This is a genomic window from Leptothrix cholodnii SP-6 (assembly GCF_000019785.1).
In the GTDB taxonomy this organism is placed as follows: Bacteria; Pseudomonadota; Gammaproteobacteria; order Burkholderiales; family Burkholderiaceae_C; genus Sphaerotilus; species Sphaerotilus cholodnii.
The window spans coordinates 1,448,856-1,675,409 of record NC_010524.1; the positions used below are offsets into that span (position 1 = coordinate 1,448,856).

Sequence of the window (226,554 nt, forward strand, 5' to 3'; positions counted from 1 at the left end):
GGGCCTCGACGGCCAGTCGCGCCTGTCGTGCTGCGTCAAGGTTCGAGGCCCGGCGCTGGTGATCGAGTTGCCGCGTTACACCAAGAACCACGCACGCGAGAAGTGACGCACCGAGTCGCGTTGCGCAACCAGAAGACGGCCTGCGGGCCGTCTTCTGCTTGGTGGCGCCGGGCGGTCGGCCTGTCGAGAAACGAACAATCGATACAGCCCGCAGATGGCCTTGGCCGCACGCTGACGTTGGAAACAAAAGTCTTTGTTTTCAATGACTTGGCGTGTTCATGTGACATGGCACACGGCTTGCGAAAGACGGTGTGACAACCCCCGGAGCCTGCGATGTACGCCCCCACCCATTTGCCGTTCACCCTCAACGACACGACGTTGCGCGACGGCGAGCAGACCGCGGGCGTGGCCTTCACGGATCAGGAAAAGCTCGCCATCGCACGCGCCCTCGACCTGGCCGGCGTGCCCGAGATGGAGGTCGGCGCCGCGGCGATGGGCGAGGCCGAGATCGACCTGATCCGCGCCATCACGCAGTCGGGCCTGAAGGCGCGCACGATGGTGTGGGCGCGCATGTCCGAGCTCGACCTGCGGTCGGCCGCACGCTGTGGTGCGGATCTCGTGCATCTGGCCGTGCCGGTGTCGGACCTGCAGATCGAACGCAAGCTCGGCCGCGATCGCGGCTGGGTGCTGGGCATGGTGCAGCGCTGCGTCAGCGCCGCGCGCGATGCCGGCCTGACCCCGAGCGTCGGCCTCGAAGACGCCTCACGCGCCGACCGAGGCTTTCTGGCGCGAGTCGCCGACACGGCCCAGGCCGCGGGCGCGGTGCGCGTGCGCTATGCCGACACGCTCGGCATCCTCGATCCGTTCGGCACCTTCGATCGCATCGGCGAACTGCGTCGCAGCACCGATCTCGAGATCGAGATCCACGCCCACAACGACCTTGGCCTGGCCACGGCCAACACGCTGGCGGCCTTTCGCGCCGGCGCCACGCATGCGAGCACGACGGTCAACGGCCTGGGCGAGCGCGCCGGCAACGCCGCGCTCGAGGAGATCGTGATGGCGCTGCGCCACCTGCACGGTGTCGAGTCGGGCGTCGACAGCCGTGCGCTGCCGCACTTGTCCGCGCTGGTGGCCCAGGCCGCCGGGCGGCCGGTGGCTGCGGGCAAGTGCATCGTCGGCGACGCGGTGTTCTGGCACGAGTCGGGCATCCACGTCGACGGCCTGCTGAAGGACCGCCGCAACTACGAGAGCTTCGACCCCGCCGAGCTCGGCCGCAGCCATCGCTTCGTGCTGGGCAAGCACTCGGGCTCGGCCGGCGTGCGCGCCGCCTGCGAGCGCCTGGGCCTGCCGATGCCCGACGACACCGCCGCGCCGCGCCTGCTGGCGCGCATCCGCGCCCACGCGGTCGACACCAAACGCGAGCCCAGCGACGCCGAGTTGCGGGGCCTGTATTTCGACGTTCTGCCACGGGCCCGACTGGCGGCCTGATCACGCCCCCTGACCTCGATCAACCCTGCACGGAGCCAACGATGGACGACCTGACCACACGCCTCAAGGCCCTCTCGAGCGCCAACGAGTTTCTCGAATTCTTCGGCATCGCCTACGAGGAGCGGGTGGTGCACGTGAACCGCCTGCACATCCTCAAGCGCTTCTACCAGTACCTGCACCGCGCCGAGGGGCTGGCCGGGTTGGACGACGTCGAGATGTTCCGCCGCTACCGCGAACTGCTGGCGCAGGCCTACCAGGACTTCACCACTTCGACGGCGGTCAAGGAGAAGGTCTTCAAGGTCTTCCAGGACGCCGATGGCCAGGGCCATGTATCGGTCACCAGCCTGCGCGACAGCCTGGCCGAACGCCGCAAGAGCGCCGGTGGCCCCGAGCTGCGCGCGGCCTGAGCCCGACCCCACGACAAGACCCACCGATCCCTCAGGAGAACCCAGCATGCACATCGTCGTCTGCATCAAGCAGGTGCCCGATTCCGCCCAGATCCGCGTGCACCCGGTGACCAACACCATCATGCGCCAGGGCGTGCCGGCGATCGTCAACCCCTACGACCTGTTCGCGCTCGAAGAAGCGCTGCGGCTCAAGGACCAGTTCGGCGGCCGCGTCACGATGCTGTGCATGGGCCCGCCGCAGGCCGAGGACGCTTTGCGCAAGTGCATCAGCTTCGGCGCCACCGATGCCATCCTCGTCACCGACCGTGCCTTCGCCGGTGCCGACACGCTGGCCACCTCGTATGCGCTGGCCGCGGCGATCCGCAAGATCGGCCAGGAGCAGGCGGTCGACCTGATCTTCACCGGCAAGCAGACCATCGACGGCGACACGGCCCAGGTCGGCCCCGGCGTCGCCAAACGGCTGGGCCTGAACCTGCTGACCTACGTCAGCAAGATCAACGAGCTGGATCTGGACGGCCGCACCATCACCGTGGAGCGCCGCGCCGAGGGCGGCGTGCAGCGCCTGAAGACCACGCTGCCCAGCCTGATCACGATGCTCGAAGGTACCAACGAGATGCGCTTCGCCACCATGGACGACATGCTGCGCGCCGCGCGGGTGCCTTGCGCCAAGTGGAACAAGGACGACGCCGGCATCGAGGACGTCAGCAAGATCGGCCTGAAGGGCAGCCCCACCATCGTCAGCAAGGTGTTCGCGCCCAAGGCGCGCAAGGAACGCGCCGACATGCAGGAGGTGGGCGATGGCGCCAGCGTCAACGACGCGTGCCTGAACCTGCTGCAGAAGATCTTCACCACCCACCCGACGCTTGAACAAGAAACCGTCGAGCGCCTGAGCGCCTGAGCCCCGCCCCCATCCAGAGGAGAAGACACATGGCCGAATCCAACAAGCCTGCGATGGCCAACGCCGCCGCCGCAGGCGCCGCAAAGACAGCGGGCCGCAGTGGCCGGAGCACCGAACTGCCCGAGCACCTGAAGGTCTACAAGGGCGTGTGGGTGTTCATCGAACACGACCGTGGCCAGGTGCACAGCGTGAGCTGGGAGCTGATGGGCGAGGCCCGCAAGCTGGCCGACAAGCTGGGCGTGGAGGTGAGCGGCGTGCTGATGGGCGGCCCGGCCGACAAGCTCGAAGACTACGCCCGCGAAGCCTATGTCTACGGCGCCGATCACTGCTACGTCATGCGTGACCCGGCGCTGCAGGGCTATCGCAACGAGCCCTTCACCAAGGGCCTGACCGACCTGGTGAACAAGCACCAGCCCGAGATCATGCTGCTGGGCGCCACCACCATGGGCCGCGACCTGGCCGGCTCGGTGGCCACCACGCTGGGCACCGGCCTGACGGCCGACTGCACCGAGCTCAACATCGACGGCCGGGCTCTGGCCGCCACGCGCCCGACCTTCGGCGGCAGCCTGCTGTGCACGATCATGACGCTGGCCTACCGGCCGCAGATGGCCACGATGCGCCCGCGCACCGCGCCCATGCCCAGGCGCGACGAGAGCCGCAGCGGCAGCATCTCCACGATGGCGCTGGGCATGATCGAGACCGACATCGTCACCAAGCTGCTGGCGTTCATCCCCGACGCCAACCGCAACACGGTGAACCTGGCCTATGCCGACATCATCATCACGGCCGGCAAGGGCTTGAAGAACGCCGACAACTGCCGGCTGGTGTGGGACCTGGCCCGCGTGCTGGGCGCCGAGGTGGGCGCCACTCGCGCCGTCACCCAGGCCGGCTGGATGGACGCCGAGCGCCAGGTAGGCCAGACCGGCAAGACCGTGCGGCCCAAGCTCTACATCGCCGCGGGCGTCAGCGGTGCCATTCAGCACCGCGTGGGCATGGAGAGCAGCGACATCATCGTCGCGATCAACACCGACCCCCATGCACCGATCTTCGACTTCGCTCACCACGGCATCGTCGGCAACGCGATGCAGGTGCTGCCGGTGCTCACCGAGCAGTTCAGGTCCTACCTGGACAAGCGCATCCGCAAAGTAGCCTGATCTGAAGGAGCAACAACCATGGCAGAGAAATTCGATGCAATCGTGGTCGGCGCGGGCCCATCGGGCAACGCGGCCACCTACACGCTGGCGAAAGCCGGATTGAAGGTGCTGCAGATCGAGCGCGGCGAGTACCCGGGCTCGAAGAACGTGCAGGGCGCGATCCTCTACAGCGATGCGCTGGAGAAGATCATCCCCGACTTCCGCGACGATGCGCCGCTGGAGCGCCACATCATCGAGCAGCGCATGTGGCTGCTCGACGACAACAGCTTCGTCGGCACCCACTACCGCAGCGACGACTACAACAAGCCGCCGTACAACCGCTACACCATCATCCGCGCCCAGTTCGACAAGTGGTTCAGCTCCAAGGTGCGCGAAGCCGGCGCGCTGCTGATCTGCGAGACCACCGTCGAGCAGCTGCTGATGGACGACGACAAGGTGGTGGGCGTGCGCTGCGACCGCATGGGCGGCGACGTCTTTGCCGACGTGGTGATCCTGGCCGACGGCGTCAATTCGACGCTGGCACGCAAGGCCGGTTTCCACGGCGAGCTGTCGAGCAAGAACGTCGCGCTGGCGGTCAAGGAAATCCTCTTCATGCCCGAAGAGGTGATCCAGGCGCGCTTCAACATCGGTGAAGAAGAGGGCGTGGTGATCGAGCTGATGGGCTCGGTGACCGAGGGCATGGTCGGGACCGGTTTCCTCTACACCAACAAGGATTCGCTCACCATCGGCGTGGGCTGCATGTTGAGCGACTTCAAGAACAACCCGAACAAGACCACGCCCTACGCGCTGCTCGAAAAGCTCAAGGCGCACCCGTCGGTCGCGCCGCTGATCGCGGGCGGCGAGATGAAGGAATACTGCGCGCACCTGATCCCCGAAGGCGGCTTCAATGCGGTGCCCAAGATCTTCGGTGACGGCTGGATGATCGTGGGCGACTCGGGTGGCTTCGTCAATGCCGCGCATCGTGAAGGCTCGAACCTGGCAATGACCACCGGACGCATCGCGGCAGAGACGGTGATTGCCGCCAAGGCCGCCGGCAAGGCGATGACCGAGAAGACGCTCAAGGCCTACAAGGACACGCTCGACGAGAGCTTCGTCATGAAGGACCTGAAGAAGTACCGCCACATGCCCGACGTGCTCGAGAAGAGCCCGCAGTTCTTCACAACCTATCCGGGCCTCGTCAACCGCGCTGCCAAGACGATGTTCACGGTCGACGGCATCGACAAGATGACCAAGCAGCGCGAAGTGATGGGCAGCTTCAAGTCCGCCCGCAAGCTCACCGGCCTGGTGGGCGATGCCATCAAGATCTGGAGGGCCACGCGATGAGCACCGTTGTGAACGTGGAAGAGAAGCTCTTCCAGAACCGCTACAAGGTCGACCACGGTCGGCCGCACATCCAGATCAGGAAACCCGAGGTCTGTGCCAATGACTGCCAGAGCCAGCAGTGCACCTATGTGTGCCCCGCGGCCTGCTACAAGGCCGAAGGCAACGGCGCGGTGACGCTGATCACCGACGGCTGCCTCGAATGTGGCAGCTGCCGGGTGATCTGTACCGAGCACGCCAACGTGGCGTGGGAATACCCGCGCGGCGGCCACGGCATCCTCTTCAAGTTCGGCTGACATGGCGAGCCCCAGATGAAGCTCATCGCCGTGCACATCGCGGCCCGTGGCGCGACCTGACGAGGCTCGGTTGACCTGCATCAAGATCGATCGCGCCACTTGAATCACGCACCCTTGCCTGTCGCTCTACGGCCCGGTTATTGCACGACCTTGTGCGTCTGCTTCGCAGTCGCGGGCTCATGCCCACGAACGAGGCACGACGTGCACAGCGCGGCAGCGTGTTGTAACCACATGCTTTCAGAGCCTGAACAGGAAGGTGCGTGATGCTGAACCGGACGGTGATGAATGAACGGTCTCACGTCGAGCTGATCACGATCTACGAGATCTGCCGCATCCTCGGTGCCTCGCTCGACATCGGGCGCACGTTTCGCGCCTCGTTGAACGTGCTGGCTGCGCACCTCGGCCTGTCGCGCGTGATGATCGTGATGGCGCCCGATGACCGGGATGGCGAGGCACGGCTGCGTGTGCACAGCTCCGTCGGGCTGGATCAGGAGCAGGAGCGCCGCGGCCAGTGGCATTACGGCGAAGGCGTGATCGGCCACGTCTATGCCAGCGGCATGCCGGTGGTGGTGCCCGACGTGGCGCAGGCCGCGGAGTTCATCGATCGCACCGGGGCTTTCGGCGCACAGGCCGATCGCATGATGGCGTTCGTGGTGGTGCCGCTCAAGACCGACCGGGCCGTGGTCGGCGTGCTGGCGGCCCAGCGCGAGGTCAGCGGCGGTGTGCGTCTGTCGGACGATCAGCGCATCCTCACGATGGCCGCCACGCTGATGGCGCAGGCCGCGTCGTTGCACGGCGCGGTCACCGAGGAACACAAGCGCCTGCAGCTCGAGACCACCCGCCTGCAGAAGGCGCTGGCGCCCGAGCCGCGCGGGCGCTACACGCTCGACAACGTGGTCGGCGTGTCGCGTGGCATGCAGCAGGTCTTCAGCGAGGTGCACCAGGCCGCGCCCGCGCGTGCCACCGTGCTGCTGCGCGGCGAGAGCGGCACCGGCAAGGAGGCGATCGCGCGGGCGCTGCATTACCTGTCGCCACGCAAGGACGCACCGTTCATCAAGGTCAATTGCGCGGCATTGACCGAATCACTGCTCGAGAGCGAACTGTTCGGCCACGAGCGGGGCGCCTTCACCGGTGCGGCCGGTGACCGCAAGGGCCGCTTCGAGCAGGCGCACACCGGCACGCTGTTCCTCGACGAAGTGGGCGACATCTCGGCATCGTTCCAGGCCAAGCTGCTGCGGGTGCTGCAGGAGCGCGAGTTCGAGCGCGTGGGCGGCAACCGCGCGATCAAGGTCGACGTGCGGCTGATCTGCGCCACCAACCGCGACCTCGAGAAGATGGTCAAGCGTGGCGAGTACCGCGCCGACCTCTATTACCGCATCAACGTGGTGTCGATCTTCCTGCCGCCGCTGCGTGAGCGGCGCGACGACATCCCGGCCCTGGTGTCGCACTTCGTCGACCGCTTCAACAAGGAGAACCGCCGCAAGCTCAGGATCGCCGGTGACGCGATGGAGGTGCTGTCGCACTGCTACTGGCCGGGCAATGTGCGCGAACTCGAGAACTGCATCGAGCGCACCGCCACCATGGCCAATGGCGACCTGATCCGCGGCGTGTCGTTCCCGTGCCGCCACAACCGCTGCCTGACGCAGACGCTGCATCACCTCGAGAAGGACGACGCGGTCGCGCCGATCAGCATGCCGACGTCGCTGCACATCCCCGCACGGCTGCCGATCCGGGAGTCGCCGCGGCCGGTGCCCGGGTCGATCCCGGCTTCGGCGGCTGCCGCATCGGCGGACCCCGATGACGACTGGCTCGACGACGAGGCCGATGGCGGCGACGACGTGTTGCGCATCGGCCCGACCGAACACCTCACCGGTACACCGCGCCAGTTCGGCAACGAGCCACCGGATGGCGAGCGCGAGCGCCTGATCTGGGCCATGGAGCAATGTGCCTGGGTGCAGGCCAAGGCGGCGCGGCTGCTGCACGTGACGCCGCGCCAGCTCGGATATGCGCTGCGCAAGTACAACATCGAGGTGCACAAATTCTGAGTGGCGTGTCACCTGTTCCACGACAGGGCATCGACGCCTCACCACAGCAGAATCCATCCGGCGGTGGCTGCGCGACAGCCGTGATCTCTCTACGATGAGTCCGTGATTGGCGATCGAGAGGTCTGTGCCATGGACGCTTCCATTCTCGTGATCGAAGACGATGCGGCAGCCCGCGAGCTGCTGGCCGGCAACCTGCGCCATGCGGGCTACACGGTGTCGTGCGCGAGCGATCTGGGCGAAGCCAGGGCTCGCACGAAGGAGACGCGCCCGGATCTCGTCCTGCTCGACCGCATGGTCGCCGGTGGCCACGCGCTGTCCTATGCGCGCCAGCTGCGTGGCGACCAGCGTACCTCGGGCATCGCCATCATCGTCATCGGCGCCGATGCGCCGCAGGCGCACGACACGGTGGCTGCGCTGGAGAGCGGCGCCGACGATTGCGTGTGCAAGTCGGTTTCGGTCAGCGAGGTGCTGGCGCGCATCCGGGCCGTGATGCGCCGCAGCGCGCCGCAGTGTGGCGATCAGGCGCTGGAGATCTCCGGCCTGCGTTTCGATCCGGCCGCGCGGCGCGTCACGGCGCTCGGCCGCGACATCGAGCTGTGCGCCATCGAATACCGGCTGCTGCATTTCTTCATGACCCACCCCGACCGGATCCTGGGCCGCAGCCAGCTGCTCGACCAGGTCTGGGGCGACCATGTCTGCGTCGAGGAGCGTGCGGTCGACATCCATGTGCGGCGCCTGCGCCGGGCGCTCGAGCCGAGCGGGCATGCCGCGCTGATCGAGACCATCCGTGGCATGGGCTATCGATTCCGCCGCGAAGAGGTCACCGAGGTGGCGCAGCGTCGCCTGCTGCGTCCGGTGCCGATGCCCCATGCCGCCTACCTGGGCGTCGGCGACCGACGCCGGGCGCAGCGCCGCAGCACCCAATAGCGCAGCGCGCTGACGGGCGCTGCAGGAGACGTTCATGCCGCAGCCGCAGTCTGTCGAACGGGTTCCGGTCGAGCCCGAGGTGTCGCTGCAACCGCAGGACATCGAGGCCCTGGCCCTGAATCTGGACGCCTCGCTCAACGTGCACACACGCTCGCATTTCTTCACCTGGACCCAGGGTCTGCTGCAGGGGCTGATCCACCACGAGGCCCTGATCTGCGTGCTGCGCTGCCCTGAATCGGCGACCTGGCGGGTCGACAGTTTTTCGACCCGCGTGGCCGACAGCACGGTCTTCGCCGCGCCCCTGCTGCGCGACATCGCGCTGGTGCCCCGGCTGGTCGACGCCTGGAAGGGGGCGCATCACCTGCCGATCGTGCTGCCGGCGCGGCGCGACGGCGTGCTCGGGTCGGGCGCATGGGTGGCCGAACTCGAGCGCATCGCCGCGACCCGCCTGGCCGTGCATGGCTGCCACGACATCGACGGCGACGCGAACTGCCTGTTCCTGCTGGCCTGCCAGGGCGACAGCCCGGATCCGCGCGAACTGTGCCTGCTGCGGCTGGTCGTGCCTTTCCTGCGCGAGGCCTGGGTGCGCTCGCAGATGATCGGCGGCCGGCACGACGACCTGCCCGCACCGCACGGCCACGCCGTCATCACCGTGCGGGAGCAGGAGATCCTCAAGTGGATCTACCTCGGCAAGAGCAACAGCGAGATCGGACAGATCCTCGGCATCAGTGCGCTGACGGTGAAGAACCACGTCCAGAAGATGCTGCACAAGCTCAATGTGGTCAACCGGGCCCAGGCCGTCGGCCGCGCGATCGAGGCCCACCTGATCCAGATCTGACGTTCACGGCGATTCGGTCGTCCGGTTTCTCGAGCGCCGGTCCGAGCGCATGAACCACAGGCGCAGCGTGTTCATGCGCGCTTCGGGCGTGCCGTCGTTGAAGCGCCATTCGCACTCCTTCAGGTACAGCAGCAGGTGCTGCCGCGGCACGCCGTTGAAGCGCCGCAGCAGCCGCGCGCTCGACTGCCAGAACGCCCGGACGACCTTGCGCCGCGGCAGGTCGCCGGCCAGCGCGTCGCCCAGCTCGACCCGCATCCGTCCGTCGCGCATCTCGGCGGGCTCGGTGGGGGAGATGGTCTGGTCGAAGCACACGATGGCGTCGACCGCCGGCCCCGGCCATGGCGCGGTGGCCGGCTCGGCGATCGGCACGATGTGGACGCGGCCGTCGCGTTCGAGCAGTCCGGCCACCGGAACGATCCGCACGACCGGCGCATCACCGGCCTGCACCGGCGCCACCGGTCTGCCGTCCAGGGTCGGTGTTGCGCCGGGCTCGTCGCGCCAGCGCCCGTCGCGCTCGATGTGATGGGCGATCGTCTCGCGCAGGCGGTGGTAGTAGAGCCGTGCGGTGTTGCGGTTGACACCGACCGTCTCGGCCGCCGGCCGGGCCGGCGTGCCCGCCACGAAACACTCGAACAGGCGCTGGCTCTGCTCTTCGCTCATCCGCGATCGTTGCTTCCTCATGGGGTGTGAAGTTAGCCCGCCTGCGTGCACGCCGACGACACCCGGCGTAGTCCGAACTGCTCATGCCGGCGCACCGGCGCGTGCCTGTTGCGCCCGAGCCCGGTGCGTAGGCTCGGAGCGGTCGAATCGACACATGCAACCTCGAACTGCGAGATCGGAGCCGGTGTGGATCTCTACGTCATGCTCGCGGCGCTGCGCACGCGCCTGGTCCTTTTCGTGCTGGTGTTCGTCGCGACCGTCGCGGCGGCGGCGGTGGTGGCCGTGTCCTTGCCCAAGACCTACCGGGCCACCGCGTCGCTGCTGGTGGCCGAGTCGCTGCGCGGCAATGCCCTGCCCGAACGCGGCGCCTACCTGCAGACGCAGGCCGACATCATCAAGAGCGAAACCGTCGCCCGCCGGGTGGTCGCCGCGCTCAAGCTGGCCGACAGCCCGCAGGCTCGGCAGGCCCATGCACGCACGGCCAGCGACGGCTCGTTCGAGGACTGGCTGGCCACCCGCTGGCTGGCGGCGCCGCAGGTCGATCTGGCGCACAGCAGCGTCATCCGCATCGGCGTCGACGCGCCCAAGGCGAGCACGGCCGCCGAGACCGCCAATGCCTACGCCCAGGCCTATGTCGAGCTGGCCCGCGAACTGCGCACCGACAACACCGGGCGCGCCGAACGCCTGCTCGACACCCGGCTGACGACCCTGCGCAACGACCTGCGGCAGGCGCAGGACCGGCTGCTCGACCACCAGCGCCGCAACGGCATCGTCTCGTCCGACGCCCGCGCCGACCTGCGCGAGACGCGCCTGGCCGAGGTGTCCGCGCAGCTGTCGCGGGCGCGCGAACAGAACCTCGACCTCGCCAGCCGCCAGCAGCACGTGCGCCAGTTGCGCCAGCAGGGCAGCCCGCTGGACCGGCTCAACGAGGTCCAGACCGACTCGCAGGTGCAGCGCCTGAGCGCCGAGCTTGAGCAGGGCGAGGCCCGGCTGCAGGCGCTGTCGCAGCAGTACGGCACCGCCTACCCGCCCTACCAGAGCCAGCTGGCTGAAAACGCCCGCCGCCGTGCCGCGCTCGACGCCCAGATCAACAAGGTGCTGGCCGGCCTCGAGAACGCCGCCGCACAGGGCCGCTGGCGTGCCGCGGCGCTCGAGGCCGAACTGGCCGGCCAGCGCTCGCGGCTGCTGGCGGTCGGATCCGAACGCGGTGAACTGGCCACGCTGACGCACAACGTCGAGAGCGCCCAGCGCACCTACGACATGGCGGTGCAAGGCTTCATGGTCGACATGGTCGGCAACGAGCTCTACAACTCGCAGGTGTCGCTGCTCAGTCCGGCCTCGGTGCCGCTCGAACCGCATGCGCCCCGGATCGGGCTGCTGATGGCGGCAGCGGTCGTGGCCGGTGCGCTGCTGGGCCTGGCCACCGTCGTCATGCTGGAACTGCGCGATCGGCGGGTGCGTTCGGCGGTCGACCTGCGCCGGCTGACGGCCGACGATTCGGTGCCGCTGCTGGGCGTGACCAGCCGCTGGAGTCCGCCCAGGCAGGCACGAGCGGCGTCGCTCCAGCCGGCCTCGACGCTGACCTTTCAACCCCGCTGAGCCAACGCACCGAGGTCCGCCATGTCAGCCATGCCCGCCACGCCCCGATTGATGGCCGTCGAGTCCGGCCTGCAGGCCAGGCCGCACCCGGATCGCCGGCTCGGCGGCATCCTGGCCGCGCAAGGCAAGCTCGACCCCGCGGGCATCGAGCGCGTGCTCGAGCTGCAGCACCGCGAGGGCAGCCGTTTCGGCGCGGCGGCGCTGCATCTCAAGCTGATCACGGTCGAGGATCTGGTCCACGCCATCACGGCGCAATACGACCTGCCGCACCTGCGCCCCGACAACCGGCGCATCAGCCTCGAACTGGTCACGGCCTTCGAGCCCTTCCATGCCTGCGCCGAGCAGATGCGGGCCCTGCGCTCGCAGCTGCTGCAGCGCTGGCCGGCCGAAGACGGGCAGGCGCACAGCCTGGCCATCGTCAGCCCGGCCCGCGGCGACGGCCGCAGCTACCTGGCGGCGAACCTGGCGGTCGCGTTCGCGCAACTGGGCTGCCGCACCCTGCTGATCGACGCCGACCTGCGCTGGCCGCGCCAGCATCTGATCTTCGACGTGTCCGATCGCATCGGCCTGTCGACCGTGCTGAGCGCCCGCTCGGACGACCGCGCCGCCGTGACGGCGCTGCCCGCGTTCGGGCCGCTGCACCTGCTGCCGGCGGGCGACTGCCCGCCCAATCCGCTGGACCTGCTCTCGCGCGAGGCCTGGCCCGCCCTGCTGCAGGTGCTGCGGCCGGCCTTCGACGTGATCCTGATCGACACGCCGGCGGCCGAGTTCTGCGCCGATGCGCTGGGCGTGGCGCGCCGCGCCGGCCATGCCCTGGTCGTCGCCCGCAAGGACGGCACGCGCCTGAGCAGCACCACCGAGCTGATCAGCCAGCTGCACGACGAAGGCACGCGCGTGATGGGCACCGTCCTGAACGCCCCGTGAGGGCAGGCGGTCGCCTCGACCGCCTTCATATTTGCAAGCAACCGTTGCAAACGGCGTCTGCCTGCTTCAAAAAACATCCGTTTCCGGCGTCCGACCTGCAGCCCTTGCAGGTGCAAAGCGGCATTTGTCTGACTGTCTTTACAGCAGAAGTTGTTAACGCCGTGAAACATCGACGCCCCGGTCTATGCCAGACCCGGGGGGGCGTCGGAGCCTGACTCGCGCCGTCCCCGACCCGAGCCGATATCCCGGTACGCAACAGTTTGAAGCACCGCATCCGGCGATTGCTGGACTAATGCGATCACTTGCCGTGATCCGACCGGATCAATTTTTCAGACAAGTGAACAACACGGGATGCCCCGGCCAGGCATCGCCCCCGAGGGTTCCTTCGTAGAAAAACACTGCAACGCGTCACCGTTCGTGCCTCTCCGGGCCGGCCGGTCGGGCCCACTTTTGCCTCGAGTTTGTTTGACCATGCAAGTTGATTTTCAGCCGTACCGAAAAGCATTGCTTGTTTCGCTGATCGCCAGCACCTTTCTCGTCACGGCCTGTGGCGGTGGTGGTGGCGGTGGCCCCGATGACACCAGCGTGGCCTTGAACGGTGACGAGGCAGCCGCTGCCGACGGCGACACGCCCGACTCGAAAGCCGAGATCTCCGCGGCCGCGACCACCACGACCTCGACCTCGACCTGGAGCTTTCTCGCCAAGGAAGGCGCCTCGTTCACGGTCGGCACCGGGAAGACCGTCCGCTACGGCGCCGGAACCCAATGGATCCAGAAGACGGTGTCGGGCACGGCCGCCTGCACCAGCAACTTCTTCGGCTCCGACCCCGCGTTCGGCATCGTCAAGGAATGTCAGCTGCTGAACACCGTCACGTCGACCACCACCGCCGCGCAATCGATCTTCACGACGCAGACGCCGGTCACGACCAACATCACCGATGGTGTCGGCGTCAACTACGAGCTGGGCATGCGCTTCAAGGCCTTGGTGGCCGGCCAGATCAAGGGTGTGCGCTTCTACAAGTCCTCGAAGGAAACCGGCACCCACACCGGCAGGATCTGGTCTTCCACGGGGGCGCTGCTGGGCTCGGTCGTGTTCACGGCCGAGACCGCGTCCGGCTGGCAGACCGCCACCTTCGCCACCCCGATCAATGTCGTCGCGGGTGGCCTCTATGCCGTGACCGTCAACACCGGCGCCACCTACTACGTGGCGACGAGCAACGGCCTGGCCACGCAGATCGCCAACGGCTCCCTGAGCACGATCGTCGGCAGCAACGGCATCTTCGGCCCGGTCGGTGCCTACCCCACGCAGTCGTGGCAGGCCTCCAACTATTTCCGCGACGTGGTGTTCGTGCCGACGACGGCTGCACCGGCTCCGGCGCCAGTCCCCGCACCGGCTCCTGCGCCGGCTCCTGTACCCGCGCCAGCCCCTGCGCCGGCTCCTGCACCGGCGCCGGCCCCAGCGCCCGCACCGGCCCCAGCTCCCGCACCGGCACCGGCACCGGCGCCCACGCCGACTCAGGCGACGGCCACCCTGTCATGGGCGGCGAATCCTGAAGCGGCCGTGACGGGCTATCGCGTGTACTACGGAACGGCTTCCAGGACGTACTTCCAGGCCAAGGGCGCCGGCATCGCCATCGGCAAGGTGACCAGCCACACGCTCTATGCCCTGCAGTCGGGTTATCGATACTATTTCGCGGTGACCGCCGTCGACGCCGCCGGCAACGAGAGCCTCTACTCGAGCGAAGCCTCCAAGCTCATTCAGTAGTCGCTGGCGCCAGCGCCGTGCCGTTCAATTTCCGGAACACGTCACCATGAAGATCTTCACCCAGCTATTGGCCCTGGTCATCCTGTTTGCCGCCCAGTCGGCGATCGCCAAGAACAACTACGTCAGAGCCGGCGCCACCGGTGCCAACAACGGCAGCGACTGGACCAACGCCTACGCGTCGCTGCCGGCCACGCTGGTGCGCGGCGACACCTACTACATCGCCGACGGCAGCTACGCCGGCCGCACGTTCTCGACGCCGGTCAGCGGCACCACGCCCATCATCATCAAGAAGGCGACGCTGGCCGATCACGGCATCGCGACCGGCTGGAGCGATTCATATGGCGACGGTCAGGCCGCCTTCACCAGCGGACTGGTCTTCACCTCGTCGTACTGGACCCTCGACGGCCAGACCGGCGGTGGCGCCGTCAACAGCTGGGTGCAGAACTTCGGCTTCAAGATCACCGAGACCCGCGACGGCAACGCCGTCATCAAGATCGGCCAGGGGGTCACGGCCAACAACATCACGATCCGGCACGTCGATCTGCAGGGCAAGGGCAGCGTCAGCAACCTGGGTGGCTCGGCGTCGAACGACGGTCTGGCGATCTACGGCGCGTCGGACGTCACCCTGTCCCATTTCCGGATGGTCGGCATCGGCCGCTGCCCGTTCTTCGTCAGCCCGCGCAACCTGGTGGTCGAGCATGGCTGGGTCCAATCCTATTTCGGCTCGGCCGCCGTGCATTCCGAAGTGGCCAGCATCTGGGGGTTTGCCGGCGCCGTCGGTGACGTGACCTTCCGCCACAACCTGTTCACCGACATTCAAAGCACCGGCGGCATCATGTGGGACAACTCGTCCAACAACAGCGCCCGCCTGAATGTCTACGGCAACGTCTTCTACAAGCCTGCCGGTGCCAGCTGGGGCCGTGCCAACGGCGTGGTCGGCGGCTGGACGGGCGGTGGTGGCGAGCAGTTCCGCAATGCGTCGGTCTACAACAACTCCTTCATCAACGTCGACCAGGAAAGCCTGAGCACGCTGCCCAACGTCTATTCCGGCAACGTCGCCCACAACAACATCTTCTACAACAGCAGCAGCCCCAACTTCGCCAAGTTCGGCGCTCACAACCACAACCACTTCATCAATTCCGGCGGCAACCACTCGGAAGCCAACGGCACCAGCGCGGCCAGCGGCGATCCGTTCGTCAATGTCGCCGGACTGGACTTCCGCCTGAAGGCCGCCACGGCCGCAGGCCTGACCCTGGCAGCGCCCTTCAACGTGGATGCGCTGGGCAAGACCCGCGGTGCTGACGGCACCAGCGATCGCGGCGCCTTCGAGTTCGGTGGGGCGTCACTGTCGGCTCCGGCCAATCTGCAGGTCCAGTGAGCAGACCTTTCTCGGGTCGTCGACCCGCGCCAGCGGATGCGTGACCCGGCCCAGCGCCTTGTGGACGAGGGCCTTGAGGCGCCGCTCGTGCCGTTCACGGTCGAAGCGGGAAATGACGATGCACGAGGTGTGGATCGGCAGACAGTGGCGCCACTTCTTCTTGATGTGGTCATGACAGCGATAGAACTCGGCCGGCAGTTCGATCAGCTGGTTCGTGTTGTGCACGCAGAAGGCGGGAATGGCGTAGTTGGACAGGCCGGCGCTGCGCGCCTGCAGGCACAGGTCGGTGCCATAGAGGTGGAAATGCGGCAGCTCCGCATCGAACCTCAGCCCGGTCGATCTGCGGGTGATCAGCACGATCTCGTCGAGGGTTTCGACCGGTTCGGGCCCGTGGATGACGCGGCCGTGCAGGCCTCGCCCGGTCGTGTAGACCCGGCCCCAGCCACCGGGCGAACCCCCACGAACCCCGAAGCTGCCCAGCACGCCCCAGGCGATGCCCGCGTCATCGAGGCTACGGATCGCGCGTGACACGGCGTCGAACCAGTGCTCGGGCAGGTAGACGTCCTGATGGACGAACACCAGGATGTCGCTGCGAGCCTCGTCGATCGCGCGGTTGTAGGCCGCAGCGGCCGAGTTGAAGCCTTCCTTGAGCAACAGGTCGGGTTGGCGTCCGCCGGCGATGTCCGGTGACAGCAGCAGGTTGCGCGCCAAGACCGTCCGGTCATTGACCGCGGCGACGATCGTGCATCGATCCGGGCTCATGTCGGGCTGCACCTCATGCGCGCCGATAGCTGTTGCCGTTGACGTGCCGCAGGGTTCGCATGGCCTCGAATCCGCGCGCGCCGACACAGGCGAGGGTGAGGGCCTTGAGCGCCGAGAACAGGGTCGGATGGACCTGGACCGACGCGATCAGGGATCGGATCGAGGCCGTCGAATCACCGTTCAGCCGATGCTGCAAGGCGATGGCCACATGGGTGGCAGCGTATTCCCTTCGGACATAAAGCCGTTCCGGGCCGTTGAGCCGATGACAGCCGGCCAGATGCCGGTAGGTCTTCAGGATGTTTTCAAGGTATTCCAGCCTCGCGTGCACATACAGCTCTGAAAGCCCGCCGCCGTCGCCCAGGCGCTGCAGCTTGGTGCCGGCAAAACAGTTGACGAAGAAGGGCCCTTGCAGCGCGATCCGGCTCAACAGGTCGGTGTCTTCGCAGACCCGCATCGACACGTCGAAGCCACCTGCCGCGTCGATCGCCTGGCGGGCGATCAGCCACGCGGAGGGGAAGAACGCCGACTCCAGGACGTCGCACAGCGGCCGCGGTCTGAGGGGCTGACGGCGGAACTCGTCGACCAGGCCGCGTACCTCGAAGATCGAACGCTGCGCGCCGTTCTTCTCCTCCACGGTGCAGTCGAGCATGTGCGCGATGGCCTGCGGATGGGCCTGCATGTCCGCGCATTGGATCTTCAATCGATCGGGGTGCCATTCGTCGTCGGAGTCCAGGAAGGCGATCCAGTCGCCTTGTGCCAGACCCAGGCCGGTGTTCCGGGCTGCACTCACGCCGGCATTGGGCTGGAAGACCCATCTGACCCGACCCGCGTAGGCGCGCATGACCTGGTCGGTGCGGTCGGTCGAGCCGTCATCGACCACGATGATCTCGTGCGCAGGCAGGCTCTGCTGCAGGACGCTGTCGATGGCCAGGCCCAGGCAGAACGCCCGGTTGTAGGTCGGGATGACAACCGAAATTCTGGGTGTCGAGGTCATGGAGGATCCCCGGCGGCCTATCGGGCCTGTCGTGTCGAGAAGGTCTGCCTGAGCTGGTGTTTCAGCCGTCGGGTCGACTCGTGGGCCGACAGCGCGCGATTCATTCTGGACACCAGCGCGCGGATCGCATCCGTCCATCGCATGACCGGGTGCCGCGCGAAAAGCGTCCGGCTGCGCCACCCGTCGTACAGGCGGGCATTCAGGCTCAGGCTGTCGGCCTTCCAGGGCTTGAGGGCGGTGATGAAGTGCACGATGCCGGGCCGCTGCGAGGGCGCCAGGGCAGCGATGTCGGTGCTGCGATGACCCTGGAAATTCCAGTGCGCAGCCAGCGGCTTCCAGTGCCCGTCGCAGGCCACGTTGAGGGCATCCTGGTCGGCGAAGGGGGTCTGCGGGTGTGCGACCAGATGGTCGCGGGCCGCTGCCGATACCCGGCCGGCGCGCCAGCGCGCCAGGTCGATCAGCAGCACGCCGGCATTGAAGTAGTCGCACACGTCCGGCATGCCGGTCGGTGCCGGTGATGTCGACTTGAGTTCGGCATCGAGGCCATCGCGCACGGCGCCCAGGATGGCGCCGTCGAGTTCGGTCCGCATCAGCGGCAGCAGATCGCCCAGGACCAGGATGTCGGTGTCGAGATAGAGCACCCGCTCGAGTTCGGCCGGTAGCAGATCGGCCATCAGCAGCCTGGCAAAGGTCATCTTCGAGATGGCGGCCTGGGTTTCGAACGAGCTGAAATCCGTCAGGTCGACCGCGTGCCATCGGATCTGCGCAGCCCGCGCCGGCAGCGACCGTTCCACCCGCGCCCGGCCTGGCAGCGAGACATCGTCGACCAGCACGTGGCATTCGATCGGCCAGTGCGCGGCGTTGCTCTCGACGACCGAGCGCAGCGTGGTGGCCAGCGGCATCAGATAGGCCTCGTCGCAGGCCAGGACGATCGGGCAGAAGGCGCCGGCGTGGTGATTCGGTGCCATCGTGGTGACTCCGGCCTCAGTGGCGTATCCAGGCCGTGACCGCGCGGATGCGGGAAACGGCCGGCAGCAAGGCGCCCGACAGCCGCAGGCCGATCCGCCGCTTGCACGCCAGCGCACGCCAGGGCGCGCCGTGCTGCACGCCGGGCCACGCGCTGACCGCCAGATCGCACAGGCGCTGCGACAGCGCCATCCGGTTGTCGTTGAAGGCGCTGCTGGCCGCTTGCACCGCCTGGTGCGCGAGCTGTTGCAGCAGCGCCTGGTGCAGCCGGTCGGCCGAAGCCAGCACCGGCCGGCAGGTCTGCACGAAGGCGTCGACGGCCAGCCGGCGTTGCTGCAGGTCGGCCAGGCCCTCGTCCTGGGCATAACCGAGCGACATGTTGGCGCAGTGGCGGCGATAGACCGCCAGGTCGGCCTTGACGAATCCGACCGGCGCGTGGGCGGCCAGTCGCAGCCACAGTTCCAGGTCGCCGCTGTGGGGCAGGTCGGCGCGATAGCCGCCGAGCTGCTTGAGCAGGCGCGTGCGCACGATGGCCGTGGGCGTGGGCACCACGTTGTTGGCGCCGGCCTCGATGCACAGGCGCACGAAATCCTCACCGCTTATCACGATCGACGGCTCGCCGGCGGTGTCGACATCGACCCGGATCGAGCGCGTGCTGCCGTCGTCGTGCAGTTCGATCGCCTCGCCGAAACACAGGCCCACGTCGGGATGGGCCTGCATCAGCGCCAGGGCGCGATCGAGTGCGCCGGGCAGCAGGTGGTCGTCGGCCGACAGCAGCAGCATGTGCTCGGCGCGGATCCAGTCGATGCCCTCGTTGTAGGTGGCGATGTGCCCGCGGTTGACGGCATGGCGTCGATAGGTGATGCGTGCATCCTCGCGCGCCAGTGCCTCGCCGACCTCGGGCGTTTCGTCGGGCGATGCGTCATCGAGGATCAGGACACGCCAGTCGCAGGCACCTTGTGTCTGGACGCTGTGCACGCAGTCGCGCAGATAGCGCCCGTAGCGGTAGCAGGGAACGACGATGTCGATCGAGTTCATCGCAGGACACTCCTGGTTGGTGCATGCGCCGCCGTTGGCGCCGTGCGGATGCGCAGGGGGCGCACCGAGTTGACGTGCTGTCGGGCCGCCTGGGGGGCGAGCGAGCCGATGGCGGCCAGCGTCATGTAGAGAAACACGACCGATTGATCGAAGTAGGACACCCCCAGGAAGGCCGTGGCGTGCGTGAACAGCGCGGCTCCCAGGGCCCAGATCAGGAAGGGCGGCGCCGCGCCCGGTGTTTCGGCCTGCCGCAGGCTGCGACCGACGGTCGCGAAGGCCAGCACCAGCACGGCGATGAACGACAGCATCAGCGGCAGTCCGCCGTCCACGCCCATGCGGATGTAGTGGTTCGTGATGTCGGCGTGCTGGTCGCTCCAGGCCACGCCATAGGGCAGCCAGCTCCGGGTGTGATTCGTGCCGGCCAGCCACCATTGCGGCAGGTGGTCGATCGCCGCTTCGATCAGGGCCGCCCGGTGCCAGCTGGTGCTGCTGCCCGTCAGGTCGATGCGCGCGAGCAGGTAGTAGGCGGGCGCCTTCATGACGATGTCCAGCGCCACATAGGCCAGCACCACCAGCCAGCGCAGCAGGCGCAGGTGCTGGCGCCAGTGCCAGAACAGCAAGGCGCCCGTGGCGTAGATCGCGCCCAGGAACGGCCCGCTCGAACCGGACGCGAGCACCAGCGTCAGGGCGGCCACGGCGCCTGCGATGGCCGTCTTGCGGTGCGGTTTCCAGAGTGCCGCCATCAGGGGCAGCGTCGTTGCCCCGACGAAGCCGCAGAGGATCGAATGGGCAAACGGCCCCTGCGCCCGCACGGTCTGATCGCGGATCTCCGACAGCAGCGTGCTGCCACCGAACACGGCAAACGGATTGAGGCCGGTGCGCTTCTCGTAGGCGATGGCCACGGCCAGCGGCATCAGCACCCAGGCCGTGATGCGGCACAGGTCGAGCGCTTCGTCCCTCGACTGGCAGAAGACCCGGAACAGGAAATAGGTGAGGGCGCAGGTGTAGACCATGCCACTGCGATTGACCAGCGTGGCGACGACATCCTCGTGCAACAGGCTGGTCGCCAGCGCCGCGGCGCTCCAGACAAGCATCATCGTGTCGAGGCCGTTGATGTGATACGTCTGGGCTTCGCCTCTCATCATGACCCGCAGCACGCCGATGGCCAGCAGCAGACGCATGGCGTAGAAGTTGAACGGCCCCAGCGCCAGGCTCAGGTCGACCGGCAGATGGACGCCGCCCGCCAGCAGCGCCAGCGCGGCCCAGCGCCGTGGCAGCGCGATCAGGCCGATGGCCGCGATCAGCACGAAGGCGATGGCCAGGGCGTTCATGACAGGCTCGCCGCCGGCGCCTCTGCGTGCTGCAACAGGGCGTCGACGATCCGCTCGGCCGTGTGGCCGTCCCAGAACGTCGGGATCCGGCCACGTGAATGGCGGGCTTCCAGCAGCTCCGCCACATCCTGCTGCAGGCGATCGAGCCGGGTGAGCCGGTTGGTGCCGACCTCGATCGTGACCGGCCGCTCGGTATTGGGCCGCAGCGTCAGGCAGGGCGTGCCCAGGTAGGTGGACTCTTCCTGGATGCCGCCGGAGTCGGTCAGCACGAAGCGCGCGTTCTCGGTCATCCACAGCGAGTCGTGATAGCCGATCGGCTCGATCAGCCGGATCGCCGCCGCATCGGCCGGCGCGATCTCGAAGCGCGCGAGCATCGCCCGGGTGCGTGGATGGACCGGAAACACCACCGGCACGCGCTGCGCGATGACGTTGAGCGCCACCATGATCTGACGCAGGCTGGGCGCGTCGTCGACGTTGGACGGGCGGTGCAGCGTGACGTAGACGAAACCGCGCGGTTCGAGCTGCAGGCGTGCCGGCAGGGGCGAGGCGTGCGCCTGCGCGAGGTTCGCCACCAGGGCATCGATCATCACGTTGCCGACGAAGCGGATCTTCGCGGCCGGTACGCCCTCGCGCTGCAGATTGGCGTCGCCGTCGATCGACGGCGTGAGCAGCAGATCGGCCAGCGCATCGGTGACGATGCGGTTGATCTCCTCGGGCATGCTGCGGTCGAAGCTGCGCAAGCCGGCCTCGACATGCGCCACCTTGATGCCCAGCTTGGCGCACACCAGCGTGCAGGCCAGGGTCGAGTTGACGTCGCCGACCACGACCACCCAGTCGGGCCGGTCCTGCTCGCACACCGGCTCGAAAGCCGCCATCACGTTGGCCGTCTGCACCGCATGCGAGCCCGAGCCGACACCGAGGTTGATGTCCGGCGCGGGGATGCCGAGATCCTCGAAGAAGATGCTCGACATCGCCTTGTCGTAATGCTGGCCGGTGTGCACCAGCCGGTATTGCAGGCCGGGCGTGCCATCGAGCGCGCGTTTGCGCACCTCGTGGATGATCGGGGCGACCTTCATGAAGTTGGGCCGCGCGCCGGCCACGATCAGGAGTTTCATCGCGTGGTTCATGCTCGATCCCTCGCAGTGGCAGGGTGGCTCGGCGTCAGCCGAGTGCCGGACGCAGCCTTGCGGCGTCGCCAGCCGGTCTTGATCCGGTCGGTCAGGCCGGCGTGCTGCACCAGGCGCCGTGCCCCGGAGTCGAGCGCCAGCGACAGCTTGAGCAGCAGCATCATGGCCATGCCCCTGGCGGTCGGGGCGAACAGCCAGGCCGGTGTCTCGCGCCAGCTCCGGTCGCCGAAGCGCGCCTTGTACGGTGCGTCGCCGAGGCCGAAATCGAGCCGTCGCACGCCTTCTTGCGCCAGCGCGTCGGCCAGCCGGATGAACAGCAGGGTGCCGACCTTGAACTCGCGCAGATCCGGGTCGTAGCCGGTCTCGGACAGGTTGAAGACATCCGCATAGATCGAGCCGATCCAGAAGGCCCGCACCTGCGAGTCGATCTCCAGCAGCTGCACCCGCAATTGCCCGCGGCGCGCAAACAGCTCGTAGCGGCGCCGGTGGTCGTCGTCGTCGAAGAAGCCGACACCCAGCGCGCGCTGATAGGTGCGTGCAGCCAACGGCTCCAGGTGTGCGCACAGCGCGGCGATGTCGTCGACGGCGTTCATCCAGCGCCAGACCACCCGGCCCGGGAAAGCCGCCTCGAGGTCCTTCTGATGGCGGCGCATGTTGCTGCGGTGCTTGGCGCTGAGCTTGCTGTCGACCGAGCGGCCGTCGTCGGGCAGCCGCATCTCGTGGTGGGTTGCCCACCTCGGCGCCTTCACGCTCAGCCTTGTGTCGCGCTCGATCTGCAGCGCCTGCCACAGCGGCGAGTGTTCCGGCAGATGATGAAAGGCCACCGCATCGGCCACACCGCTGCGCAACAGCGATCGCAGGTAGCCGATGACCTCGCCGGCGGCTGCGTCGTCGAGCTTGCCGAGCAAGCCCTGATGGATCACGACCAGCACCCGCGCGGGCATGCGCACCGGCTGCAGATAGCCGATCGACGGCGCGAAGGGGTTGCACTCGATGCGCCCGAGCAGCAGCGCATCGGGGCCGCTGTCGCGGTTGTTTTCGCTGTCCTGCTCGATCACGATCACGCACGGCGATTCGACTTCCGTGCGGTGCCGGCACACCAGCTCGAACTGCGCCAGATCGTTGTTGACGTGGTCCTGCCATTGCTGCCAGCGCGCGCGCACCGGCGCCAGTTCCTGCAGTGTCCGGATCGCCCTGATGCGCATGCCGTCGCCCTTGCTCTGCCGGGCCCGCTCAGGCACAGCCGCGCCAGATGGCCATCTGCGGCGCGCTCGGCGGATGCCCGTGTCGTTCGAGGAAACCGCTCGTGTCCAGCATCGCCGCACAGCGCGGTCGCTTGTAGATCACGTAGCGTCTGCCGGCGTCCGCTGCGCGCAGATGGTCCATCACCTGCTGCAGCACCGGCTCGGAGAACGGGTTGTAGAGATAGAGCACCAGATCGCCGTGCGGGAACACGAAGTCGGCCGCGTCGGCATGCAGCACGATGGCAGTGCTTGCCTGCTGCCGGTGCAGGTTGTCGGTGGCGATCTCGGCCAGCTCGCGCGCGAACTCCACGCCGATGACCTGCGCGAAGCCCATGCGCGCGGCCACCAGCAGCGTGCGGCCCTTGCCGCAGCCGAGGTCGATGAAGGTGTAGCCACGCAGGTTTTCGCCGAGGAACTCGAGCGCCGCCACCAGCTCGTGTTCGTCGGTGGCCTCGTAGCGTTCGCCGTGACGTGCGTTCGGCGAGCCGATGCTGAGCCTCCACAGCGGCGCCAGGCCACCGGTGTCGGTGCCGTGGCGGCGGTCGAAATCCGCCACCTCCGGCGGGTCGCCGAGCTGCGCCACGACGCGCCGGCAGGCGGCGGCAACGCCGTCATCGCGCAGGGTGCGCATGAGCTTGCGGGTCAGCAACTCGATGTTCACGGCTGGGCCTCCTGATCGTTGCGGGCCCAGCGCTCGCCGCCGGCCGCCCAGCGCAGCCGGGCCAGCCATTTGGGCCAGGCGTTGCTGCGCGCGGCGCGGCGGTCGAACAGCGCCTGCAGCGGCCAGATCAGCAGCAGAACGCCGACCCGCAAGGCGCTGGCGCCGAACAGGGCGGCGCGGTAGAGCATGGCGTAGCGGGGCGATCGGGTGTTGCGGAAGAAGCGCCACTGCGATTCGACCGCCATGACGGCCGAGAAGGTGTTCACCCGCGCCTGCGAACTGCTCGCGCCACCGTGGTGGACCACCACCGCCGCGGGCACGAAACAGATGCCGAAGCCGGCCCGCGCGGCTTTCAGGCACAGCGCCATGTCTTCGGCGTACATGAAGTAGTCGGTGCTGAAGCGGCCGATGGCCTCGAACGGCGCACGCTTGATCATCAGGCAGGCGCCGGAGACGGCATCGACGCGGCAGGCTTGCCGGCCCGGGCGCAGCAGCGCCTGCTTGCCCCACAGGCGCGCGCCCGGAAACCGGCGGCGCAGCCAGTCGCAATCGAGCATCTGGTTGAGGATGGTCGGAAACGCACGCACGCAGGTGTCCTGCACCGAGCCGTCGCTGTTGAGCAGCTTGGGGCCGACGATCGCCGCGTCCGGGGTGTTCACCAGTTGCCAGTAGAGCGCCTCGATGGCCGCGCCGATCACCTCGGTGTCCGGGTTCAGGAACAGCAGCACCTCGCCGCGCGAGACCTCGAAGGCGGCGTTGTTGGCGCGGGCAAAACCGAGGTTCTTCCCGGCCTGGATGAAGCGCACCTGCGGATGCTCCTGGCGCAGCATCTCGGCGCAGCCGTCGAACGAACCCGAGTCGATCACGATGATCTCGACGCTCAGGGCGCTCGTGCTCTCGGGGATCGACGCCAGGGCCTTGCGCAGGAACTCGCGGGAGTTCCAGTTGACGATGATGATCGACAGATCCATGGGCGGCCTCGTCATGCCTGGATGAAGGTGCGGTGCCACAGTTCCAGCGACACCAGCAGATAAAGGTGGCGCATGAACGGCTCGCTGCCTTGCTGATGGCGCCGGATCATCTGGCGGATGTAGCCCTGGTCGAAATAACGCCCCATGTGCGAATCGCTGCCGAGCAGGCAGTCGTCGACCATCGGTTTCATCGGCCCGCGCAGCCAGTCGGCCACCGGGTGTGCAAAGCCCTTCTTCTGCCGATAGACCGTCTGCGGCGGCAGCCAGCGCGTCATCGCCTTCTTGTGCAGGTACTTGCCGCTCAGCCCCTTGAGCTTGAGTTGCGGCGGCAGGCTCTCGATGAACTCGACCAGGCGATGGTCCAGGAAGGGCACGCGCACCTCCAGCGAGTTGGCCATCGAGGTCTTGTCGGCCACCATCAGCAGGTCGTCGGGCAGGTTGGCGCGGGTGTCGATGTAGAGCATCTGCGAGAGCGGGTCGAGATGATCGACGTCGCTCTGCAGCGGGCGCAGCGCATCGCGCGTGCCGTAGCGCGAGCGCTCGAAGCCGGCCTTGAGTGCGCCGGTGTAGAGCTGCGCCTTCATGTCGGCGCTGAAGAACGAATAGATCTTCGTGAAGCGGGTCAGGACGTCGCGCTCGCCCAGCGACGCCACGCCGCGCTTGAGGCGCTCCAGCGGCAGCGGCAGGTGCTCGACCAGGCGGGCGATCTGGCCGGTCAGGCGCTGCGGCAAGCGGCTGTAGGCACCCGAGAGCTTGACGCCCAGGTAGCGGTCGTAGCCGGCCCAGGGCTCGTCGGCGCCTTGCCCGGTCAAGGCCACCTTGACGTGCGAACTCGTCATCTGCGCCAGGAAATAGAACGCCGGCGCGGGCTCATGGGCGACCGGTTCCTCCAGGTCGCGCATGTAGCGCTCGAAGTAGCCGATGTAGTCGCGGTGGCTCAGCATCATCGAGTGATGTTCGGCGCCGAACTGGCGCGCGGTCTGACGGGCGTCGTCGACCTCGTTGGTTCTCTCGCCGCCTTCGAAGCCGATGGTGAAGGTCTGCACCGGCCCGCTCGCGTAGGTGCTCATGATCGCCAGCAGCGCGCCGGAATCGACCCCTGAACTCAGGAACAGGCCGACCGGAACGTCGCTGCGCATCTGCAGGCGCACGGCGTCTTCCAGCAAGGCCTGGTATTGCTCGATCAGATCGTTTTCGCGCCAGCTCGTGCGCTGGACCGGGATGCGGTTCCAGTAGCGTTGCACCTCGACATCCTTGTGCGTGACCCGCATCCAATGACCGGGCTGCAGCTTGACGATGCCCTTGAACAAGGTCTTGGGCGAGGGCACGAAGCGGAAGGTGAACAGCTGCGCCAGTGCGTCGAGGTCGATCTCGCGGCGCAGCCCGGGATGCTGGAGCAGGGCGCCGATCTCGGAACCGAACAGCAGCTGCTCGCCGACCCGCGCGACATAGAGCGGCTTGATGCCCAGCGGGTCGCGCGCCAGAAAGACCGAGCGGTCCGATGCATCGAAGAGCACGAACGCGAACATGCCGTTGAAGTGCTTCACGCAATCCGTGCCCCATTGTTCGTAGGCATGCACGATGACTTCGGTGTCGCAGACGCTCCTGAAGCAATGCCCGCACTTGATCAGTTCGGCGCGCAGCTCGATGAAGTTGTAGATCTCGCCATTGAAGACGACCTGGATCGAGGCGTCTTCATTGCCGATCGGCTGCGCTCCGCCGGCGACGTCGATGATGCTCAGGCGCCGATGGCCGAGGCCGATCTCGCGGTCGAGAAAATAGCCCTCGCCGTCCGGCCCGCGGTGCGTCAGCGAGGCCGTCATGCGCTCGAGGATGGCCCGATCGACGGGCTGTCCGCTGCGGTCAAAGAGGGCGCTGATGCCGCACATGCGCACCTCGCAGCGAGTTCAGCAGCTTGTGTTGCTGCTCGGTCTTCAGGAAGCTCACGACCTCCGCCGGCAGCACCACCGGCGCACCGCTGAGCCGGCGCTGGACGTAACCCAGCAAGGTGGCGGCGCTGCCGATCAGGCGCGGCGGATCCATCGAGCGATAGATGCAGCGCAGGCACAGGAACAGCAGGCCGTAGCCGAGCGACTGCAGCCGCTGACCCTCCCGCACCTTGGCGGCCACCGGCGGTGCGGATGCGGTGCCGGTGCGGCGATGCTCCAGCACCTGCAAGGCCGCGAAGGTGCGGACCTTCCAGCCCTTCATGCGCGCCATGATCTCGGCCGCCGAATCGATGCCACCTTCGGGCAGGGCGAGATAGCCGCCGATCTGCTCGAAGCAGGCCCGCCGGAACAGCTGCACCGCCCCGGCGACGCTGTCGGGCGCGACGTTCTGGCTCACGAAGCGATCGCCGATCCGGGTCGCCACCATGCCACCGGCCAGGCCCAGGCTCGGGTCGCTGTCGAGTTCGCCCAGCAGCGATTCGAAGTAGTGACTCGGCAGCGAGATGTCGGCGTCCAGGTTGCCGATGTAGCGGTAGTCGAGAGCGCCCACCTCGGCCAGTCCGGCATTGAAGGCATGGACCTTGTTGCCGAAGTGCCGCGTGCCGTCACGCCGGATCTCGAGCAGCTGCATGAAGTCGTGCTGCGCCGCGTATCGGCGCACGATCTCGGCCGTGCGGTCGGTCGAGTTGTCGCTGACGACGACCCACTTGAGCGGCCGCACGGTCTGCGCCACCATCGATTCGAGCGTCTGCTCGATCAGCGCTTCTTCGTTGTGCGCCGGCGTGATGATCACGAAAGGCGCGATGGTCGGCGTGCCGTTCATGCCTGTTCTCCCGCCGGCCACGGCGCTGCAAAGCGGCTCAGGGTGCCGAAGGTGTAGCGCTCGGGATGATCGGCCGAGTGCGCCAGCAAAGGCCTCACGGTCTTTTCGTTGCGGGTGGTGAAGAGCTTCGAATGACCGATCAGCACGAACGGCAGCCGGGCGTCGGCCCGGGCGTCGAATCGACGCGCAGCCCGGTGCAGGGCATGGATCAGCTGGCGGCCGCCACATTGATTGAAGTCGGCCTTCCAGGCCTGGCGCTGCAGCAGCAGGGACAGCCACTGGCGTGCGGTGCGGCTGGCGGTTCTGCGCTGCGTCGAGCCGGCCGTGCTGACATCCTGCGGCAGCTGACGCCGCCAGCCGGTGATGGCGCGATGGATGCGCCCCGGCGTGACGAAGGCACCCAGCCAGCGCTGTTCGCTGTAGATCGGCACTTCCCAGAGTGCGCCCGTGTCGTCGCGCCGGCAGATGTCGTCCGGGTCGGCCCGCCAGGGGGCGATCGGGCTGTGCGCGCTCGAATAGTCGAAGTTGACCCGGCCGTTGCGGCGGCCGTACTTGAACACCGAGGTGTCGATCTCGATGCCGTTGTCGATCAGCGCGCGCACCACGTCATGCGACGGGCTGACCGACCAGTTCGCAGCGCGGAAGGCGATGCACCGATAGCCCGGATCGACCGGCTGCAGCAGCGCTTCGAGAAACTGCTTGCCACGGCGCACCATCGCGCTCATGCGCTCGTAGGGCAGTGAGGCGAAGTCGTATTCGGACCAGTCCTGGACCCATAGTCCGTGTGCCAACTGCGCATTGAAGTACGAAGAATGCAGGTGCAACTGCACGTCATGGCCGCCGGCGACGGCACGGCGCAGCTGATCCACGATGGCCTCGTAGCCGTAGGTGTCGCAGCCGTGCGTGTCCTTGTGCTCCTTGAACTTGAGGATCTCCGCCACATCGGCCATGACGGTCAGCTTGGCGCCGTAGGCATCGAACAGGCGCAGCAGGCGCTCGGTCGGCTCGACCATCAGCGCGAGCGGGCAGCCCTGTCCGTTGCCGTGGATCTCGTAGTCGAGCGTGAAGATGAGGTGCAGCATTCATTCACCTCGGGCGATGCGGGCGATCTGGTCGACGATGGTGTGCAGCGCGCTGCGCTCGGCATGGGCCACGGGTGGCACCCGGTGCCGTTGGGTGAGGTCGATGCGCGTGCGTACGTCCTCGATGCTTTCGAGCATCACCAGGCGGCCCTGTTCGACCAGGTAGCGGTCGACCGCGCCGATGGGGCCGCGGAAGATGCTGTAGACCGGCACCCCCAGCGCGGCGGCTTCGCGGTTCATGGTGCCGCCGCCGCTGATGACGAGGTCGGAGTGCCAGACCAGGTTCAGGCCGTCCACCGCCCGGCCCGGAATGCTCATCTTGCCGCTGGCCAGATGCTCGGGCCATTGCCGGGCGATCTGCTCGCCCTGGCGCTGATTACGAGGCAGCAGGACCACCTGCACCCGCGCGTCCTGCGCCAGCAGCTCGATCACGGCGGCGAACAGCGCCTCGCTCTCGGGGTTGTGGTAGTGCGCTTCGGTCGCGGGCGGGCGCACGGTGACGACGATCTTGTCAGCCGCCAGGCCCAGCTCCTCGACGATCGCCGGATCGGGCTTGAAGGCCGCGGCGTAGACGTCCTCCTTGATACCCGGGTACTTGAACACCCGGTCGGCGAAGCGGCCGGCCACGTCGCTCGGAATGATCTCCGGAACGATCATCACGTCGGCCCGATTGACGTGGGTCACGTGTTCGTAGTCGGCGATCACCACCGCCGGAATGCCCAGCAGGCGCGCCGCCATGATCTGCGCGCGCGAGCCGTGCGACACCGCCAGGTCGGGCCGGTTGCGCACGATCAGCGGCAGCAGCTGGGCGGCGCGGACCAGCAGGCCGAGTGCCTTCATCAGCTTGTTCTTGCCGAAATGACGACCGACGGTGATGCAGGGCATCTGGTTGAGCCGGGCCAGGTCGGTGACCTGGAAGGCGTCGCGCGCGGTCAGCAGCACCGTGTAGCCCTGGCCACGCAGTTCATCGACGATCGGCCGGAAGAAGGGCACGTGAGGCGAGTTGTCGAGATCGATCCAGATCTGGCGGGCCCGACCCTGGCTGGCCGCATCTCGGCGCCGCAGATGCCGCAGATGCCGCAGGGGGCCGGGCAGCTGTTGCGGCGGCACCAGCACGAGCAGCACCTGCAGCGCGTAGCCGCTGCTGACGAGCATCGCCAGCGTGCCCATGCCGATGGCCCACATCGGCGGCAGGAGCTGGAAACCGACGAACACCAGGCCGATGGCGCTGATGAACAGCAGGCCGGTGCGTGCATTCACGCGTGACCAGCGGAAGCCGGTCAGGCGACGCACCACCGCATAGACCACCAGGCCGTGAAACACGTACGAGCCGAAGAAGGCGATGCCGGCACCGTTCAAGCCGAAGCGCTGCACGCACCACCACGACAGGCCGACATTGGCGAGCGTCCAGGCCAGCTCGACGCCGAAGAACAGCGCCTGCCGGTTTGTGGCGACGATGATGTAGCCCATCGGCCAGGTGATCACGCGCAGCGCCATGCCCAGGCAGATCCAGCGCAGCACGTCGATGGCGGCGCTGAACTCGGCGGTGTAGAACAAGGCGATCACGAGCGAGGCGAAGGTCAGCGTCGCGATCACGCCCGGCGCGGCCAGCAGCAGGCTGATCTGCGCCTGCTGGTTGACCATCTGGTTGGCGCGGCCGTTGTCGGTGATGACACCGACCAGGCGCGGATAGAAGTCGGTCCCCATGGCGTGCAGGATGAAGCCGGTGTAGAGCCCGCCCAGGGTCCAGGCAGCCTGGTACAGGCCGGCCGCACCCAGCCCGGCCTGGCGCAGCACGAACAGCCGCACGATGTAGGCCGCGGCCGTGATCAGCAGCCCGCTGGCCATGAAGGCGAAGCCGAGCTTGAGCAGCGCGGTCGCTTCGTGGCGGATCTGCGCATGCGACAGCACACACGGTTCGATGTGCACCTTCTGGCTGTACCACCAGAAGGTCGCGGCGGTCAGCGCCGTCACCGTCACCAGTGCGGGCACCACGCCGTCCTGGCCGAGGTAGTAGACAAACGGGATGCTGGCCAGCGTGCCGCACAGCGCGCCCAGCACGCTGATGCGGGCCAGGTCGGCGATGCGTCGCATGCCCTGGATCAGCGCCCCCTGGCCGTCCGACACGAGCCGCAGGAACACCGCCAGCGACAGCACGGCCACGGCCGTGGCGTGGGCGTCATTGCCGAAGGTGGCCTGTGCGATCGGCCGCGCCAGCAGGATCAGCAGCAGGCCCCCGAAGATGCCCAGCGCCACCGCGACCCGGCGCAGCACGACGATGGTCTGGGCCATCCGCAGGGCGTCGCCTGAAGCGGCCGACTCGGCGATCTGGCGCACGCCGCTGTTGTTGATGCCCATGCCGGCCACGCTGTGGGTCAGGTCGATGATCGACAGGTAGACCCCCATCAGGCCGACACCCGCCGGGCCGAGCAGCACCGCCATGACCTTGGTGCGGGCAATGCCGATCAGCACCCTCACGGCGGTCGAACCGCCGATCAGCAGCGTCGAGTGGAGGATGTCGCGGTATGAACTGGCGCTCAGGGGCTGCGGCGGGTTGGGATCGGTGGCGGCGGTGACGGGCATGACGGCGGCTCCGGTTCATTCGACGGGCTGTGCCGACTCGGGCGTGGGCAAGGCACACACGCCACACGCCCGGGCCAGTGCCGACACCACGCGCTGCTGATCCTGCGCGGTCAACTGCGGATACAGCGGCAGCAGGATGGCGTGGTCCTGTGCGGCTTCGGAGTGCGGCAGGGGCTGGGTGAGCGCCACGTCGCGGCAGGCCGGCTCACGGTGGCTGCACATGATCCCGCGCCGCGTGCTGATGCCGGCATCGAGCAAGGACTGCATCACGGCGCGCTGATCGCAGCGCGCCGGCAGCCGCACGCAATAGCTCTGCCAGTTGCTGCGCGCCCATGCCGGCTCTTGCGGCATGCCCAGCCCGTCGATCCCGGCCAGCTGACGGGCGTACTGCGCCGCCAGGTGGCGCCGCCTGGCCACGATCTCCGGCAGCCGCTTGAGCTGCTCCCGGCCGACGGCGGCCTGGATGTCGGTCATGCGGTAGTTGTAGCCCAGCGTCGGGTAGGTCTCGAAGATCACCTGATCGGCACCGTGGCGCACGCTGTCGGGCACGCTCATCGCGTGCTGGCGCAGCAGCCGGTATTGGCGATCCCAATCGGCGCGGCGGGTCGTCAGCATGCCGCCCTCGCCGGTGCTGATGACCTTGCGCGGGTGCAATGAGAAACAGGCCACGTCGCCGTGCGGTCGGCCGATCGGCTGCCATTCGCCCTGCCAGGCGATCTCGCTGCCGATCGCGCAGGCGGCGTCCTCGATCACCACCAGGCCGTGCCGGTGGCCGATCTCGACCAGCCGCTGCAGGTCGCAGGGCAGGCCCATCTGATGCACGCACAGGATCGCCCGGGTCCGGTCGGTGATCGCCGCCTCGATGCGTGCGGGGTCGAGGTTGAAGCTGCCGGGCTCGATGTCGACGAACACCGGCACGGCCCCGCAATAGCGCACCGCATTGGCGGTGGCGATGAAGGAGTGGCTGACGGTGATCACTTCATCACCGGCCTGCACACCCGCCACCCGCAGCGCCAGATGCAAGGCAGTGGTGCAGTTCGACACCGCGCAGGCGTGCGGCGCACCCACGTAGCTGGCAAACGCCTGCTCGAACGCCGCCACCTCCGGCCCCTGCGTGATCCAGCCGCTCAGGATGGCGCGCCGGGCGGCCTCGGCTTCGGCTTCACCCATCACGGGCATCGCGACCGGGATCATGCGGCCACCGCCTTCGACCGGTTCATGTGCCACCAGTCGACCAGCCGCGCCAGGCCTTCGGCGAGCCCGACCTGCGATCGGAAGCCCAGCCGCCGAGCGGCCCGGTCGGTGTCGGCCAGCCGGCGCGGCACGGCGTTGACGAGGCGCTCGGGCCCGTATTCGACCGGCAGCTTCGAGCCCATCACGTCGAGCAGTGCGGCGGCGAGCTGATTCAGGCTCGTCTCGACGCCGCTGGCCACGTTGAAGACCTCGTCATCGGCATCCGAGCGCAGCGCCAGCACGTTGGCGCGGGCGACATCGTCGATGTAGACGAAGTCCATGGTCTGCTGGCCCGAGCCGAGGATCAGCGGCGGCAGGCCGGCGTCGATGCGGTCGATCCAGCGGATCAGCACCTCGGTGTACTGGCCGTGCAGGTCCATGCGCGGCCCGTAGACATTGAAGTAGCGCATCGCCGTGTAGGGCAGGGCGTGCATCGCGTGATACGAGCGCAGCAGGCCTTCGAGCATCACCTTGCTGGCGCCGTACCAGGTGCGGTTGTTGTAGGGGTGGTGGTCTTCGCGGGTCGGGAACGAATCGGCCATGCCGTAGATCGACGCCGACGAGGCCGCGACGATCTTGGCCACGCCGGCCTCGCGGGCCGCCTCGACGACGTTGAAGCTGCCGTCGCACATCACCTGCATTGCCCGCCGGGCATCGGCCGCACAGGCCGTGATGCGCAGGGCGGCGAGGTGGATCACCGCGTCCATGCCGGTGGTGGCGCGGCGCACCGTTTCGGCATCGCAGATGTCGCCTTGCACGAAGCGCAGGCGCGGGTCGCTCAGCGCCGACTCGACATTGGCCAGCGAGCCGCGCACCAGGTTGTCGAGGATCACGATCTGCGCCGGCGCATGCTGGCGCAGCAGCAGGTCGATGGTGGTCGAGCCGATCAGCCCGGCCCCGCCCGTGACGAGGATTCTGGCGCCGTCGATGTTCATGGCGATGGGTTCCGTGGGGGGGACGATGGGCTAGACCGCGCCCTTGCAGAGCAGGACGACGCGCACGGTCTTCAGGAGGATCTTCAGATCGAGTGCGAGCGAGCAGTCGCGGATGTAGCGCAGGTCCATGCGCACCATCTCGTTGAAGCTGACCCGGCTGCGGCCCTCCACCTGCCACAGGCCGGTGATGCCGGGCCGCAGCGTCAACATGCGCCGCAGATGCCACGGCTGGTAGAGCGCGGCTTCGTAGGGCAGGGCCGGCCGCGGGCCGACCAGGCTCATGTCGCCCTTGAGGACGTTGAACAGCTGCGGCAGTTCGTCGATGCTGGTCTTGCGCATCAGCCGTCCCAGGCGCGTGACACGCGGGTCGCGCTGCAGCTTGTAGGGCGCGGGCTTGCCCTCGGCGGCGCCGTCCTCGGGCGGGTCGCAGCGGATCAGGCGGGTGACGAAGGCGCGATGGATCTGGTCGTCCACGTTGCTGGTCATCGAGCGGAACTTGTAGAAGGTGAAGGGCTGGCCGCCCCGGCCCAGACGGGTCTGCCTGAAGATCACCGGCCCGGGCGAACTCAGTGCGACCGTCGCGCCCACCAGCAGCATCAGCGGGCCGAGCAGAACGAGTGCTGCGAGTGCGCCCACGAGATCGAGGACGCGCTTGAGCGGATAGCCACTCTCGTGCTGGCCGGCAGCATCGGCGGCCAGAAAGAACTGGAACGGCGGCCGGGTGCCGTGGCCCTTGGCGAGGGTCTCGAACAGGGTGTCCGGATAGGTGGCGGCCATCGTTTCGTAATGCAGTCCGCCCGTCCGCTCGGCGACGTGGCGCAGGAAGGACTGCATGCCGTGCTCGTCGGTGTCCGGGCACAGCACGGCGATCGTGTCGTCACCGACGTGGCCGAGGATGTCGGTCTCGCGCTTGGTGCCGTGGATGATTTCCAGCAGCTGATCGGCCTGGCGCGTGTGCAGCGCCTGATGCGTGCCGATCTCGAACAGCGCCAGCGACAGCGCCGCCCGCGAGCGTTCGGCGCGGCATTTTTCCCGGTGCAGATCCTTCAGGAAGTCGTTGAACGGCAGCGTGTCGGACCAGCGGGAATCGGCCGGCGCAGGCGTGGCCGACGCGGTAGAAGCGGTCCGGGTGCTTGCCGACGCTTGCCGGTCGTCGAAGCGGTGCGCCGGCCTGGACGGCGCGAGATCAGGCCGGTCGATGCCCTCGAAGGAAGAGGCCAGTGACCGGTTCTCAGCACGCATGGAATGTCCCCCCGGCGATCGGATGAGTCGGATCCTAGAAAGGCCCGCCGCCTGTCCACCCGTGCCGTTCGTGCCGTGCTCATGGACCGAACGGACTATCCGGCGCGGTCGTGCCGTGATGCGGGCTGCGGCGTCCCGACCCGCATGCTCGGGTCCATGCAAAGCGGTCGATCACGGGGAGATGCGCACATGCCGATAGCCGAGAGCGTGAAGCTGGGATCGAACGTCACGGTCATGCATCCGACGTTGGTGAACCTGTACGGATGCACGGTCGGCGACGACACGCGCATCGGCGCTTTCGTCGAGATCCAGAAGGGCGCCACGGTCGGGGCGCGTTGCAAGATCTCGTCGCACTCGTTCATCTGCGAAGGCGTGCGCATCGACGATGAAGTCTTCATCGGCCACGGCGTCATGTTCACCAATGACGCCCGTCCACGCGCCACCAATGCCGACGGCCAGTTGCAGTCGGCGGCCGATTGGCAGCTCGAATGCACGCACGTCGGGCGCTGCGCCTCGATCGGCAGCGGCGCGACCATCCTGTCAGGCCTGACGATCGGCGAAGGCGCGATGGTCGGGGCCGGTGCGGTGGTCACCCGCGATGTCCCCGATCACGCGATCGTGGCCGGCGTGCCGGCGCGCGTGATCGGCGATGCTCGCACCCGCCGCTGAGCGCCTGTTCTCGATTCAATGAAAGACAACGCCGTGAGCTCCTGCGACATCAACATCGGCATCATCGGTTACGGCTATTGGGGCCCCAACCTGGTCCGCAACTTTGCCGAGACACCCGGAGCCCGCGTTGCGGCGGTGTCCGATCTCGATCCGGCCAGACTGGCGATGGTGCCGCGGCGCTTTCCGACCGTGCGGACCACGACCGATTTCCGCGCGCTGCTCGACGATCCGGACATCGACGCCATCGCCATCGCCACCCCCGTGCACACGCACTTCGAGCTGGCCCGCGCGGCGCTGAGTGCCGACAAGCACGTGTGGCTGGAAAAGCCCATGACCGAGCGCTGCAGCCAGGCCCGCGAGCTCATTGCGCTGGCGCAGCAGCACCGCCGCGTGCTGCTGGTCGACCACACCTTCATCTACACCGGCGCGGTGGCCAAGATGCACGAGCTGATCCGCAGCGGCGAGCTCGGGCGCATCTACTACTACGACTCGATTCGCGTCAACCTCGGGCTGTTCCAGCGTGACGTGAGCGTGATCGCCGACCTCGCGGTGCACGACTTCTCGATCCTCGACTACCTGCTGGGTGAACACCCGGTGGCGGTGACGTCCAGCGGCACCAACCACTTTCCGGGCACGCCGGAGAACCTCGCCTACGTGACGCTGTTCTACGAGTCCGGCACCATCGCGCACGCCAATGTCAGCTGGCTCGCGCCGGTCAAGGTGCGGCAGATCCTGGTGGGTGGCAGCAAGAAGATGATCACCTACGACGACCTCGAGCCCAGCGAGAAGATCAAGGTCTACGACAAGGGCGTGAGCTTCGTCGACGACCCCGAGAAGATCCACGAGATGCGCGTGGGCTACCGCACCGGCGACATGTGGGCGCCCAAGCTGGCGGTGACCGAAGCGCTGCGGGTCGAGGGCGAACACTTCGTCGACTGCATCGTCAATCACAGGACGCCCAGGACCGACGGACAGCTGGGCCTGCGGGTGGTCGAGCTCATCGAGGCGGCCAGCGCGTCGATGCGCCACAAGGGCGAGACCGTCTACATCACGCACGAACGGGAGATTGCATCGTGACGCCATTCCTCGATCTGAAAGCGCAGTACCTGTCGATCAAGGACGAGGTGGATGCGGCGATCCAGGGCGTGCTCGACAGCTGCCAGTTCACGCTGGGCAGCGAGGTCGCGGCCTTCGAAAGCGAGTTCGCTGCCTATTGCGAAGCCGCCCACGGCATCGGCGTCAACACCGGCACCAGCGCGCTGCATCTGGCGCTGCTGGCTGCCGGCGTCGGCGCGGGTGACGAGGTGATCACGGTGCCGTTCACGTTCGTCGCCACGGTGTCGGCGGTCGACTACACCGGCGCCCGGCCGGTGTTCGTCGACATCGATCCGCGCAGCTTCACGATCGACGTCACGGCGATCGAGGCCGCGATCACGCCGCGCACCCGGGCGATCATTCCGGTGCACCTGTACGGGCAGCCGGCCGACATGGATCCGATCCTGGCGATCGCACGGCGCCACGGCCTGGTGGTCATCGAGGATGCCTGCCAGGCCCACGGCGCGACGTACAAGGGCCGGCGCACCGGCAGCATGGGTGACCTGGCCTGCTTCAGCTTCTACCCGGGCAAGAACCTGGGCGCCTGCGGCGAGGCTGGCATGGTGGTCACGAACGACCCGGCGCTTGCGCACACCCTGCGCATGCTGCGCGACTGGGGCGCCGAGAAGAAATATCACCACGTGCTCAGGGGCTACAACTTCCGCATGGAAGGCATTCAGGGGGCCGTGCTGAGGGTCAAGCTGCGCCGCCTGGAGGCCTGGACCGAAGCGCGGCGCGGTGTCGCCGCCCTCTACGACCGGCTGCTGGCCGGCAGCGGCATCGCCACGCCCGAGGCGATGCCCTGGGCCCGCCACGTCCATCACATCTACGCCGTGCGCACGGGCCATCGGCAGGCGTGGCAGGAGGCGCTGCTGGCACAAGGCATCCAGACCGGCATCCACTACCCGACGCCCGTGCATCTGCTGCCGGCGTTTGCCGACCTGGGTTATCGCGCCGGTCAGTTCCCGCATGCGGAGCAGGCCGCGCGCGAGGTGCTGTCGCTGCCGATGTATCCGGAGATCACGCCGCATCAATGCGCGGAGGTGGCCCGTTCGCTGCGCGACCTCGCCGCGGCGGATGCGGCCATTGCGCCGCTCAGAGCCGATCGAAGGGATAGACGTAGTGCCAGGGAAACGCGGCTGCCAGACGCTGCCGACCCAGCTGACGAAACGCCTGTTCATCGCGCAGCGCCATCACGTAGGTTCGATAGCCCGCCTCCCGTGCGCCCCACTTCTGCTTGAAGCGGTACACGCCGCTGTCGCGCCCCGGCGAGCTTTCCCAGTTCCAGTGGGTCTGGCCGGCGGCGCGCGCCGTGCGCATCGCCCGGTCGATGAGCAGCACGCCCGGTTGCAGCGCGCGGTCCTCGGCGCGGGTGCAGGGCGTGTAGTAGCTCACCGTGCGCGGTGACACCAGCACCAGCAGGCCGGCGAGCATCTCGCCCGCGCGGTAGGCGAAGGACACCCGGGCGTGGCGGCCGCTCAGGCCTTCCGACATCAGCCGGTCCAGCGCGATGCGCGGCTTGAGCGGGATGCCGTGTGCGTCGCAGTTCTGCCGATAGATCGCGTAGAAGCACTCGACGCGCTCCGGCGTGGGCTCGGTGCAGATCTCGATGCCGGCGGCTTCGGCCTTGCGCAGGTTGCGCGCCAGCGCACCGGCGTGCTGCGTGTCGGCCAGCGTCTGGAGCATCTGGTACTGCGTGCTGCGCTCGACCACCAGGGCCTGCGGCATGGCCGCGTCATAACGCTCGAAATGCGCCGACAGGAAGGGCGTGCAGACCGAACACGCCCAGGCGTCGGCCTGCCTGGCGCGCGCGATCAGCGCCTCGAGCAACGCGGCGTGGATGTCTCGCCACAGCGCTCCCGGCGGCGCGCTGCACAGCACGCCGGCGTTCGGGCCGAAGAAGGGCAGCGACGTGCACGTCGCGCCGAGTTCACCGCGGTGCATGAATGCAGGCAGCAGACCGACCAGTTCGCCGTCGCAGCGCGCACCCAGATAGACCGGTGTGCCCGCCCCGACCTGCGCGAGCATGTCGCGGTAGAACGGGTAGTGGTAGGCCAGCACCTCGGGCGTGTGTCGCCCCAGCGCGTCGAGAAACGCGCACACCTGCGCGTCGTTCTCGGGCGACAGGTCTTCGACACTGACGGACATGTCCGCTCTCCCGGTCCCATCTGGATGCAAGGTGCAATCTACCGAACCCTGCGATCGGCGCGGCCCACGTGCAGGGGCGCGGCCGTGAGCCGACCGGCTCATGGCCGCGCCCGCCCATGGGCCGCTGGAGCTATGCGCCGTCGACCTGGCCATGCACATGCCCGCCGCCCTGGGTGTCGCACATTGCAGGCATCCGATCGGGCTGCGATCGGGCCGCATCGCGCCCGCGATGCCTTGTCGCGAGGGGCCCCGTGCCGTGCGCATGCACTCGTCCATCAGCCTGGATCCGCAGCCCGGACGACCGTCCGGCGTGGGGGCATCCGGCGCGCCGCCGAGTGCCCGGGTGGTGAGGATCCTGATGGCGGACGACCATCCGGTCGTTCGCCAGCGCCTGCGCCAGATCCTGATGGCCGAGCCCGCCCTGACGGTGGTCGCGGAGGCCGGCGACGGCGACGAAGCGCTCGCGCTGGCCCGGTCGACCGACTGGGATCTGGCGCTGCTCGACTTCTCGATGCCCGGCTGCAGCGGCCTGAGCCTGATCGAGCACGTGCGCCGAGACTTCCCGCAGCGGCCGGTGCTGGTGCTGAGCGTCCATGACGAGCAGTTGCTCGCGCCGCACGTGCTCAGGGCCGGCGCGTCGGGTTACCTCTGCAAGGAGTGCGCGACCGAACAGCTGATCCAGGCGATCCGCGCCGTCACGGCCGGCGGCACCCATGTCAGCGCGCCGGTGGCGCAGCGGCTGGCATGGCAGGTCGCGATCGAGTCGGGCGGGGCGCCGCACGAGCGGCTGTCCGACCGCGAATACCGGGTCATGTGGCTGTTGAGCAGCGGCCGGCACATCGTCGAGATCGCCCAGGAACTGCATCTGCGGCCGCGCACCGTCGCCAGCTATCGCCACAGGGTGCTGCGCAAACTGGGTCTGCATGACACCGCCGAACTGGTGAGCTACGCGGTCCGTCATGAGCTCGTGGGCTGACTATCGGCAATGGTCCTTCAATCCGAGGCCGGGGGAGGTACTGTCCCGCTTGTCAATCGGGTCCGGATCCGGTAGACCTCTGACACTCCGATCGGACTACGGCCCAGCACGAAAGGCTGTGTATGCCCACAGCAGACAAGGCGAACATCCTCCTCGTCGACGACGAACCGGAGAACCTGTCTGCCTTGCGCGTGCTGCTGGACGGTGCCGACCGTCACCTGCTGCTGGCCCACGACGCCGACGCTGCACTGCGCTGCGCGAGCGAGCACGATCTCGCCCTGATCCTGCTCGACGTGTGCATGCCCGGCACGGACGGTTTCGAGAGCGCGCAGATGCTGCGTCGAAACGAGCGGTCGAGGCTTGCGCCGATCATCTTTCTGGCGACGTCGGCTGACGATCTGGCGTCGATCTCTCGCGGCTACGAGGTCGGCGCGGTCGACTACCTGGTCAAGCCCCTGTTGCCCGAGGTGCTGCGCTCGAAGGTGTCGGTGTTCGTCGATCTGCACCGCAAGAACACCGAGCTGCGCCATGAGGTGGCCGTGCGCCGCAGCGCCGAGCGGCAGGTGCGCGAGTCCGAAGCGCGCCTGCATGCGCTGACCAGCCACTTCATCACCATGCGCGAAAAGGAGCGCACCGCCATCGCACGCGAGATCCACGACGAGCTCGGCCAGGTGCTGACCGTGCTCAAGATGGACATCGCCTGGCTGGCCAGGCATCCCGACGATGCACGCCTGCGGGTCAAGACCGATGCGATGAGCCGGCTCATCGACGACACGATCCGCTCGGTTCGCAAGATTTCAGCCGGGCTGCGGCCCGAGGTGCTCGACGACATGGGCCTGGTCTCGGCGATCGCCTGGCAGACCACGGAGTTCCAGAAGCGCACCGGCGTGCGTTGCCGCTCGGCGCTGCCGCCCGAGACCGAGGTCTTCGACAAGGACCTGTCGAACACCCTGTTCCGGATCTTCCAGGAGATCCTGACCAACGTGGCGCGCCACGCACACGCCACGCGGCTCGATGTCGAACTGCGACAGGCAGGCGACCGGCTGGTGCTCAAGGTGGCCGACAACGGCGTGGGCATCGTCGTGCAAGAGGCCAACGCCCCGACCACCCTGGGGCTTCTGGGCATGCACGAGCGTGCGCTGAGGCTCGGTGGCACGGTTGCGATCGACGGGGAGCCGGGCGCCGGGACACGCGTGCGGGTGTCCATCCCGATACCGGGCTCGCAACGCGAGCACGGGCGTGAATCACGCAGCGAACGAGCAGAGGGGTTGCCATGAACATGCGGGTCTTCATCGCCGACGATCATCCGGTGGTCCGGCAAGGCCTCAAGCAGCTGCTGGGCGCCGAGGCCGATTTCAGCGTCGCCGGCGAAGCCAGCAGCGGCCACGAGGTGATCGACCAATGCGGGCGCTTCGCCTGGGACGTGGCGGTGCTCGATTACCGGATGCCCGGCAAGGGCGGCATCGACCTGATCAAGGAACTGCGCCAGCGCTTCCCGGACCGGCCGGTGCTGGTGCTGAGCGTCTGCCCGGAGGACCAGTACGCGATGCGTGTGCTGCGCGCCGGTGCGGCCGGCTACCTGACCAAGGAAAGTGCGCCCGAGGACCTGGTCAACGCCATCCGCAAGGTGGCGCGTGGTGGGCGTTTCGTCAGCGCCGCACTGGGCGAGCAGCTGGCGCTGTCGCTGTCGACCGGTGGCGACGAGCCGCTGCATTGCCGCCTGTCGGACCGCGAGTACCAGATCATGTGGCTGCTCGCCTCGGGCAAGAAGGTCGGCGAGATCGCGCAGCAGCTCTTCCTCAGCCCGAACACCATCAGCACCTACCGCAAGCGCATCCTCGAGAAGCTCGATCTGAAGAGCAATGCCGAGCTGATGCGCTACGCCATCGGGCATCAGCTGGTCGATTGAGGCGTCTGCGGGCCGGCTGATCGGGGCGCGCCTGTCACGCCCGGCCGGTTCGCCGTTTCGCTGCCCTCGACGCGGGCATCGTCGGCGGTGAGCGTCATCAGGATGTCGGCGTACCAGGCGCAGTTCAGGCCGAGCGATTCATCGAGCAGCTGGTCGCGGGTTTCCATGTCCATGCGCGACGAATGCACGCCCAGCAGCTTCCACGGCAGCGACAGGCCCGAGGCCGTGCTGCGCATCACCACCGGCGCGCCGCTGACGCCGCGGTGCGTGCGGGCGTCGGTCAGGAAATAACCCTGGCCCTGGAAACGCACGCCGAACGACGACGCGATCACCGCCTGGCGCACCACCGGCAGGTGATGCAGCGTGTCGTGGAAACCGAGCGGGAACCCCACCACCAGCAGCGCGCTGCCGACCTCGACCTCGTCGAGTGAGCCTTGCAGATGCGCCGGCGTGAAGCAGCGCAGCAGCACCGACGCCGGTAGCGCGGCGCGATCGAGCTCGATCACCGCCACGTCGATCTCGCCGCCGGCATCGCGGCCCTGGCGCCACAGGCTCTTGCCGTCCTTGTAGAGCATCACCGATAGCACGCCCGAGCGCGTCAGGTTGACCGCATCGGTGTGCAGGTCGATCTCGATGCGGTTGGGGAAATGCTTGCTCGGCTTGTCGATCACGACATGCCGGCTGGTGACGAGAAACAGGCGCCCGTCGCGCTCGAAGAAGAAACCGCTCGCGCCGGTGAGAACCCGGTCTCCGTCGAAGGTCGAGACCCGGGTGGCGGTCAGCAGTATCGGTTCGATCATGGTCGGCTTTCGTGAAGTCAGCGCCGAGTGTCGGCGATGTCGCAGTCGCGGTGTCGGATGTCTGCTTTGTCGCAATCCACACAGCATGCCGAGGCCGGTGAATTGCGCTAAGTCGTTGATTCATCAAGATGCGCGACCTGGCACGGCTCTCGCAAAAAGAGCTGCAAACCTGCCCATCCCGGCAGTCGATCGCACGGAGAGTTGCCCATGTCTCAAGCCACCGCCTTCGTCAACATCGCGGACCTGCGCAAGGGTCGCCAGGCGCTGAGCGAAGTTGTCGATGTTCCTGAAACCGGCGGGGGCTGCGGCACCAGCGGCGGTGAGGGCAAGGCCAGTTGCGGCACCTCCGCCGGCCCCGACGACATGCCCGCCGAGATCTGGAACAAGGTCAAGAACCACCCGTGCTATTCGGAAGAGGCGCATCACCACTACGCCCGCATGCACGTGGCCGTGGCGCCGGCCTGCAACATCCAGTGCAACTACTGCAATCGCAAATACGACTGCAGCAATGAGTCGCGCCCGGGGGTGGTGAGCCAGAAGCTCACGCCCGAACAGGCCGTCAAGAAGGTCGTGGCGGTGGCCAGCGAGATCCCGCAGATGACGGTGCTCGGCATTGCCGGCCCGGGCGATGCGCTGGCGAACCCGAAGAAGACCTTCGACACCTTCCGCATGCTGCAGGAGCAGGCGCCCGACATCAAGCTGTGTCTCTCGACCAATGGCCTGGCATTGCCGGCGCTGGTCGACGAGATCTGCAAGTACAACATCGACCACGTCACGATCACCATCAACATGGTCGATCCGGAGGTGGGTGCGAAGATCTATCCGTGGATCTTCTGGGATCACAAGCGCGTGACCGGTGTCGAGGCCGCGCGCATCCTGCACGAGAACCAGATGCTCGGTCTGGAGATGCTCACCGCGCGCGGCGTGCTCACCAAGATCAACTCGGTGCTGATCCCCGGCATCAACGACGAGCACCTGATCGAGGTGAACCGCGAGGTCAAGAAGCGAGGTGCCTTCCTGCACAACATCATGCCGCTGATCAGCGAAGCCGAACACGGCACCGTGTTCGGGCTGACCGGCCAGCGCGGCCCGAGCGCGCAGGAGCTGAAGGCCGTGCAGGACGCGTGCATGGGCGGCGCCAACCTGATGCGCCATTGCCGCCAGTGCCGCGCTGATGCAGTGGGCCTGCTGGGCGAAGACCGCTCGGAAGAGTTCACGCTCGACAAGATCGAAGAGATGGAAGTGGTCTACGACCTCGACAAGCGCAGGAGCTACCAGGACAAGGTCGAGACCGAGCGCCAGGCCCAGCATGCGGCCAAGCTCGCCGCGCTGGCATCGAGCAACACCGACGACGGTGTCGACCCGGGCATGAAGGTGCTGGTGGCTGTGGCCACCGAAGGCCACGGCAAGGTCAACCTGCACTTCGGCCACGCCACCGAGTTCCAGATCTTCGAGGTGAGCCAGGGCGAGGCCCTGTTCGTCGGCCATCGCCGCGTCGACCTCTATTGCCAGGGCGGCTACGGCGAAGAAGAAGCGCTGCCGTCGGTGGTCAATGCCATCAACGACTGCCACGCCGTGCTGGTGTCCAAGATCGGCGCCTGCCCGCGCGATGAACTGAGCGCCGCCGGCATCGAGCCGGTGGACGAATACGCGCACGAGTTCATCGAGAAGGCCGCGCTCTCGTGGTTCGGCCGCTACCGCGAACGCATTGCCAGCGGCGCCATCACGCATCAGCCGCGCGGCGACGCCCGCATCCGCCAGGGCGCCTACACCTCGGGCGCCGAACACGCTGCCTGACCCCTACTTTTCAACTGTTTCCAGTCCCCATCAAGGAGAACGACATGGCCCTCAAGATCATTGCCTCGACCTGCACCGGCTGCTCGGCCTGCGAGCCTGAATGCCCCAACGTCGCGATTCGCGAAAAGGGCGGCACCTTCGTCATCGACCCGAAGAAGTGCACCGAATGCGAAGGCCAGTTCGACTCGCCGCAGTGCGTCGCCGTCTGCCCGGTCGAAGGCTGCATCAAACCTGCGTGAGAACCCAAATGATCCTGCCTACCCTCACTGTCACCGCCGCGGCCCAGAAGTTCATCAGCCGCATGGTCCGTTTCTCCGAGCACCCGACCGGCGGTTTCCGTCTCACGGTTTCTGCCGGTGGCTGCTCGGGCTACAACGCCGAGTTCACGGTCGAGCCCGCGGCGCAGGCCGGTGACGGCGAATTGCTGGTCAATGGCGTCAAGGTCTTCCTGCCCGCCGAAAGCCGCCTGATGCTCGACGGCGTGACGATCGACTTTGCCGACACCCCCACCCGGAGCGGTCTGACCTTCATCAACCCGAACGCGGCCGCCTGTGGCTGCTCGACCTCGGGCGATGCCGCGGCGCCGCCGGCCCAGGCGACGGTGTCGGTGAGCTCGATCACCCGCATGAGTTCGGCCAGCGCCGGCCACTGAGAGCCGAGGCCAGGGGAGCACGCCGTGCCGATCGATCCCGACTTCGACGACGCCGTGCTCGGCTTCGGCCTGCCTGCCGAGGCCGAGCAGGCCCTCGCGCAAGCCGGCGTCCTGCGTGCCGACCCGCCCGAGGCGATGGCCGCGCTGATGCGCGCCAAGGCGATCGCGCCCGAGCATCCGGCCGTGCTGATCGCGTTCTATCGCCATCACTTCTACGGCCACCGCCTGGCCGCCGCGCGCGACGTGGCACGCACGGCGCTGGTGGTCGGCGCACGTGCACTCTGCCTGCCGCTGGTCTGGCGCGACGTGCCCGGGCGTGCCCTGGCCGGCGCGGACGAGGACATCACGACCCGCTTCTACTTGTGGGTGCTCAAGGGCTACGCCTACCTGAGCATGCGCCTGGACGACCCGGTGGAAGCGCGCGACGCGCTCGCCAAGCTGCGCATGATCGACCCCGACGACCGTGTCGGTGGCGCCTTGCTCGAGGCCGTGCGGCAGCGCCGCGAGCGCAGCGAACTGCGTGCTCGGTTGCGCGACACGCTGGGCGTCGACATCCACGTCGATCGCGTCGATGACGCCGACGGCTTCGATGACGGCGAGGACGACGGCCCCGCGCTGCCGGTGTTCGGTGCGGCCGCCTGGGCGCGCGTCTCGGGCTCGACGGGAGCCGCGTGATGGTCGATCAGCCCCCCGCCTGGAACGACATCCCCGCCGTGCACTGGCAGGGCGGCGAGCTCGACTGCCAGGGTTGCGTGCATGCGCCCTTGCGGGCCGAAGGGCGCTGCGAGCCCGGACGCATGTGCATGCAGGACGCCTATGCGCGGCGCATTGACCGCTTCTTCAGGGCCCACCCCGAACTCGCCAATCAGCACCTGGGACACGACTACTTCGAGGTGCGGGCGATCGCTGCGCGCTACGCCGACGTGTTCCGCCTGCCGGCGCTGATGAACGATCCGGACGAGACCGTGCGCCTGCAACTGGCCCTGCGCCTGCCGCAGCGCCAGCTCCTGAGCATGCGTGACGATGCGCATCGCGAAGTGCGCATCCGCGTGGCCTACGGCCTGGCGGCGGAGCACCTGCCGTCGATGATGCGCGACCCCGATTACCACGTGCGCGCCACCGTGGCGCGGCGTCTCAGCGAGGGCCTGCTGCCGCTGCTGATCAACGATCCCGACCTGATGGTGCGCCGCGAAGTGGCGCAGCGCGTGCCGATGCCGGCGCTGTGGCGCATGGTCGAGGACAGTGAGTCCGAAGTGCGCCGCATCGTCGCCGAACGGCTGCCGGCGCCGCTGCTGGACGCCCTGGTCGACGACCCCGACCTGCTGGTGCGCTGGCAAGCCGCTGGCCGCGCGATGGGCGCGGTGCTGGCGCGTTTCGCCCAGGACCCCGAGGCCGACGTGCGCGAGCGCGCCGAGCAGCGCCGCGCCGAACTTGAAGCCACCGCGCCACCCGACGCCTGCGCCGGCCCGTCCCTGCATTCCGTCTGAACCCGAGGCAAGCATGGCCGACATCAACCGCGACGACGACATCATCGAAGTGGCCTCGCCGCCGCGCTACGCGATGGGCGAGCGGGTCATCAGCCGCACGGTGATCCGCAACGACGGCACCTACAACGGCAAGGACATCGGCGAGGTGCTGGTCAACAAGGGCGAGATCGGTTTCGTCACCTCGATCGGCACCTTCCTGCAGCAGTTCTACATCTACGCGGTCGAGTTCGTCGAATCGGGCCACCGCGTGGGCATGCGTGGCAAGGAGCTGTGCACGCTCGACCACCTGCCCGAAGAAGTGCTGGCGCAGCTCGGCGAGCGCGCTCGGCAACTCCAGGACCTTCGTTGATTCAAGGAGAACCGCATGATCGACCAGCGCCTTCCCAAGTTCGAATGGGGCCAGCCCGTGATCGCCGCCGTCGATCTCTACAACGACGGCAGCCACCCCGAAGTGCCCGAAGACCACCTGCTGATCCCCGCTGGCGGCATCGGCGAGGTGGTGCAGGTGGGCCACCACGGCGAGGCCAACATCCCCGTCTACATGGTCGACTTCGGCCTGGCAGTGATCGGCTGCCTCGAAGAAGAGATCGCCCTCGAAGGCACCGACCTCATCACCCTGGCCGTTCAGGCCGAGGAGGCCTGAGCATGCGCGCGCTCAAGGCCGCCCGCCCGCGGCGCTCTGCTACAGGCTCACGCGATGAGCCTGCCGAGCCCCCCGCCGTGAGATCGGCCGCCGTCAGCAGCCTCGACGCGCGCCGGATCGAGAACGCGCTCGACCAGCGCAGCCGCTACAAGTACGTGCAGCCGCGTTTCCTGCGCGAGGGCCGGGGCTGGAAGATCGCCAGCCCCAACTGCTCGCGCAACGTCGACAGCGCCGGCGGCGAGATCGACATCGCCTGGCTGGTGCCGGTGGCCGCAGGCCGCCAAGGCCTTGACGGAGGCTGGCTGCTCTACGCCCGCGATCACGCCCAGGACTGCTGGCAGCTCAAGCGCCACGACGCCTCGCTGCCGGCCTTGCTGGCCCACCTCTGTGCCGATCCTGACCGGGAGTTCTGGGTATGAACCCGCCTGTCTATCTGGACCACAACGCCACCACCCAGCCCGCGCCCGAGGTGATCGAGGAGATGCTCGACAGCCTGCAGAAGGTCTGGGCCAATCCGTCGTCGACCCACGCGCCCGGGCAGGCTGCGCGCCGCGCGCTCACCGATGCGCGCACCCGGGTGGCGCAGTTCCTCGGCTGCCTCGGTGCCGAGCTGGTGTTCACCAGCGGCGCGACCGAAGCCAATCACATCGCCGTGCTCGGTGCGCTGGCGCAAGGGCGCGCCACCGGCCGCACGCGGCTGGTGATGAGCGCGGTCGAACACCCCGGCATGCTCGCGCTGGCCGAGCGCCTGAGAGGCGAGGGCGTGGTGGTCGACCTGATCGGCGTCGATGCCCGCGGCGTGCTTGATCTGCAGTGCGCCCGCCGCCTGATCGGCGACGACGTGGCGCTGGTCAGCGTGATGGGCGCCAACAACGAGACCGGCGTGCTGATGCCGGTGGCCGAGCTGGCCGCGCTGGCGCATGCGGCGGGCACGTTCGTGCATGTCGACGCCACCCAGCTGGTCGGCAAGACGGCGGCGCGTTTCGATGCCGGCGGTGCTGACCTGTGGTCGGTGTCGGCCCACAAGCTGCACGGGCCCAAGGGCGTCGGCGCGCTGGTGGTGCGCAAGGGCCTGAACTGGCCGGCGCTGTTCGCCGGCCGGCAGGAACGCCACCGCCGCGGCGGCACCGAGAACCTGCCGGGGATCGTCGGTTTTGCCGCCGCGGCCGAACGCACGGCCCGCACGCTGGCTCACGACATGAGCCACATGCGCGACCTGCAGGGCCGGCTCGAATCCGGCCTGCGCGCGGCCCTGCCCGGTGTGCATCTGTACGGCACCGGCGCTGATCGCCTGCCCAACACCAGCTGCCTGCGCTTCGGCACGCTCGACGCCGAACAGGTGCTCGGCAAGCTCGAGCGCGCCGGCGTGTTCGCGTCCTCCGGCGCGGCCTGCACGGCCAGCGGCACGCAGCCTTCGCATGTGCTGCTGGCGATGGGTGAGCCGGCCTTGCATGCCCGCGCCAGCGTGCGTTTCTCGCTCGGCCGCGACACCACCGCGGCCGAGATCGACCAGACCCTTGCGGCGGCCGTGCGCGCCCTCGGTCCCTTGCTGCACACCGTGCCCGCGCCCGCCGAGGCGCTGGCGGCGTGATGCACGCGTGACCCTTCCTTGACCGACCCACGGAGTACCCGACCATGAAAGTGATGATCCGCCGCAGCTCAGCCGGGGTGCTCTCCGCCTACGTGCCCAAGAAGGACCTCGAGGAGCCGATCGTCTCGCAGGAGAAGACCGATCTCTTCGGCGGCACCGTGACGCTCGCCAACGGCTGGGTGCTGGCATTGCCGGAGATGGCCGCGGGCACGAACCTGCCGATCACCGTCGAGGCCAGGCGCCTCTGCGGTGACACCGACTGAAGGAGCCTCGCATGAATGCCACCGACGCTCCCGCCCGGCCCACGCTGCTCGACGCCTTGCCCGAGGCCCTGGCCCTGGCCGATGCCGCCACCGATGTGCGCGGGGCCGCCCAGGCCTTGCGCGCCTTCTACACCCGCATGCGGGTGGTGGTGGTCGATGCCTTCGACATGCGCGACGAAGTCCCCGCTGCCATCGGCCGCAACGTGCAGCTCTACTTTGCGGCCACCGACGGCCATTGCTGGCAGGTGACTGCCGATGGCCGCCAGGCCGCCGGCTTCTTCGTCGCCGGAAAGGGCTGAGACCATGAGTTCCCTGCCTGCCGAACCGATGGACGAGACGGTCGAAGAAGAGAGCTTCGACCTGCCCGACGACTGGCTGCTGCTGTCCGACCCCGACATCACCGAGGTCGAGTCCGAGCTGGTGCAGGCGGCGTTGCGCGAGCCGCGGCTGGCGGCCGGGCCGATGGTCGAGCACTTCGAGAAGCAGTTCGCTGCCTGGTTGGGCCGCAAGCACGCGGTGGCGGTGGCCAGCGGCACGATCGGCACCTGGCTCGCGTTGCGGGCGATGGGCATCGGCTCCGGCGACGAGGTGATCGCTTCGCCCTACGGCTGGTATCAGGTGGCTCATGCCGTGAGCCTGACCGGCGCGAAGGTGGTGTTTGCCGACATCAACTACTGGACCGGCTGCCTCGACCCGGTGCGCACCGCATCGCAGATCACCGACCGGACCCGCGCCATCCTGGCCGGCAACGTCAACGGCCACCCGGCCGCCTGGCATGCGTTTCGTGCGCTGGCGCGTGATCGCGGCCTGAAGCTGATCGAGGATTCGACCGAGGCGATCGGCTCGCGTTATGCCGGCGCGATGGTCGGCAGCTTCGGCGACGCGGCGGTGTTCGACTTCTCGCAACCCTCGGCGCTGTGCTGCGGCGAGGGCGGCATGATCGTCACCGACGACGATGCCCTGGCGATGGAGCTGCGCTACCTGCGCGCCCGCTCGATCCGTGACCGGCGTTCGGTGTCGGTGGGCTCGCGCGTGCCGCTGCAGGCCTCGATCAGCGAGCTGACCGCCGCGCTCGGCGCCGGCCAGCTGGTGCGCATCGATCAGATCCTGGCGCAGCGCAAGCAGGTCGAGGCGTATTACATCGAGCAGATGCAGAGCTTCGAAGGCATCAAGCCGCCCTACGTGGCGACCGATGTCGAAGAGGTGCACTGGATGGTCTACACCGTGCACCTGGGCAAGCGTTTCACGGTGAGCGCCTGCGAGCAGATCATCGAGGACATGGCGGCCGAATCCATCGAGGCCGTCCTCTACTGCCAGCCGCTGCACCAGCAGTTCCATTACATCCAGCAGGGCTACAAGCGCGGCCAGTTTCCGCTGGTCGAGCGCATCGCCGATCGCGCGCTGGCGCTGCCTTTCCACACCCATCTCGAAGCCGACCACGTGAAGTTCATCGTCAAGACGATGAAGGACAGCTCGGTCAACGTCGGCGCGGGTGCGGCCATCTACTGACAGGAAGCACCATGAGCCACATCACCGTGAATGAAGTCCCCGTCGCATTGATCGACGGCTTGCGCGCCGGCAAGCTGGCGCCGTTTCTCGGCCCGGAGATGCTGAGCCTGTGCAGCGATCAGCCGGTGCCGGCCACGCCGCTGGCGCTCGCCACCTTCCTCAACAGCAAGACCTCGGTGCCAGGCAAGATCCGCAACCGCCTGACCGCGGTGGCGCAGTTCATCGAGAACTTCAAGCACCGCAAGACCCTGGTCGCCGCGATGGACCAGGCCTACGCCGCCACGCCCACGCCGTCGCCGCTGCACCGCTGGCTGGCGGCGCTGCCCTCGCCACTGATCGTCGACTGCTGGTACGACCGCACGATGCGCAGCGTGCTCGGGGCGCGAACCGACTGGGCCGAGGCGCAAGGCCTGTCGCAGTCCGAGCACTTCGGCACCTGGATCGGCTGGTACACCGCGCAGGGCGACGTCAGCCCCGATCCGATCGAGGCCACCACGGTGCTCTACAAGCCCTGGGGCAGCGCCTCGCCGGTGGGCAACTACCTGGTGTCGGACACCGACTACGTCGAGGTGCTGACCGAGATCGACATCCAGACGCCGATCCCCGCGCTGGTGCAGGAGCGCCGCGCCGAGCTGGGTTTTGTCTTCCTCGGCTGCCGCTTCAACGACCAGCTGCCGCGTGCCTTCGCGCGCCAGATCATGACGCGCTCGAAGGGCCCGCATTACGCCGTGCTGGCCGATGAACCGACGCGCATGGAAGCGCGTTTTCTCGAAGAGCAGGGCATCACCCGCATCGCCTTGCCGCTGGCCGATGTGGCCGAGCGGCTCACCGCCGGCGCCGTGCTGACGGCCTGAGCGTCCACCCCTTTTGTCCCACCCGTCTGACCCAAGGAGTCATCCATGTCCACACTCACCATCATGCCCAGCGGCAAGACCGTCGAGGTCGAGGCCGGCACCAACCTGCTGCAAGCCATCCTCGATGCCGGCGAGAAGCTGATCAGCAAATGCGGCGGCGACGCCAAGTGCGGCGCCTGCCACCTGTTCCTGACCGGCGGCCGCAAGGGCGTCTCGAAGATGACGCCGGCCGAGAACGCCAAGCTCGACACCCTCATCGGCATCGGCAGCAAGTCGCGCCTGGCCTGCCAGATGACGCTGCTGGGCACCGAGCCGGTCACGGTCGAGCTGCTCGGCGCGCTGTCGGGCTGAGCGCCGTCCGGCCCCTGCCTCGCGCGCCCCTTCGTTCAATCACCAGGAGCCTCTCATGCTGGATGTGGCCATCGTCGGTGGCGGCTTGTGCGGGCTGGCGCTTGCGCACAGCCTGCAGGCACGAGGGCGCGACTGGCGCCTGTTCGAATCACGTGACCGGCTCGGTGGCCGCGCCCTCACGGTGCGGTCCGACAACGGCACGCCGGTCGATCTCGGCGCCACCTGGTTCTGGCCGCACAGCCAGCCGGCCATCACCCGGCTGGTGGCCGACCTGGGGCTGGCGAGCTTTGCGCAGCACGACGATGGCCGCGTGCTGCACCTCTCGGACCCCAACCGCTCGCCGATGGCGGTGGCGCTGACCGAGCAGTTGCGGCCCGCCGCCGATGCCTCGGTGCCGGCGACGCCGGGCGCCGTGCACGGCGGCGCGCGGCGCATCGCCGGCGGCACCGGCGCGGTCATCGACGCGCTGGCGCGGCCCCTGCCCGATGCGCGCTTGCGGCTCGGGCACAGCCTGGTCGCGGTCATCGACCATGGCGATTTCATCGAGCTGCAATTGCGCCACGGCAAGGCCTTGTATTCGGTGCACGCGCGCCAGCTGGTGCTGGCGCTGCCGCCGCGTGTCATCGAAGCCGGCGTGCGTTTCACGCCCGCGCTGGAGCCGGCCGTGCGCGAGGCGATGCAGCGCACGCCGACCTGGATGGCCACCGCGGCCAAGGCCGGCTTTGCCTACAGCCGGGCGTTCTGGCGCGAGGCCGGCCACACCGGCAACGCCTGGGTCACGCATCCGCAGGCGATGCTGGCGGAGGTGTTCGACGCCTGTGGCCCCGATGGGGTGGCCAATCCTGCGCAGGCACCCGCGGCCTACCCCGGCGCGGCGCTGGCCGGTTTTGCCGCACTCGGCGCGGTGCAGCGCGAGAGCTTTGCGCGCGGCCGGGACCTGCTGCTGCGCAGCCAGCTGGTGCAGCTGTTCGGCGCCGATGCGGTCGACCCGGCCCTGCAGCCCGAGACGTTCTGGCAGGACTGGGCCAACGAGCCCGACACCTGCAGCCCCGCCGACATCGCCGAAGAGGGCCTGCAAGGTGGCCATCCCGGTTATGGCGAGCCGCTGCTGGCCCAGGCGCAATGGGGTGGCCGGCTCTATTTCGGCGGCTCGGAAACGTCGCGCCAGGGCGGCGGTTATCTCGACGGCGCACTGTGCGCGGCCGGGCGCCTGCGCCGGCAACTGCTGGCCGAGGTGGTGAGCTAGGAAAAGCCGATGTATCACCGTTCGCTGTACGAGATCGTGATGGAAACCGGCCGCTCGATCGGCCTGCTGACGCGCGAGATGCAGGGCGAGGACGAGCTGTTCGCCAGCACGCTCACGCTGCGTGCGGTCGAGGCGCAGCTGCTCATCATGGCGCACACCCTGGGCAACGTGACTCCCGCCTTGCACCAGGGCTTGCTGCAGGTCGACTGGGGCGGCTGGGCCGCGCTGCACGACAAGTTGCGCAACGGCATTCAGCCGCGCCGCGAGGAGATCTGGTATGCCGTCAACGGCCTGGTGCCACAGACGATGGCGCTGCTGCAGGCGCTGCGGCGCAAGCAGCCGGGCTGGTTTGAAGTGGGTTATTGAGCGACCCTGCCCGGCCTGTGACGGGCTGGGCGATGGGTCATCGGAGCCGCCTCGACCGCCGGTTCAGAAATCCATTTGCTCAGGGTTTGTGCTGAGGCCTCAGAATCGGCGAGATATTTCATCGATTCGGATTGACCCATGCGACAACTCTCACCGGCCGGCCAGGACATCATCAACGGCATCGCCCAGCGCCACGGCTTCAGCGTGGACGCGACGATGAGCATGCTCGACGCCGTCATCAACGGCAACGGCAGCATGGCGCAGTTCAACCATCCCGAGTTCTCCGGCTCGGGCCAGTGGATGCGCGGCGGCATGACGATGGTGTCGGACATGTTCAACAACTACCTCAAGGGCCGTGTCGACGGTTTGTGCTCGGAGTTGTCGAACCTGGTGGCGAATCAGCCCGACCTGGTGCGCACCGGCAGTTTCCAGTCGCAGAGCCAGGGCAGCGGTGGCGGTTACGGCCAGGTGCAGACCAGCCACAGCGGCCAAGGCAACAACCCGGGCAACGGTTTCGGCGCGGCCAGCCTGTTCGTGCCGCCGGCACCGGGCACCGGCGGCGACTGGTGGCCGTCCGACCTGCGCTGGCCCAACAGCACCGGCTCGCAGAACGGCGTGCGTTACGCGTACTTCTCGCAGGCGCGCCGGCTGGCGATCGACGTGGGCGGCAACGTCACGGTCTACGACACGCTCGACCACCAGATCGGTGGTTTCTCGCAGCAGCAGTCGGTGGGCGGTTCGCTGAGCTTTTCGAGCCAATATGGCCTGATCGACGTCGCGAGCCTGCCGGTGGTCTGGGCCAACGGCGGGCCGGTCTGGGCGCAGCCCGCGCCTGCTCCGGCACCCGCACCGGCGCCGTATCAGCCCGACAACAGCGCGCCGGCGTACGCGCCTGCAGCCACCCAGGACGTGTTCGCCACCATCGAGCGGCTGGCCGACCTGCGCGCCAAGGGCATCCTGAGCGACGAGGAATTCGCAGCCAAGAAGGCGGAGCTGCTGAGCCGGGTCTGAATCAGTTCACGTTCAGCCGCGCCAGCACCTGCGGCGCGCCGCCGGCGTCGGCCTTGAGCACCAGGCCCTCGCCGGAGCCGGCCGCGCCGCCGACCAGGTCCGCCAGCACGAAGTTGTGCGTGACCCAGACCTCGAAACCGCCCGGCCGCGCCGATCCGGCCACCAGCGCCTGGCGCAGTTGGCGCAGGTGATCGGCGTTGGCGCTCGCGCTGCCGGCACGCGGCGAGCCCAGCGCGGCCCATTCGTCGGCCGCGCCGAAGGCCAGCCGGGCGGTGTCGACACAGCGGCACCAGGGGCTCGTGCGCACCCGCGCGGGCTGCAGCTGGCGGGCCTTGAACCACTCGCCGATGCGCCGGGCCTGGGCGCGGCCCTCGTCGCTCAGGTTGCGCTGGGTGCTGCAATCGCCGAGCCGGAAGCCGGGCGGATCGAAGTTGCCCGGCGCCAGCGCGTGGCGCATCACCAGCACCACGCCGCCGGTGCGCAAGGCGCTGGCGACGTCGTCGCCCTCGGCGGCCCGTGCGGTGCGGCTGGCCAGCGCCGGCCAGGCCAGACCGAGCGCGATCAGGTGGCGGCGTTGCATCGGCATCTCGTGGCTCCCGTGGCGCCCGCGGCGCGGTTGGTTCAGGTCGACGTGTCCGGCGGCACCTGGGCGGGCGTGACCGTCGACGCCGCCGGCCGGAAGGCCGCCTCGCGGCGCACGTCGCGCAGCATGTAGAGGTAGAGGCTCTCGACCTTCTCGCGCGCCCACGGCGTCTTGCGCAGGAACTTGAGGCTCGACGCGATGCTGGGCTCGCTGATGAAGCAGCGCACCGGCACGCGCTCGCCCAGGCCGGCCCAGCCGTACTGCGCCACCAGCGCGCTGACGATGTTCTCCAGCGTCAGGCCGTGCAGCGGATTGCGGGGTTGTTTCGTGGGTGGGGAGGGCGCCTGCATGGCGCGATTCTGGCACCGCAGGCCGCGGCGCCATCACGCCAAGCCACCACCCCACGCCATCACCACGATCGGCCCTCAGGCCGGGCTCAGTTCGAGAACATCGCCTCGGAGACGGTCAGCACCGCGGCCTGGCTGACGACTTCGCCGTTGCCGTTGCTGATCCGCACGGTGTATTGCGTGCCCGAATCGGTGATCGATGCAGCATGGGTGGTGAAGCTCGGGCCGTCGGCCTTGGGCAGCGGCTGGCCGTTGCTCAGCCATTGATAGCTCAGCGCCTCGCCGGTGGCGGTGACGCTGAACCTGGCGCTGCCGCCGCTGACCACGGTGGCCGGTTGCGGCTGGGCCGTGATCGCCGGCGGCTTCTGCGCGGCTTCGGCCGCGATCACGGCGGCTTGCGGGGCGGTCGGCTTGGCGGTGTCGCTGCCGCACGCGCTCAGCAGCACGGTCGCGGCGGCAAGCGCCAACCAGCGACGGACGGAGGGGGCTTGAAAGGTCGTTCTTTTCATGGGGCAGACAAGTCAAAGGGCTCGGTGGGAAGGGTTTGTACGGAGCCCGACTTACGGCCTGTTGACCGGCATCGACACATGATCACGCCATTGCGATTACCGGTCTGATTGCGCAACGACACCCGGCGAGCCGCCGGCAGCCCGTGTTCGGGGGATTGCGCTGTGCCGGGCCCGTCCCGGATGGCATGCTTCCTGCCCGTCGGGATCCCTGCGCCATCGTGCCGCCGTGGCCGCCATCGCTTTGTCGCAAAACTGACAGCACACCGCACACCATGCCCAACCGCCTCGCCGACCCGTCATCCGCCTACCTGCGCCAGCACGCACGCGACCCGGTGGACTGGTACCCCTGGGGCGAGGAAGCGCTCGCCAAGGCCCGCGCCGAAGACAAGCCCATCCTGCTGTCGATCGGCTACGCCGCCTGCCACTGGTGCCACGTGATGGCGCGCGAATCGTTTGCCGACCCGGCCACCGCCGCGCTGATGAACGAAGGTTTCGTCAGCATCCTGGTCGACCGCGAACAGCGCCCCGACCTCGACCAGATCTACCAGCAGGCCCACAGCCTGCTGCGCCGCAGCGGCGGCGGCTGGCCGCTGAACGTCTTCCTGTCGCCGCAGGGCGTGCCCTTCTACAGCGGCACCTATTTCCCGGCCGAGGCCAATGAAGGCCAGCAATCCCTGCGCGACGTGCTCGGCTCGGTCGGCAAGGTCTGGCGCGAGCGCCGTGCCGACCTGGCGCGCCAGGACGCCGCGCTGCTGGATGCACTGGCCGAGACCCTGCCGCGCGCCGACCCGCGCGCCGTGCTCGATGCCCGCGTGCGCGACCAGGCCTGCGAGCAGCTCGGCAGCGCCTTCGATGCCGAGAACGGCGGCTTCGGCACGGTGCCCAAGTTCGCCCACCCCACCGACCTGGCTTTCCTGCTGCGCCGCGGCCGTGACGAGGACGACCCGGCCGCCCTGCACATGGCGCTCGACACGCTGGCCAAGATGGCCGAAGGCGGCATCTGCGACCAGATCGGCGGCGGCTTCTTCCGCTACAGCGTCGACGCCCGCTGGCGCGTGCCGCACTTCGAGAAGATGCTGTGTGACAACGCCTTGCTGCTGGCGCTCTATGCCGACGCATTCGCGCTCACCGGCGAGTCGCTGTTTCGCCGCATGGTCGACGAGACCGCCGGCTGGGCGCTGCGCGAGATGCAGGCCGCCGACGGCGGCTTCCACGCCTCGCTCGCCGCCGACGACGCGCAGGGCCGCGAAGGCCGCGTCTATGTCTGGGAAAGCGAGCCGCTGCGGCTGGCGCTGTCACCCGACGAATGGGATGTCTGCGCCGCCCATTGGGGCCTGGTGGACGCACCCGATTTCGAGGGCAGATACTGGCAGTTGCACGTCGCCCGGCCGGCCGCCGATCTGGCGTTGCTGCTGCACCGGCCCGAGGAGATGGTCGAAGAACTCATCGCCTCGGCCCGCACCAAGCTGCTGGCCGCACGCGACCAGCGCGAACACCCGGCCCGCAACGAGCAGCAGCTCACCGCCTGGAACGCGCTGATGATCACCGGCCTGGCGCGCGCCGCCGCGGTCTGCGAGCGCGCCGACTGGATCGCCGCTGCGCGTCGGGCGCTGGCGCTGATCCGCAGCGAGCGCTGGGTCGACGGGCGGCTGCTCGCGATGCCCGGTCAACACGGCTTTCTCGACGATCACGCCTTCATGCTCGAAGCCGTGCTGGCCCTGCATGCCGCCGACCCGCAGGCCGACGACCTGCCGTTTGCGGTGGCGATTGCCGAGGCGCTGCTGACGCAATTTGAAGACCCGGCGGACGGCGGTTTCTTCTTCACGCCGCATGACGCGCCGGCGCTGATCCATCGCCCGAAGCCGGGCCTGGACACCGCCACGCCGTCAGGCAACGGCACCGCCGCGCTGGCCCTGCAGGCGCTCGGCCGGCAGGTCAACGACCCGCGCTATTTCGCTGCAGCGAGCCGCTGCGTGCGGGTGTTCGCGGCGCAGGTTCAAAACGAGCCGGCGAGTCACACGCGGTTGTTGCAGGCGGCTGCGCTGAACGATTGAGGGACACTTTGCTCGACTGTGCGGGAGTTCCGGATTGCACCCCTTGCGCTGCGGCGCCGACGACCTGGGTCTGCAGGCCCGTGCGCCGCAGTTGCAAGCGGCCTGAGCGCTGGCGGCAACCTTCGACGCCAAGACCTGCGTCCGTCAAGATCTCGCGCCGGAGTCCGATATGCGGTGAAGATGCAACCAACGTCCACCCCCCTCTCACCAGACGCGAGACCCGACTGGCGCGGCGTTCGCACGGTGGCCCAAACTTTGAACGACTTCCGCACCTGTATCGCTGTGCTGGTGTTCTACCTCATCGATGCGGGCCTCATGGCATTGTTTTGCGCGTTCGGCGCCGGCAACTGGGCCTCTCCGATGTGGATCGCTGGTACAGGACTGGTGGTCGCCGGTGGGGGCGCCGTCCTGGTGCACCGCTTCGGCGGAGGGCGCTTGGACGACCCTCGGCTGGTGATCGTGCAGGCCGGGTCGGCACTGGTTGTGACGCTGGGCGTGGCATTGTTCGATCCGCCACTCATGGCCCTGATGCTGATGACGGTGATCGTGATCATCCCGACCGCGGCGCTGCGCCTTGCGCCGGGCGGCCTGCTTTCGCTTTGCATGGTGGCTGCGGTGGCCTCCTTCGCGGTGGTGGCTGCCCACGGCGGCCGGCTGACGATCCCCGCCGACACCGCGGCGCAGCAAGCGCTCAGCGGGATGTTTCTGCTCTGGACGCTGGTCAAAGGCGCCAGCATCAACCTGGCCGGCATGGCGCTGCGCATGGAACTCAACGACAGCCACGAACGCCTGGCCGCCGCGCTGTTGCGTGTCGAGCAACTGGCTGAACGGGACGAGTTGACGGGCCTGCCCAACCGGCGCCGCATGCAGGCCGCGCTGGCTGAGGAACGTGAACGCTGCAGCCGCAACGGCGTCAGCTTCTCGGTGGCGATGCTGGACATCGACCACTTCAAGCGCATCAACGACCTGTATGGCCACCCGATGGGCGACGCGGTCTTACGGTCGGTGGCCCAGCTGATGAGAACCGCATTGCGCAAGCCAGACCTCGTCGGCAGAGTGGGCGGCGAGGAGTTCCTGATGATCCTGCCCGGGGCTGCGCGCCTCGAGGAAGCGAAGCATGTCGTGGAGCGGGTGCGCGCGGCGATCGAAGGCAACGACTGGTCAGCGACGAGGGCCGACCTGCAGGTCACAGCATCGATCGGCGTCGCGGTTGGCGAGCCGGGTGAGTCGGTGGAAAGCCTTTTCGACCGGGCCGATCGCGGCCTTTATCTCGCCAAGCAGGGTGGCCGCAACCAGGTCGCAGCCGACACACCTCGGCCGCACTGAACCCCGATTCCGAGCTTCCCAGCCGACGATACTGCGGCTGTACAAGGCCACGATCCGCGCCGTTGACGCCTCTTGCGGGATCAAGCCGGTCGTCGACCCCGAGTGCCGCAGGCGGTGGGCTAAAACCCGTCCGACGCCTTGCCCCACGGATGACTGCCCGGCACCAACGCCGCCTTGATGCCCGCGCGTTCGATCGCAGCGAGGTCCTTGTAGAAGGTGGCCTCGTGCACCAGCGTGCCGTTGGGGCTGGTGACCGCAACGTAGCGCGCCACCGGATCGACCTCGCACAGGTAGCCGCCACCGGGATCGGTGGTGGCGCGCACGGCAAGCTTGATCCTGACGCTGCCGTCTTCGCTCTGGATCGTGCCGCTGCGGCCGCCCTGGGTCAGCATCCGGGCTTTGTAGACGAGGTCCATCGGGAGTCCTTCGATCGAGAAAAAGGGGGGGCGGTTCGCGTCAGCGGCGAGGTGGCTACTTCGACTTCAGCAGCCTGGCGCGTTCGCCCGCGCCGAGGTTGCTGAAGTGGCCCTGGGCATCGGCCATGCGGCGGTTGGCCATGCGGATGGCTTCGATCTTGCCGGCCGGGGCGATGCGCGAGACCGCGCGCACCAGCTCGGTCGAGGCACAGCTCGGGCAGGTCGGCACGGTGCCGGAGCGCACCAGCAGTTCGAACGCGGCATCGCAGGCCTTGCAGTGGTAGTCGTACAGCGGCATGGCGGGTTCCTGTGGCAGATGACGAATGAAGGCGTGAGCGCGGATCAGCGCGATCCCCGTGCCATCGCCAGGGCCGGGTAGGCGCCCGGCGCGTGCTCGAACAGGCGTGCCCGGCCCATCGCGGAAGGCACGGAAGGCACCGGCGCCGGCATGGTTCACACGGGGCGGTTTTCGTAGAGGTTGCGCACCGGGCCCATCAAGGCCAGGCCTTCTTCGTAGCTGATCTTCGGAAAGCTCTGGCTGAAACCCGCGGCCTTGTCGGCGATCGCATCCACCTTGCCGGCGGTGTCGAGGCGCTTGAGTTCGGTCTTCTCGAGATAGAGCAGTTCAAGCGTCTCGTTGTAGACCGTCGCTTCGTCGATCGGCAGGATGTAGAAGCTGGCGCCGCCGAACTCGACCTGGTAGCGCTTGGAGATGTCGATGTTGTCGCAGAAGAGAAAGTACTTGCCCTTCGGCGACAGCGCATCGCCCAGCACCTCGGCCAGCATCTTCAGGTGCTCGAAGCTGAGCAGGAACGCGCTCAGGAAGGCGATGTGCGATTCGCCTTCCTGCGCGGCGGCAATCACCTGGTCGCTGCTGACTTCGGGCGGGCGTGCTTCGTCGGCGCGCTTGGCTGCGAACTTCAAGGCGATATCACCACGAAAGCCGATGCGTCCGGCCTTCCGGGTCGGACCCTTCAGCACGCTGTTGAGCAGGCGGCCTTCGGCCTCGAGGCGGCCGAGTGCGGTTTGGTCGATGGTCGTCATGGTGAGGTCTTTCTTCAGGGGTGGGGAGTCGATCGGGAAAGGGTCGATTCAGGTTGCATCGGCATTGCGCAGGAAGTCGGCCACCTTGTAGAAGGCCGCATCCGGCTCGGCACGCAAGGCGTCGTCATGCCCGTCCAGTCGCAGGTCATGCGGATTGCTGATCAATGGCAGGACGGGCTGGTTCATGCAGCAACTACTGCAACCCCCGTACCAGCCCGTGTCGCACGGCTCGCGCGCGTGATCCGTCTACGAGCAAGGGCGCCGACGCCTGGTTTTTGCCGTTGTCGAGCGACGCTGGAAAGCCCTGATTTGTCGGCTTTCAAACAATCTCCACGAGCCCTCCGTCGACACCTGAAAGAGAAGGTTTCTCTCGTGAAAACAATCACTTGCATGAGTTCTCACGGGGTGGCACGCAGGTTGCGAAAGGAGCTCTGCGCGGAACCCATGTCTGCCCCGGCGGGCTTCATAAGAAGACCGATAGAGGCGCCAAAGGCTGCATCGAGATCGCGACGACTCTCACGTCATCTCAACGTCCCTTTTGAATCCTTCAACGGATCGGAGAAACCAAATGGCTGCACTTCGGCAAATCGCCTTCTACGGCAAAGGTGGCATCGGCAAGTCCACCACCTCGCAGAACACCCTGGCTGCATTGAGCGACCTGGGCCAGAAGATCCTCATCGTCGGCTGTGATCCCAAGGCCGACTCGACCCGCCTGATCCTGCACGCCAAGGCCCAGGACACCATCCTGTCGCTGGCCGCCGAGGCCGGTTCGGTCGAGGACCTCGAGCTCGAGGACGTGATGAAGGTCGGCTACAAGGACATCCGTTGCGTCGAATCCGGTGGCCCGGAGCCGGGTGTCGGTTGCGCCGGCCGCGGCGTGATCACCTCGATCAACTTCCTCGAGGAAAACGGCGCCTATGACGGCGTGGACTACGTGTCCTACGACGTGCTCGGCGACGTGGTGTGCGGTGGTTTTGCCATGCCCATCCGCGAGAACAAGGCGCAGGAGATCTACATCGTGATGTCGGGCGAGATGATGGCCATGTACGCGGCCAACAACATCTCCAAGGGCATCCTGAAGTACGCCAACTCGGGCGGCGTGCGCCTGGGCGGCCTGGTCTGCAACGAGCGCCAGACCGACAAGGAACTCGAGCTGGCCGACTCGCTGGCCAAGATGCTCGGCTCCAGGCTGATCCACTTCGTGCCGCGCGACAACATCGTTCAACACGCGGAACTGCGTCGCATGACGGTGCTCGAGTACGCGCCGGAATCCAAGCAGGCGCAGGAGTACCGCACGCTGGCTTCGAAGATCCACAACAACGCCGGCAACGGCACGATCCCCACCCCCATCACGATGGATCAGCTCGAAGACCTGCTGATGGAGCACGGGATCATGAAGGCGGTCGACGAAAGCCAGGTCGGCAAGTCGGCTGCCGAACTCGTCGCCTGATCCAGAACCAAAGGCTCACCGAGTGAGCCATGGACGGCGGTGTGTCCGCATCGCGCCACGCTGCCGTCCCGAAAGCATCTCCTTTCGACCGCTTTCCGGAGCACCCCACCATGAGCATCACCGTAGAAGAGCGCAAGGCCACCAACAAGGCCTTGATTGACGAAGTCCTGAAGGCCTATCCCGAAAAGATGGCCAAGCGCCGTGCCAAGCACCTCGGCCAGTTCGAGGAAGGCAAGCCCGATTGCGGCGTCAAGTCCAACATCAAGTCGCTCCCCGGCGTGATGACCATCCGTGGCTGTGCCTACGCCGGCTCCAAGGGCGTGGTGTGGGGCCCCATCAAGGACATGATCCACATCTCCCACGGACCCGTCGGCTGTGGCCAGTACAGCTGGGCCGCCCGGCGCAACTACTACATCGGCACCACCGGCATCGACACCTTCGTGACGATGCAGTTCACCTCCGACTTCCAGGAGAAGGACATCGTCTTCGGCGGCGACAAGAAGCTCGACAAGATCATCGACGAGATCCAGGTCCTGTTCCCGCTGAACAAGGGCATCTCGATCCAGAGCGAATGCCCGATCGGCCTGATCGGCGACGACATCGAGGCGGTGTCGAAGAAGAAGGCCAAGGAACACGACGGCCACACCATCGTGCCGGTGCGCTGCGAGGGTTTCCGTGGCGTGTCGCAATCGCTCGGCCACCACATCGCCAACGACGCGATCCGGGACTGGGTGTTCGACAAGGTCGACCCCAACAAGCGCCCCGACTTCGTCTCGACCCCGTACGACGTGGCCATCATCGGCGACTACAACATCGGTGGCGATGCCTGGTCGAGCCGCATCCTGCTCGAAGAGATGGGCCTGCGCGTGATCGCCCAGTGGTCCGGCGACGGCACCATCGCCGAGCTGGAAAACACCCCCAAGGCCAAGCTCAACGTGCTGCATTGCTACCGCTCGATGAACTACATCAGCCGGCACATGGAAGAGAAGTACGGCGTGCCCTGGGTCGAGTACAACTTCTTCGGCCCGACCATGATCGAGAAGAGCCTGCGCGAGATCGCGGCCCACTTCGACGACACGATCAAGGCCAAGGCTGAAGAGGTTATCGCCAAGTACCGCCCGCTGGTCGACGCGGTGATCGCCAAGTACAAGCCGCGCCTGCTCGACAAGACCGTGATGCTGTTCGTCGGCGGCCTGCGCCCACGCCACGTCATCGGCGCCTACGAGGACCTGGGCATGAACGTGGTCGGCACCGGCTACGAGTTCGGCCACAACGACGACTACCAGCGCACCACCCACTACATCAAGGACGGCACGCTGATCTATGACGACGTGACGGGCTACGAGTTCGAGAAGTTCGTCGAGAAGGTGCAGCCCGACCTGGTCGGCTCGGGCATCAAGGAGAAGTACGTCTTCCAGAAGATGGGCGTGCCGTTCCGCCAGATGCACAGCTGGGACTACTCGGGCCCGTACCACGGCTATGACGGCTTCGCGATCTTCGCGCGCGACATGGACATGGCGATTTCGAGCCCTGTCTGGGCACTTGCCAAGGCCCCGTGGAAGAGCTGACCCCCTAGACGCCAGAGGCGTCGTCCCCCCAAGGGGGAGTGGCCCTCTTGGGGCGGCCCGGCGAGGGCCGGCCGCCCTCGCTGCAAGCACCGATCAATTCTCTGAACCTGATCCAACGGAGTCCCACCATGCCGCAAAACGCCGACAAGGTCATCGACCACGAAATGCTCTTCCGCGAGCCGGAGTACCAGGAGCTGTTTGCCTCCAAGAAGGCCGAATTCGAGTTCAACCATTCCGACACCAAGGTCGCCGAGATCCGCGACTGGACCAAGAGCGCCGAGTACAAGGACAAGAACTTCGCCCGTGAAGCGCTGACCGTCAATCCGGCCAAGGCCTGCCAGCCGCTGGGTGCGGTGTTCGTGGCCAACGGTTTCCACAAGACCCTGAGCTTCGTGCACGGTTCGCAAGGCTGCGTGGCCTACTACCGCTCGCACTTCTCGCGTCACTTCAAGGAGCCGACCTCGTGCGTGTCTTCCTCGATGACCGAAGACGCCGCCGTGTTCGGTGGCCTCAACAACATGATCGACGGCCTGGCCAACTCGTACAACCTGTACAAGCCCGACATGATCGCGGTGTCGACCACCTGCATGGCCGAGGTCATCGGTGACGACCTGAACGCCTTCATCAAGACCTCGAAGGAAAAGGGCAGCGTGCCGGCCGAGTTCGACGTGCCTTTCGCGCACACGCCGGCCTTCGTCGGCAGCCACGTGACCGGCTACGACAACGCCCTGCTCGGCATCCTGCAGCACTTCTGGGACGGCAAGGCCGGCACGGCGCCCAAGCTCGAGCGCGTGCCTGACGAGAGCATCAACTTCATCGGTGGCTTCGACGGTTTCGTGGTCGGCAACATGTTGGAGATCAAGCGCATCTTCGACCTGTTCGGTGCCGACTACACCGTGCTGTGCGATCCGTCGGAGACCTGGAACACGCCCACCGACGGCCAGTTCCGCATGTACGAAGGTGGCACCACCAAGGCCCAGGTCGAGCGTGCCCTGAACGCCAAGGCGACGATCGTCTTCCAGGAATACAGCTGCGAAAAGACCATCAAGTACCTGAAGGAAAAGGGCCAGGAAGTCGTGGTGCTCAACAGCCCCATCGGCGTGGCCGGCACCGATGCCTTCGTGATGGCCCTGTCACGCCTGACCGGCAAGCCCGTGCCCGCTGTGCTGGAGAAGGAGCGCGGCCAGCTGGTCGACGCGATGGCCGACAGCCAGGCCCACCTGCACGGCAAGCGTTATGCGCTGTACGGCGATCCGGACATGATGCTGGGCCTGACCCAGTTCCTGCTTGAACTCGGTGCCGAACCGGCTCACGTGCTGGCTACCAATGGCAGCAACGAATGGGCCGCCAAGGTCCAGGCGCTGCTCGATGCATCGCCCTACGGCGCGGGCTGCAAGGTGTACCCGAAGCGCGACCTCTGGCACATGCGCTCGCTGCTGTTCACGGAGCCGGTCGACTTCCTGATCGGCAACACCTACGGCAAGTACCTCGAGCGCGACACCGGCACGCCGCTGATCCGCATGGTGTTCCCGATCTTCGATCGCCACCACTACCACCGTTACCCGATCTGGGGTTATGACGGTGCGCTGCGCACGCTGATCATGTTCCTCGACGAGTTCTTCGAGACGCTGGACGCGAACACCATCGTCCCCGGCAAGACCGACTACTCCTACGACATCATCCGATGAGTGTCGGCCCCCCGAGGGGACGCCGGGCCTGCTTGGGGCGGCCCGGCGCTGGCCCGTAAGTCAGGCCATCGGTCCCGGCAATCCGAGCCCCGCTCGTTGCAACGAAGACGTCCTTGTCATGTTTCGAGGAGTTCGAGATGGAACCCGTGCTCGTCAAGTACCTGTCCGACGACCGCAAGGTCGAGATCATCGATGGTTGGCTGTGCCTGGAGGGCCGCCCCGAGGTGCGTGAACTGGTGGTGCTCGACGAGCATCCGAATCGGCAGGCGATCCTGAAGGCGGTGCCCAAGGCCACGCACATGGCCGGGCGCATTCCGTTGACGATGCCCGAGGCGTCGGTGGCGCAGGCCGCCTTGCGGCGTGCCCACGACACCTTCGATGGCAGCGCCCATGCCGTGACCGAGCGCATGCGCCATGCGGTCTGGCAGAAGGTGTTCGCCGACGGCGCCGATTGACCCCGCGCGGCATCGAATCGAAAGAGGCCGTGAAGCAATGATCTATGTCGTTGAAGTGCCGCCGCAAGGCGAGCCGCATGCCTGGTTCGCCTTCGACGAAGAAGACCTGTTGAACAAGGTGGCCGCGGACGACCGCCTCGCTGCCCACGCGATCTGGGATTGCGCCAGCGCGAGCGAGCTGCTCGATCTGTTCGACGAAAGCCCCGCTGCCATCGGCATCGAACAGCGCCACCCCGCCATCTGCGCGCTCGGCACGCAGTCCGGCTGGGACACGCTGCTGTACCGCGCCGACTACCTGCAGGAGCCCGGCCTCTATGCGCCGCAGCCGGTGCGCCTGGTCGACGCCTGCCGCGCGGCCTTGCGCCAGCGCGGCGGGCAATGGCGTTTCTACGAAGGCGAGCAGCACGCGCTGATGGCCGTGGATGCGCCCGACACGCTCTACGATCAACCCGGCGGCTGGCGCGCACGCTGGTCCTTGCGCCAGCAGTTGATCGCCGTCGAGGCCCTCGCCGATGACCTCTGAGCACGCCGCGCGCTGGCGCACACGCCCATGAGGATCGACGACAACGACTTCGAGCTGTTCGGCATCGAGGCGAGCTTCTCTCTCGATCGAGCCCGGCTCGACGCACGCTGGAAAGCGCTGCAGGGCGAGGTGCACCCGGATCGTTTCGTGGCCGAAGGGGCGGCCGCTCAACGAGTGGCGATGCAATGGGCGATCCGTGTCAACGAGGCCTATCGGCGCCTGAAGGATCCGCTCCAGCGCGCCGCCTATCTGTGCGAACTCAATGGCCAGGCGATCGGTGCCGAGAACAACACCGCGATGCCGGCCGCCTTCCTGATGCAGCAGATGGCGTGGCGCGAATCGCTCGACGAGGCCCGCACGCTGGCCGCTGTCGAAGGACTGGCCGACCAGGTGGCCGCGCGTCAGCGCACCTTGCTCGACGAGATGGCCGTGCTGATCGACGAACGCCACGACTGGCCCGCCGCCACCGCACAGGTGCGCGCGCTGATGTTCATCACGCGTTTCTCGCAGGACGTCGATCGGCGCCTCGACGCCGACGGCGCCTGAGGCGCCGCGCTCAGATCACCGGGCGCAGCGTCTGCGCCGTCTCCAGCAGCGCCGGCACCAGCCGGGCGACGATCTGCTCGGGCGGCCAGGCGGCGCTCTGCAAGGTCATGCCCAGCGCGGCCTTGCACTCGCCGTAGCGATCACGCAGCACGGTGGACACGCCGGTCAGGCCGACGTCGAGCTGGCCGACCGACATCCAGTGGTCCTGATGACGCGCCAGCCGGACCTCCTCGGTGAAGCTCTCGGCCGTCACCACGGTGCTGGCGGTGAAACCTGCGAACTCGTGCGTGGCGACCCAGTGCAGCAGCGCGTCATCCTTCAAGGTGGCGAGTAGCACGCGGCTCGGGCTGACCACATGGGCCGGCACACGCGCCCCGGCGTGAAAGCCGATCGACACCACCCGCGGGCTGTTGCTGCGCGCCACGTAGACCACCTCGTGGCCGTCGAGCACGCTGACGTTGACGGTCTCGCCGGTGGCCATCGACAGACGCTGGATGAAGGGCTGCACCAGCCGTGGCAGCCGTGCGCCTTCCAGATAGCTCTGGCCCAGGCGCAGCACCCGCGGCGTCAGCCAGAAGTGCTTGCCGTCGGTGGCGGCGTAGCCGTAATGGCACAGGCTGAGCAGATGCCGCCGCACGGCGGTGCGCGGTATGGCAGTGCGCTGGCAGACCTGGGCGCAGGTCATGCGCGCGTGTTCGTCGTCGAACGATTCGATCACCGCCAGCCCGCGGCCCAGGCCGACGATGAGGTCGGCCGGGTCGATCGGGAAGTCGAAATCGCCGCCGTGGCTGCTCAGGCCTGAACCGAGCGAGGCATCGGCTGCGTCAGCCACTGGGGTAGACCTGGGATAAACCATTATTTCAACCGTTGATCGGACAACATTGTCCGATTATCGGTCAGCGCGAACAGGCTCCATCTTGTTCCGGACCGGGCCGCTGCCTACAGTGAACCCAGACCCGAACAACCCCGACCGGACCTCCTTCCCAAATGACGATTTCAGGCAGCACACGCGTCTTCATGGTGCTCGGCGACCCGGTCGCCCAGGTGCAGGCGCCGCAGATCTTCAACCGCGTGTTCCAGCGCTTCGGCGTCGATGCGGTGCTGGTGCCGGCGCAGGTGCGGGCAGACTGCCTCTCGGCTTTCGCCCACGCGGTGCTGGCGGCCGGCAACATCGACGGCCTGTGGCTGACGATCCCGCACAAGACCACGCTGGTGTCGGAACTGGCCCGCATGGACGCCTGCGCCCGCGCGGCGCAATCGGTCAACGCGGTGCGCCGGCAGGCTAACGGCGAGCTCGAAGGCGCGCTGTTCGACGGCCTCGGCCTGGTCGGCGCGCTGCGTCACTTCGGCATCGAGCCGCGCGGCCTGCGCGTGCTGCTGCTGGGCGCCGGTGGCGCGGGCGCCGCGATCGCCGCGGCCCTGCTCGACCACGGCGTGGCCCGACTGGCGCTGCACGACCTGGGCTCGCGCGCCACCGAACTGGCCGGCCGACTGGCTGACGGCGATGACGGCCGTATCAGCGTGCAATCCGCCGACCCGGAAGGTTTCGACCTGGTGATCAACGCCACCCCGCTGGGCCTGCGCGCCGACGACCCGCTGCCGTTCGACGTGCGCCGCCTCGACGCCCGCGCCAAGGTGGTCGACATCCTGATGAAGCCGCAACCCACGCCCTTGCTGCGCGCCTGCGCCGAACGTGGCATCGAGGCGCATCCGGGCTTCGAGATGCTGGTGCAGCAAGTGCCGCACTACCTGTCCTTCTTCGGCATGGACGCCATTGCCGAGACCTTGAAAACGGACTTGTCCGATGTCCGCCTGGGCCTGCAGTCGCTCTGACCGCAAGCCTCTTTCTGATCCCTTTCACTCACCGACCTGGAGACTTTCCATGAACATGGTTCGCCGCTGCATTTCTCTTTCGCTTCTGACCGCTGCGTTGTTCGCGTCCGGCCTGAGCCACGCCGCCGACATCGAGACCCGCACCATCAAGTTCCCCTCGGCCAGCAACAAGGGCCATCCGCAGGTGATCGGGGTCGAGAAGTTCGCCGAACTGGTCGCCCAGAAGAGCGGCGGCAAGCTGAGCGTCAAGCCTTTCCCCGGCGGCACGCTGGGGCCGGATCTGCAGACGGTCTCGGCCATGCAGGGCGGCACGATGGAGATGACGGTGATGAACGCCAGCCTGCTGGCCGGCAACGCCAAGGAGATGGCGATCTTCGACTTCCCGTTCATGTTCAACAACACGCGTGAGGCCGACGCCATCGCCGACGGCCCGATCGGCCAGAAGCTGCTCGACAAGCTGCAGGAGCGCGGTCTGGTCGGCCTGGCGTACTGGGACCTGGGCTTTCGCCAGATGCACACGCTCAAGCGTCCGATCGCCAAGGCCGACGACTTCAAGGGCCTGAAGATGCGCGTGATCCCGACGCCGATCTACGTCGACTTCATGAAGGCGCTGGGCGCCTCGCCGGTGCCGATGCCCTTCACCGAGACCTACACCGCGCTGGAGCAGGGGGCGATCGACGGCATGACCAATCCGCTGCTCAACATCCTCGACGGCAAGTACAACGAGGTCTCCAAGCACCTGACGATCACCAACCACATGTACACGCCGCAGGCGGTGATCGTGAGCAAGAAGTTCTGGGACAAGCTCTCGCCGGTCGAGCAGAAGATCCTGCGTGACGCCGCGATGGAAACGGCGGTGTTCCAGCGCAAGGTGGCGCGTGACGAAGCGGCGAAGGTGCTGGGTGAACTCAAGAAGCTCGGCATGACCGTGCACGAACTGCCGCCGGAAGAACTCGCCAAGATGCGCGAGCGTGCCAAGCCGGTGATCGAGAAGTACACCAAGGAACTCGGCCCGGTGGTGCAGGAGATGTACGCGGCGGTCGAGAAGGTTCGCGCAGCGAAGTGATCTCCGGCGTCGACCCGGGAGCGGGATGGCTCCCGCTCTGCTGATCAGCCCTTGACCGCCTGCGCGATCGTCGATGCCATCGGTGTCGTCGGCCGGCCGATCAGCGCGCTGAGCTGGTGGCTGTCATCGAACAGGCCGCCCTTGGAGGCGCCTACGTCCGAGTCGGCCAGCAGCGATGCCAGGCCGGCCGGCAGGCCGAAGCCGAGCAGCGCGGCCTCGAAAGCGGCTTGCGGCATGTCGTTGTAGGCCACCGGCTTGTCGGCCTGGGCGGCGATCTCGGCGGCCAGTTCGGCCAGCGTGTACGACGTGTCGCCGGCCAGCTCGTAGACCTTGCCGGCCGGGTTGTCGGCGGTCAGCACGGCGGCTGCGGCCGCGGCGTAGTCGGCACGGGCGGCCGAGGCGATGCGGCCGTTCCCGGCGCTGCCCAGCACCACGCCGTGCGCCAGCGCGGCGGGCACGGAGGCGGCGTAGTTCTCGGTGTACCAGCCGTTGCGCAGCAGCACGAACGGCAGGCCCGAGGCGCGCAGCATCGCTTCGGTCTCGACGTGTTCGCCGGCCAGCGCCAGCGGCGAGCTGTCGGCGTGCAGCAGGCTGGTGTAGGCGATCAGCTTGACGCCTGCACGCTGCGCCGCCTCGATCACGGTGCGGTGCTGCGGGGCGCGCTGGCCCACTTCGCTCGACGAGATCAGCAGCAGCTTGTGTGCGCCGGTGAATGCGGCGTCGAGCGTGGCGGGCTGGTTGTAGTCGGCCTGGCGCACCCGCACGCCGCGCGCGGCCAGGTCCTGCGCCTTCTCGGGGCTGCGCACGGCGGCGACGATCTCGCTGGCGGGCACGGTCTTGAGCAGGGATTCGATGACGAGACGGCCGAGCTGGCCGGTGGCGCCGGTGATGACGATCATGGTGAAACTTTCGGGTTCGTTGAAGGGACGCTGTCAGAATAGCGATCAAACTAACTTTCCGTAAGTACGTACCTGGAGGTAAGTGCCCATGACCGATCGCACCTCATCCGAAGTCGCCGCGCTCCCCTTGTCGGCGCTGGTGCGCCGGGGCGAGCTGTTTTCGCCCGATTGCCCGTCGCGTGACGTGCTCAAGCACGTCACCAGCCGCTGGGGCGTGCTGCTGCTGGTGGCGCTGATGGGCGGCACGCACCGCTTCAGCGACCTGCGCCGCAAGGTCGGCGGCGTGAGCGAGAAGATGCTGGCGCAGACGCTGCGCTGGCTCGAAGCGGATGGCTTCGTGCTGCGTGTGTCGCACGACACCGTGCCGCCGCATGTCGAATACAGCCTGACGCCGCTGGGCCTGGCGGTGGGTCAGCGCGTGGCGGCGCTGGCCGACTGGATCGAGCTCAATCTGCCCGACATCCTGGATGCGCAGCGGCTGCAGGTAGGCGCGTCAGCAGCGGCCGCAGGCCGACCACCTGGCCGATGATGATCAGCGCCGGCGGCTTGACGGCATGTGCGAGCGCCAGTGACGGCAGCGTCAGCAGCGTGCCGGTGATGCAGCGTTCGCCGGGCAGGGTGGCGCGTTCGACCAGCGCGGCCGGCGTGTCGGCCGGCAGGCCGTGCGCGAGCAGTTGCCGGCAGATCACCGGCAGGGTGCCCACGCCCATGTAGATCACCACCGTCTGGCGCGGCCGCGCCAGCATCGGCCAGTCGAGATCGATCTCGTGGTTCTCCCGCAGGTGGCCGGTGGTGAACACCAGCGTGCCGGCGTGGTCGCGGTGCGTGAGCGGGATGCCGGCGCTGGCGGCCGCACCCTGTGCGGCGCTCAGGCCGGGGATCACGTCGAAGGGGATGCCCGCCTCGGCCAGCGCTTGCGCCTCTTCGCCGCCGCGGCCGAAGATGTAGCCATCGCCGCCCTTGAGCCGCAGCAGCGGCCGGCCGCTGCGCGCCAGCGCCACCATGCGCTCGATGATGGTCTCCTGCGACAGCGTGTGGCGCGCGCATTCCTTGCCCACGTAGATGCGCTGCGCGTGCTCGGGCACGAACGCCATCACCTCGTCGCTGACGAGGTGGTCGTGCAGCACCAGCGTGGCCTGCCGCAGCGCCTTGTGGGCCTTGAGCGTGAGCAGCTCCGGGTCGCCCGGGCCGGCGCCCACCAGCGTGACACGGGCTGCCGTGCTGGCGGCTGCGACGGGCTGCAGCGGCGCCTGCACAGGCCCGGGGGTGAACTGCAGGGATTTGTCGATCACGCGCATGGCCCGGGCCTCTTCTCTTCTTCTGGGTGGAGTGGGTCGAGTGGGTTGACTCGTTCGGTGTGGGGGCGATGTTCAGATGCGACGCCGTGTGCGTCCTTGAACTGGTTCAAGGACGGCGCCGCAACCGACGCCGACGATGCGCTCGCTCGCTGCCTGACGATGGACAGCCGCCCTGCGAGCCGACTTGGCGCAGCCGCGCCCAGCCCCATTCAAGCGCTGATCCGAGACGGAGAAGACCCCCATGACGACAAGCAAGATCACCCGGTTGACCGCTCTGGCGCTGGCCGCCCTGGCCATGACGGCCATCCAGGCGCAGGACAAGAAGGGCATCACCCAGCCCGAGATGAACTACCAGGCCGGCGGCTCGCCGCTGGCCGGCGAGGCCATGTACCAGGGCACCAACCCGAAGGCACCGCCGATGACGCAGGCCGAGTTCGACCTCGGCCGCAAGACCTATTTCGAGCGCTGTGCGGGCTGCCACGGTGTGCTGCGCAAGGGCGCCACCGGCAAGCCGCTGACCCCGGACCTGACGGTCGCCAAGGGCACCGACTACCTCAAGGTGTTCATTGCCTACGGCTCGGCCGCGGGCATGCCCAACTGGATGACCTCGGGCGAGATGGACGAGAAGACGGTCGACGTCATGGCCCGCTACATCCAGCACGACGCACCGACGCCGCCGGAATGGAGCATGGCGCAGACCAAGGCAACCTGGAAGGTCATCATCGCGCCGGAGAAACGCCCGACGAAGAAGATGAACAACTACAACATCGCCAACATCTTCTCGACCACGCTGCGCGACACCGGCGAGGTGGCGCTGATCGACGGCGACACCAAGAAGATCATCAACATCGTCAAGACCGGCTATGCGGTGCACATCACGCGCACCTCGGCGTCGGGGCGCTATCTGTACGTGATCGGGCGTGACGCCAAGATCAACATGATCGACCTGTGGATGGCCACGCCCGACAACGTCGCCGAGGTGCGGGTGGGTCTCGAGGCCCGCTCGGTCGACACCAGCAAGTTCAAGGGCTACGAGGACAAGCTGGCGATCGCCGGCAGCTACTGGCCGCCGCAGTTCACGATCATGAACGGCGACACGCTCGAACCGCTGAAGATCGTCAGCACCCGCGGCATGGTGGTGGGCACGCAGGAATACCACCCCGAGCCGCGTGTGGCCTCGATCGTGGCCAGCCACTTCAAGCCCGAGTTCGTGGTCAACGTCAAGGAGACCGGCAAGACGCTGATGGTCGACTACAGCAACCTCGACGCACTCAAGATCACCGAGATCGGCTCGGCGCCGTTCTTGCATGATGGTGGCTGGGATTCGAGCAAGCGCTACTTCATGGTGGCCGCCAACCAGAGCAACAAGATCGCCGCCATCGACGCCAAGGACGGCAAGCTGGCCGCCATCACCGAGGTCGGCAAGATCCCGCACCCGGGCCGTGGTGCCAACTTCACCCACCCGAAGTTCGGCCCGGTCTGGTCCACCGGACACCTGGGTGATGAAACCATCTCGCTGATCGGCACCGATCCCAAGGGCCACAAGCAGTACGCCTTCAAGGAGGTGATGAAGCTCAAGGGCCCGGGCGGTGGTGCGCTGTTCATCAAGAGCCATCCCAAGAGCCGCCACCTCTATTCGGACACGCCGTTGAACCCGGATCCGAAGCTGTCGCAGAGCGTGGCGGTGTACGACGTCAACAACCTCGACAAGGGCTATGTGACGCTGCCGATCGCCGAATGGGCGGGCCTGAGCGACGACGGCGCCAAGCGGGTGGTGCAGCCCGAGTTCAACAAGGCCGGTGACGAGGTCTGGTTCGCGGTCTGGTCGGCCAAGAACAAGCAGAGCGCGCTGGTGATCGTCGACGACAAGACGCTCAAGCTCAAGGCCGTGATCAAGGACCCGCGCCTGATCACGCCGACCGGGCACTTCAACGTGCACAACACCCAGCACGACGTGTATTGATCGACGCCTGGCGAGCGACCTCACGCGCAATCAAAAGGCAAAAGGCGAGCCCGCGAGGGCTCGCCTTTTTTTGACGTCGCTCGCGCCATCGTTCGTCCTTAAGCCAGTTCAAGGACGCCCGGCCCCCACCGGCGTGACCATGCAGCCATGAGCCGCCCACATCGCCCCCGCCGCCATCGGCGCGTTCTTCGTGTGGCCGTGGTCCTGATGGCGACGGCCTGGAACTGCTGCGCCGCGATCGCGGCCGATGCCGCCTGGCTGCCCACCGCCGCGCGCCAGCAGCAGCTCGTGCGCATGGTGCGCCAGGACTGCGGCTCCTGCCACGGCATGCGCCTGACCGGCGGCCTGGGCCCCGCGCTGACCCGTGAGGCGCTGGCCGAGGTGCCGCTCGACAGCATCGCCGCCACCATCTTCCACGGCCGCCCCGGCACGCCGATGCCGCCCTGGCGCGCGATGCTCGACGAGCACGAAGCGCGCTGGATCGCCGAGCGGCTGCTGGCCGGTTTCCCCGAAGACACGACGAAAGCATCGCGATGAAACGCCGACACCTGCTGGCCGGCCTGGCCACGTTGCCTGCCCTCTCCACGCTCGGCCTGATGACGGGCTGCGCCACGGCGCCGCAACGCGGCACCGGCGACCTGGGCGTGATCGTCGCGCGTGCCAGCGGCCGGCTGGCGATCGTCGACACCAGCGCGCGCACGCTGCTCGGCGAAGTGGCGGGGCTGGGCGACCTGTCGCACGCCTCGGTGGTGTTCTCGCGTGACGGCCTGCACGCCTACGTGTTCGGCCGCGACGGCGGTCTGAGCAAGGTCGACCTGCTGCAGCGCCGCCTGGTGGCGCGCGTGATGCAGGCCGGCAACTCGATCGGCGGCGCCATCAGCGCCGACGGCACGCTGGTGGCGGCGCAGAACTACACGCCCGGCGGCGTCAAGGTGTTCGATGCCCGCACCCTCACGCTGCTGGCCGACATCCCGGCCGAATACGGGGCGGCCAAGCCATCGCGGGTGGTCGGCCTGGTCGACCTGCCGGGCCGGCGCTTCGCCTTCAGCCTGTTCGATGCCGACGCGATCTGGATCGCCGACCTGAGCGACACCACGCACCCGAAGCTCACCCAGCTGCCCGGCATCGGCCGCCAGCCCTACGACGCGCTGGTCACGCCCGATGGCCGCCACTACATCGCCGGCCTGTTCGGCGAGGACGGCCTGGCGCTGGTCGACCTGTGGGCCGAGACGCCCACGGCACGCCGCATCCTCGGCGGCTACGGCCGTGGCGAGCAGCCGCTGCCGGTCTACAAGATGCCGCATCTGCGCGGCTGGGCGGTGGCCGGCCGGCGCGCCTACCTGCCCGCGATCGGCCGCCACGAGGTGCTGGTGGTCGACATCGAGACCTGGGCCGAGGTCGGCCGCATCCCGGTCGCCGGCCAGCCGGTGTTCGTGATCGCGCGGCCCGACGGCCGGCAGGTGTGGGTCAACTTCGCGGTGCCCGACTACCACCGCGTGCAGGTCATCGACACGCCGAGCCAGCGCATCGTCAAGACGATCGAACCGGGCCGCGCGGTGCTGCACATGGAGTTCACGCCGCGTGGCGAGGCGGTGTGGATCAGCAGCCGCGACGACAACCGCGTCAGCGTGATCGACACCCGCAGCTTCGACACGCTGGCCACGCTGTCGGTCGACGCGCCGAGCGGCATCTTCTTCACCGCCCGCGCCGCGCGGCTCGGGTTCTGATCTGGGACGACATGATGGATCTCGCACGTCAATTCCAGCTCGCGCTGCTCAACCCGTGGCAGCACGGCTTTCCGCTGCAGCGCGAGCCGTTTGCGCTGATCGCCACACAACTCGGCCTGAGCGTGCCCGACGTGCTGGCAGGTTTTGCCAGCTTGCAGCGCGACGGCTCGCTCAGCCGCATCGGCGGCGTGTTCGGCCCCGGTGCAGGTGGCGCCGCCTTGCTCGCCGCGATGGCCGTGCCGGCCGAGCGCATGCAGGCGGTGGCGGCGATCGTGTCGGCGCATCCGGGCGTCAACCACAACTACGAACGCGAGCACGCGCTCAACCTGTGGTTCGTGATGACGGGCCGCGATGCCGGGGCGGTGGAGCAATCGATGCAATCGCTCGAACAGGCCACCGGATTGACTGCGCTGCGGCTGCGCATGCAGCGTGCCTACCGCATCGACCTGGGTTTCGATCTGCGCCACCGCACCGCCTGCCACGCGATGCGGGCCGGCCGCCGCGGGGCGCCGATCGACCGCGCCGACCTGCCGCTGGCCGCGCTGGTCGAGGATGGCCTGCCGCTGATCGCACGGCCTTACGACGCCTGGGCCGAGGCGCTGAACCGCACGTCCGCGGCGGTACTCGCCACGCTGCAGCATTGGCTGGACGGCGGCACGCTCAAGCGCTTCGGCACCATCGTGCGGCACCACGAACTCGGCTTCGACGCCAACGCGATGACGGTGTTCGACGTGGCCGACGCGCAGGTCGATGCCTGCGGCGAGGCGCTGGCGCGCGAGCCCGGCGTGACGCTGGCCTATCGCCGCGAACGCGGTGCCGGTTGGCCCTACAACCTCTATTGCATGGTGCATGGCCGCGACCGCGCGGCGGTGCACGAGGTGCTGGATCGTGTCATCGCGCGCAGCGGCCTGGCGGCGTATCCGCACGCGGTGCTGTTCTCGCGCCGGCGCTTCAAGCAGACCGGCGCGCGGCGCTTCCGCGATCTGCCGCCCACCCCCTGCCACCCGGAGCTTGCCGATGCTGTCGCTTGACGATCTGCGCCTGATGAGCCGCCTGCATGGCGGATTCCCGCTCACCGACCGGCCGTTTGCCGATGTGGCGGCCGAACTCGGTTGCAGCGAAGACACCGTGATCGAGCGCCTGCACCACCTGCTGGCGCACGGCCTGCTGACGCGTTTCGGCCCGCTGTTCCAGATCGAGCGCGCCGGTGGCCAGTTCGTCCTGGCGGCGATGGCCGTGCCGCCGGAGCGTTTCGATGCGGTCGCCGTGCAGGTCAACGCGCTGCCCGAGGTGGCGCACAACTACCGCCGCGATCACGCGCTGAACATGTGGTTCGTGATCGGTGCCGAGTCGCCCGACAAGGCCCTGGCCGCGCTGCAGCGCATCGAGGCACAGACCGGCCTGGCCGTCCATGCGTTCCCGAAGGAGCGCGAGTTCTTTGTCGAACTGCGATTGCCGCTGGAGGCCATCGGCGTCGACCTGCCACAGGAGCGCCGCGATGCCGCTTGACGATTTCGACCGCGACCTGATCGCCGCCACGCAAGGCGGCCTGCCGCTGGTGGCGCGCCCCTACGAAGCCGTGGGCGCGATGCTCGGCGTGAGCGGCGAGCAGGTGCGTGAGCGCCTGGCGCAGATGCTCGCGAGCGGTCTGATCCGCCGCATCGGCGCGGTGCCCAACCACTACAAGCTCGGCTTCACCGCCAACGGCATGAGCGTGTGGGACGTCGACGACGCGGTGGTCGATCAGCTCGGCGAGCGCATCGGCGCACTCGCCGGCGTGAGCCACTGCTACCGCCGCCCGCGCCATCGGCCGGCCTGGCCGTACAACCTGTTCGCGATGCTGCACGGCCGCTCGCGCCACGAGGTCGAACAGCAGGCCGCGCAGATCGCCACGCTGCTCGGCGCGGCCTGCCGTGGCCACGACATCCTCTATTCCACCGCGATCCTGAAGAAGACCGGATTGCGCCTCACCGAGACCTGAGCCCACCATGTTCCGCATCAGCCAATACATGCGCGAACTCGCGCAAGCCCATCGCGGCGGTGTGTACCCGGCCCCCCGCCGCGCAGCGGCCGGGGGCTCCATGACGGGTCCGGTCGTGATCTGGAACCTGATCCGGCGCTGCAACCTGACGTGCCAGCACTGCTACGCGCTGTCGGCCGATCACGAATACAGCGGCGAGCTGTCGGGCGCCGAGGTCGGCACGGTGATGGACGACCTCAAGGCATTCCACGTGCCGGTGCTGATCCTCTCGGGCGGCGAGCCACTGATGCGGCCGGACATCTTCGAGATCGCCGCACGCGCCAAGGCGATGCGCTTCTACATCGGCCTGTCGACCAACGGCACGCTGATCGACGAGCCGATGGCCGACCGGGTGGCCGCAGCCGGCTTCGACTACGTCGGCATCAGCCTGGACGGCCTGCGCGAAACACACGACAAGTTCCGCCGCCTCGACGGTGCCTTCGACCGCAGCCTGGCCGCCGTGCGGCTGCTGCACGCACGCGGCGTCAAGGTCGGCCTGCGTTTCACGATGACGGCGATGAACGCGCACGACCTGCCGGCGCTGCTGCAGCTGATGCGCGACGAGCAGGTCGACAAGTTCTACTTCTCGCACCTCAACTACGCCGGCCGCGGCAACATCCACCGCGGCCGCGATGCCCAGTTCGCCGCCACCCGCGAGGCGATGGACCTGCTGTTCGAGACCGCCTGGCAGGCTGCGCTGGAAGGTCGGGACGAGGAGTACGTGACCGGCAACAACGACGCCGACGGGCCGTACCTGCTGCAGTGGGTGGCCGAGCACCTGCCGCATCTGAGCCCGCTGGTGCACGAGTCGCTGCGCCAGCGGCTGGTGGCCTGGGGCGGCAATTCCAGCGGCGTGAACGTGGCCAACATCGACAACCTCGGCAACGTGCACCCCGACACCATGTGGTGGCACCACACGCTGGGCAACGTGCGCGAGCGGCCGTTCTCGGCCATCTGGGCCGACACCTCCGACCCGCTGATGGCGGGACTGAAGGCCAGGCGGCGGCCGGTCGGCGGGCGCTGCGGCGGCTGCGCGCACTTCGCCATCTGCGGCGGCAACACCCGCGTGCGCGCCCAGCAGCTCACCGGCAACGCCTGGGCCGAAGACCCGGGCTGCTACCTGAGCGACGCGGAAATCGGCGTGAGCGGCAACGGCGAGCGGGTCAAGGTGACGGCGTTCAGTGGTGGACGCAAGAGGGTCGGGGTACCGGTGGTGGCGGGGTGAGTCCGGCAGGGCCGAAGTCGGCCGGGAGCCGTCATTCGCCCCGACGTCAGGGCACGCACAAGTGTGAGGCGCAGAAAATGAGGGATGCAGCCGATCACCCGTGTCTTGTTGACATCGTCATGGAGCTTCGTGAGACTGGAAGAACTCGCGCCCGCCTTCCGGCTGCCATGGTGCACGTCGATGACTTCTTCCCTGCTCTTTGCCCCCATCCGTCGCCTCCTGCGCTGGCGGTTCGCAACCGCCCTCTTGCTCGCGCTGGTATCGCCGTTGGCGCCGGCGGACGGCGATTCCGCTCACCCGCCTTCCGGCGACACCCGCCGGCAGACGCCGGCCGACAAGCCGGGCCTGCAAGGCAAGAGCGTCCTCATCCTGTCCGGCACGCAATACGGGACCCCGGTAACGGACCTCACGGTTGCCGGAGCCGTCGCGTCCCTCAGGAGCAAGGGCATCGGCGGCGCGCAGATCTACGTCGAGCATCTCGACCTCGCCCGCAACAGGAATCCGCGATGGCGTGCCGAGCTGGCAGACGTGCTGCGGGGCAAGCTCGGCAAGTCCGATGTGGGCATCGTGATCGTCCTGCACCAGTTGGCGCTGGATTTCCTGGCCCAGGAGGGCCACGACCTTGTGCCGCCCGGGACGCCCGTACTGACCAACTTCGTCACCACGCCCGACGTGGCCTGGCGCGCAACACCCCATCCCGTGCTGAACATCACCGAGCGGGCAGACATCGACGGCACGATCCGCCTCGGGCTCGAGCTCTTTCCCCGCACGCGGCGTCTGTTCGTCGTGACCGGTGCCGACGAGGCACAGCCCCTGTTCCATGCGCAGGTCGCGCAGGCGGTGGCTGCCATGCCGGGCAAGCCGGAGATCGAGACCGCGGCAGCGTTGTCCTACGAGGAGATGCTGCAGCGTGTCTCGGCGCTGCCACCCGACACCCTGGTCCTGCTCGGCATCTACTTCAATGACCGGACGGGGCGCCGTCTTCTTCCGGCCGAAGTGGCCACCGCAGTTGCCAAGCGTGCCAATGCGCCGGTGGTGGGCCTCTACGATCTGCACATCTGGAAGGGTCTGACAGGGGGGTCGGTCGTCGTCCCCGAGGAGGTCGGCCGACGCACCGGGGAAATCGGTTTCGACATCCTCTCCGGCGCACGCCGGCTCGATGCCAGCGCGGCCGAGGCCGGAATGCCTGCACAACCGATGGTCGACTGGGCGCAACTCGAACGCTGGGGGGGCGATCCCGCGAAACTCCCCGCCGGCACCGTCTTCCTGAACCGCCCGCGCACGCTGTGGGACGAGTACCGCAACGCCGCCATCGCGGGTTCTGCCGCGATCCTGGTGCTGACGGCGCTGGTCGCTGCGCTGGCCGTCCAGAACGCGCGCCGCAAGCGGGCCGAACACAAGCTGCGAGACACCACGATCCGGCTGGAAGCAACGCTCGATGCCTTGCCCGACCTGATGTTCCGGATCGACCGGGACGGGCGGATCGAGGAATTCCGTTCGTCTGCCACCGACCAGCTGTACGCCTCCCCGTCGGCGTTCATGGGCAAGACGTTCCGCGAGGTGGTGCCGGAACCGGCCGCCCGCGTCCTCGATGAGGCCCTGGAGGACGCCGCGCGCTCGGGGTCGAGCCGCGGCGCCACCTACGCGATTGACATCGGCGCGGAACAACGGTGGTTCGAAGTCTCGATGTCGGCGATGGCGGGGGCGGACGATCGTCCGGCGCACTTCATTCTCCTGCTGCGCGACATCACCGAGCGCAAGCGCGCGGAGCAGACGCTCGATGACTATCGCCAGGGACTGGAGGCGATGGTCGGGGAACGGACCGCCCAGCTGAACGAGGCCACGCGCAGGGCCGAGGCGGCGAATGTGGCGAAGAGCGCCTTCCTCGCCAACATGAGCCACGAGATCCGCACGCCGCTCAATGCCATCGTCGGCATGTCGCACCTGATCCGGCTGGCGGGCCTGCCGCCGGCACAGACCGAGCGGCTCGACAAGCTCAAGGCCGCCGCCACCCACCTGCTGGAGATCCTCAACGCGATCCTCGACCTCTCGAAGATCGACGCCGGAAAGTTCACGCTCGAGGAGATTCCGCTGCGTGTCGAGTCGATCATCGCCAACACGCTGTCGATGCTGGACGACCGGGCCCGGGCCAAGAGCCTGCGACTGACCAGCGAAGTGGACCGGATGCCGCGCAGCCTGGTGGGCGATCCCACCCGCCTGCAGCAGGCGCTGCTGAACTACGCCAACAACGCGATCAAGTTCACCGACGCGGGCTCGGTGACTGTGCGTGCCCGGCTCGTCGAGCAGCACGCCGAGGACGTGCTGGTGCGTTTCGAGGTCGAGGACACGGGCATCGGCATCGACGACGCCGCGATCGGCAATCTGTTCTCGGCATTCCAGCAGGCAGACAGCGCGACGACACGCAGGTCGGGAGGCACCGGGTTGGGGCTGGCGATCACGAAGAAGCTGGCGGAACTGATGAAGGGAAACGCAGGCGTCACGAGCACGCCGGGCGCAGGCAGCGTGTTCTGGTTCATGGCGCGCCTGAGAAAGGCGCAGGAGCCCGTGACGACCGATGGAGGCGCGAAGGCTCCGGCCGCGGCGGCGATCCTGAAGGCGCGCCATGCGGGCATGCGCCTGCTGGTGGTCGAGGACAACGATATCAACCGCGAGGTCGCGCAGGCCCTTCTCGAGGAAGTGGGGTTCGTGGTCGACCTGGCCGAGGACGGCGCGGAGGCGGTGGCGAAAGTGGCCAGCCACCCGTACCGGCTGGTGCTGATGGACATGCAGATGCCCAGGATGGACGGGCTGGAGGCGTCGCAGGAGATTCGCAGGACCCGGACCACGCAGAACCTGCCGATCATTGCCATGACCGCCAACGCCTTCAGCGAGGACAGGGCCAGGTGCCTGGCGGCGGGCATGGACGACTTCGTGAGCAAGCCCGTCGACCCGGAGGCGCTCTATGCGGTGCTGCTGGGCTGGCTGGACAAGGTGCCGGAGACCGCCGCTGCGAACTGAGTGGCCGCGCCGGCCTCATTCCCGAACCTGGACAGTCTGCAGAAATCGCCAAACGGCGTGTTCGGGTCGTTCTCCGCTCCTCACCCCCTCCCCACGCCTCGGCCCGCCTACCTCCACAAACCTAAACAAGATCAAGGCCACCACCGCCTGTCCTGCCTAGAGTGGTGCCCATGAAGCTGCCTCGTCTTCCGAATCTCTTCGCACTGGCCTGTGTCGCCTTGCTGGGCGGCCTCGGCACACCCAGCCTGGCGGTCGATGCGTCGGCGCTGTTCGACCAGCATTGCGCCGCCTGCCACGGTGCCCAGCGCACCGGCAGCATGGGCCCGGCGCTGCTGCCCGAAAGCCTGGAGCGGCTGCGACCGGCCGAGGCGAAGAAGGTCATCACGCAAGGCCGCACCGCCACGCAGATGCCGGCCTTCGGCGCCACGCTGTCGGCCGAGCAGATCGACGCGCTGGCCGGCTGGATCTACCGCCCGGTGAGCCCATCTCCGACTTGGGCCGAGGCCGACATCCGCGCCTCGCGCGTCGAGACGCCCGACGCGCAGGGCCTGCCGAACAAGCCGGTGTGGCGGGCCGACCCGATGAACCTGTTCGTGGTGGTGGAGGGGGGCGACCATCACGTGTCGCTGCTCGACGGCGACCGCTTCGAGGTCATCCACCGCTTCGCCAGCCGCTACGCGCTGCACGGCGGGCCGAAGTTCACGCCCGACGGCCGCTTCGTGTTCTTCGGCTCGCGCGACGGCTGGATCACCAAGTACGACCTCTGGAACCTGACCGTGGTGGCCGAGGTGCGCGCCGGCCTGAACATGCGCAACGTGGCAGTCAGCGGCGACGGCCGCTGGGTGATGGCGGCCAACTACCTGCCGCGCAAGCTGGCGCTGTTCGATGCCGATCTGAACCTGGTCAAGAGCTTCGATGCCAGCACGCTCGACGGCAAGAGCGCCTCGCGCGTGTCGGCGGTCTACGACGCTGCGCCGCGCAGGAGTTTCGTGGTGGCGATGAAGGACATCCCCGAGGTCTGGGAGATCTCCTACGACCCGAAGGCCGAGCCCATCCACGACGGCTACGTGCACGACTACAAGATGGGCGAGGCGATCGCCAAGCCCGGTTATCAGGGCGTGCGGCGCACGCTGCTCGACGAGCCGCTGGACGACTTCTTCTTCGACCAGAGCTATCGCCACGTGCTCGGCGCGACACGAGCAAAAAGCGACGGCACGCCGACCGCGCAGGTCGTCAACCTCGACATCCGCCAGAAGATCGCCGAACTGCCGATCGCCGGCATGCCGCACCTGGGCTCGGGCATCACCTTCGCGTGGGGCGGCACCACCGTGCTGGCGAGCCCCAACTTGAAGGGAGGGGCGATCGACGTGATCGACATGAAGACCTGGAAGCCGGTCAAGACCATCCCGACGCCCGGCCCGGGCTTCTTCATGCGCAGCCACGAGAACTCGCGTTACGCCTGGACCGATTCGATGATGAGCCCGACCGCCCGCGACACGCTCACGCTGATCGACAAGACCACGCTCGCGCCGGTGGCCAGCGTGCGCGAGCCGGGCAAGACGCTGGCGCACATCGAGTTCACGAAGGATGGCCGCTACGCGCTGGCCAGCGTGTGGGAGCTGGACGGCGCGCTGGTCGTCTTCGACGCCGTCACGTTCAAGGAGGTCAAGCGCCTGCCGATGAGCAAGCCGGTGGGCAAGTACAACGTCTGGAACAAGATCAGCCGCTCGGAAGGCACGTCGCATTGAGCGGCGCGTGATGCGCGTGCTCAGGCCGTGATCAGCTGCAGGTTCAGCGCGCGCTCGCACAGCCAGACGGCGGCCACCACCAGGGTGGCCCAGGAGCCGGCCCGGAAGATGCCGATGCGGTAGGTGTCGGTGTCGCGCAGGCCGTAGGCCAGCGGCAGGAACACCGCCACGATGGCGAGCTGGCCGAGTTCGACGCCGACATTGAAGCCCAGCAGCGACAGCGCCAGCGCCTCGCGGGGCAGGCCCAGGTCGCCCAGCACGCTGGCAAAGCCGAAGCCGTGGATCAGCCCGAAGGCGAAGGCCACGATCCAGCGCCGGCCTTGCACCATCGGATAGAGGTTGTTGGCCGCGGCCAGCACGACCGACAGCGCGATCACCGACTCCACCAGCCGCGATGGCAGCGTGACCCAGCCGAGCGTGGCCAGGCTCAGCGTGATCGAGTGCGCCAGCGTGAAGGAGGTGATCACCGCCAGCACCTCGCGCCCGGCCGCGCCCAGCCGGGCGACGCCGCGCCATTGGCGGCCGTCCCACAGCAGCACCGCCGGCAGCAGCAGGGCGAGCAGGAACAGCACGTGGTCGAAGCCGATCCAGATGTGCCACACGCCCTCGATCACGTATTGCCGGAACGGGGTCCAGCGCGACACCGCGCCGGCCACGAAGTGCTGTTCGGTCAGGGTGGGCGAGAACACCGCGGTCCGCGTGGCGCCGTCGAGCGACAGGCGCAGCAGGCCGCGGTGCAGCGCGTCCTGATCGAACAGCAGGCGATAGCCGAGCGTCACGTCGCCGGTCGCGGCGGGGCATTGCGCGCTCAATGGCAGCACCGCGTAGCTGCCGTCGGTGTGGCTGTCGACCATCAGCGCGCCGGCGCTCAGGGTGCAGGCGCCGCCACGCTGCACCGAGAGCTGCGCCAGCGCCCAGTCGGCCAGTTCGTCGCGGCGTGTGCGCAGCTCGCCCCAGGTGATGGTGCCGTCGCCGTCGGTGTCGAGGCCGAGCGCGAAGTCGATGTCGCGCAAGGCGAGGTCGAGCTGGCCGGTGACGGCCTGGCCGTCGACGTCGAGCCGGTAGTAGCTGTCGCTGGCCTTGTGCGCCAGTGCCAGGCCGGCGCCGCACAGCAGGCAGGCGGCGATCCAGCTGCGGATCAGCGTGTGCAGCAGGTCGCGTGTCATCTGCGTCATCGGGTCACCGCCGACTTCTGCACCGCAGGGCTGCGGGCGGCGGCTTCGGCCAGCTTGCGCAGGTGGGCGTCCTCGAAGCCGCTGCGGCGCAGCCAGTCGAGCGCCGGCTGCGCGGCGGCCACGTCACCGGCGGCGATGGCGGCTTCGAGCAGCATGCGGGCATCGCGCGGTTCGCGCTGCACGGCGTAGTTGGCGCGGGCCAGCTGCACCGCGCGGGCGGGGTCGTTGCGCAGCCTGAGCTGATAGCGCGCCTCTTCGGCGCGATGGGTGGTGTCGCCACGTTGCCCCGCGGCCGCGAAGCGCTCGCCGAGCATGCGCACGTGGGCGGCAGCCATCGGCAGCTCGAGCGCCGACTCCGCCTCGGCCAGTCGCAGCAGCAGCGGGTCGGCGTTTTCCCAGCCGGCGAGCTGGCGGACCACTTCGGCCGGCCGGCCCTGGTCGAGCAGGAAATCGCACCAGGCGGCGAGCAGGTAGCTGTCGTCCAGGCCGAGCGCGAGCGCGGCGCGGTAGTGGCGCTCGGCCAGCGCGGGCTGGCCGCGCCAGGCGGCCACTTCGCCCAGGCGTGTCAGCAGCCAGAGCCGGCTGTCCGGCAGTGCCGCGTCGGCCAGGGCGTTGGCGAGCGTGCGCTCGCCGGCCAGCAGCTGGCCGCCATAGGCCTGCGCCAGGCCGGTGCAGCCGGCTTGAAGGACCGGGCGCTCGAGCCTGCGCAGGGCTTCGCATTCGCCGAGCGCCTGGGCGTAGTCGGCCTGGACCAGAAAGATCGCGGCCCGCCAGGCGTGGGCTTCGGCCCGTTCGGGATCGAGCGCCAGCGCCGCGGCGAAGGTGCGCAGGGCCTCGTCGAAGTCGTGCCGGTATTGCAGCAGCTGGCCCTGGATCGCCAGCCGTGCGGCCGATGGCGGCCCCTTGACCTTGTTCAGCACCGCTTCGGCATGACCGACGTGACGCGGATCCCCCGACGCCATCGCCTGGTCGAAATAGCGTTCGGCCAACCGCACGGCGGTGTCGGCATCGGCAGGGTTGTCGCGTGCCTGCGCACGCAGCGCGGCGAGTTCACGCTGGGCGCTGTTGCCCGCACGCAGTGGCAGGCGCTCCAGCACCTCGGCGTCGTCGGTGGGGGTGCGGGGTGCGGCCTGCACCGTGACCGCCATCGCGGTCGACAGCAGCAGTCCCGCTGCCGTCGATGGCTGGCCGCAAAAGCCCCGCAGACACAATGTGAAACGGCGAAGGGTCATGCGTGGCTATATTAGTGACACGCACATCGCCGTGCGTTGCGTCATTCAACTGCCGAAGGATTCACCGATGAGCAAGTTCGTACCGTTCCTGATTGCCGCCTTCATGGCCAGCATCTCCGTGGGGTCGTTCGCTGGTTCGCATGGTGGTGCACCGAAGGACTGCAAGAAGGACGACACCCGCGAAGAATGCAAGAAGATGAAGGACGAGAAGAAATGAGCTTCTTCTCCTGACCACACGAAACAAAGCGGGCCTGGCCCGCTTTTCTGTTCGGGCCAAGCGCCTACTGCATGTTGTGGCGCGCCAGCCGGCCCGGGTCGGGGATGCAGATCTCGCGCTTGTCGATCTGGATCAGGCCGGCGCCTTCGAGCTCGTGCAGCACGCGCGAGAAGTATTCGGGCGTCAGCGACAGGCGCGAGGCGATCGTCGCCTTGCTGACCGGCAGCGACACGCGCAGCTCGCGCGGCGGCACAGATTCGTCCTTGCACATCGGCGCACAGCCGGCACCGGCCAGCGTCATCTCGGCAGCGTCGTCGCCTTCTTCGGGCAGGTCGCGCAGCAGGTAGCCGATCACGCGCTGCATGCCGCTGTGCAGCGCATAGGCCTGCACGTCGTGCACGAGGCCGTGCAGGCGCCGCGAGATGCCCGCCAGCATGCGCATCGCGAAGCGCGAGTCGCGCTCGATCTCGCCGAGCACCGCGGCCTTGCCCACGCTCAGCAGCAGCGTGTCGCTGAGTGCCTGGGCGTTGATGATGTAGGGCTTGCCGGTGAACATCAGCGCCTCGGCGAAGCTGTTGCCGGGGCCGATCAGCTCGATGACCTTTTCCTGGCCGGCCGGCGAGATCGCGTACAGCTTGACCTGTCCCATCACCGTGACGTGGAACTCCTCGCACGGCTCGCCGATGCGGAAGATGTTGTCGCCACGCACCATGCGGCGCAGTCGGCAGCCTTCGGCCAGGCGCTGCAGCTCGGCCGGTGTCATTTCCTGGAACAGCGGCAGCACCGCCAGGTAACGCGGCAGATCGAAACGGGTGTTGTCCAAACGGGTCTCCTTGTGCCACGACCGCGCCGGACGGGCGATCGTGGCGAGCGGTGTGATGGCGCGGCCGCCCGCGCCATCATGGCACGTCGCTCAGTCCTTGCCGTAGTTGGGCGAATGCGGCCCGTACAGCATGCCGTTCGGCCGCCCCGCCGACAGCAGGCGCTGGCTGGCGATGCCGGCCACCGGGTGGCTGCTGTCGACCACGCTGTGCATGATCTGCTTGACCACCGCCGTGACCAGCAGGCCGACCAGTCCGCCCTGGTTGTTGTTGTTCTGCTCCGAACTCGAGGCGGTGGCCGAGCCGCTCCAGAGCTCCTGGCCGGTCTTCAGGTCGACCAGCCGGGCGCTGGCCGACACCACGGCGGCGCTGTCGAACACCATGTAGGTGGTGCCGTATTTCGTCACCGTGAGGTAGAGCGCGGCGTCGGCGCCGAAGATCTCGCGCAGCTTGGCGCGGTCGATCGCGTGCATCTCGGCCGGCTCGGAGACACCGTTCTGCTTGAAGGTCTCGGCCACCAGGCTGACCGGCATCACGTAGTAGCCCGACTCGGCCAGCGGATGTGTCACCTGCGACAGCACGCTGAACGTGGCGTTGACGTCGGGCGAGTTGTTGACCGGCGGCAGCACCAGGATCGACTGCGGGCGGCTGCCCCGGTAGGCGGTGTAGTCGAAGGTCGGCGGCGTGGCGCAGCCGGCCAGCAGCGCGGCGGCGCAGGCCAGCACGAACCCCTTCACGAGGGCCGCGGATGGGATGGCGGTGTGGCTCATTTCTTGTCCTTGTCCTTGCCCTTGACCAGCAGGAAGTCCATGTAGTGCGCCGCTTCCGGGAACAGCGCCTTCTCGGCCTGGAAGGACTGTACGGCCTGGTCGTCGCGGCCCATGTTGGCGTACAGCAGGCCCAGGTGGGCGTGGTAGCCCGGTGGCGGCTTGGCACCCTTGGCGGCGATCTTCTGCAGGTCGGCCTCGAGCACGCTGGCCTGGGCTTCGGGGCCCTTGCTGTCGGACTTGAAGTACTCGTAGACCTGCGGCTGATAGCCACCCCATTCGTAGAGCGAGGGCGGGCGGTTGACGCAGCCGCAGGCCAGCAGGCTGGTGCCGAGCAGGGCCGCCCAGGCGAGCGGCCGGATCAGTGTGTGCTTGCTCATTGGGCCGGTTTCCATGCACCCGAATCGACCGCCGCCGAGAGCTTGTTGACGGCGTCGCGGATGGCCAGGTCGAGCACCTTGCCGTTGAGCGTGGAGTCGTAGCTGGCGGTGCCGCCGAAGCCGATCACCTCGCGGTTGGACAGGCTGTATTCGGCCGCGCCCTGGCTCGAATACACCACCTCGGCGGTGCTGGTCTTGACGATGTTGAGGTTGACCTTGGCGTAGGCGATCTGCTGCTTGCCGCGGCCGAGGATGCCGAACAGCTGGTGGTCGCCGACCTCCTTGCGGCCGAATTCGGTGACGTCGCCGGTGACCACGTAGTCGGCACCCTTGAGCGTCTGCGCGGTGCCCTTGAGGCCGGCCTCCTGCTTGGTTTCCTGCATGTTCTCGCGGTCCAGCACGTTGAAGCGGTTGGTCTGCTGCAGGTGCGTGATCAGGATGGTCTTGGCCTGGCTGCCGAGGCGGTCGACGCCGTCGGAGAAGATGCCGCGCATGTAGCTGGAGCGGTTGTCGAACTTGCCGATCGACACCGGCGTGCGCACACCGGTGTAGGGGCGCGCGGCGCTTTCGACCTGCTGCACGGCCAGGGTCTGCGAGCTCTCGGTGGCGCAACCGGACAGGGCGGCCAGCACGGCGGCAGCGGCCAGCGCGGTGAGGGAACGGATGGACTTCATGGGGATCCTCTCTGAGTCATGGAAATGGTCGATCTTCGAACGAAAACAAGCGGCCCGTGGGGCCGCTCGTCAATGTATCGCGCGAGCAGGAACGTCAGTGCTGGCCCAGATCAAGCCAGCTGCGGGCCCAGTCGACCGCCGCGGCCAGGTTGTCGAGCGCGGACGGGCTCGGCGGCTCGCCCAGCTCGAAGCGCGTGCCGCTGATCGCCAGCAGCGTGCAGGGCGGCGGCTCGGCCTGGTGCAGGTCGCGGTAGACCTGCATCACCGAGGTCGGCGACATCGCGTGCGTGGTGAAGGTGACATCACGCGCAGGCGCCAGCGTCGTGACCTCGAACGGCGCGCTGCACGTCAGGCTGGCATCGACGAACAGCACCCGCTCGCGGCCGACCAGATCGAGCGCGTGTTCGACCTGCAGCTGGTAGTCGTCGAGAAACTCGATGCGGCCGCCGACTTCCGGATCGGCCTCGGCCAGCGCGCCGAGCCGCTCGATGAACAGCGGCCCGAGCGCATCGTCACCCCGGCTGGCGTTGCCCCAGCCGAACACGAGCAAGGGTGCGGACGACGTTGCCGTCACGCCGGCAGGCCCACCGGTGCCGCGAGGTTGCGCACCAGCTCGCCGGTCGACGACTTCAGCACGTGGTCGATCAGCTCGCCGTTGGGGCCCTGCAGCACCACGTCGAGCGGCATCTGGCCCAGCGCGTGGGTGGCGCAGCTCAGGCACGGGTCGTAGGCGCGGATCGCCACCTCGATGTGGTTGAGCAGGCCCTCGGTCAGCTCCTGGCCGTCGAGGTACTGGCGCGCCACCGAGCGCACTGCCTCGTTCATGGCCTGGTTGTTGTGCGTGGTCGAGACGATCAGGTTGCACAGCGTGACGAGGTCGTCGTCACCCACCTTGTAGTGGTGGATCAGCGTGCCGCGTGGCGCCTCGATGATGCCCACGCCTTCGCCACGCCGGGTGCCGGTGGCCATCAGGTCGCCGCCCAGGATGTCGGGGTCGTCGAGCAGGTCGCGGATCACCTCCACCGAGTGCAGCACCTCGATCATGCGGGCCCAGTGGTAGGCCAGCGTGGCGTGGATGGGCTCGCCCTTGCCCCAGTCGATGAACTCGCGGCGCTCGGCCTCGGCCAGCGGGCTGGGGATGAAATCGCAGTTCTGCACCCGCGCCAGCGGGCCGACGCGATACCAGCCGGCCTCGCGCCCGAGCGAGCGCAGGTGCGGGAACTTCATGTAGGTCCAGGGCCGCACCTCTTCCTCGATCAGGTCGAGGTAGCTCTGGTCGCTGGCGCCGTCGATGATGATCTGGCCGGCGGCATCACGCGCGCGCAGCACGCCGTCGTAGAGGTCCATCGCGCCGTCCGCGCGCACGAGAGACAGCATGTTGGAGCGGAAGCTGCCGAAGCTGTCGTACAGCGCCGGGTTCTGTGCGTGCAGCTGCTTGGCGATGGTGACGGCGTCCTGCGCCCACTCGATCATCTGCTCGACGTCACGGCGCAGCATGTCGCGGTCGGCACGGCTGACATGCTTGTTCATGCCACCCGGAATCGCGCCGGTGCCGTGCACGCGCTTACCGGCGGTGACGCGGATCACCTCCTGCCCGAACTTGCGCAGCAGCACGCCCTTCTTGGCGACGTCCGGGTGCGCCTGCACCACGCCGACGATGTTGCGCAGGTTCACCGCCGAGTCGAAGCCGAACAGCAGGTCGGGCGACGACAAATGGAAGAAGTGCAGCGCGTGCGACTGCATCGTCTGGCCGTAATGCATCAGCCGGCGGATCTTCTCGGCGCTGCGCGTGATCGGCTGCGTGCCGAGCACCACGTCCATCGCCTTGGCGGCGGCCAGGTGGTGCGACACCGGGCAGATGCCGCACAGGCGCTGCACCATCACCGGCACCTCCCAGTACGGCCGGCCTTCGATGAACTTCTCGAAGCCGCGGAACTCGACGATGTGCAGCCGCACCTGCTGCACGCGGTTGTGGTCGTCAAGCAGGATCGTCACCTTGCCGTGGCCTTCCACGCGCGAGACGGGGTCGATGGCGACGCGGCGCAGGCCTTGCGGCGCGGCGGCGGTTTCCAGGTCAAAGCTCATTGCGAGTGCTCCTTGGTGTCTGCGTGCTTCCTTGACGCGTCGGTGTGCCGCAACCCGGCAGCGGCCGCGGATCCGGCTCTGCCGGGCCGCTGGCTGCGCCCCCTCGAGGGGGGAGCGCCGCAGGCGCTACGGGGGTGGGCCATCAGTCGTAATGCATCAGACCGTGGCCCAGATGCGGCGTGCGGCCCGCCATCAGGTCGGTCAGGAACTGCCAGAACGCGTCGGCCGAAGGTGGGCAGCCGGGCAGGAAGTAGTCGACGTGCACCACCTCGTGGATCGGGTGCACCTTGTTGAGCGGCAGCGGCAGCTCGGGGTCGTTGGGGATCACGCTGCCGACGGTCATGCCGGGGCGGCTCTGATAGACGTCGTGCAGCATCTGCGCCAGGTCGAGGTGGTTGCGCTGCGCCGGCAGGCCGCCGTTGATCGCGCAGGCGCCCACCGCTACGAGGGTCTTGCAGTGGGCGCGAAACTCCTTGAGCACCACCACGTTCTCGGAGTTGCACAGCCCGCCCTCGATCAGGCCGAGGTCGCAGTGGCCGATCTGCTTGATGTCGGTCAGCGGCGAGCGGTCGAACTCGATGTGCTCGATCAGCTCCAGCAGCCGCTCGTCGATGTCGAGAAACGACATGTGGCAGCCGAAGCAGCCCGCCAGCGAGACGGTCGCGACCTTCAGCTTGCGCGGCTGGTGCGTCGGGTAGAGGGGTTTGAGCGAGTTCATGGCAGCTCCTGCTGGCCGTTCTGATCGACGGTCGCGACGTCATAACGCCGCTCGCCGATCGGGATCACGAAGCCGCGCCGCTTGGGCAGGATCACGCCCACCGGGCAGATGCTGGCGGCGCGGTCGGCCAGCGCCATGTCCGTATCGCCGAGCTTGCCACTCTCGCTGTTGACCACCAGGTGCGCGCCCAGGCTGTTGCCGGCGATCGCGAAGATGCTCTTGCCGTCGACCTCGGCGCTGGCGCGCACGCACAGGCCGCACAGGATGCAGCGGTTGAAGTCGAGCAGGATGTGTGGGTGGCTGGCGTCGACCGGGCGATCCGGGTAGAACTCCTCGAAGTGCGGCCCCTCCATGTGCATCTGGTAGGCGGTGGCCTGCAGCAGGCAGTTGCCGCTTTTTTCGCACGACGGGCAGAAGTGGTTGCCCTCGACGAACAGCATCTGCAGCAGCGTCTTGCGGTGGCCGTTGAGCTCCTCGGTGTCGCTCTCGACCAGCTGGCCCGGCTCGGCCTTGAGCGTGCACGCGGCACCGGGCCGGCCGTTGACCTTGACGGTGCACAGCCGGCACGAGCCGTGCGGCGAGAACTCCGGGTGCCAGCACAGGTGCGGGATGTAGTGCCCGGCGTTGCGCGCCGCCTCGAGCACGGTCTCGCCCGGCGTGAACGGCACGTCGTTGCCATCAAGCGTGAAGCTGGTGCTCATTCCACAATCTCCAGGTGCGAAGCGGGGTCGTCGCGGCCGGTCATCTGCCGGGCGATCGACAGTTCGGCGTCGAGGCTGAAAGCCGGTTCGAAGTACAGCGATGTGAGCCGCTGTTCGTAGGCCGGCCGGAACTTGGCGATGGTGTCGCGCAGCGGGTTGCAGGCGGCGCCGCCCAGGCCGCAGTGGGTGGCCGTGTGCATCAGCTTGTCGAGCTCGAACAGCACGTCCACGTCATGCCGCGAACCCTGGCCGGCGGCCAGCTTGTCCATGCGCTTGACGACCAGCGCGGTGCCGACGCGGCACGGCGTGCAGAAGCCGCAGCTCTCGTGGGCGAAGAACTGGGCGAAGTTGCGCGCCACCTCGAACATATCGCGCGAGCGGTCGAACACCATGAAGGCGCCGGCGGTCGGCACGTCTTCAAACGCGATGCGCCGGCCGAACTCGAAGGCCGACAGGCACACGCCCGACGGCCCGCCGACTTGCACCGCCTGCGTGTCGCGCGCGCCGCAGTCCTCGAGGATGCGGCCGATGCGGGTGCCGTACGGGTATTCGTAGATGCCGGGCCGCTCGCAGTCGCCCGACACCGAATGGATCTTGGTGCCGGTCGACTTGGGCGTGCCGATGCCGGCCCACCAGGCCGCGCCGTGCACGGCGATGTGGGTGACGGCGCAGTAGGTCTCGACGTTGTTGACGATGGTCGGCTCGTCGAGGTAGCCGTGTTCGACCGGGTAGGGCGGGCGGATGCGCGGCGTGCCGCGTTTGCCTTCCAGCGACTCGATCAGCGCCGACTCTTCGCCGCACACATAGGCGCCGGCGCCGACGTGGATGTCGATGTCGAAATCGAAGCCCTCGCGGCCCTGGATCGCCGCACCGAGCAGATTCGCTTCGCGGCGGCGCTGCAGCACGGCCTGCAGCGGCTCCAGCAGGTAGCGGTACTCGCCGCGCAGGTAGACGAAACCCTGGCGCGCGCCGATCGCGAAGCCGGCGATCGTCATGCCCTCGAACAGCGAGTCGGCGTAGCGGCTCAGAAGCACCCGGTCCTTGAAGGTGCCGGGCTCGCCCTCGTCGGCGTTGCAGACGACGTAGTGGGTGTTGTCGGGCGTGTTGCCGGGCGCCTCGCGGCACAGCTCCCACTTGCGGCCGGTCTGGTAGCCCGCGCCGCCGCGGCCACGCAGGTTGGACTGCTTGACCTCGTCGAGCAGCGCCTGCCAGCCCCGCGCCAGCGCCGCCGCCAGCGCCACGCCGGGTGCCTGCGGGGTGCCGAGCAGCACATCGGCGCGGTGGATGTTGTCGACCACCTCGAACCATTCGGCCGGCCACGCCGCCACCGGCGTGCGGGCCTCGATCAGCTCGGCGATGCGCGCCACCCGCTGCGCGTCGAGCCGGGTGATGACGTGGTGGTGGTTGACCAGCAGCGCCGGTCCCTGGTCGCACAGGCCGGTGCACGAACTGCGTGCCACGCTGACGCGGCCGTCGGCGCGCATCCGGCCGGGCTCGACGCGCAGCTGCTGGCACAGGTCGGCCAGCAGCGCCTCGCTGCCGAGCATGCGGTCGGTGATGTTGTCGCTCAGCAGAAGTCGGTACTCACCGACCGGCTGCATGTGGAAGAAGCGGTAGAAGCTGGCCACGCCCTCCACGTGGGCCAGCGTCAGGCCCAGTTCATGTGCCAGCAGGCTCAGGGTGTCGCGCGGCAGCCAGGTCTGGTGGGCCTGCACCTCGCGCAGGATCTGGACCAGGGCGTGCGGGTTGCGCCCGTGGCGTCTCAGCAGGGCCTCCATGCCGTCGCCCTGCAGGCGGTCAGGGGGTGTCGTCTCGATCTTTACCGGGGCCATCTCGTTGCTCTCCAGTGCCACGCTGGGGCGGCGTGGGTTGCGCAGCATCGTACGTGATGTTCACGGCGTCCGGAACCTCGGCGGCGGGTTTCGATCCGGCGGGTCGGTAGACTCGTGTGGGGTGGTTCGCCACCGCTTCTCAACGCATCCGGTCCCAGCCAGCATGACAGCCGACACCCGCGCCACCGTCCTGATCGTCGATGACGATGTCGACAACCTGTTCGTGCTCACCGAGCTGCTGCGGCCGCACTACCGGGTGCTGGCGGCCACGTCCGGCCCGGCCTGCCTGCGCATGGCCAACGGCGCGCCCCGGCCCGACCTGATCCTGCTCGACGTCATGATGCCGGGCCTCGACGGCTACGCCGTGCTGGCCCGCCTGCGTGAGAACCCGTGCACCCACGACGTGCCGGTCGTGTTTCTCACGGCGCTGAGCGATCCGTCCGACGAGGACCGCGGCCTGCGGCTCGGCGCCAACGACTACATCACCAAGCCGCTCAAGCCGGCCATCGTGCTGGCGCGGGTGCGCACCCAGCTCGAAGCCAAGCAGGCGCGCGACTGGATGACCGACCGCAACGCCGCGCTCGAAGCCGAGGTGGCCCGGCGCATGGCCGAAAACGACCTGACGCAGCGCGTCACCATCCGGGCGCTGGCGCACCTGGCCGAGACCCGCGATCCCGAGACCGGCAACCACATCCTGCGCACCCAGGGCTATGTGCGGCGGCTGGCGCTCGCGCTGCGCGACAACCCGCGGTTCGCCGTCACGCGCAGCGACCGCTACGTCGACCTGCTGACCATGTCGGCGCCGCTGCACGACATCGGCAAGGTCGCCGTCCCCGACCACATCCTGCTCAAGCCCGGCAAGCTCACCGCGGACGAATGGGTCATCATGAAGACCCACGCCAAGCGCGGCAGCGACGCCATCGAGCAGGCCGAACACGACGTCGAGGCGCCGCTCGAGTTTCTCGCCGTGGCCAAGGAGATCGCCCATTGGCACCACGAAAAATGGGACGGCAGCGGTTATCCCGACGGCCTGGCCGGCGATGCGATCCCGGTGTCGGCGCGCCTGATGGCGGTGGCCGACGTGTTCGACGCGCTGATTTCGACCCGTCCCTACAAGAAGCCGCTGTCGATCGCCGAGGCGCACGACGTGATCGTCGACGGACGGGGCCGCCATTTCGATCCGGACGTGGTCGATGCCTTCGTGGCCTGCCTCGACGATTTCGCCGCCATCGCCGACCGTTCGCGTGATGGCGAATGAGCCCCGCCGCCTGACGCTGCCATGAACTCGGCCACACCCTCGGGCCCGCTGCTGCAGCCCGGGCGCTCCAACGGCCAGCGCGCGGGCCGGACGCTGCTCCGGCTGGCCGCGGGCGTGATCCTGATCTCCGGCGTGCTGGTGTTCCTGACCTTGCTCTACCTGCGCGGACAGGCGATCGATGCCGGCCGGCGCACGACCGAATCGTTCGCCCGCATCATCGAGGAGCAGACCACCCGCACCCTGCAGGCCGCCGATCAGCGGCTGGAACTGGCATCGGTGGGCATCGCCCAGCTGGGCGCCACGGGCACGCTCGACGAGCCGTCGGCGCGGGTGCTCTTGCGCGAGCAGATCAGGCACCTGCCGTTCCTGCGCGCCATGTGGGTCATGGATGCCTCGGGCCGGATCGTCTACGACTCGGACATCGGCAACATCGGCGTCAACCTGGGCGACCGGGCGTACTTCCAGATCTACCGCCAGCAGCCGCAAACCACCTTCTACGTGGGCACGCCGGTGCGCAGCCGCAGCACCGGCAGCTGGCTGATCAGCGTCTCGCGGCCGCGCTACACACGCGGCGGCGTGTTCGACGGCATCGTCGTCGCGGCCCTGGAGCCGTCCTACTTCGACCGGCTGTGGCACTCGGTCGACGTCGGCGCCGGCGGCTCGACCGCGCTGCTGCGCAGCGACGGCACGCTGATGATGCGCAGCCCGTTCGATTCGTCGATGATGGGCAAGACCGTCTCGGACCTGCTCGTCATCGAGCCGCAGCGGGCCGGCCAGCGCGCCGGTCGTTTCCAGAAGCGCAGCGCCTTCGACGGCATCGAGCGCGACTTCGCCTACCGCGTCCTGTCGACCCAGCCCGAGTTCGTGGTGGTGGTGGGCCGATCCGTCTCGCGCACGCTGCTGCCCTGGCGCGACATGGCGCTGCTGGTGACGGCGATCTGGGCGGTCGGCTCGCTGGCGCTGGCGATCCTGTGCGCCTACCTGGCGCGTGCCTGGCGGCGCGTCGCCGACGAGGACGTCCGGGCCCAGCAGCTCGCCCAGCGCCTGACCATCGCCACCGACGTGGCCTCGATCGGCGTGTGGGACTGGGATCTCGCGGCCAACCGGTGGTTTGCCACACCGACTTTCTTCTCGATGCTCGGCGACCCCCCGGATACCCCGCCGGTGCACGACGAGCGATGGATCGAGCGGGTCCATCCCGACGACCGCCCGCGCGTCGCGGCGATCACCACGGCCGCGATCGCCGGGGTGGCCGATGCGCCCTACGACTACGAGGCCCGGCTGCGCCATGCCGACGGCTCGTATCGATGGTTCCAGGTGCTCGGCCGCGTGATCGCGCGCGATCCGAGCGGCCAGGCCCTGCGGCTGATGGGCATCCAGGTCGACGTCACCGGCCGCAGGCTGGCCGCCGAGGAGCTGCAGCGCCTGAATCGAACCCTGCGCGTCCTGAGCGCCACCAGCCTGGCGCTGGTCAAGACCCACGATGAACAGGCCTACCTCGCCGAGGTGTGCCGCGCCGTGGTCGAGGCCGGCGGCTATCTGATGACCTGGATCGGCTATGCCGAAGACGACCTCGACAAGAGCGTGCGATGCGTCTCTCAGGCCGGCGACTCGCACGGCTACCTGCAGCGCATCCGGATTTCGTGGGACGGGCGCCTGGCCATCGGGCAGGGGCCGACGGGCACCGCCATCCGCACCGGCGTCACGCAGGTCAACCAGGACATCCTGACCCATCCGAAGATGCTGCCGTGGCGTGAAGCGGCGCTCGAGTCCGGCTATCAGTCGAGCATCGCGCTGCCCCTGGGCAACGAGCAGCGCACCTTCGGCGCGCTCACCCTCTATGCGGTGCAGCCCGACGCCTTCAGCGCCCAGGAGGTCGGGCTGCTCGAGGAACTGGCCCGCAACGTGGCCTTCGGCATCGAGTCGTTCCGCGCCCGCACCCAGCGCGACGCCGCCGAGGGCGCCAACCGCGCCAAGAGCGCCTTCCTGGCCAACATGAGCCACGAGATCCGCACGCCGATGAACGCCATCATCGGCCTGAACTACCTGGTGCGGCGCTCGGGCGTCACGCCGGAGCAGGCGGCGCGGCTCGAGAAGGTCGACAGCGCCTGCCAGCACCTGCTGTCGATCATCAACGACATCCTCGACCTCTCCAAGATCGAGGCCGGTCGGGTGCAGCTGGAGTGCACCCACTTCCGCCTCGGCGACATCATCGACAACGTGCAGTCGATCATCGCCGAGCCCGCCCGCGACAAGGGCCTGGCCATCGACGTCAGCGGCGACGCGCAGGCGCTGTGGCTGCGCGGCGACCCGACCCGCCTGCGCCAGGCCCTGCTCAACTACGCCAGCAACGCGGTGAAGTTCACCGACAAGGGCAGCATCAGCCTGCGTGCCGAACTGCTGCAGGACGGTGGTGACGAACTGCTGCTCGGTTTCTCGGTCAAGGACACCGGCATCGGCATCGAGCCCGAACAGATCGGTCGCCTGTTCCAGGCCTTCGAACAGGCCGATGTCTCGACCACGCGCAAGTACGGCGGCACGGGGCTCGGCCTCGCCATCACGCAGCGGCTGGTGCGCCTGATGGGCGGTGAGGTCGGGGTCGACAGCACGCCGGGCCAGGGCAGCCACTTCTGGTTCACGGTGCGGCTGCAGCGCGGCCACAGCGTGATGCCTGCTGCGCCGGCCGACGAGGCGCTGCGGTCGGTCGAATCGCGCCTGCTGCAGGAGCACGCCGGCGCGCGCATCCTGCTGGCCGAGGACAACGACGTCAGCCGCGAGGTCGCGGTGGCGATCCTGCACGGCGTCGGCCTGCTGGTGGACACCGCCCGCGATGGCCGCGAGGCCGTCGCGCTGGCACAGGCCGGCGCGTATGACGTGGTGCTGATGGACATGCAGATGCCGGCGCTGGACGGGCTCGAAGCCACCCTCGCGATCCGTGCGCTGCCAGGCTGGGACAGCACGCCGATCCTGGCACTGACGGCCAACGCCTTCGACGACGACCGGCGCGCCTGCGAGGCCGCGGGCATGAACGACTTCATCGCCAAGCCCATCGATGCCGATGCGCTGTACGCGACCTTGCTGAAATGGCTGGTGCGCCGCGCCGCGCCGAAGGACCGCGCCGGTGGGGCGCCGGAACAGCCCCGTCACACCGGGTTCGCCGCTGGCGAGCCGCTGTTGCCACCCGCGGCCGACGCGGTGGCCGCCGCGCACGCCGACGCCCACGCACCGGTCGATCGCGAGCAGGTCGCCGCGGTGTTGAGCGAGCTCGACGCCCTGCTGGAAATGGGTGACACCACCGCCATCGTCGTGCTGAACCAGCATGCCGACCTGCTGCGTGCGGCCTTCGGCGCCGCCAGCGAAGCGCTCGAGCGGCAGATCCGGCAGTTCGCTTTCGACCGAGCGCGGGTGACGCTGCGGGCGCTGCGCTAGATCGACGCAGCGCCGTCAGCGCGTCAGCGCCGCATGCACCTGCGCCAACCGCTGCACCAGGTCCTGCGGCCGGTGCACCAGCGCATAACCGCGCTGGCCGAACAGCATCGGCAGGTAGTCGTGCGCGGTCTCGTCGATCGTGACGCAGAACGGCACCAGGCCGGCGTCGCGCGCGGCCTGCACCGCGTGGCGGGTGTCCTCCAGGCCGTAGCGGCCCTCGTAGACATCGAGGTCGTTGGGCTTGCCGTCGGTCAGGATCAGCAGCAGGCGCTGGCGTTCGGGGCGCGCCTGCAGGCGCAGCGTGGCGCAGCGGATGGCCGCGCCCATGCGCGTGTAGTAGCCCGGCCTGATCGCGCCGACGCGGTCGCAGGCGCCACCGCGCCAGGGCTCGTCGAAGCCCTTGAGGTGCTGCATGCGCACGTTCTGGCGCCGCACCGAGCTGAAGCCGAGCATCTCGAACGGATCGCCGCTGGCGGACAGCGCCTCGCCGAAGACGTAGAGCGCATCGCGGATCACGTCGATCACGCGCGAGTGGTTGTCGACGTGCGCGTCGGTCGACAGCGACAGGTCGGCCAGCAGCAGCGTGGCCAGGCTGCGCTCGCGGCGCACGCGGCGCGAGAACACGGCGGGCAGCTCGTGGTGCGGCGCGCTGGCGGCGTCGACCTGATGGCGCACGAAGGCATCCAGGTCCAGCTCGTCGCCATCGGGGCGGCCCCGTTCGCGGCCCAGCCCGGCGCGCAGCACCTCCATGCGCCGGCGGATGCGCCGCGCGGTGGCGCGCAAGGCCGGTGGTGGCACGAAGGGCTTGGCCGGCGTGCTGATCAGCGTCTGCAGCGCGCAGTGCTCGGGCAGCAGGCGGGCGCGTTTCCAGTCCCACTCGGGCAGGCGCAGGCCGGGGCCGAGCGGGCGGTCGTCGGCGGCGGCGCTGGGCAGGTCGAGGTCGAACTTGACGCGCGATGCCGCGCTGCGGCCATCGGGCGCGATCGCCAGCACGTCCATGTCGTCGGCCACGGCCTGGGCCTGCGGATCCTCGTCGTCGTCGCTGGCGCGGTTGACCTTGATGAACTCGCCCCACGACAGGATCGACTCGGCGCGGAAGAACATCATCAGCGGCGCCTTGTCGCGCTCGTCGCTGACGGCTTCGGCCTTGCGGCGGCGCTTCGATCCGGACGACGGTGGGCGTTGCGCGGGCTCGCTCGATTCGGGATCGGGGCGATTGCGCACCGCGTCGGCGCCGCGTGTCGCCTCGGCCACGTCGAGCCACAACCAGACCGGCGCCACGTCCTGCGGGCGCAGGGCCGGGCCTTCGTGCAGGCGCTCGCCACGCAGGGCGCGCTGCACCTGGGCCTCGGCGGCAGCGGCCGGGCCGCGCAGCGTCGACAGGTCGGGGCGCAGCGCCAACTGGGCTTCGACCAATTGGGCGTGGCGTTCCCGCAACCCGGGAAAGGCGTGCAGCGCGACGCGGGTGGCGAGCAGGTTGCTGCCGATCCAGTCGCCGCCGCCATCGCCGTTGTGCTCGCCGTAACCGTCGATCACCGACGCGAGTGCGGCCAGCCACAGGTAGAGCGCGCGGTTGAGCGCGATGTCGTCGAACACCGCCAGCGTCGGCGGCAGCGCCAGCACGTCGGATTCGAGCCGCGGCAGCGGCGCATGCGTGCCGCTGCCGGCCACACGCTGCAGCCAGCTGCGCGTGCCGCCGACACGGCTGTCGGCGGCGCCGGTCAGGCGCACCGCGCGGGCACCTCCGCCGGCGCGAAACAGCAGGCCGATGCTGCGCTCCATCTGCGCCAGGCTGACCGCCGCCTGCGGGTGCTGGCAGTCGGCGGCGCGGCTGATGAAACGATGCCATTGCTGGCCGACCCACTCTTCCATCAGAGCTTCTCCTGACGCACGGCCGGGCCTGCGTCCGGTTGGGGGGATTGCGGGGATTGCAGCGCGGCCTCGCGGGCCAGCTCCTGCTTGCGCTGGCGCAGCGTCTCGCGGATGGCGTCGGCGCCGACCTTCCATTCGAGCAGCGGCTCGCGGGCTTGCGCGCCTTGCGAGTCGTCGCAGTTGTCGAGGCACTGGCCGCACTGCACGCACGAGAACATCATGCGTTTGATGTTGCGCGGGTGCAGCCGCATCGGGCAGCCGTTGTCGCAGGCGCTGCCTTGTGGCGAGTTGGCGGTCGTGCAGGTGCGGCAATCTCGGGCGTTGTCGCGGTCGAAGGCCACCACCATGCCCTTCGGGTTGGCCATCCACACCAGGCTCTGGAACAGCCCGACGGCGCAGCCGAAGCGGCAGAACAGGTGCCGCGCAAAGGCAAATTCGGCGGTGAAGACGGCGCTGCCGATGACCAGGAAACGGGCCTGGTTGGGTGTCAGCGTGCCGTGGATCAGGTTGCCCCAGATCTGCGCCGGCGGCAGCAGATAGGTCAGCAGCGTGATGGCCCACAGAAAGCCGAACAGCGCGCAGCTGAAGGCGAACACCGGCCACCAGCGCGCTTGCGGCGCGCGCGTGCCGTGCGTGGTGGCGTGCTTGTCCCACAGGCTGAGCTTGCCGCAGGCGCGCTGCAGGATGTCGTTGAGCGTCTCGACCAGCGAGAAGTGCGGGCACAGCCAGCCGCAGTAGAGCCGGCCCCAGCGCCAGGCCACGCCCAGGAAGGTGCCGATCAGCACGATGGCGGGCAGGAAGGCGCGCAGCAGGATGTTCAGCGCCATGTCGCTGGCGCTGATCTGGCCGGCGCGGAAGGCGTCGATGCCGAGCGTCCAGCGCATGCCCAGCACCCACAGCTGGGTGTCGTCGAGGTCGAAGCGCAGCAGGTTCAGCGCGGGTGCCAGCAGGAACAGCGCGAAGAACCCGACTTGGAAAAAGCGACGGCGGCGTTGCCGGGCGCCAGCCTTTGAAGGGCTGGACGCCAACGTCATTGACCCGGACGATGCGGCAGGAGCAGCCAAGGCTGTTGCCGCCGTCGCGTGAACTGGTACAGGTGCAGGGCGCACGGTGAGAGCGGGCGGATCAGCGCGCCGCCGCGTGCCTGGCGATGTCGCCGAGCACGGCGTCGACCACGTCGGCCAGCGCCGCGGCGGTCTCGGCGTCGTCGGTCAGCGCGTCGACGATGGCCGCGCGGCAGGCGTCGCGCAGCGGCAGGCCGGCGGCGACCAGGCGGGCCGCCATCACCAGCAGGCGGGTGCTGACGGTCTCTTCGAGGTCATGGTCGGTCAGGCGCCGCAGGGCCTGCGCCAGCTGCACCAGGCGGGCGGCCAGCGCGGTGTCGATGCCGGCTTCGGTCATCACGATGGACTGCTCCACCGCGGCGTTCGGGTAGCCGAAGGTCAGCGCCACGAAACGCTGGCGCGTGCTGGGTTTCAGGCTCTTGAGCAGGTTCTGGTAACCCGGGTTGTACGAGATCACCAGCATGAATTCGGGCGGCGCCACCAACTGCTCGCCGGTGCGTTCGATCGGCAGCACGCGGCGGTCGTCGGCCAGCGGGTGCAGCACCACGGTGGTGTCCTTGCGGGCCTCGACCACCTCGTCGAGGTAGCAGATCGCTCCGCTGCGCACCGCGCGGGTCAGCGGGCCGTCCGCCCACACCGTGTTGCCCGCGCCGATCAGGTGGCGGCCGACCAGGTCGGCCGCGCTCAGGTCGTCGTGGCAGCTCACGGTGATGAGCGGGCGGCCCAGTCGCGCGGCCATGTGCTCGACGAAGCGGGTCTTGCCGCAACCCGTCGGGCCCTTGATCAGCAGCGGCAGGCGCTGCCTGAAGGCGTGCTCGAACAGCGCCACCTCGCCCGCCTGCTCGGCGTAGAAGGGGGCGCCCATCGTCATCTTCAGCAGTTCGCTGTGGTCCATGGTGATGGCGCTTTCGATGGGACTCGTGAGGTTCAGGCGCGGCGTGCCGGCTGGGCGCGCAGCAGGCCGCCTGTCGCGCCGTTGCCCACGCTCTCTTCGGTGACGGGTTCACCGCCGATGAAGAAGCTCGACAGATACGTCAGCAGGCCGAGCAGGAACACCACGCCGCCGCCCACGCGCACCCAGTAGAACAGCGAGAGCTGATCCTGCGTGGCCATGAAGCCGAGCGCGCCTTCGGTGGGCATGCGTTGCAGCCAGACCTGCAGGATGCCCGCGCCGGTCAGCGCCAGCACCATGACGGCCATGCCGATGGTCATGATCCAGAAGCTCCACATCTCCGCGGCCTGCGACTTGCGGCTGTTGGCGATGCGACCGTTGAGCGTGGGCATCGCATAGCTGATCAGCGTGATCACCACCAGCACGTAGGCACCGTAGAAGGCCAGGTGGCCGTGCGCGGCGGTCACTTGGGTGCCGTGGGTGTAGTAGTTGACGGGGCTGAGCGTGTGGATGAAGCCCCACAGGCCGGCACCCAGGAAACCCATCACCGAGGTGCCCACGGCCCACAGCACGGCGGCCTGGTTCGGGTGTTCACGGCGGCGGCGCTGCACCATGTTGAAGGCGAACACCGTCATCATGAAGAAGGGGATCGGCTCCATCGCGCTGAAGATGCTGCCGATCCACTGCCAGTAGCCGGGCAGGCCGATGAAGTAGAAGTGGTGGCCGGTGCCGAGGATGCCGGTCATCAGCGCGAAGGCGATGATCACGTACAGCCACTTGTCGATGATCTCGCGGTCGACGCCGGTGGTCTTGACCAGCACGTAGGCCAGCAGCGCACCGAGGATCAGCTCCCACACGCCCTCGACCCAGAGGTGGACGACGAACCACCAGTACATCTTGTCGCGCACCAGGTTGTGCGGGTTGACGAAGCTGAACAGGAAGAAGATCGCCAGGCCCCACAGGCCCACCAGCAGCACCAGCGAGATGCTGGTCTTGCGGCCCTTGAGCACCGTCATCGTGATGTTGTAGAGGAAGCCCAGCGCCACCACCACGATGCCGAGCTTGGTCGGCAGCGGCTGCTCGAGAAACTCGCGGCCCATGGTCTGCAGCACGTCGTTGCCGGTCAGCTCGGCGAGCTTGGCGTAGGGCACCGCGAGGTAGCCGACGATCGTCAGCGCGCCGGCGACCAGGAAGACCCAGAAGAGGATCTTGGCCAGCAGCGGGCTGTGCAGCTCGGTCTCGGATTCCTCCGGCACCATGTAGTACGCCGCGCCCATGAAGCCGAACAGCAGCCACACGATCAGCAGGTTGGTGTGCACCATGCGCGCCTGGTTGAACGGGATGTAGGGGAACAGGAAGTCCCCGATCACGTACTGCAGGCCCAGGCCCAGGCCGAACACGATCTGGGCCGTGAACAGGCCGAGCGCGGCGATGAAATAGAGCTTCGAGACCGATTGGCTCTGGTACTTGAGGATGGTGTTGGTCATGTCTTTGCTCCTCAACCTTCGATGTTGGGCGGCCACTTTTCGGTGTTGATCTCGCCGGTCCACTTCAGGAACTCGACCAGGTCGTCGAGCTGCTTGGCGTCGAGGTTGAACTGCGGCATCTGCCGGCGGCCTTCGACGTGCGTGGGCTGCGCGGCCATCCAGGCCTTGATGAACTCGGGGCCGCGGCGCTGGTAGACGTTGCCCAGCTCGGGCGCGAAGTACGCGCCTTCGCCCAGCAGCGTGTGGCAGCCGATGCAGTTGCGCGTCTCCCAGATCTTCTTGCCCGCCACCACCGCCGGCGTGATGGCCTGGGCGTTGGAGCGTTTCGGGATCTGCCGCTCGGTGTGAAAGACGATGACGGCGAACAGCAGTGCGAAGAACACGCTGCCACCGTAGAACATGTTGCGGGCCATCTGTTTGGTGAACCCGCTCTGACTCTGGCTCATGAAGGCCTCCTCGGATCGTGGTGTGCATAGCCTAGGGATTCACTCGGTTTTTTTCCTTGAACCGGTTCAAGAAACCGGCCGTTGCCTGGCAACTTGATGCACCACAAGCTCGCGTGCGATCCATTTGCCTAGAGTGCGCCGCTTGCAACGATCAACAGGAACCGGCTTGCGATGACTCCCGACACCCCGCCCCAGCTGGTGAGCCCCGCCGGCTCGCTGCGCGCCTTGCAGATGGCCATCGACGCCGGTGCCGACGCGGTCTACCTGGGCCTCAAGGACGCCACCAACGCGCGCAACTTCGCCGGCCTCAACTTCGACGCCGCCCAGGTGCGCGAAGGCGTGCGCTACGCCCACTCGTGCGGCCGCCAGGTGCTGATGGCGCTCAACACCTACGCCGACGCGCGCGATGCCACGCCCTGGCAGCGCGCGGTCGACCGCGCCGCCGAGTTCGGCGCCGACGCGCTGATCGTGGCCGATACCGCCGTGATGGCCTACGCCCGGCGCATCCATCCCGCGCTGCGGCTGCACCTGTCGGTGCAGGCCTCGGCCACCACCTACGAGGCGATCGAGTTCTACCGCGAGCGCTACGGCATCCGCCGCGCGGTGCTGCCGCGGGTGCTGACGCTCTCGCAGGTACAGCACGTGATCCGCCACACCCCGGTCGAGATCGAGGTGTTCGGTTTCGGCAGCCTGTGCGTGATGGTCGAGGGCCGCTGCGCGCTGTCGTCCTATGCCACCGGCCAGTCGCCCAACACCGCGGGCGTGTGCTCGCCGCCCTCGGCGGTGCAGTGGAAGGAGCGGCCCGAAGGCGTCGAGGCGCGCCTGAACGGCGTGCTGATCGACCGCTACGGCCCGACCGAGCCGCGTGGTTATCCGACGCTGTGCAAGGGCCGTTTCGACGTCGAGGGCGAACGCGACTACGCGCTCGAGGAACCCACCAGCCTGAACACGGTGGAACTGCTGCCCAAGCTGATCGAGGCCGGCGTCAAGGCCATCAAGATCGAAGGCCGCCAGCGCAGCCCGAGCTACGTCGCCGAGGTGACCCAGGTCTGGCGCCGGGCGATCGACCTGGCCACGTCCACCAGCCGCTACGCCGTGGCATCGGCCTGGAACACCCAGCTCGGCCGCTGGACCGAAGGTTCGCAGAGCACGCTCGGCGCCTACGACCGGCCGTGGCGTTGACGGCCCGCACTTCAGCGCCGCGTTTCACCTCACTGCAAGACACCCATGACCTCCCATTCCACGCCGCTCGATCTCACGGTCGGCCCGCTCCAGTACTGGTGGCCACGCGCCACGCTGATCAACTTCTATGCCGAGCTGGCCGACAGCCCGGCGCGCCGCATCGTGCTGGGCGAGGTGATCTGCTCGCGCCGCAACGAGTTCTCGACCGAAGACTGGCTGGCGCTGGCGCGTGACCTGACGGCCGCCGGCAAGACCGTGCTGCTGGCGAGCATGCCGCTGCTGATGTCCGAGGCCGAGCTGCGCACGCTGCGCCGCATCGCCGAGCAGGACGAGTTCGCCGTCGAGGCGGGTGATGCGTCCGCGCTGCAGGTGCTGGCGCGCCGGCCGGCCGAACAGGCTGCGCGGCATCCGATCACGCTCGGGCCGCACCTCAACATCTACAGCCACGGCGCGCTGATCGAACATGCCGCGCTCGGCGCCGACCGCTGGGTCGCGCCGCTCGAGTTGTCGCTCGATGCCATCGCGCGCATCAATCCGCCCGACGCGCCGGTGCCCGGTGTGGCCGGACCGGTGGCGAGCGAGGTGTTCGGTTTCGGCCGCATGCCGCTGGCGTTCTCGGCGCGCTGCTTCACCGCGCGCCACCATCGGCTCAACAAGGACGAGTGCGATTTCCGCTGCCGCGACGACGCCGACGGCCTGCTGTTGAGCAGCACCGAGGGCCAGCCTTTCCTCGTGCTCAACGGCATCCAGACCCAGTCCGCCGGCCTGCAATGCCTGATCGGCGACGCAGCGGCGATGCGTGCGGCCGGCGTGTCGAGCGTGCGTCTGTCACCTTGCGGCCAGGGCTTTGCGCGTGTGCTGACGCTGTTCGATCAGGTGCTCAACCACGGCGAGCCCGCCGCCGACGCCATCGCCGAACTGGCCACGCTGGGCTTGCCCGGCGCGCTGGTCAACGGCTACGCCCATCGCCAACCCGGCCTCGAGGAGATCTCCGCATGAACCCGCACGACACCGTCCGCACCGAGGCCGTCTCGCCCTTCGATCCGGCCACCTGGCCGGCGCCGCTGGCGCGCGCCGCCGAGCACGCCCGCCAGGTCGTGCGTCGCCTGCCGGTGCAGCCGCCGTCGTTCGTCGCCGCGCGGCTGCTCGACCGCCTGCTGTGGCCCAAGCTCGACGCGGGCCAGCGCAGCGCGCTGGCCGGGCGCGTCGTCGAGGTCGAGCTGATGGAGAGCGGCGTGCGCGTGCGGCTGATGCTGGGCGAGCGCGGCTTCTCGGTCGCCGGTGGCGCGGCCGAGCCGGCCGTGCGCATCCGCGCCCGCACCGACGCGCTGTGGCGCCTGGTGCGCGGCCAGGACGATGCCGACCGGCTGTTCTTCGAGCGTGCGCTGGTGATGGAGGGCGACACCGAATTCGGCCTGATCCTCAAGAACACGCTCGACGCGATCGGCCCGCTCTGGCAGTGAGCGGCCGAGTCACCGAACCTGATTCAGACGCCGCCCGGCCGTGCCAGGGCGGCGACCAGGTCGGTCTGCGTGATGATGCCCACCAGCCGGTTGCGCTCGCCGATGATCGGGATGTGGTGGTGGCCGGTGGATGAGAACAGCGGCACCAGTTCATTGAGCGGCCGCTCGGCGCTGGCCACGCGCACCTGGCGGCTCATGATCTGGCCGACCACCTCGGGCTTGTCCGAGTTGATGCCGGGCGTCGGCCGCAGCAGCCGGCCCAGGCGGGTGTTGATGCGGTCGAGCCCGTCGGGGTGATCGAGTTCGGCGCTGCGCAGGAAATCCGCCTGCGTCACGATGCCGACGATGAAGCCGTAGCGATCGACCACCGGCAGCGCCTTGATGCGGTGGCCGCGCAGCAGCTGCCAGGCCTCGTGCAGCGGCGTGCCGAAGGCGACGGTGAGCGGATCGGCCGACATGATGTCGCGGCAGCGCAGGGTGTCGAGGCGGCGCCGGTGGGCTTCGAGTTCGGATTGTTCGAGCAGCGTGCGCAGGTCGTCGCGCGGGATGTCGAGCACCTGGTTGTAGCGCGCCAGAACGGCGTCGAGATCGGCGTCGCTGAAGCCGGGGGCACGTTCGCCCGCAGGCTTGGCGGGGCTGGAGGCCGCGTCCTGGGCGTGCGGGTAGCGCCGACCGGTCAGCGGGTTGTAGAGCATGCCGGCTGCCACCAGCAGGGCCGAGTTCAGGGCCACCGGCGCGAGTGCGAAGCGCCAGTCGCCCATGCCCGTCATCACCGCCAGCAGCGCGGCGGCGCCACCGGGCGGATGCAGGCAGCGCGCCGCCATCATCACCGCGATGGCACCGGCCACCGCCACGCTCGCCGCCAGTTCGGGCGTGGGCAGCAGGTGCACGCACGACACGCCCACCAGCGCCGACAGCGTGTTGCCGCCCACCACCGACCAGGGCTGCGCCAGCGGGCTGGCCGGCAGGCCGAACACCAGCACCGCGCTGGCCCCGAGCGGCGCCACCAGCCACGGCAGGCCGGGCCAGATCGGCCAGGCGTGCGACAGCAGCGCCACCATCACGATGCCCAGCGCGCCGCCGGCCACCACGCGGCGGCGCTCGCGGCCGTCGATGGCCAGTTGCGCGGGCTGCAGGGCGCGCAGCCAGGCGCGCAGGCGATCGAGGGGAACCGGAACGGGAGGCGGTTGCGACATGGGGCGGGTGGCGGTCAGGTGGCGCGGCGGCTTCTGGGTGGCTGCGCAGCATAGCGACTCGCAAGTCCCTGTGGTTCATAAGCTTTATCTTGAATATTGCTTTTGATTGGTGGCTTGGCAAAATAGATCCATCGTAAATAGATCTTTAACCGACAGGAGTTCTCCATGACCCAGCTTGCCACCCGCATCGATGTGCGCGAGATCGCGCCGAGCGAGCGCCACGCCACGATCTTCGCCACCTTCCAGGGGCTGGCGCCGGGTGAGTCGTTCGAGCTCGTCACCGATCACGAGCCGGTGCCGCTGGCGATGCAGTTCCAGATCGAGTGGCCCGGCCAGTTCGACTGGCAGGTGATCGAGGCAGGCCCGGTCGAGTGGTGCGTGCGCATCGTCCGCCAGGCCGCGCGCAAGAGCTGCTGCGGTTGCTGCGGCGGCTGATCGAGGATCGACGTCATGGCCACGCTGCTGATCCAGCCCCAGGAACCCGCTCGCCGGGGTGTGCCTCCGGGCCACTTCGCGCTGTGGGACCTGGGGTTTCGTCCGTTCTACCTGCTGGCGGCGGCCTTCGCGGCGCTGTCGGTGCCGCTGTGGGCGCTGCAGTTCAGTGGCCTGATCTCGCACCCCTGGCTGCGCGGCCCGCTGTGGCACGCGCACGAGATGGTGTTCGGCTACACGCTGGCGATCGTGGTGGGCTTCCTGTTCACCGCCGGGCGCAACTGGTCCGGCCAGCCCACGCCCACCGGCCGGCCGCTGATGGCGCTGGCGGCGCTGTGGGTGGCTGCCCGGGTGCTGGTGCTGACGCCCTGGGGCGTGGCCGCGGCGCTGGTCAACGTGGCGTTCCCGCTGCTGGCGGCGTGGGGCCTGTGGCGTGCGCTGCGGGCGGGCAACAACAAGCGCAACTACTTCTTCGTCGCGCTGCTGGTCATGATGGCCACGGCGTCGGCGGTGGTGCACCTGGCCGAGCTGCAATGGCTCACGCTGCCGGCCGGGCTGGGCATACCGGTGGCGCTGGACGGCGTGCTGTTCATGATCGCCGTGATGGCCGGCCGGGTGGTGCCGATGTTCTCCAACAACGGCGTGCCGGGCATGCGGGCGCGGCGTGACGAGCGGCTCGAGAAGCTCGCGCTCGGCAGCGTGCTGGCGCTGCTGGCGGCCGATGCACTGCAGTTGCACGGCGCCGCGATGGCGGCGCTGCTCGGCCTGGCCCTGCTCGCCCACGCCGCCCGCCTGGCGCTCTGGCAACCGTGGAAGACCTTGCGCAATCCGCTGGTCTGGGTACTGCACGCGGCCTACCTGTGGCTGCTGCTGCACCTGGCGCTGCGCGCCGCGGCCGAACTCGGCTGGATCGCGCCTTCACTGGCCACCCACGCGCTGACGCTGGGTGTGATCGGCACCATCACGCTGGGCATGATCACGCGCACCGCGCTCGGCCACACCGGCCGGCCGTTGCGCGCGGGTCGCATCGAGATCGTCGCCTACCTGGCGATGCTGGGTGCGGCGCTGGTGCGGGTGGGCGTGCCGCTGGTCGAGCCGGCCTGGCTGCTGTCGGCCGTGACCGGATCGGCGCTGCTGTGGTCGCTCGCCTTCGTGCTCTACCTGGTGCGCTACACGCCGATCCTGCTGCGTGCACGTGCCGACGGCCAACCCGGATGAACCTGCCATGCGTCTGACCACGATGACCGATTACGCGCTGCGCCTGCTGATGTACGTCGGCCAGCGCCCCGAGCGCCTGTGCACCATCGCCGAGGTGGCGCAGGCCTACGGCATCTCCGAGGCGCACCTGATGAAGATCACCCACCAGCTCGGCCTGGCCGGCTGGATCGAGACGGTGCGTGGCAAGGGCGGCGGCATGCGGCTGGCGCTCGAGCCGGCGCAGATCAACCTGGGTGAACTGGTGCGCAGCGTCGAGCCGGACTTCGCCCTGGTCGAATGCCTGGCCAGCGGCAACGCCTGCTCGCTGACGGGCCGCTGCCGCCTGACGGGCATCTTCGACGACGCGCTCGCGGCCTTCATGGAAAAGCTCGACGCGCGCACGCTCGCCGAGGTGCTGCCGCCGCCGCGTCCGGCCTCGGCCGGCGAGAGCCCGAGCTCACCCGATGGCGTCGTGACCCTGCCTTTGCCGGTGCGCAGCCGCCGCGCCAGCGCAGCTCGGTCATGAGCACGCCGCCCAAACGCCCGATCATCCCGATCCAGCCCGCCAGCACGGCCCTCTACGCGGCCGAGGCCAAGATCTACGCGCGCTCGGTCAGCGGCTACTTTGCCAACTGGCGCTGGGTGATGGTGTGGTTCACGCAGCTGGTGTTCTACGGCGGCGCGTGGCTGCAGTGGAACGGCCGCCAGGCGCTGCTGTTCGATCTGGGCGAGCGGCGCTTCTACGTGCTCGGGCTGGTGCTGCATCCGCAGGATTTCATCTACCTGGCCGCGCTGCTGGTGATCAGCGCGCTGGGGCTGTTCTTCTTCACCGCGGTGGCCGGGCGGCTGTGGTGCGGCTACACCTGCCCGCAGACGGTCTACACCGAGATGTTCATGTGGATCGAGCGCCACATCGAGGGCGATCGCCTGGCCCGCATGCGGCTCGACGAGTCGCCCTGGAACACCCGCAAGCTGCTGCGCAAGGGCGGCAAACACGCGGCCTGGCTGGCGCTGGCGCTGGTCACGGGTTTCAGCTTCGTCGGCTATTTCGTACCGGTGCGCGAGCTGGCGCAATCGGTGGCGTCGCTGGACGTGTCGGCGTGGGAAGGTTTTTGGGTGCTGTTCTACGCCCTGGCCACCTACGGCAACGCCGGCTTCATGCGCGAGCAGGTGTGCAAGTACATGTGCCCGTACGCGCGTTTCCAGAGCGCGCTGATCGACCGCGATTCGATGGTCATCGCCTACGACAGCGGCCGCGGTGAGCCACGTGGCTCACGCTCGAAGAAGGCCGACCTGGCCACGCTGGGCCTGGGCAGTTGCGTCGACTGCACGATGTGCGTGCAGGTCTGCCCGACCGGCATCGACATCCGCAATGGTCTGCAGAACGAATGCATCGGCTGCGCCGCCTGCATCGACGTTTGCGACGACGTGATGGACAAGATGGGCTACGCGCGCGGCCTGATCCGCTACGCCACCGAAAACGGCGTGGCCGGCCAGTGGAACCGCGCGCAGATGCTGCGCCGCCTGTGGCGCCCGCGGGTGCTGATCTACGGCACGCTGCTGCTGGCGGCGAGCGGCACCTTCGTCGCCAGCCTGGCCGGCCGCGACGCCTTCCAGATCGACGTCATCAAGGACCGCGGCGTGCTCGCGCGGGTGGTCGACGACGGCATGATCGAGAACGTCTACCGCCTGCAGCTGATGAACAACCGCGAGCAGCCGCAACGCCTGCGCCTGCGGGTGGACGGCCCGGCCGGCCTGCGCCTGGCCGGCGGCGGCACCGAGCTGACCCTGCCGGCGACCGGCCTCGGCCAGCAGGTCGTCAGCGTGCACCTGCCGCCCGAGGCGGCGCAGGCGCTGCGCGGCAGTGCGGTGCCGATCCGCTTCGTGATCGAAGGCCGGCCGCTCGCCGAGCCCGGCGCCGCGCCCGAGGTGGTGCGCGAGGCTTCGACCTTCTACGTGCCGCGCTGATCGTGTCGATCGTGCGGCCTCGCGGCGTCACATCTTCGTGTCGCCCTTCGAGCCGCCGCCCAGGTCGACCATCGCCGGCGTGATCTCGCCGTAGCGCAGCACCGTGCCGCCGTACTCGCCGACGAACTTCTTCGCGTCGGCCTCCTGCGCGAAGCTCGCCAGCGTCGGGCCCATCGAGCCCAGGCGCTTGCTGCCACGCACGAACAGCGCGCCGCGGGCGTCGATCCAGTGGCCACGCGGCTTATCCCAGTCGGCGCGGCCCATGTCCTGCACGTAGACCGCCTGCACCTTGCGCACCTGTTCGGGCTGCAGCAGGGTGCTGAACAGCTCGACCGTGTCGCACAGGAACATCGGCGCGGCGGCGTCGGCTGCACCTGCAAAATGGATCTGCGCCTTCGGTCCGGGATAGTCGGCCAGCGTCATGCCGTCGAGCTCGCAGGCGGTGTCGGCGCCAAACTCTTTCGGTGCGATCGCCTGCGCATCGGCGGCGCGATCGCCGCAGCCCGCAAGGCTCAGTGCGCCGATTGAACCGATGGCGCCGAGGGTGGTGAGCGCGGCCAGGCCGAGCCATTGGCGGCGTCGGCAGGAACAGGATGTCGTCATGGCTTGAATCTCCAGCTCGCGAGGCCCAGCGGCGCGACGATCCAGGCCAGCATCGCCGTGCCCATCAGCCAGGGATTGGCAAGGGCGGCCGGCACGATGCTGGTCAGGCCGTAGGCGCTGCGCACGTCGTCGAGCGAAAACACGTTGAGGATGCGGAACACGTCCGCCGGATTGAGCAGCAGCAGGTAGGGGAAGGCCGCGCCGCCGTACTGGCCGCCGCTGGCCACCAGCGCGCCCAGCAGCAGCAGGTCGAACACCAGCACGAAGAAGAACCACAGCGCGATCGCCAGGCCGGAGGCGCGCGTGCGGTCACGCGCCAGCACCGACAGCAGCACCGCCAGGCTCAGGAAGGCCAGGCCCATCAGCAGCGTGCTCAACACGAAGCCGGCGTAGTGGAACAAGCCGTTGGCGCCGAACTGCCAGCCCAGCACGCCGCCCACCAGCGCCAGGCCGGCCAGCATCGCCAGCGCGAGCGCCGCGGCCAGGCCGAGGTACTTGCCCAGCAGCAGCTCGCCGCGCGTGATCGGCAGCGCCAGCAGCAGGTCGAGCGAGCCGCGCTCGCGCTCGCCGACGATGGCGTCGAAGCCCAGCAGCAGCGCGATCAGCGGCACCAGGTAGATCACCAGGCTGACGAGGCTGGCGATGGTGAACTCGATCGAGCGCAGGCCCACCGTGCCCTGCTGCGCGCCGCCGGCATAGGCGATCACGAGCGAGAACACCGCGAACACCAGCGCCACCGCGAGCACCCAGCGGTTGCGCAGGCGGTCGCGGAACTCCTTGGCCGCGAGGGTCAGGATCTGGCGGGTTTCCATCAACGTTGCTCCTCGGTGCTGAAGAACAGATCTTCGAGCGACGGCTCGGTGATCTGCACGTCGATCAGCCGCGCGCCCAGCGGCGCCAATACCTGCAGCAAGGCCATCTTGGCCAGCCGCGGGCAGCTCAGTTGCAGGCCGTCGGCCACGTGTTCGATGGCCAGGCCGCGTTCACCGACCAGCAGCGCCGGCAGCCGCGCCAGCGCCTGCTCGGCCGCGGCCACGTCGGCGGGGGCCAGCCGCAGTGTCACGGCCAGCGGCAGGTCATGCTGTTCACGCAGCTGCTGCACGCTGCCCAGCGCCTGCACGCGCCCGCTGGCGAGCACCGCGAGCCGGTCGACCCGCGCCTGCAGTTCGGCCAGGATGTGCGAGCTGATGACCATCGTCACGCCCTGTTGACGCAGCTCGGCGAGGGTGTCGTAGAACTGGCGGATCGCGTGCGGGTCGAGGCCGGTGGTGGGTTCATCGAGAAACAGCACCTGCGGCGAGCCGAGCAGCGCCTGCGCAAAACCGAGCCGCTGGCGCATGCCTTTCGAGTACTCGCGCACCGGCCGCTTGCCGGCGTGCGTGAGGCCGACACGGTCGAGCAGGGCGGGGCAGTCGGCGAGCGGCGCGCCCTTCAGGCGGGCGAAGAAGTGCATCGTCTCCAGGCCGTCGAGGTTGTCCCACAACACCACGTTCTCGGGCAGGTAGCCCATCTGCCGGCGCACGGCGCGAAAGCCCTTGCCACTCACCGGCGAGCCCGCCACCTCGATCTGGCCGGCACTCGGCAGCACCAGCCCGAGCATCATCTTGAACAGCGTGCTCTTGCCCGCGCCGTTGTGGCCGATCAGGCCGAAGACCTCGCCGCGCCGCACGTCGAGATCCACGCCGTCGACCGCCCGCAGCGCGCCGTAATGCTTGCTGACGCCGCGCAGCGTGATGGCGCTGGCGCGGTGGTCGATCGCGGATTCGTTCGGCATCGACGGGTTCGATTCAGGCTGTGCGGCGGGCGCCAGATTCCATTCAGCGCGCATCGGGGTGATCCTTCAATTTCTGACGCCAGGCCGGCCATTGCGGCTGCACCGGCTGCATGCGCGGGCGGGCTTCGATCACGCTGGGAACGCGCAGCACCGGGAACTGCTGGCCGACCAGGCGCAGCGCCTGAACGGCCGGGCTGGCGAGCAGCAGCTTCATCATCGGGTGCTGCCAGCTCAGACGGTCGACCATGTCGTTGGCCTCGTAGGGCACGTCGCCGCGTGCGTCGCCGTTGCGGTCCCAGCCGAGGTAGTTGCCCCAGTGGTTGCCGTGTTCGCCGCCCCAGCGTTCGTCGCGCGAGCCGACGTACTTGACCTGCTCGCGGTTGCCGATGAAGTCGTTGCCGTCGACGCGGTTGCGCGTCGAGCCGGCCGACAGGTGCACGCCGACGTCGTTGTCGAGCACCAGGTTGCCGCGCAGCGTGGCGTATTCGACGTCGTAGATGAAGAAGCCGCGTGCGTTGCCCATCACCACGTTGTTCTCGATCACCGAGTCCTGCAGCGTGCGCAGCATGATGCCGTGGTCGGTGTTGCCCCAGGCGCGGTTGTTGCGCACCACCTGGTCGCGCACCTCCATCAACGCCAGGCCGCCGCGGTTGGCGTACGTGTCGTTGTCTTCCCAGAGGTTGCGATACGAGTTCATGTAGTGGGTGCCGTAGCGGCTGTGGTGCAGCCGGTTGCCCCGGAAGATCGCGTCGTGCGAGACGTCCACGTAGAGCGCATCACGCACGAAGCTGATGTGGTTGCCGATGATGCGCGCGCCCTGGGTGTTGTAGAGCTGCACGCCGTTGCCACGCTGCGAGCTGCCGTACTCGCGCTTGCCGGTGATCAGGTTGTGCTCCACCCGCACGTCGTCGGCCTTCTCGATCCACAGACCGAACAGGTTGTAGGCCAGGTCGTTGTGGCGGATCACGGCGCGGTGTGCGCCCGGGCGGATGTAGATGCCGGCGTTCTGGTCCTTCAGGCTGTCGCCCGAGTCGCGCACGATCAGGCCCTCGATGGTGACGTCGGTGGCGGTGACGCGGATCGTGTCGCCCTGCAGGCCGCCGCTGATCGTCGGCTTGCCGATGCCACGCAGCGTCAGCGGCTTGGCGATCAGCAGGTTGGCGGTGTAGAGGCCGCGCTGCAGCTCGATCACGTCGCCGGCGGCGGCGCGGTCGATCACCGGCTGCAGGGCGTCGCCGGGGCGCACGGTCCAGGTCGCTGCGGGCGACGCGGCCGCCGCCTGGGCGAACGCCAGCGCACAAAGCCAACGATGAACGAGTCTCGCCGTCACCGCGTTCACCCTTGCAGCAGGCCCAGGGCGCGCAGGCCGAGGAACAGCGTGGCGCCGATCAGCAGGTTCTTGAAGCCGACGTAGCTCAGCATGTCCATCACGTTGGCCTCGCGCCAGGTGCGGCCCCACCACGGGCCGTCTTTCACATGGCGCTTGCCTTGCAGGCGGATCAGCACCTCGTACAGGCTCCAGCCGAACCACCAGGCGATCACCGCCACCTGCGACAGCCGGCCGTCGGCGGCGAGCAGCCAGGCCGCCGTGGCTGCGGCGGCCAGCGCGATGCCGGCGGCCTGCAGCGCGCGGTGATGCGCCCAGCCGGCGCGGCTCCAGGGCCAGAGGTGGTCGCGCAGTTCGCCCAGCAGCCAGGCGGCGATGCCGCGGCCGGCCGCATACGGCGGCGTCACCGGCGGTGTCGGCAGGCGCGGGTCGACGCCGCCGCGCAGGGCGCCGGTTTCAGCGGCGGGCACTGGCTTTGTCAGCGCGCTGCCATCGGCCGCCACCGCGATGATCGGGATGAAATAGCCGCTGCGCGTGATCGCTGTCAGCGGCTGGCCGGCGCGCTCGCGCTGCTTGCGCTCCTTGGCCAGCGGCGGGCAGGCGGTGACGTCGGTGTAGAGCACCATGCAGTCGAGGCAGTGCAGGCATTCGCGGTGGTCGATGCGGCCGTGCACGTCGATCGCCTGCGAGCCGCAGCCCACCGCGCAGGCCTTGCAGCGGTTGCAGTCGGGCTTGCGGCGCAGGCCGGACCAGCGGAAGGTGCTCGGCATCGCCAGCGCGCCGCCCAGCGGGCAGATGTACTTGCAATACGGCCGCTCGATGAAGATCGACAGCCCCAGGATCGCCGCCACGAACAGGCCGTAAGGCCAGGCCCGGTTGGTGATGCCGACCAGGAAGGTGGTCTTGAACGGCTCGACCTCCGACAGCACCTCGGCCAGCCCCATCGAGAACATCGACACCACCAGCAGGCCGAAGAACAGCGCGTATTTCACCCACTTGAGGCGGTCGTGCCAGCGCGGCCGCAGCTTGAACTGGAAGCGCTTGAGGCCCACCGCGCCGGCCACCTTGTGGACGATCTCCTGCAGCGAGCCGAACGGGCACAGCCAGCCGCAGAACAGCCCGCGGCCGAACACGAACACCGTGACGATGATGAAGACCCAGAACAGGAAGATGAACGGGTCGCTCAGGAACAGCGTCCACTGCCACTGGAACAGCAGCGCGTGGAACCAGGTCAGCACCTGCGTGATCGAGGGCTGCGCCATCGCCCCGAAGCCGACGAACACCAGGCTCAGCAGCCAGGCGCTGTACTTGAAGCCGTTGACCGGCCACTTGTTCTTGTGGGTCGAGCGTTGGGTGAGCTGATCGCGCAGCGCGTAGACCACGGCGACCGCGATCAGCAGCGCGGCGAACAGTGCGATCTCGACCGCGCGGGTCTTCCAGACCTGCACCCAGGCCGCGTCGGCGGTTTCGACCTTCGGGCGGCCGCCTTCGAGCGCATCGGCCGGCAGCCAGTAGGCGGCGTCGAAGCTGGCAAAGGTGCGCGCACCGGTGGCGCGGTCGACCCGGTTGCCGAGGAAGCTGAGCTTCCACGGCCAGGCCGCCGAGAAGGCCTTGGACCGGATGATGAAGATCGCCGACTCGTTGAACGCCGGCGCGCCGGCCGCTTCGAGGCCGTAGAGGTTGAGGTAGTCGAGATCGCGGAAGGTGAAGGCATCGTCGCCCTGGCGCACCTGCACGCGGTCGAACAGGCCGCCGCGCACATAGCCCGAGCCCTTGAAGGACTCGATGCCGGCGCTGCGGATGATGAAGATCGCCTTCTCGTGCGGCTTGAGCTGCGTCTGCAGCTTGTCGAACCCCGCCGCGCCGAGCAGGCTGCGGCCGATGTCCGGGTGGTTCAGGTCGCCGAACCAGAGTTCGATGAAGGGCACGTCGCCACGCGGCTGGCCGACCTGTTCGGGCTTGACGCGCAGGTGCTGCACGGCGCCCATCTCGACCAGTGCGGCCCAGTCGAGCGGGCCGGTCAGCCGGGCCCAGCGGGCCGGATCACGCACCACCGGCTGCACGATGCCGACCTGGCGGGCCACCGCGTTGGCGCTGGTCATCAGCACCTGGTTCTGCGCGATCACGGTGACGGTGGCGCCGGAGATCGCGTCCACGCCGAGCACGTTCTCGTCCGGACGTGACGGGCCGACCTCGATCTTGTCGCGCACCGACTTGCCGAGGTATTGATCGTTGAACTTCGTCAGCGCGCCTTCGGGGATGCCCAGCAGCAGAATCGGTTCGCTGTGCTTGAGCACCTTCACGCCGACGAAGCGGCCGCTCGCGTCCATGCCGATCAGCGTCACCACCGGCTTGCCGGAGTAGGCCGGCGTGTCGGTGATGTCGGTCGACAGCATCACGTAGCCGACGAGCTTGCGCGCCGCGCCCTCGCCGGTGTAGCCCTCGACGTAGGGTGGCTGGCCTTTGCGTTCGGAGAACGTGGTGGCGCCGGGCAGCACCTCGGTGCAGGCCACGCGCGCGCACAAGTCGGGCGTGGTGGCGAGGTCATCGGGCAGGTGGGCCTCGTAGGCGCCGGCGTGCGCCGGGCCGCTGAAGCCGATCAGGCCGGCCAGTCCGAGTGACAACAGGGCGGCGCACAGCGCCACGCGGCAGCGGGAAAGCAGTTTCATGGGGTGCGCAGACCGGGGGGCCGAAGCCCCCCTGCGGTTCGGCCGAAGGTCAGGCCTCGACGATCATGCGCGAGCGCATCTCGAGGTGCAGTGCGTGGCAGAAGTGCGTGCAGTAGCACCAGAACACGCCCGGCTGGTCGGCCACGAAGGTCACCGACTTGGTCTCCTGCGGGTTGACGATGAAGTTGACGTTGTACTTCGGGATCGCGAAGCCGTGCGTCAGGTCCTCGATCTTGTCGAGATTGGTGAGCGTGAGCGTCACCACGTCGCCCTTCTTGAGCTTGAACTCGGTCAGGCTGAACATCGGCGCCTGCGAGGTCATCTTCACCTCGACCTTCTTGCCGTTGCGGAAGACGCCGCCATCCTTCGCGTCCTTGATTGCGTTCGGGAAGTCGTCGAGCTCGTAGACCTGCTTCGGGCGCAGCAGTTCGCGCTTGAAGATGATGAAGTCGTGCGGCTCGCCGCGCACCGGGTGATCGGCCGCCAGCACCATCTTGTCGCCCGAGATGTCGATGATCTGCTCGTTCTCGGGGTGCAGCGGGCCGACCGGCAGGAAGCGGTCCTTCGAGAACTTGCAGCCCACCGCCAGCCACTTGCCGTCGGCGTTCTTGGTCTCGGATTGCGAGGCGTTGACGTGGCCGGGCTGGAACTGCAGGTCGAGGCGGTCGACCACGTACTTGGCGGTCTTGTCGCCGGCGTGGAACTTGATCGCGGCGTCGACGTTCCACTTCACCAGCTGGCTGTCGAGGAACAGCGTGGTGTAGGCGTTGCCGCGGCCGTCGAAGGCGGTGTGCAGGGGGCCCAGGCCGATCTCGACCTCGGCCACGATGGCTGCGTCAAGCTTGTCGAGCTTGCCGTCGAACCAGTCGAGCACGCGGGCCAGCTCGATCACGGTGGCGGTGGGCGAGAGCTTGCCGGCGCAGATGAAGTACTTGCCGTCGGGCGAAGCGTTCACGCCGTGCGGGTTCTTGGGCACGCTGACGTAGGCGGTCAGCGCGGTCTTCGGGTCGGCGTTGGACTTGAGGGTGCCGTCCACCACCGGCACCTTGCTGGCGCCGTAGGTCTTGAACTTGCCGTCTTTGACGGCCTGCTCGATGCGCGCCACGTTGAAGAACAGGCAGGCGTCACGCTCGACCGACATCATGTCGGCGAACTTCACGCCGCCCTCGGTGTTGTACTGGTTGGTGGCCGCGAGCTTGCCGTCGTACGAGGTCGCGGCCAGGTCGCAGTTGCCGTCGATCAGCACCTGCCAGCGCACTTCCATGGTCTCGGCGTCGACACAGCTGAACATCGAGCGGTAGGCCTCGGGCTTGTCCAGATCGCTGCCGTTGTTGGGCAGCGGGATGTGGAACTCGGCGCCGCAGAATACGCGGGTGGTGTAGTTGATGGCCGGGTCGACCGGGTCGCGCTTGTCGGGGAAGATGCCGTGGAAGCCCTGCACGTTGGGCAGCTCGGTGATCTTGTCGCAGGTGAAGTAGTCGAGCCGGATGCGCGCGATGCGGCTGTTGATCTTGTCGTTGATCCAGGCGTAGCGGCCGTCGTAGTCGCCGTCCTTGTAGGAGGCGTGGGTGTGGTGGGTGTCGGCCACCGTGTACTTGAGGCTGCCATCGGGCTTGGTGCCCATGATGGCCTTGCTCTCGTTGGTGATGCCCCAGCCGACCAGCGCGTCGGGCACGAAACACGGGATGCGCGTGAGCTCGCGCCCCGACGGCATGCCCAGCACCCGCATGTCGCCGGTGTGGCCACCGCTCCACAGGCCGTAGTAGGTGTCGAGCTCGCCCGGCTTGGGATGCACGCCGCCGGCGCTGCCGTGCGCGACCGCTGCGGCCGAGGCGGGTGCCGCAGCGCCCGCGGCCGGTGCCGATTTGTCGTTGCACGCCGCCAGGCCCACACCGGCCAGGCCTGCCACGGCGGCGGTATTGAGGAATTTGCGGCGGCTGGGCGCCACGGATTTGTCGGCGAAGCGATCGCTGGAGTCGGTCATCGTGAGGTCCTCGGGGGTATCGATTGAGTCGGAAAGCGCGTTGCGCCGCCGCTTGTCGGGGGGTGTCTGAACGTTGATATTTCGCAGCCTGAATGCTGGAGACAGCGCGCCCGGCGAACCTTGAACTGGTTCAATTTTCAGAACGATAGATACCTTGGCCTGTATTTATCGAGGCCGATCGAGGTGGTGTTCGATACCCGCTGTTCCTAGAATTTGGCCGTGTCCGATAACGCCGTCTGGCCTGCCATGCCCCATTTCCAGAAACCCGATCTCCCACCGGCGGCGGTTGCCGACGCCCTCGTCGATCCGGGCCGGCGGCGTTTCGCCCGCAGGCTGGTGACGGGCGCCACCTTGGCCGGTTGCGGCTGGCTGGCCGCGCCGGTGCTGGCTGCCGGCGAGGCACCGGCCCTGCGCGGGGGCGCGGCGCTGATGGGCACGCGGGTCGACATCAGCCTCGACGGCGCCGACCCGGCCCGCCTGCGGCAGGCGCTGCAGGCCGCGCTGGCCGAGATGCAGCGGCTGGCCGACATGATGTCGCGCTACCGCGACGACAACCCGGTGGCGGCGCTGCAGGCGGCGGCCGGCCGCCACCCGGTGGTGCTGCCGCCGGAAATGTTCGCGGTGCTGAAAAAGGCCGAATCGATATCCCGACAAACTGGCGGGGCATTCGACGTGACCGTCGGCGCCCTGTCGGGCTGGAGATTCGATGACCCGCGCGCGGATATTCCGTCAGCCCGGCAAATTGCCCGCGAGTTGCGGCATGTCGATCATCGCCAATTGATACTCGACGAAGCCGCCGGCAGCGCATACCTGCGCGAGCGCGGCATGCGCGTCGATCTGGGCGGCATCGCCAAGCTGCCGATCCTGCAGGCCGGCATGGACGTGCTCAAGCGCCACGGCGTGGCCGACGCGATGATCAACGGCGGCGGCGACGTGCTGGTGTCCGGCCGGTTGCACGGCCGGCCCTGGCGCATCGGCGTGCGCGATCCGGCGGCACCCGAGCGCCTGCTGGCGCTGCTGCCGATGAGCGACGGCATCGTCGCCTCGTCGGGCGACTACGAGCGCTGCGTGGTGCGCGACGGCCGCCGCTACCACCACGTCATCGACCCGCGTACCGGCTACCCGAGCGAGCAGGTGCGCGGTGTCACGCTGGTCGGCCGCAGCGTGGCCGAACTCAACGGCCTGGGCGCGGCGGCGATGGTGCTGGGGCCGGCGGCCGGCGCGGCCCTGCTGTCGCGTCAGCCGGGACGCCAGGCGCTGATGGTCGGCCGCGACGGCTCGCTGTGGGTGTCGCCTGCGCTTGCGGGGCGGCTGCTGCCGCCGCCGGGTGAGCAGCAGGTCCGAGGCCTGGGGTGACGGCACCGAGGGCGCGCAGGCGGGTGATTCAGATCCGCGCGGCGGACACCGGCGCCGCGGTACCGGGCACCGCGCGATGGCGCGCTGCACACCTGCTCGACGCGCCACATCGGCTGCTGTTCTTCGCCGCCGCGCTGCTCTGGAGCGCCATCGCCGTCTGGTGGGCTGCCGTGATGGCGGCCTCACCGCTGGGCTGGACGCTGCCCTGGGCCGTGGCACCGGCGCCCGCCCACGCGCTGCTGATGACGCTGGGCTTCATGCCGCTGTTCATCGCCGGTTTCCTGTTCACGGCCGGGCCGACCTGGTTGCGCCTGGCGGCGCCATCGGTGCCATCCGCGCGAACGCTGCGCTGGCCGGCCCTGTCGATCGTGATCGGCTGGGGCGTCTTGCTGCCTGGCCTGCATCTGGACGCGCGGCTCGCTGTCGCCGGCCTGGTGGCGGTGGCCCTGGGCTGGAGCGCGCTGAGCGGGCGTTTCGCCGGCCTGGTCCGCATCAGCCGGGCCGACGATCGCCTGCATGCGAAAGGTCTCGCCATCGCCACCGTGGTGATCGTGCTGGCGCTGTGGCTGGCGGCGCTGGCCCTGGCGCTCGAGCACGTCACGCTGCTGCGCGTGGCGACATGTCTGGCTCTGTGGGGCGGCCTTGCCAGCGTGTTTGCGCTGGCGGGGCATCGGCTGACGCCGTTTTTTCATCCATCGATCGCCAGGCGTTTCGAGACCGGCCTGCTGGGGCCGGTGCTGGCAGGACTGTGGCTGCGCGGCGCGGCTGATCTGGCGGCCTTGTGGTCCTGGCCGTGGCCGATGCCTTTGCACGTGCTGCTGGCCGTCGTGCATGGCCTGCTGGGCGGCATGCTGCTGGTCACGGCCTTCGATGCGTCGCTGGCCCGTGCCCGGCGGGCGCCGATGGTGCGGCTGTTGCACGCCGGCTTCGTCTGGCTCGGCGTGTCGTTCGTGCTCGAGTCGCTGTCGCAGGCGGTGCTGGCGGCGGGCCGGCCCACCGGGCTGGGCCTGGCGCCGCTGCACGCACTGAGCTTGGGCTTCATGGCGACCACTTTGCTGGCGATGGCCAGCCGCGTGGCGGCCGGGCAGCACGGCCGCACGATCGCGATCGACCGCACGGTGCTGCTGATGCACGTGCTGCTGCAGGGCGTGACGGTGTTGCGGCTGCTCGTGGCGCTCTGGCCGTCGGCCCCATCGGGCTTGCTGCTGTCGGCTTCGTTCGGCTTCGCGGCCCTGGCACTGGCCTGGACACGGCGCCACGCCGCGTGGTTCGGTCGGCCGCGTGCCGATGCCTTGTCTTGATGGATATCAAAAACTTTTCGGCGCCACGGCCCGAGCATCACCGCATGGAACCCGAACTGATCGCCGCCCTGGAAGCCCGCATCCGCGAGGCGCTGCACAGCGTGCAGGACCCGGAGATGGGCGAGAACATCGTCGACCTCGGCCTGCTCGAGGGCATCCTCATCGACGACCAAGGCGTGCAGGTGACGCTGATCCCGACCAGCGCCACCTGCCCGATGGCCGACGTGATCCTCGACGACGCACAGGCGGCGGTCGAGGCGGTCTGCCCGGCCGGCACCAGCGTCGAGATCGACATGGACTGGGAGCAGGTCTGGAGCCCGGATCGGCTGGCGCCGGCCTTGCGCGAGCGCTTCGGGTGGTGACGCGCCCACGCCCATCGGTGCGCCGGGCCAAGGCAGCAGCCATCGAGCCGGCCGCCTTGCCGCGCTGGGCGATCGCCGTGGTGGCCTTGCTGGCCGTGCTCAACCTGTTGGGCGCCTTGGGCGGTGCGCTGGTGCGTGTGGGCACCCTGGCGCCCGCCGCCGCCGGCCCCACCGGCACGGCGGCCGTGCTGGCCCATGGCGCGCTGATGATGGCCGGTTTCTTCGGTACGCTGATCGCACTCGAGCGCGCGGTGGCGCTGCACCGTGGCCTCTGGGTGCCGCTGCTCGCGGGCCTGGGTGGCCTGTGCGCCTGGCTCGGTGGTGCCGGCCCCTGGATGTGGGCGGCGCAGGCGCTGTGGCTCGCGTCGGCGCTCGGCCTGGTCGGCCTCTATGCCTGGGCCGGGCGCCATCGGGCCTGGTCCCTGCCGCTGGCGGTGGAGGGCAGCGGCGCAGTCGCCCTGCTGGCCGGCACGCTCGCCGCCGCCTTCGGCGAGGGTGAACTGGCGCGGCTGGGCTGGAGCGCCTTCCTGGTCCTGACCATCGCCGGCGAGCGGCGCGAGTTGATGCGGCTGGTCCGGTTGCCGGCCTGGAGCGCCCATGCCTTCCTGTGTGGCTGGGCGCTGCTGGCGCTGGCGATCGCCGGCCATGCCCTGGGTGCTCACGCGGCGGCGCTGGCGTTGTGGTGGTGGGTGATGGCGGCGCTGGCGCTGTGGCTGCTGCGCTTGGACATCGCACCGCGTCAGTGGCGTGCCGCGGGCTGGGCCGGCCACACCGCCATCTGCCTGAGCATCGGCTACGGCTGGCTGCTGCTGGCCGCCGTGCTGGGCCTGGCCGGGCAGGCGGCGGCCTGGCATGTGCTGTGGCTCGGATTCGTCTTCGCGATGGTGTTCGGCCACGCGCCGATCATGTTGCCGGCGCTGGCCGGCTGGCGGCCCCGTCCGACCCGCTGGGCGCTGCTCCCGCTGGCACTGATGGGGGCCAGCGTGGCCCTGCGCGTGGTCGCGGCGCTGGCCGACCTGCCGCGCGCCTGGCCGCTGGTCGGCGCCGGGCATGTCGTGGCGCTGCTGAGCTTTGCGCTGCTGATGGCGAGAGCGGTCTGGCGGGGCGAGAGCACCCGGGCCCGCTCGGCTCGCGCATGAAAAAAGCCCCGCGTGGTGCGGGGCTTCGAGCGCGGTTCGAACAGCGGAACCGCGGCTGGATCACTTCTGCGACAGCACCCAGGTCACGAGCGTCTTGGCTTCGTCGGCGGTGATCGCGTTGGCAGGCATCGGGATCGGGCCCCACACGCCGGCGCCGCCCTTGATGACCTTGTCCGACAGCTTGGCGACGGCGTCCTTCTGGCCGGCGTACTTGGCGGCGACTTCCTTGAAGCCCGGGCCGACGAGCTTCTTGTCGACGGCGTGGCAGGCCATGCAGGCCTTCTTCTGCGCGAGTTCGAGGTTGGCGAAAGCAGGGCTGGCCAGCAGGGCGGTCGATGCGGCGAGCAGTGCAAACAAAGGCTTCATGGCGTTCTTTCAGGGGTGGGAGGGCTTGGGGTAAATTCGGCTCGCGGATTGTAGTGAGCCGAGCCGATGCGACATCACATTGCGCCGGCAGAGCGTTGTGTCTTCGCATAACGCGCCGGCCGGGCCGGCGGTGGACAAAGTTCCGCTCGATCGTGACTGGAGTGTTCCCGATGTTTCTGGTGTTCGTGGGTGTCGTTCTCGTGCTGCTGAGCTGGACCGGCATCGGCCCGACCGCCGATTGGCCCTGGTGGGCACTGGTGCTGCCGTTCTGCCTGGCGGTGCTGTGGTGGGCCTGGTCGGATTCGAGCGGTCGCACCCGCGCCAAGCAGGACCAGAAGTTCCAGAAGCGCATCCTCGAGCGCCGAGCGCGCTCGATCGAGGCACTCGGCCTGAACCGGGGCCGTCGCGCCAGGCCGTCAGGCGACAAGCGCTGAAACCCCGCGATCCTCGGCGGATCAGCCGCCGAACTTGTCGAGCACCGCACCGGCGCTCGCGCTCGAAGCGTTGAACGCGAACTTCGCCAGCACGCCGCGGGTGTAGCGCGGCGCCGGCGCCGTCCAGGCGGCGCGGCGGCGGGCCAGTTCGTCGTCGCTGACGTTGAGCTGCAGCAGCAGCTGGTGGGCGTCGATGGTGATCGAGTCACCCTCCTGCACCAGCGCGATGTTGCCGCCCGCATAGGCCTCGGGCGCGACGTGGCCGACCACCATGCCCCAGGTGCCGCCCGAAAAACGCCCGTCGGTGATCAGGCCGACGCTCTCGCCCAGGCCCTGGCCGATCAGCGCGCCGGTGGGCGCCAGCATCTCGGGCATGCCCGGGCCGCCCTTGGGGCCGAGGTAGCGCAGCACCATCACGTCACCGGCGACGATCTTGTTGGCCATGATCGCGGCGAGTGCCGATTGTTCGTCCTCGAACACGCGTGCCGGGCCGGTCATGACCGGGCTCTTCAGGCCGGTGATCTTGGCGACGCAGCCTTCGGGGCTGAGGTTGCCTTTCAGGATCGCCAGGTGGCCTTCGGCGTAGATCGGGTTCGTGACCGCGCGGATCACGTCCTGGTCGGCGCGCAGGTCGGGCACGTCGGCCAGGTTTTCAGCCACGGTCTTGCCGGTGATGGTCATGCAGTCGCCGTGCAGCAGGCCGTGCTTGAGCAGTTCCTTCATCACCGCCGGGATGCCGCCGGCGTGATGCAGGTCGATCGCCAGGTACTTGCCGCTGGGCTTCAGGTCGCACAGCACGGGGGTGCGGCGGCGCACGCGCTCGAAGTCGTCGATCGTCCACTCGACTTCGGCGGCGTGGGCGATCGCCAGGAAATGCAGCACCGCGTTGGTCGAGCCGCCGGTGGCCATGATCACGGCGACGGCGTTCTCGATCGCTTTCTTGGTGACGATGTCGCGCGGCTTCAGGTCGGCCTTGACCGCCTCGACCAGCACGCCGGCCGCCACCTTGACGCTGGCGACGATCTCTTCCTCCACGTTGGCCATCGTCGACGAGTACGGCAGGCTCATGCCCAGCGCCTCGAACGACGAACTCATCGTGTTGGCGGTGTACATGCCGCCGCATGAACCCGAGCCGGGGATGGCGCGGCGCTCGATCTCGCAGAAATCCTCTTCGGCCATCTTGCCGGCCGAGAACTGGCCCACGGCCTCGAACACGCTGACGATGTTGAGGTCCTGGCCCTTGTACTTGCCCGGCAGGATGGTGCCGCCGTAGACGTACAGCGCCGGCACGTTGGCGCGCAGCATGCCCATCATGCCGCCGGGCATGTTCTTGTCACAGCCGCCGATGACGATCACGCCGTCCATCCACTGGCCGCCCACGCAGGTCTCGACGCAGTCGGCGATCACCTCGCGCGACACCAGCGAGTACTTCATGCCCTCGGTGCCCATCGCCATGCCGTCTGAAATCGTCGGCGTGCCGAAGATCTGCGGGTTGCCGCCGGCTTCCTTGATGCCGATCACCGCGGCGTCGGCCAGCTTCTGCAGGCCCGAGTTGCACGGCGTGATGGTCGAGTGACCGTTGGCCACGCCGATCATCGGCTTGCTGAAGTCGTCCTGCTGGTAGCCCAGCGCGTAGTACATCGAGCGGTTCGGGGCGCGCGCGACGCCTTCGGTGATGTTCTTGGAGCGGCGGTTGAAGCTCATGGGGGTCTCGCAGTCTGGCGGTGGGGAGCGCAAGCATAGTGCGGTCGATTTTTGTCGTCTAATCGATTTGTCGAGCCTTATTCATACGCTGTACATATCAATGATCGACCTCCGCCTGTGGCGCCAGTTCCTGACGCTGGCCGACGAACTGCACTTCGGCCGCGCCGCTCAGCGCCTGCACATGACTCAGCCGCCGCTGAGCCAGGCGATCCAGGGCCTGGAGCGTGAACTCGGCGTGGCGCTGTTCCTGCGCACGCGCCGCTCGGTGGCGCTGACACCCGCCGGCGCCGCGCTGCTGCCGCCGGTGCGCCGGCTGCTGGCGGCGGCCGAGGAGCTGCCGCGCATCGCCCAGGCCGCGGCGGCCGGCCTGGCCGGGCAGCTGCGCCTGGCCTTCATCTCGTCGATCAGCTACGGCCCGTTGCCCGAGTGGCTGCGCAGCTTCCGCGAGGCGCACCCCGAGGTGGCGCTGACGCTGCGCGAGGCCACGCTCGACGTGCAGCTCGCCGCCTTCGACGCCGACGAGATCGACGCCGGCTTCGTGCTGCACGCGCCCGGCGCCGCGCCGCCCAGCTTCGCCGCCTGGAGCGCGCTGGACGAGCCGCTGATGATGGCGTTGCCGCAGACGCACCCGGCCGCCGCGCAGGCCGTGCTCGAGTGGGCCGACGTGTGTGCCGAGCCGCTGGTGATCTTTCCGCGCCACATCGCGCCGTCGCTGTTCGACGCGCTGCTGGGCGCCTACCGCGCGCAGGGCGCCACGCCGCACATCGCGCAGGAGGCGATCCAGATGCAGACCATCGTCAACCTGGTGTCGGCCGGCATGGGCGTGGCCTGGGTGCCCGAGTCGGTGACGCGGCTGCAGCGCCCGGGCGTGGTCTACCGGCCGGTGCGGGGCCTGGCGCTGCGCTGCGAGACCAGCCTGATCTGGCGCGAGCCGGCCTCGCCGGTGGTGGCGCGCTTCGTCGGCCATGTGTCCGCGGATGTCATGGCCGAGCGGCGACAATCCGCCTCCGCCGGGGCTGCCCGGTAGCCGTTGTTCCCCTTGGAGTCTTGCCGATGCTCGTGCATCCCCAGTTCAACCCGATCGCGCTCGATCTGGGCTTTTTCCAGATCCACTGGTATGGCCTGACGTATCTGGCGGCCTTCGGCTTGTTCTATTTCCTGGCCACCCGGCGCATCCGCCAGGCGCCGTATGCAAGTGGATCGGGCCCGGCCTGGACGGCGCGTGATGTCGAGGACCTGCTGTTTTTCGGCGTGGTCGGCGTGATCCTGGGTGGGCGGCTCGGTTATGTGCTGTTCTACAAGCCGACGTACTACCTCGCCAACCTCAGCGAGATCCCCGCCGTCTGGAAGGGCGGCATGGCTTTTCACGGCGGCCTGCTGGGCGTGATCGTGGCGATGGCGCTGTTTGCGCATCTGCGCGGGCGCAAGTTCTTCGAGGTCACTGACCTGGTCGCGCCCTGCGTGCCCACCGGCCTGGCGATGGGCCGCATCGGCAACTTCATCAACGGCGAGCTGTGGGGCCGCGCGGCCGACGCCAGCCTGCCGTGGGCGATGGTGTTCCCGCAGTCGGGCAGCGACCTGCCGCGCCACCCGTCGCAGCTCTACCAGTTCGCGCTCGAAGGCCTCGCGCTGTTCGCGCTCACCTGGTTCTACGGCCACAGCCGCTCGGCCCATGTCGGCGCCGACGGGCGGCCGATCTGGGGCCGGGTCAGCGGCCTGTTCGTCGGCGGTTACGGCGTGTTCCGCTTCATCGCCGAATACTTCCGCGAGCCCGACAGCTTCCTCGGCCTGCTCGCGTTCAACCTCAGCATGGGCCAGTGGCTGTGCGTGCCGATGATCGTGGCCGGCGCGCTGATCTGGTGGTCGGCGGGGCGGCGTCGTGTCTGAGGCCGTGGCGATGAACTGGGCTGACGCTGCGCCGCTGCGGGTGCTGGGCATCGAGTCGAGTTGCGACGAAACCGGCATCGCGCTGGTCGAACTGCCGGGCGGTGTGCGCGGCGCCCAGCCGGTGCGGCTGCTCGCGCACGCGCTGCACAGCCAGATCGACATGCACCAGGCCTACGGCGGTGTGGTGCCCGAACTGGCCTCGCGCGACCACATCCGCCGCGTCGTGCCGCTGCTGCGCCAGACCATGACCGAGGCCGGCCACGCGCTCGCCTCGATCGACGTGGTGGCCTACACCCGCGGCCCCGGCCTGGCCGGCGCGCTGCTGGTCGGTGCGGGCATGGCGTGCGCGCTGGGCATGGCGCTCGGTAAGCCGGTGCTGGGCGTGCATCACCTCGAAGGCCATCTGCTGTCGCCGTTCCTGTCGGCCGATCCGCCGCAGTTCCCATTCATCGCGCTGCTGGTGTCGGGTGGCCACACGCAGCTGATGCGGGTCGACGGCGTGGGCGCCTACACGCTGCTCGGCGAGACCATCGACGACGCCGCCGGCGAGGCCTTCGACAAGACCGCCAAGATGCTCGACCTCGGTTATCCGGGCGGGCCGGCCTTGTCGAAACTGGCCGAGCAGGGCGACCCGACGGCCTTCAAGCTGCCGCGCCCGCTGCTGCGTGGCGACAACATCGACTTCTCGTTCGCCGGCCTCAAGACGGCGGTCTGGATGCAGCAGCAGCGCCTCGTCGCAGCCGGCACGATGACCGAGCAGGCGCGCGCCGACCTGGCCGCATCGACGCAGGCGGCGATCGTCGACGTGCTGGTCGCCAAGTCGCTGCTGGCGCTCAAAGCCAGCGGCCTCAAGCGCATGGTGGTGGCCGGCGGCGTGGGCGCGAACCGGCGCCTGCGTCAACAGCTCGACGCCCAGTGCGCAAAACGCGGCGTGCGCGTGCACTACCCCGAGCTGCACCTGTGCACCGACAACGGCGCGATGATCGCGCTCGCCGCGGCCATGCGCCTGCAGGCCGGCCGGGCCGAGCCGAGCCTGGCGTATCACTTCGACGTCAAGCCGCGCTGGGATCTCGGCGCGATCTGAGAGCCCGAGCGCGCGCTCTTGCGGCCCGTCTGAACCGGATCTGATCACATGAAGACCTCGTTTTTTCATACCCGTCGCGGCCTGCTCCTGGCTGCCGTCCTCACCGCTTGCGGCGTGAACGCCAGCGCCGCCGAGCCCATCAAGGTGGCCTTGATCGAGGGCCTGTCGGGCCCGTTCGCCAATGCCGGCGAGGCGGTGGCGCGCAACATCGTCTGGGCGATGGAGCGCGTCAACGCGCGCGGTGGTGTCAAGTTGCCGGGCGGCGCGCGGCCGCTCGAACTCATGCGCATGGACAGCAAGGGCAGCACCGAGGAGGCGCTGTCGCTGCTGAAAAGCGCCACCGACCAGAGCGTGGCGGTGGTGATGCAGGGCAACAGTTCGGCTGCGGCTGCGGCGCTGATCGACGCGCTCAACAAGCACAACCAGCGCGAGCCGCAGCGCCGCGCGCTGTTGCTCAACTACTCGGCCGTCGACCCGGTGCTGACCAACGAGAAGTGCAGCCCGTGGCACTTCCGTTTCGACGCCCATGCCGACATGCGGCTGGCTGCACTGACCGACGTGCTGAAAGACGACGCCGGCACCCAACGCGTCTACCTGATCGGCCAGGACTACAGCTTCGGCCAGCATGTGCTGCGCGAGGGCCGCAAGATGATCGCGGCCAAGCGGCCCGACATCGAGTTCGTCGGCGACGAGCTGCACCCGATCGGCCGGGTGAAGGACTTCCTGCCCTACGCCACCAAGATCAAGGCCAGCGGCGCGCAGGCGGTGCTGACCGGCAACTGGGGCAACGACCTGACGCTGCTGATCAAGGCGGCGCGCGAGGTCGGTTTCGAGGGCAAGTTCTACACCTTCTACGGCAACGCGCTGGGCGTGCCGGCGGCCATCGGCGAGGCCGGCATCGGCCGGGTGCTGGCGGTGGCCGAATGGCATCCGAATGCGGGCGGAAAGGGATCGGACGCGCTGGTGTCGGCCTTCCGCAAGCGCTTCCCCAAGCCCGAGGACGACTACCTGCACGTGCGCATGCAGGTGATGGTGGAGATGCTGGCGCAGGCCATCGAACGCGGCCGCAGCGCCGAGGCCGGCGCGATCGTCAAGGCCTTGTCGGGCGCGCGCTACGACGGCGCGAGCCTCGGCGGCTTGGGCGCTGGCGTGATGCGCGCGGCCGATCACCAGTACATCCAGCCGCTCTACGTCAGCGTGATGCAGCGCGCCGGCAGCGACGGCGTGCCCTTCGACGCCGAAGGCAGCGGCTTCGGTTTCAAGACCCTGCGCTACGTCGACGCCGCCCGCGCCGAGCAGCCGCATCGCTGCCAGATGCCGGCCCTCTGACGCTCGTCCACCCGGTTTTTCAACGGAGCTTTTCCATGCGCCAAGTGATCGCCGACCTGAGCGCCTCGCGCATCCGCGAGGTGGCCAACGCCGGCCTGGGCCGCAGCGACGTGCTGGCCTTCTGGTTCGGCGAGAGCGACGAGATCACGCCGATCGGCGTGCGCGATGCCGCAGTGGCGTCGATCGAGGCGGGCGAGACCTTCTACGGCCACAACCTGGGTCTGCCGGAGCTGCGCCAGGCGCTGGCGCGCTACGTCAGCAGTCTGCACAAGCCCGTGGGCGCCGAGCGCATCGCGGTGACGTCGTCGGGCGTGAGCGCGCTGATGATCGCGCAGCAGGCGCTGGTCGACGCCGGCGACGAGGTGGTGGCGGTCGTGCCGGTCTGGCCGAATCTGGTCGCGCAGCCGGCCATCATGGGTGCGCGCGTGCGCTGCATCAGCCTGCATCCGCGCAACGGCGCTTGGATGCTCGATCTGGACGAGCTGCTGGCCGCCATCACGCCGGCCACCCGGGTGCTGATCGTCAATGCGCCCAACAACCCGACCGGCTGGACGCTGACTGCCGCCGAGCAACAGGCGATCCTGGATCACTGCCGCCGCACCGGCACCTGGATCGTGTCCGACGAGGTCTACGAGCGGCTCTATTTCCCCGATGCGGCGGATGCCGACGGTCAGGTCTGCGCGCCGAGCTTTCTCGACATCGCCGAACCCGAGGACCGGCTGCTGGTGGTGCACAGCTTCTCGAAGAGTTTCCTGATGACGGGCTGGCGGCTGGGTTGCCTGATCGCGCCGCCGTCGATCGTCGAGGAGCTCGGCAAGCTGATCGAGTTCAACACCTCGTGTGTTCCGGTGTTCGTGCAGCGCGCCGGGTTGGCGGCGCTGGCCGAGGCGCCGCAGTCGGTACCGGCGCTGCAGGCGCATCTGCGGCGCTGTCGCGACACGCTGATCGACGCCCTGCAGCCGCTGCCGGGCATCGAGCTGGCGCGCCCGCGCGGGGCAATGTATGCCTTCCTGCGGGTGCAGGGGCAGGACGACTCGCTGGCGCTGGCCAAGCGGCTGGTGGTCGAGCACGGACTGGGCCTGGCCCCGGGCGTGGCCTTCGGTCCGCAGGGCGAGGGCTGGCTGCGCTGGTGTTTCGCTTCGCGCGACCCGCAGCGCTTGCTCAAGGGTGTGGAGCGGCTGGCGCGCGCGCTGCGTCTATAATCGCCGGCTCGCTGCCCGAGAGGGTGGCGTGATTCGCACGGCATGGGTCGGTTTCACCCGTGACCGCAAGTAGCCACCGAAACCGCTGCACGGGCACGAGCCCCGGCTGCGCGGTTTCGATCCATCGAGGAAATCGAAATGTCCGAAATCAACAAGGCCGAGATCGTCGCCTCCAATGCCCGCGCCCCGTCCGACACGGGTTCGCCGGAAGTCCAGGTCGCCCTGCTGACCGCGCGCATCAACCACCTGATGCCGCACTTCAAGACCCACATGAAGGATCACCACGGCCGTCGTGGTCTGCTGCGCATGGTGAGCCGTCGCCGCAAGCTGCTCGACTACCTGAAGAGCCGTGACGCCGACCGCTACACCTCGCTGATCCAGAAGCTGGGCCTGCGCAAGTAATCACCGCATGCATGCAAAGAGCCTGTCTGGACCTCTCCAGCACAGGCTCTTTGTGCTTGCGGATCGTCATCGATATCGGAGCACGCCGGCTGCCGCGCTGCTGTGTCATTCCAACGAGTTCCGCGCCGTCCGGCCGGGCATCGCTGGAATGGCATTGCGCCACGCTGACGCGCCTTCGGGTGCCACATCCCACCAGATGGATGTTTCTGCCTAGGAGACTCGCATGAGCCTGTTCAACAAAGTCACCAAGACCTTCCAATGGGGTCAGCACACCGTCACGCTCGAGACCGGTGAAATCTCGCGCCAGGCCGGCGGTGCCGTGATCGTCAACATCGACGACACCGTGGTGCTGGCTACCGTGGTGGGCGCCAAGAACGCCAAGCCGGGCCAGGATTTCTTCCCGCTGACGGTCGACTACATCGAGAAGACCTACGCCGCCGGCAAGATCCCCGGCAGCTTCTTCAAGCGCGAAGCCAAGCCGTCCGAACTGGAAGTGCTGACCAGCCGCCTGATCGACCGCCCGCTGCGCCCGCTGTTCCCGGAAGGCTTCTACAACGAAGTCCACGTGGTCGTGCACGTGCTGTCGCTGAACCCTGAAGCGTCGGCCGACATCGCCGCGCTGATCGGCTCGAGCGCCGCGCTGGCGATCTCGGGCATTCCGTTCAACGGCCCGGTGGGCGCTGCCCGCGTGGGTTACGTCAACGGCGAATACGTGCTCAACCCGGGCCCGACCCAGCTCAAGTCCTCGAAGATGGACCTGGTCGTCGCCGGCACCGAAGCGGCCGTGCTGATGGTCGAATCCGAGGCCGACCAGCTGACCGAAGAGGTGATGCTGGGCGCCGTGGTCTACGGCCACGAGCAGGCCAAGGTCGCGATCGCCGCGATCAACGAACTCGTGCGTGACGCCGGCAAGCCGGCCTGGGACTGGCAGCCGCCGGCCCGCAACGAGCCGCTGATCGCCAAGGTCGCCGAGTTCGGCCTGGCCAAGATCGAAGCGGCCTACCAGATCCGCAACAAGCAGGCTCGCACGCATGCTTGCCGCGCGGCCTACGCCGAAGTGAAGATCTCGCTGGCCGAAGCCGGCGTGGTGTTCGACAACGTCGACGTCGACAACCTGCTGTTCGAGCTCGAGGCCAAGACCGTGCGCGGTCAGATCCTGCAAGGCGAGCCGCGCATCGACGGCCGCGACACCCGCACCGTGCGCCCGATCGAGATCCGCACCGGCGTGCTGCCGCGCACCCACGGCTCGGCGCTGTTCACGCGTGGCGAGACCCAGGCCCTGGTGGTCGCCACGCTCGGCACCGACCAGGACTCGCAGCGCATTGACGCGCTGGCCGGCGACTTCCGCGACAGCTTCCTGTTCCACTACAACATGCCTCCGTTCGCCACCGGCGAAGTCGGCCGCATGGGCACCACCAAGCGTCGCGAGACCGGCCACGGCCGCCTCGCCAAGCGCGCGCTGGTGCCGCTGCTGCCCCCGAAGGACGAGTTCGGCTACACGATCCGCGTGGTCTCCGAGATCACCGAATCGAACGGTTCGTCGTCGATGGCCTCGGTCTGCGGCGGTTGCCTGGCGATGATGGATGCCGGCGTGCCGATGAAGGCGCACGTGGCCGGCATCGCCATGGGCCTGATCAAGGAAGGCAACCGCTTCGCGGTGCTGACCGACATCCTGGGCGATGAAGATCACCTCGGCGACATGGACTTCAAGGTGGCCGGTACCACCGCCGGCGTGACCGCGCTGCAGATGGACATCAAGATCCAGGGCATCACCAAGGAGATCATGCAGGTCGCACTGGCGCAGGCCAAGGAAGCGCGCCTGCACATCCTGGGCAAGATGGTCGAGGCGATGGGCACGGCCAACACCGAGGTGTCGAACTTCGCGCCGCGCCTGTACACGATGAAGATCAACCCCGAGAAGATCCGTGACGTGATCGGCAAGGGCGGTTCGGTGATCCGCGCGCTGACCGAAGAGACCGGCTGCCAGATCGACATCGGCGAAGACGGCACGATCACGATCGCATCGACCGATGCCGACAAGGCCGAACTGGCCAAGAAGCGCATCGCCGACATCACCGCCGAAGCCGAGATCGGCAAGGTCTACGAAGGTCCGGTGGTCAAGATCCTCGACTTCGGTGCGCTGATCAACATCCTGCCCGGCAAGGACGGACTGCTGCACATCAGCCAGATCGCGCACCAGCGCGTCGAGAAGGTCACCGACTTCCTGACCGAAGGCCAGGTCGTCAAGGTCAAGGTGCTCGAGACCGACGAGAAGGGCCGCATCAAGCTGTCGATGAAGGCGCTGATCGAGCGTCCGGAAGGCATGGAGTTCGAAGAGCGTGCGCCGCGCCGTGAAGGCGGTTTCGGTGACCGCGGCGACCGTGGTGATCGCGGCCCGCGCCGTGACCGCGGTGGCGATCGTCCTGAGCGTGGCGAGCGTCCGGCACGTGCCGAACAGCCTGCGACTGAAGAGTCCGGCGCGCCTGCAGCGGGTCAGCCGCAGCAGCAGCAAGGTCAGCAGCAGTAAGAAGATCGGCCCATGAACGCGATCGAGATCTCACGGCCGGGCGCGCCCGATGTGCTGCGTCTGACGCAGCGTGCCGTGCCCGTGGCCGGTGCCGGCGAGGTCTTGATCCGTGTGGCCGCGAGCGGTGTCAACCGGCCCGACGTGCTGCAGCGCAAGGGCGCCTATCCGCCCCCGGCGGGTGCGTCGGATCTGCCCGGCCTCGAGCTTGCCGGTGTCATCGAATCCGGTGACGCGCAGGCGCTGCAGGCGGCCGGCCTGGCCATCGGGCAGCGGGTCTGCGCGCTCGTGACGGGCGGCGGCTACGCCCAGTACTGCGTCGCGCCGGTCGGGCAATGCCTGCCGGTGCCGGCCGGTTTCGACGACGTGCAGGCGGCCGCGCTGCCGGAGACGTTCTTCACCGTCTGGTCGAACGTCTTCGAGCGCGCGCGCCTGCAGTCGGGCGAGACCTTGCTGGTGCAAGGTGGCACCAGTGGCATCGGCGTGACGGCCATCCAGCTGGCCAAGGCGCGTGGCGCCACGGTCATCGCCACGGCGGGCAGCGACGACAAGTGCCAGGCTTGCCTGGCGCTGGGTGCCGATCACGCGATCAACTATCGCAGTCAGGACTTCGCCGCCGAGGCCCTGCGCCTGACGGACGGCCGCGGCGTCGACGTGATCCTCGACATGGTGGCGGGCGACTACGTGGCGCGCGAGGTCAGCTGCCTGGCCGAAGACGGTCGGCTGGTCATCATCGCGGTGCAGGGGGGCGTCAAGGCGTCGTTCGACGCCGGCCTGGTGTTGCGCCGACGCCTGACGATCACGGGCTCGACCCTGCGGGCGCGGCCTGTCGCATTCAAGGCGGCGATCGCTGCGGCACTGCGTGCGCAGGTCTGGCCTCTGCTGGAGTCCCGGCAGGTCCGGCCGGTGATCCATGCCGTGCTGCCGGCGGCGCAGGCGGCCGATGCGCACGCCCTGATGGAATCGAACCAGCACATCGGCAAGATCGTGCTGCAGTGGTGAGCCGCAACGGCCGCAGCAAAAAACACAATCTGAGGAACTTCGATGGACACGAATCGCAAACTGGTGGTGGGCAACTGGAAGATGCATGGCAGCCACGTTGCCAATGCCGAGTTGCTGCAAGGCGTGCTGGCCGCTCGGCCCTTTGGCTGCGACGTGGCGGTGTGTGCGCCGTTCCCCTATCTGTCCGAGGTGGCGGTGACGCTGGCCGGCAGCCCTCTTCTGTGGGGTGCGCAGGATTGTTCGGCCCACGAGCAGGGCGCCTACACCGGCGAGGTGTCGGCTGCGATGCTGGCCGAGTTTGGCTGCCGCTATGTCATCGTCGGCCACTCGGAGCGGCGCGCCTATCACGCCGAATCCGACCAGCTGGTGGCCGACAAGGCCAAGGCCGCGCTGGCCCGAGGCATCACGCCGATCGTCTGCGTCGGCGAGACGCTGGCGCAGCGTGAGGCCGGTGAAACGGCAACGGTGGTCAAGCGCCAGCTCTCGGTCGTGATCCACGCCCTGACGCACTGCATCGGCGAAATCGTGGTTGCCTACGAGCCGGTCTGGGCGATCGGCACCGGTCGCACGGCCACCCCGGAACAGGCTCAGGAAGTGCATGCCCTGCTGCGCGCCCAGCTGGCTGCCGCAACGCCGCACGCCGCGCAGATGAAATTGCTCTATGGCGGCAGCGTCAAGCCTGACAACGCCGACTCGCTGTTCGCTCAGCCCGACATCGACGGTGGCCTGATCGGTGGCGCGGCGCTCAAGGCGGCCGACTTCGTCGCCATCGTGCGCGCAGCCGGCTGAACCTCAATCGAATCGTTTTCTGGAGACGCTCTCCCATGCAAGTGTTGATGAATCTGATGCTGCTGACGCAGTTGGTGTCCGCGATCGCGATGATCGGGCTGGTGCTGGTCCAGCACGGCAAGGGCGCCGACATGGGCGCATCCTTCGGAGGTGGTGCCTCCGGCAGCCTGTTCGGTGCCACCGGCAGCGCCAACTTCCTGTCGCGTTCGACCGCCATCTGCGCTGCCGTGTTCTTCACCTGCACCCTGGCGCTGGCCTATTTCAGCAACGCGCGCGGCACGAATGTCGGCGGCAGCGTGCTGGATCAGGCGGTGCCGGCCTTGGCGGCCAGTGCGCCTGCGGCATCGGGCGCCGAGTTGATTCCGGGTGCGGCACCGGTTGCGGCGCCTGCCGTGGTGGCTCCCGCCGTGCCGGCATCTGCGGCTGCTTCGAACTGACGTGGCGGCATTGCAGCATTCAATAGAAAACCTTGCGCAACACCTTGAGACAAACCCTGGTACGCGCTAGAATTCATGGCTGTGCTGATAAGCAATTCCTCACGCGAATCAGTGCCTTGAGTTTGATTTGACAAGACAATCTGAGGCAGGCTTTCAGAGTGGGTTGTCAGATTGCAGACATGCCGACGTGGTGAAATTGGTAGACACGCTATCTTGAGGGGGTAGTGGCGAAAGCTGTGCGAGTTCGAGTCTCGCCGTCGGCACCAAAGATTTGAATTGATTGGACCCAAGGGTTGGTCGCTCATCCGGCGACTGGCCCAGCGCCCTGACGAAGACGTGCAAGAGGCTCTGGCCTCTGCGATCCAGCAGGGAACGAAGTGGGCGCGCTGAGTGTGTGGCCGTTGCAACCATGTTGCCGGTCATGACGGCGCGCTTTATTTTTTGTCGGATGGTTCCCGCTGTTCCGGGAATGAGACTGTGAAGGCCTGAAGCCATGAACCTGGAAAACTACCTACCTGTCATCCTGTTCATCCTGGTGGGTGTCGGGGTTGGCGTGGCACCCCAGGTGCTGGGTTTTCTGCTTGGTCCGCGTCGTCCGTATGCGGCCAAGAACTCTCCCTACGAGTGCGGTTTCGAGGCCTTCGAGGACGCGCGCATGAAGTTCGATGTGCGCTACTACCTGGTTGCCATCCTCTTCATCTTGTTCGATCTCGAGATCGCCTTCCTCTTTCCGTGGGCGGTGTCTCTGCGCGAGATCGGTGCAACCGGCTTCTGGGCCATGATGATCTTCCTGGGCATCCTCGTGGTGGGATTCGTCTATGAATGGAAGAAGGGCGCCCTCGACTGGGAATGACGCAAGCCATCACAAGGACACACCATGGGCATTGAAGGCGTTCTCAAGGAAGGTTTCGTCACGACCAGTGTCGATACCTTGATCAACTGGTCCAAGACCGGCTCGCTCTGGCCGATGACCTTCGGTCTGGCGTGCTGTGCGGTCGAGATGATGCATGCGGGCGCATCACGCTACGACATCGATCGTTTCGGCATGCTGTTCCGCCCCAGTCCGCGGCAGAGCGATCTGATGATCGTGGCCGGCACGTTATGCAACAAGATGGCGCCGGCGTTGCGCAAGGTCTATGACCAGATGGCCGAGCCGCGCTGGGTGCTGAGCATGGGCTCGTGTGCCAATGGCGGTGGTTATTACCACTACAGCTATTCGGTCGTGCGGGGTTGCGACCGCGTGGTGCCGGTCGACGTCTACGTGCCGGGCTGTCCGCCCACGGCCGAGGCGCTGCTCTACGGCATCCTGCAGTTGCAGGCCAAGATCCGCCGCGAAAACACCATCGCGCGCTGAGCAGAGGCTTTCGATGACTCAAAAACTGGACACCCTGCAGGCTGCGATCGAGCGTGTGATCGGCGATCGCATCGTGCATCTCGTGCGCGATCGTGGCGAGCTCACCTTGACCGTCAAGGCAACTGACTACGCTGCCATCGGCAAGACGCTGCGTGATCATCCGGACCTCGGATTCGAGCAGCTGATCGACATCTGCGGCGTCGACTACAGCGGCTACAAGGACGGTGGTTACGAGGGCCTGCGTTATGCGGCGGTCTCGCACCTGCTGTCGGTGCAGCACAACTGGCGCCTGCGCCTGAAGGTGTTCGCGCCCGACGACGACTTCCCGCTGGTCGCTTCGCTCACGCCGATCTGGAGCGGTGCCAACTGGTTCGAGCGCGAAGCCTTCGACATGTACGGGATCGTCTTCGACGGTCACACCGACCTGCGTCGCATCCTGACCGACTATGGCTTCATCGGGCATCCGATGCGCAAGGACTTCCCGGTCACCGGTCATGTCGAGATGCGCTACGACCCCGAGCAGAAGCGCGTGATCTACCAGCCGGTCTCGATCGAGCCGCGCGAGATCACGCCGCGCATCATCCGCGAAGACAACTACGGCGGCCTGCACTAAGCGCCAACGAGCACAGTCATGGCAGAAATCAAGAACTACACGCTGAACTTCGGTCCCCAGCACCCGGCCGCGCACGGTGTGCTGCGCCTGGTGCTCGAACTGGACGGCGAAGTCATCCAGCGTGCCGACCCACACATCGGCCTGCTGCACCGCGGCACCGAGAAGCTGGCCGAGAGCAAGACCTTCATCCAGTCCTTGCCCTACATGGACCGTCTCGACTACGTGTCGATGATGTGCAACGAGCACGCCTACTGCCTGGCGATCGAAAAGCTCATGGGCATCCAGGTGCCCGAGCGGGCGCAGTACATCCGCGTCATGTTCAGCGAGATCACGCGTCTGCTGAACCATCTGCTGTGGCTGGGCTGTCACGGCATGGACTGCGGTGCGATGAACATGCTCATCTACTGCTTCCGGGAGCGTGAAGACCTGTTCGACATGTACGAGGCGGTGTCGGGTGCACGCATGCACGCGGCCTATTTCCGTCCGGGCGGTGTCTATCGCGACCTGCCGGACGTGATGCCGCAGTACAAGGTCAGCAAGATCCGCAACGCCAAGGCGATGGCGCGTCTCAACGAGAACCGCCAGGGCTCGCTGCTCGATTTCATCGACGATTTCACCAAGCGCTTCCCGACGCTGGTCGACGAATACGAAACGCTGCTGACCGATAACCGCATCTGGAAGCAGCGCACCGTGGGCATCGGCGTGCTGACGCCCGAGCGGGCGCTCAACCTTGGCCTGACCGGCGCGATGATCCGCGGCTCCGGCATCGCCTGGGACCTGCGCAAGACGCAGCCCTACGACGTCTACGACCGCATGGACTTCGACATCCCGGTTGGCGTCAACGGCGACACCTACGACCGCTACCTGGTGCGTGTCGAGGAGATGCGCCAGTCGAACCGCATCATCGAGCAGTGCTCGGCTTGGCTGCGTGCCAATCCGGGCCCGGTGATCACCGACAACCACAAGGTCGCTCCGCCGTCGCGCGTCGAGATGAAGACCTCGATGGAAGAGCTGATCCACCACTTCAAGCTGTTCACCGAAGGTTTCCACGTGCCCGAAGGCGAGGCCTATGCGGCCGTCGAGCACCCGAAGGGCGAGTTCGGCATCTACGCCATCAGCGATGGCGCGAACAAGCCGTACCGCCTGAAGATCCGCGCTCCCGGCTTCGCGCATCTGGCCGCACTCGACGAGATGTCGCGTGGCCACATGATTGCCGACGCCGTGGCCATCATCGGCACGATGGACATCGTGTTCGGCGAAATCGATCGATGAGCACCGCCATGTCGAATGCATCCTTCCCGGCGCAAACCGCGCCGTTCTCGGCCGCCACGCTGGAGCGCTTCGCTCGCGAAGTGGCCAAGTACCCGGCCGATCAGAAGCAGTCGGCCGTGATGGCCTGCCTGTCGATCGCGCAGCAGGTCAACGGCTGGGTCTCTGCTGAAGCCGAGAAGCAGATCGCCGACTACCTCGGCATGCCCGCGATCGCGGTGCACGAGGTGACGACCTTCTACAACATGTACAACCAGCAGCCGGTCGGGCAGTTCAAGCTCAACGTCTGCACCAACCTGCCGTGCCTGTTGCGCAACGGCCAGGCGGCGCTGGAGCACCTGTGCCAGAAGCTGGGCGTCGAAGACGGTGGCACCACCGCCGACGGCCTGTTCACGGTGCAGAAGTGCGAATGCCTCGGCGCCTGTGCCGACGCGCCGGTGATGCTGGTCAACGACCGCCAGATGATCAGCTACATGAGCCACGACAAGCTCGACCAGCTGGTCGACACGCTCAAGGCGCACGCCAAGCAAGGGGCCTGATCCGATGACGCTCGATCTCTCCCAAGTGCTGGCCGGCTTCCAGGCCACCGGCACCGAAACCTGCTTTCACGACCGCCACATCAACTCGCAGATCTATGCGGGCCTGAACGGCAAGAACTGGCGCCTGGCCGACTACGAAGCGCGTGGCGGCTACCAGGCGCTGCGCAAGATCCTCGGCGCCGACGGCGGCGAGGGCATGACCGCCGATCAGGTGATCGCCGAGGTCAAGGGTTCGGGTCTGCGCGGCCGGGGCGGTGCGGGTTTCCCGACCGGCCTCAAGTGGAGTTTCATGCCGCGCGCCCTGCCGGTGCAGAAGTACCTGGTCTGCAACTCCGACGAGGGTGAGCCGGGCACGTGCAAGGATCGCGACATCCTGCGCTACAACCCGCACATCGTCATCGAAGGCATGATCATCGCGGCCTACGCGATGGGCATCACGGTCGGCTACAACTACATACACGGCGAGATCTTCGACGCCTACGAGCGTTTCGAAGAGGCGCTCGAGGAAGCGCGTGCCGCCGGCTATCTGGGCAACCAGATCCTGGGCAGCAGGCACACCTTCCAGCTGCACGCCTTCCACGGTTTCGGCGCCTACATCTGCGGTGAAGAGACCGCGCTGCTCGAATCGCTCGAAGGCAAGAAGGGCCAGCCGCGCTTCAAGCCGCCGTTCCCGGCCAGCTTCGGCCTGTACGGCAAGCCGACCACGATCAACAACACCGAAACCTTCGCGGCGGTGCCCTGGATCATCCGCAACGGCGGTCCGGCCTACCTCGAATGCGGCAAGCCCAACAACGGCGGCACCAAGATCTTCTCGATGGTCGGTGACGTCGAACGTCCGGGCAACTACGAGATCCCGATGGGCACGCCGTTCAGCACGCTGCTGGAGCTCGCCGGTGGCGTCAAGGGTGGCAAGAAGCTCAAGGCCGTGATCCCTGGCGGATCGTCGTCGCCGGTGCTGCCGGCCGACGTCATGATGGCCTGCACGATGGACTATGACTCCATCAGCAAGGCCGGTTCGATGCTCGGTTCGGGCGCCGTGATCGTGATGGACGACACCCGCTGCATGGTCAAGAGCCTGCTGCGCCTGTCGTACTTCTACAGCCACGAAAGCTGCGGCCAGTGCACGCCGTGCCGCGAAGGCACCGGCTGGCTGTGGCGCATCGTCGACCGCATCGAACACGGCCATGGCCGTGCCGAAGACCTGGCGCTGCTCGACAACGTGGCCGAGAACATCATGGGTCGCACCATCTGCGCCCTCGGCGATGCCGCCGCGATGCCCGTGCGCGCGATGCTCAAGCATTTCCGCCACGAGTTCGTCCACCACATCGAGCACAAGACCTGCGTGGTCCCGGCTTACGTCTGACCGGCTGGTGAGAAGCACATGATTGAAATCGAACTCGACGGCAAGAAGGTCTCGGTCAACGAAGGCAGCATGGTGATGCATGCGGCCGAAGCGGCCGGCACCTACATCCCGCATTTCTGCTACCACAAGAAGCTCTCGATCGCGGCCAACTGCCGCATGTGCCTGGTCGACGTCGAGAAGGCGCCCAAGCCGATGCCGGCCTGCGCCACTCCGGTGACGCAGGGCATGATCGTGCGCACCAAGAGCGACAAGGCGCTGAAGGCGCAGCAGTCGGTGATGGAGTTCCTGCTCATCAATCACCCGCTCGACTGCCCGATCTGCGACCAGGGCGGCGAATGCCAGTTGCAGGATCTGGCCGTGGGCTACGGCAAGTCGGCCTCGCGCTACGAAGAAGAAAAGCGCGTGGTCTTCCATAAAGAGGTCGGCCCGCTGATCTCGATGGAAGAGATGAGCCGTTGCATCCATTGCACCCGCTGCGTGCGCTTCGGCCAGGAAGTGGCCGGCCAGATGGAACTGGGCATGATCCATCGCGGCGAGCACTCCGAGATCACCACGGTGGTCGGCGAGACGATCGACTCCGAGCTGTCGGGCAACATGATCGACATCTGCCCGGTCGGTGCGCTCACCAGCAAGCCGTTCCGCTACAGCGCCCGCACCTGGGAACTGTCGCGCCGCAAGAGCGTCAGCCCGCATGACAGCAACGGCGCCAACCTCGTGGTGCAGGTCAAGAACCACCAGGTCCTGCGCGTGGTGCCGTTCGAGAACGACGCCGTCAACGAATGCTGGATCGCCGACCGCGACCGCTTCAGCTACGAAGCCTTCAACAGCGACGCCCGCAACACGACGCCCATGCTCAAGCAGGGCGGCCAGTGGAAGGCGGTCGACTGGACCTCGGCGCTCGAATACGTCGCCAAGGGTCTGAAGGGCATCGCCGCACAACACGGCAATGCCTCGATCGGCGCGCTGGCGTCGGCCTGTTCCACCAGCGAAGAGCTCTACCTGCTCGGCCAGCTGGTGCGTGGCCTGGGCAGCGACAACATCGATCACCGCCTGCGTCACGCCGACTTCCGACAGGACGCCGGTGCGGTGCGCTGGCTCGGTACTTCGATCGCGAGCCTGTCGACGCTCGATCGCGCGCTGGTCGTCGGCTCGTTCCTGCGCAAGGATCACCCGCTGTTCGCGCAGCGGCTGCGCCAGGCGGCGCGCCGCGGTGCGCAGGTCACCCGCGTGCATGCGCTGGCCGACAATTGGCTGATCAGCATCGCCGCCGAAGCCGTCGGCGCGCCGAGCGAATGGGTCACGCTGCTGGGCGAGATCGCCAGTGCGATCGCGGCAGCCAAGGGCGTTGCCGCACCGTTCGCGCTGACCGCCGGCGCGCAGGCTCAGGCCATCGCGCAGAGTCTGCTCGGTGGTGAACGCAAGGCCGTGCTGCTCGGCAACGCCGCAGCGCAGCATCCGCAAGCCGACGATCTGCTGGCCTTGGCCAACTGGATCGCAGAACAGACCGGCGCCAGCGTCGGCTACCTGGGCGAAGCCGGCAACAGCGTCGGCGCCCAGCTGGTCGGTGCGCAGCCGCAGCAAGGCGGCCTCGACGCCGGCCAGATGCTGGCCCAGCCGCGCAAGGCCTATCTGCTGTTCAACACCGAGCCGGTGCTGGACGCGGCCAACGCAGCCCGTGCCGCCAAGGCGCTGGCCGCCGCCGACATGGTGGTGGCGTTCAGCCCCTTCAGCGCCAACCTCGAACACGCCGACGTGCTGCTGCCGATCGCGCCGTTCACCGAGACCGGTGGCAGCTTCGTCAATGCCGACGGCCGCGTGCAGAGCTTCCACGGCGTCGTGCGTCCGCTGGGCGACACCCGTCCGGGCTGGAAGGTGCTGCGCGTGCTCGGCAACCTGCTGGGCCTGCCGGGCTTCACGCAGGAGACGGTCGAGGAAGTGCGTGCCCAGGCTTACGGCGATGTCGCCACGATCCCGGCCCGTCTGTCCAACCGCACCCGCACGCTGGCGCGCACGGCGGCCACGCCGCAGGGTCTGCAGCGTCTGGCCGACGTGCCCATCTACGCCACCGATTCGACGGTGCGCCGCGCCCCGGCGCTGCAGCGCACGGCCGATGCCGCCGCATCCGTGGTCAGCGTGCCGTCCGAGCTGTGGGGCCGGCTCGGCCTCGTGGCGGGCGCCTCGCTGCGCATCACGCAAGACGGTGCCTCGGTGACCTTGCCGGCTCAGCTCGATGCCAGCCTGGCCGCCAACACCGTGCGCGTGAGCGCGGCGCTTTCCGCCACCGCAGTCCTGGGTGACGCCTTCGGCACCCTTGCCGTCGAACCCGCCTGAGCCTGGACCTGATCATGCTGGACACCCTGCAAACATTCGGAAGCGCGACGCTGGGCGGCGCCTGGCCTGTCGTCTGGACCCTGCTCAAGATCGTCGTGGTGCTGCTGCCGCTGATGGGCTGCGTGGCCTATCTGACGCTGTGGGAGCGCAAGGCGATCGGCTGGACGCAGATCCGCCCGGGCCCCAACCGCGTCGGCCCCTGGGGTCTGCTGACCCCGATCGCCGATGCGGTCAAGCTGCTGTTCAAGGAAATCATCACCCCGAGCGCGGCCAACAAGGGCCTGTTCTACCTCGGCCCGATCATGACCATCATGCCGGCGCTGGCCGCCTGGGCGGTGGTGCCGTTCGGCCCCGACGTCGCGCTGGCCAACGTCAACGCCGGCCTGCTGTTCCTGATGGCGATCACCTCGATGGAGGTCTACGGCGTGATCATCGCCGGCTGGGCCTCGAACTCGAAGTACGCCTTCCTGGGTGCGATGCGTGCGTCGGCCCAGATGGTCAGCTACGAGATCGCGATGGGCTTCTGCTTCGTCGTCGTGCTGATGGTCACCGGCAGCCTGAACATGACCGACATCGTCGTCGGCCAGACCAAGGGCAACTTCGCGTCGATGGGGCTGAACTTCCTGTCGTGGAACTGGTTGCCGCTGTTCCCGATCTTCATCGTCTACTTCATCTCGGGCCTGGCTGAAACCAACCGCCACCCGTTCGACGTGGTCGAAGGTGAAGCCGAGATCGTGGCCGGTCACATGATCGAGTACTCGGGCATGTCGTTCGCGATGTTCTTCCTGGCCGAATACGCCAACATGATCCTGGTCTCGGTGCTGGCCGTGATCATGTTCCTCGGCGGCTGGGATGCACCGGTTTCCTTCCTGTCGTTCATTCCGGGCTGGATCTGGCTGGGCATCAAGACCTTCTGCGTGGCCACGATGTTCCTGTGGGTGCGAGCCACCTTCCCGCGCTATCGCTACGACCAGATCATGCGTCTGGGCTGGAAGATCTTCATTCCGATCACGCTCGTGTGGCTGGTCGTGGTGGGCCTGTGGATCCAGTCGCCCTGGAATGTCTGGCTGTAAGGCGCGCACGCGTATCCCAAGGAAACTCACATGTCCGCCGTGACCAGTGTCAAGGATTTCGTCTCCAGCTTCATGCTGCTGGAGCTGCTCAAGGGCCTCAAGCTCACCGGCCGTCATTTCTTCCAGCGCACGGTGACCGTGCAGTTCCCGGAAGAGAAGACGCCGCTGTCGCCGCGCTTTCGGGGCCTGCATGCGCTGCGCCGTTATGAAAACGGCGAAGAGCGCTGCATCGCCTGCAAGCTGTGCGAGGCCGTCTGCCCCGCGATGGCGATCACCATCGAGAGCGATGTGCGCGCCGACGGCAGCCGCCGCACGACGCGCTACGACATCGATCTGACCAAGTGCATCTTCTGCGGCTTCTGCGAAGAAAGCTGCCCGGTCGATTCGATCGTCGAGACGCACATCTTCGAATACCACGGCGAAAAACGCGGTGACCTGTACTTCACGAAGGACATGTTGCTGGCCGTCGGTGATCGCTACGAACAAGAAATTGCAGCCAACAAGGAGGCGGACGCCAAGTACCGCTGAACCGCAGCAGCGGTCCGGGCGACAGCCGTCGCCAGGGATCGCCTGTGCCGGCTTCACGTGTACCCGATGACGACATGGACACCACCACCGCGCTCTTCTACGTCTTTTCCGCCGTCTTGCTCTTTGCGGCGTTCCGGGTCATCACCGCCCGCAGTCCGGTTCACGCCGCGCTGTACCTGGTGCTGGCGTTCTTCACCGCATCGTGCGTCTGGATGTTGCTGCAGGCCGAGTTCCTGGCGATCTCGCTGGTGCTGGTCTATGTCGGCGCCGTGATGGTGCTGTTCCTGTTCGTCGTCATGATGCTCGACATCAACGTCGATGTGCTGCGGCAGGGTTTCTGGTCGCACTTCCCGGTTGCTGCCACGGTCGGCGTGATCATCGCGCTGGAGATGGCAGTGGTGCTGCTGCGCGGCTTCAACCTGCCGATCGCCAAGGCGATGCCGGGTGCCGCCGAAGGTGTTCCCAACACCAAGCTGCTGGGGATCGAGCTCTACACCGACTACCTCTACCCGCTGGAGATCGCCGCGGTGATCCTGCTGGTGGCGATCATTGCCGCGATCGCGCTGACCCTGCGTCGTCGCAAGGACGTCAAGGGCCAGAACCCGGCCGAACAGGTCAAGGCCAAGAAGGCCGATCGCCTGCGCATCGTCAAGATGGATCCGGTGCGTGCCGTGCCCTCCGCGCCGGCCGCCGCCGATGCCACCGCACCGAAAGGACAAGCCTGATGGTCGCCCTCGGACACTACCTGACACTGGGCGCGATCCTGTTCGCGTTGTCGGTGATCGGCATCTTCCTGAACCGCAAGAACCTGATCGTTCTGCTGATGTGCATCGAGCTGATGCTGCTGGCGGTCAACCTGAACTTCGTCGCCTTCTCGCACTATCTGGGCGATATGGCGGGGCAGGTCTTCGTCTTCTTCATCCTGACCGTGGCGGCAGCCGAGTCGGCGATCGGCCTGGCCATCCTGGTGGTGCTGTTCCGCAACCGGTCAACGATCAATGTCGACGAGCTCGACACTCTGAAGGGCTGAGGCCAGAGGGAACACAAGAACATGTCCGAGCTCTCTCAATCCACCCTGCTGGCCGTGCCGCTGGCACCGCTGGCGGGGGCCGTCATCGCCGGCTTCTTCGGCAAGACGGTGGGCCGCCGCGGCTCCCATGTCGTCACCATCCTCGGTGTGCTGATCGCCTTCGTCCTGTCGGTGATGACGCTGCTCGACGTGATCGGCGGCGCACGCTTCAACCAGACCGTCTATGAATGGATGGTGCTGGGCACGCTGAAGATGGAAGTCGGCTTCCTGGTCGACGGCCTGACCGCCATGATGATGGTGGTGGTCACCTTCGTGTCGCTGATGGTGCACATCTACACCATCGGCTACATGGAAGAAGACCCGGGCTACCAGCGCTTCTTCTCGTACATCTCGCTGTTCACCTTCTCGATGCTGATGCTCGTGATGAGCAACAACTTCCTGCAGCTGTTCTTCGGCTGGGAAGCGGTCGGCCTGGTGTCCTACCTGCTGATCGGCTTCTGGTTCAAGCGGCCGACGGCGATCTTCGCCAACATGAAGGCCTTCCTGGTCAACCGCGTGGGTGACTTCGGCTTCATCCTCGGCATCGGCCTGATCGTCGCCTATGCCGGCACGCTGAGCTACGCCGAGGCCTTTGCCAAGGCCCCGGAACTGGCCAAGCTGGTGTTCCCCGGCACCGAGTGGATGCTGATCACGGTCACCTGCATCTGCCTGTTCATCGGCGCGATGGGCAAGAGCGCGCAGTTCCCGCTGCACGTCTGGCTGCCCGACTCGATGGAAGGCCCGACCCCGATCTCGGCGCTGATCCACGCCGCCACGATGGTGACGGCCGGCATCTTCATGGTGGCGCGCATGTCGCCGCTGTTCGAGCTGTCCGACACGGCTCTGAATTTCATCCTGATCATCGGCGCGATCACCGGCCTGTTCATGGGCTTCCTGGGCATCATCCAGAACGACATCAAGCGCGTGGTCGCGTATTCGACGCTGTCGCAGCTCGGCTACATGACGATGGCGCTGGGTGCCTCGGCCTACTCGGTCGCTGTGTTCCACCTGATGACGCACGCCTTCTTCAAGGCCCTGCTGTTCCTGGGTGCGGGCTCGGTGATCATCGGCATGCACCACGATCAGGACATCCGCAACATGGGCGGCCTGCGCAAGTACATGCCCATCACCTGGATCACCTCGCTGCTGGGCTCGCTGGCGCTGATCGGCACGCCGCTGTTCTCGGGCTTCTACTCGAAGGATTCGATCATCGAGGCGCTGCACGCCAGCCACCTGCCGGCCGCGCACTGGGCCTACTGGGCCGCGGTGATCGGCGTGTTCGTGACCGCGTTCTATTCGTTCCGGATGTACTTCCTGGTTTTCCACGGCAAGGAACATTTCCATCACAAGCCCTTCCCGGCAGAAGACGATCACGGCCACGATGACCACGGCCATGCGCACACGCCGCACGAGTCGCCCTGGGTGGTCACGGCCCCGCTGGTGCTGCTGGCGATCCCGTCGGTGGTGATCGGTTACCTGACGATCGGTCCGATGCTGTACGGCGACTTCTTCAAGGATTCGATCCTCGTCAACGCCCAGCTGCACCCGGCGATGGACAAGCTCGCGGCCGGTTTCCACGGCGCTGCGGCGATGGCGATGCACTCCCTGCAGACGCTGCCGCTGTGGCTGGCCGTGGCCGGTGTCGGGACCTCGTACGTGTTCTACATGCTGGTGCCGGCGATTCCGCAGACGCTGGGCCGCGTGCTCTCTCCGCTGATCACCGTGATGCAAAACAAGTACTACATGGACTGGATCAACGAAAACATCCTCGCCGCCGGAGCCCGCATGCTCGGCCGCGGGCTCTGGAAGGGTGGTGACGTGGCGGTCATCGACGGCGCCCTCGTCAACGGCTCGGCACGCCTGGTGGGCTGGATCGCATCGCTGGTGCGCCTGTTCCAGACCGGCTACATCTACCACTACGCACTGGTCATGCTGATTGGCGTCTTCGCGCTGATGAGCTGGTTCGTGTTCCAGTCGCGTTGAGCAGGGGAACCACGACATGGCTTACCTCTCGCTCTCCATCTGGGTGCCGATCGCCTTCGGTGCTCTTCTTCTCGCCCTCGGCCGTGACGAAAACGCCAACGTCACGCGCTGGATCGCGCTGGTCGGCGCGCTGGTCAGTTTCCTGATCACCTTGCCGCTGATCGGCAGCTTCGACACGGCGACTGCCGCGATGCAGTTCCAGGAGAACCTGCCCTGGATCGAGCGCTTCAACGTGCGCTATCACCTCGGCGTGGACGGCATCTCGGTCTGGTTCGTGCTGCTGACCGCCTTCATCACCGTGATCGTCGTGATCTCGGCCTGGGAGGTGATCGAGAAGCGCGTGCATCAGTACATGGGCGCCTTCCTGATCCTCTCCGGCCTGATGGTCGGCGTGTTCAGCGCGGTCGACGGCATGCTGTTCTACGTGTTCTTCGAGGCCACGCTGATCCCGATGTACCTGATCATCGGCATGTGGGGCGGTGCCCGGCGTGTCTATGCGGCGTTCAAGTTCTTCCTGTACACGCTGGCCGGCTCGTTGCTGATGCTGATCGCGCTGATCTTCCTGTACTACAAGTCGGGTGGCAGCTTCGAGATCCTGACCTGGCACGCACTGCCGCTGGGCGAGACGCCGCAGATGCTGCTGTTCTTCGCCTTCTTCGCGGCCTTTGCCGTCAAGGTGCCGATGTGGCCGGTGCACACCTGGCTGCCCGACGCCCACGTCGAGGCGCCCACCGGCGGCTCGGTCGTGCTGGCGGCGATCATGCTCAAGCTCGGTGCCTACGGCTTCCTGCGCTTCTCGCTGCCGATCGTGCCGGATGCGGCCATGACCTACGCGCCCTTCATCATCACGATCTCGCTGGTCGCGGTGATCTACATCGGCCTGGTCGCGCTGGTGCAGAAGGACATGAAGAAGCTGGTGGCGTATTCGTCGATCGCCCACATGGGCTTCGTCACGCTGGGCTTCTTCATCTTCAGCGAGCTGGGCATCTCCGGCGGCCTGGTGCAGATGATCTCGCACGGCTTCGTGTCGGGCGCGATGTTCCTGTCGATCGGCGTGCTGTACGACCGCGTGCATTCGCGTGAGATCGCGGCCTATGGCGGCGTGGTCAACACGATGCCCAAGTTCACCGCGTTTGCCGTCTTCTTCGGCATGGCCAACTGCGGCCTGCCGGGCACCGCCGGATTCATCGGCGAGTGGATGGTGATCCTGGGCGCCGTGAAGTACAACTTCTGGATCGGCCTGCTGGCGGCGACGGCGCTGATCTTCGGCGCGGCCTACACGCTGTGGATGATCAAGCGGGTGTATTTCGGCGATGTCGCCAACGACGACGTGCGCGAACTCACCGACATCAATGCCCGCGAGTTCCTGATGCTGGCGCTGCTGGCCATCGCCACGCTGGCGATGGGTCTGTATCCGAAGCCCTTCACCGACGTGATGCACACCTCGGTGACCGAGCTGATCCGCCACGTTGGCGTGTCGAAACTTTGATGACGGAGCTGGTCGCACCATGACGTCCATGAATTGGCTCGCGGTCTATCCCGAGATCTTCCTGTTGGTGATGGCTTGCGTGGTTGCGCTGGCCGACCTGTTTGTCACCGATCCCCGCCGCACACCCACCTACGTGCTGACGCTGGTGACGCTGGCCGCTTTTGCAGCCATGCACCTGGCGCTGTTCAACGGTGGCGAGACGCTCTACGCGGCCGGCCGCATGGTCGTCACCGACCCGATGGGTCACCTGCTCGCGTTCTTCTCGACCGTGGCCGTCGCGGTCACGCTGGTCTATGCCCAGCCGTATGCGGCGAGCCGCGAGATGCTCAAGGGCGAGCTGTTCACGCTCAGCCTGTTCTCGCTGCTGGGCATCTCGATCATGGTGTCGGGCAACAACTTCCTGGTCATCTATCTCGGCCTGGAGCTGATGAGCCTGTCGCTGTACGCGCTGGTGGCGCTGCGGCGCGACCACGCCCAGTCGACCGAGGCGGCGATGAAGTACTTCGTGCTCGGCGCGCTGGCCTCGGGTTTCCTGCTCTACGGCATGTCGATGATGTACGGCGCCACCGGCAGCCTCGACCTCGGCCGCGTGTTCGAGGCCATCGGCAAGGGTGAAGCCAACCACCAGGTGCTGGTGTTCGGCGTGGTGTTCATCGTCTCCGGCCTGGCGTTCAAGCTCGGCGCGGTGCCGTTCCACATGTGGGTGCCCGACGTCTACCACGGCGCTCCGACGGCGGCCACGCTGCTGATCGCCGGTGCGCCCAAGATCGCGGCCTTCGGCATGACGATGCGCCTGCTGGTCGACGGCCTGCTCGGCCTGGCGGTCGACTGGCAGCAGATGCTCGTGGTGCTGTCGGTCTGCTCGCTGGTGGTCGGCAACCTGGCCGCCATCGCGCAGAGCAACCTCAAGCGCATGCTGGCCTACTCGACCATCGCGCAGATGGGCTTCCTGCTGCTCGGCCTGGTCTCCGGCGTGGTCAACGGCAACACGCTGTCGGCGGCCAATGCCTACAGCTCGGCGATGTTCTACATCATCACCTACGTGGTGACGACGCTGGGCACCTTCGGACTGATCATGCTGATGGCGCGCCAGGGCTTCGAGGCTGACCAGATCACCGATCTGGCCGGGCTCAACCAGCGCAACCCGCTGCTGGCCGGCGTGATGGCGGTGTTCATGTTCTCGCTCGCCGGCATCCCGCCGACGGTCGGCTTCTACGCCAAGCTGGCGGTGCTGCAGGCGCTGGTCTCGACCAACGACACCGGCTATCTGGTGCTGGCGATCTTCGCGGTGGTGATGTCGCTGGTCGGCGCCTTCTACTACCTGCGCATCGTCAAGGTCATGTACTTCGACGAACCCGTCGACAACTCGCCGATCCACGCCCCGGCGCATGCCCGTGCGGTGCTGTCGCTCAACGGCGCGGCCGTGCTGGTGCTCGGCATCCTGCCGGGTGGCCTGATGGCGATGTGCGCGCAAGCCATCGTCAAGGCGCTGGCGAGCTGATCGGGACGGGTCGGCGTCGATGAAGTCACTGCCCAGCTACGCCGACCTGCCCGAGGGCGACGCTCACCTGCGTGAGCATTGCATCCAGGGCACGCAGGTCTACCGCGGTCACTTTCTCGACGTGCGCCGCGACGAGATCGCCCTGCCCGACGGCGGGCGTGCCGCGCGCGAGTACATGGTGCATCCGGGGGCGGTGATGATCATCCCGCTGCTCGACGACGGCCGGCTGCTGCTGGAGCGCCAGTTTCGTTACCCGCTGTCGCGCGCGGTGATCGAGTTCCCGGCCGGCAAGCTCGACGCCGGTGAGTTGGGCATCGTCTGCGGCGTGCGTGAACTGCAGGAAGAAACCGGCTACACCGCCGCCGAATGGGCCTACGCGGGCGAGCTGAACAACGCCATCGCCTATTCGTCCGAACGCATCGAGATCTGGTTCGCGCGCGGTCTGCAAGCCGGCCCGGCCTCGCTCGACGAGGGCGAGTTCCTCGACGTGTTCGCCGCCAGCGCGCAAGAACTCGCCGACTGGATCCGCGACGGCCTGGTCTGCGACGCCAAGACCATGATCGGTCTGCTGTGGCTGCAGCAATGGCGCAGTGGCCAGTGGGGCCTGAACTGGGCGTCAGCCGAGCAGCAGATCGCCGCTCGATAATGACGGCACCATGAAGGTGCTCAACTTGCAGTGTGAAGCCGGCCACGGCTTCGAAGGCTGGTTCGGATCCGAAGCCGATTTCGTCGACCAGCAGCAGCGCGACCTGATCGCCTGTCCGGTGTGTGGCGGCTCACAGGTGCAGCGCATGCCGTCGGCGCCACGCCTGAACCTGTCCGGCGCGCGCGAACCGGCGCCGGCCACTGCGAAGTCCTCGGCTGCTGCTGTCTCCCCGACCCCTGCCGGCGCCGCCCAGGTGCCGGCGCGCCAGCTGGCCGAGGCGGCTTATCTGCAAGCCGTGCGTCATCTGCTGCGCAACACCGAAGACGTCGGCCCGCGGTTTGCCGAAGAGGCCCGCCGCATCCACTACGGCGAGGTCGAGCACCGCCACATCCGCGGCCAGACCAGTTCCGATGAGGTGCGCGAGCTGCACGACGAGGGCATCGAGGTCTTCAACCTGCCGATCCCCGCCGGCCTGGACGGCCCGCTGCAGTGAGCCGGCCCGGCGCCTGAGCGCGACCGCGCGCTCACAGCAGGCGCTGCGGATTCATCAGTCCCTGCGGATCGAGCGCCGCCTTGATGCGCTGCATCAGTGCCAGCGCGACGGGTGACTGGTGTCGCAGCAGTTCGTCGCGCTTGAGCACGCCGATGCCGTGTTCGGCCGAGATCGAGCCGCCGTGGGCGTTCACCAGGTCGTAGACGCGCCGGTTGACCGCATCCTCGTTCGCGACCAGGAACTCGGCCGGTGCCACGCCTGCGGGTGCCATCACGTTGTAGTGCAGGTTGCCGTCGCCCAGGTGGCCGAAGTTGACGCTGCGGGCGCCCGGGCATTGGGCCTGCACGGCGGCGTCGGCCTGTACCACGAAGGCCGGGATGCGCGACACCGGCAGCGCGATGTCGTGCTTGATGTTCAAGCCGTCGGCCGCCTGGGCGAGCGGGATGGTCTCGCGCAGGCGCCAGAAGGTGCGCGACTGCGTCAGGCTCTGCGCCACCAGGGCGTCGTCGATCAGTCCGGCGGCCACTGCGTCGGCCAGCAGCGATTCGAGCAGGGTGGCGGCGTGCTGCTCGTTTCGGGCGTCGGACACTTCCAGCAGCACCGTCCACGGCGCGGCCGGCATGGACGGCAGTGCGGCGGCCGCGAAGTGCTGCTGCACCAGCGCCAGCGACTGCGCGTTCATCACCTCGAAGGCGGTCAATGTGGCGCCGCTGCGGGCCTGGGCGCGCTGCAGCAGATTCAGGCAGTCTTCCAGCGTGGCGCAGGTGGCCAGCGCCGTCAGCACCGCACGCGGCTGCGGATACAGCCGCAGCACCGCCGCGGTGATCACGCCCAGCGTGCCCTCGCTGCCGATGTAGAGATCACGCAGGTCGTAGCCGGTGTTGTCCTTGCGCAGGCCGCGCAGGCCGTCCCAGATCTCGCCGTGCGGCGTCACCACTTCGAGGCCCAGGCACAGCTCGCGTGCATTGCCGTAGCGCAGCACCTGCACGCCGCCGGCGTTGGTGGCCAGGTTGCCGCCGACCGTGCAGCTGCCTTCGGCGGCCAGGCTCAGCGGCAGCAGCAGGTCGGCCGACGCGGCCGCCTCCTGGGCGGCTTGCAGGATGCAGCCGGCCTCGACCGTCAGCGTCAGGTTGGCGGCGTCGAGCCGGCGCACCCGGTTCAGGCGCTGCAGCGACAGCAGCAGCTGCGCGCCCGACGCGTCGGGCACCGAGCCGCCGACCAGGCCGGTGTTGCCACCCTGCGTGACGACCGCGACGCCGTGGGCGGCAGCCAGGCGCAGCACCTGAGCGACTTCATCGGTCGAGCCCGGCCTGAGCACCGCCAGCGCGCGGCCGTGATAGCGGCGCCGACGGTCGATCTCGTAGGCGCTCAGATCGCCGTCGCACAGCACCTGCTCGGCGCCCAGGCACTGGCGCAGGGCCGCGAGCAGCGCGGCAGCCTGCGCAGTCACGCAGGCGGCCCCGCCAGCCCGGCTTCGGCCGGCACCACCCGCGCAGCCGCCAGGCGGGCGCGCACGTGCAGGGCGCAGGCGACGAACAGCAGCACGCTCAGCAGCACCTCGATGCCGGCCAGCCAGGCCGACAGGCCGCCTTCGCTGGTGGCGCGCACGGCGCCTTCGGTGAAGTACATCCACACCGCCAGGCTCATCCAGCGGTAGGTGTAGAGCCGCATGCGCCACAGGCCGGGCACGGCCAGCAGCGCCGGCAGCACCTTGATGGCCAGCGTGCCGCGACCGGTGGGCGCCAGCACCAGCTCCCAGGCCAGGCCGAGCACCACCAGCGCGATGCAGCAGACGAGCGCCAGCCAGCGGCTGCGCAGCACCCCGGCGGTCGGGATGGGGGAGGGTGGGGATGAGGGCAGGTGGGATGTCACGGAACGCAGTCTTGAGGGTCGGCAGCAGGGTCTGCCGGCCGGCGCATGGCAGGCCTTTGGCATGATAGCCAGCATGAATGGTTCCCCCCGCCACACCGGCCGATCCCGTTTTCGCCTGATGCGCCAGAGCCTGTCCCACGCCTGGCGCGAACTCCAGCACTGGCCCTGGCTCGACACGCTGCGCACGCTGCGGCTGCGTTTTCGCGAAGACCGCCTCGGCGTCACCGCCAGCAGCCTGACCTTCACCACCACCATCGCGATGGTGCCGATGGCCACGGTGATGTTCGCGGTCTTCACCGCCTTCCCGATGTTCGGCACCTTCCGCAAGGCGCTCGAGACCTACCTGATCCAGAACCTGGTGCCTGACCAGATCGCCAAGCCGGTGCTGCTGCAGCTGAGCCAGTTCGCGCTCAAGGCCAACCGGGTCGGCGCGGTCGGCCTGGTGCTGCTGGGCATCACGGCGATCGCGCTGCTGCTGACCATCGACCGCGCGCTCAACGCGATCTGGCGGGTGCGCCAGCCGCGCCCGATCGCGCAGCGCGTGCTGGTGTACTGGGCCATCGCCACGCTCGGCCCGCTGCTGCTGGGCGTGAGCCTGTCGATCACGTCCTACGCGCTGTCGGCCTCGAAAGGGTTCGTCAGCGCGCTGCCGGGTGGTGTGTCGCTGATGCTCGACCTCACCGAGCTGGCGCTGATGGCGGCCGGCATGGCGGCGCTGTTCCGCTTCGTGCCCAACACGCCGGTGCGCTGGGTGCACGCGATATCCGGCGGCGTGTTCGTCGCCATCGGCTTCGACCTGGCCAAGCGCGCGCTCGCCTGGTACCTGGGCCTGGCGCCGACCTACACCACCATCTACGGCGCGTTCGCCACGGTGCCGATCCTGCTGATCTGGATCTACCTCGGCTGGGTCATCGTGCTGCTGGGTGCGGTGATCGCCGCCTACGCGCCGAGCCTGCAGATGCGGGTGGTGCGCCACGCCCCGACGCCCGGCTGGCGCTTCACGCTGGCGCTGACGCTGCTCGGCGAGCTGGCGCGCGCGCAGGGCAGCGAGCGGCGCGGCGTGTCGGCGGCCGAGCTGGCCGAGACGCTGCGGCTCGATCCGCTGCAGATCGAGCCGGTGCTCGAACAGCTGCTCGCGCTCGACTGGATCGGTCGCCTCGAAGAACCCGGCGATCCGCGCCTGGTGCTGCTGGTCGATCCGGCCACCACCGTCGTGCAGCCGCTGGCCGGGCGCCTGCTGCTGGCGCCGCTGCTGTCCAACCAGGCCTTTGCACAGGCCAGCGGCTGGCAGGACACCCGTCTGGCGGACATCCTGCCGCCGATGCGCCCAGCCTGACCGGGCCGCCGCTGCGTGCGGCGCTATGGGCCCGATCCGACGGGCACGCGCCGACTATCTGCGCCCGCAACGCCTTGCTTATCGAAGCCTTGCCGCGCCCGGCGGTTTTTATGCTGTGCGTCAATTTCAGCCTGGATGTCCCGGGCCGAGCTTGACTGGCAGGACCGCCGTGCGCATCAATACGCCGAACACCCAGAGGGAATACGTGTTCCCGGCCGGAAAGACGCTGGTCTCGACCACCGATCTGAAAGGCCGCATCACCTACTGCAACCCGGCCTTCATCGAAGTCAGCGGTTACTCTCGAGAAGAGCTGCTCGGCCAGCCGCACAACCTGATCCGCCACCCGGACGTGCCCGAAGAAGCCTTCCGCGACCTCTGGCGCACCATCGAGGCCGGCCAGCCGTGGTCGGGCCTGGTCAAGAACCGCCGCAAGACCGGCGACCACTACTGGGTGCTGGCCAACGTCACGCCGCTGATGGAGGGCGACCGGCCGAGCGGCTACCTGAGCGTGCGCACCGAAGCCACGCGCGAACAGATCGACGCGGCCGAGGCGCTCTACGCGCAGATGCGTGACGAGCACGCGCGCGGGCGGCTGGTGCACGTGCTCAGCGGCGGGGCCGTGATCCGGCGCACGCTCGGTGGCCGGCTGCGCCGCTGGGTGTCGTTCGACATCACCAAGGCCGTGACCGGGCTCAGCCTGCTGACGGCGTACGCCGGCTGGTCGATCGCCCAGTTCGGCAGCAGCGGCTGGCTGCTGGGCGCCGAGTGCGCGGCGGTGGCCGCGCTGGCGGTCGGCTCGGCGTGGCTGACCCGCCGCCTGCTGCTCGGGCCGTTCGAGGGCCTGAACCTGTTCGCCAACCGCCTGGCCGCCGGCGACCTGACCGGCCGCATCGCGGTGCACCACGGCGGCGTGGTCGGCCAGTGCGAGCGTGCGCTCAACCAGCTGGCGGTCAACCTGCTGGCAACCGTGCGCGATGCCCGCGCCGGGGTCGACAACCTGCGCGGCACCGCCTCCGAACTGGCGGCCGGCAACACCGACCTGTCGAGCCGCACCGAATCGCAGGCGTCCAGCCTGGAACAGACCGCCGCCTCGATGGAAGAGATCACCGGCACCGTCAAGCAGAGCGCCGACTCGGCGCGTGGTGCGGCCAGCTTCGCCGAGCAGGTCAACCAGGTGACCGTGCGCAGCGCCGACGCGGTGCACAGCGTCAGCGAGACGATGGACGACATCAGCCGCTCGTCGGCGCGCATCAACGAGATCATCCAGGTGATCGACGGCATCGCCTTCCAGACCAACATCCTGGCCCTCAACGCGGCCGTGGAAGCCGCGCGAGCCGGCGAGCAGGGGCGTGGGTTCGCGGTGGTGGCCGCCGAAGTGCGCTCGCTGGCGCAGCGCACCTCGACCGCGGCACGCGAGGTCAAGCAGCTGATCGAGGACTCGGCCAGCAAGGTCGCCACCGGCGCACGGCAGACCGACGACGCCCGCTCGGCGATGGACGAGGTGCTCGAATCGGTGCGACGCATGAACGCCCTGGTCGGCGAGATCGACAACGGCGCCACCGAACAGCTCACCGGCATCTCGCAGGTCAACGAGGCGGTCGCCCACATGGACAGCCTGACGCAGCAGAACGCCGCGCTGGTCGAGCAACTGGCCGCCTCGGCGATGGCTGTGCGCAGCCAGAGCGAGGGCGTGGCCGAGGCGGTCAGCGTGTTCCGGCTGCACCGCAGCGATCGGCACGACATCCCCGATGCGGTCGAACTGCGGCGCCGGATGAAACGCGAGCGCGCCGCCGCCCACTGATCGCAGCGTCAGATCAGCGCGCGCCGCAAGGCCTGCAGCAGGCCTTCGGGGTCTTCCTGCATCAGGTCGTGGCCGGCCTTGGGCAGGCCCAGGCGCTGCGCCGCCAACGCGGCCGTGACGTCTTGCGCTGCGCGCGGCGCGGTCATCCGGTCACGCTCGCCCACCACCACGCTGCAGCGCGTGGCACCGGCTGCGGCCACTCGCGCGGCCGCGGCCATCCCGTCCTGGTAGGCGTTGCAGATGCCGAAATCGTGGTGGAACAGGTTGTGCTCGACGCCCGCCGATTCGCCCGCCGCCATCGAGCGCGCCAGCACCTGGCGCATCAGCTGGCGGCTTGCGCCGTGGTGCCAGGTGCCCGGGCCGGGATTGCCGGGTTTGGCGCCCAGGCTGCTGTGGGCAAAGCTCACCACCATCTCGATCGCCTGCAGCGGCTGTTGTGCCGCCGTGGCCAGCAGCGCGGCCGACACCGGCATCGGCACCGCCGTGCCGACCAGCACCAGATGACTGACGTCCAAGGCCGAGCCGACGGCCCGTGACGCCGCTTCCAGCGCGATCAGCGAGCCCATGCTGTGGCCGATCAGCGCGACGCGGCGCCGCCCCAGTCGATCGAGCAGCGCGAGCAGCCAGTCGGCCAGCGCGCCGACGTCCGGCAGCACCGGGCCGCCGCTGCGGCCGTGGCCGGGCAGATCGGGCACCAGCACGTCCCGGCCGTGATGGGCCAGCCAGCGCGCCGGCAGGGTCCAGACGCTGTGGTCGTTGAGCGCGCCGTGCAGCATCACGACGCAGGGCCGGGCGTCGGCCGCGCTGGTCTCCCAGGCTCGGCCGCCGGTGTAGGCGTAGACGCTGCCGCCGTTCGGGTGGTCGATCAGCATCAGGCAGCCCTCGTCGGATTGGCGGGGCTGGGCGTCGCACCGGTCTTGGCGACGGTCTTTTCGGCCACCTTGAGCGCGCGTTTCAGGTCGTCGATCAGGTCGTCGGCGCTCTCCAGGCCGATCGACAGCCGGATCGTGCCCGGCCCGATGCCGGCGGCGGCCAGCGCCGCGTCGTCCATGCGGAAGTGCGTGGTCGAGGCCGGGTGGATCACCAGCGAGCGGCTGTCGCCGACGTTGGCCAGGTGCGAAAAGATTTCCAGCGCCTCGATGAACGCGGCGCCCTGGGCCCGGCTGCCGCGCAGGTCGAAGCTGAACACCGCGCCGCAGCCGCGTGGCAGCAGGCGCTGCGCCAGCGCGTGGTCGGGGTGATCGGGCAGCTCGGGGTAGGCGATGCGAGCCACCATCGGTTGCGCGGTCAGGAACTCCACCACCCGGCGGGTGTTCTCGATGTGGCGCGCCATGCGCAGCGCCAGCGTCTCGATGCCCTGCAGCATCAGCCAGGCGGTGTGCGGGCTCATGCAGGCGCCGAAGTCGCGCAGGCCTTCGCGACGCGCGCGCAGGCCGAAGGCGCCGACGCTGCTTTCTTCGGCAAACACCATGCCGTGAAAGCCCGCGTAGGGCTCGCACAGCTCGGGGCAGCGGCCGTGGGCGTCGTGCGCGGCCTGCCAGTCGAAGTTGCCGCCGTCGACCAGCACGCCGCCCACCACCGTGCCGTGGCCGCACAGGAACTTGGTGGCCGAGTGCATCACCAGCGCGGCGCCGAGTTCGGTCGGGCGCTGCAGCCACGGCGTGGCGAAGGTGGCGTCCACCAGCAGCGGCAGGCCGTGATCGCGGCCGAGTTGCGCCAGCGTCGGGATGTCGAGCACGTCCAGCCCGGGGTTGCCGAGCGTCTCGCCGAGCAGCAGCCGGGTGTTCGGGCGGATCGCGGCGCGCCAGCCGTCGATGTCGCCGGGGCGCACGAAGGTGGTCTCGATGCCCAGCCGCGGCAGCGTGTACGCCAGCAGGTTGTGCGAGCCGCCGTACAGCGCGCTGCTGGCCACCAGGTGCTGGCCGGCGCCGGCCAGCGTGGTGATCGCCAGCAACAGCGCGGCCTGGCCGCTGGCGGTGGCCAGTGCGCCGACACCACCATCAAGCGCGGCCATGCGCTCCTCGAACACGGCCGTGGTCGGATTCGACAGCCGGCTGTAGACGTGGCCCGGCCGCTCCAGGTTGAACAGCGAGGCGGCGTGTTCGGCCGACTCGAACACGAACGAGGTGCTCAGATACAGCGGCACCGCGCGTGCGCCGGTGGCCGCATCCGGCGGGCTGCCGGCGTGCAGCGCCAGCGTGTCGAAGCCGGGGTCGGCTGCTCCGGGCATGGGGTCTCCTGTTGGCTGGGAGGCAGAATTGTGGGCTATATTGCCGCGATACCCCCATGCCAGAGGAGGCCATTCATGAAGGTCAGCGACATTCTGCGAGTCAAGGGCAGCACCCTGTTCACCGTGCAGCCTCAAGAGGCCCTTGCCGTGGCTGTGCAGACCATGAGCGACAACGACATCGGCTCGCTCGTGGTGATGCACCACGGCGACCTGGTGGGCATGCTCACCTTCCGCGAGGTCATCGCCGCGGTGGTCAAGAACGGCGGCACCGTCGGCCAGAGCACCGTGCGCGGCGTGATGGACGATCACCCGCTGACCTGCACCCCCGCCACCGAGATCGACGAGGTGCGCCGCATGATGCTCGAGCGCCATGCCCGCTACATGCCGGTGGTCGACGGGCGAACGCTGATGGGCGTGATCTCGTTCTACGACGTCGCCAAGGCGGTGGTCGACAGCCAGGACTTCGAGAACCGGATGCTCAAGGCCTACATCCGCGACTGGCCGGTCGAGGCCGACGAGGGCGCCGAAGAGGTCAAGCCGGCCGCCTGACGGTTGCGCCGCGTGCGCCCATGAAAAAGGCACCTCGTCGAGGTGCCTTTTTTGTTGTGCGCCGACGCGGATCAGTGCATCGCGGCTTCGATCAGTCCCATGTCGGCGCTGCTCATCAGCGATTCGATGTCCATCAGGATCAGCATGCGGTCGGCCACGCTGGCGATGCCGGTGATGTAGCTGGTGTCGACCGCGGCGTTGATCTCCGGGGCCGGCCGCACGGCATCGCCGGGCAGTTCGAGCACGTCGGAGACCGAGTCGACCACCGCGCCGACCACGCGGCCGCGGATGTTGAGCACGATCACGACCGTGAAGCTGTTGTAGTCGGCGCTGTCGCAGCTGAACTTCAGGCGCAGGTCGACGATCGGCACGATCACGCCGCGCAGGTTGACCACGCCCTTGAAGAACGGCGCGGCGTTGGCGATGCGGGTGGGCGGCTCGTAGGAGCGGATCTCCTGCACCTTCAGGATCTCGATGCCGTATTCCTCGGTGCCGAGGCGGAAGGTCAGGAACTCGCCGCCGAGGTGGCTGGAGCCGGCACCGCGCTGGGCGTTGCCGGTGCTGCGTCCGGGCGCATTGCTGCCGTGCTGGGTGTTGGCGGTCTGGGCCATCTGGGATTCAAGAACCATGCTCATGCTGTGCCTCGCTGCGGACGCTGGTCGGATATTCGGTCCCCGTGCTGCCTGCTCGGAACCGGCGTGCAGGTGGGGTGCTCGGATCCGATTGTTCGCCTGCATCGGGGTCTTCGAATCGCCGAGCAGCAGGGCATTCGCCGCCCATCTCGATGCATCTGGCCCGAGCTGACCGGCAGGCCGTCGGCGCCCGGGCCCGCACCTACAATCGACGCCCCACGCCCATCCTGGCCCACCCACCGACCCTGGTTCCGACGATGTCCGGCAGCACTTTCGGCTTACTTTTCTGCGTCACCAACTTCGGTGAGAGTCACGGCCCGGCGATCGGCTGCGTCATCGACGGCTGCCCGCCCGGCATGGCGCTCGGCGAGGCCGACATCCAGCCCGACCTGGATCGCCGTCGCCCCGGCACCAGCCGGCATGTGACGCAGCGCAACGAGCCCGATCAGGTCGAGATCCTGTCGGGTGTCTACGAAGGCCGCACCACCGGCACGCCGATCTGCCTGCTGATCCGCAACACCGATCAGCGCAGCAAGGACTACGGCAACATCCTCGACACCTTCCGCCCCGGCCACGCCGACTACACCTACTGGCGCAAGTACGGCCTGCGCGATCCGCGCGGCGGCGGCCGCTCGTCGGCGCGCATGACCGCGCCGATGGTGGCCGCCGGCGCGGTGGCCAAGAAGTGGCTGCGCGAGCAGCACGGCATCACCTTCACCGGCTGGATGAGCGCGCTGGGCGAGCTGCCGATCCCGTTCGAGGACGAAAGCCAGATCCCGCTCAACCCCTTCTACGCCCCCAACGCCGCGGTGGTGCCGCAGCTCGAGGCCTACATGGACGCGCTGCGCAAGTCCGGCGACTCGGTCGGCGCACGCATCGAGGTGCGCGCGCGCGGCGTGCCGGCGGGCCTGGGCGAGCCGCTCTACGACAAGCTCGACGCCGACATCGCCTACGCGATGATGGGCATCAACGCGGTCAAGGGCGTCGAGATCGGCGCCGGTTTTGCCAGCGTGGCGCAGCGTGGCACACAACACGGCGACGAGCTCACCCCGGCCGGCTTCGCCAGCAACAACGCCGGCGGTGTGCTGGGCGGCATCAGCACCGGCCAGGATCTGGTGGTGTCGATCGCGATCAAGCCGACCAGCTCGATCCGCAGTCCCAAGGCCTCGATCGACCGCGCCGGCGCGCCGACCGTGGTCGAGACGCTCGGCCGCCACGACCCCTGCGTGGGCATCCGCGCCACGCCGATCGCCGAGGCGATGCTGGCGCTGGTGGTGATGGACCACGCGCTGCGCCAGCGCGCCCAGTGCGGCGACGTGCAGCTGCCGATCCCGCCACTGGCCGCTCAGGCGCCCCGCACCGAGACAGCCCCGGCCACGCCGCCGCTCGACGCCGGCGACGACATCGAGGCCTGAGCCCGGCCGCAGCCGGGCCGCGTCAGGCGGCCTTGCGCTGTGCGGCCTGCACCAGCCAGCCGGCGATCTCGTCCAGTCCCAGCACGGTTTCGGCGGCGCCCAGGCGCAGCGCCTCCTTGGGCATGCCGTAGACGATCGAGCTGGCCTCGTCCTGCGCTGCGGTGATGGCACCGGCGTCGCGCATCTCGCGCAGGCCGCGGCAGCCGTCGTCGCCCATGCCGGTCATGATCAGGCCGACCGCATTGCGCCCGGCACATTGCGCCACCGAACGGAACAGCACGTCCACCGACGGCCGGTGGTGGTTGATCAGCGGCCCGTCCATCACCTCGGCCACGTACTGCGCGCCGTTGCGCTTGAGGCGCAGGTGGCGCCCGCCCGGGGCGATCAGCACCCGGCCGTTGATGACGCGGTCGCCGTTGCGTGCCTCCACCACCTCGACCTCGCAGATGCGGTCGAGCCGGGCGGCGAACTGGGCGGTGAACTTCTCCGGCATGTGCTGCACCACCACCATGCCCGGCAGGGTGCGCGGCAGAAAGGGCAGCACCCGTTCGAGCGATTGCACCCCGCCTGTCGACAGGCCCAGCGCGATGACGCGGTCGGTGGTCAGGGCCATCGCATCGCTGCGCGGGCGAGCCGCTGCCGCGCCGCTGCCACCCGCCGATGCCGCACCGCTCGTCGCCGCCCGTGCCGCACGGGCGACCGTGACCGCCTTGCTGCCCGCCATCACTGCGCCCAGGTTGGCGCCGGCGGCGGCCCGCACCGCCTCGACCAGGCCGTTCGAGCCGTCTTCCAGGAACGCCCGCAGGCCCAGCCTGGGCTTGGTGACGAAGCTCACCGCACCGGCGGCCAGCGCCTGCAGCGTGGTCTCGCAGCCGGCTTCGGTGAGCGTCGAGCACATCACCACCGGCGTCGGCCGCTCGGCCATCAGCTGGCGCAGGAAACTGATGCCGTCCATGCGCGGCATCTCGACATCGAGCACCAGCACGTCGGGCCAGCGCGCGCGCATCTTGGGCAGCGCGAACAGCGGGTCGGCGGCGGTGGCGATCACCTCGATGCCCGCGGCTGTCAGCAGATCCGACAGGTGCTTGCGCACCACCGCCGAGTCGTCGACGATCATCACCCGGATGGCGGCCATGTTTCTTCTCCCTGTTGTCGTTCTGGCGGGGCGGCGGGGTGGTCAGCGCTCGGAGCGGCGCATCTGCACTTCACCGGTCTTCATGTTCAGGCGCACGGTGCGCGGCACGTTGTCGCCGACGTCGACACCCATCAGCTGGAAGCCGTGGCGGTCGACCAGCGACCAGCCGATCTCGATGTTGCGCACGCCGACGTTGGGCTTGTGCGCGAGGTGGCCGGGCAGGGTGTCGGCGCCGCCGTAGAGGTGGGCCTCGTAGTCGTGGCAATGGGTGCCCATGTGGTGCACCGCCTCGACCAGCAGCTCGATCGCGTCGGTGCCGTAGCGGCCGTCGCGCGGCAGGCCGGCGCCGCCGTTGCGCTCGGGCAGCAGGTAGTGGCACATGCCGCCGATGCGCCGCTTCGGATGCCACAGCGTGACGGCCACGCACGAGCCCAGCAGCGTGCGCACGGCGCTGGGCTGGTTGCCGAAGTAGAGCTGTCCGGGCATCAGCAGCAGGTCGTGCCCGGGCGGTGCCTTGGCCACCACGCCGGCCGGCAGGTCAGCCGCCGTGTGTGTAGACGGCAGGCGCGACGGAGCGAACCGGGAGTTCGAGGTTGGCGAGCGATTCAGCATGGCCGGTGTAGAGAAGCCCGTCGGGCTTGAGGTGGGCGAGCACGCGTCGCACGATCCTGGCCTTGCCGGGCGGGTCGAAATAGATCAGCACGTTGCGCAGGAAGATGATGTCGAACTGCCCCAGGTCGCGCGGCATCTCCTGCATCAGGTTGGCGCAGCGGAAGCTCACGCGCTCGCGCAGGGCGCGCTGGATCAGCAGCTGGCCGGCGTAGTCGCCCTCGCCGCGCAGGCAGTAGCGCTTGAGCAGTGCCTGCGGCAGGTTGCGCGCCCGCTCCATCGGGTAGAGCGCGCGCTGGGCCTGCTGCACCACCGCGGTCGACAGGTCGGTGCCGATCACCGACCAGTCGCGCCGCCCGAGTTCCTCGGCCAGCAGCATGGCGATGCTGAAGGCCTCCTCACCCGACGAGCTCGCCGCGCTCCAGACCCGCAGCGGCCCGTCCGGCGGCTGGTCGCGCAGCAGTTGCCGCAGGTGATCGAAGTGCTCCGGCTCGCGGAAGAAATAGGTCTCGTTGGTGGTCAGCTTGTCGACCACCCGCGTCAGCTCCTTCGGGTCGGCGGCTTCGAGCAGCGCGTGCACGTAGTCGTCGAGCCGGGCGTGGCCGGCGTCCTGCGCCATGCGTTGCAGCCGGCCTTCGACCAGCGGCTTCTTGGCGGGGCTCAGGCGGATGCCCGAGACCCGCGCGAACATCGCCGTGACGGCCTCGAACGATGCGGTCGACAGCGTCATTGCAGCACCCGTCCGATGCGGGCGTGGCTGGCGATCTCGTGGCTCAGCGCGTCCTCGTCGAGCACCCGCTCGAGCGCCAGCACCGGCACGATCTCGCCGCGCAGGCGTGCCATGCCTTCGAGGAAATCGACGCGGATCTCGGTGCCCAGCGGCGGTGCCAGCTCCAGCCCGGCGGCGGGCACGTCGGCCACCTCGTGCACCGCATCGACCAGCAGGCCGAGCGTCTGCGACGCGCGGTCGGCGTGGCCGATCACCTCGACGATCACGACGCAGCTGCGCCGCTGCAGCGTGGCCTCGCACAGGCCCAGCCGTGCACCGAGGTCGATCACCGGCACGACGGCGCCGCGCAGGTTCATCACGCCGCGCACGAACGGCGGCATCAGCGGCAGCGCGGTCAGCTGGCTGACCTTGAGGATCTCGCGCACCCGGTCGATGCCGATCGCATAACGGTGTTCGCCCATGGCCAGGCGCAGCACCTGTCGCGCCACCGCGGGCGCAGCGTCGACAGGAGGCAGGGTGTAGGCGGTTTCCGGATTCTGGATTTGCATGCTGGATCCTGTGCGGGTGCTTCAGAAGCGGCCTGCGTCGACCACATCGGCCCACGCACCCGAGCCTTGCCGGGCCTTGTGGGTCGCAGCCGGGCGCGTGTTGGCGCGAGGTGCCGTGACGGGCGCTCTGGCTGGCGTGCGGGGGTTCATGTGCGGTTGCGGCTCGAGCGTGCGGACACCGGGGTTGCCGGCTGCCCGGCGGTTGCCGGTGATGACCACGTCGTCATTCTGCAATTGGAAGAACGCCATCAATTCCTGCAATTGGGTGGCTTGTGCCGACAGTTCTTCCGACGTGGCCGACAACTGCTCGGCCGCCGAAGCGTTCTGCTGCGTCGAGCCGTTGACATGCTCCATCGCCTGGTTGATCTGAGTGACGCTGCCCGACTGCTCGCCCGAGGCGGCGGCGATCTCCTGCACCAGCTCGCTGGTCTTGTTGATCGAGGGCACCATCTGTCCGAGCAGCGAGCCGGCCTTCTCGGCCATCTTCACGCTCGAACCGGCGAGCTGGCCGATCTCCTGCGCGGCCACCTGGCTGCGCTCGGCGAGCTTGCGCACCTCGGCGGCGACCACCGCGAAGCCCTTGCCGTGGTCGCCCGCACGGGCGGCCTCGATGGCGGCGTTGAGCGCCAGCAGATTGGTCTGGTAGGCGATGTCGTCGATGATCGAGATGCGCGTGGCGATCGCCTTCATCGCCTCGACCGTCTGCGCCACCGCGGCGCCACCGTCGGTGGCCTCGCGGGCGGCCTGGGTGGCCATGCCGTCGGTCATGTGGGCGTTGTCGGCGTTCTGCTTGACCGAGGCGGCCATCTCCTGCAGCGAGGCGCTGGTCTGCTCGATGCTGGCGGCCTGCTCGGAGGCGGCCTGCGACAGCGACTGCGAGGTGCTCGAGACCTGGTTGGCCGCCGATGTCAGCGACGCGGCGGCCGAGTTGACCTGCGAGATGGTCGACACCAGCTGCGCGCTCATCTGGTTGAGATCGCCCTGCAGGCGCTCGAAGATGCCCTCGAAATCGCCCTCGACGCTGCGGCTGAGGTCGCCGTCGGAGATGCGTGCCAGCGCGGCGCTGAAGGTGTCGAGGTTGCGCTCGGTGCTGCCCACCAGGTCGTTGATGCCGCTGCCCAGCAGCTTGAAGAAGCCGCTGGCCTCGGCCATGTCCAGGCGCTGGCTGAAGTCGCCGCGCGCGGCGCTCTGCACCACCGCCGTGACCGCTTCTTCGAGCCGGGTTTCTTCGGTGCGGTCCTGCCACTCCAGCACCGCGCCGGAACGCCGGCCCTGGTGGTCGTGGATCGGGCTGGCCACCAGGCTGATGGTGCGTTCGCCGAACTTCCACTGCGAACGATGCGGGTCCTGCAGCGACTCGACCAGCTTGCGCTGGTGTGCCGGATTCTTGTGGAAGATGTCGAAGTTCGCGCCCACCACCTTCGATGCATCGAAGTTCGGCAGCACGGTGCGCAGATCGGCCTCGATGCGGCCGAGCAGGGCGGTGACCGACTGGTTGGCGTAGCGGATCACGTTGTCCGAATCGGCGATCAGCACCGCGCTGGGCACGCCGTCGAGCGCCAGGCGGATGCGCAGGTTCTCGGCGGCGGCGTCGGCGGCTTCGCGCAGGCGGGCGCGGGTCTGTTCGAGCGTCTCTTTGATGAAGGCCTTCTTGCCCGGCAGGCACGGCACCTCGCCGCTGAAATCGCCGCCGGCAAACTGCGCCACGAAACGCATCGCCATCTTCTTGGTCTCGATGTGGTTGCGCACCATCGTGTTGACGCCCTCGGCCATCGCGCGGTACTCGCCGGCAAAGCGGTCGGACGGGATCGTCGCGTCGATGTCGCCGCGTTCGTGTTCGGCCGACATCGTGTTGACCTCGGTGATGAAGCCGCGCACGGTGCTGCGCATCTGCTCGACCGACTGCGCCAGCCGGGCCAGTTCATCGCGGCCATCGAGCTGCAGCGGCGCATCGAGCCGGCCCGCCGCGATATCGGCGGAGGCCTTCTGCACGCGGTGCAGCGGGCGCGTGATGCTGCGCGCGATCAGCCAGCTCAGCAGGCCGGTGCCCAGCGCGACTGCCACGCACAGCGCCAGCGACAGGTGGGTCATCGACTCGACCATCTGGCCGACCTGGGTGGTCTCGGCTTGCAGCAGGCCCGCTTCGACGCCGATGAAGGCCTCCATGCTCGCCTGCAGGTCGGCGCTGGCCTTGTCGAACTGCGGCATCAGCGCGTTGCCTTCGGCCGGGCCACCCTTGACGTAGGCCCGCGCCATCGCCACGCCGGTGTCGTAGTAGGTGTCGAAATGCGCGCGCACCCGGTCGAGCGCGGCGAGCTGTTCGCCAGCCTCGCGCGCCTTCAGCGCGGTGCGGAAACGCTCCGTGCCGGCGACGAAGGCGTCCTTGTGCCTGGCGGCTTGGGTGAAGCCGTCGTCCAGGCCGTCCTCGCCGCGGGTGGCCGACACGTCCGACAGGAACTGCTGCACCTGCACCACGTCGCGCTGCATGTCCTTGCCGAGCAGGGCGAACTCCACCGCGGCCGGCACGGCCACCTGCGCGTGCTGGCGCAGGTTGGCGAGCGTGAACGAGAGCCACGCTGCGAAGGCCGCGATCATCAGCACCGGCAGTGCGGCACCCACGAAGAGCTTCCAGGTGATCGACAGGCGTCGGCTCAGGGCCGCGGGGCCGGAGGGCAGGGGGGAATGGGTTGTCATGCTGTTCTCGTGAGGCGGCCGGTGTGCGGTTGCGCAGGAGGGGTGTGGCTGTCGTGCGTCGCGCAGACCCGCGTCGATCAGAAGTTGGTGAAGCAGGCTTCGTCGACCACGTCAGCCCAGGAGCCCGAGCCGTTGCCGGTCTTGGCGCGCGGGTGCGAGGTCACGCTCTTGCGCGCCGGGCTGGCCGTGCTGCGATGGGGCGCGAGGTGGCCGCTGCTCGATGCCCGCGGGCTCTTGGCGACGGCCGGCTTGTTGGCCCGAATCGGCATCGGCGGTGGGGCCGATTCGCCCTGCAGCTGGAAGAACGCCATCAGCTCCTGCAGCTGCGTGGCCTGCGCCGACAGTTCCTCGGCGGTGGCCGAGAGTTCTTCGGCCGCCGAAGCGTTCTGCTGCGTCGAGCCGTTGACATGCTCCATCGCCTGGTTGATCTGAGTGACGCTGCCCGACTGCTCGCCCGAGGCGGCGGCGATCTCCTGCACCAGCTCGCTGGTCTTGTTGATCGAGGGCACCATCTGTCCGAGCAGCGAGCCGGCCTTCTCGGCCATCCTCACGCTCGAACCGGCGAGCTGGCCGATCTCCTGGGCGGCCACCTGGCTGCGCTCGGCGAGCTTGCGCACCTCGGCGGCGACCACCGCGAAGCCCTTGCCGTGGTCGCCCGCACGGGCGGCCTCGATGGCGGCGTTGAGCGCCAGCAGATTGGTCTGGTAGGCGATGTCGTCGATGATCGAGATGCGCGTGGCGATCGCCTTCATCGCCTCGACCGTCTGCGCCACCGCGGCGCCACCGTCGGTGGCCTCGCGGGCGGCCTGGGTGGCCATGCCGTCGGTCATGTGGGCGTTGTCGGCGTTCTGCTTGACCGAGGCGGCCATCTCCTGCAGCGAGGCGCTGGTCTGCTCGATGCTGGCGGCCTGCTCGGAGGCGGCCTGCGACAGCGACTGCGAGGTGCTCGAGACCTGGTTGGCCGCCGAGGTCAGCGACGCGGCGGCCGAGTTGACCTGCGAGATGGTCGACACCAGCTGCGCGCTCATCTGGTTGAGGTCGCCCTGCAGGCGCTCGAAGATGCCCTCGAAATCGCCCTCGACGCTGCGGCTGAGGTCGCCGTCGGAGATGCGCGCCAGCGCGGCGCTGAAGGTGTCGAGGTTGCGCTCGGTGCTGCCCACCAGGTCGTTGATGCCGCTGCCCAGCAGCTTGAAGAAGCCGCTGGCCTCGGCCATGTCCAGGCGCTGGCTGAAGTCGCCGCGCGCGGCGTTCTGCACCACGCCGGTGATCGCCTGTTCGAGGCTGACTTCTTCGGTGCGATCGAGCAGCTCGATCACCACCCCGGTGCGCACGCCGGCCTGGTTGTCGATCGGGCTGGCGGTGAGCGCGAGCGTGCGGCTGCCGGCGAGGGACTCGCTGCGCACCGGGCTGCGCAGGCTGTGCATCAGGTTGACGGGCAGGCCCAGCGGGCGGGTGAGCTGTTCGACCGGGCTGCCGATCACGCGCGCGGCGCTGAAGTTCGGCACCACGCGGGCGATCGCGTCCTCATGGCGGCTGAACAGGGCCTGGGCCGCCCGGTTGGCGTAGCGCGTGGCGCCTTCGCCGTCGGCGATCAGCACGGCGCTGGGCACGCCGTCGAGTGCCATGCGGATGCGCAGGTTCTCGGCGGCGGCCACGGCCGCTTCGCGCAGGCGGGCGCGCACCGGCTCGATGGCGTCGTTGACGAAGCGCTTCTTGCCGGGGAAGGTTTCCAGCGGCGCGTCGAAGTGGCCTTCGCCGAAGGCCTGCACCACCGTCAGCGCCTTCTGCTGCGTCTGCAGGTGACCGGCCACCATCGTGTTGATGCCGTCGGCCATGCGGCTGTAGCCGCCGGCATAGCGCCGCGCATCGATGGTGGCGTCGATCTCGCCGCGGTCGTGTTCGGACGACATGTGGTTCATGTCGGCGGTGAGCTGCATCAGCGTGCCGCGCGCCTGCTCGAAGCGGGCGGCGATCTGAGCGAATTCGTCCTTGCCGGTGGCGTGCACCGGCTGGTCGAGTTCACCGGCGGCGATGCGGCCGGCGTCGGCCTGCAGCTGTCGCGCCGAGCGGCGGATCGAGCCGACGGCGGCGAGGTAGAGATAGAGCGCACCCAGCAGGCCCAGCGCCGACAGTCCCGCCATCGTGGCGCGTTGTCTTTCGACCCGGTCGACGCGAGCCTGCAGCTCGGCGGAGAACTGCGTGACCAGCGTGTCGTGGACCTCGAGCATCCGCTCCTGCACATCGGTGCCGCTGCTGAACAGGGCCAGCGGATCCTGCCGGGCCGGGCCGGCCACGGCCATCGCACGGATCTTGGCGCTGAAGTTTTCGACCGCGGCCATCCCTTCGGCCCAGCCTTGCGGGGCCTGCGCACCGCTGCCGACATAGGCGTCGACCGCGCGCTCCAGGGCGTGCCGGGTGAGGTTCAGCTCATGCTGCTGGGCTTCCAGCCGGCTGATGTCTTCGGGGGCCCAGTTGCCACGTCCGACGGCGTTGACGGCCGTGTCGCGCATCAGTGACAGCGACTCCAGGAACGGCGCCATGCGGTTGAAGGCCGCGTCCTGCAGGAAATACGGCCCGGCGTCCGGTTCGAGCAGGATGCCCGACTTGTCGAGCACCTTGTAGGTCAGCGTGACGGCGTCGTTGCTGATGTCGTCGAACTGGCGGGCCAGTTCGACCGGGCTGCCCTGGGTGCCCGACTGCAGCACACGCTGCATCTTTTCGCGCGTGATCTTCCATTGCGGCGCCAGGTCGAAGGTGCTGTCCGCCGCCACCACCTGGTCGAGCTCGGCCATCTCGGCTTCGAGCTTGCCGCGGCTGTCGGCCAGCATCGAGTCGGCACCTTCCACGTTGGCGTGCACCAGTTGCACCACCGCGCGGTAGGCGTGCAGGGGATCGACCAGGTCGGTCAGCGCATTGGCCAGCGGGGCCGTGGCGAGTTCACCGTGGGTGTAGGCCAGGTCGGCGTTGGCCTTGACGATCACGGTGCCCAGCATCGCCACCAGCGGTACCGTCAGCACGGTGGCCACCAGCGCGAACTTGGCGCCCAGCGTCATGCGCCGCAGCAGCGGCGCCACCGGGGCAAAGAGCCAGGGGCCGCGCTCGGCGGCGGCAACCTTGGGCTTGAAGGACTGTGTCATGGGCGCTCCTGGGCGTCTGGCGGAATGGGGTGTCGCTGGGCCGGGCATCGAGGCGGCGGATCGGTGACTGCCTCGGTGTGCCTGTCGGCTCACTGGATGAACTGGGTTTCGCGTTGCCGGGTGCGGGCCGAGCGGGTCGGCTCGGCCGCGAAGCCGCCGGCCTGAGCGGGTGCGTCGGCATCGAGCTGGTACTGCGCCACCAGGTGCTCCAGCTGCGAGGCTTCGTCGTTGAGCTGCTCGGCGGTGGCCGACAGCTCCTCGGCCGATGCGGCGTTGATCTGCGTCGAGTGGCTGACTTGGTCCATCACCGCGTGCAGCTGCTTGACCTGCTGGGCCTGGTCGCCCGAGGCGCTGGCGATGTCCTGCACCAGCGTCGAGGTGCGGGCGATCGACGGCTGCATCTGCGTGAGCAGCGCGCCGGCCCGCTCGGCCATGCCGACGCTCGACGCGGCCAGCTGGCTGATCTCCTGCGCCGCCACCTGGCTGCGCTCGGCGAGCTTGCGCACCTCGGCGGCGACCACCGCGAAGCCCTTGCCGTGGTCGCCGGCGCGGGCGGCCTCGATGGCGGCGTTGAGCGCCAGCAGATTGGTCTGGTAGGCGATGTCGTCGATGATCGAGATGCGGGTGGCGATCGCCTTCATCGCCTCGACCGTCTGCGTCACGGCGCTGCCGCCTTCCTGCGCTTCCTGCGCGGCGCGCGAGGCGATCTGGTCGGTCTGGCGGGCGCTGTCGGAGTTGTGGTCGACGCTGCTGGAGATCTCCTGCAGCGAGGCGCTGGTCTCCTCCATGCTCGCCGCCTGTTCGGAGGCCGATTGCGCCAGCGACTGCGAGGTGCTGGTCACGTGGCCGGCCGAGGTCGACAGCCGCTGCGCCGCCTCGCGCACCTGGCCGAGCGTGAGCGACACGCCAGCCAGCAGCTCGTTGAGCATCTGGCCCACCTGCAGGTAGAAGCCGCTGCGCCCGCGCACGTCGAAACGGGCGCCGAAGTTGCCGGCATTGGCCGCCTTCGCCAGCTCGCTGAGCGCGGTTTCGGCCGCCAGCTGGTCGGTCATGTCGGCCCACTGGCCGACGCTGCCCAGCGGCGTGCCGTCGGTGGCGGTCACCGGCGTGGTGGTGACGTCGTAGGTGTGGCCGCCCAGCACCATGCGGGTCTGCACCCGCGCGGTCAGCTTGCGCAGGCGGTCGACCGCGGCCTGCGGATCCTTGTAGAACATGCCGATCGAGCCGCCCAGCACGCGCTCGGGGTCGAAGCCCGGCAGCTCGCTGCGGAAGGCCGCCACGTCGCGCCGCAGGATCTGCTGCAGCGCCTGGTTGAGGTAGACCACCGTGCCGTTGGCGTCGGCGATGCGCACCGGCATCGAGGCGGCGTCGAGCGCCTGCTTGATGCGCAACGCCTCCTCGTGCAGCTGGCGTTCGGCCGTCAGGTGGCGCTGTTCGTCGGCCTGGGCGGCCAGTTCGGCGGTGCGGTCATGCCATTCGGTGACGGTGCCGATGCGGGCGCCGCGGTTGTCGAGCACCGGGGTGAGGGCGATGTCGAGTGTCTGGCCGGCGATCTCGAGGCGCTGGGTGTGGGGCTTGAGCAGCTGGTCGAGCGGCATCAGCAGCGGCTTGCGGCCGACGTCGGTGAACAGCAGCGGCAGCTTGACGGCGCCGAGTTCGCCGATCGGCCAGTGCGGCAGTTCGGCGCACACCCGCGGCGCCAGGTTGACGATCAGTTCGCGCAGCGACGGGTTGGCGTAGGTCACTTCGCCGTTTTCGTCGCACACCAGCACGGCGGCGCCGGCGGCGTCGAGCGCGCTGGTGATGCGCGCGCCGATGCGGGCGCAGCGCTGCGCGTCGGCCAAGTCGAAGCCGAGCCGGGTCTGCAGGCGCTGCAGTGCGTGCGGCAGGGCGGCGGCTTCGTCGACACCGGCCAGCGCCGGCAGCGGCTGGTCGAAATCGGCCTGTGCGAAGCGGTCGATCTGCACCCGGCTGTCGACCAGCGTGTGGCGGACGCGGCGCAGCAGGCGTGCACCGGCCCAGCCGGTGAACAGCGCGCCGGCCAGCGGCGCCAGGCCCCACAGCGGCTCGTGCAGCCAGGCGGCGGCGAGTGCGGCGGCCAGCGTCGACACGCCAGCTGCGGCCACCACCGCGGCCTGGGCGCCCAGGCTGCGGCCACCCAGCCAGGCGCGCCGGCGGCTGGCGCGGGCCTCGCCGGCCAGGTTGACCCAGCGGCCCTGCACCAGGCCGTGGCCGTCGACCGCACCCGAGCGCAGCGACTGGTAGATCGGCTCGATGGCCAGCACCTCGTCGCGGCCGACGGGTGTGCGCACCGACAGGAAGCCGCTGATCGCATCGCCCTGGTATTCGGGCGTGACGTGGGCGCGCACCCAGTAGTGGTCGCCGTTCTTGCAGCGGTTCTTGACCAGCCCGGTCCACGGCAGGCCGGCCTGCAGCGTCGCCCACATGTCGGCAAACGCGGCCTCGGGCATGTCGGGGTGGCGGATCAGGTTGTGCGGCTGGCCGATCAGCTCGGCTTCGCTGTAGCCGCTGGCCCAGAGGAAGTCGGCGTTGACCCAGCTGATGCGACCCTTCGCATCGGTGCGGGATGCGATGTGCATGCCCGCGGGCAGGGCCAGTTCGCGTTGGCTGACAGGCAGGTTGCTGCGCATGATTTTGGGTTGGCTATGGGGTGGGTCAGTGGGTCGTCTGGGGATGGTGGGCGCCGCCACGCTGCACGGGCGGCGTCACGTGGCTCATCAGGCTCGGGATGTCGAGCACCAGCGCCACTTCGCCGCTGCCCAGGATGGTCGAGCCGGCGATGCCCGGCAGCTGCTGGAACACCCGCCCCAGCGGCTTGAGCACGGTCTGGTGTTCGCCCAGCAGGCGGTCGACCAGCAGGCCGACCTTGCTGGTGGCGGTGCGCACCAGCAGCATGCTCTGGCGTGCCGGCGGCGCGCTCCTGAGCTGGAAGCAGGTGCGCAGGTCGACGTAGGGCAGCACCTCGCCGCGCAGGTCGAAGCAGCCCGACAGGCGTGGGCCGACGCCACCGCTCGCACCGGCACGGCAGGCCGGCGGGGTCTCGATGCACTCGACCACGCCCTCCAGCGGCACGACGTAATGCACGTCGCCGATGCTGGTCAGGAAGCCGTCGATGATCGCCAGCGTCAGCGGCAGGCGGATCTGCATCGTGGTGCCGCGGCCCACGGTGCTGGCGATCTGGATGTGGCCGCGCAGTGCGTCGATGTTGCGCTTGACCACGTCCATGCCGACACCGCGCCCGGAGATGTCGGTCACCTTCTCGGCGGTCGAGAAACCCGGCGCGAAGATCAGCAGGTTGACCTCGGCGTCGGTGAGCACGGTGTCGCCGTCGATCAGCCCGCGTTCGATCGCCTTGGCCAGGATGCGCTCGCGCGCCAGGCCGCGGCCGTCGTCGCTGACCTCGATGACGATCTGGCCGCTCTCGTGATAGGCGTTGAGCGCGAGCTTGCCGCGCGGGTTCTTGCCGCTGGCGGCGCGCTCGTCGCCGCCTTCGATGCCGTGGTCGAGGCTGTTGCGCACCAGGTGCATCAGCGGGTCGGCGATGGCCTCGACCATCGACTTGTCCATCTCGGTGTCGCCGCCGGTGATCTCGAGTTCGACGTCCTTGCCCAGCGCCTTGCTGACGTCGCGCACCACGCGCTGGAAGCGCGCGAAGGTCTCGCCGATCGGCACCATGCGCAGGCCGAGCGCGCCGTCGCGTGCCTCCTGCACCAGGTCGTGGATGCGCAGCGCGGCTTCCATGAAGGCCGGTGACTGTTCGCGCTGGGCCACCAGCTCGGCACCCGAGCCGGCGATCACCAGCTCGCCGATCAGGTCGATCAGGTGGTCGAGCTTGTCGGCGCTGACCCGCAGGAAGCGGGTGTCGTCGCCGCGCCGGTCCTTGGCGCCGGCGCGCCGTTCGCTTTCCTTGCGCCGCTCGCGCTCGCCGTCGCGGCGCTCGATCGCCACCACCGGGGCGCTCTCGGGTGGCAGGTCGGGCGTGTCGGCGGCCGGGTTCGATCCGGTCGGCGGCAGGGCGTTTGCCGCAGCGGCAGGCACCGCCGGACGCAGCGCCAGCGGCACGCCCTGGGCCAGCCACCGCTGCAGCAGCGCCTCGCGTGCGTCGGCATCGCCGCCGCTGCGCTGGTCGAGCAGGCGGTCGTAGTCTGCGGCACTGGCGTCGGGGGCGAGCAGCTGCAGCGAGCAGTCGTCGAGCACGAACTCGAAGACCTGTTCGATGGCCTGCCGGTCGGCCGAGCTGGCCAGTCGGATCTCGAAGCCGAGGTGGCAGTGCTCGGGGTCGAGCTCGGCCAGTTCGGGCAGGCTGTCGCAGACCGTGTCGATCGCGGCGACCGTACCGACGGTGTCGAGGTAGCGGATGAACGACAGCGGGTCGAGGCCGTTGCGCAGCGCGTCGCCGCCGAAGCGCAGCGACAGGTGCCAGAGCCCGGCGCCGGCGGCCGGGGCGACGGGGGTGTCCGGCGCGCCGTCATGCGTGGCCGCGCCCAGCGGCGCCAGGCCCATCAGGGCGCGCAGTTCGTCGGCCTGGCGCTGGCTCATGGCCTGCACGTCGGCGTCGCACAGTTCGAGGGTGCCCCGATCGGCGCGCACTTCCTCGAGCAGGCGGCCCATCTGGTCGCGGGCCTGCAGCAGGGCAGCGAAGATCGCTTCGCTGACGGCCAGTTCGCCGCTGCGCAGCGCCTCCATCAGGGTCTCGACCTCGTGCGTGAAGCCGACCACCGCGTCGCAGCCGAACAGGCCTGCGGTGCCCTTGATGGTGTGGGCGGCGCGGAAGGCGGCGTTGAGCAGCTCGAAGTCCTGCGGATCGGATTCGAGCCCGAGCAGCGATTCCTCGAACTGCTGCAGCAGCTGGTCGGCTTCTTCGAGGAAGCCCTCGCGTGCTGCGGCCAGGATGTCGTCGTCGGTCATGACTGTGTCTCGCGTCGGTCGCCGGGCGTCGGGGGGCTGTCGAACAGGGCCTGCAGGCCGTAGGTGCGCAGGACCTCGCGCACCACCGGGCTCAGCGCCTCGAGGTGCAGGCGCCGGCCGCTGCGCTGCAGCTGCAGGCGGGTGGCCAGCAGCAGCTGCACGCCGGCGCTGTCGCAGCCGTGGATCTCGTGCAGGTCGAGCGCGAGGTCACGGCCGTCGGCCTGCCCGAGCGCATCGATCAGCACCTGGCGCTGCTCGGCGGCGGTCTGGATGCACAGCTCGCCGCCGAGGGCGAAGGGCAGCGCCGGCTGGCCGTGTCCGGTGTCCATCGCCGGGCCTCAGACGCAGAGCTTGTTGACCGCCTCGACCAGCTGCGAGGGCTGGAAGGGCTTGGTGATCCAGGCGCGTGCCCCGGCGGCGCGGCCCTCGGCCTTCTTGGCTTCCTGGCTCTCGGTGGTCAGCATGATCACCGGCGTGAACTTGTAGGCCGCCAGCGCCTTGATGTGGCGCAGGAAGGCCAGGCCGTCCATGTTGGGCATGTTGACGTCGCAGACGATCAGGTTGATCTTCTGGCCGGTCAGCTTGGCCACGGCATCCTTGCCGTCGCCGGCTTCGACCACGCTGTAGCCGGCCTTCTGCAGCGCCAGCTTGACGACCGTGCGAAAGCTGCTCGAGTCGTCGACGACCATCACGGTTTTGCTCATCTCGTTCACCCCTTGAAGTAGTTGCCCACCATCTCGACCAGCTTGGAGGGCTGGAAGGGCTTGGTGATCCATGCATTGGCGCCGACGTCGCGGCCGGCCTGTTTCTTGGCGTCGCTGGTTTCGGTGGTCAGCATGATCACGGGCGTCCTGCGGTGCTTGACCGTGCCGCGCACGTGGCGCACGAAGCTGATGCCGTCCATCTCGGGCATGTTGACGTCGCAGACGATCAGGTCGATCGGCTGGGCGTCGAGCTTGCGCACGGCGTCGCGTCCGTCGCTGGCTTCGACCACGCCGTAGCCGACGCGCTTGAGCGCCAGCGTCACCACGGTGCGGAAGCTGCTGGAGTCATCCACCACCATCACGGTATTGCTCATCGTTTCACTCCTCATCAAAAGAAATCGACCCCGGTGCTGCGCTTGATGTCGACGGTGCCGTGGTGATGGTTGCGCTGCTCTTCCATCGTGTAGGTGCGCTCCAGCTCCTCGAGCCAGCGCGCCGCGTCGGCCTGGCTGGCGTCCTGGTGTTCGTCGACCCAGTCGGCGAAGCGCGCCATGTCGCTGCCGATGGCGTCGAGCATCTGGGTCAGCCGGTCCTGGAACTGGAAACCCATGAAGATCTGTTCCAGGTCGTTGCTCATCTGCAGGCTGACCGCCTGCAGTTCGCGCGAGGACTGCAGCGAGCGCGACAGGTCGCGCACCAGCACGCCGATCACGTCGCGGGCCTGCATGCGGGCGCGCAGGCGCAGTTCCTCGTCGCTGCCGGACTGCACCAGCGCCTGGTCGCGGGTCTGGCTGATGCGCTCGGCCAGCTGGTCGATGCGCCGGGCGATGCGCACGCCGGCGCTGTCGGACTGGCTGGCCAGCGCGCGCACCTCCTGCGCCACCACCGTGAAGCCCTGGCCTTCGCGGCCGGCGCGGTGTGCCTCGATCGACGCGTTGAGCGCCACCAGGTTGGTGTGCGCGGCAATCTGGCGCACTTCCTTGGCGATGTGCTGCAGCTCGGCCAGGTCGTCGTGCAGGGTCAGCACCTGACCGAGCATCGCCTCGCGCTGGCTGCGCGCCTCCTGCATCGGCTGCAGCAGGGCGTCGATGGCGTCGGCGTGCTGCTCGAGCAGTTCGTCGGTGGTGCCCGCGCGCAGGCCCATCGGGTCGCCCTGGCTCTGCTGGGCGGCGGCCGACAGACCGTCGGACAGGCTCGAGAAGCTTTCCAGCAGGTGGTTGATGCCCTTGTCGGCCTCTTGCTTCGAGGCTTCGACATGGCGCCGCCAGACCGGCACCACCTTGCCGACCATCAGGCGCGCGCCCTGGGCGTCGTCGCGGTCGTCGTGGTGGCGCTGCGCGCCGCGCGGGCGTGCCAGCCAGGCCACCGCCGCGCCACCGGCGGCGGCCACCAGCCAGGCCCAGGGGCCGGCCTCGCTGGCCGCCATCGCGGCGCCGAAACTGCTCAGCGCGGCCAGGGCCGTGGGCAGCACGGCCGCGGTCGGGGCTTCGGAGGCCTCGTTCGAGAGCGGGCGGGCGTTCATGGCTGCGTCCTGGTCGGCAGGCCGGGCTGGATCGACGGTCGATGTCGCATGGAACCTCGCTGAATCTGATAAATCGGTCGTCACCGGTTTGCGCCTGACCCTCCGGCTCGTCCGGGCCCGGTGGGAACAGGCTTCACTGTGGCGCGACTCGGCCCTCGGCCAGGCGCCGAAATCACCGGGATTCCTGCCGCAGTTGCGCGCTTGGGGCCGGGTGCCGGCCGTCAACAATCCGGTCAGGGATTGAACAGACCGTGGCGCGCTGCCTGCCGTATCGGCACACCGCATGAAAACTGTGGCGGCCATCGCGGCACCGACCCGGCAGATCTGACACACGAAGGCAATTGATGCGTATCCAGCTCCTTTGGTCGTTGCCATGGCAGCGCCAGCCGGGTGCGGCCACAGGCGCGGCCGACACGGCCGCATCTGCACGTCGCGGCGGCCTGCACGAGTTCTTCCGCTACCACGGCGTGTTCGCGCCCGGCGTGAGGCTGATGCGCGCGTTGTCGGTCAAGGGCAAGGCGCTGCTGGTGGGCATGACCTTCCTGCTGCCGGTGCTGGTGCTGCTGTACGAGGTGCAACGCAACATGCCCGCGCAGGCCAGCCACTTCAGCTGGCTGCTGGCGACCGTGGCGGGCTGCCTGGCGCTGGCGGTGTACGTGCTGCTGTCGTTCTACCGCGTCATCGACGGCGGCCTGCTGCAGCTCAAGGACCAGGTCGGCCGCATGGCCAGCGGCGACCTGAGCGCGCGTCCGGCGCCGTGGGGCCGCGACGAGGTGGCGCAGGCGATGCATTCGCTGGGTGAATCGCTGGCGCGGCTGGCCGATCTGTTCGCGGTGGTGCGCCAGGGTGTCGCCGCCGCCTCGCATGCCTCGCGCGAGATCGCCGGCGGCAACCAGGATCTGGCGCGCCGCACCAGCGTGTCGGCGCAGTCGATCGAGCAGATCCTGCAGGGCGTGGGCCGCTACATCGAGCAGCTCGACGCCTGCGGCAACCGGGTCGACCTGGCCGAGGGCGTGGTGCAGCGCATGCGCCTGGATGCCGCGCATGCGCGCCATCAGATGCAGCAGCTCGACGAGCGCATGCAGTCGCTGCAGAAGCGTGGCCGCGAGATCGGCGAGATCGTCGAGCTGATCGACAACCTGGCCTTCCGCACCAACATCCTGGCGCTCAACGCCTCGATCGAGGCGGCCAAGGCGGGCGACGCTGGCCGCGGCTTCGCGGTGGTGGCGCAAGAGGTGCGCAGCCTGGCCAAGCGCAGTGCCGAATCGGCGCGCCGCATCAGCGACATCATCGGCCGCTCCACCGACGACATCTCGCACGGCCATGCGCTCGCCGGCGAGGCGGTGTCGGCGCTGCACACCACCGACGAACAGGTCAACCGCATCCACGCGGAAATGCAGCAGGTGGTCTCGCTGACGCGCGCCGGCCAGCAGAACTCGCAGGACATCCTGGCCGAGCTGCGCGGCCTGAGCACGGTGACGCAGGAGAACCGCCGGCTGGTCGAGCAGATGGCGTCGGCCTCGAACGCGCTGAGCGACCAGGGCCTGACGCTCGACGACAAGGTGGCATCCTTCAAGCTCACCTGAACCGAACATGACCGACGGCCGGCGCACCCGCGTTCCGGCCGGATGCAGGTCCGCGCCCTGAAGCGGCTTCGATACACTGTTTTCCCTCATGGAAAAACAATGATCAGACCTCGGCCGGCTTGGGTCGCACGCTTGCGCAGCTGGGCCGGTTCGCTGAAGTTGCGGCTGGCGCTGGCCAGCGGCGTGATCATCGCCCTGAGCGTGGTCGTGGTGTCGAGCCTGATGCTCGAACGCGGTGGCCGCCACACCGAGCAGGCCATCCTCGACAGCGAAGCGGCCAATGCCGAGCACCTGGCCACCGTGCTGCGCCAGCGCATCGTGCTGCTGCAGGTCGCATTGCGGGCGGCGGCGGCACCGGTCGACGCCACCATCCTCACCGATCCGGCCGCCCAGGTGCGCTACATGCAGCAGCGCCAGGTGCTGGCCACGCTGTTCGCCAACATCGCGCTGGTGTCGGCAGACGGCCGCGTGCTGGCCGTGCGCGACGGTTCGGGCATTCGCCAGGACGGCCTCTCGGTGGCCGATCGCCCCTACTTCCGGCAGACCGTGCAGCTGGGCCGGCCGATCGTCTCCGAGCCGATGATCGGGCGGCTGTCGCGCGAGCCCGTCGTCGTGCTGACGATGCCGGTCGCGTCGGTCGGCCCGACCGGCGGTGCCGTTCTGCTCGGCACGCTGCGCCTGAGTTCCCATGACCTGCTGGCCGATCTGGCCGCCACCGGCTCCGATGGCCGCACGGTGGTGCAGACGGTCGTCGCCGATGCGTCGGGCCTGATCCTGGCGCACCCCGACCCCGCGATGGTGATGCGGCCGGTCGAATCGGTGCCCGGCCTGCAGTCGACGGTGGCGCAGTGGGTGCGATCGGGTCGGCCGATCGAGCCGCTGCCCGACGCCGTCAACGAGGCCGGCTACGTGGTGGCCAAGGCCGGTGTGGCGGGGGCCGACTGGATGGTGTTCCGGGTGGTGTCGAGCGAGGCGCTGCTGGGCGGCTTCCAGCTCGCCGTGCGCGAGGCCCTCGGCTACGCCGCCGGCGTGGCGCTGCTGGCGACGGGCCTGCTGTGGTGGTGGCTGGTGCGGCTGCTGCGTCCGCTCGACCGCCTCGAAGAGCGCGCCCGTGCCCTCGGCCCCGACGGCCTGCCGCTCGAGGAGGGCTGGCCCGATGCGCCCGGCGAGGTCGGCGAACTCGAGCTCGCGCTGCGCGATTCGCTGCGTGCGCAGGCCCGTGTCGAAGCCAGCAACGCCTCGCTGCTCGACAAGCTGCGCTCGGTGATGAGCACCGCGCCGATGGGACTGGCCTTCACGCGGGCGCGCCATTTCGAGGTGGTCAGCGACGAGTGGTGCCGCCTGCTCGGTTATCCCGTCGGGGCGCTGGTGGGCGAGCCGGCACGGCTGATCTATGCCTCCGAGGCCGATTACGAACAGGTCGGCCCGGATGTGGCCGATGCCTTCGCCGCGGGTCGGCCGTTTGTCGGCGACTTCGAATTCCTGCGCCGCGACGGCGGTCGTTTCATCGGCGAACTGCACGGCCGTCCGGTCAACGTGAGCGATGCGGCAGCCGGCACGATCTGGCTGCTGCGCGACGTCACCGACGAGCGCGAAGCCCATCGCGAACTGGCCTGGACCGCCAACCACGACGCCCTGACCGGGCTGGTCAACCGGCGCCACTTCGAGCATGAACTGGCGCGCCTGCTCGCCCACATGCAGCCGGGCATGACGGCGGCGGCGCTGTTCATCGACCTGGACCGCTTCAAGCAGGTCAACGACAGCGCCGGCCACGCCGCCGGCGACCAGGTCCTGCGCGAGGTGGCGCAGGCGCTCGCAGCCAGCGTGCGGCGCGACGAACTGGTGGCGCGACTGGGTGGCGACGAGTTCGCGATCGTGCTCGGTGCCTGCGACCTGGCCGCGGCCGAACGCATCGCGCACAAGGTGCGTCTGGCGGTCGAGCAGGTGATCGTGCGCTGGGGCGAACACGAGCTGAGCGTGGGTGCGAGTGTCGGCGTGGTGGAGATCCCGGCCGGCGGCGTCGACGTGGCCGGCGTGCTCAATGGCGCCGATCTGGCCTGCTACGAGGCCAAGCAGGCCGGCCGCAACGCCGTGCGTACCGGCAGTCTGCCGTCCTTGCGGCTGGTCACCAGCCGTCCCGGATGAGCCCACAGGGATCAGGGTTTTTGCGGATGCGACCGGCCTGTTTGTAACAAGTGCCGGGCGAATGTAGACGCGGCCCCGTCGCCGGCGGGGGTGCTGGGCTGGGGGTGTCAACCCGCCATTGGGTCAATTGACGCGGAATAGTCGTGCATTCCGGTGCTCCTGGCACGCACAAGGTGCGTGGCCTGACATTGCGGTGCGTCGAAAGCCCGATTCCCAGTGGATTGCGGCGCGCAAATGTGTCTTGCTTACCATTTATCACGCCGACCTTAAGGCACTATTCAGGGGCTCCTCCTAGTATTGGTGGGAAATAAATCCATTCTGCATCCGGTTATCGGGTTGAATAACCCGATATTTCCGCTGCAGTCCGCCACAGGACAGCCCACGTGACAACCGCCCTTCAACTTCCTGCCCGCGCGCCACATGCCGTGTCGCCGCCCGCCGCGCGCCGCGATGCCCCGCAGGAAGGGGCCGTGCGCCGCGTGCCCACCGGCTGGCTGACCTTGATCGGGCTGGTCACCCTGCTGGGCTCGACCTGGCAGGTCAGCCAGCTCGGCTGGTTCGAGTCCGGCGACGACGTCGGCTACTGGCTCGGCGTGGTCGGCGGCTCGATGATGCTGCTGCTGCTGCTCTATCCCTTGCGAAAGCATGTTCGGGTGCTGCACCGCTGGGGCAAGGTCAAGGCCTGGCTGTGGGGTCACATGCTGCTGGGCATCGGCGGGCCGTTGCTGATCCTGCTGCACTGCCGCTTCCAGGCCAGTTCGCTCAATGCGGCGGCGGCCCTCTACAGCATGCTGGTGGTGGCCGGCAGCGGCGTGCTGGGGCGCTTTCTGTACGTGCGTGTCAACCGCGGCCTGGTGGCCGAACGCAACGCCTTGCGCGACCTGCGCGAGCACAACGGGCTGGACGGCGATCGCCGCTCGGTGCTGTGGTTCGCGCCGACGGTGCAGGCCGCGCTGGACGCCTTCGAGCGCGACGCGCTCGACCGCGCCACCAGCGCCGGCCGCCACTGGGTGCGCCTGCTGCTGGTGCTGCCGGTGCGCAGCTGGATGCTGCGCCTGCGGGTGCAGCATCAGGCCCGCCTGGCCTTGCGCCAGCTGGCCGCCGAGCAGGGCTGGGACGGCACCAACCTGCGCCGCCGCCAGCGCGTGGTGCGGCGCGCGGTGGTCGCGTATTTCACGGCGGTGATGCGGGTGGCGCTGTTCGCCGCCTGGGAGCGGCTGTTCGCGCTCTGGCACGTGGCGCACATCCCGTTCGTGTTCCTGCTGGTGATCGCCGGTGTGGTGCATGTCGTAGCCGTGCACGCCTACTGACGTGGCGTGCGCTCCCGTCACGCTGCCGCAGCCGGGCACGACTTCATCGCGCGCATGGCAGGCGTTGCTGCGCCTGTGCGCCGTGCTGCTGCTGGCCGCGCTGGCCTGGGGCCTGCCGACCCCCGCGTCGGCGCAGGGCATCGAGTCGGTGCTCGCCCCCGGCAAGCTGATCACCGGCCATGCCAAGGCCGAGGCCGACTGCAAGAGCTGCCACGTCAAGTTCGACCGTGCCGCGCAGGACGGCCTGTGCACCGAGTGCCACAAGGACGTCGGTGCCGACCTGCGCCAGCGCGCCGGTTTCCATGGCCGCAAGCTGGCCGAGCAGCCGCAGGCCTGCCGCACGTGTCACACCGACCACAAGGGCCGCAACGCCAAGATCGTCGAGCTCGATCAGAAGGCCTTTGATCACGACAAGCTGTCGGACTTCGCCCTGCGCGGCAAGCACGTCACGACCGAATGCAAGAGCTGCCACGTGGCCGGCAAGAAGTGGCGCGAGGCGGCACTCGAGTGCAACAGCTGCCACAAGAAGGACGACGTGCACAAGGCCGCGCTGGGCCCCAAGTGCGAGAGCTGCCACGGTGAATCCGACTGGAAGAAGACCACCTTCGACCACGCCAAGACCCGCTTCGCGCTCGACTTCAAGCATGCCGACGCCTCGTGCAGCGATTGCCACAAGGATCAGCGCTATCAAGATGCGCCGCGCACCTGCATCGGCTGCCACAAGAAGGACGACGAACAGCTGATCAAGGGCCGCCGCGGCCACCAGGGCCAGTACGGCACCAAGTGCGAGAGCTGCCACAACGCGAAGGGCTGGAAACCCAGCACCTTCAACCACGACGCCGACACCAAGTACGCGCTCAAGGGCCTGCACAAACCGCTCGAATGCAAGACCTGCCACACCGGCCCGCTCTACAAGCAGAAGCTCGCCAGCGACTGCCTGAGCTGCCACAAGAAGGACGACAAGCACAAGGGCAGCCTGGGCCAGAACTGCAGCTCGTGCCACAACGAACGCGGCTGGAAGGAACTCGGCAAGTTCGACCACGACAAGACGAAATTCCCGCTGCTGGGCAAGCACGTCGACACCGAGTGCAAGGCCTGCCACAAGTCGCTGGTCTACAACGAGGCGCCCAAGGACTGCATCGGCTGCCACAAGAAGGACGACAAGCACGAGGGCACGCTCGGCCGCGCCTGCGAAAGCTGCCACGGCGCGAGCGACTGGAAGACCACCAAGGGCCGCTTCGATCACGACAAGACCAAGTTCCAGTTGCGCAACGGCCATGCCGGCCCGAAGGTCGAATGCAAGGCCTGCCATGTCAACCTCAAGAGCTACCGCAACACGCCGACCGACTGCTACAGCTGCCACAAGAAGGACGACAAGCACGAAGGCCAGCAGGGCCAGCGCTGCGAGAGCTGCCACATCGACAAGAACTGGAAGACGCTGGTCGGCTTCGACCACGCCAAGAGCCGCTTCGCGCTGACCGGCCGCCACGTCGTGACCGCCTGCAAGGACTGCCACACCAGCGCGCGCTTCAAGGACGCGCCGAGCGACTGCTACAGCTGCCACAAGAAGGCCGACAAGCACAAGCTGACGCTGGGCGTGTCGTGCGAGAGCTGCCACAACACCCGCGACTGGGCGCTGTGGAATTTCAATCACGACAAGCAGACCGACTACCGCCTCGAAGGCCCGCACCGCAAGCTGGCGTGCACCTCGTGCCACACGCGGGAAGCGCCACGTGGCAAGGCCACCGCGCCGGTCGGCCAGGCCTGCATCGGCTGTCACCGCAAGGACGACGTGCACGACGGCAGCTTCGGCAGCCGCTGCGAACAGTGCCATGTGGTCGATCGCTGGAAGCGCGTGATCAACCGTGGCATGCGCGGCAGCGTCGACGACCGGCTCGATCCGGGCGCGGCGCGCGGCCTGGCCGGTGTGGCTGAAGTGGCCGAAACCCTTGGCCAGGCCAGCCACGCCGCACGACGTTTTCTCAATCCCCCACCCAGCGCGGCCATGAACGGCCGTGAAAGGAATCCGACATGAATCGCGTGCCACCGCGGCCCGGCGCGCCCTCGCGTCCGGGGCTGATGAAGTTGCTGATGCTGATCCTGCTGCCGCTGTGGCTGCTGATCGGCCAGCCGGCCCAGGCGCAGACCGGCGCCAAGGGTTTCGACCACACCCGCACCGGCTTCATCCTCAGCGGCGTGCACGCCAGCGAGCGCTGCGAGTCGTGCCACATCAACGGCGTCTTCAAGGGCACGCCCCGTGACTGCACCACCTGCCACAGCAGCGGCGGGCGCCAGTCGCGCGGCAACACCGTCAAGTCGAGCAACCACCTGCCGACGACGGCGCCCTGCGAAACCTGCCACAGCACGCAGAGCTTCAGCGGCGCGCGCTTCAGCCATGCCGGCGTGGCGCGTGGCACCTGCATGACCTGCCACAACGGCCGCACCGCGCCGGGCAAGAGCGTCAACCACATCGTCACCGCCGCCTCGTGCGACAGCTGCCACCGCAGCAGCGCCTGGTTGCCGGCGGCCGGTTTCGACCACGCCGGCGTGACGGCCGGCACCTGCACCAGCTGCCACAACGGCGCGCGTGCCACCGGGCGCTCGGCGGTGCACGTGCCCAACACGGCGGTCTCGGGCATCGGCAACGCCAGCTGCGACAGCTGCCACAAGAGCGGCTTCAAGAGCTGGCTGCCGGCGCGCGTGCACAGCAGCTTCAGCGTGATCGCGCAATGCGCCACCTGCCACACCGGCCGCTTTGCGCCGGCGGTCGGCAAGCCCGCCACGCCGATCCACGCCACCGCCACCACCTGCGAAAATTGCCACAAGTCGACCGCCAGCTGGACCGCCGGCACCCGCGTCGACCACAGCACCTTCACGGCCGCCACCAACTGCGCGAGCTGCCACAACGGCAGCACCGCCACCGGCAAGACGCCCATCCACATCCCGACCGGCACCGCCAGTTGCGTGGCCTGCCACACCACCACCGGCTGGGTGCCCAGCAGCTGGAATCACAGCCAGGTGCTGGTGACGGGCCAGTGCGCGAGCTGCCACAACGGCAGCATGGCGAGCGGCAAGTCGGCCGGTCACATCGTCACCACCGCGTCGTGCGACACCTGCCACAAGTCGACCACCAGCTGGACCGCCGGCACCCGGGTCGACCACAGCACCTTCAACGTGGCGACCAACTGCGCCAGCTGCCACAACGGCAGCACCGCCACCGGCAAGACCGCCACCCACATCCCGACCGGCACCGCCAACTGCATCGCCTGCCACACCACCAGCGGCTGGGTGCCCAGCAGCTGGAACCACAGCCAGGTGATCGTGACGGGGCAGTGCGCGAGCTGCCACAACGGCAGCCTGGCGAGCGGCAAGTCGGCCGGCCACGTGGCGACGACCGCGTCGTGCGACAGCTGCCACCGCGGCACCACCAGCTGGGCGAGCGCGACCTTTGCGCACTCGGCCGCCAACGCGGTCGGCACCGGCACCTGCGACAGCTGCCACAACAACGTCGGCGCCAAGGGCAAACCGGCGACGCACGTTCCGGTGTCGTCGGGCGTGGCCAAGTGCGACTCGTGCCACCGCTCGCAGACGAGCTTTGCGGCGGCCGTGACGATGAACCACAGCGTCGTCACCACCACCACCTGCAAGACCTGCCACAGCGGCGCCTACGTGTCGCAGGGCACGGTGGGGGCGCTGACCAAGCCGGGCAACCACATCCCCGAGGGCATCCAGCTGCTCAACGGCTCGACGCTCGACTGCAACGCCTGCCACACCGGCACGGCGGTCTGGACCAGCGTGCGCATGAACCACAACAACAGCCTGGGCAACGGCGCGGGCTGGTGCAAGGCCTGCCATCAGAGCGGCACCGCCTTCCTGGGCAACATGGAAAAGAAGTCGCTCACCCACGAACGCAGCTCGCCGCTGCCGACCGACTGCTCGCAGTCGGGCTGCCACCGCCCGCTGGGCAACAAGGGCGCCGCCTACTCGAAGTGGGATTGAGCCCCCGGCGCCGCGCGCTGTTTCGCGGCGCCGCTGTCCTGACAACAACCCGGCCCGCGGCGCATCGGCGCTGCCGGCGCCTGCCCGAGGATCCATCACCGTGTCGCGTGCCTTTTCAACCCCTTGCGCCCTGCCGGCCCTCGTGCCGCTGGCCGCCGCGATCTGCCTGTTCGCCGCCACCACCGCGGTCCGCGCACAGGTGCTCGACGATGTCGAACTGCGCCGCGAGGGCGCCGACGCGGTCGCGCAGGTGCGCTTGACCGTGCCGGTGCGCTACGTGCGCAGCGTCAGTTCGCGCACCGGCGAGCTGGCGCAGGCCTATTACGAGGTGCTCGAAGGCCCCGGCGCCCAGGGCGCGCCGCAGCTGCCGGCCGAACGCCGCATCGCCGGCGGCGGCGGCCTGCCGACGCTGACGATCAGCGACGAGCCGGTCGGCGGCAGCACCACCGAGCGCAAGCTGGTGATCCGCACCTCGCCGCCCAGCCGCCTGCGGGTGCGCGCCGGGCGCGACAACCGCAGCATCGAGGTGGTGCTCGACGGCCTGGGCGCCAAGGTCCAGCCGGCCGTGCCGGTGGCCGCCTTGCCGCAGGCGCAGCCCGGCCAGCGGCTGGTGGTGGTCTTGCACAGCAGCACCGACCCGAGCCTGCAACTGCCCGCACCGGTGCCCGCGGCGCTGCAGGACTACCAGCTCGGCACGGCGCAGCGGGTGGTCGACGGCGTGACGCTCTACGAGCTCACGCTCGGCCCGTTCGCCAGCCAGGCCGAAGCCGCCCGCGCGCTCGGCCTGCTGCGCAAGCGCTTCCCCAAGGCCAGCGTGATGGCGCTGCCGGGCGCACCGACGGCCGCCGCTGCAGCAGCGGCTCCCGCCACCGCCGACACACCTTCGGCCGCCCCCACAGCCCCCGCCGCCACGCCGATCGACCCCGAACGGGCCGGCCCGGCCGACCTGGCGCTGGCGCAGGCGGCCGACGCCCGCGGCGACCTGCCGACTGCGCTCGAGGCCCTCAACCGCGTGCTCGACCTGCCGCCCAACCGCGCCTCGCGCGAGGCCCAGGAGCTGATCGGCGTGGTGCGCCTGAAGGCCGGCGAAACCACCCGCGCGCGGCGCGAGTTCGAGCTGTTCCTGAAGCTCTACCCGACCGGCGCCGACGCCAAGCGGGTCGCCGCCCGGCTGGCGGCGCTGCCCGCGCCCGGCGCGACCGAGGCGGTGCGCGCCGAGCGCCCGCCGGTGCCGGCCACCACCACCCTCAACGGCTCGGCCGGGCTGTACTACTACGGCGGCCAGTCGCAGATCCGCTCGGAGGAGTTCCGCGATTCCAGCATCGGCGGCCTGCCCGAGCTGGTGCAGAACCCGACGATCTCGGGCGTCGACCAGAAGCTGGCGATCGCCAACGTCGACCTGAACTACCGCCACCGCGATGCCGAGCAGGACCTGCGTTTCGTCTTCCGCGACAGCTACCAGGCCAACATGCTGGCCGGCAAGCCCGACCGCAACAAGCTCTCGGCGCTGTACGTCGACCACCGCTCGTTCAAGACCGGCACCAGCGTGCGGCTGGGCCGGCAGTCGCCGCTGGGCGGCGGCATCCTCGGGCGCTTCGACGGCCTGCAGGCCGGCTACGCGTTCGCGCCGAAGTGGAAGGTCAACGTGGTCGGCGGCCGCCCGGCCGACAAGCTGCAGCAGACCCGGCGCTATTTCTTCGGCACCTCGGTCGATGCCGACGCCATCACCGAGCACGTCGGCGGCAGCCTCTACGCGATCGAGCAGAAGATCGACGGCGTGACCGACCGGCGTGCGCTCGGCACCGACGTGCGCTATTTCAACGGCGGTACCTTCGTCTCCGGCAGCCTCGACTACGACACCGTGCTGCGCGCCGTCAACGTCGCCTCGGTGCAAGGGACCTGGCAGCAGATCGACGCCGAGGGCGCGGCCGGCACCAGCGTCAACTTTATGCTCGACCGGCGCGCCCAGCCGCTGCTGATGCTGGGCAACGCGCTGTTCTTCCAGGATCCCAACGGCGGGCCGATCCCGGTGCGCCTGAGCGACGCGCTGGCGCTGCGCAACCTGGAGACGCTGCGCGACTACGTGCGCACCACCACCGCGTTCTCGAACCAGGCGCTGCTGGGCGTGACCACGCCGCTCAACCCGCGCTGGCAGATCGGCGGCGACGTGCGGCTGTCGAGCATCGGTGCGATCGCGCCGGTGCCCGAGATCCTGCCCGACGGCCAGCCCGCCACCGGCAACATCTGGAGCCTGGGCGGCCAGCTGATCGGCAACAACCTCTACTCGGCGCGCGACACCCACGTCTTCAACGCCAGCTACCAGACCGCGCCCACCTTCAAGGGCCTGCTGCTGTCGTACAACAACCTGTCGGCGCTCAACGAGGCCTGGCAGCTGGAGCCGTCGCTGCAGTACTACCGGCAGAGCGGCACCGACGGTCTGGATCTGGTCCGATGGAAGCCGGGGCTGCGGGTGTCATGGCGCGTGGCACAGTCCTGGGTGCTGGAGTCGTCGCTGGACTATGAAGTCACGCACATCACCAGCCCCACCCGCAACGAAAATAGCAACCGTGTCTTCTACTACCTTGGTGGACGTTACGACTTCTGAGTCGCCATCCGATGCGTCCCTGCACGCTGGCGGGGCCTGCCTGCGCGCCGTCGATCTCGCCTGCCGGCGCGGCGAGCGCCGCCTCTTCAGCGGCCTGAACCTGCAGCTCCAGCCCGGCCGGCTGATCTGGCTGCGCGCCGACAACGGCCGCGGCAAGACCAGCCTGCTGCGCCTGCTGGCCGGCCTGGCGGCGCCCGAGTCCGGTGACGTGCTGCTGGCCGACCGGCCGGTGCGCAAGGCCGCGGCGCTCGGGCTGCGACCGGTCTACATCGGCCATGCCAACGGCCTGAAAGAGGATCTGAGCGCGGCCGAGACGCTGACCTTCATGGCGCGCCTGCACGGTCGTTCGACCGGGCAGGGCGGGGCGGCGGTGCCCGCGGCGCTGACGCGCATGGGCATGGCCAGCCGGATCGACGCGCCGGTGCGCACGCTCTCGCAGGGCCAGCGCCGCCGGGTCGCGCTGGCGCGGCTGGCGCTCGAGGACGCGCCGCTGCCGTGGATCCTCGACGAGCCCTACGACGCGCTCGACAGCGCCGGCATCGGCGCGCTCGACGGCCTGCTGGGCGAACACCTGGCGCGTGGCGGCAGCGCCATCCTCACCAGCCACCAGCCGCTGGCCGCCACCGCGCCGCCGGCGCAGACGGTCTGGCTGGGCCGCAATGGCGTCGAGGAGCGCTCATGAGTGCGCTCATCACGTCCGAAGCCGAAGCCACGCCTGACACCGGCTTCGCGCCGCTGCTGGCACTGGTGATGCGCGACCTGCGCCTGGCCGCGCGCCGGCGCAGCGAGGCGGCGCTGCCGCTGGTGTTCTTCATCGTCGCCGCCGGGCTGTTCCCGCTCGGCGTCGGGCCCGAGACCGAAACCCTGCGCCAGATCGCGCCGGGCGTGGTGTGGGTCTGCGCGCTGCTGGCGGCGATGCTGTCGATCAACCAGCTCTACGCCGCCGACCACGCCGACGGCTCGCTCGAGCAGATGCTGCTGAGCGGCCAGCCGCTGGCGCTGGTCGCGCTGGCGCGGTCGCTGTCGCACTGGCTGCTGACGGGGCTGCCGCTGGTGCTGACGGCGCCGCTGTTCGGCGTCATGTTCGACCTGTCGGCCGAGGGCATCGGCTCGCTGGTGATCGGGCTGCTGCTGGGCACGCCGGTGCTGAGCCTGCTCGGCAATGTCGGTGCGGCGCTCACGCTGGGCCTGCGCAGCGGCGGCATGCTGGTGTTCCTGCTGGTGCTGCCGCTGGCGGTGCCGGTACTTATTTTTGGAACTGGCGCCGTGGCGGCGGTCGAAGTGGGTATGTCGCCTCAGCCACACTACGCCCTGCTCGGCGCCCTGTTGATCGCCACCGCCGGCCTCGCCCCGCTGGCCAGCGGGGCGGCCTTGCGGATCTCGACCGAATGAGCCGGTCGTCGACAGCCGAAGGGCCGCGGCCTGCGTCGTGTATGGCGTGCACGGCACACTACCGCCGCGCCGCAAGTGCGCCAGCCGACCTGCTAACCATTCGTTCATGATCTACGTCAAGAATCCAGCCTGCCGGAATCGATGAGACTGTCGCCCTTGTCACGGTCTGCCTGAGCCCTGCGAGCGCGCCACCCGCGAGCGCGCCACCCCGATGAAGAAACTGCACCTTTTCCATTTCTCAGCGCCATCGCGCTTCTATGCGCTCACCGGCGCCCTGCTGCCCTGGCTGTGGACCGCCGCGGCGCTGCTGGCGGCCGCCGGCCTGTACATCGGTTTCGTGATCGCCCCGACCGACGCCACCCAGGGCGAGGTCTATCGCGTCATCTTCATCCACGTGCCGACCGCCTGGGTGTCGATGGTGCTGTACCTGGCGATGGCGTTCTGGGCTGCGATCGGCTGGGCCTTCAACGCGCGCATGGGCTCGATGCTCGCGCGTGCCATCGCCCCGACCGGCGCGCTGTTCACCTTCATGGCGCTGTGGACCGGCGCCCTGTGGGGCAAGCCGACCTGGGGCACCTGGTGGGTCTGGGACGCGCGGCTGACGTCCGAGTTCATCCTGCTGCTGCTCTACCTCGGCTACATGGCGCTGGTGGCGGCGATCGACGACACCCGCCGTGCCGACCGGGCCGGTGCACTGCTGGCGGTGGTGGGCGCGGTCAACGTGCCGATCATCTATTTCTCGGTGAAGTGGTGGAACACCCTGCACCAGGGCGCGTCGGTCAGCCTGACCGCCGCACCCAAGATGGCCGAGACCATGCTCAACGCGATGCTGCTGATGAGCCTGGCCTGCTGGGCCTACGCGTTCGCGATGGTCTTCATGCGCACCCGGGCCATCATCCTCGAGCGCGAGCGCGAGACCGCCTGGGTGGGCGAACTGGCCGGGAGGCCGACATGAGCGATTACCTTTCCATGGGCGGCCATGGTCTTTACATCTGGGGTTCGTACGCGATGTGCGCGCTGGTGATGGCCGTCGAGGCCATGCTGGTGCTGCAGCGCCAGCGCCGGGCCCGCCATGCCGCCAAGGCGGCGATCGACGAGGAAAACTGACATGCAACAACCCCCACGCTCACTGCGTTCGCTGCCCCCCGAGGGGGCGCTCAGGGCCCATCGGGCGGCCGGGCGGGCCCTGTCATGAAACCCCGTCACAAGCGCCTGGCCATCGCCGGCGGCGTGCTGGTCGCTGTGGGCGCGATCGCCACCCTGGTGCTCAACGCCTTCCAGAGCAATCTGGTGTTCTTCTATTCGCCCAGCCAGGTGGTCGCCAAGGAGGTGCCCGACGGCCGCACCTTCCGCCTGGGCGGCATGGTCGAGGACGGCAGCGTCAAGCGCGAGGGCGTGATGGTGAGCTTTGTCGTCACCGACACGGTGCAGAAGGTGCCGGTGCGCTTCGAGGGCATCCTGCCCGACCTCTTCAAGGAGGGCAAAGGCGTGGTCGCACAGGGCAAGGTCGAGGGCGGCACCTTCATCGCCAAGGAAGTGCTGGCCAAGCACGATGAAAACTACATGCCGCCCGAAGCCGCCGAGGCGCTCAAGCGCGCCAAGGAAGGCGGCCAGATGCAGAGCAGCCAGGCTGCCACCGGAGACCCGCGATGATTCCTGAAATCGGCCACTTCATGCTCTGGCTCGCCGTCGGGGTGTCACTGGTGCTGAGCACCGTGCCCCTGGTGGGCGCGCAGCGCGGCCGCTCCGACTGGATGGCGCTGGCGCGGCCGCTGACCTGGCTGCTGTTCGTGCTGGTCTCGATCTCGATGGTCACGCTCGGCAGCGCCTTCGTCTCGCACGACTTCTCGGTGCTCTACGTCGCCTCGCACTCCAACACGGCGCTGCCGCTGGCCTATCGCATCGCCGGCATCTGGGGCGGCCATGAAGGCTCGCTGCTGCTGTGGCTGCTGATGCTGTGCCTGTGGATGCTGGCGGTGGCGCAGTTCAGCAAGGAACTGCCGCTGCCGGTGCTGGCGCGCATCCTGGCGGTGATGGGCATGGTCAGCGTGGGCTTCCTGGCCTTCACGCTGATGACGTCGAATCCGTTCGACCGCCTGCTGCCGGCCGCGCTCGAAGGCCGTGACCTGAACCCGCTGCTGCAGGATCCGGGCATGGTGATCCACCCGCCGATGCTCTACATGGGCTACGTCGGCTTCTCGGTGGCGTTCGCGTTCGCGATCGCGGCGCTGATCGGCGGCAACCTCGACGCCCAGTGGGCGCGCTGGAGCCGGCCCTGGACCACCGCCGCCTGGGCGTTCCTGACGATCGGCATCGCGCTCGGTTCCTGGTGGGCGTATTACGAACTGGGCTGGGGCGGCTGGTGGTTCTGGGATCCGGTCGAAAACGCCTCCTTCATGCCGTGGCTGGTCGGCACCGCGCTGATCCACTCGCTGGCGGTGACCGAAAAGCGCGGCAGCTTCAAGAACTGGACCGTGCTGCTGGCGATCATGGCGTTTTCGCTGTCGCTGGTCGGTACCTTCCTGGTCCGCTCGGGCGTGCTGTCGTCGGTGCACGCGTTTGCCACCGACCCGGCCCGCGGCCTGTTCATCCTCGGTTTCCTGGTGGTGGTGATCGGCGCTTCGCTGACGCTCTACGCCTGGCGTGCCCCGAGCGTCGGACTGGGCGCGCGTTTCGGCCTGATGTCGCGCGAGACGCTGCTGCTGGGCAACAACGTGCTGCTGGTCGTGGCCACCGGCGCGGTGCTGCTGGGCACGCTCTACCCGTTGGCGCTCGACGCCCTGAACATGGGCAAGATCTCGGTCGGCCCGCCGTACTTCGACACCGTCTTCATGCCGCTGATGGCGCCGCTGGTGTTCTTGATGGGCGTGGGCCCGATGGCGCGCTGGAAGCAGGCCGAGGTGCCCGACCTGGCGCGCCGCCTGAGCTGGGCCGCCGGCGTCACGGTGGTGGCCGCGCTCGGCAGCGGCTGGCTGGCCGGCGAGATCACGCTGGTCACGACCGCCGGCCTGCTGATGGGCTGGTGGGTGGTGACCTCGGTGGCCACCGACCTGTGGGAGAAGATCCGCCCGCTGCCCGGCGTGGCCACGACCCGCCAGCGCGCGGCTCAGCTGCAGCGTGCCACCGTCGGCATGATGGTGGCCCACCTGGGCGTGGCGGCGTTCATCTTCGGCGTCGCGCTGGTCAAGGGTTACGAGGTCGAACGCGACGTGCAGATGAACCTGGGCGACACCACCACGGTGGCCGGCTACACCTTCACCTTCCTGGGCGTGCGTGAAGTGCAGGGCCCCAACTATGCGGCGGCACAAGGCCAGATCAAGGTCACCAGGAACGGCCAGACCGTGGCCGAGATGCACCCCGAGAAGCGCGTCTACCGCGTGCAGCGCAACCCGATGACCGAGGCGGCCATCCGCAGCGGTTTCACCGGTGACCTGTACGTCTCGCTCGGCGAGCCGGTGGCCGGCAGCGACGCCTGGATCGTGCGCGTCTACGTCAAGCCCTTCGTCAACTGGATCTGGGGCGGCTGCTTCCTGATGGCCCTTGGCGGCGTGCTCGCCATGACCGACCGGCGCTATCGCCGCGCCACCCGTGAAGCCGCTGCACGTGCCGACCTGCAAGGAGCCCAGGCATGAAGAGTCTGAAGTTCCTGGTGCCGCTGGCGCTGTTCCTGGTGCTGGCGGGGTTCCTGCTGGTCGGCCTGAACCGCGACCCGCGTGAAGTGCCGTCGCCGCTGATCGGCAAGCCGGCGCCCGAGTTCGCGCTGCCGCGTCTCGACGATGGCGCCCAGACCATCCAGCGCGCCGACCTGCTCGGCCAGGTCTGGATGCTCAACGTCTGGGCCTCGTGGTGCGTGGCCTGCCGCCAGGAGCACCCGCTGCTGGTCGAGTACGCCAAGCAGAAGCGCCTGCCGATCTACGGCCTGAACTACAAGGACGAACGCGCCGACGGCCAGCAGTGGCTGGCGCAGTTCGGCAACCCCTACACCGCGTCGCTGTACGACCGGGCCGGCCGGGTCGGCATCGATTTCGGCGTCTACGGCGTGCCCGAGACCTTCATCATCGACCGCGAGGGCGTGGTGCGCATGAAGCACATCGGCCCGCTGACACCCGAGGTGATCCGCGAGCGCATCGAACCCCTGCTGAGGCAACTGAATGCATAAGCGGTTCCTGACGATCGCCGCCCTGGCTGCGGCGCTGGGCGGCCCGATGGCCGGTTCCGCGCTGGCGGCCGATGCGCTGCCGGCGGCGGCCAACCCGGAGCTCGAGGCGCGCATGGTGCGCATCACCGCCGAGCTGCGCTGCCTGGTCTGCCAGAACCAGACCGTGGCCGATTCGAACTCCGAGCTGGCCAACGACCTGCGCCAGCAGGTGCGCGAGATGCTCGATCGCGGCGCCACCGATGCCGAGATCATCGCCTTCATGACCGCGCGCTACGGCGACTTCGTGCTCTACCGCCCGCCGGTCAAGGGCACCACCGCCTTGCTGTGGGCCGGCCCGGCCCTGCTGCTGCTGGGGGGCGCGGCCACGCTGGTGCTGGTGCTGCGCCGCCGCGCCCGCCTGCCGGCAGAGGCTTTCGACGTCGACGAGACCGCCTCCGGCGCGGCCGCCGACGATGCGCCCGGCGCCGCTCCCGCGGCCTCGACCGGCGCCGCCGGCCTGCCGGCCCAGCCGCGCTCGACCGCCCAATCCTGACTCTCGCGCGCGGCAGCGCCGCGCGCCGTACCCGAGATCGTTTCATGACCCCAGACATTGCCAGCCTGCGCCGTCAGTTGCAGCAGCTGCAGGAATTGCACGCCACCGGCGTGATCGACGCCGACACCTTCGAGCAGGGCAAGCACAAGCTCGAGCGCCAGATGGTCGACCAGGTGATGGCCGGCGGCGACGACGCGTCCGCCGCGGCGGCCCCTGCCGTCGCCGTGCCGGCGGTGGGTCAGGCGGCGCCGACTGCGATTGCACCGCTGGCTGCGGCCGTCCAGGCGGCCACGCCACGGCCGCGTCCGTCGGCGCGCCTGTGGGCACTCAGCAGCGTGTTCACGCTGCTGGTCGCGGTGGCTGGTTATGCCGTGTACGGGACGCCCGCCCAGTTGACCGCCGACGGCGCCTCGATGGCGGCGGCGGGCGGCGGCGCGGCAGCGCAGGGCGAGGGCGCCGGTCCGGCCGGCAGTGCGGCATCCCACGAGATCACGCCCGAGCAGATCGCCGCACTGGCCGACCGCCTGCGCGAGCGCCTGCAGACCGAGCCCGACAACGCCGAAGGCTGGGCGATGCTGGCACGCGCCTACAACATGCTCGGCCGCGCCGAAGATGCCGCGCCGGCCTACAAGCGGGCGATCGAGCTCAACGGCCAGGACGCCGGCCTGATGTCCGACTACGCCGACATCCTGGCCGTCAGCAACGACCGCCAGCTCGAAGGCGAGCCGCTCAAGCTGATCGAGCGAGCGCTCAAGATCGACCCCAACCAGCCCAAGGCGCTGTCGCTGGCCGGCACCGCCGCCTTCAACCGCAAGGACTACGCCGGCGCGGTGCGCTACTGGGAGCGCATCCTGGTCAACCTGCCGCCCGATTCGCCGATGCTCGACCAGGTGCGTGGCAGCGTCGACGAGGCCCGCAAGCTCGGCGGCCTGCCGGCGCGCTCGGCCACCGCCGCGACCACCGCCGCCGCCGTCGCGCCGGCTGCACAGCCCGCACCTGCCGCGGCCCGGGCCACCGCCGATGCGGCCACCGCGCAGGTCAGCGGCACCGTCACGCTGTCGAAGGACCTGGCCGGCAAGGCCGGGCCGGACGACACCGTCTTCATCTTCGCCCGCGCCGCCGAAGGCCCGCGCATGCCGCTGGCGATCCTGCGCAAGCAGGTCAAGGACCTGCCCGTCACCTTCAAGCTCGACGACAGCACGGCGATGGGGCCGCAGATGAAGCTGTCCAACTTCCCGCAGGTGGTGGTGGGCGCGCGCATCAGCAAGAGCGGCAACGCGATGCCGCAGCCGGGTGATCTGCAGGGCATCAGCGCCCCGGTGGCGCTGGGCAGCAACGGCCTGAAGATCGAGATCAACCAGGCCGTCGGGCCCTGATCGCCGATGGATTACGTCGCGCTCTACCTCGCGGTGCTGGTGCTGCCGCTGGCCTGGTACATCTGGCAGCAGCGCCGCAAGGCCAGCGCGCATGCGCAGGCCTTCCAGGAGGCTGAAGCGGCCGGCCTGAACGAGCCGCCCTCGCTGCATCCGGTGATCGACCCGGCGCGCTGCATCGGCTCGGGCTCGTGCACCAAGGCCTGTCCGGAAGACGCGCTGGGCATGGTCGGCGGCAAGGCGGTGCTGGTCAACGCGTCGGCCTGCATCGGTCACGGCGCCTGCCAGGCGGCGTGTCCGTTCGACGCCATCTCGCTGGTGTTCGGCACCGAAAAGCGCGGCATGGAGATCCCGCCGCTGTCGCCGCAGTTCGAGAGCAGCGTGCCCGGTCTCTACATCGCCGGCGAACTGGGCGGCATGGGCCTGATCCGCAAGGCCGCCGAGCAGGGCCGCCAGGCGATGGACGCCATCAAGGCCCGCTGCGCCGCCGCGCCCGCGGCTTCAGGTTCGCCGGACGCGCTCGACGTGCTGATCGTCGGCTGCGGCCCGGCCGGCATCTCCGCCGGCCTGGCGGCCAAGGCGCACGGCCTGCGTTACCGCATCGTCGAGCAGGAAGACGCGCTCGGCGGCACCGTCTACCACTACCCGCGCAACAAGATCGCCATGACCGCGCCGGTCGAGCTGGCGATCGTCGGCAAGGTCAGGTTCGGCGAGGTGCAGAAGGAAAAGCTGCTGGCCTTCTGGCAGGACGTGGTCGCCAAGACGCAGTTGCAGATCCAGTTTTCCGAACGCATGGACGACATCAGCCCGGCCGACGGCGGCGAGGGCTTTGTCGTCAAGACCAGCACCGGCAGCCACGCCACCCGCACCGTGCTGCTGGCGATGGGCCGGCGCGGCTCGCCGCGCAAGCTCGACGTGCCGGGCGAGGAATCCGCCAAGGTCGTCTACCGGCTGATCGACGCCGAGCAGTACCGCGGCCAGGCCGTGCTGGTGGTGGGCGGCGGCGACAGCGCGCTCGAGGCGGCGATCTCGATCTCCGAGCAGCCCGGCACCGACGTGACGCTGAGCTACCGCAGCGCGGCGTTTTCGCGCGTCAAGGGCAAGAACCGCGACCGGCTGGCGCAGCAGCAGGCGGCCGGGCGGCTGCGGGTGCTGCTCAACTCGAAGGTCACGTCGATCGACGCCGATCAGGTCCACCTGGTCGAAGGCGACAACAGGCTGAGCCTGCCCAATCAGGCCGTGATCGTCTGTGCCGGCGGCCTGCCGCCGACGCCGCTGCTGCAGCGCATCGGCATCCGGTTCGAGACCAAGCACGGCACGCAGTAGGCGCCGCCGCGGCACCGCGGCGCCTCACGTCGTCACTGCAGGCTGCCGCCCTCGACATGCGGCGAAGCCGCCGCCGACGCGCCGCCGAGCGCGGCCTTCCACAGCCGCATCGGGATGTGCTTGGTCAGCCGCAGCAGGGCGCACTCGACCAGGCTGGCGTGCAGTTCGTGGCCGACGCCGTCGGCGATGTCGAGCGTGGCGTCGCTGCCGTCGAGCCCGGCCAGGTGCTCGATCGCATAGCGCGAGTGCACGGCCGGGATCACCGCATCGGTGGCGCCGTGGAACAGGTGCAGCGTGGTGCGCTGCGGCGCCTGTGCCGGCAGCGTGGCGTAGCGCCCGCTGAAGGACAGCACCCGGCCGGCCAGGCCGTCCTCGGCCGCCACCGCCTCGAGCGACAGGATCGCGCCCTGCGAAAACCCGATCAGCGCCGTCGCCGCCTCGCCGATGCCCAGGCGCTGCTGATGGGCGCGCACATCGCCGATCAGGCGCGGCAGCACCGCGGCCACGCGGGCCGGGCGTTCGGCCTCGACCGCCCCGCGCACTGAAAACCATTGCCGCGCCGCACTGTTGCCCGACGGCGTGCCGTCGAGCGCGTCATAACCCTGCAGTGCCACGATCACGGCCTGCGGAAAGTGCGCGCGCAGCACCCGCCCCAGCGGCAGCAGGTTCTGCGCATTGGCGCCCACGCCGTGCAGCAGCAGCATCAGTTGCTGGGGTTCGCCCTCTTCGGGCAGCAGTTCGATGTAGGTCTTGTCCATGCCGGAACTTTACTGTGCGATCCGATCGTGACGATTGCAGCCGGCTGCGCGCAGCGTTCAAGCGCTGCGCAGATCCATCTCAGCGCGCCGTGCCCGTCACGCCGGCGGCGGCGCAGGCGGCGGCGATGTCGGCCGCAAAGGCGTCGACCGATTCGGGCGTGGTGTCCCATGCGCACATGAAGCGGCAGCCGCCCCCGGCGATGAACTCGTAGAAGCGCCAGCCGCGTGCGTGCAAGGCCGTGATCGCCGCACGCGGCAGCTTGGCGAACACCGCGTTGGCCTGCGGCGCGTGCAGCAACTCGATGCCCGCCACCGGCCGCAGCGCCGCATACAGCCGCTGCGCCATCGCGTTGGCGTGGCGGGCGTTGTGCAGCCAGGTGTCGTTCTCCAGCAGCCCCAGCCAGGGCGCCGAGATGAACCGCATCTTCGACGCCAGCTGGCCGGCCTGCTTGACGCGGTAGGCGAAGTCTTCGCTCAGCGCGCGGTCGAAGAACACCACCGCCTCGCCCACCGGCAGGCCGTTCTTGGTGCCGCCGAAACACAGCACGTCGACGCCCGCGCGCCAGGTGATGTCGCTCGGATGGCAGCCCAGCGTGGCCACCGCGTTGGCGAAGCGCGCGCCGTCCATGTGCACCTTCAGGTGCCGCCGCTTGGCGATCGCCGCGATCGCGCGCACCTCTTCGACGCTGTAGACCGTGCCCAGCTCGGTGGCCTGCGTCAGGCTGATCACCTTGGGCTTGGGGTAGTGCACGTCGCTGCGCTTGGTGACGAGCGCCTCGACCGCATCGGGCGTCAGCTTGCCGAGCCGGGCGGCGGCGCTGTCACTCTCGGCCACCAGCAGCTTGGAGCCGTTGGAGAAGAACTCCGGCCCGCCGCACTCGTCGGTCTCGATGTGCGCCACCGAGGTGCAGATCACCGAGTGATAGCTCTGGCACAGCGACGCCAGCGCCAGCGAGTTGGCGGCGGTGCCGTTGAAGACGAAGTAGATGTCGCAGTCGGTCTGGAACAGCTCGCGCAGCTGGTCGGAGACGCGCTGGGTCCAGCCGTCGTCACCATAAGCCGGCTCGTGGCCGCTGAGCGTGGCCTCCTGGAACCAGCGCGCGGCGTTCGGGCACATGCCGGCGTAGTTGTCGCTGGCGAAGTGTTGGCGGGTGGGGTCGGGGGTGGGCGTCATGGGGGCGATGGTCGCAAAGAATGGGGGGCGGCGGCAATCGCGATGTGCTGCCCTTCGACGCGCTGAGGCGGAGGGCGCGGTTCGTGACGGAGTTGTCACGGCGCGTTGCCGTCTGGGCGTGCATCATCGGAATGGAGGACGCGCGGTTGACTGGGCGCCGCCGGCAATGGATATTCTGACAAGGAACCCGTTCTTCAGGATTCAATCCGTGGCGCATGCAATTTCAGATGCCTGCAATGCTTGTATTCAATTGCCGTATTAATGATCGGGAGGCCCGTTGAGGCTTGATAATGTGATTGACTGAGTTTTCAAGTTATTCTGGTGGATCAATCATTCGGGACGCTGCTCGTCCATGTATTTACATATTGAGGTGATGCATGCAAGATTTCTCCTATACCCCTGACGCAGACGAACCCAATCCCCTGGAGCAGGCATTGCGCCTGGCTGCAGAAGATGCCGCCAACAGGCCTGACTTCTATCGGCTGCTGCTGGAGTCCACGGTCCTTGTCGTCGGGGATGCCGATGAAACCGAAGATGGCGATCGAAGGGTGCGGTCCGGCGAGAACGTCTCCATTCAACAGTGGCAGCAGCCCGACGGCAGCATGGCGATCCCGTTCTTCACGTCGCCGGCCGCGGTTGAACAAGCGGTAGAGGATCCGGTCAGTTGCATGGCACTGCCCGCACGCACGCTCTTCGAGTCCACGCGCGGCGCAACGCTCGTGCTGAATCCGAACAACGAGTACGGCAAACAGTTTCTGCCGGATGAAATCGAGGCGATATTGTCCGATGGCGTGCCCCGACCACCGAAACTGCGCATCGAACAGGAGGAAACCAGTGTCCTTTTCGGTCAGCCGCAGAACTATCCGACACGCATGGTCGATGCCCTCATCTCGTTTCTCGCCAAACGCAGTGAGGTCAGGACGGCCTATCTGGCGCAACTGACGGATGATTCGACGAACGACAGAAAATCTCACTTGGCGATTGCCATCCACGTCGAGGGTGCGTTCGAGCGTCTCTTCGGTGAGATTGCTGCGGTGGCCGGCGACACGGCCCCGCGCAACGAGCGGGTCGTTCTGTATCCGATCGCCCCTGGCGGCGGCGGTCTTGACGATTACTTCTTCGACTACGTGACGCCGTTCTACGAAAGCAGCTGGGGTGAGCGATTGAATAACACGGCGGCCTCAAATCTGAAGTGCAACACCTTGCCTCCGGTAAGGTGCCCAGATGCAAGACAGATCGACGTACAGACAACTTCAACCCGAAGAGCGCATGACGCTGGCGAGCATGAAACAGCAGGGGTGCAGCATTCGCGCCATGGCGCGTGCGCTGGGGCGGCCGGCGAGCACGGTCAGTCGCGAACTGCGCCGCAACGTCAGCACTGCGGGCGGGTATGCGAGTGTGCCCGCGCAATCGATGCGCACCGCGCGCCGCCAGGCCAGTCGACCGATGGCCAAACTCGATCCGCGCAGTGTGATGTGGAGCGTCGTGCAGATCCTGCTGGGCTGGAAGTGGTCGCCCCAGCAGATCGCCGCTACGCTCGAGCGCGTGTTCCCCCAAGAGCCCGAACGTCGCGTGTCCCACGAAACCATCTACACGGCCATCTACGCGCAACCCCGCGGTGAGTTGCGTCGCCAACTCATCGCCTGCCTGCGCCAGGGCCACAGTACACGCCTGCCACGCACGCGGGGCCAGGATCGGCGCGGCCAGATCCCCGAGATGGTGAGCATCCACGTGCGTCCGCCTGAGGTCGAGGATCGACTCCTGCCCGGTCACTGGGAGGGCGACCTCATCAAGGGCGCGGGCAATCAGTCCTCGGTGGGCGTGCTCGTAGAGCGCACCAGCCGTCTGGTCTTGCTGGCCAAGATGGACGATGCGACGGCCGCTTCAGCGCTGGCGGGCTTTGCTGCCAAGCTCAATTCGATCACCGCGCCGATGCGCCAGAGTCTGACCTACGACCAGGGCCGGGAGATGAGCCGCCACCAGGCGTTGGCCGCCGCGACCGGCGTGAAGGTCTACTTCTGTGATCCGCACAGCCCCTGGCAGCGCGGCACCTGCGAGAACACCAACGGGCTGCTGCGCCAGTACCTGCCCAAGGGCACCGATCTGTCGGTCCATACGCAGGATGCGCTTGATGCCATTGCTGACAGCCTCAACAACCGGCCCCGCGCGACGCACAACTTCCATTCGCCCCTGGAGGTATTCGCAGCCGTGTTGAAAAAGCTCGATCAACCCGATTCTTCTATTCATTGACCCGGGTGTTGCACTTGGGACTTGAAACCGCCCACCTTTGGGGCCGGGCACGCGTGATCTGATCGGTTTCCTGGCGAGCGCGTGGGGTCCAGCAGCCTGGAGGCTCATCCCGATGAACAGCATGGATGTCGAGGTGCTTCGCACCGCCATCGATTGGCAGGACCGCGGCCACCGCGTCACGCTCGGCACGGTGGTGCGCACGTGGGGCTCGGCGCCGCGCCCGCCGGGCTCGTTGATGATCATCCGCGACGACGGCCAGGTGGCCGGCTCGCTGTCGGGCGGCTGCATCGAGGACGACCTGATCGAGCGCGTGCGCCGCGGCGAACTGGCCGCGCGCCTGCCCCAGCTCACCACCTACGGCGGCAGCGCCGAAGAGGCGCGCCGCTTCGGCCTGCCGTGTGGCGGCAGCGTGCAGATCGTGCTGGAACCGCTCGGCGCCGGCTCGCAGTTGCGCGAGCTGCTGGCCGGCATCGAATCGCGTCGCCGGCTGGTGCGCCGGCTCGATCTGGCCACCGGGCTGGTCAATCTCGATGAGGCCGAAGCCGGCGCCGGCCTGCGTTTCGACGGCGAGCAACTGCACACCGTGCACGGCCCACGCCTGCGTCTCTTGATCATCGGCGGCGGGCAGCTGTCGCGTTACCTGGCGGCCATGGCGGTGATGCTCGACTACGGCGTCACCGTCTGCGAGCCACGCGAGGAATACCACGAGGGCTGGCAGGCGATGGCAGGCGTGACGCTGTCGCGCGCCATGCCCGACGACCTGGTGCTGGCGATGGCGCTGGATGCGCACAGCGCGGTGGTGGCCCTCACGCACGACCCCAAGCTCGACGACCTGGCGCTGATGGAGGCGCTGCGCACGCCGGCGTTCTACGTCGGCGCACTCGGCTCGCGGCGCAACAACGATGCACGCCGCGAGCGACTGCTGCAGTTCGACGTCAGCCCGGCCGAAGCCGCGCGGCTGCGCGGCCCGGTCGGTTTGAAGCTCGGTGGCCTGACGCCGCCCGAGGTGGCGATGAGCATCGTCGCCGAGATGACGGCGCTGCATCGCGGTGCGGATCTGTCGGGGCCGCTGGCCGACTGGGGGCCGTCGCAGACGGTGTGCCTGACGAGCACCGGCCACGCCTGAGGTCAGGCGCCGCCGGCTTGCTCGTCCTTTCTCGTCGTTACTGCGCGTACTCGCTCAAGGGCACGCAGCTGCAGAACAGGTTGCGATCGCCATACACGTTGTCGACCCGACCCACCGGCGACCAGTACTTGCCGCGCCGCAGACTGGCCACCGGGTAGGCCGCGGTTTCGCGGCTGTAGGCGTGCGGCCAGTCGGTCTTGAGCAGCGCCTCGGCGGTGTGCGGGGCGTGCTTGAGCGGGTTGTCGTCGCGCGGCATCGCGCCCGATTCGATCTGGCGGATCTCCTCGCGGATCGCGATCATCGCGTCGCAGAAGCGGTCGAGCTCGACCAGCGGCTCGCTCTCGGTCGGCTCGACCATCAGCGTGCCGGCGACCGGGAAGCTCAGCGTCGGCGCGTGGAAGCCGTAGTCGATCAGCCGCTTGGCGACGTCTTCGGCGCTGACGCCGGAGGTCTCCTTGAGCGGGCGCAGATCCAGGATGCACTCGTGCGCCACGCCACCGCCCTTGACGCCGTCGATGCCACCGCTGAAGTGGATGTCGTAGTGGTCGGCCAGCCGCGCGGCGATGTAGTTGGCGCTCAGGATCGCGGTCTCGGTCGCGGCCTTCAGACCTTCGGCGCCCATCATGCGCATGTACATCCAGCTGATCGGCAGCACCGCGGCGTTGCCCAGCGGCGCGGCACTGACGGCGCCGACGCTCATGACACCGCCGACATTGCCGGTGCGATGCGCCGGCAGGAAGGGCACCAGATCCTCGACCACGCACACCGGCCCGACACCCGGCCCGCCGCCACCGTGCGGGATGCAGAAGGTCTTGTGCAGGTTCAGGTGGCTGACATCGCCGCCGAACTCGCCCGGCGCGGCCACGCCGACCAGCGCGTTCATGTTGGCGCCGTCGACGTAGACGCGCCCGCCGTGCTCATGCACCAGCGCGCAGATCTCTTTCACCTTCGGGTCGAACACGCCGTAGGTCGACGGGTAGGTGATCATGATCGCGGCCAGCTTGTCGCGGTGCTGTTCGCACTTGGCGCGCAGGTCGGCCAGGTCGATGTTGCCCTCGGCGTCGCACCGGGTTACCACCACCTGCATGCCCGCCATCTGCGCCGAGGCCGGGTTGGTGCCGTGCGCCGATTCGGGGATCAGGCAGATCGTGCGGTGGCTGTCGCCGCGGCTGGCGTGCCAGGCCCGGATGATCAGCAGGCCGGCGTATTCACCTTGCGAGCCGGCGTTGGGCTGCAGGCTGATGCCGGCGTAGCCGGTGGCCTGGCTGAGCCATGCGCACAGCTGCTTGTTGAGCTGCGCGTAACCGGCGAGCTGATTGGCCGGTGCGAACGGGTGCACCTGCGCGAACTCGGGCCAGGTGATCGGGATCATCTCGGCCGTGGCGTTGAGCTTCATCGTGCACGAACCCAGCGGGATCATGCTGCGATCGAGCGCCAGGTCCTTGTCGGACAGGCTGCGGATGTAGCGCAGCATCTCGGTCTCGCTGTGGTGGGTGTTGAAGACCGGGTGGGTCAGGAACTCGGTCTTGCGGTAGAGCGTGGCGGGAAACAGCGGCTCGATGCCGGCCTCGAAGGCCTCGACCCGTGGTATCGGCTGGTCGTCGGTGGCAAACCACGACCAGATCGCCACCAGGTCGGCGCGGGTGGTGGTTTCGTCCAGGCTGATGCCGACCGAGGTGGGCGAGACCAGGCGCAGGTTGGCGCCGGACGCGCAGGCCTCGGTCATGATCGATTCGGTGGCCGTGTCGACTTCCACCGCCAGCGTGTCGAAGGCGTAGGCGCTCGGTATGCGGTAGCCGAGCTCTCGCAGGCCTGCGGCCAGGATCGCGGTGTAGCAGGCGACGCGCCGCGCGATGCGGGTCAGGCCGGTCGGGCCGTGGTAGACCGCGTACATGCTGGCCACCACGGCCGGCAGCACCTGCGCGGTGCAGATGTTGGAGGTCGCCTTCTCGCGGCGGATGTGCTGCTCGCGGGTCTGCAGCGCCAGGCGATAGGCCGGTGCGCCGTGCGCGTCGACGCTGACGCCGACCAGCCGGCCCGGCATCGAGCGCTTGAACTCGTCGCGGCAGGCCAGGTACGCGGCGTGCGGGCCGCCGGCGCCCATCGGCATGCCGAAACGCTGGGTGTTGCCGATGGCGATGTCGGCGCCCCAGCTGCCGGGCTCGGCCAGCAGCGTCAGCGCCAGCAGGTCGGCGGCGGCGATCAAGGCGGCGCCGCGCGCGTGCACGTTGTCGGCGAGGGTGGTCAGAACGTCCAGGCCGCACAGCATGCCGATGGTCGACGGGTACTGCACCAGCACGGCGAAGCAGTCGCACTCGGCCATCAGATCGGGGACGTTGCCCACCCGCACGGTGATGCCCAGCGGCGCGGCGCGGGTCAGGACCACCTCGATGGTCTGCGGGTGACAGTCGCACGAAACGATGAAGGTGCTGCTTTTGCTCTTGACGCTGCGCTTGGCCAGCGTCATCGCCTCGGCCGCGGCGGTGGCTTCGTCGAGCATCGAGCCGTTGGCGATGGCCAGGCCGGTGAGGTCGCAGACCATGGTCTGGAAGTTCACCAGCGCCTCGAGCCGGCCTTGCGAGATCTCGGCCTGGTAGGGCGTGTAGGCGGTGTACCAGGCGGGGTTCTCGAGGATGTTGCGCAGGATGACGCCCGGCGTGTGGGTGCCGTGGTAGCCCTGGCCGATGTAGCTCTTGAGCACCCGGTTGCGCGAGGCGAGCGCCTTCAGTTCGGCCAGCGCCTGCGCCTCGGGCAGCGGCGCGGGCAGGTTCATCGGCGTGGCGCGGGCGATGCTGCGCGGCACGATGGCGTCGATCAGTGCGGCGCGGCTGGGCGCGCCGATGGCGTCGAGCATGTGGCGCTCGTCGGCGGAGCCGGCACCGAGGTCGGGGCCGATGTGGCGAGCGAGGAATTCGGCCTGGTTTTCCAGGTCGGCAAGGGGGTGCAGGGCGGGCATGGCGGCAGTGGGTTGCCGGCTGCGAGCGGCGGCGCGAGCCGCGCGGGGCAGGCCGGTGTGCCCCGCGCGAGGGCGGGGCGGGCAGGGCTCAGAGCGTCTTGAGCAGCGCGTCGTAGGCGGTGGCGTCGAGCAGGTCGGCCAGTTCGGCCGGGTTGCTGAGCTTGACCTTGAAGAACCAGCCGGCGGCCAGCGGGTCGCTGTTGGCCAGCGCCGGGTCGTCGCGCAGGGCTTCGTTGACTTCGACCACTTCGCCGCTCACCGGGGCGTAGAGGTCGGCCGCGGCCTTGACGGATTCGACGACACCGGCCACGTCGCCCTTGGCGAAGGTGGCGCCCACGGCGGGCAGGTCGACGAACACGACGTCGCCGAGCGCGTCCTGCGCGTGCACGGTGATGCCGACCACCGCGGCGGCGGGGTTGGCGGCGTCGATCCATTCATGGTCGGGGGTGAACTGGAAAGGCATGGAAAAGGCTCCTGGAGGCAAAGTGGATTCCCGGCCTGGCGGCCGTCGGGAAAGGGGTTCGGATCAGGCGGGTCGTGAGCACCGGCCCGCCAAGGCGGCGCTCAACCCCGGAAGTATCGGTGCGGCGCAAACGGCAGCGGCACCACTTTCATCGGCAGGCGCTTGCCACGCACTTCGGCGTACATCAGGTTGCCCGGCCCGGCGTGGTTGGTGGCCACGTAGGCCATCGCGATCGGCTGGTTGACGCTCGGCCCGGTGGTGCCGCTGGTCACGGTGCCGAGCTTGTGGCTGCCGTGGTTGTCGACCAGCGTGGCGCCCTCGCGCACCGGCGCGCGCTCCAGCCCGACCAGGCCGACACGTTTGTGCGACGGGCCCTGCGCCAGCTGGCCCTCGATGACCTTGGCGCCCGGATAACCGCCGGCACGCGCGCCACCGGGGCGGCGCACCTTCTGGATCGCCCAGGTCAGGCCGGCTTCGACCGGCGTGGTGCTGGCGTGGATGTCGTGGCCGTACAGGCACAGGCCGGCTTCGAGCCGCAGGGTGTCACGCGCGCCCAGGCCGGCGGGCTGCACCTCGGGCTGCGCCAGCAGGCTGCGCGCCAGCGCGACCGCGTGGGTGGCGGGCACCGAGATCTCGAAGCCGTCCTCGCCGGTGTAGCCCGAGCGGGTCACGAAACAGTCGGCGCCGGCCAGCGCGAAGTGGCCGCCGCTCATGAAGGTCAGGCCCGCCACGCCGGCGTTCAGGCGCGCCAGCGCCGTCACGGCCTGCGGGCCTTGCAGCGCCAGCAGGGCGTGGTCGGGCATCGGCACGATCTGGCAGCGGTGGCCGATGTGGGTGATCAGGTGGCGGATGTCGGCCGCCTTGCAGCCGGCGTTGACGACCAGGAACAGGTCGTCCTCGCGGCGCGTGATCATCAGGTCGTCGAGCAGGCCGCCGGCCTCGTTGGTGAAGAAGGCGTAACGCTGCTTGCCGATCGCCAGATCGACCACGTCGACCGGCACCAGGCTCTCGAGCGCACGGTCGGCATCGCTGCCGATCAGCCGCACCTGGCCCATGTGCGAGACGTCGAACAGCGCCGCGCCGCTGCGGCACTGGCGGTGTTCGGCCAGGATGCCGCCGGGGTAGTTGACCGGCATGGCGTAGCCGGCGAACGGCACCATGCGTGCGCCGAGTTCGAGGTGCAGTTCGTGCAGCGGGGTTTGCAGCAGGGCGGTGTCAGCGGACATGAGATTTCTCCGAGGGCAGGGACGGGGGCGCCATCCGTTGTCCACCGTTGCCGGTGGTGTTGCCCTCGCTGTCCGCTTTACCTGAGAGATTGACGGTAGGCGGCTGTGTCGCCCTTCCGCTTGCCCCTTCGGTGGACTGCCGCGATACCGCAGCGGCAGCCTCTCTCCAGTGAGGTGACGTTCCTTTCAGGAACGTTTGCCAGTCCTTTTGCCTGAGCGTTCGAGGCGGTGCGCTCACACCGCTTCTGCGCCTTCGGCGGCCGACGGCCCGTGTCACGGGTGCGGCTCTCTCCTAGCAAAATAAAGTGTAGCCCAGCCGCCGGCTGCGCGGCCGGCCGATCACCACGGCGGATCGTCGCCCACCGGGCCGGCGTCGGTCGCCGACGTGAACGCAGCGGGCGGCGCCACGGTCTTCGGCGCCGTGGCCAAGGCCGGCACACCGTCATCGGCCATCTGCCCCGGCTGCTGCTCGCCGCCCAGCGCCTCGATCAGGTCCGGGATCAGCCGCACCAGCTCGCCGGTGGCGATGGCCGCATCGGCGTCGAAGGCCTCGTCGCGGCTGGCCTGCGGCTGGCCTTCGTAGACGCCGTCCAGGAACTCGAGCTTCTTGACCTGCATCGCGTCCGTCAGCACGAACGAGACCCGGCCCTTCCACGTCAGCGCCAGGCGCGTCGGGCGCTTGCCGAGCTGGATGTGGGCGCGCACCTCGTCGGTGTCGAGCGGGTGGCGGGCGTAGCGCACCACCGATTTCATCTCGTCGGCCGACTTCAGCTCGCACTCGCGGTCGACGCTGAACTCGGCCGGCGGCTCGCCGCTGAGCAGCCAGTCGGCCATTGCCGCGGCCGGCGACAGCGCGGTGTGCAGCGGCTCGACCGCCAGGCCGGGCAGGCCCTTGGTCAGCAGGCTGATGACCTCGTCGGCCTTGCCGGCGCTGGCGGTGTCGACCATCACCAGGCGCTGCTCGGGCGCGATCCAGACCGGCAGCGACATCTGCCTGGTGAAGGCCTGCGGCAGCAGTTCCAGCATGGCCTGGTCCTTGAGCTCCTTGCGCTGCTTCTTGCCGGGCTTGCGGCCGGTATCGGCCTCGATGCGCTGCGCCATCTCGTCGCAGCGGCGCTTGACCACCGCGCCGGGCAGCATCTTCTGCTCGATCATCAGCCGCATCAGCCAGTGGCCGCCGATGATCTCCAGCAGCGGCCCGTGGGCCTCGCCACGCGGGGGCACCCAGCCCAGCGAGACCGGCTGGCTGGCGCCGCAGGGCACGAAACACTGGGCGACCAGCGCCTCTTCGGCCTGCACGGCATCGGCCGCCGGCAGGGCGGCCAGGCGGTGGATCAACAGATTCTTGAACACGTGTTTCCTTGATCGATGGCCCGTGGCCGCCGGGCTTCGTGGGCGTGGCGGCCCGGGCCGGGCTGGGCGGGGGGCGATGGTAGCGGGCAGGTTGCGGTCAGGTCGGGGGCCGGCCGGGCGCGCCGGGTCGGTGGCCGTCTTGCACAACAATGCGCAGCTCGAACAAGTTGGGGGGAGACACCGTGCGATTCATCCATGCAGCCGACATCCATCTGGACAGCCCGCTGGTCGGCCTGGCGGCCTACCAGGACGCGCCGGTCGAGACCCTGCGCACGGCCACCCGCGATGCCTTCGACAACCTCGTCGGCGAGGCCATCGCCGAGCAGGTCGACTTCATGGTCATCGCCGGCGACCTCTACGACGGCGGCTGGAAGGACTTCAACACCGGCATCTTCTTCGTCGCCCAGATGGGCCGGCTCAAGGCGGCCGGCATCCCGGTCTACCTGCTGCTGGGCAACCACGACGCCGAGAGCGAGATGACCAAGCGCCTGGCGCTGCCCGACAACGTGCACAGGTTTCCGGTCGGCAAGGCTGCGACCTTCCGCCTGCCGGAGCTGCGCGTGGCGCTGCACGGACGCAGCTTCAAGGAGGCGGCGACCACCGAGAACCTGGCGCTGACCTATCCCGACCCGGTGCCCGGTTGGCTCAACATCGGCGTGCTGCACACCGCGCTCGAAGGCAACAGCGCGCACGCCAACTACGCGCCCTGCTCGATCGCCGAACTGGCGGCCCGCGGCTACCAGTACTGGGCGCTCGGCCACGTGCACGAGCACCGGGTGTGGCAAGAAGGCGCCTCGACCATCGCCTTCCCCGGCAACCTGCAGGGCCGCCACATCCGCGAGACCGGCCCGCGCGGCGCGCTGATGGTCGCCACCGACGGCGCCGAGATCGTGTCGGTCGAGCGCCTGCATGTCGACGTGCTGCGCTGGCACGCGCTGGAGGTCGACGTGGCGCAGGCGCTCGACCTCGAAGAAGCGGTGCGCATGGCCGGCCGCCGGCTCGCCGCGCTGATCGAAGAAACCGAGGGCGACCTGCCGCTGATCGTGCGCGTGCGCCTGACCGGCGCGACGCCCGCGCACGGCCAGCTGTTCGGCCTCGAAGCCCAGCTGCGCGCCGAGATCGTGGCGCAGGCGGCCAGCGTCAGCACCGGGCGGCTGTGGATCGAGAAGATCAAGGTCGAGACCACGCCGCACGACCCGGCCGCGCAGGTGGCGCAGCGCTCGGATGCAGTGGCCGATCTGCAGGCGCACCTGGCGCAGGCCGATGCCGACCCCGAGTTCCTGAAGAGCCTGCAGGACGACCTGCTGCAGCTGATCGGCAAGCTGCCGCTCGAAGTCATCAACGCCGTGCCGCAACTGCGCGAGATCCGCGAGGGCCGGCTCGAAGCGCTGGTGCGCGACACCACGCCGTCGCTGATCGCCCACGTCGCCCGGGCCGCCTGAACCATGCGCATCGACCAGCTCGACCTCGTCCGCTACGGCAAGTTCACCGACCGCTCGATCGCGTTGCCGCGTGCCGAGCGCGATTTCCACGTCATCGTCGGCCCCAACGAGGCCGGCAAGTCGACCGTGCGCACCGCCGTGCTCGACCTGCTGTACGGCATCCCGATGCGCACCACGCATGCGTTTGCGCACGCGATGTCCGACATGCGGCTGGGTGCGCGCATCGAACACGACGCCCGCACGCTCGCCTTTCACCGCACCAAGGGCAACAAGCAGACGCTGCGCAGCCCCGCCGATGCGGTGCTGCCCGACAACGTGCTGGCGCCGTTTCTCGGCAGCACCGACCGCGATTTCTTCGCGCAGATGTTCGGGCTCGACCACGGCCGGCTGATCAAGGGTGGGCACGACATCCTGTCGGCGTCCAACGACCTGGGCCAGATCCTGTTCCAGTCGGCGGCCGGCATCGGCAGCTTGGGCGCGGTGCGCGCTGCGCTCGAAGCCGAGGCCGACAAGCTGTGGGCCAAGCGCCGGTCGAACGACCGGGCCTACTACATCGCCGCCGACGCGCTCGACCGCGCCACCGCCGCGCTGAAGTCCGCCACCGTGCGTACCAAGGACTGGGCCGAGGCGCAGGCCAAGGTGACGGCGCTCGATGTCGCACATGAAGACACGCGCCGCCAGCACGCCGAGGTCCGCTCGCGCCGCAACCAGATCGAACGCATGCGCCGCGTCACGCCGCACCTGAACGCGCTGGCCGACGCCCGTGCGCGGCTGGCCGAGCTCGGCCCGGGCGTCGAGTTGCCCGACAACGCGGCCCGCACGCTGCAGGACGCCGAGCGTGTCATGCACGTCGCCCAAGCCGAGATCGACCACCAGACCGGCGTGCTGACCGAGGCCCAGGTGGCGCTCGACGCGGTGCAGGTCGACCACCGCATCCGCGAGCTGGCCACCGAGATCACCGAGCTTGACGACCAGCGCCTGCAATACCGCGCCTACCCCGGCGACATCGCCCGCCGCGAGGCCGAGATGGACGCGCAATGGCGCATCGCCGCCGACCTGGCCGCCGGGCTGGGCTGGGACGCGGCCGGCGCCGAGGCCTTGCGCGCGGCCATCCCGGTGGCGTCGGTGCGGGCGAGCCTGCGGCGGCTGATCCGCGCCCATGCCGGCCTGCGCCAGAGCTGCGACATGGCCGTGCGGGCCGAGAAGCTCAAGCGCGCCGAGCTGGCGCAGGCGCGGGCGGTGCTCGCCGGACTGGCCTCGGCCGAAGCGGCGCCCGGCCTGCAGGCCGCGCTCGGGCAGGCGCAGAAGCTGGGGGATTTCACGGCTGTCGAACGCGAGCGCGAGCTGGCCGTGCGCAAGTGCGAGCAGGCCCTGGCCGATGCAGGCGCCGCGCTCGGCGCCTGGCGGGTCGAGATCGGCCCGCTGCGCGCGATGGCCGTGCCGGCCGCCGACACGGTCCGCGCGCTGGCCCAGGAGCAGCTCGCCGATGACGCGCAGGCCCGCGCCGTCGCCACGCGCATTCAGGCGCTGACGCGCCAGCTCGACGCGGCGCAGCTGGAGGTCACGCACTACCGCCAGGCGCACGAGCCCGTCACGCGTGACGAGGTGGTGTCGGCGCGGCTGCAGCGCCTGAGCGCGTGGTCGGAGATCAAGATCCGGCCGCAGGAGCTGGCACAGCGGGCCGAGGGGTTCGAGCGCCTGGTCGAATCGGCCGATGCGCTGGCCGACCGCCGCCACGACACCGTGCAGCAGGCCGAGGCCCTGATCGGCAAGCAGGCGCAGGTCGAGCGGCTGGCGCAGGAGCGGGCGTCGGTGCAGGCTGAGGCCGACGCGCTGGCCGCCGCCCGCGAGGCGAGGGCGCGGCGCTGGTCGGACCTGACCGCCGCCTGCGGCCTGCCGTCACAGCCACCCCTGCCGTTCGACGCCGCGGGCCCCTGGCTCGAAGCGCGCAGCGCGACGCTCGCCGCCTGGGATCGGCTCGAAGACGCCCGAACCGCGCTGCACACGCATCAGGCCGCGTGCACGGCGGCCACGCAGGCGCTGGCGCAGGAACTCGCCGCGCTCGGTCAGCCGGTCGATGGCGCGCGGCTGGCCGTGCTGATGATCCAGGCCGAAACGCACCTGAAAGCGGCCGACGAGATGCGCGGCCAGCGCCGCACCTTGTCGCAGCAGATGACCGACGCCGAGGCCAAGATCGCCGGCCTGACCGACGACGCCGTGCAGGCCGCCACGGCGCTCGACCAGTGGCAGCAGGCCTGGACCGAGACCATCACGCAGACCGGCCTGGCCCGCCACGCCGACCCGCAGGTGGCCGATGCCGCGCTCGACACCGCCGAGCAGATCGACACCGCGCTGGCCGCGATGCAGCGCATCCGCACCGAACGCATCGACAAGATGCACGCCGATCTCGACCTGCACGCCCAGGCCGCGCGCGCGCTGGCCGAGCGCGTGGCGCCCGACCTGGCGGCGGCTGCGGCGGCCGACATCGCGCTGGCGCTGCGTGCCCGGCTGGACGCGGCCAACGAGGCGCATCAGGAGGCGAGCCGGCAGAAATCGGCGATCGAGGCGGCGCAGCGCAAGCTGAGTGAGTCGACCGCTCGCCGCAACCAGGCCCAGGCGACGCTGACGCCACTGCTGGCGCGGGCCGGCTGCGCGACGAACGCCGAACTCGCCGATGCGATCGACAAGAGCGACCGGCGGCGCGCGCTGTCGATCGAGATCGCCACCGCGCAGAAGGCCGCCGAGTCAGGCGCCGACGGCCTGACGCTGGCGCAACTGAGCGCCGAGGCCGCCGGCGCCGAGGTCGATACGCTGATCGCCGAGCTGGCCGACCTCAAGGCGCAGGACGAGGCCCTCGTCAACCGGCTGACCGAGCTGGCCGCGACACGGCTGGCAGCGGCGACCGCGCTCGGTGCCATCGGCGGTACCGCCGCAGCGGCGCAGGCCGAGGCGCAGCGTCAGGAGGCGCTGGCGCAGATGGCCGATGCGGTCGAGCGCTACATCAAGGTGCACACCGCGGCGCGGCTGCTGAAGTGGTCGATCGAGCGCTACCGCGACGCCAAGCAGGGCCCGATGCTGTCGGCCGCCAGCGGCCTGTTCGCGCGGCTGACGCTGGGCTCGTTCGAGCGGTTGTCGGTGGATTTCGAGCGCGAACCGCTCAAGCTGCAGGGCCGCCGCCCGGACGGCGCGATGGTCGACATCGACGGCATGAGCGAGGGCACCCGCGACCAGCTCTACCTGGCGCTGCGCCTGGCCGCGCTCGAGATGCACCTGGGCCAGGCCCACGTGCTGCCCTTCATCGCCGACGACCTGTTCATCAACTACGACGACCGCCGCTCCCGCGCCGGCCTGGAGGCGCTGGGCCAACTCTCGCGTCAGACCCAGGTGCTGTTCCTGACCCACCACGACCACCTGCTGCCGATGATCCGCGAGGTGTTCGGCGGGACGGTCAATGTGGTGGAGCTGGGTTGAGGCGGGCCTGTTTCACCACAGCACCGGCAGGCCGTAGGCGGCCATGGCGCCATCGGCGCTGACCAGCGTCAGGCCTTCGGCCTGGCACTGCGCCACCAGCAGGCGGTCGAACGGGTCGCGGTGGTGCCAGGGCAGGGCGGCCACCCGCAGGGTGTGGCGCAGGTCCATCGGCAGCAGCTGGAACTGGTTGGCCGCCAGTTGTTCGGGCACGAACCGCTCCAGGCTCTGGCCGAGTTCGAGCTTGCCCAGGCTGGTCTTGATGGCCAGTTCCCAGCAGCTCACCACGCTGACCAGGCATTCGTTGCCGGCATCGGCGATCGCACTGCGGGCGAGCGGCGACAGAGAGGGGTGATCGGCCACCCACCAAAGGAAGACGTGGGTGTCGAGCAGCAGGCGCATCGGTCGCAGCCCGGACGATCAGCGGTATTCGGCCAGATCGTCCAGCGGCGCGTCGAAATCGGCGGCGATGGACTTCACCAGCGTCTTGGCCGAGCCGGGTGCACGTGGCTTGCCGGTTGTGGCCAGCGGCATCAGGCGCAGCAGCGGCCGGTTGTCGCGCGCGATGACCACCTCTTCACCGGCCAGCGCGCGCTGCACCAGTTCGGAGAACTGCGCCTTGGCTTGGGCGATGTTGTACTGGCTCACGGTTCGATCCCGGGGTGTGGGCGATGGGTCATTTTGAGTGACCAACAAGAGCCCGTCAAACGCCGCGCGCCCGATCCGCCTTGAACTGCGCCCGAAACGCCTCGAAGCGCCCCGCGTCGAGCGCCTCGCGCACCTCGCGCATCAGGTTCAGGTAGTAGTGCAGGTTGTGGATGCTGGCCAGCATGGGCCCGAGCATCTCGCCGCAGCGATCCAGGTGGTGCAGGTAGGCGCGGCTGAAGCCACCGGTGACACGGCCATCCGGCAGCGTGCTGCCCTTGCAGGCCTGGCAGCTGCAGGTCTCGTCGAGCGGGCGCTCGTCGGCCTTGTGGCGGGCGTTGCGGATCTTCAGGTCGCCGTAGCGGGTGAACAGGTGGCCGTTGCGGGCGTTGCGGGTGGGCATCACGCAGTCGAACATGTCGACGCCGCAGGCCACGCCGTCGACCAGGTCCTCGGGCGTGCCCACGCCCATCAGGTAACGCGGCTTGTCGGCGGGTAGCAAGTGGGGCGTGTGATTCATGATGCGCAGCATCTCGTCCTTGGGCTCGCCGACGCTGACGCCGCCGACCGCGTAGCCGGGGAAGTCGAGCTCGACCAGCGCGTTGAGCGACTCCTCGCGCAGGCTCTCGAACATGCCGCCCTGCACGATGCCGAACAGCGCGTTCGGATTGCCCAGCCGCGCGAACTCGGCCTTGGAGCGAGCGGCCCAGCGCAGGCTCAGCTCCATCGAGACGCGCGCTTCCTTTTCGGTCGTGATGTGGCCGACGTTCTTGGCGCCTTGCCAGTACGGCGTGCATTCGTCGAACTGCATGACGATGTCGCTGTTGAGCACGGTCTGGATCTGCATGCTGACCTCGGGCGTCAGGAACAGCTTGTCGCCGTTGACCGGCGAGGCGAACCTGACGCCTTCCTCGCTGATCTTGCGCATCTCGCCCAGGCTCCAGACCTGGAAGCCGCCGCTGTCGGTCAGGATCGGCCGGGTCCAGTTCTCGAAGCGGTGCAGGCCGCCGAACTGCGCCATCACGTCCTGCCCCGGGCGCATCCAGAGGTGGAAGGTGTTGCCCAGGATGATCTGCGCGCCCATGGTCTCCAGGTCGCGCGGCATCACGCCCTTGACGGTGCCGTAGGTGCCCACGGGCATGAAGATCGGCGTCTCGACGACGCCGTGGTTGAGCGTGAGGCGGCCGCGGCGGGCGTGGCCCTCGGTGGTGAGGAGGTCGAAATTCAGCATGGCGCGGATTGTCTCAGTTGTATTTGAACGACTTCGTTGCAAATGCGAATTGATCGCATTATGATTTGTGACATGTCGAAGCCCTTGCCCGTTGCGCCTGAAGTTCCTGGCGTCGATCTCCCACCCGTGATGGTGCCCGTCATGTCCGATGGCGCCGCGCCGCGGGTGCGCAGCGAAGACCTTCTGCGCGGTGCGCAGGAGCTGCTGATCGACCACCAGGGCGCCTGCTACCGCCTGCGCCTGACCGCGCAAGGGCGGTTGATCCTGACCAAATAAGTTTTCGTTCGCGGCCCAGCCCAGCGCCAGGTAACGCGTCGCCCTTCACGGGTGGCCCCGCAAGCAGTCCAGAACCTGTACTTGTGGAGTTCCCCATGGCGGCAAACCCGCGTCCTGATTCGTCCGTTTCCTCTCCTTCGACCTGGGTCGGCGGCCTGCTGCCGCTGGGCGCGCTGGCCTGTGGCCTGGGCCTGCCCGGCTGGGCCGCGGCGCAGACCGAAGCCGCCGCCGAGGCGGTGGCGCTGCCCAAGATCACCGTCACTGCGCCGGCCCTGCCCGAGCAGGGCAAGGACAGCGTGCAGGCCGTGCGCACCCGCATCGGCCGCGGCGAGCAGGCGCTGCGCGACATCCCGCAGTCGGTCACGGTGGTGACCGAGCGGCTGATCGACGACCGCAACCTCGACACCTTCAAGGACACCCTCAAGAACACCGCCGGCATCACCTTCCTGGCCGCCGAGGGCGGCGAAGAGGACATCCGCCTGCGCGGCTTCTCGCTGCAGGCCACCGGCGACATCTTCATCGACGGCATGCGCGATCCGGCCTTCTACGACCGCGACTCGTTCAACTGGGACCGGCTCGAGCTGCTGCGCGGTTCGGCCTCGATGCTGTTCGGCCGCGGCTCGACCGGCGGCGCGGCCAACCAGGTCAGCAAGCAGCCCTTCCTGATGGACGGCCACGAGGTCAACCTCACGCTCGGCAGCCACCGGCACCGGCGCCTGACGGGCGACTTCAATATCAAGACCGGCGACGACGCGGCGCTGCGCATCAACGCGATGGCCACCCAGGCCGACAACAACGGCGCCGGCAGCGCCATCGACAAGCAGGGCATCGCCGGCACCTACCGCTGGGGCATCGGCACCAGCGACGAGTTCTCGCTCGGCCTGTTCCACCTGAACAATCAGAACGGCATCAACTACGGCCTGCCGTGGATCCGCCCGACCGCCAGCGCGCCGGCCAGCTCGGCCGGCATGATCACCACGCTGGATCCGAGCGCCTACTACGGCATGGCGAGCGACCAGAGCCACGGCAGCGCCAGCACCGCCACGCTGGCCCACACCCACCGCTTCGACGCCGATGCCTCGCTCAAGACCACAGTGCGGCGCGGTGCCTTCAAGCGGGACCAGCGCGCCAGCACGGTGCGCCTGTGCACGCAGACGACCAACGCCACCACCGGCGTGGTCACCAACCCGCAGTGCCCGACGACGCAGGTGGCGCTCGACACCCTGAGCGACGCCACGATCCTGACGCGCGGTGCGCAGCTGAAGATCCAGGACCTCGACACCCTGCACGCGCAGTCGGACCTCAGCGCGCGCTTCGATGCGCTGGGCCTGCGGCACGAGGTGCAGGCCGGCGCCGACTGGGCGCGCGAGGAGAAGATCGTCTACCGCGCCACCACGCCCACCGGCGTGAACCTGGCCAAGCCGACCACCACCATCGGCACGCCCGACGACGGCGCGTCGATCGACGAAGGCCAGCGCGTGCTGAGCAAGGCCAGCGGTTTCGTCAACCAGGCCTGGGGCGTCTACGCACAGGATCTGCTGACGGTGGCGCCGGGCTGGAAGCTGCTCGGCGGCCTGCGCTACGACCGGATGGACGGCCAGTTCGAGCAGATCGCCACCACCGGCGTGGTCACGCCCTACCGCCAACAGATCGGCGAGTTCAGCCAGCGCCTGGGCGCGCTGTGGCAGCCGAGCCCGACGCAGTCGTACCACGCCTCCTGGGGCAGCTCGTTCAACACCTCGGGCGACTCGTATTCGTACAACGCGCAGAGCGCCAACACCGACCCCGAGCAGAGCGTCAACATCGAGCTCGGCGCCAAGCTCGACAGCGACGACCGGCTGTTCTCGACCCGCGTGGCGCTGTTCCATTCGGTCAAGAAGAACGAGCGCAACACCGACCCGGACACCGCGGCGACCGCCTTGCTGCTCTCGGGCAAGCGTCACGCCAGCGGCGTCGACATCGACTTCACCGGCATGCTGACGCGCCAGTGGGAGGTCTACGTGTCGTACATGTGGATCCCGGATGCCCGCGTCGACGTCGCCGCGCCGACTGCCGCCACCTTCGGCAACCGCCAGGGCGATCGCCCGGGCCTGACGCCGCGCCACAGCGGCACGGTCTGGAACACCTTCCAGCTGAGCCCGAAATGGCGTGTCGGTGGCGGCCTGAACTTCCGCAGCGAGAGCACGCCGGCCGACCAGCAGGCCGCCAACGCGGTCACTTCGCCGGGTTACGTGACGGGTGACCTGATGGCCGAGTACGCCTTCGATCCGCAGCGTTTCATCGTCAAGGCCAACCTGAGCAACGTCACCAACAAGCTCTATGGCGAAGGCCTCTACCGCGGTCACTACATCCCGGGCGCCGGCCGGGTGCTGGCGGTGACGGGCACGCTGAAGTTCTGATCGTTTTTCCTGTTCCGAGAAAGACCTCCGCCATGCTGATTCATGTCCGTGACGTGCTGAGTGCTGCCGAGCTGCAGCAGACCCGCGAGCTGCTGTCCGACGCGCCCTGGGCCGACGGCGGCGTGACCGCGGGCGTGCAGTCGGCGCAGGTCAAGAACAACCAGCAGCTGCCGCAGGCGCACCCGGTGACGCAGGCGTTGCAGCAGCTGGTGATGGCGGGGCTGAACCGGCACCCGACCTTCTTCTCGGCGGCGCTGCCCAAGAAGGTGTTCCCGCCGCTGTTCAACCGCTACGGCGGCACGGCCAACGCGTTCGGCAACCATGTCGACAACGCCGTGCGTTTCATCACCAGCGGGCCGCACACCGGCCAGCGCGTGCGGACCGACGTCAGCTGCACGCTGTTCCTGGCCGAGCCCGAAACCTACGACGGCGGCGAGCTGGTGATCGAGGACACCTACGGCAGCCAGCGCGTCAAGCTCGCTGCCGGTGACCTGGTGCTCTACCCCGGCACCAGCGTGCACCGGGTCGAGCCGGTGACACGCGGCGCGCGGGTCGGCTGCTTCTTCTGGATCGAGAGCATGGTGCGCAGCGACGAGCAGCGCCGCCTGCTCCACGAGATGGACCAGCACCTGATGCACCTGCGCCGCACGGTCGGCGAAACCGATGCCGGCGTGATCGGCCTGACCGGCACGTATCACAACCTGCTGCGCCTGTGGGCCGACACCTGAGGCGCCGCGGCGGGGCCTCTGCCTTTCCATCTGCCGAATGCACATGAACGCTTCCACGATGACCGCATCCGCGTCCGACACGCTGGTCCCTGCCGTGCCGTGGCATGGCGCCGCACCGTCGCACGAGGTGCTGGGCCCGGGCGCCCGCCGCGTGCTGGTCGGCGCGATGCTGGGCGCGCACCTGCTGGCCGGCTGGGCGCTGCTGCAGGTGCCGGCGGTGCGCCAAGTGGCGGCCGAGCTGGCGCCGATCATGGTCGACCTGATCGCGCCGGTGCCGCAGGCGCCGCCCAAGCCGCCGCCGCCCGCACCGCGTCCGGTGCAGCCGCGCACGCCGCCACCCCCCGCGCCGCTGCTGGCGGCCACGCCGCCGCCGGTGCCGATGCCGGAGCCGGTCTTCACCGCACCCCCACCGCCCGAGCCGCCCGCCTTGCCGGCGCCCACCGCGCCGATCGCCCCGCCCGCACCGCCGCTGCAGACGCCGCAGGCCGCACCCGCCGCGGTGCCGGCCGCGCCGCGCAAGGTCGTGCTGACCGACACCGACTGGGTGCGACCGCCCGCCTACGCCTACCCGCGTGAAGCTGCCCGGCTGCGCGAGCAGGGCACGGTGGTGGTGCGCATCCGCTTCGACGTGCGCGGCCTGCCGAGCCGGGTCGAGCTGCTGCGCTCGTCGGGCTCGGCCCGGCTCGACGACGAGGTGCTCGCCAAGGCCCGCGCCGCGCGCGCCAAGCCGCGTCTGCAGGACGGCGTGCCGATCGAGTTCCTGGCCGATTCGGAAGCCGAATTCAAGTTCTGATCTTTCATCTGGAGTCTTTGCATGGAACCCGTTTCAACTTCTGCCGCCGTCGTGGCCCCCGTCGCCGAGGCGGTTCAAGCTGGTGTCGGATTTGGCCATTTCATCGCCCAGTCTGACGCCGTCGGCAAGACGCTGCTGGCCGTGCTGGTGCTGATGTCGGTCGCCTCCTGGGCGCTGATCCTGATCAAGGGCCTGACGCAGCTGATCCGCCAGCGCCGCAGCGGCCAGTTCCTGAACTTCTTCTGGAACGCGCGCTCGCTCGATGAAGTGAGCGCCGAGATCCAGACCCACGGCGCGCGCGATCCCTTCGGCCACCTGGCGGCGCACGCCATCCACGCCCAGGCCCACCACGCCCGCTACGGCGCAGCCAAGCTGCAGGAGGCCGGCACCTCGCAGGAGTTTGTCACCCGCACCATCAAGAAGGTGCTCGACGAAGAGACCACCCGGCTCGAAAACGGCCTGACCACGCTCGCCACCATCGGCGCCACCGCGCCGTTCGTCGGCCTGTTCGGCACCGTGTGGGGCGTCTACCACGCGCTGCTGGCGATCGGCATGAGCGGCGCGGGCACGCTCGACAAGGTGGCCGGCCCGGTCGGCGAGGCGCTGATCATGACCGGCATCGGCCTGGCCGTGGCGATCCCCGCGGTGATGGCCTACAACGCCATCAGCCGCAGCAACCGGGTGCTCAACGCCCGGCTCGACGCCTTCGCGTTCGAGCTGCTGACCTTCCTGTCGACCGGCTCGACGCTGGCCAGCGGCCAGGCCGTGCGCCCGGCCGAGGCCGCCGCCGACGTGCGCCCGCTGCGCGCCGCCCACACCTGATCGATCGACCTCCGATCATCCAATTCCCGGAGCACGACCATGGCCTTTGCCAGTTTTGAGCGCCAGCACAGCAGCGCGCCGATGTCCGAGATCAACATGGTGCCGTTGATCGACGTGATGCTGGTGCTGCTGGTGATCTTCATCGTCACCGCGCCGCTGCTCACGCACGCGGTCAAGCTCGAGCTGCCGCAGGCGAGCAGCCAGCCGGTCACGCCGGTGGCCGACAAGATCGAGATCGCCATCGACGCCCAGGGCCAGCGCCACTGGAACGGCGAGCCGCTGGGCCGCGAGCAGCTGGCGCAGCGCTTCATCGCCGCTGGCCAGGACGGCCGCCAGCCCGAGATCCACCTGCGCGCCGACCAGGACGCGGCCTATCGCCACGTGGCCCAGACGCTGGCCGATGCGTCGGTGGCGGGGCTCAAGAAGATCGGTTTCGTGAGCCAGCCCACGCCACCTTGAACGCGGGGTCGGCACCACTGCGGTTGGAGGTTCGAGATCGAAGTCACATGCTTGCCCTCGGTATAGTGCGCGGCCGCAGGCCTTCGGGCCGGCACTGACACACACGGCAGCGCGGGCTGCCACGAGGCTCGGATGGATCGCGTTGGGAAGTATCGGCAGATCACCGCCTGTGGTGCGCACCGGCGGCGCGGCCCTGCCCGCGCGTCGAGGCCCGCATGAAGGCCTTGCTGGTCGATGACCACTCGCTGTTCCGCGAGGGCCTGACGATGCTGATGGCGCAGCGTTTCCCGGCGGTCGAGCTGTTCGACGTGGGCGACCTGAACGACGCCGAGGCGGTGCTCGGCACCGAGCCCGGCATCGAGCTGATCCTGCTCGACCTCGGCCTGCCCGACAGCCAGGGGCTCGACAGCCTGCAACGCCTGCGCAGCGTGGTGCCCGAGGTGCCGATCGTCGTGATGTCGGCCGACGAGCGGCCCGAGACGATCCTGGCCGCGATCGACCAGGGCGCGGCCGGCTTCATCCCCAAGACCGCGCGCATCGGTGCGATCGAGAGCGCCCTGCGGGTGGTGCTCGACGGCGGCATCTTCCTGCCGCAGGGCATCTACCGCAGCATCGCGCCGCCGCTTGCCGACGGGCCGGAGGTGGATGAGGCGCAGGCGGCGCTGATGCAGTCGCTGGGCCTGACGCCGCGCCAGCTCGACGTGTTGCGGCTGATGGCGCTGGGCCAGTCGAACAAGCAGATCTCGCGTGCGCTCAGCGTGGCCGAGTCGACCATCAAGACCCACGTGGCGGTGGTGTTCCGCCGGCTCGACGTCACCTCGCGCAGCCAGGTCATGGTCGCCGCCGCACGCATGGGCCTGCGCTTCGAGCGCTGAGCGGCCGGGCGCGGCGCTGCATCGCCCGGTCCGGCGCGTCAGGGCGCGGCGCGGCGCACCTGCATGATGGCCGCCAGCAGGACTTCGGCGCGGAAGGGCTTGTGCAGCACCGTCACCCCGCTGTTGGCGAGCAGGGCCAGATCGGCCGGCGCGGTGTCGCCGGTGATCACCAGCGCCGGCACCGGGCCGGCATAGCTGTGCAGCGCTTCGATCACCTCGAGCCCGGTGGCGCCGATCAGGCGCTGGTCGGTGATCAGGAAATCGACGCCGCTGCGTCCGCGCGGATGGCGTGCCAGCCACTGCCGGAAACCGGTCAGGCTGGCGTGGCTCTCGACCTCGGCGCCCCAGGCCGCCAGCCGCGCGGCCAGCGCGGCGCGCACCTGGTCGTCGTCGTCGACCAGCGCCAGGCGCCAGTCCTGCAGCGGCCGGGCCGCCGACGGGGCGGCCCGCAACGCGCCGGGCCGGGCCTGCGCGGCATCCATGCCGAGGGCAAAGCAGGAGCCGCGGCCGGGCTGCGAGCGCAGGCTCAGCCGGTGGCCGAGCAGCTGCACCGCCCGCCGCACGATCGCCAGCCCCAGGCCGAGGCCGAGATTGCCCTCGGCGTTGCGCCGGCCGGCGCCTTGCACGAACTCGTCGAAGATGCGCTCCTGCTGGTCGGCGGCGATGCCGTGGCCGCTGTCCCAGACCTGCAGCACGACGCGGTCGCCGCGCTGCCGTGCGGCCACCAGCACGCCGCCGCGTTCGGTGTAGCGCACCGCGTTGCTGACCAGGTTGCGCACGATCTGCTCGAGCAGCACGCGGTCGCTGCGCACCGCCAGCCGGGTCGGGCGCAGGCGCAGCTTCAGGCCCTTCTGGTGCGCGGCTTCGTTGACGTGGGCGGCGATGGCGTCGAACAGCGTCTGCAGCTCGATCGATTCGAAGCGCGGCTGCACCGTGCCGGCCTCCAGCCGCGACAGGTCGAGCAGGCCCTTGAGCAGCGCCTCCATCGAGGCCACCGCATCGTTGACGCGGTCGATCATGCGGCGCTGCGCGGGCACCTGGATGTGCTCGCGCAGCAGGTCGATCAGGATGCCGATGGCGACCACCGGCTGGCGCAGGTCGTGGCTGGCGGCGGCCAGGAAACGGGTCTTGGTGAGGTTGGCCTGCTCGAGCGCGCGGGTGCGCTCGGCGACCCGCAACTCGAGGTCGGAGTTGAGCTGCTCGACCTGTTCGAGCGCGTTGACCATGCGCTGCATCAGCGTCCAGGCGAACACCGAGAACACCAGCGGCAGCATCAGCGGCATCCAGTAGCGCGACATCACCGACAGCTCGCCGCGCCAGCCGAGGTAGTCGTGCGCGGCGGTCACCACCAGCGTCAGCAGGGCGGTCAGCATCAGCAGCCGGGCGCGCGACTGCAGCCGCCGCGCGCTGATCGCCACCATCACCAGCGGCGGGATCACCGCGCCCAGCACCAGCGGGTAGGTGAAGGTGCGCAGGGTGTCGACCTCGCCCAGCGCCGCGGCCGGGATGCCCAGCAGCATCAGCGGCACGGCCAGGCCGATCAGCAGGCGGCGCCACCAGTGCCGGGCCCGATCGGCCAGGATCAGCGAGGCCATGCCCAGCAGCAGCGCGCTGAGGATCTGGCTGATGTACATGAAGGCATCGAAGACGATGCCCTGCTGGGCCGAATAGATCGTGAAGTAGGCGGTGCTGCGCAGCGAGATCAGCAGCCACACCAGGCCGAAGGTGCCGATCAGCACCTCGCTGCGCCGGCGCCACCACAGCAGCACCATGAACAGGCCCAGCGCGCTGCCGCCGCAGTTGAGCATCACCGGCAGCAGGAACTCGAGGCGCTGTTCGAGCAGGCTGTCGTCCCACAGCGGGCCGGCTGGTCCGATCCACACCGGCGACAGCCCCGCGCGGGTGCTGTAGCGCACCGAGATCTGCAACTCGTTATGGCCACTGCGCAGCATCTGCGGCGCCACCGGGATCCAGGTCGGCGTGGCGCGGCTGAGCGGCGGCTTGCCGGCCTCGGGGTCGATGCGCCCGCTCAGCAGCGCGCCGTTGAGGCGGATCTCGTGCTGGTCGGCCAGGCGGTCGATGCGCAGCGCCCACACTTGCTGCGGCACCACCGG

210 protein-coding genes, 1 tRNA gene, 2 pseudogenes and 2 riboswitches (2 of these 215 running past the window's edge) are annotated in these 226,554 nt (G+C 68.7%); of the genes and pseudogenes, 132 read left to right on the forward strand and 81 right to left on the reverse strand.

Features of this window, described 5'->3' with window-relative positions:
- From LCHO_RS06820 to LCHO_RS22005, 10 genes are all read left to right on the forward strand, one after another.
- Positions 1–106, forward strand: the 3' portion of a protein-coding gene (locus LCHO_RS06820) for a 2Fe-2S iron-sulfur cluster-binding protein (protein WP_012346395.1). The gene continues 278 nt to the left of window position 1, outside the view; only the last 106 of its 384 coding nucleotides appear in the window; the start codon falls outside the window, past its left edge; its stop codon occupies positions 104–106.
- Positions 107–333: 227 nt separating this feature from the next.
- Positions 334–1,488 (forward strand): homocitrate synthase, encoded by a 1,155-nt coding sequence (gene nifV, locus LCHO_RS06825; RefSeq protein WP_012346396.1) that lies wholly within the window; start codon positions 334–336, stop codon positions 1,486–1,488.
- 41 nt (positions 1,489–1,529) lie between these two features.
- Positions 1,530–1,895: a nitrogenase stabilizing/protective protein NifW gene (nifW, locus tag LCHO_RS06830; RefSeq protein ID WP_012346397.1), complete on the forward strand. Its 366-nt coding sequence runs from the start codon at positions 1,530–1,532 to the stop codon at positions 1,893–1,895.
- A 46-nt stretch (positions 1,896–1,941) separates the two neighbouring features.
- The gene (locus LCHO_RS06835; protein WP_012346398.1) at positions 1,942–2,793 is read left to right on the forward strand and encodes an electron transfer flavoprotein subunit beta/FixA family protein; all 852 of its coding nucleotides are present in this window, start codon (positions 1,942–1,944) and stop codon (positions 2,791–2,793) included.
- A 29-nt stretch (positions 2,794–2,822) separates the two neighbouring features.
- A complete protein-coding gene (locus LCHO_RS06840; protein ID WP_012346399.1) occupies positions 2,823–3,947 on the forward strand; it encodes an electron transfer flavoprotein subunit alpha/FixB family protein in 1,125 nt (374 codons plus the stop codon).
- Between the two features lie 18 nt (positions 3,948–3,965).
- The gene (locus LCHO_RS06845; RefSeq protein WP_012346400.1) at positions 3,966–5,270 is read left to right on the forward strand and encodes an FAD-dependent monooxygenase; all 1,305 of its coding nucleotides are present in this window, start codon (positions 3,966–3,968) and stop codon (positions 5,268–5,270) included.
- The gene (locus tag LCHO_RS06850) at positions 5,267–5,563 is read left to right on the forward strand and encodes a ferredoxin family protein (RefSeq protein ID WP_012346401.1); all 297 of its coding nucleotides are present in this window, start codon (positions 5,267–5,269) and stop codon (positions 5,561–5,563) included. Before LCHO_RS06845 ends, LCHO_RS06850 begins: the two co-directional genes overlap by 4 nt.
- A gap of 263 nt (positions 5,564–5,826) precedes the next feature.
- Positions 5,827–7,608: a nif-specific transcriptional activator NifA gene (gene nifA, locus LCHO_RS06855; RefSeq protein WP_012346402.1), complete on the forward strand. Its 1,782-nt coding sequence runs from the start codon at positions 5,827–5,829 to the stop codon at positions 7,606–7,608.
- 129 nt (positions 7,609–7,737) lie between these two features.
- Positions 7,738–8,535, forward strand: a complete 798-nt coding sequence (locus tag LCHO_RS06860; protein WP_012346403.1) for a winged helix-turn-helix domain-containing protein — start codon at positions 7,738–7,740, stop codon at positions 8,533–8,535.
- 34 nt (positions 8,536–8,569) lie between these two features.
- On the forward strand, positions 8,570–9,373 hold the full coding sequence (locus LCHO_RS22005) for a helix-turn-helix transcriptional regulator (protein ID WP_012346404.1): 804 nt from the start codon (positions 8,570–8,572) through the stop codon (positions 9,371–9,373).
- Between the two features lie 3 nt (positions 9,374–9,376).
- Here the strand turns inward: LCHO_RS22005 and LCHO_RS06870 are convergent, their stop codons facing one another.
- The gene (locus LCHO_RS06870) at positions 9,377–10,033 is read right to left on the reverse strand and encodes a transposase (RefSeq protein WP_012346405.1); all 657 of its coding nucleotides are present in this window, start codon (positions 10,031–10,033) and stop codon (positions 9,377–9,379) included.
- A gap of 186 nt (positions 10,034–10,219) precedes the next feature.
- On the opposite strand from LCHO_RS06870, the gene LCHO_RS06875 reads away from it, so the two are divergent.
- From LCHO_RS06875 to LCHO_RS06890, 4 genes are all read left to right on the forward strand, one after another.
- Entirely contained in the window at positions 10,220–11,632 is a 1,413-nt protein-coding gene (locus LCHO_RS06875) for a Wzz/FepE/Etk N-terminal domain-containing protein (RefSeq protein ID WP_043703979.1), read from the forward strand.
- A 21-nt stretch (positions 11,633–11,653) separates the two neighbouring features.
- Positions 11,654–12,556 carry a polysaccharide biosynthesis tyrosine autokinase gene (locus LCHO_RS06880; RefSeq protein WP_012346407.1) on the forward strand — a complete coding sequence of 301 codons (903 nt, stop codon included), beginning with the start codon at positions 11,654–11,656 and terminating at the stop codon, positions 12,554–12,556.
- 504 nt (positions 12,557–13,060) lie between these two features.
- Positions 13,061–14,320 (forward strand): DUF4082 domain-containing protein, encoded by a 1,260-nt coding sequence (locus tag LCHO_RS06885; protein WP_043703982.1) that lies wholly within the window; start codon positions 13,061–13,063, stop codon positions 14,318–14,320.
- A 46-nt stretch (positions 14,321–14,366) separates the two neighbouring features.
- Positions 14,367–15,698 (forward strand): hypothetical protein, encoded by a 1,332-nt coding sequence (locus LCHO_RS06890; protein ID WP_012346409.1) that lies wholly within the window; start codon positions 14,367–14,369, stop codon positions 15,696–15,698.
- On the opposite strand, the gene LCHO_RS06895 is transcribed toward LCHO_RS06890, so the two are convergent.
- Genes LCHO_RS06895 through LCHO_RS23885 form a run of 16 tightly spaced genes read right to left on the reverse strand, consistent with a single transcriptional unit; the run spans position 15,663 to position 34,639 of the window.
- A complete protein-coding gene (locus LCHO_RS06895; RefSeq protein ID WP_150105425.1) occupies positions 15,663–16,547 on the reverse strand; it encodes a glycosyltransferase in 885 nt (294 codons plus the stop codon). The two genes, LCHO_RS06890 and LCHO_RS06895, sit on opposite strands and share 36 nt — an antisense overlap.
- A complete protein-coding gene (locus tag LCHO_RS22010) occupies positions 16,474–17,454 on the reverse strand; it encodes a glycosyltransferase family 2 protein (RefSeq protein ID WP_012346411.1) in 981 nt (326 codons plus the stop codon). The genes LCHO_RS06895 and LCHO_RS22010 overlap by 74 nt, the downstream gene beginning before the upstream one ends.
- A 17-nt stretch (positions 17,455–17,471) precedes the next feature.
- Positions 17,472–18,422 (reverse strand): glycosyltransferase family 8 protein, encoded by a 951-nt coding sequence (locus tag LCHO_RS06905; protein WP_012346412.1) that lies wholly within the window; start codon positions 18,420–18,422, stop codon positions 17,472–17,474.
- Between the two features lie 16 nt (positions 18,423–18,438).
- Positions 18,439–19,458: a glycosyltransferase family 2 protein gene (locus LCHO_RS06910; RefSeq protein WP_012346413.1), complete on the reverse strand. Its 1,020-nt coding sequence runs from the start codon at positions 19,456–19,458 to the stop codon at positions 18,439–18,441.
- Entirely contained in the window at positions 19,455–20,789 is a 1,335-nt protein-coding gene (locus LCHO_RS06915) for a hypothetical protein (protein WP_012346414.1), read from the reverse strand. Before LCHO_RS06915 ends, LCHO_RS06910 begins: the two co-directional genes overlap by 4 nt.
- On the reverse strand, positions 20,786–21,904 hold the full coding sequence (gene wecB, locus LCHO_RS06920) for a non-hydrolyzing UDP-N-acetylglucosamine 2-epimerase (RefSeq protein WP_043704948.1): 1,119 nt from the start codon (positions 21,902–21,904) through the stop codon (positions 20,786–20,788). Before wecB ends, LCHO_RS06915 begins: the two co-directional genes overlap by 4 nt.
- A gap of 8 nt (positions 21,905–21,912) precedes the next feature.
- On the reverse strand, positions 21,913–23,121 hold the full coding sequence (locus LCHO_RS06925) for a GNAT family N-acetyltransferase (RefSeq protein ID WP_012346416.1): 1,209 nt from the start codon (positions 23,119–23,121) through the stop codon (positions 21,913–21,915).
- Positions 23,122–23,149: 28 nt separating this feature from the next.
- Positions 23,150–23,821: a class I SAM-dependent methyltransferase gene (locus LCHO_RS06930; RefSeq protein WP_012346417.1), complete on the reverse strand. Its 672-nt coding sequence runs from the start codon at positions 23,819–23,821 to the stop codon at positions 23,150–23,152.
- The gene (locus tag LCHO_RS06935; protein ID WP_012346418.1) at positions 23,818–24,792 is read right to left on the reverse strand and encodes a glycosyltransferase family 2 protein; all 975 of its coding nucleotides are present in this window, start codon (positions 24,790–24,792) and stop codon (positions 23,818–23,820) included. Before LCHO_RS06935 ends, LCHO_RS06930 begins: the two co-directional genes overlap by 4 nt.
- 11 nt (positions 24,793–24,803) lie before the next feature.
- Positions 24,804–26,681, reverse strand: a complete 1,878-nt coding sequence (asnB, locus tag LCHO_RS06940; RefSeq protein WP_012346419.1) for an asparagine synthase (glutamine-hydrolyzing) — start codon at positions 26,679–26,681, stop codon at positions 24,804–24,806.
- The gene (locus LCHO_RS06945) at positions 26,656–27,564 is read right to left on the reverse strand and encodes a glycosyltransferase family 2 protein (protein ID WP_012346420.1); all 909 of its coding nucleotides are present in this window, start codon (positions 27,562–27,564) and stop codon (positions 26,656–26,658) included. Before LCHO_RS06945 ends, asnB begins: the two co-directional genes overlap by 26 nt.
- Positions 27,561–28,646 carry a polysaccharide deacetylase family protein gene (locus LCHO_RS23650; protein ID WP_012346421.1) on the reverse strand — a complete coding sequence of 362 codons (1,086 nt, stop codon included), beginning with the start codon at positions 28,644–28,646 and terminating at the stop codon, positions 27,561–27,563. Before LCHO_RS23650 ends, LCHO_RS06945 begins: the two co-directional genes overlap by 4 nt.
- Positions 28,647–31,229 (reverse strand): DUF354 domain-containing protein, encoded by a 2,583-nt coding sequence (locus tag LCHO_RS22685; RefSeq protein ID WP_012346422.1) that lies wholly within the window; start codon positions 31,227–31,229, stop codon positions 28,647–28,649.
- Positions 31,230–31,244: 15 nt separating this feature from the next.
- A complete protein-coding gene (locus LCHO_RS06960) occupies positions 31,245–32,456 on the reverse strand; it encodes a DegT/DnrJ/EryC1/StrS family aminotransferase (RefSeq protein ID WP_223210513.1) in 1,212 nt (403 codons plus the stop codon).
- A complete protein-coding gene (locus LCHO_RS06965; protein ID WP_012346424.1) occupies positions 32,420–33,397 on the reverse strand; it encodes an NAD-dependent epimerase/dehydratase family protein in 978 nt (325 codons plus the stop codon). The genes LCHO_RS06960 and LCHO_RS06965 overlap by 37 nt, the downstream gene beginning before the upstream one ends.
- 30 nt (positions 33,398–33,427) lie before the next feature.
- The gene (locus LCHO_RS23885) at positions 33,428–34,639 is read right to left on the reverse strand and encodes a sugar transferase (RefSeq protein WP_012346425.1); all 1,212 of its coding nucleotides are present in this window, start codon (positions 34,637–34,639) and stop codon (positions 33,428–33,430) included.
- 81 nt (positions 34,640–34,720) lie between these two features.
- Here LCHO_RS23885 and LCHO_RS24185 point away from each other — a divergent pair, with 81 nt between their 5' ends.
- From LCHO_RS24185 to LCHO_RS22690, 3 genes are read left to right on the forward strand one after another with little or no spacing between them, the layout of a single operon-like run.
- Complete coding sequence (locus tag LCHO_RS24185; RefSeq protein WP_275935187.1) at positions 34,721–35,308, forward strand: acyltransferase; 588 nt, start codon at positions 34,721–34,723, stop codon at positions 35,306–35,308.
- 33 nt (positions 35,309–35,341) lie between these two features.
- Complete coding sequence (locus LCHO_RS06980; protein ID WP_223210514.1) at positions 35,342–36,385, forward strand: Gfo/Idh/MocA family protein; 1,044 nt, start codon at positions 35,342–35,344, stop codon at positions 36,383–36,385.
- Positions 36,382–37,644 (forward strand): DegT/DnrJ/EryC1/StrS family aminotransferase, encoded by a 1,263-nt coding sequence (locus tag LCHO_RS22690; RefSeq protein ID WP_012346428.1) that lies wholly within the window; start codon positions 36,382–36,384, stop codon positions 37,642–37,644. The genes LCHO_RS06980 and LCHO_RS22690 overlap by 4 nt, the downstream gene beginning before the upstream one ends.
- A gap of 61 nt (positions 37,645–37,705) precedes the next feature.
- On the opposite strand, the pseudogene LCHO_RS24240 reads toward LCHO_RS22690, so the two are convergent.
- Positions 37,706–38,770: pseudogene (locus LCHO_RS24240) on the reverse strand (GNAT family N-acetyltransferase); the annotation flags it as partial.
- Here LCHO_RS24240 and LCHO_RS06990 point away from each other — a divergent pair.
- The 3 genes from LCHO_RS06990 to LCHO_RS07000 all read left to right on the forward strand — a co-directional run bounded on the left by LCHO_RS06990 (position 38,652) and on the right by LCHO_RS07000 (position 41,436).
- A complete protein-coding gene (locus LCHO_RS06990; RefSeq protein WP_223210515.1) occupies positions 38,652–39,527 on the forward strand; it encodes a response regulator in 876 nt (291 codons plus the stop codon). The pseudogene LCHO_RS24240 and the gene LCHO_RS06990 sit on opposite strands and share 119 nt — an antisense overlap.
- Positions 39,528–39,649: 122 nt before the next feature.
- Complete coding sequence (locus tag LCHO_RS22020; protein WP_012346431.1) at positions 39,650–40,804, forward strand: ATP-binding response regulator; 1,155 nt, start codon at positions 39,650–39,652, stop codon at positions 40,802–40,804.
- A complete protein-coding gene (locus tag LCHO_RS07000; protein WP_012346432.1) occupies positions 40,801–41,436 on the forward strand; it encodes a response regulator in 636 nt (211 codons plus the stop codon). Before LCHO_RS22020 ends, LCHO_RS07000 begins: the two co-directional genes overlap by 4 nt.
- Here LCHO_RS07000 and LCHO_RS07005 read toward each other — a convergent pair.
- On the reverse strand, positions 41,421–42,236 hold the full coding sequence (locus LCHO_RS07005; protein WP_012346433.1) for a S1 family peptidase: 816 nt from the start codon (positions 42,234–42,236) through the stop codon (positions 41,421–41,423). The two genes, LCHO_RS07000 and LCHO_RS07005, sit on opposite strands and share 16 nt — an antisense overlap.
- Before the next feature lie 207 nt (positions 42,237–42,443).
- On the opposite strand from LCHO_RS07005, the gene nifB reads away from it, so the two are divergent.
- The 17 genes from nifB to LCHO_RS07090 all read left to right on the forward strand — a co-directional run bounded on the left by nifB (position 42,444) and on the right by LCHO_RS07090 (position 54,006).
- On the forward strand, positions 42,444–44,033 hold the full coding sequence (nifB, locus tag LCHO_RS07010; RefSeq protein ID WP_012346434.1) for a nitrogenase cofactor biosynthesis protein NifB: 1,590 nt from the start codon (positions 42,444–42,446) through the stop codon (positions 44,031–44,033).
- Positions 44,034–44,077: 44 nt separating this feature from the next.
- A complete protein-coding gene (locus tag LCHO_RS07015; RefSeq protein ID WP_012346435.1) occupies positions 44,078–44,272 on the forward strand; it encodes a 4Fe-4S binding protein in 195 nt (64 codons plus the stop codon).
- Positions 44,273–44,280: 8 nt separating this feature from the next.
- On the forward strand, positions 44,281–44,685 hold the full coding sequence (locus LCHO_RS07020) for a HesB/IscA family protein (protein WP_012346436.1): 405 nt from the start codon (positions 44,281–44,283) through the stop codon (positions 44,683–44,685).
- A 24-nt stretch (positions 44,686–44,709) separates the two neighbouring features.
- The gene (locus tag LCHO_RS07025; protein ID WP_012346437.1) at positions 44,710–45,360 is read left to right on the forward strand and encodes a hypothetical protein; all 651 of its coding nucleotides are present in this window, start codon (positions 44,710–44,712) and stop codon (positions 45,358–45,360) included.
- Entirely contained in the window at positions 45,360–46,172 is an 813-nt protein-coding gene (locus LCHO_RS07030; RefSeq protein ID WP_012346438.1) for a 4Fe4S-binding leucine-rich repeat protein, read from the forward strand. The genes LCHO_RS07025 and LCHO_RS07030 overlap by 1 nt, the downstream gene beginning before the upstream one ends.
- A gap of 13 nt (positions 46,173–46,185) precedes the next feature.
- Positions 46,186–46,521, forward strand: a complete 336-nt coding sequence (locus LCHO_RS07035; RefSeq protein WP_012346439.1) for a nitrogen fixation protein NifZ — start codon at positions 46,186–46,188, stop codon at positions 46,519–46,521.
- Between the two features lie 15 nt (positions 46,522–46,536).
- Positions 46,537–46,815 (forward strand): nitrogen fixation protein NifZ, encoded by a 279-nt coding sequence (locus LCHO_RS07040; RefSeq protein WP_012346440.1) that lies wholly within the window; start codon positions 46,537–46,539, stop codon positions 46,813–46,815.
- 77 nt (positions 46,816–46,892) lie between these two features.
- On the forward strand, positions 46,893–47,234 hold the full coding sequence (locus LCHO_RS07045) for a DUF3024 domain-containing protein (RefSeq protein WP_043703988.1): 342 nt from the start codon (positions 46,893–46,895) through the stop codon (positions 47,232–47,234).
- Positions 47,231–48,406, forward strand: a complete 1,176-nt coding sequence (locus LCHO_RS07050) for a cysteine desulfurase family protein (protein ID WP_012346442.1) — start codon at positions 47,231–47,233, stop codon at positions 48,404–48,406. Before LCHO_RS07045 ends, LCHO_RS07050 begins: the two co-directional genes overlap by 4 nt.
- Before the next feature lie 44 nt (positions 48,407–48,450).
- Entirely contained in the window at positions 48,451–48,669 is a 219-nt protein-coding gene (nifT, locus tag LCHO_RS07055; protein WP_012346443.1) for a putative nitrogen fixation protein NifT, read from the forward strand.
- Positions 48,670–48,680: 11 nt separating this feature from the next.
- Positions 48,681–48,968, forward strand: a complete 288-nt coding sequence (locus LCHO_RS07060; protein WP_012346444.1) for a hypothetical protein — start codon at positions 48,681–48,683, stop codon at positions 48,966–48,968.
- A gap of 4 nt (positions 48,969–48,972) precedes the next feature.
- The gene (locus LCHO_RS07065; protein ID WP_012346445.1) at positions 48,973–50,178 is read left to right on the forward strand and encodes a DegT/DnrJ/EryC1/StrS family aminotransferase; all 1,206 of its coding nucleotides are present in this window, start codon (positions 48,973–48,975) and stop codon (positions 50,176–50,178) included.
- Positions 50,179–50,189: 11 nt separating this feature from the next.
- Positions 50,190–51,032, forward strand: a complete 843-nt coding sequence (locus LCHO_RS07070) for an SIR2 family protein (protein ID WP_012346446.1) — start codon at positions 50,190–50,192, stop codon at positions 51,030–51,032.
- A 45-nt stretch (positions 51,033–51,077) separates the two neighbouring features.
- Positions 51,078–51,383, forward strand: a complete 306-nt coding sequence (locus LCHO_RS07075) for a 2Fe-2S iron-sulfur cluster-binding protein (RefSeq protein WP_012346447.1) — start codon at positions 51,078–51,080, stop codon at positions 51,381–51,383.
- A 55-nt stretch (positions 51,384–51,438) separates the two neighbouring features.
- Entirely contained in the window at positions 51,439–52,629 is a 1,191-nt protein-coding gene (locus LCHO_RS07080) for a flavin monoamine oxidase family protein (RefSeq protein WP_012346448.1), read from the forward strand.
- A gap of 9 nt (positions 52,630–52,638) precedes the next feature.
- Positions 52,639–52,995, forward strand: a complete 357-nt coding sequence (locus tag LCHO_RS07085; RefSeq protein ID WP_012346449.1) for a ribonuclease HepT family protein — start codon at positions 52,639–52,641, stop codon at positions 52,993–52,995.
- Positions 52,996–53,133: 138 nt separating this feature from the next.
- Complete coding sequence (locus LCHO_RS07090) at positions 53,134–54,006, forward strand: SHOCT domain-containing protein (protein WP_012346450.1); 873 nt, start codon at positions 53,134–53,136, stop codon at positions 54,004–54,006.
- 1 nt (position 54,007) lies between these two features.
- Here the strand turns inward: LCHO_RS07090 and LCHO_RS07095 are convergent, their stop codons facing one another.
- From LCHO_RS07095 to LCHO_RS07105, 3 genes are all read right to left on the reverse strand, one after another.
- Positions 54,008–54,592, reverse strand: a complete 585-nt coding sequence (locus LCHO_RS07095) for a histidine phosphatase family protein (protein WP_012346451.1) — start codon at positions 54,590–54,592, stop codon at positions 54,008–54,010.
- A gap of 35 nt (positions 54,593–54,627) precedes the next feature.
- Positions 54,628–54,939 (reverse strand): VF530 family protein, encoded by a 312-nt coding sequence (locus tag LCHO_RS07100; RefSeq protein ID WP_012346452.1) that lies wholly within the window; start codon positions 54,937–54,939, stop codon positions 54,628–54,630.
- An 86-nt stretch (positions 54,940–55,025) separates the two neighbouring features.
- Positions 55,026–55,403, reverse strand: coding sequence for an immunoglobulin domain-containing protein (locus tag LCHO_RS07105; RefSeq protein WP_043703989.1), 378 nt, complete (start codon positions 55,401–55,403; stop codon positions 55,026–55,028).
- A gap of 314 nt (positions 55,404–55,717) precedes the next feature.
- Here LCHO_RS07105 and LCHO_RS07110 point away from each other — a divergent pair, with 314 nt between their 5' ends.
- Together LCHO_RS07110 and LCHO_RS22025 are read left to right on the forward strand one after the other, a co-directional pair.
- Entirely contained in the window at positions 55,718–57,499 is a 1,782-nt protein-coding gene (locus LCHO_RS07110) for a thioredoxin domain-containing protein (protein WP_012346454.1), read from the forward strand.
- A gap of 255 nt (positions 57,500–57,754) precedes the next feature.
- The gene (locus LCHO_RS22025) at positions 57,755–58,825 is read left to right on the forward strand and encodes a GGDEF domain-containing protein (protein ID WP_190274838.1); all 1,071 of its coding nucleotides are present in this window, start codon (positions 57,755–57,757) and stop codon (positions 58,823–58,825) included.
- Positions 58,826–58,944: 119 nt separating this feature from the next.
- Here LCHO_RS22025 and LCHO_RS07120 read toward each other — a convergent pair whose 3' ends face one another.
- From LCHO_RS07120 to LCHO_RS23655, 4 genes are all read right to left on the reverse strand, one after another.
- On the reverse strand, positions 58,945–59,241 hold the full coding sequence (locus LCHO_RS07120) for a hypothetical protein (protein ID WP_012346456.1): 297 nt from the start codon (positions 59,239–59,241) through the stop codon (positions 58,945–58,947).
- A gap of 55 nt (positions 59,242–59,296) precedes the next feature.
- Positions 59,297–59,539 (reverse strand): FmdB family zinc ribbon protein, encoded by a 243-nt coding sequence (locus tag LCHO_RS07125; RefSeq protein WP_012346457.1) that lies wholly within the window; start codon positions 59,537–59,539, stop codon positions 59,297–59,299.
- A gap of 155 nt (positions 59,540–59,694) precedes the next feature.
- Positions 59,695–60,285 carry a hypothetical protein gene (locus LCHO_RS07130; RefSeq protein WP_012346458.1) on the reverse strand — a complete coding sequence of 197 codons (591 nt, stop codon included), beginning with the start codon at positions 60,283–60,285 and terminating at the stop codon, positions 59,695–59,697.
- 48 nt (positions 60,286–60,333) lie between these two features.
- Entirely contained in the window at positions 60,334–60,471 is a 138-nt protein-coding gene (locus LCHO_RS23655) for a hypothetical protein (protein WP_012346459.1), read from the reverse strand.
- A 382-nt stretch (positions 60,472–60,853) separates the two neighbouring features.
- Here LCHO_RS23655 and nifH point away from each other — a divergent pair, with 382 nt between their 5' ends.
- From nifH to hscB, 6 genes are all read left to right on the forward strand, one after another.
- Positions 60,854–61,735: a nitrogenase iron protein gene (gene nifH / locus LCHO_RS07135; protein ID WP_012346460.1), complete on the forward strand. Its 882-nt coding sequence runs from the start codon at positions 60,854–60,856 to the stop codon at positions 61,733–61,735.
- A gap of 110 nt (positions 61,736–61,845) precedes the next feature.
- A complete protein-coding gene (nifD, locus tag LCHO_RS07140) occupies positions 61,846–63,303 on the forward strand; it encodes a nitrogenase molybdenum-iron protein alpha chain (RefSeq protein ID WP_012346461.1) in 1,458 nt (485 codons plus the stop codon).
- Positions 63,304–63,431: 128 nt separating this feature from the next.
- Entirely contained in the window at positions 63,432–64,991 is a 1,560-nt protein-coding gene (nifK, locus tag LCHO_RS07145) for a nitrogenase molybdenum-iron protein subunit beta (RefSeq protein WP_012346462.1), read from the forward strand.
- 137 nt (positions 64,992–65,128) lie between these two features.
- Positions 65,129–65,446: a hypothetical protein gene (locus tag LCHO_RS07150; RefSeq protein ID WP_012346463.1), complete on the forward strand. Its 318-nt coding sequence runs from the start codon at positions 65,129–65,131 to the stop codon at positions 65,444–65,446.
- A gap of 37 nt (positions 65,447–65,483) precedes the next feature.
- Entirely contained in the window at positions 65,484–65,969 is a 486-nt protein-coding gene (locus LCHO_RS07155; RefSeq protein ID WP_012346464.1) for a hypothetical protein, read from the forward strand.
- Positions 65,970–65,996: 27 nt separating this feature from the next.
- Entirely contained in the window at positions 65,997–66,515 is a 519-nt protein-coding gene (gene hscB / locus LCHO_RS07160) for a Fe-S protein assembly co-chaperone HscB (protein WP_012346465.1), read from the forward strand.
- A 10-nt stretch (positions 66,516–66,525) separates the two neighbouring features.
- Here the strand turns inward: hscB and LCHO_RS07165 are convergent, their stop codons facing one another.
- Positions 66,526–67,347: an IclR family transcriptional regulator domain-containing protein gene (locus LCHO_RS07165; RefSeq protein ID WP_223210516.1), complete on the reverse strand. Its 822-nt coding sequence runs from the start codon at positions 67,345–67,347 to the stop codon at positions 66,526–66,528.
- Between the two features lie 155 nt (positions 67,348–67,502).
- Here LCHO_RS07165 and LCHO_RS07170 point away from each other — a divergent pair, with 155 nt between their 5' ends.
- Both LCHO_RS07170 and LCHO_RS07175 read left to right on the forward strand, forming a co-directional pair.
- On the forward strand, positions 67,503–68,348 hold the full coding sequence (locus tag LCHO_RS07170) for a shikimate dehydrogenase family protein (RefSeq protein WP_043703990.1): 846 nt from the start codon (positions 67,503–67,505) through the stop codon (positions 68,346–68,348).
- A 49-nt stretch (positions 68,349–68,397) separates the two neighbouring features.
- Entirely contained in the window at positions 68,398–69,414 is a 1,017-nt protein-coding gene (locus LCHO_RS07175) for a TRAP transporter substrate-binding protein (RefSeq protein WP_012346468.1), read from the forward strand.
- 44 nt (positions 69,415–69,458) lie between these two features.
- Here the strand turns inward: LCHO_RS07175 and LCHO_RS07180 are convergent, their stop codons facing one another.
- The gene (locus LCHO_RS07180; protein WP_012346469.1) at positions 69,459–70,313 is read right to left on the reverse strand and encodes an SDR family oxidoreductase; all 855 of its coding nucleotides are present in this window, start codon (positions 70,311–70,313) and stop codon (positions 69,459–69,461) included.
- An 88-nt stretch (positions 70,314–70,401) separates the two neighbouring features.
- Here LCHO_RS07180 and LCHO_RS07185 point away from each other — a divergent pair, with 88 nt between their 5' ends.
- Positions 70,402–70,842, forward strand: coding sequence for a winged helix-turn-helix transcriptional regulator (locus tag LCHO_RS07185; protein ID WP_012346470.1), 441 nt, complete (start codon positions 70,402–70,404; stop codon positions 70,840–70,842).
- Here LCHO_RS07185 and cobA read toward each other — a convergent pair.
- The gene (gene cobA / locus LCHO_RS07190; RefSeq protein WP_012346471.1) at positions 70,760–71,611 is read right to left on the reverse strand and encodes a uroporphyrinogen-III C-methyltransferase; all 852 of its coding nucleotides are present in this window, start codon (positions 71,609–71,611) and stop codon (positions 70,760–70,762) included. The two genes, LCHO_RS07185 and cobA, sit on opposite strands and share 83 nt — an antisense overlap.
- 241 nt (positions 71,612–71,852) lie before the next feature.
- Between cobA and LCHO_RS07195 the strand changes: the two genes are divergently transcribed.
- The 9 genes from LCHO_RS07195 to LCHO_RS07235 all read left to right on the forward strand — a co-directional run bounded on the left by LCHO_RS07195 (position 71,853) and on the right by LCHO_RS07235 (position 83,312).
- Positions 71,853–73,574, forward strand: a complete 1,722-nt coding sequence (locus LCHO_RS07195; RefSeq protein WP_012346472.1) for a nitrite reductase — start codon at positions 71,853–71,855, stop codon at positions 73,572–73,574.
- Between the two features lie 207 nt (positions 73,575–73,781).
- Positions 73,782–74,111 (forward strand): c-type cytochrome, encoded by a 330-nt coding sequence (locus tag LCHO_RS07200; protein ID WP_012346473.1) that lies wholly within the window; start codon positions 73,782–73,784, stop codon positions 74,109–74,111.
- Entirely contained in the window at positions 74,108–75,301 is a 1,194-nt protein-coding gene (locus LCHO_RS07205; RefSeq protein ID WP_012346474.1) for a cytochrome D1 domain-containing protein, read from the forward strand. Before LCHO_RS07200 ends, LCHO_RS07205 begins: the two co-directional genes overlap by 4 nt.
- Positions 75,302–75,315: 14 nt before the next feature.
- Positions 75,316–76,332, forward strand: a complete 1,017-nt coding sequence (gene ahbB, locus LCHO_RS07210; RefSeq protein ID WP_012346475.1) for a siroheme decarboxylase subunit beta — start codon at positions 75,316–75,318, stop codon at positions 76,330–76,332.
- On the forward strand, positions 76,319–76,810 hold the full coding sequence (locus LCHO_RS07215; RefSeq protein ID WP_012346476.1) for an Lrp/AsnC family transcriptional regulator: 492 nt from the start codon (positions 76,319–76,321) through the stop codon (positions 76,808–76,810). Before ahbB (LCHO_RS07210) ends, LCHO_RS07215 begins: the two co-directional genes overlap by 14 nt.
- Positions 76,800–77,282: a siroheme decarboxylase subunit beta gene (gene ahbB, locus LCHO_RS07220; protein ID WP_012346477.1), complete on the forward strand. Its 483-nt coding sequence runs from the start codon at positions 76,800–76,802 to the stop codon at positions 77,280–77,282. Before LCHO_RS07215 ends, ahbB (LCHO_RS07220) begins: the two co-directional genes overlap by 11 nt.
- Before the next feature lie 7 nt (positions 77,283–77,289).
- Positions 77,290–78,546: a heme d1 biosynthesis radical SAM protein NirJ gene (gene nirJ / locus LCHO_RS07225; RefSeq protein ID WP_012346478.1), complete on the forward strand. Its 1,257-nt coding sequence runs from the start codon at positions 77,290–77,292 to the stop codon at positions 78,544–78,546.
- A gap of 84 nt (positions 78,547–78,630) precedes the next feature.
- The gene (locus LCHO_RS22030; protein ID WP_083772695.1) at positions 78,631–81,564 is read left to right on the forward strand and encodes a PAS domain-containing sensor histidine kinase; all 2,934 of its coding nucleotides are present in this window, start codon (positions 78,631–78,633) and stop codon (positions 81,562–81,564) included.
- 170 nt (positions 81,565–81,734) lie between these two features.
- On the forward strand, positions 81,735–83,312 hold the full coding sequence (locus tag LCHO_RS07235) for a nitrite reductase (protein ID WP_012346480.1): 1,578 nt from the start codon (positions 81,735–81,737) through the stop codon (positions 83,310–83,312).
- 20 nt (positions 83,313–83,332) lie between these two features.
- On the opposite strand, the gene LCHO_RS07240 is transcribed toward LCHO_RS07235, so the two are convergent.
- Together LCHO_RS07240 and LCHO_RS07245 are read right to left on the reverse strand one after the other, a co-directional pair.
- The gene (locus tag LCHO_RS07240) at positions 83,333–84,487 is read right to left on the reverse strand and encodes a HupE/UreJ family protein (RefSeq protein ID WP_012346481.1); all 1,155 of its coding nucleotides are present in this window, start codon (positions 84,485–84,487) and stop codon (positions 83,333–83,335) included.
- Entirely contained in the window at positions 84,484–85,635 is a 1,152-nt protein-coding gene (locus LCHO_RS07245; RefSeq protein ID WP_012346482.1) for a tetratricopeptide repeat protein, read from the reverse strand. The genes LCHO_RS07240 and LCHO_RS07245 overlap by 4 nt, the downstream gene beginning before the upstream one ends.
- Positions 85,636–85,786: 151 nt before the next feature.
- Between LCHO_RS07245 and LCHO_RS23660 the strand changes: the two genes are divergently transcribed.
- Complete coding sequence (locus LCHO_RS23660; RefSeq protein WP_190274839.1) at positions 85,787–85,936, forward strand: hypothetical protein; 150 nt, start codon at positions 85,787–85,789, stop codon at positions 85,934–85,936.
- Positions 85,937–86,000: 64 nt separating this feature from the next.
- Here the strand turns inward: LCHO_RS23660 and LCHO_RS07250 are convergent, their stop codons facing one another.
- From LCHO_RS07250 to LCHO_RS07290, 9 genes are all read right to left on the reverse strand, one after another.
- Positions 86,001–86,759, reverse strand: a complete 759-nt coding sequence (locus tag LCHO_RS07250) for a Crp/Fnr family transcriptional regulator (RefSeq protein WP_012346484.1) — start codon at positions 86,757–86,759, stop codon at positions 86,001–86,003.
- A 90-nt stretch (positions 86,760–86,849) separates the two neighbouring features.
- Positions 86,850–87,527 (reverse strand): DUF799 domain-containing protein, encoded by a 678-nt coding sequence (locus tag LCHO_RS07255; RefSeq protein ID WP_012346485.1) that lies wholly within the window; start codon positions 87,525–87,527, stop codon positions 86,850–86,852.
- Complete coding sequence (locus LCHO_RS07260; protein ID WP_012346486.1) at positions 87,524–87,904, reverse strand: DUF4810 domain-containing protein; 381 nt, start codon at positions 87,902–87,904, stop codon at positions 87,524–87,526. Before LCHO_RS07260 ends, LCHO_RS07255 begins: the two co-directional genes overlap by 4 nt.
- Positions 87,901–88,578 (reverse strand): CsgG/HfaB family protein, encoded by a 678-nt coding sequence (locus LCHO_RS07265; RefSeq protein ID WP_012346487.1) that lies wholly within the window; start codon positions 88,576–88,578, stop codon positions 87,901–87,903. The genes LCHO_RS07260 and LCHO_RS07265 overlap by 4 nt, the downstream gene beginning before the upstream one ends.
- A gap of 94 nt (positions 88,579–88,672) precedes the next feature.
- The gene (locus LCHO_RS07270) at positions 88,673–89,122 is read right to left on the reverse strand and encodes a hydrogenase maturation protease (RefSeq protein ID WP_223210546.1); all 450 of its coding nucleotides are present in this window, start codon (positions 89,120–89,122) and stop codon (positions 88,673–88,675) included.
- Positions 89,123–89,148: 26 nt separating this feature from the next.
- Positions 89,149–90,663 carry a Ni/Fe hydrogenase subunit alpha gene (locus LCHO_RS07275; protein WP_012346489.1) on the reverse strand — a complete coding sequence of 505 codons (1,515 nt, stop codon included), beginning with the start codon at positions 90,661–90,663 and terminating at the stop codon, positions 89,149–89,151.
- 142 nt (positions 90,664–90,805) lie between these two features.
- Positions 90,806–91,381 (reverse strand): NADH-quinone oxidoreductase subunit B family protein, encoded by a 576-nt coding sequence (locus LCHO_RS07280; protein WP_012346490.1) that lies wholly within the window; start codon positions 91,379–91,381, stop codon positions 90,806–90,808.
- Positions 91,378–92,082 (reverse strand): 2Fe-2S iron-sulfur cluster-binding protein, encoded by a 705-nt coding sequence (locus LCHO_RS07285; protein ID WP_012346491.1) that lies wholly within the window; start codon positions 92,080–92,082, stop codon positions 91,378–91,380. Before LCHO_RS07285 ends, LCHO_RS07280 begins: the two co-directional genes overlap by 4 nt.
- Positions 92,079–93,914 carry an NAD(P)H-dependent oxidoreductase subunit E gene (locus tag LCHO_RS07290; protein ID WP_050757466.1) on the reverse strand — a complete coding sequence of 612 codons (1,836 nt, stop codon included), beginning with the start codon at positions 93,912–93,914 and terminating at the stop codon, positions 92,079–92,081. Before LCHO_RS07290 ends, LCHO_RS07285 begins: the two co-directional genes overlap by 4 nt.
- Before the next feature lie 163 nt (positions 93,915–94,077).
- Between LCHO_RS07290 and LCHO_RS07295 the strand changes: the two genes are divergently transcribed.
- Both LCHO_RS07295 and LCHO_RS22035 read left to right on the forward strand, forming a co-directional pair.
- Positions 94,078–95,172, forward strand: coding sequence for a response regulator (locus LCHO_RS07295; RefSeq protein ID WP_012346493.1), 1,095 nt, complete (start codon positions 94,078–94,080; stop codon positions 95,170–95,172).
- A 21-nt stretch (positions 95,173–95,193) separates the two neighbouring features.
- On the forward strand, positions 95,194–98,601 hold the full coding sequence (locus LCHO_RS22035) for an ATP-binding protein (protein WP_012346494.1): 3,408 nt from the start codon (positions 95,194–95,196) through the stop codon (positions 98,599–98,601).
- A 15-nt stretch (positions 98,602–98,616) separates the two neighbouring features.
- Here LCHO_RS22035 and LCHO_RS07305 read toward each other — a convergent pair whose 3' ends face one another.
- The 5 genes from LCHO_RS07305 to LCHO_RS07325 form a co-directional block, all read right to left on the reverse strand.
- A complete protein-coding gene (locus LCHO_RS07305) occupies positions 98,617–100,473 on the reverse strand; it encodes a nitric oxide reductase activation protein NorD (RefSeq protein WP_012346495.1) in 1,857 nt (618 codons plus the stop codon).
- Positions 100,473–101,507 carry a 4Fe-4S binding protein gene (locus tag LCHO_RS07310; protein ID WP_012346496.1) on the reverse strand — a complete coding sequence of 345 codons (1,035 nt, stop codon included), beginning with the start codon at positions 101,505–101,507 and terminating at the stop codon, positions 100,473–100,475. The genes LCHO_RS07305 and LCHO_RS07310 overlap by 1 nt, the downstream gene beginning before the upstream one ends.
- A gap of 91 nt (positions 101,508–101,598) precedes the next feature.
- Positions 101,599–102,432: a CbbQ/NirQ/NorQ/GpvN family protein gene (locus LCHO_RS07315; RefSeq protein ID WP_012346497.1), complete on the reverse strand. Its 834-nt coding sequence runs from the start codon at positions 102,430–102,432 to the stop codon at positions 101,599–101,601.
- Between the two features lie 32 nt (positions 102,433–102,464).
- The gene (locus LCHO_RS07320) at positions 102,465–103,916 is read right to left on the reverse strand and encodes a cbb3-type cytochrome c oxidase subunit I (RefSeq protein ID WP_012346498.1); all 1,452 of its coding nucleotides are present in this window, start codon (positions 103,914–103,916) and stop codon (positions 102,465–102,467) included.
- Between the two features lie 11 nt (positions 103,917–103,927).
- Positions 103,928–104,362 (reverse strand): c-type cytochrome, encoded by a 435-nt coding sequence (locus LCHO_RS07325; RefSeq protein ID WP_012346499.1) that lies wholly within the window; start codon positions 104,360–104,362, stop codon positions 103,928–103,930.
- Between the two features lie 171 nt (positions 104,363–104,533).
- Here LCHO_RS07325 and ubiU point away from each other — a divergent pair, with 171 nt between their 5' ends.
- Genes ubiU through ubiT form a run of 3 tightly spaced genes read left to right on the forward strand, consistent with a single transcriptional unit; the run spans position 104,534 to position 107,007 of the window.
- The gene (gene ubiU, locus LCHO_RS07330) at positions 104,534–105,544 is read left to right on the forward strand and encodes a ubiquinone anaerobic biosynthesis protein UbiU (protein WP_012346500.1); all 1,011 of its coding nucleotides are present in this window, start codon (positions 104,534–104,536) and stop codon (positions 105,542–105,544) included.
- Between the two features lie 45 nt (positions 105,545–105,589).
- A complete protein-coding gene (locus LCHO_RS07335; protein ID WP_012346501.1) occupies positions 105,590–106,543 on the forward strand; it encodes a U32 family peptidase in 954 nt (317 codons plus the stop codon).
- Entirely contained in the window at positions 106,540–107,007 is a 468-nt protein-coding gene (gene ubiT, locus LCHO_RS07340) for a ubiquinone anaerobic biosynthesis accessory factor UbiT (RefSeq protein WP_012346502.1), read from the forward strand. Before LCHO_RS07335 ends, ubiT begins: the two co-directional genes overlap by 4 nt.
- 23 nt (positions 107,008–107,030) lie before the next feature.
- Here ubiT and LCHO_RS07345 read toward each other — a convergent pair whose 3' ends face one another.
- Entirely contained in the window at positions 107,031–108,203 is a 1,173-nt protein-coding gene (locus tag LCHO_RS07345) for an HPP family protein (RefSeq protein WP_012346503.1), read from the reverse strand.
- Between the two features lie 165 nt (positions 108,204–108,368).
- Between LCHO_RS07345 and LCHO_RS07350 the strand changes: the two genes are divergently transcribed.
- Genes LCHO_RS07350 through ccoG form a run of 4 tightly spaced genes read left to right on the forward strand, consistent with a single transcriptional unit; the run spans position 108,369 to position 111,800 of the window.
- On the forward strand, positions 108,369–108,638 hold the full coding sequence (locus LCHO_RS07350; RefSeq protein WP_012346504.1) for a DUF2249 domain-containing protein: 270 nt from the start codon (positions 108,369–108,371) through the stop codon (positions 108,636–108,638).
- Between the two features lie 15 nt (positions 108,639–108,653).
- On the forward strand, positions 108,654–109,853 hold the full coding sequence (locus LCHO_RS07355) for an NnrS family protein (RefSeq protein ID WP_012346505.1): 1,200 nt from the start codon (positions 108,654–108,656) through the stop codon (positions 109,851–109,853).
- A 7-nt stretch (positions 109,854–109,860) separates the two neighbouring features.
- Positions 109,861–110,358 carry an RrF2 family transcriptional regulator gene (locus LCHO_RS07360; RefSeq protein WP_012346506.1) on the forward strand — a complete coding sequence of 166 codons (498 nt, stop codon included), beginning with the start codon at positions 109,861–109,863 and terminating at the stop codon, positions 110,356–110,358.
- On the forward strand, positions 110,355–111,800 hold the full coding sequence (ccoG, locus tag LCHO_RS07365) for a cytochrome c oxidase accessory protein CcoG (protein ID WP_012346507.1): 1,446 nt from the start codon (positions 110,355–110,357) through the stop codon (positions 111,798–111,800). The genes LCHO_RS07360 and ccoG overlap by 4 nt, the downstream gene beginning before the upstream one ends.
- Positions 111,801–111,827: 27 nt before the next feature.
- Here the strand turns inward: ccoG and LCHO_RS07370 are convergent, their stop codons facing one another.
- Genes LCHO_RS07370 through nosZ form a run of 6 tightly spaced genes read right to left on the reverse strand, consistent with a single transcriptional unit; the run spans position 111,828 to position 120,157 of the window.
- On the reverse strand, positions 111,828–112,403 hold the full coding sequence (locus LCHO_RS07370) for a nitrous oxide reductase accessory protein NosL (protein ID WP_012346508.1): 576 nt from the start codon (positions 112,401–112,403) through the stop codon (positions 111,828–111,830).
- Positions 112,400–113,215 (reverse strand): ABC transporter permease, encoded by an 816-nt coding sequence (locus LCHO_RS07375; protein WP_012346509.1) that lies wholly within the window; start codon positions 113,213–113,215, stop codon positions 112,400–112,402. Before LCHO_RS07375 ends, LCHO_RS07370 begins: the two co-directional genes overlap by 4 nt.
- The gene (locus tag LCHO_RS07380) at positions 113,215–114,177 is read right to left on the reverse strand and encodes an ABC transporter ATP-binding protein (RefSeq protein WP_043704974.1); all 963 of its coding nucleotides are present in this window, start codon (positions 114,175–114,177) and stop codon (positions 113,215–113,217) included. Before LCHO_RS07380 ends, LCHO_RS07375 begins: the two co-directional genes overlap by 1 nt.
- Positions 114,178–114,220: 43 nt before the next feature.
- Positions 114,221–115,471 (reverse strand): nitrous oxide reductase family maturation protein NosD, encoded by a 1,251-nt coding sequence (locus tag LCHO_RS07385; RefSeq protein WP_085986866.1) that lies wholly within the window; start codon positions 115,469–115,471, stop codon positions 114,221–114,223.
- A gap of 41 nt (positions 115,472–115,512) precedes the next feature.
- A complete protein-coding gene (locus tag LCHO_RS07390) occupies positions 115,513–118,173 on the reverse strand; it encodes a NosR/NirI family protein (protein ID WP_012346512.1) in 2,661 nt (886 codons plus the stop codon).
- Between the two features lie 49 nt (positions 118,174–118,222).
- Entirely contained in the window at positions 118,223–120,157 is a 1,935-nt protein-coding gene (gene nosZ, locus LCHO_RS07395; RefSeq protein WP_012346513.1) for a TAT-dependent nitrous-oxide reductase, read from the reverse strand.
- A 246-nt stretch (positions 120,158–120,403) separates the two neighbouring features.
- Between nosZ and LCHO_RS07400 the strand changes: the two genes are divergently transcribed.
- Genes LCHO_RS07400 through LCHO_RS07415 form a run of 4 tightly spaced genes read left to right on the forward strand, consistent with a single transcriptional unit; the run spans position 120,404 to position 124,315 of the window.
- Positions 120,404–121,513, forward strand: a complete 1,110-nt coding sequence (locus tag LCHO_RS07400) for an FAD:protein FMN transferase (RefSeq protein ID WP_012346514.1) — start codon at positions 120,404–120,406, stop codon at positions 121,511–121,513.
- 23 nt (positions 121,514–121,536) lie between these two features.
- The gene (locus tag LCHO_RS07405; RefSeq protein WP_043704000.1) at positions 121,537–122,814 is read left to right on the forward strand and encodes an NnrS family protein; all 1,278 of its coding nucleotides are present in this window, start codon (positions 121,537–121,539) and stop codon (positions 122,812–122,814) included.
- A 44-nt stretch (positions 122,815–122,858) separates the two neighbouring features.
- Entirely contained in the window at positions 122,859–123,176 is a 318-nt protein-coding gene (locus LCHO_RS07410) for a metal-sulfur cluster assembly factor (RefSeq protein WP_012346516.1), read from the forward strand.
- A gap of 17 nt (positions 123,177–123,193) precedes the next feature.
- Positions 123,194–124,315: a hypothetical protein gene (locus LCHO_RS07415; protein WP_012346517.1), complete on the forward strand. Its 1,122-nt coding sequence runs from the start codon at positions 123,194–123,196 to the stop codon at positions 124,313–124,315.
- Positions 124,316–124,375: 60 nt separating this feature from the next.
- On the opposite strand, the gene LCHO_RS07420 is transcribed toward LCHO_RS07415, so the two are convergent.
- Complete coding sequence (locus LCHO_RS07420) at positions 124,376–124,681, reverse strand: c-type cytochrome (RefSeq protein WP_012346518.1); 306 nt, start codon at positions 124,679–124,681, stop codon at positions 124,376–124,378.
- Between the two features lie 170 nt (positions 124,682–124,851).
- On the opposite strand from LCHO_RS07420, the gene LCHO_RS23665 reads away from it, so the two are divergent.
- On the forward strand, positions 124,852–125,115 hold the full coding sequence (locus tag LCHO_RS23665; RefSeq protein WP_012346519.1) for a TIGR04438 family Trp-rich protein: 264 nt from the start codon (positions 124,852–124,854) through the stop codon (positions 125,113–125,115).
- Positions 125,116–125,136: 21 nt separating this feature from the next.
- Here the strand turns inward: LCHO_RS23665 and ilvD are convergent, their stop codons facing one another.
- A complete protein-coding gene (ilvD, locus tag LCHO_RS07430; protein ID WP_012346520.1) occupies positions 125,137–126,819 on the reverse strand; it encodes a dihydroxy-acid dehydratase in 1,683 nt (560 codons plus the stop codon).
- 100 nt (positions 126,820–126,919) lie between these two features.
- Between ilvD and LCHO_RS07435 the strand changes: the two genes are divergently transcribed.
- The 27 genes from LCHO_RS07435 (at position 126,920) to LCHO_RS07565 (ending at position 153,726) form a co-directional block, all read left to right on the forward strand.
- Complete coding sequence (locus LCHO_RS07435) at positions 126,920–127,846, forward strand: LysR family transcriptional regulator (protein WP_012346521.1); 927 nt, start codon at positions 126,920–126,922, stop codon at positions 127,844–127,846.
- A 26-nt stretch (positions 127,847–127,872) separates the two neighbouring features.
- Positions 127,873–128,706, forward strand: coding sequence for a prolipoprotein diacylglyceryl transferase (gene lgt / locus LCHO_RS07440; RefSeq protein WP_012346522.1), 834 nt, complete (start codon positions 127,873–127,875; stop codon positions 128,704–128,706).
- Positions 128,707–128,716: 10 nt separating this feature from the next.
- Positions 128,717–129,790, forward strand: a complete 1,074-nt coding sequence (tsaD, locus tag LCHO_RS07445; RefSeq protein WP_012346523.1) for a tRNA (adenosine(37)-N6)-threonylcarbamoyltransferase complex transferase subunit TsaD — start codon at positions 128,717–128,719, stop codon at positions 129,788–129,790.
- A 48-nt stretch (positions 129,791–129,838) separates the two neighbouring features.
- Positions 129,839–131,119 carry a branched-chain amino acid ABC transporter substrate-binding protein gene (locus LCHO_RS07450; RefSeq protein ID WP_012346524.1) on the forward strand — a complete coding sequence of 427 codons (1,281 nt, stop codon included), beginning with the start codon at positions 129,839–129,841 and terminating at the stop codon, positions 131,117–131,119.
- 35 nt (positions 131,120–131,154) lie between these two features.
- A complete protein-coding gene (locus LCHO_RS07455) occupies positions 131,155–132,321 on the forward strand; it encodes a pyridoxal phosphate-dependent aminotransferase (RefSeq protein ID WP_012346525.1) in 1,167 nt (388 codons plus the stop codon).
- A gap of 132 nt (positions 132,322–132,453) precedes the next feature.
- Positions 132,454–132,723 (forward strand): 30S ribosomal protein S15, encoded by a 270-nt coding sequence (rpsO, locus tag LCHO_RS07460; RefSeq protein ID WP_085986841.1) that lies wholly within the window; start codon positions 132,454–132,456, stop codon positions 132,721–132,723.
- A 223-nt stretch (positions 132,724–132,946) separates the two neighbouring features.
- Positions 132,947–135,250: a polyribonucleotide nucleotidyltransferase gene (gene pnp / locus LCHO_RS07465; protein WP_012346527.1), complete on the forward strand. Its 2,304-nt coding sequence runs from the start codon at positions 132,947–132,949 to the stop codon at positions 135,248–135,250.
- A gap of 12 nt (positions 135,251–135,262) precedes the next feature.
- Positions 135,263–136,249 carry an NAD(P)H-quinone oxidoreductase gene (locus tag LCHO_RS07470; protein ID WP_012346528.1) on the forward strand — a complete coding sequence of 329 codons (987 nt, stop codon included), beginning with the start codon at positions 135,263–135,265 and terminating at the stop codon, positions 136,247–136,249.
- Positions 136,250–136,291: 42 nt separating this feature from the next.
- A complete protein-coding gene (gene tpiA / locus LCHO_RS07475; protein ID WP_012346529.1) occupies positions 136,292–137,038 on the forward strand; it encodes a triose-phosphate isomerase in 747 nt (248 codons plus the stop codon).
- Between the two features lie 35 nt (positions 137,039–137,073).
- Positions 137,074–137,475, forward strand: a complete 402-nt coding sequence (gene secG / locus LCHO_RS07480) for a preprotein translocase subunit SecG (RefSeq protein ID WP_012346530.1) — start codon at positions 137,074–137,076, stop codon at positions 137,473–137,475.
- 181 nt (positions 137,476–137,656) lie between these two features.
- Positions 137,657–137,741, forward strand: a tRNA-Leu gene (locus LCHO_RS07485).
- Positions 137,742–137,968: 227 nt separating this feature from the next.
- Entirely contained in the window at positions 137,969–138,328 is a 360-nt protein-coding gene (locus tag LCHO_RS07490) for an NADH-quinone oxidoreductase subunit A (RefSeq protein ID WP_012346531.1), read from the forward strand.
- A gap of 24 nt (positions 138,329–138,352) precedes the next feature.
- Positions 138,353–138,829, forward strand: a complete 477-nt coding sequence (locus LCHO_RS07495) for a NuoB/complex I 20 kDa subunit family protein (protein WP_012346532.1) — start codon at positions 138,353–138,355, stop codon at positions 138,827–138,829.
- A 13-nt stretch (positions 138,830–138,842) separates the two neighbouring features.
- Positions 138,843–139,442 (forward strand): NADH-quinone oxidoreductase subunit C, encoded by a 600-nt coding sequence (locus LCHO_RS07500; RefSeq protein ID WP_012346533.1) that lies wholly within the window; start codon positions 138,843–138,845, stop codon positions 139,440–139,442.
- An 18-nt stretch (positions 139,443–139,460) separates the two neighbouring features.
- Complete coding sequence (locus tag LCHO_RS07505; RefSeq protein ID WP_012346534.1) at positions 139,461–140,714, forward strand: NADH-quinone oxidoreductase subunit D; 1,254 nt, start codon at positions 139,461–139,463, stop codon at positions 140,712–140,714.
- A gap of 8 nt (positions 140,715–140,722) precedes the next feature.
- The gene (gene nuoE, locus LCHO_RS07510; protein ID WP_012346535.1) at positions 140,723–141,250 is read left to right on the forward strand and encodes an NADH-quinone oxidoreductase subunit NuoE; all 528 of its coding nucleotides are present in this window, start codon (positions 140,723–140,725) and stop codon (positions 141,248–141,250) included.
- A 4-nt stretch (positions 141,251–141,254) separates the two neighbouring features.
- Positions 141,255–142,613: an NADH-quinone oxidoreductase subunit NuoF gene (nuoF, locus tag LCHO_RS07515; RefSeq protein ID WP_012346536.1), complete on the forward strand. Its 1,359-nt coding sequence runs from the start codon at positions 141,255–141,257 to the stop codon at positions 142,611–142,613.
- 18 nt (positions 142,614–142,631) lie between these two features.
- Positions 142,632–144,944: an NADH-quinone oxidoreductase subunit NuoG gene (gene nuoG, locus LCHO_RS07520; protein WP_012346537.1), complete on the forward strand. Its 2,313-nt coding sequence runs from the start codon at positions 142,632–142,634 to the stop codon at positions 144,942–144,944.
- Positions 144,945–144,958: 14 nt separating this feature from the next.
- Complete coding sequence (nuoH, locus tag LCHO_RS07525; RefSeq protein ID WP_012346538.1) at positions 144,959–146,017, forward strand: NADH-quinone oxidoreductase subunit NuoH; 1,059 nt, start codon at positions 144,959–144,961, stop codon at positions 146,015–146,017.
- Positions 146,018–146,047: 30 nt separating this feature from the next.
- On the forward strand, positions 146,048–146,545 hold the full coding sequence (gene nuoI, locus LCHO_RS07530) for an NADH-quinone oxidoreductase subunit NuoI (protein WP_012346539.1): 498 nt from the start codon (positions 146,048–146,050) through the stop codon (positions 146,543–146,545).
- A 74-nt stretch (positions 146,546–146,619) separates the two neighbouring features.
- Positions 146,620–147,270 (forward strand): NADH-quinone oxidoreductase subunit J, encoded by a 651-nt coding sequence (locus LCHO_RS07535; RefSeq protein WP_012346540.1) that lies wholly within the window; start codon positions 146,620–146,622, stop codon positions 147,268–147,270.
- Positions 147,267–147,575 (forward strand): NADH-quinone oxidoreductase subunit NuoK, encoded by a 309-nt coding sequence (gene nuoK / locus LCHO_RS07540; protein WP_223210548.1) that lies wholly within the window; start codon positions 147,267–147,269, stop codon positions 147,573–147,575. Before LCHO_RS07535 ends, nuoK begins: the two co-directional genes overlap by 4 nt.
- Positions 147,576–147,596: 21 nt before the next feature.
- The gene (gene nuoL, locus LCHO_RS07545; RefSeq protein WP_012346542.1) at positions 147,597–149,597 is read left to right on the forward strand and encodes an NADH-quinone oxidoreductase subunit L; all 2,001 of its coding nucleotides are present in this window, start codon (positions 147,597–147,599) and stop codon (positions 149,595–149,597) included.
- Between the two features lie 16 nt (positions 149,598–149,613).
- The gene (locus LCHO_RS07550; RefSeq protein ID WP_012346543.1) at positions 149,614–151,086 is read left to right on the forward strand and encodes an NADH-quinone oxidoreductase subunit M; all 1,473 of its coding nucleotides are present in this window, start codon (positions 149,614–149,616) and stop codon (positions 151,084–151,086) included.
- A 19-nt stretch (positions 151,087–151,105) separates the two neighbouring features.
- Positions 151,106–152,587, forward strand: a complete 1,482-nt coding sequence (gene nuoN, locus LCHO_RS07555) for an NADH-quinone oxidoreductase subunit NuoN (RefSeq protein ID WP_012346544.1) — start codon at positions 151,106–151,108, stop codon at positions 152,585–152,587.
- Between the two features lie 19 nt (positions 152,588–152,606).
- Positions 152,607–153,233 carry an NUDIX domain-containing protein gene (locus LCHO_RS07560; RefSeq protein WP_012346545.1) on the forward strand — a complete coding sequence of 209 codons (627 nt, stop codon included), beginning with the start codon at positions 152,607–152,609 and terminating at the stop codon, positions 153,231–153,233.
- A 10-nt stretch (positions 153,234–153,243) separates the two neighbouring features.
- The gene (locus LCHO_RS07565) at positions 153,244–153,726 is read left to right on the forward strand and encodes a DUF1178 family protein (RefSeq protein WP_012346546.1); all 483 of its coding nucleotides are present in this window, start codon (positions 153,244–153,246) and stop codon (positions 153,724–153,726) included.
- A gap of 31 nt (positions 153,727–153,757) precedes the next feature.
- Here LCHO_RS07565 and LCHO_RS07570 read toward each other — a convergent pair whose 3' ends face one another.
- Complete coding sequence (locus LCHO_RS07570) at positions 153,758–155,176, reverse strand: FAD-binding oxidoreductase (RefSeq protein ID WP_012346547.1); 1,419 nt, start codon at positions 155,174–155,176, stop codon at positions 153,758–153,760.
- Entirely contained in the window at positions 155,173–155,598 is a 426-nt protein-coding gene (locus tag LCHO_RS07575; RefSeq protein WP_050757311.1) for a DUF2069 domain-containing protein, read from the reverse strand. Before LCHO_RS07575 ends, LCHO_RS07570 begins: the two co-directional genes overlap by 4 nt.
- A 118-nt stretch (positions 155,599–155,716) precedes the next feature.
- On the opposite strand from LCHO_RS07575, the gene LCHO_RS07580 reads away from it, so the two are divergent.
- Both LCHO_RS07580 and LCHO_RS07585 read left to right on the forward strand, forming a co-directional pair.
- Positions 155,717–156,934: a YihY family inner membrane protein gene (locus LCHO_RS07580; RefSeq protein WP_043704005.1), complete on the forward strand. Its 1,218-nt coding sequence runs from the start codon at positions 155,717–155,719 to the stop codon at positions 156,932–156,934.
- Positions 156,935–157,103: 169 nt separating this feature from the next.
- Positions 157,104–158,735 carry a methyl-accepting chemotaxis protein gene (locus LCHO_RS07585; RefSeq protein ID WP_012346550.1) on the forward strand — a complete coding sequence of 544 codons (1,632 nt, stop codon included), beginning with the start codon at positions 157,104–157,106 and terminating at the stop codon, positions 158,733–158,735.
- A gap of 8 nt (positions 158,736–158,743) precedes the next feature.
- On the opposite strand, the gene LCHO_RS07590 is transcribed toward LCHO_RS07585, so the two are convergent.
- Both LCHO_RS07590 and LCHO_RS07595 read right to left on the reverse strand, forming a co-directional pair.
- Positions 158,744–159,607, reverse strand: a complete 864-nt coding sequence (locus LCHO_RS07590; RefSeq protein ID WP_012346551.1) for an alpha/beta fold hydrolase — start codon at positions 159,605–159,607, stop codon at positions 158,744–158,746.
- Positions 159,607–160,965, reverse strand: a complete 1,359-nt coding sequence (locus LCHO_RS07595) for an O-acetylhomoserine aminocarboxypropyltransferase (protein ID WP_012346552.1) — start codon at positions 160,963–160,965, stop codon at positions 159,607–159,609. Before LCHO_RS07595 ends, LCHO_RS07590 begins: the two co-directional genes overlap by 1 nt.
- 75 nt (positions 160,966–161,040) lie before the next feature.
- Between LCHO_RS07595 and LCHO_RS07600 the strand changes: the two genes are divergently transcribed.
- On the forward strand, positions 161,041–161,514 hold the full coding sequence (locus LCHO_RS07600) for a CBS domain-containing protein (protein ID WP_012346553.1): 474 nt from the start codon (positions 161,041–161,043) through the stop codon (positions 161,512–161,514).
- 71 nt (positions 161,515–161,585) lie between these two features.
- Here the strand turns inward: LCHO_RS07600 and LCHO_RS07605 are convergent, their stop codons facing one another.
- Positions 161,586–162,149 carry a chemotaxis protein CheW gene (locus tag LCHO_RS07605; protein ID WP_012346554.1) on the reverse strand — a complete coding sequence of 188 codons (564 nt, stop codon included), beginning with the start codon at positions 162,147–162,149 and terminating at the stop codon, positions 161,586–161,588.
- Positions 162,150–162,403: 254 nt separating this feature from the next.
- On the opposite strand from LCHO_RS07605, the gene aroC reads away from it, so the two are divergent.
- Complete coding sequence (aroC, locus tag LCHO_RS07610; protein WP_012346555.1) at positions 162,404–163,561, forward strand: chorismate synthase; 1,158 nt, start codon at positions 162,404–162,406, stop codon at positions 163,559–163,561.
- 22 nt (positions 163,562–163,583) lie between these two features.
- On the opposite strand, the gene LCHO_RS07615 is transcribed toward aroC, so the two are convergent.
- The 12 genes from LCHO_RS07615 to LCHO_RS24115 all read right to left on the reverse strand — a co-directional run bounded on the left by LCHO_RS07615 (position 163,584) and on the right by LCHO_RS24115 (position 179,569).
- Positions 163,584–164,696 (reverse strand): protein-glutamate methylesterase/protein-glutamine glutaminase, encoded by a 1,113-nt coding sequence (locus LCHO_RS07615; protein ID WP_012346556.1) that lies wholly within the window; start codon positions 164,694–164,696, stop codon positions 163,584–163,586.
- A 42-nt stretch (positions 164,697–164,738) separates the two neighbouring features.
- Positions 164,739–165,218 carry a chemotaxis protein CheD gene (locus LCHO_RS07620; RefSeq protein ID WP_150105428.1) on the reverse strand — a complete coding sequence of 160 codons (480 nt, stop codon included), beginning with the start codon at positions 165,216–165,218 and terminating at the stop codon, positions 164,739–164,741.
- A gap of 16 nt (positions 165,219–165,234) precedes the next feature.
- Positions 165,235–166,035, reverse strand: coding sequence for a CheR family methyltransferase (locus tag LCHO_RS07625; RefSeq protein ID WP_012346558.1), 801 nt, complete (start codon positions 166,033–166,035; stop codon positions 165,235–165,237).
- Positions 166,032–166,583, reverse strand: a complete 552-nt coding sequence (locus LCHO_RS07630) for a chemotaxis protein CheW (RefSeq protein WP_012346559.1) — start codon at positions 166,581–166,583, stop codon at positions 166,032–166,034. The genes LCHO_RS07625 and LCHO_RS07630 overlap by 4 nt, the downstream gene beginning before the upstream one ends.
- A gap of 21 nt (positions 166,584–166,604) precedes the next feature.
- Entirely contained in the window at positions 166,605–169,277 is a 2,673-nt protein-coding gene (locus LCHO_RS22700; RefSeq protein ID WP_012346560.1) for a methyl-accepting chemotaxis protein, read from the reverse strand.
- Positions 169,278–169,354: 77 nt separating this feature from the next.
- Positions 169,355–172,414 (reverse strand): methyl-accepting chemotaxis protein, encoded by a 3,060-nt coding sequence (locus LCHO_RS22040; RefSeq protein ID WP_012346561.1) that lies wholly within the window; start codon positions 172,412–172,414, stop codon positions 169,355–169,357.
- Positions 172,415–172,503: 89 nt separating this feature from the next.
- Positions 172,504–175,065 carry a methyl-accepting chemotaxis protein gene (locus LCHO_RS22045; protein WP_012346562.1) on the reverse strand — a complete coding sequence of 854 codons (2,562 nt, stop codon included), beginning with the start codon at positions 175,063–175,065 and terminating at the stop codon, positions 172,504–172,506.
- Between the two features lie 25 nt (positions 175,066–175,090).
- Positions 175,091–177,343, reverse strand: coding sequence for a chemotaxis protein CheA (locus tag LCHO_RS07650; RefSeq protein WP_012346563.1), 2,253 nt, complete (start codon positions 177,341–177,343; stop codon positions 175,091–175,093).
- Positions 177,340–177,672 carry an STAS domain-containing protein gene (locus LCHO_RS07655; RefSeq protein ID WP_012346564.1) on the reverse strand — a complete coding sequence of 111 codons (333 nt, stop codon included), beginning with the start codon at positions 177,670–177,672 and terminating at the stop codon, positions 177,340–177,342. The genes LCHO_RS07650 and LCHO_RS07655 overlap by 4 nt, the downstream gene beginning before the upstream one ends.
- Positions 177,673–177,681: 9 nt before the next feature.
- Positions 177,682–178,047 (reverse strand): response regulator, encoded by a 366-nt coding sequence (locus LCHO_RS07660; protein WP_012346565.1) that lies wholly within the window; start codon positions 178,045–178,047, stop codon positions 177,682–177,684.
- A 5-nt stretch (positions 178,048–178,052) separates the two neighbouring features.
- Complete coding sequence (locus LCHO_RS07665) at positions 178,053–178,421, reverse strand: response regulator (RefSeq protein WP_012346566.1); 369 nt, start codon at positions 178,419–178,421, stop codon at positions 178,053–178,055.
- 14 nt (positions 178,422–178,435) lie between these two features.
- A complete protein-coding gene (locus LCHO_RS24115) occupies positions 178,436–179,569 on the reverse strand; it encodes a methyl-accepting chemotaxis protein (protein WP_012346567.1) in 1,134 nt (377 codons plus the stop codon).
- Between LCHO_RS24115 and LCHO_RS23320 the strand changes: the two genes are divergently transcribed.
- The 17 genes from LCHO_RS23320 to LCHO_RS07745 all read left to right on the forward strand — a co-directional run bounded on the left by LCHO_RS23320 (position 179,568) and on the right by LCHO_RS07745 (position 199,996).
- Positions 179,568–179,813, forward strand: coding sequence for a hypothetical protein (locus LCHO_RS23320; protein WP_150105429.1), 246 nt, complete (start codon positions 179,568–179,570; stop codon positions 179,811–179,813). The two genes, LCHO_RS24115 and LCHO_RS23320, sit on opposite strands and share 2 nt — an antisense overlap.
- Positions 179,814–179,913: 100 nt before the next feature.
- Positions 179,914–181,155, forward strand: coding sequence for a methyl-accepting chemotaxis protein (locus LCHO_RS07675; protein WP_012346568.1), 1,242 nt, complete (start codon positions 179,914–179,916; stop codon positions 181,153–181,155).
- Between the two features lie 132 nt (positions 181,156–181,287).
- Complete coding sequence (locus LCHO_RS07680) at positions 181,288–183,300, forward strand: diguanylate cyclase domain-containing protein (RefSeq protein ID WP_043704012.1); 2,013 nt, start codon at positions 181,288–181,290, stop codon at positions 183,298–183,300.
- Positions 183,301–183,725: 425 nt separating this feature from the next.
- Complete coding sequence (locus LCHO_RS07685; RefSeq protein ID WP_050757313.1) at positions 183,726–184,610, forward strand: hypothetical protein; 885 nt, start codon at positions 183,726–183,728, stop codon at positions 184,608–184,610.
- Between the two features lies 1 nt (position 184,611).
- Positions 184,612–186,645 (forward strand): cytochrome c3 family protein, encoded by a 2,034-nt coding sequence (locus LCHO_RS07690; protein ID WP_223210517.1) that lies wholly within the window; start codon positions 184,612–184,614, stop codon positions 186,643–186,645.
- Positions 186,642–188,609, forward strand: a complete 1,968-nt coding sequence (locus tag LCHO_RS07695) for a cytochrome c3 family protein (protein WP_012346572.1) — start codon at positions 186,642–186,644, stop codon at positions 188,607–188,609. The genes LCHO_RS07690 and LCHO_RS07695 overlap by 4 nt, the downstream gene beginning before the upstream one ends.
- 100 nt (positions 188,610–188,709) lie before the next feature.
- The gene (locus LCHO_RS07700; RefSeq protein ID WP_012346573.1) at positions 188,710–191,214 is read left to right on the forward strand and encodes a tetratricopeptide repeat protein; all 2,505 of its coding nucleotides are present in this window, start codon (positions 188,710–188,712) and stop codon (positions 191,212–191,214) included.
- Positions 191,195–191,896 carry a cytochrome c biogenesis heme-transporting ATPase CcmA gene (ccmA, locus tag LCHO_RS07705; protein ID WP_223210518.1) on the forward strand — a complete coding sequence of 234 codons (702 nt, stop codon included), beginning with the start codon at positions 191,195–191,197 and terminating at the stop codon, positions 191,894–191,896. The genes LCHO_RS07700 and ccmA overlap by 20 nt, the downstream gene beginning before the upstream one ends.
- On the forward strand, positions 191,893–192,606 hold the full coding sequence (ccmB, locus tag LCHO_RS07710; protein ID WP_012346575.1) for a heme exporter protein CcmB: 714 nt from the start codon (positions 191,893–191,895) through the stop codon (positions 192,604–192,606). The genes ccmA and ccmB overlap by 4 nt, the downstream gene beginning before the upstream one ends.
- A gap of 211 nt (positions 192,607–192,817) precedes the next feature.
- Positions 192,818–193,561, forward strand: a complete 744-nt coding sequence (gene ccmC, locus LCHO_RS07715; protein ID WP_012346576.1) for a heme ABC transporter permease CcmC — start codon at positions 192,818–192,820, stop codon at positions 193,559–193,561.
- A complete protein-coding gene (gene ccmD / locus LCHO_RS22705; RefSeq protein WP_012346577.1) occupies positions 193,558–193,713 on the forward strand; it encodes a heme exporter protein CcmD in 156 nt (51 codons plus the stop codon). Before ccmC ends, ccmD begins: the two co-directional genes overlap by 4 nt.
- Positions 193,714–193,797: 84 nt before the next feature.
- A complete protein-coding gene (gene ccmE, locus LCHO_RS07720) occupies positions 193,798–194,259 on the forward strand; it encodes a cytochrome c maturation protein CcmE (protein ID WP_012346578.1) in 462 nt (153 codons plus the stop codon).
- On the forward strand, positions 194,256–196,238 hold the full coding sequence (locus tag LCHO_RS07725) for a heme lyase CcmF/NrfE family subunit (protein WP_012346579.1): 1,983 nt from the start codon (positions 194,256–194,258) through the stop codon (positions 196,236–196,238). Before ccmE ends, LCHO_RS07725 begins: the two co-directional genes overlap by 4 nt.
- Positions 196,235–196,765: a DsbE family thiol:disulfide interchange protein gene (locus tag LCHO_RS07730; RefSeq protein WP_012346580.1), complete on the forward strand. Its 531-nt coding sequence runs from the start codon at positions 196,235–196,237 to the stop codon at positions 196,763–196,765. The genes LCHO_RS07725 and LCHO_RS07730 overlap by 4 nt, the downstream gene beginning before the upstream one ends.
- Positions 196,758–197,297 (forward strand): cytochrome c-type biogenesis protein, encoded by a 540-nt coding sequence (locus tag LCHO_RS07735; RefSeq protein ID WP_012346581.1) that lies wholly within the window; start codon positions 196,758–196,760, stop codon positions 197,295–197,297. The genes LCHO_RS07730 and LCHO_RS07735 overlap by 8 nt, the downstream gene beginning before the upstream one ends.
- Positions 197,298–197,341: 44 nt before the next feature.
- Positions 197,342–198,673, forward strand: a complete 1,332-nt coding sequence (locus LCHO_RS07740) for a c-type cytochrome biogenesis protein CcmI/CycH (RefSeq protein WP_012346582.1) — start codon at positions 197,342–197,344, stop codon at positions 198,671–198,673.
- A 6-nt stretch (positions 198,674–198,679) separates the two neighbouring features.
- Positions 198,680–199,996: an NAD(P)-binding domain-containing protein gene (locus LCHO_RS07745; RefSeq protein WP_012346583.1), complete on the forward strand. Its 1,317-nt coding sequence runs from the start codon at positions 198,680–198,682 to the stop codon at positions 199,994–199,996.
- A 32-nt stretch (positions 199,997–200,028) separates the two neighbouring features.
- Here LCHO_RS07745 and ypfH read toward each other — a convergent pair whose 3' ends face one another.
- Together ypfH and LCHO_RS07755 are read right to left on the reverse strand one after the other, a co-directional pair.
- Positions 200,029–200,754, reverse strand: coding sequence for an esterase (gene ypfH, locus LCHO_RS07750; protein WP_012346584.1), 726 nt, complete (start codon positions 200,752–200,754; stop codon positions 200,029–200,031).
- Between the two features lie 79 nt (positions 200,755–200,833).
- Positions 200,834–201,928 (reverse strand): threonine aldolase family protein, encoded by a 1,095-nt coding sequence (locus LCHO_RS07755; RefSeq protein WP_012346585.1) that lies wholly within the window; start codon positions 201,926–201,928, stop codon positions 200,834–200,836.
- A 377-nt stretch (positions 201,929–202,305) separates the two neighbouring features.
- Here LCHO_RS07755 and LCHO_RS23910 point away from each other — a divergent pair.
- From LCHO_RS23910 to LCHO_RS07765, 3 genes and pseudogenes are all read left to right on the forward strand, one after another.
- Positions 202,306–203,061 (forward strand): annotated as a pseudogene (locus tag LCHO_RS23910) (enhanced serine sensitivity protein SseB C-terminal domain-containing protein); the annotation flags it as partial.
- A 91-nt stretch (positions 203,062–203,152) separates the two neighbouring features.
- A complete protein-coding gene (locus LCHO_RS23915) occupies positions 203,153–204,178 on the forward strand; it encodes an IS30 family transposase (protein ID WP_043703846.1) in 1,026 nt (341 codons plus the stop codon).
- A 112-nt stretch (positions 204,179–204,290) separates the two neighbouring features.
- Positions 204,291–205,304, forward strand: coding sequence for an XdhC family protein (locus tag LCHO_RS07765; protein WP_012346586.1), 1,014 nt, complete (start codon positions 204,291–204,293; stop codon positions 205,302–205,304).
- Between the two features lie 37 nt (positions 205,305–205,341).
- Here LCHO_RS07765 and gcvP read toward each other — a convergent pair whose 3' ends face one another.
- The 4 genes from gcvP to LCHO_RS07785 form a co-directional block, all read right to left on the reverse strand.
- Positions 205,342–208,260, reverse strand: coding sequence for an aminomethyl-transferring glycine dehydrogenase (gene gcvP / locus LCHO_RS07770; RefSeq protein WP_012346587.1), 2,919 nt, complete (start codon positions 208,258–208,260; stop codon positions 205,342–205,344).
- 88 nt (positions 208,261–208,348) lie between these two features.
- On the reverse strand, positions 208,349–208,723 hold the full coding sequence (gcvH, locus tag LCHO_RS07775; protein ID WP_012346588.1) for a glycine cleavage system protein GcvH: 375 nt from the start codon (positions 208,721–208,723) through the stop codon (positions 208,349–208,351).
- 101 nt (positions 208,724–208,824) lie between these two features.
- The gene (gene gcvT / locus LCHO_RS07780; protein ID WP_012346589.1) at positions 208,825–209,949 is read right to left on the reverse strand and encodes a glycine cleavage system aminomethyltransferase GcvT; all 1,125 of its coding nucleotides are present in this window, start codon (positions 209,947–209,949) and stop codon (positions 208,825–208,827) included.
- A gap of 58 nt (positions 209,950–210,007) precedes the next feature.
- Positions 210,008–210,129: riboswitch (glycine riboswitch) on the reverse strand.
- A 10-nt stretch (positions 210,130–210,139) separates the two neighbouring features.
- Positions 210,140–210,254: riboswitch (glycine riboswitch) on the reverse strand.
- 34 nt (positions 210,255–210,288) lie between these two features.
- On the reverse strand, positions 210,289–211,302 hold the full coding sequence (locus LCHO_RS07785) for a recombination-associated protein RdgC (protein WP_012346590.1): 1,014 nt from the start codon (positions 211,300–211,302) through the stop codon (positions 210,289–210,291).
- Between the two features lie 182 nt (positions 211,303–211,484).
- On the opposite strand from LCHO_RS07785, the gene LCHO_RS07790 reads away from it, so the two are divergent.
- Both LCHO_RS07790 and LCHO_RS07795 read left to right on the forward strand, forming a co-directional pair.
- Positions 211,485–212,744 (forward strand): metallophosphoesterase family protein, encoded by a 1,260-nt coding sequence (locus LCHO_RS07790; protein ID WP_043704989.1) that lies wholly within the window; start codon positions 211,485–211,487, stop codon positions 212,742–212,744.
- A 3-nt stretch (positions 212,745–212,747) separates the two neighbouring features.
- On the forward strand, positions 212,748–216,215 hold the full coding sequence (locus LCHO_RS07795; protein ID WP_012346592.1) for an ATP-binding protein: 3,468 nt from the start codon (positions 212,748–212,750) through the stop codon (positions 216,213–216,215).
- Positions 216,216–216,227: 12 nt separating this feature from the next.
- On the opposite strand, the gene LCHO_RS07800 is transcribed toward LCHO_RS07795, so the two are convergent.
- The 3 genes from LCHO_RS07800 to tgt are packed head-to-tail and all read right to left on the reverse strand — an operon-like array spanning position 216,228 to position 218,088.
- Positions 216,228–216,614: a type II toxin-antitoxin system VapC family toxin gene (locus tag LCHO_RS07800; RefSeq protein ID WP_012346593.1), complete on the reverse strand. Its 387-nt coding sequence runs from the start codon at positions 216,612–216,614 to the stop codon at positions 216,228–216,230.
- Between the two features lie 18 nt (positions 216,615–216,632).
- On the reverse strand, positions 216,633–216,860 hold the full coding sequence (locus LCHO_RS07805; RefSeq protein ID WP_012346594.1) for a type II toxin-antitoxin system Phd/YefM family antitoxin: 228 nt from the start codon (positions 216,858–216,860) through the stop codon (positions 216,633–216,635).
- Between the two features lie 55 nt (positions 216,861–216,915).
- Positions 216,916–218,088 (reverse strand): tRNA guanosine(34) transglycosylase Tgt, encoded by a 1,173-nt coding sequence (gene tgt, locus LCHO_RS07810; protein WP_012346595.1) that lies wholly within the window; start codon positions 218,086–218,088, stop codon positions 216,916–216,918.
- A 141-nt stretch (positions 218,089–218,229) separates the two neighbouring features.
- Between tgt and hemP the strand changes: the two genes are divergently transcribed.
- The 7 genes from hemP (at position 218,230) to LCHO_RS07845 (ending at position 224,440) form a co-directional block, all read left to right on the forward strand.
- The gene (hemP, locus tag LCHO_RS07815) at positions 218,230–218,364 is read left to right on the forward strand and encodes a hemin uptake protein HemP (RefSeq protein WP_223210519.1); all 135 of its coding nucleotides are present in this window, start codon (positions 218,230–218,232) and stop codon (positions 218,362–218,364) included.
- Positions 218,365–218,459: 95 nt separating this feature from the next.
- A complete protein-coding gene (locus tag LCHO_RS07820) occupies positions 218,460–220,763 on the forward strand; it encodes a TonB-dependent receptor (RefSeq protein WP_012346597.1) in 2,304 nt (767 codons plus the stop codon).
- Between the two features lie 32 nt (positions 220,764–220,795).
- Positions 220,796–221,491, forward strand: a complete 696-nt coding sequence (locus LCHO_RS07825) for a Fe2+-dependent dioxygenase (protein ID WP_012346598.1) — start codon at positions 220,796–220,798, stop codon at positions 221,489–221,491.
- Between the two features lie 58 nt (positions 221,492–221,549).
- Positions 221,550–222,284, forward strand: coding sequence for an energy transducer TonB (locus LCHO_RS07830; protein ID WP_050757315.1), 735 nt, complete (start codon positions 221,550–221,552; stop codon positions 222,282–222,284).
- 21 nt (positions 222,285–222,305) lie between these two features.
- Positions 222,306–223,106 carry a MotA/TolQ/ExbB proton channel family protein gene (locus tag LCHO_RS07835; RefSeq protein WP_012346600.1) on the forward strand — a complete coding sequence of 267 codons (801 nt, stop codon included), beginning with the start codon at positions 222,306–222,308 and terminating at the stop codon, positions 223,104–223,106.
- Positions 223,107–223,145: 39 nt separating this feature from the next.
- Positions 223,146–223,565 (forward strand): ExbD/TolR family protein, encoded by a 420-nt coding sequence (locus LCHO_RS07840; RefSeq protein WP_012346601.1) that lies wholly within the window; start codon positions 223,146–223,148, stop codon positions 223,563–223,565.
- A 215-nt stretch (positions 223,566–223,780) separates the two neighbouring features.
- Positions 223,781–224,440, forward strand: coding sequence for a response regulator (locus LCHO_RS07845; RefSeq protein ID WP_012346602.1), 660 nt, complete (start codon positions 223,781–223,783; stop codon positions 224,438–224,440).
- A gap of 38 nt (positions 224,441–224,478) precedes the next feature.
- On the opposite strand, the gene LCHO_RS22050 is transcribed toward LCHO_RS07845, so the two are convergent.
- Positions 224,479–226,554 carry the 3' portion of an ATP-binding response regulator gene (locus tag LCHO_RS22050; protein WP_012346603.1) on the reverse strand. It continues 258 nt past the right edge of the window, so 2,076 of the gene's 2,334 nt are visible here — the last part of the coding sequence; the start codon falls outside the window, past its right edge — the gene reads right to left on this strand; it ends in the stop codon at positions 224,479–224,481.

Bases quoted from the DNA above. Each gene is read 5' to 3' on its own strand.
- nuoI (WP_012346539.1), top strand. From the start codon at position 146,048: ATGTCCGCCGTGACCAGTGTCAAGGATTTCGTCTCCAGCTTCATGCTG.
- LCHO_RS07650 (WP_012346563.1), bottom strand. From the start codon at position 177,343: ATGACCGACGACGACATCCTGGCCGCAGCACGCGAGGGCTTCCTCGAA.
- ccmD (WP_012346577.1), top strand. From the start codon at position 193,558: ATGAGCGATTACCTTTCCATGGGCGGCCATGGTCTTTACATCTGGGGT.
- tpiA (WP_012346529.1), top strand. From the start codon at position 136,292: ATGGACACGAATCGCAAACTGGTGGTGGGCAACTGGAAGATGCATGGC.
- LCHO_RS06845 (WP_012346400.1), top strand. From the start codon at position 3,966: ATGGCAGAGAAATTCGATGCAATCGTGGTCGGCGCGGGCCCATCGGGC.
- LCHO_RS07050 (WP_012346442.1), top strand. From the start codon at position 47,231: ATGAACCCGCCTGTCTATCTGGACCACAACGCCACCACCCAGCCCGCG.
- LCHO_RS07320 (WP_012346498.1), bottom strand. From the start codon at position 103,916: ATGACCAACACCATCCTCAAGTACCAGAGCCAATCGGTCTCGAAGCTC.
- LCHO_RS07235 (WP_012346480.1), top strand. From the start codon at position 81,735: ATGAAGCTGCCTCGTCTTCCGAATCTCTTCGCACTGGCCTGTGTCGCC.
- LCHO_RS07535 (WP_012346540.1), top strand. From the start codon at position 146,620: ATGGACACCACCACCGCGCTCTTCTACGTCTTTTCCGCCGTCTTGCTC.
- LCHO_RS06990 (WP_223210515.1), top strand. From the start codon at position 38,652: ATGGCCGCGCCCGCCCATGGGCCGCTGGAGCTATGCGCCGTCGACCTG.
- LCHO_RS07595 (WP_012346552.1), bottom strand. From the start codon at position 160,965: ATGCCCGGAGCAGCCGACCCCGGCTTCGACACGCTGGCGCTGCACGCC.
- LCHO_RS07240 (WP_012346481.1), bottom strand. From the start codon at position 84,487: ATGACGCAGATGACACGCGACCTGCTGCACACGCTGATCCGCAGCTGG.
- LCHO_RS07370 (WP_012346508.1), bottom strand. From the start codon at position 112,403: ATGACGACATCCTGTTCCTGCCGACGCCGCCAATGGCTCGGCCTGGCC.
- gcvT (WP_012346589.1), bottom strand. From the start codon at position 209,949: ATGTCCGCTGACACCGCCCTGCTGCAAACCCCGCTGCACGAACTGCAC.
- LCHO_RS07020 (WP_012346436.1), top strand. From the start codon at position 44,281: ATGATCCTGCCTACCCTCACTGTCACCGCCGCGGCCCAGAAGTTCATC.
- secG (WP_012346530.1), top strand. From the start codon at position 137,074: ATGCAAGTGTTGATGAATCTGATGCTGCTGACGCAGTTGGTGTCCGCG.
- LCHO_RS07825 (WP_012346598.1), top strand. From the start codon at position 220,796: ATGCTGATTCATGTCCGTGACGTGCTGAGTGCTGCCGAGCTGCAGCAG.
- LCHO_RS22035 (WP_012346494.1), top strand. From the start codon at position 95,194: ATGAACTCGGCCACACCCTCGGGCCCGCTGCTGCAGCCCGGGCGCTCC.
- LCHO_RS06965 (WP_012346424.1), bottom strand. From the start codon at position 33,397: ATGAACATCGACGGCGCCAGAATCCTCGTCACGGGCGGGGCCGGGCTG.
- LCHO_RS07090 (WP_012346450.1), top strand. From the start codon at position 53,134: ATGCGACAACTCTCACCGGCCGGCCAGGACATCATCAACGGCATCGCC.
- pnp (WP_012346527.1), top strand. From the start codon at position 132,947: ATGAGCCTGTTCAACAAAGTCACCAAGACCTTCCAATGGGGTCAGCAC.
- asnB (WP_012346419.1), bottom strand. From the start codon at position 26,681: ATGTGCGGCATCAGCGCCCTCTTTGACCGCAGCGGACAGCCCGTCGAT.
- LCHO_RS07215 (WP_012346476.1), top strand. From the start codon at position 76,319: ATGCTGTCGCTTGACGATCTGCGCCTGATGAGCCGCCTGCATGGCGGA.
- LCHO_RS07410 (WP_012346516.1), top strand. From the start codon at position 122,859: ATGGAACCCGAACTGATCGCCGCCCTGGAAGCCCGCATCCGCGAGGCG.
- nifB (WP_012346434.1), top strand. From the start codon at position 42,444: ATGTCTCAAGCCACCGCCTTCGTCAACATCGCGGACCTGCGCAAGGGT.
- LCHO_RS06860 (WP_012346403.1), top strand. From the start codon at position 7,738: ATGGACGCTTCCATTCTCGTGATCGAAGACGATGCGGCAGCCCGCGAG.
- LCHO_RS07660 (WP_012346565.1), bottom strand. From the start codon at position 178,047: ATGAGCAAAACCGTGATGGTCGTCGACGACTCGAGCAGCTTTCGCACG.
- LCHO_RS07035 (WP_012346439.1), top strand. From the start codon at position 46,186: ATGGCCGACATCAACCGCGACGACGACATCATCGAAGTGGCCTCGCCG.
- LCHO_RS07755 (WP_012346585.1), bottom strand. From the start codon at position 201,928: ATGACGCCCACCCCCGACCCCACCCGCCAACACTTCGCCAGCGACAAC.
- LCHO_RS07100 (WP_012346452.1), bottom strand. From the start codon at position 54,939: ATGCAGGCGCCCTCCCCACCCACGAAACAACCCCGCAATCCGCTGCAC.
- LCHO_RS07290 (WP_050757466.1), bottom strand. From the start codon at position 93,914: ATGGCCCCGGTAAAGATCGAGACGACACCCCCTGACCGCCTGCAGGGC.
- LCHO_RS07040 (WP_012346440.1), top strand. From the start codon at position 46,537: ATGATCGACCAGCGCCTTCCCAAGTTCGAATGGGGCCAGCCCGTGATC.
- wecB (WP_043704948.1), bottom strand. From the start codon at position 21,904: ATGAAACTCCTGATCGTGGCCGGCGCGCGGCCCAACTTCATGAAGGTC.
- LCHO_RS07200 (WP_012346473.1), top strand. From the start codon at position 73,782: ATGGCGACGGCCTGGAACTGCTGCGCCGCGATCGCGGCCGATGCCGCC.
- LCHO_RS07085 (WP_012346449.1), top strand. From the start codon at position 52,639: ATGTATCACCGTTCGCTGTACGAGATCGTGATGGAAACCGGCCGCTCG.
- ypfH (WP_012346584.1), bottom strand. From the start codon at position 200,754: ATGGACAAGACCTACATCGAACTGCTGCCCGAAGAGGGCGAACCCCAG.
- tsaD (WP_012346523.1), top strand. From the start codon at position 128,717: ATGAACTGGGCTGACGCTGCGCCGCTGCGGGTGCTGGGCATCGAGTCG.
- LCHO_RS07080 (WP_012346448.1), top strand. From the start codon at position 51,439: ATGCTGGATGTGGCCATCGTCGGTGGCGGCTTGTGCGGGCTGGCGCTT.
- LCHO_RS07615 (WP_012346556.1), bottom strand. From the start codon at position 164,696: ATGGCCGCCATCCGGGTGATGATCGTCGACGACTCGGCGGTGGTGCGC.
- LCHO_RS22040 (WP_012346561.1), bottom strand. From the start codon at position 172,414: ATGACACAGTCCTTCAAGCCCAAGGTTGCCGCCGCCGAGCGCGGCCCC.
- LCHO_RS07280 (WP_012346490.1), bottom strand. From the start codon at position 91,381: ATGAACTCGCTCAAACCCCTCTACCCGACGCACCAGCCGCGCAAGCTG.
- LCHO_RS07245 (WP_012346482.1), bottom strand. From the start codon at position 85,635: ATGGCGGTCACGGTGCAGGCCGCACCCCGCACCCCCACCGACGACGCC.
- LCHO_RS23655 (WP_012346459.1), bottom strand. From the start codon at position 60,471: ATGAACCAGCCCGTCCTGCCATTGATCAGCAATCCGCATGACCTGCGA.
- nifW (WP_012346397.1), top strand. From the start codon at position 1,530: ATGGACGACCTGACCACACGCCTCAAGGCCCTCTCGAGCGCCAACGAG.
- LCHO_RS07125 (WP_012346457.1), bottom strand. From the start codon at position 59,539: ATGCCGCTGTACGACTACCACTGCAAGGCCTGCGATGCCGCGTTCGAA.
- LCHO_RS07305 (WP_012346495.1), bottom strand. From the start codon at position 100,473: ATGGAAGAGTGGGTCGGCCAGCAATGGCATCGTTTCATCAGCCGCGCC.
- LCHO_RS07095 (WP_012346451.1), bottom strand. From the start codon at position 54,592: ATGCCGATGCAACGCCGCCACCTGATCGCGCTCGGTCTGGCCTGGCCG.
- LCHO_RS22030 (WP_083772695.1), top strand. From the start codon at position 78,631: ATGCAGCCGATCACCCGTGTCTTGTTGACATCGTCATGGAGCTTCGTG.
- ccoG (WP_012346507.1), top strand. From the start codon at position 110,355: ATGAGCACGCCGCCCAAACGCCCGATCATCCCGATCCAGCCCGCCAGC.
- hemP (WP_223210519.1), top strand. From the start codon at position 218,230: ATGTCCGATGGCGCCGCGCCGCGGGTGCGCAGCGAAGACCTTCTGCGC.
- LCHO_RS07695 (WP_012346572.1), top strand. From the start codon at position 186,642: ATGAATCGCGTGCCACCGCGGCCCGGCGCGCCCTCGCGTCCGGGGCTG.
- LCHO_RS07725 (WP_012346579.1), top strand. From the start codon at position 194,256: ATGATTCCTGAAATCGGCCACTTCATGCTCTGGCTCGCCGTCGGGGTG.
- nuoL (WP_012346542.1), top strand. From the start codon at position 147,597: ATGTCCGAGCTCTCTCAATCCACCCTGCTGGCCGTGCCGCTGGCACCG.
- LCHO_RS07120 (WP_012346456.1), bottom strand. From the start codon at position 59,241: ATGGACCTCGTCTACAAAGCCCGGATGCTGACCCAGGGCGGCCGCAGC.
- LCHO_RS22020 (WP_012346431.1), top strand. From the start codon at position 39,650: ATGCCCACAGCAGACAAGGCGAACATCCTCCTCGTCGACGACGAACCG.
- LCHO_RS07820 (WP_012346597.1), top strand. From the start codon at position 218,460: ATGGCGGCAAACCCGCGTCCTGATTCGTCCGTTTCCTCTCCTTCGACC.
- LCHO_RS22700 (WP_012346560.1), bottom strand. From the start codon at position 169,277: ATGACAACCCATTCCCCCCTGCCCTCCGGCCCCGCGGCCCTGAGCCGA.
- LCHO_RS07335 (WP_012346501.1), top strand. From the start codon at position 105,590: ATGACCTCCCATTCCACGCCGCTCGATCTCACGGTCGGCCCGCTCCAG.
- nuoF (WP_012346536.1), top strand. From the start codon at position 141,255: ATGACGCTCGATCTCTCCCAAGTGCTGGCCGGCTTCCAGGCCACCGGC.
- LCHO_RS06935 (WP_012346418.1), bottom strand. From the start codon at position 24,792: ATGGATCTGTCGATCATCATCGTCAACTGGAACTCCCGCGAGTTCCTG.
- LCHO_RS07605 (WP_012346554.1), bottom strand. From the start codon at position 162,149: ATGAGCATGGTTCTTGAATCCCAGATGGCCCAGACCGCCAACACCCAG.
- LCHO_RS07550 (WP_012346543.1), top strand. From the start codon at position 149,614: ATGGCTTACCTCTCGCTCTCCATCTGGGTGCCGATCGCCTTCGGTGCT.
- nifT (WP_012346443.1), top strand. From the start codon at position 48,451: ATGAAAGTGATGATCCGCCGCAGCTCAGCCGGGGTGCTCTCCGCCTAC.
- ubiU (WP_012346500.1), top strand. From the start codon at position 104,534: ATGACTCCCGACACCCCGCCCCAGCTGGTGAGCCCCGCCGGCTCGCTG.
- LCHO_RS07030 (WP_012346438.1), top strand. From the start codon at position 45,360: ATGGTCGATCAGCCCCCCGCCTGGAACGACATCCCCGCCGTGCACTGG.
- LCHO_RS06910 (WP_012346413.1), bottom strand. From the start codon at position 19,458: ATGAACTCGATCGACATCGTCGTTCCCTGCTACCGCTACGGGCGCTAT.
- LCHO_RS07275 (WP_012346489.1), bottom strand. From the start codon at position 90,663: ATGAGCTTTGACCTGGAAACCGCCGCCGCGCCGCAAGGCCTGCGCCGC.
- LCHO_RS07490 (WP_012346531.1), top strand. From the start codon at position 137,969: ATGAACCTGGAAAACTACCTACCTGTCATCCTGTTCATCCTGGTGGGT.
- LCHO_RS07175 (WP_012346468.1), top strand. From the start codon at position 68,398: ATGAACATGGTTCGCCGCTGCATTTCTCTTTCGCTTCTGACCGCTGCG.
- nosZ (WP_012346513.1), bottom strand. From the start codon at position 120,157: ATGACCGACTCCAGCGATCGCTTCGCCGACAAATCCGTGGCGCCCAGC.
- LCHO_RS06850 (WP_012346401.1), top strand. From the start codon at position 5,267: ATGAGCACCGTTGTGAACGTGGAAGAGAAGCTCTTCCAGAACCGCTAC.
- LCHO_RS23665 (WP_012346519.1), top strand. From the start codon at position 124,852: ATGTTTCTGGTGTTCGTGGGTGTCGTTCTCGTGCTGCTGAGCTGGACC.
- LCHO_RS07735 (WP_012346581.1), top strand. From the start codon at position 196,758: ATGCATAAGCGGTTCCTGACGATCGCCGCCCTGGCTGCGGCGCTGGGC.
- LCHO_RS23660 (WP_190274839.1), top strand. From the start codon at position 85,787: ATGAGCAAGTTCGTACCGTTCCTGATTGCCGCCTTCATGGCCAGCATC.
- LCHO_RS07470 (WP_012346528.1), top strand. From the start codon at position 135,263: ATGAACGCGATCGAGATCTCACGGCCGGGCGCGCCCGATGTGCTGCGT.
- nuoN (WP_012346544.1), top strand. From the start codon at position 151,106: ATGACGTCCATGAATTGGCTCGCGGTCTATCCCGAGATCTTCCTGTTG.
- LCHO_RS06925 (WP_012346416.1), bottom strand. From the start codon at position 23,121: ATGCGCATCAGGGCGATCCGGACACTGCAGGAACTGGCGCCGGTGCGC.
- LCHO_RS22045 (WP_012346562.1), bottom strand. From the start codon at position 175,065: ATGCGCAGCAACCTGCCTGTCAGCCAACGCGAACTGGCCCTGCCCGCG.
- hscB (WP_012346465.1), top strand. From the start codon at position 65,997: ATGAGGATCGACGACAACGACTTCGAGCTGTTCGGCATCGAGGCGAGC.
- LCHO_RS07360 (WP_012346506.1), top strand. From the start codon at position 109,861: ATGCGTCTGACCACGATGACCGATTACGCGCTGCGCCTGCTGATGTAC.
- LCHO_RS07205 (WP_012346474.1), top strand. From the start codon at position 74,108: ATGAAACGCCGACACCTGCTGGCCGGCCTGGCCACGTTGCCTGCCCTC.
- nifV (WP_012346396.1), top strand. From the start codon at position 334: ATGTACGCCCCCACCCATTTGCCGTTCACCCTCAACGACACGACGTTG.
- LCHO_RS07110 (WP_012346454.1), top strand. From the start codon at position 55,718: ATGCCCAACCGCCTCGCCGACCCGTCATCCGCCTACCTGCGCCAGCAC.
- LCHO_RS07565 (WP_012346546.1), top strand. From the start codon at position 153,244: ATGAAGGTGCTCAACTTGCAGTGTGAAGCCGGCCACGGCTTCGAAGGC.
- LCHO_RS06945 (WP_012346420.1), bottom strand. From the start codon at position 27,564: ATGAACGGCACGCCGACCATCGCGCCTTTCGTGATCATCACGCCGGCG.
- LCHO_RS22685 (WP_012346422.1), bottom strand. From the start codon at position 31,229: ATGCCCGTCACCGCCGCCACCGATCCCAACCCGCCGCAGCCCCTGAGC.
- LCHO_RS06840 (WP_012346399.1), top strand. From the start codon at position 2,823: ATGGCCGAATCCAACAAGCCTGCGATGGCCAACGCCGCCGCCGCAGGC.
- nifH (WP_012346460.1), top strand. From the start codon at position 60,854: ATGGCTGCACTTCGGCAAATCGCCTTCTACGGCAAAGGTGGCATCGGC.
- LCHO_RS07655 (WP_012346564.1), bottom strand. From the start codon at position 177,672: ATGGACACCGGACACGGCCAGCCGGCGCTGCCCTTCGCCCTCGGCGGC.
- LCHO_RS07630 (WP_012346559.1), bottom strand. From the start codon at position 166,583: ATGCAAATCCAGAATCCGGAAACCGCCTACACCCTGCCTCCTGTCGAC.
- lgt (WP_012346522.1), top strand. From the start codon at position 127,873: ATGCTCGTGCATCCCCAGTTCAACCCGATCGCGCTCGATCTGGGCTTT.
- LCHO_RS07835 (WP_012346600.1), top strand. From the start codon at position 222,306: ATGGAACCCGTTTCAACTTCTGCCGCCGTCGTGGCCCCCGTCGCCGAG.
- LCHO_RS07830 (WP_050757315.1), top strand. From the start codon at position 221,550: ATGACCGCATCCGCGTCCGACACGCTGGTCCCTGCCGTGCCGTGGCAT.
- tgt (WP_012346595.1), bottom strand. From the start codon at position 218,088: ATGCTGAATTTCGACCTCCTCACCACCGAGGGCCACGCCCGCCGCGGC.
- nifD (WP_012346461.1), top strand. From the start codon at position 61,846: ATGAGCATCACCGTAGAAGAGCGCAAGGCCACCAACAAGGCCTTGATT.
- LCHO_RS06870 (WP_012346405.1), bottom strand. From the start codon at position 10,033: ATGAGCGAAGAGCAGAGCCAGCGCCTGTTCGAGTGTTTCGTGGCGGGC.
- LCHO_RS07800 (WP_012346593.1), bottom strand. From the start codon at position 216,614: ATGCGCCTGCTGCTCGACACCCACGTCTTCCTTTGGTGGGTGGCCGAT.
- LCHO_RS07015 (WP_012346435.1), top strand. From the start codon at position 44,078: ATGGCCCTCAAGATCATTGCCTCGACCTGCACCGGCTGCTCGGCCTGC.
- LCHO_RS06905 (WP_012346412.1), bottom strand. From the start codon at position 18,422: ATGGCACCGAATCACCACGCCGGCGCCTTCTGCCCGATCGTCCTGGCC.
- LCHO_RS07070 (WP_012346446.1), top strand. From the start codon at position 50,190: ATGAGCCACATCACCGTGAATGAAGTCCCCGTCGCATTGATCGACGGC.
- LCHO_RS07600 (WP_012346553.1), top strand. From the start codon at position 161,041: ATGAAGGTCAGCGACATTCTGCGAGTCAAGGGCAGCACCCTGTTCACC.
- LCHO_RS07065 (WP_012346445.1), top strand. From the start codon at position 48,973: ATGAGTTCCCTGCCTGCCGAACCGATGGACGAGACGGTCGAAGAAGAG.
- LCHO_RS07845 (WP_012346602.1), top strand. From the start codon at position 223,781: ATGAAGGCCTTGCTGGTCGATGACCACTCGCTGTTCCGCGAGGGCCTG.
- LCHO_RS07350 (WP_012346504.1), top strand. From the start codon at position 108,369: ATGACCCAGCTTGCCACCCGCATCGATGTGCGCGAGATCGCGCCGAGC.
- LCHO_RS22005 (WP_012346404.1), top strand. From the start codon at position 8,570: ATGCCGCAGCCGCAGTCTGTCGAACGGGTTCCGGTCGAGCCCGAGGTG.
- LCHO_RS07765 (WP_012346586.1), top strand. From the start codon at position 204,291: ATGAACAGCATGGATGTCGAGGTGCTTCGCACCGCCATCGATTGGCAG.
- LCHO_RS07740 (WP_012346582.1), top strand. From the start codon at position 197,342: ATGACCCCAGACATTGCCAGCCTGCGCCGTCAGTTGCAGCAGCTGCAG.
- ilvD (WP_012346520.1), bottom strand. From the start codon at position 126,819: ATGAGCTTCAACCGCCGCTCCAAGAACATCACCGAAGGCGTCGCGCGC.
- LCHO_RS23650 (WP_012346421.1), bottom strand. From the start codon at position 28,646: ATGCTGCACCTCATCTTCACGCTCGACTACGAGATCCACGGCAACGGA.
- nuoE (WP_012346535.1), top strand. From the start codon at position 140,723: ATGTCGAATGCATCCTTCCCGGCGCAAACCGCGCCGTTCTCGGCCGCC.
- ahbB (WP_012346475.1), top strand. From the start codon at position 75,316: ATGGATCTCGCACGTCAATTCCAGCTCGCGCTGCTCAACCCGTGGCAG.
- ccmC (WP_012346576.1), top strand. From the start codon at position 192,818: ATGAAGAAACTGCACCTTTTCCATTTCTCAGCGCCATCGCGCTTCTAT.
- LCHO_RS07180 (WP_012346469.1), bottom strand. From the start codon at position 70,313: ATGATCGTCATCACCGGCGCCACCGGCCAGCTCGGCCGTCTCGTCATC.
- LCHO_RS07840 (WP_012346601.1), top strand. From the start codon at position 223,146: ATGGCCTTTGCCAGTTTTGAGCGCCAGCACAGCAGCGCGCCGATGTCC.
- gcvH (WP_012346588.1), bottom strand. From the start codon at position 208,723: ATGCCTTTCCAGTTCACCCCCGACCATGAATGGATCGACGCCGCCAAC.
- LCHO_RS07450 (WP_012346524.1), top strand. From the start codon at position 129,839: ATGAAGACCTCGTTTTTTCATACCCGTCGCGGCCTGCTCCTGGCTGCC.
- LCHO_RS07455 (WP_012346525.1), top strand. From the start codon at position 131,155: ATGCGCCAAGTGATCGCCGACCTGAGCGCCTCGCGCATCCGCGAGGTG.
- aroC (WP_012346555.1), top strand. From the start codon at position 162,404: ATGTCCGGCAGCACTTTCGGCTTACTTTTCTGCGTCACCAACTTCGGT.
- LCHO_RS07560 (WP_012346545.1), top strand. From the start codon at position 152,607: ATGAAGTCACTGCCCAGCTACGCCGACCTGCCCGAGGGCGACGCTCAC.
- LCHO_RS07435 (WP_012346521.1), top strand. From the start codon at position 126,920: ATGATCGACCTCCGCCTGTGGCGCCAGTTCCTGACGCTGGCCGACGAA.
- LCHO_RS07075 (WP_012346447.1), top strand. From the start codon at position 51,078: ATGTCCACACTCACCATCATGCCCAGCGGCAAGACCGTCGAGGTCGAG.
- LCHO_RS06880 (WP_012346407.1), top strand. From the start codon at position 11,654: ATGTCAGCCATGCCCGCCACGCCCCGATTGATGGCCGTCGAGTCCGGC.
- LCHO_RS07130 (WP_012346458.1), bottom strand. From the start codon at position 60,285: ATGACGACCATCGACCAAACCGCACTCGGCCGCCTCGAGGCCGAAGGC.
- LCHO_RS24115 (WP_012346567.1), bottom strand. From the start codon at position 179,569: ATGAACGCCCGCCCGCTCTCGAACGAGGCCTCCGAAGCCCCGACCGCG.
- LCHO_RS06890 (WP_012346409.1), top strand. From the start codon at position 14,367: ATGAAGATCTTCACCCAGCTATTGGCCCTGGTCATCCTGTTTGCCGCC.
- LCHO_RS06835 (WP_012346398.1), top strand. From the start codon at position 1,942: ATGCACATCGTCGTCTGCATCAAGCAGGTGCCCGATTCCGCCCAGATC.
- LCHO_RS07310 (WP_012346496.1), bottom strand. From the start codon at position 101,507: ATGACGTTGGCGTCCAGCCCTTCAAAGGCTGGCGCCCGGCAACGCCGC.
- LCHO_RS07495 (WP_012346532.1), top strand. From the start codon at position 138,353: ATGGGCATTGAAGGCGTTCTCAAGGAAGGTTTCGTCACGACCAGTGTC.
- LCHO_RS07345 (WP_012346503.1), bottom strand. From the start codon at position 108,203: ATGTCGCAACCGCCTCCCGTTCCGGTTCCCCTCGATCGCCTGCGCGCC.
- LCHO_RS07255 (WP_012346485.1), bottom strand. From the start codon at position 87,527: ATGAGCCACACCGCCATCCCATCCGCGGCCCTCGTGAAGGGGTTCGTG.
- LCHO_RS07420 (WP_012346518.1), bottom strand. From the start codon at position 124,681: ATGAAGCCTTTGTTTGCACTGCTCGCCGCATCGACCGCCCTGCTGGCC.
- LCHO_RS07665 (WP_012346566.1), bottom strand. From the start codon at position 178,421: ATGAGCAATACCGTGATGGTGGTGGATGACTCCAGCAGCTTCCGCACC.
- ccmB (WP_012346575.1), top strand. From the start codon at position 191,893: ATGAGTGCGCTCATCACGTCCGAAGCCGAAGCCACGCCTGACACCGGC.
- LCHO_RS07185 (WP_012346470.1), top strand. From the start codon at position 70,402: ATGACCGATCGCACCTCATCCGAAGTCGCCGCGCTCCCCTTGTCGGCG.
- LCHO_RS07195 (WP_012346472.1), top strand. From the start codon at position 71,853: ATGACGACAAGCAAGATCACCCGGTTGACCGCTCTGGCGCTGGCCGCC.
- ahbB (WP_012346477.1), top strand. From the start codon at position 76,800: ATGCCGCTTGACGATTTCGACCGCGACCTGATCGCCGCCACGCAAGGC.
- LCHO_RS07005 (WP_012346433.1), bottom strand. From the start codon at position 42,236: ATGATCGAACCGATACTGCTGACCGCCACCCGGGTCTCGACCTTCGAC.
- nuoG (WP_012346537.1), top strand. From the start codon at position 142,632: ATGATTGAAATCGAACTCGACGGCAAGAAGGTCTCGGTCAACGAAGGC.
- LCHO_RS07590 (WP_012346551.1), bottom strand. From the start codon at position 159,607: ATGCTGATCGACCACCCGAACGGCGGCAGCGTCTACGCCTACACCGGC.
- cobA (WP_012346471.1), bottom strand. From the start codon at position 71,611: ATGCGCGTGATCGACAAATCCCTGCAGTTCACCCCCGGGCCTGTGCAG.
- LCHO_RS23320 (WP_150105429.1), top strand. From the start codon at position 179,568: ATGGCTGCGTCCTGGTCGGCAGGCCGGGCTGGATCGACGGTCGATGTC.
- LCHO_RS07390 (WP_012346512.1), bottom strand. From the start codon at position 118,173: ATGAAACTGCTTTCCCGCTGCCGCGTGGCGCTGTGCGCCGCCCTGTTG.
- nuoH (WP_012346538.1), top strand. From the start codon at position 144,959: ATGCTGGACACCCTGCAAACATTCGGAAGCGCGACGCTGGGCGGCGCC.
- LCHO_RS07745 (WP_012346583.1), top strand. From the start codon at position 198,680: ATGGATTACGTCGCGCTCTACCTCGCGGTGCTGGTGCTGCCGCTGGCC.
- nirJ (WP_012346478.1), top strand. From the start codon at position 77,290: ATGTTCCGCATCAGCCAATACATGCGCGAACTCGCGCAAGCCCATCGC.
- LCHO_RS07265 (WP_012346487.1), bottom strand. From the start codon at position 88,578: ATGAAGTCCATCCGTTCCCTCACCGCGCTGGCCGCTGCCGCCGTGCTG.
- nifK (WP_012346462.1), top strand. From the start codon at position 63,432: ATGCCGCAAAACGCCGACAAGGTCATCGACCACGAAATGCTCTTCCGC.
- LCHO_RS07625 (WP_012346558.1), bottom strand. From the start codon at position 166,035: ATGACGCTGTCGACCGCATCGTTCGAGGCCGTCACGGCGATGTTCGCG.
- LCHO_RS07730 (WP_012346580.1), top strand. From the start codon at position 196,235: ATGAAGAGTCTGAAGTTCCTGGTGCCGCTGGCGCTGTTCCTGGTGCTG.
- LCHO_RS07260 (WP_012346486.1), bottom strand. From the start codon at position 87,904: ATGAGCAAGCACACACTGATCCGGCCGCTCGCCTGGGCGGCCCTGCTC.
- LCHO_RS23915 (WP_043703846.1), top strand. From the start codon at position 203,153: ATGCAAGACAGATCGACGTACAGACAACTTCAACCCGAAGAGCGCATG.
- LCHO_RS22010 (WP_012346411.1), bottom strand. From the start codon at position 17,454: ATGACCTCGACACCCAGAATTTCGGTTGTCATCCCGACCTACAACCGG.
- ubiT (WP_012346502.1), top strand. From the start codon at position 106,540: ATGAACCCGCACGACACCGTCCGCACCGAGGCCGTCTCGCCCTTCGAT.
- LCHO_RS07155 (WP_012346464.1), top strand. From the start codon at position 65,484: ATGATCTATGTCGTTGAAGTGCCGCCGCAAGGCGAGCCGCATGCCTGG.
- nifA (WP_012346402.1), top strand. From the start codon at position 5,827: ATGCTGAACCGGACGGTGATGAATGAACGGTCTCACGTCGAGCTGATC.
- LCHO_RS06915 (WP_012346414.1), bottom strand. From the start codon at position 20,789: ATGAACGCCCTGGCCATCGCCTTCGTGCTGATCGCGGCCATCGGCCTG.
- LCHO_RS07380 (WP_043704974.1), bottom strand. From the start codon at position 114,177: ATGCCGAACGAATCCGCGATCGACCACCGCGCCAGCGCCATCACGCTG.
- LCHO_RS07325 (WP_012346499.1), bottom strand. From the start codon at position 104,362: ATGAGCCAGAGTCAGAGCGGGTTCACCAAACAGATGGCCCGCAACATG.
- LCHO_RS07795 (WP_012346592.1), top strand. From the start codon at position 212,748: ATGCGCATCGACCAGCTCGACCTCGTCCGCTACGGCAAGTTCACCGAC.
- LCHO_RS07285 (WP_012346491.1), bottom strand. From the start codon at position 92,082: ATGAGCACCAGCTTCACGCTTGATGGCAACGACGTGCCGTTCACGCCG.
- LCHO_RS07150 (WP_012346463.1), top strand. From the start codon at position 65,129: ATGGAACCCGTGCTCGTCAAGTACCTGTCCGACGACCGCAAGGTCGAG.
- LCHO_RS07580 (WP_043704005.1), top strand. From the start codon at position 155,717: ATGCGCCAGAGCCTGTCCCACGCCTGGCGCGAACTCCAGCACTGGCCC.
- LCHO_RS07295 (WP_012346493.1), top strand. From the start codon at position 94,078: ATGACAGCCGACACCCGCGCCACCGTCCTGATCGTCGATGACGATGTC.
- LCHO_RS07315 (WP_012346497.1), bottom strand. From the start codon at position 102,432: ATGGACCACAGCGAACTGCTGAAGATGACGATGGGCGCCCCCTTCTAC.
- LCHO_RS23885 (WP_012346425.1), bottom strand. From the start codon at position 34,639: ATGCGTGCTGAGAACCGGTCACTGGCCTCTTCCTTCGAGGGCATCGAC.
- LCHO_RS07500 (WP_012346533.1), top strand. From the start codon at position 138,843: ATGACTCAAAAACTGGACACCCTGCAGGCTGCGATCGAGCGTGTGATC.
- gcvP (WP_012346587.1), bottom strand. From the start codon at position 208,260: ATGCCCGCCCTGCACCCCCTTGCCGACCTGGAAAACCAGGCCGAATTC.
- LCHO_RS07000 (WP_012346432.1), top strand. From the start codon at position 40,801: ATGAACATGCGGGTCTTCATCGCCGACGATCATCCGGTGGTCCGGCAA.
- LCHO_RS07375 (WP_012346509.1), bottom strand. From the start codon at position 113,215: ATGGAAACCCGCCAGATCCTGACCCTCGCGGCCAAGGAGTTCCGCGAC.
- LCHO_RS07505 (WP_012346534.1), top strand. From the start codon at position 139,461: ATGGCAGAAATCAAGAACTACACGCTGAACTTCGGTCCCCAGCACCCG.
- LCHO_RS07170 (WP_043703990.1), top strand. From the start codon at position 67,503: ATGACGATTTCAGGCAGCACACGCGTCTTCATGGTGCTCGGCGACCCG.
- LCHO_RS07675 (WP_012346568.1), top strand. From the start codon at position 179,914: ATGCGTATCCAGCTCCTTTGGTCGTTGCCATGGCAGCGCCAGCCGGGT.
- LCHO_RS07060 (WP_012346444.1), top strand. From the start codon at position 48,681: ATGAATGCCACCGACGCTCCCGCCCGGCCCACGCTGCTCGACGCCTTG.
- ccmE (WP_012346578.1), top strand. From the start codon at position 193,798: ATGAAACCCCGTCACAAGCGCCTGGCCATCGCCGGCGGCGTGCTGGTC.
- LCHO_RS07355 (WP_012346505.1), top strand. From the start codon at position 108,654: ATGGCCACGCTGCTGATCCAGCCCCAGGAACCCGCTCGCCGGGGTGTG.
- LCHO_RS07400 (WP_012346514.1), top strand. From the start codon at position 120,404: ATGCCCCATTTCCAGAAACCCGATCTCCCACCGGCGGCGGTTGCCGAC.
- LCHO_RS24185 (WP_275935187.1), top strand. From the start codon at position 34,721: ATGGACCGAACGGACTATCCGGCGCGGTCGTGCCGTGATGCGGGCTGC.